This window comes from Arthrobacter sp. KUASC02 (genome assembly GCF_059739395.1).
This window is the reverse complement of sequence record NZ_AP046053.1, coordinates 4,373,780-4,602,163: the sequence shown is the minus strand read 5'-3', so window position 1 is coordinate 4,602,163 and position 228,384 is coordinate 4,373,780. Positions and strand designations below refer to the sequence as shown.

204 protein-coding genes, 1 tRNA gene and 1 pseudogene (2 of these 206 only partly in view) are annotated in these 228,384 nt (G+C 67.3%); 121 read left to right on the top strand and 85 right to left on the bottom strand.

The window, feature by feature from the left end; all coding sequences use genetic code 11:
- From AC6JAC_RS21150 to AC6JAC_RS21130, 5 genes are all read right to left on the bottom strand, one after another.
- On the bottom strand, positions 1-1,908 hold the 5' portion of the coding sequence (locus AC6JAC_RS21150) for a heavy metal translocating P-type ATPase (RefSeq protein ID WP_497966526.1). 291 nt of this gene lie to the left of the window's left edge; only the first 1,908 of its 2,199 coding nucleotides appear in the window; its start codon is at positions 1,906-1,908; its stop codon lies beyond the left edge, outside the window.
- A gap of 86 nt (positions 1,909-1,994) precedes the next feature.
- Positions 1,995-3,515: a multicopper oxidase family protein gene (locus AC6JAC_RS21145; protein ID WP_497966899.1), complete on the bottom strand. Its 1,521-nt coding sequence runs from the start codon at positions 3,513-3,515 to the stop codon at positions 1,995-1,997.
- A gap of 134 nt (positions 3,516-3,649) precedes the next feature.
- Positions 3,650-3,979, bottom strand: coding sequence for an SHOCT domain-containing protein (locus AC6JAC_RS21140; RefSeq protein ID WP_454697332.1), 330 nt, complete (start codon positions 3,977-3,979; stop codon positions 3,650-3,652).
- A 122-nt stretch (positions 3,980-4,101) separates the two neighbouring features.
- Positions 4,102-5,475, bottom strand: coding sequence for a DNA repair protein RadA (radA, locus tag AC6JAC_RS21135; protein WP_028270365.1), 1,374 nt, complete (start codon positions 5,473-5,475; stop codon positions 4,102-4,104).
- A 74-nt stretch (positions 5,476-5,549) separates the two neighbouring features.
- Positions 5,550-6,677, bottom strand: a complete 1,128-nt coding sequence (locus tag AC6JAC_RS21130) for an FUSC family protein (RefSeq protein ID WP_454697333.1) — start codon at positions 6,675-6,677, stop codon at positions 5,550-5,552.
- 236 nt (positions 6,678-6,913) lie between these two features.
- Here AC6JAC_RS21130 and pstS point away from each other — a divergent pair, with 236 nt between their 5' ends.
- The 4 genes from pstS to pstB all read left to right on the top strand — a co-directional run bounded on the left by pstS (position 6,914) and on the right by pstB (position 11,096).
- Positions 6,914-8,035 carry a phosphate ABC transporter substrate-binding protein PstS gene (gene pstS / locus AC6JAC_RS21125; RefSeq protein ID WP_028270367.1) on the top strand — a complete coding sequence of 374 codons (1,122 nt, stop codon included), beginning with the start codon at positions 6,914-6,916 and terminating at the stop codon, positions 8,033-8,035.
- A gap of 193 nt (positions 8,036-8,228) precedes the next feature.
- Positions 8,229-9,161, top strand: coding sequence for a phosphate ABC transporter permease subunit PstC (gene pstC / locus AC6JAC_RS21120; protein WP_028270368.1), 933 nt, complete (start codon positions 8,229-8,231; stop codon positions 9,159-9,161).
- Entirely contained in the window at positions 9,162-10,271 is a 1,110-nt protein-coding gene (pstA, locus tag AC6JAC_RS21115) for a phosphate ABC transporter permease PstA (RefSeq protein ID WP_028270369.1), read from the top strand.
- A gap of 45 nt (positions 10,272-10,316) precedes the next feature.
- Complete coding sequence (gene pstB / locus AC6JAC_RS21110; RefSeq protein WP_028270370.1) at positions 10,317-11,096, top strand: phosphate ABC transporter ATP-binding protein PstB; 780 nt, start codon at positions 10,317-10,319, stop codon at positions 11,094-11,096.
- Positions 11,097-11,232: 136 nt separating this feature from the next.
- Here pstB and AC6JAC_RS21105 read toward each other — a convergent pair whose 3' ends face one another.
- The 3 genes from AC6JAC_RS21105 to AC6JAC_RS21095 form a co-directional block, all read right to left on the bottom strand.
- Positions 11,233-12,249: an inorganic phosphate transporter gene (locus AC6JAC_RS21105; RefSeq protein WP_028270371.1), complete on the bottom strand. Its 1,017-nt coding sequence runs from the start codon at positions 12,247-12,249 to the stop codon at positions 11,233-11,235.
- Between the two features lies 1 nt (position 12,250).
- Positions 12,251-12,868 (bottom strand): DUF47 domain-containing protein, encoded by a 618-nt coding sequence (locus AC6JAC_RS21100; RefSeq protein ID WP_028270372.1) that lies wholly within the window; start codon positions 12,866-12,868, stop codon positions 12,251-12,253.
- Positions 12,869-13,230: 362 nt separating this feature from the next.
- Complete coding sequence (locus AC6JAC_RS21095) at positions 13,231-13,890, bottom strand: hypothetical protein (protein ID WP_028270373.1); 660 nt, start codon at positions 13,888-13,890, stop codon at positions 13,231-13,233.
- Positions 13,891-14,133: 243 nt separating this feature from the next.
- On the opposite strand from AC6JAC_RS21095, the gene AC6JAC_RS21090 reads away from it, so the two are divergent.
- Positions 14,134-14,206: transfer RNA gene (locus tag AC6JAC_RS21090), tRNA-Lys, on the top strand.
- A gap of 72 nt (positions 14,207-14,278) precedes the next feature.
- Here the strand turns inward: AC6JAC_RS21090 and AC6JAC_RS21085 are convergent.
- On the bottom strand, positions 14,279-15,082 hold the full coding sequence (locus AC6JAC_RS21085; RefSeq protein WP_028270374.1) for a dioxygenase family protein: 804 nt from the start codon (positions 15,080-15,082) through the stop codon (positions 14,279-14,281).
- 217 nt (positions 15,083-15,299) lie between these two features.
- Between AC6JAC_RS21085 and AC6JAC_RS21080 the strand changes: the two genes are divergently transcribed.
- The 5 genes from AC6JAC_RS21080 (at position 15,300) to araA (ending at position 22,116) form a co-directional block, all read left to right on the top strand.
- Positions 15,300-16,958, top strand: coding sequence for a substrate-binding domain-containing protein (locus AC6JAC_RS21080; protein WP_028270375.1), 1,659 nt, complete (start codon positions 15,300-15,302; stop codon positions 16,956-16,958).
- A 4-nt stretch (positions 16,959-16,962) separates the two neighbouring features.
- Complete coding sequence (locus AC6JAC_RS21075; RefSeq protein WP_497966521.1) at positions 16,963-17,976, top strand: LacI family DNA-binding transcriptional regulator; 1,014 nt, start codon at positions 16,963-16,965, stop codon at positions 17,974-17,976.
- Between the two features lie 130 nt (positions 17,977-18,106).
- A complete protein-coding gene (gene araB, locus AC6JAC_RS21070; RefSeq protein ID WP_028270377.1) occupies positions 18,107-19,870 on the top strand; it encodes a ribulokinase in 1,764 nt (587 codons plus the stop codon).
- A complete protein-coding gene (locus AC6JAC_RS21065; protein ID WP_028270378.1) occupies positions 19,867-20,547 on the top strand; it encodes an L-ribulose-5-phosphate 4-epimerase in 681 nt (226 codons plus the stop codon). The genes araB and AC6JAC_RS21065 overlap by 4 nt, the downstream gene beginning before the upstream one ends.
- A gap of 33 nt (positions 20,548-20,580) precedes the next feature.
- Positions 20,581-22,116 carry an L-arabinose isomerase gene (gene araA / locus AC6JAC_RS21060; protein ID WP_028270379.1) on the top strand — a complete coding sequence of 512 codons (1,536 nt, stop codon included), beginning with the start codon at positions 20,581-20,583 and terminating at the stop codon, positions 22,114-22,116.
- 21 nt (positions 22,117-22,137) lie between these two features.
- Here araA and AC6JAC_RS21055 read toward each other — a convergent pair whose 3' ends face one another.
- Entirely contained in the window at positions 22,138-23,238 is a 1,101-nt protein-coding gene (locus AC6JAC_RS21055) for a S1C family serine protease (RefSeq protein WP_081818850.1), read from the bottom strand.
- A gap of 161 nt (positions 23,239-23,399) precedes the next feature.
- Here AC6JAC_RS21055 and arfA point away from each other — a divergent pair, with 161 nt between their 5' ends.
- On the top strand, positions 23,400-24,929 hold the full coding sequence (gene arfA / locus AC6JAC_RS21050; RefSeq protein WP_028270381.1) for an arabinosylfuranosidase ArfA: 1,530 nt from the start codon (positions 23,400-23,402) through the stop codon (positions 24,927-24,929).
- Between the two features lie 18 nt (positions 24,930-24,947).
- Here the strand turns inward: arfA and AC6JAC_RS21045 are convergent, their stop codons facing one another.
- Positions 24,948-25,946: a family 43 glycosylhydrolase gene (locus AC6JAC_RS21045; RefSeq protein ID WP_497966518.1), complete on the bottom strand. Its 999-nt coding sequence runs from the start codon at positions 25,944-25,946 to the stop codon at positions 24,948-24,950.
- 148 nt (positions 25,947-26,094) lie between these two features.
- Here AC6JAC_RS21045 and AC6JAC_RS21040 point away from each other — a divergent pair, with 148 nt between their 5' ends.
- From AC6JAC_RS21040 to efeB, 4 genes are all read left to right on the top strand, one after another.
- Positions 26,095-27,099 carry a LacI family DNA-binding transcriptional regulator gene (locus tag AC6JAC_RS21040; RefSeq protein ID WP_028270383.1) on the top strand — a complete coding sequence of 335 codons (1,005 nt, stop codon included), beginning with the start codon at positions 26,095-26,097 and terminating at the stop codon, positions 27,097-27,099.
- 103 nt (positions 27,100-27,202) lie between these two features.
- Positions 27,203-28,057 carry an iron uptake transporter permease EfeU gene (efeU, locus tag AC6JAC_RS21035; RefSeq protein ID WP_043438067.1) on the top strand — a complete coding sequence of 285 codons (855 nt, stop codon included), beginning with the start codon at positions 27,203-27,205 and terminating at the stop codon, positions 28,055-28,057.
- A gap of 31 nt (positions 28,058-28,088) precedes the next feature.
- The gene (gene efeO, locus AC6JAC_RS21030; RefSeq protein WP_497966516.1) at positions 28,089-29,315 is read left to right on the top strand and encodes an iron uptake system protein EfeO; all 1,227 of its coding nucleotides are present in this window, start codon (positions 28,089-28,091) and stop codon (positions 29,313-29,315) included.
- Positions 29,312-30,712 (top strand): iron uptake transporter deferrochelatase/peroxidase subunit, encoded by a 1,401-nt coding sequence (efeB, locus tag AC6JAC_RS21025; protein WP_497966514.1) that lies wholly within the window; start codon positions 29,312-29,314, stop codon positions 30,710-30,712. The genes efeO and efeB overlap by 4 nt, the downstream gene beginning before the upstream one ends.
- Here efeB and AC6JAC_RS21020 read toward each other — a convergent pair.
- From AC6JAC_RS21020 to AC6JAC_RS21005, 4 genes are all read right to left on the bottom strand, one after another.
- Complete coding sequence (locus tag AC6JAC_RS21020) at positions 30,705-31,907, bottom strand: fumarylacetoacetate hydrolase family protein (RefSeq protein WP_497966512.1); 1,203 nt, start codon at positions 31,905-31,907, stop codon at positions 30,705-30,707. The two genes, efeB and AC6JAC_RS21020, sit on opposite strands and share 8 nt — an antisense overlap.
- The gene (locus AC6JAC_RS21015) at positions 31,904-33,376 is read right to left on the bottom strand and encodes an aldehyde dehydrogenase (NADP(+)) (RefSeq protein WP_497966510.1); all 1,473 of its coding nucleotides are present in this window, start codon (positions 33,374-33,376) and stop codon (positions 31,904-31,906) included. The genes AC6JAC_RS21020 and AC6JAC_RS21015 overlap by 4 nt, the downstream gene beginning before the upstream one ends.
- Positions 33,373-34,719, bottom strand: a complete 1,347-nt coding sequence (locus tag AC6JAC_RS21010; protein WP_028270388.1) for an L-fuconate dehydratase — start codon at positions 34,717-34,719, stop codon at positions 33,373-33,375. Before AC6JAC_RS21010 ends, AC6JAC_RS21015 begins: the two co-directional genes overlap by 4 nt.
- 141 nt (positions 34,720-34,860) lie before the next feature.
- Complete coding sequence (locus tag AC6JAC_RS21005) at positions 34,861-35,589, bottom strand: GntR family transcriptional regulator (RefSeq protein WP_028270389.1); 729 nt, start codon at positions 35,587-35,589, stop codon at positions 34,861-34,863.
- 284 nt (positions 35,590-35,873) lie between these two features.
- Between AC6JAC_RS21005 and AC6JAC_RS21000 the strand changes: the two genes are divergently transcribed.
- The 6 genes from AC6JAC_RS21000 to AC6JAC_RS20975 all read left to right on the top strand — a co-directional run bounded on the left by AC6JAC_RS21000 (position 35,874) and on the right by AC6JAC_RS20975 (position 39,885).
- The gene (locus tag AC6JAC_RS21000) at positions 35,874-37,160 is read left to right on the top strand and encodes an MFS transporter (protein WP_347894101.1); all 1,287 of its coding nucleotides are present in this window, start codon (positions 35,874-35,876) and stop codon (positions 37,158-37,160) included.
- A gap of 103 nt (positions 37,161-37,263) precedes the next feature.
- Entirely contained in the window at positions 37,264-37,596 is a 333-nt protein-coding gene (locus AC6JAC_RS20995) for an ArsR/SmtB family transcription factor (RefSeq protein WP_028270391.1), read from the top strand.
- On the top strand, positions 37,583-38,560 hold the full coding sequence (locus AC6JAC_RS20990) for a TIGR03086 family metal-binding protein (RefSeq protein ID WP_028270392.1): 978 nt from the start codon (positions 37,583-37,585) through the stop codon (positions 38,558-38,560). Before AC6JAC_RS20995 ends, AC6JAC_RS20990 begins: the two co-directional genes overlap by 14 nt.
- Before the next feature lie 40 nt (positions 38,561-38,600).
- Entirely contained in the window at positions 38,601-39,080 is a 480-nt protein-coding gene (locus AC6JAC_RS20985; RefSeq protein ID WP_028270393.1) for an SRPBCC family protein, read from the top strand.
- Complete coding sequence (locus tag AC6JAC_RS20980; protein WP_028270394.1) at positions 39,080-39,409, top strand: YciI family protein; 330 nt, start codon at positions 39,080-39,082, stop codon at positions 39,407-39,409. Before AC6JAC_RS20985 ends, AC6JAC_RS20980 begins: the two co-directional genes overlap by 1 nt.
- A gap of 41 nt (positions 39,410-39,450) precedes the next feature.
- A complete protein-coding gene (locus tag AC6JAC_RS20975; RefSeq protein ID WP_028270395.1) occupies positions 39,451-39,885 on the top strand; it encodes an SRPBCC family protein in 435 nt (144 codons plus the stop codon).
- Positions 39,886-39,923: 38 nt separating this feature from the next.
- Here AC6JAC_RS20975 and AC6JAC_RS20970 read toward each other — a convergent pair whose 3' ends face one another.
- Together AC6JAC_RS20970 and AC6JAC_RS20965 are read right to left on the bottom strand one after the other, a co-directional pair.
- Positions 39,924-40,886 (bottom strand): 1-phosphofructokinase family hexose kinase, encoded by a 963-nt coding sequence (locus AC6JAC_RS20970; RefSeq protein ID WP_028270396.1) that lies wholly within the window; start codon positions 40,884-40,886, stop codon positions 39,924-39,926.
- A gap of 125 nt (positions 40,887-41,011) precedes the next feature.
- Positions 41,012-41,863: a helix-turn-helix transcriptional regulator gene (locus AC6JAC_RS20965; RefSeq protein ID WP_156037090.1), complete on the bottom strand. Its 852-nt coding sequence runs from the start codon at positions 41,861-41,863 to the stop codon at positions 41,012-41,014.
- 75 nt (positions 41,864-41,938) lie between these two features.
- Between AC6JAC_RS20965 and ilvD the strand changes: the two genes are divergently transcribed.
- Together ilvD and AC6JAC_RS20955 are read left to right on the top strand one after the other, a co-directional pair.
- Positions 41,939-43,801, top strand: coding sequence for a dihydroxy-acid dehydratase (ilvD, locus tag AC6JAC_RS20960; RefSeq protein WP_028270398.1), 1,863 nt, complete (start codon positions 41,939-41,941; stop codon positions 43,799-43,801).
- Positions 43,802-43,859: 58 nt separating this feature from the next.
- On the top strand, positions 43,860-44,495 hold the full coding sequence (locus AC6JAC_RS20955) for a DedA family protein (RefSeq protein WP_497966505.1): 636 nt from the start codon (positions 43,860-43,862) through the stop codon (positions 44,493-44,495).
- Positions 44,496-44,792: 297 nt separating this feature from the next.
- On the opposite strand, the gene AC6JAC_RS20950 is transcribed toward AC6JAC_RS20955, so the two are convergent.
- The 6 genes from AC6JAC_RS20950 to AC6JAC_RS20925 all read right to left on the bottom strand — a co-directional run bounded on the left by AC6JAC_RS20950 (position 44,793) and on the right by AC6JAC_RS20925 (position 51,077).
- Entirely contained in the window at positions 44,793-45,920 is a 1,128-nt protein-coding gene (locus AC6JAC_RS20950) for a Gfo/Idh/MocA family protein (protein WP_051628831.1), read from the bottom strand.
- 11 nt (positions 45,921-45,931) lie between these two features.
- Entirely contained in the window at positions 45,932-46,630 is a 699-nt protein-coding gene (locus tag AC6JAC_RS20945; protein WP_028270555.1) for a ThuA domain-containing protein, read from the bottom strand.
- Positions 46,631-46,645: 15 nt separating this feature from the next.
- The gene (locus AC6JAC_RS20940; protein WP_043438237.1) at positions 46,646-47,806 is read right to left on the bottom strand and encodes a Gfo/Idh/MocA family protein; all 1,161 of its coding nucleotides are present in this window, start codon (positions 47,804-47,806) and stop codon (positions 46,646-46,648) included.
- A 102-nt stretch (positions 47,807-47,908) separates the two neighbouring features.
- A complete protein-coding gene (locus AC6JAC_RS20935) occupies positions 47,909-48,805 on the bottom strand; it encodes a carbohydrate ABC transporter permease (protein ID WP_028270557.1) in 897 nt (298 codons plus the stop codon).
- 2 nt (positions 48,806-48,807) lie between these two features.
- Complete coding sequence (locus AC6JAC_RS20930; protein ID WP_051628832.1) at positions 48,808-49,653, bottom strand: carbohydrate ABC transporter permease; 846 nt, start codon at positions 49,651-49,653, stop codon at positions 48,808-48,810.
- 98 nt (positions 49,654-49,751) lie between these two features.
- Positions 49,752-51,077 carry an extracellular solute-binding protein gene (locus tag AC6JAC_RS20925; protein ID WP_028270559.1) on the bottom strand — a complete coding sequence of 442 codons (1,326 nt, stop codon included), beginning with the start codon at positions 51,075-51,077 and terminating at the stop codon, positions 49,752-49,754.
- A gap of 235 nt (positions 51,078-51,312) precedes the next feature.
- Between AC6JAC_RS20925 and AC6JAC_RS20920 the strand changes: the two genes are divergently transcribed.
- From AC6JAC_RS20920 to AC6JAC_RS20875, 10 genes are all read left to right on the top strand, one after another.
- A complete protein-coding gene (locus AC6JAC_RS20920) occupies positions 51,313-52,350 on the top strand; it encodes a LacI family DNA-binding transcriptional regulator (RefSeq protein ID WP_028270560.1) in 1,038 nt (345 codons plus the stop codon).
- Between the two features lie 131 nt (positions 52,351-52,481).
- Positions 52,482-52,784 carry a DUF4193 domain-containing protein gene (locus AC6JAC_RS20915; RefSeq protein WP_028270561.1) on the top strand — a complete coding sequence of 101 codons (303 nt, stop codon included), beginning with the start codon at positions 52,482-52,484 and terminating at the stop codon, positions 52,782-52,784.
- 112 nt (positions 52,785-52,896) lie between these two features.
- Entirely contained in the window at positions 52,897-53,199 is a 303-nt protein-coding gene (locus tag AC6JAC_RS20910) for an urease subunit gamma (protein ID WP_011690112.1), read from the top strand.
- A gap of 9 nt (positions 53,200-53,208) precedes the next feature.
- Complete coding sequence (locus tag AC6JAC_RS20905) at positions 53,209-53,553, top strand: urease subunit beta (protein WP_028270562.1); 345 nt, start codon at positions 53,209-53,211, stop codon at positions 53,551-53,553.
- Positions 53,550-55,295 (top strand): urease subunit alpha, encoded by a 1,746-nt coding sequence (gene ureC / locus AC6JAC_RS20900; protein WP_028270563.1) that lies wholly within the window; start codon positions 53,550-53,552, stop codon positions 55,293-55,295. Before AC6JAC_RS20905 ends, ureC begins: the two co-directional genes overlap by 4 nt.
- A 22-nt stretch (positions 55,296-55,317) precedes the next feature.
- A complete protein-coding gene (gene ureE / locus AC6JAC_RS20895; protein WP_028270564.1) occupies positions 55,318-55,803 on the top strand; it encodes an urease accessory protein UreE in 486 nt (161 codons plus the stop codon).
- The gene (locus AC6JAC_RS20890; RefSeq protein ID WP_497966500.1) at positions 55,784-56,485 is read left to right on the top strand and encodes an urease accessory protein UreF; all 702 of its coding nucleotides are present in this window, start codon (positions 55,784-55,786) and stop codon (positions 56,483-56,485) included. The genes ureE and AC6JAC_RS20890 overlap by 20 nt, the downstream gene beginning before the upstream one ends.
- A 26-nt stretch (positions 56,486-56,511) precedes the next feature.
- Complete coding sequence (ureG, locus tag AC6JAC_RS20885) at positions 56,512-57,129, top strand: urease accessory protein UreG (protein ID WP_454697360.1); 618 nt, start codon at positions 56,512-56,514, stop codon at positions 57,127-57,129.
- Positions 57,126-57,992 carry an urease accessory protein UreD gene (locus AC6JAC_RS20880; RefSeq protein ID WP_497966498.1) on the top strand — a complete coding sequence of 289 codons (867 nt, stop codon included), beginning with the start codon at positions 57,126-57,128 and terminating at the stop codon, positions 57,990-57,992. Before ureG ends, AC6JAC_RS20880 begins: the two co-directional genes overlap by 4 nt.
- Complete coding sequence (locus AC6JAC_RS20875) at positions 57,992-59,044, top strand: HoxN/HupN/NixA family nickel/cobalt transporter (RefSeq protein ID WP_497966496.1); 1,053 nt, start codon at positions 57,992-57,994, stop codon at positions 59,042-59,044. Before AC6JAC_RS20880 ends, AC6JAC_RS20875 begins: the two co-directional genes overlap by 1 nt.
- Here AC6JAC_RS20875 and AC6JAC_RS20870 read toward each other — a convergent pair.
- Positions 59,041-59,859 (bottom strand): MBL fold metallo-hydrolase, encoded by an 819-nt coding sequence (locus AC6JAC_RS20870; RefSeq protein WP_497966494.1) that lies wholly within the window; start codon positions 59,857-59,859, stop codon positions 59,041-59,043. The genes AC6JAC_RS20875 and AC6JAC_RS20870 overlap by 4 nt on opposite strands.
- Before the next feature lie 146 nt (positions 59,860-60,005).
- Here AC6JAC_RS20870 and AC6JAC_RS20865 point away from each other — a divergent pair, with 146 nt between their 5' ends.
- Positions 60,006-60,590: an HhH-GPD-type base excision DNA repair protein gene (locus tag AC6JAC_RS20865; protein ID WP_497966492.1), complete on the top strand. Its 585-nt coding sequence runs from the start codon at positions 60,006-60,008 to the stop codon at positions 60,588-60,590.
- Between the two features lie 88 nt (positions 60,591-60,678).
- Complete coding sequence (locus AC6JAC_RS20860; protein ID WP_497966490.1) at positions 60,679-62,229, top strand: FAD-dependent oxidoreductase; 1,551 nt, start codon at positions 60,679-60,681, stop codon at positions 62,227-62,229.
- Positions 62,230-62,242: 13 nt separating this feature from the next.
- On the opposite strand, the gene AC6JAC_RS20855 is transcribed toward AC6JAC_RS20860, so the two are convergent.
- Complete coding sequence (locus AC6JAC_RS20855; protein WP_028270572.1) at positions 62,243-62,851, bottom strand: TetR/AcrR family transcriptional regulator; 609 nt, start codon at positions 62,849-62,851, stop codon at positions 62,243-62,245.
- A 154-nt stretch (positions 62,852-63,005) separates the two neighbouring features.
- Here AC6JAC_RS20855 and AC6JAC_RS20850 point away from each other — a divergent pair, with 154 nt between their 5' ends.
- Positions 63,006-64,463 carry an APC family permease gene (locus AC6JAC_RS20850; RefSeq protein ID WP_497966488.1) on the top strand — a complete coding sequence of 486 codons (1,458 nt, stop codon included), beginning with the start codon at positions 63,006-63,008 and terminating at the stop codon, positions 64,461-64,463.
- Positions 64,453-66,126 (top strand): amidohydrolase, encoded by a 1,674-nt coding sequence (locus AC6JAC_RS20845; protein WP_497966486.1) that lies wholly within the window; start codon positions 64,453-64,455, stop codon positions 66,124-66,126. The genes AC6JAC_RS20850 and AC6JAC_RS20845 overlap by 11 nt, the downstream gene beginning before the upstream one ends.
- A gap of 22 nt (positions 66,127-66,148) precedes the next feature.
- Here the strand turns inward: AC6JAC_RS20845 and AC6JAC_RS20840 are convergent, their stop codons facing one another.
- The 3 genes from AC6JAC_RS20840 to AC6JAC_RS20830 form a co-directional block, all read right to left on the bottom strand.
- A complete protein-coding gene (locus AC6JAC_RS20840; RefSeq protein ID WP_497966484.1) occupies positions 66,149-67,726 on the bottom strand; it encodes a glycoside hydrolase family 43 protein in 1,578 nt (525 codons plus the stop codon).
- 122 nt (positions 67,727-67,848) lie between these two features.
- The gene (locus tag AC6JAC_RS20835) at positions 67,849-68,688 is read right to left on the bottom strand and encodes an IclR family transcriptional regulator (RefSeq protein ID WP_497966483.1); all 840 of its coding nucleotides are present in this window, start codon (positions 68,686-68,688) and stop codon (positions 67,849-67,851) included.
- A gap of 121 nt (positions 68,689-68,809) precedes the next feature.
- Entirely contained in the window at positions 68,810-70,063 is a 1,254-nt protein-coding gene (locus tag AC6JAC_RS20830; protein WP_497966481.1) for a glycoside hydrolase family 1 protein, read from the bottom strand.
- Positions 70,064-70,352: 289 nt separating this feature from the next.
- On the opposite strand from AC6JAC_RS20830, the gene AC6JAC_RS20825 reads away from it, so the two are divergent.
- From AC6JAC_RS20825 to AC6JAC_RS20765, 13 genes and pseudogenes are all read left to right on the top strand, one after another.
- Complete coding sequence (locus tag AC6JAC_RS20825; RefSeq protein ID WP_497966479.1) at positions 70,353-71,906, top strand: ABC transporter substrate-binding protein; 1,554 nt, start codon at positions 70,353-70,355, stop codon at positions 71,904-71,906.
- 71 nt (positions 71,907-71,977) lie between these two features.
- Positions 71,978-72,931: an ABC transporter permease gene (locus AC6JAC_RS20820; RefSeq protein ID WP_497966477.1), complete on the top strand. Its 954-nt coding sequence runs from the start codon at positions 71,978-71,980 to the stop codon at positions 72,929-72,931.
- Positions 72,928-74,940 carry a dipeptide/oligopeptide/nickel ABC transporter permease/ATP-binding protein gene (locus AC6JAC_RS20815; protein ID WP_497966475.1) on the top strand — a complete coding sequence of 671 codons (2,013 nt, stop codon included), beginning with the start codon at positions 72,928-72,930 and terminating at the stop codon, positions 74,938-74,940. Before AC6JAC_RS20820 ends, AC6JAC_RS20815 begins: the two co-directional genes overlap by 4 nt.
- A pseudogene (locus tag AC6JAC_RS20810) lies at positions 74,937-75,941 on the top strand (oligopeptide/dipeptide ABC transporter ATP-binding protein); the annotation flags it as partial. The gene AC6JAC_RS20815 and the pseudogene AC6JAC_RS20810, both read left to right, overlap by 4 nt.
- 59 nt (positions 75,942-76,000) lie before the next feature.
- Positions 76,001-79,519 carry a family 78 glycoside hydrolase catalytic domain gene (locus AC6JAC_RS20805; RefSeq protein WP_497966473.1) on the top strand — a complete coding sequence of 1,173 codons (3,519 nt, stop codon included), beginning with the start codon at positions 76,001-76,003 and terminating at the stop codon, positions 79,517-79,519.
- Positions 79,516-80,478, top strand: a complete 963-nt coding sequence (locus AC6JAC_RS20800; RefSeq protein WP_028270581.1) for an alpha/beta hydrolase — start codon at positions 79,516-79,518, stop codon at positions 80,476-80,478. The genes AC6JAC_RS20805 and AC6JAC_RS20800 overlap by 4 nt, the downstream gene beginning before the upstream one ends.
- A gap of 35 nt (positions 80,479-80,513) precedes the next feature.
- A complete protein-coding gene (locus AC6JAC_RS20795) occupies positions 80,514-80,873 on the top strand; it encodes a VOC family protein (protein ID WP_028270582.1) in 360 nt (119 codons plus the stop codon).
- Between the two features lie 137 nt (positions 80,874-81,010).
- Positions 81,011-83,635 carry a glycoside hydrolase family 78 protein gene (locus AC6JAC_RS20790; RefSeq protein WP_156037099.1) on the top strand — a complete coding sequence of 875 codons (2,625 nt, stop codon included), beginning with the start codon at positions 81,011-81,013 and terminating at the stop codon, positions 83,633-83,635.
- A complete protein-coding gene (locus AC6JAC_RS20785) occupies positions 83,632-84,654 on the top strand; it encodes an alpha/beta hydrolase fold domain-containing protein (protein ID WP_028270583.1) in 1,023 nt (340 codons plus the stop codon). Before AC6JAC_RS20790 ends, AC6JAC_RS20785 begins: the two co-directional genes overlap by 4 nt.
- A 101-nt stretch (positions 84,655-84,755) precedes the next feature.
- Positions 84,756-85,628: an alpha/beta hydrolase gene (locus AC6JAC_RS20780; RefSeq protein ID WP_028270584.1), complete on the top strand. Its 873-nt coding sequence runs from the start codon at positions 84,756-84,758 to the stop codon at positions 85,626-85,628.
- A gap of 118 nt (positions 85,629-85,746) precedes the next feature.
- The gene (locus AC6JAC_RS20775; protein WP_028270585.1) at positions 85,747-86,619 is read left to right on the top strand and encodes a fumarylacetoacetate hydrolase family protein; all 873 of its coding nucleotides are present in this window, start codon (positions 85,747-85,749) and stop codon (positions 86,617-86,619) included.
- On the top strand, positions 86,619-88,484 hold the full coding sequence (locus tag AC6JAC_RS20770) for an FAD-dependent monooxygenase (protein ID WP_081818862.1): 1,866 nt from the start codon (positions 86,619-86,621) through the stop codon (positions 88,482-88,484). The genes AC6JAC_RS20775 and AC6JAC_RS20770 overlap by 1 nt, the downstream gene beginning before the upstream one ends.
- The gene (locus AC6JAC_RS20765; protein WP_497966469.1) at positions 88,462-89,706 is read left to right on the top strand and encodes a DUF3500 domain-containing protein; all 1,245 of its coding nucleotides are present in this window, start codon (positions 88,462-88,464) and stop codon (positions 89,704-89,706) included. The genes AC6JAC_RS20770 and AC6JAC_RS20765 overlap by 23 nt, the downstream gene beginning before the upstream one ends.
- A 115-nt stretch (positions 89,707-89,821) precedes the next feature.
- On the opposite strand, the gene AC6JAC_RS20760 is transcribed toward AC6JAC_RS20765, so the two are convergent.
- The 3 genes from AC6JAC_RS20760 to AC6JAC_RS20750 form a co-directional block, all read right to left on the bottom strand.
- Positions 89,822-90,889 (bottom strand): quercetin 2,3-dioxygenase, encoded by a 1,068-nt coding sequence (locus AC6JAC_RS20760; RefSeq protein WP_028270587.1) that lies wholly within the window; start codon positions 90,887-90,889, stop codon positions 89,822-89,824.
- Between the two features lie 139 nt (positions 90,890-91,028).
- Positions 91,029-92,534 (bottom strand): HNH endonuclease signature motif containing protein, encoded by a 1,506-nt coding sequence (locus AC6JAC_RS20755; protein ID WP_497966467.1) that lies wholly within the window; start codon positions 92,532-92,534, stop codon positions 91,029-91,031.
- Positions 92,535-92,906: 372 nt separating this feature from the next.
- Complete coding sequence (locus AC6JAC_RS20750; protein ID WP_028270589.1) at positions 92,907-93,311, bottom strand: (R)-mandelonitrile lyase; 405 nt, start codon at positions 93,309-93,311, stop codon at positions 92,907-92,909.
- Positions 93,312-93,490: 179 nt separating this feature from the next.
- Between AC6JAC_RS20750 and AC6JAC_RS20745 the strand changes: the two genes are divergently transcribed.
- The 3 genes from AC6JAC_RS20745 (at position 93,491) to AC6JAC_RS20735 (ending at position 95,267) form a co-directional block, all read left to right on the top strand.
- Entirely contained in the window at positions 93,491-93,850 is a 360-nt protein-coding gene (locus AC6JAC_RS20745; RefSeq protein ID WP_028270590.1) for a carboxymuconolactone decarboxylase family protein, read from the top strand.
- A 92-nt stretch (positions 93,851-93,942) separates the two neighbouring features.
- Positions 93,943-94,152, top strand: coding sequence for a hypothetical protein (locus AC6JAC_RS20740; protein WP_231511172.1), 210 nt, complete (start codon positions 93,943-93,945; stop codon positions 94,150-94,152).
- 71 nt (positions 94,153-94,223) lie between these two features.
- Entirely contained in the window at positions 94,224-95,267 is a 1,044-nt protein-coding gene (locus AC6JAC_RS20735) for an NAD(P)-dependent alcohol dehydrogenase (protein WP_028270592.1), read from the top strand.
- A 104-nt stretch (positions 95,268-95,371) separates the two neighbouring features.
- Here the strand turns inward: AC6JAC_RS20735 and AC6JAC_RS20730 are convergent, their stop codons facing one another.
- Positions 95,372-98,392: an alpha-amylase family glycosyl hydrolase gene (locus AC6JAC_RS20730; protein ID WP_497966464.1), complete on the bottom strand. Its 3,021-nt coding sequence runs from the start codon at positions 98,390-98,392 to the stop codon at positions 95,372-95,374.
- 283 nt (positions 98,393-98,675) lie between these two features.
- On the opposite strand from AC6JAC_RS20730, the gene AC6JAC_RS20725 reads away from it, so the two are divergent.
- Positions 98,676-99,584: a putative protein N(5)-glutamine methyltransferase gene (locus tag AC6JAC_RS20725; RefSeq protein ID WP_497966463.1), complete on the top strand. Its 909-nt coding sequence runs from the start codon at positions 98,676-98,678 to the stop codon at positions 99,582-99,584.
- Position 99,585: 1 nt separating this feature from the next.
- On the opposite strand, the gene AC6JAC_RS20720 is transcribed toward AC6JAC_RS20725, so the two are convergent.
- From AC6JAC_RS20720 to AC6JAC_RS20690, 7 genes are all read right to left on the bottom strand, one after another.
- Positions 99,586-100,641: a glycosyltransferase family 4 protein gene (locus tag AC6JAC_RS20720; RefSeq protein WP_028270594.1), complete on the bottom strand. Its 1,056-nt coding sequence runs from the start codon at positions 100,639-100,641 to the stop codon at positions 99,586-99,588.
- A gap of 13 nt (positions 100,642-100,654) precedes the next feature.
- Positions 100,655-102,814: an amylo-alpha-1,6-glucosidase gene (locus AC6JAC_RS20715; RefSeq protein ID WP_497966461.1), complete on the bottom strand. Its 2,160-nt coding sequence runs from the start codon at positions 102,812-102,814 to the stop codon at positions 100,655-100,657.
- Between the two features lie 284 nt (positions 102,815-103,098).
- Positions 103,099-103,590: a YtxH domain-containing protein gene (locus AC6JAC_RS20710; protein WP_028270596.1), complete on the bottom strand. Its 492-nt coding sequence runs from the start codon at positions 103,588-103,590 to the stop codon at positions 103,099-103,101.
- Positions 103,591-103,809: 219 nt separating this feature from the next.
- Positions 103,810-104,073, bottom strand: coding sequence for a GlsB/YeaQ/YmgE family stress response membrane protein (locus tag AC6JAC_RS20705; protein WP_011690132.1), 264 nt, complete (start codon positions 104,071-104,073; stop codon positions 103,810-103,812).
- A gap of 133 nt (positions 104,074-104,206) precedes the next feature.
- The gene (locus AC6JAC_RS20700; RefSeq protein WP_497966458.1) at positions 104,207-105,037 is read right to left on the bottom strand and encodes an aldo/keto reductase; all 831 of its coding nucleotides are present in this window, start codon (positions 105,035-105,037) and stop codon (positions 104,207-104,209) included.
- Between the two features lie 64 nt (positions 105,038-105,101).
- A complete protein-coding gene (locus tag AC6JAC_RS20695; RefSeq protein WP_497966456.1) occupies positions 105,102-106,073 on the bottom strand; it encodes an aldo/keto reductase in 972 nt (323 codons plus the stop codon).
- Between the two features lie 36 nt (positions 106,074-106,109).
- Positions 106,110-106,955 (bottom strand): aldo/keto reductase, encoded by an 846-nt coding sequence (locus AC6JAC_RS20690; RefSeq protein ID WP_497966455.1) that lies wholly within the window; start codon positions 106,953-106,955, stop codon positions 106,110-106,112.
- Positions 106,956-107,170: 215 nt separating this feature from the next.
- On the opposite strand from AC6JAC_RS20690, the gene AC6JAC_RS20685 reads away from it, so the two are divergent.
- Both AC6JAC_RS20685 and AC6JAC_RS20680 read left to right on the top strand, forming a co-directional pair.
- Positions 107,171-108,067 (top strand): helix-turn-helix transcriptional regulator, encoded by an 897-nt coding sequence (locus AC6JAC_RS20685; RefSeq protein WP_051628823.1) that lies wholly within the window; start codon positions 107,171-107,173, stop codon positions 108,065-108,067.
- An 86-nt stretch (positions 108,068-108,153) separates the two neighbouring features.
- Entirely contained in the window at positions 108,154-108,351 is a 198-nt protein-coding gene (locus AC6JAC_RS20680; protein ID WP_497966453.1) for a hypothetical protein, read from the top strand.
- 19 nt (positions 108,352-108,370) lie between these two features.
- On the opposite strand, the gene AC6JAC_RS20675 is transcribed toward AC6JAC_RS20680, so the two are convergent.
- Positions 108,371-108,580, bottom strand: a complete 210-nt coding sequence (locus AC6JAC_RS20675; protein ID WP_028270601.1) for a dodecin — start codon at positions 108,578-108,580, stop codon at positions 108,371-108,373.
- Between the two features lie 77 nt (positions 108,581-108,657).
- A complete protein-coding gene (locus AC6JAC_RS20670; RefSeq protein WP_028270602.1) occupies positions 108,658-109,536 on the bottom strand; it encodes an SGNH/GDSL hydrolase family protein in 879 nt (292 codons plus the stop codon).
- Positions 109,537-109,713: 177 nt separating this feature from the next.
- Between AC6JAC_RS20670 and AC6JAC_RS20665 the strand changes: the two genes are divergently transcribed.
- The gene (locus tag AC6JAC_RS20665) at positions 109,714-109,971 is read left to right on the top strand and encodes a metal-sensitive transcriptional regulator (protein ID WP_028270603.1); all 258 of its coding nucleotides are present in this window, start codon (positions 109,714-109,716) and stop codon (positions 109,969-109,971) included.
- Here the strand turns inward: AC6JAC_RS20665 and AC6JAC_RS20660 are convergent.
- Entirely contained in the window at positions 109,968-110,678 is a 711-nt protein-coding gene (locus AC6JAC_RS20660) for a FadR/GntR family transcriptional regulator (RefSeq protein ID WP_028270604.1), read from the bottom strand. The two genes, AC6JAC_RS20665 and AC6JAC_RS20660, sit on opposite strands and share 4 nt — an antisense overlap.
- A gap of 152 nt (positions 110,679-110,830) precedes the next feature.
- Between AC6JAC_RS20660 and AC6JAC_RS20655 the strand changes: the two genes are divergently transcribed.
- The 7 genes from AC6JAC_RS20655 to AC6JAC_RS20625 all read left to right on the top strand — a co-directional run bounded on the left by AC6JAC_RS20655 (position 110,831) and on the right by AC6JAC_RS20625 (position 117,958).
- Entirely contained in the window at positions 110,831-112,342 is a 1,512-nt protein-coding gene (locus AC6JAC_RS20655; RefSeq protein ID WP_497966450.1) for a four-carbon acid sugar kinase family protein, read from the top strand.
- Positions 112,343-112,371: 29 nt separating this feature from the next.
- Positions 112,372-113,274, top strand: a complete 903-nt coding sequence (locus AC6JAC_RS20650) for an NAD(P)-dependent oxidoreductase (RefSeq protein ID WP_028270606.1) — start codon at positions 112,372-112,374, stop codon at positions 113,272-113,274.
- 98 nt (positions 113,275-113,372) lie between these two features.
- On the top strand, positions 113,373-114,839 hold the full coding sequence (locus AC6JAC_RS20645) for a GntP family transporter (protein WP_028270607.1): 1,467 nt from the start codon (positions 113,373-113,375) through the stop codon (positions 114,837-114,839).
- Positions 114,839-115,726 (top strand): class II fructose-bisphosphate aldolase, encoded by an 888-nt coding sequence (locus tag AC6JAC_RS20640; protein WP_497966448.1) that lies wholly within the window; start codon positions 114,839-114,841, stop codon positions 115,724-115,726. Before AC6JAC_RS20645 ends, AC6JAC_RS20640 begins: the two co-directional genes overlap by 1 nt.
- 42 nt (positions 115,727-115,768) lie before the next feature.
- Complete coding sequence (locus AC6JAC_RS20635; RefSeq protein WP_028270609.1) at positions 115,769-116,161, top strand: DUF1304 domain-containing protein; 393 nt, start codon at positions 115,769-115,771, stop codon at positions 116,159-116,161.
- 103 nt (positions 116,162-116,264) lie between these two features.
- Positions 116,265-117,605, top strand: coding sequence for an acyltransferase family protein (locus AC6JAC_RS20630; RefSeq protein WP_497966446.1), 1,341 nt, complete (start codon positions 116,265-116,267; stop codon positions 117,603-117,605).
- Positions 117,602-117,958, top strand: coding sequence for a GNAT family N-acetyltransferase (locus tag AC6JAC_RS20625; RefSeq protein WP_497966444.1), 357 nt, complete (start codon positions 117,602-117,604; stop codon positions 117,956-117,958). The genes AC6JAC_RS20630 and AC6JAC_RS20625 overlap by 4 nt, the downstream gene beginning before the upstream one ends.
- A gap of 27 nt (positions 117,959-117,985) precedes the next feature.
- Here the strand turns inward: AC6JAC_RS20625 and AC6JAC_RS20620 are convergent, their stop codons facing one another.
- On the bottom strand, positions 117,986-118,723 hold the full coding sequence (locus tag AC6JAC_RS20620) for an ANTAR domain-containing protein (protein WP_454697397.1): 738 nt from the start codon (positions 118,721-118,723) through the stop codon (positions 117,986-117,988).
- Between the two features lie 128 nt (positions 118,724-118,851).
- Here AC6JAC_RS20620 and AC6JAC_RS20615 point away from each other — a divergent pair, with 128 nt between their 5' ends.
- The 9 genes from AC6JAC_RS20615 (at position 118,852) to AC6JAC_RS20575 (ending at position 129,031) form a co-directional block, all read left to right on the top strand.
- Positions 118,852-119,535, top strand: coding sequence for a hypothetical protein (locus AC6JAC_RS20615; protein WP_497966442.1), 684 nt, complete (start codon positions 118,852-118,854; stop codon positions 119,533-119,535).
- Between the two features lie 176 nt (positions 119,536-119,711).
- Positions 119,712-121,682 (top strand): glycosyltransferase family 2 protein, encoded by a 1,971-nt coding sequence (locus AC6JAC_RS20610; RefSeq protein WP_043438256.1) that lies wholly within the window; start codon positions 119,712-119,714, stop codon positions 121,680-121,682.
- On the top strand, positions 121,679-122,008 hold the full coding sequence (locus AC6JAC_RS20605; protein ID WP_454697399.1) for an STAS domain-containing protein: 330 nt from the start codon (positions 121,679-121,681) through the stop codon (positions 122,006-122,008). Before AC6JAC_RS20610 ends, AC6JAC_RS20605 begins: the two co-directional genes overlap by 4 nt.
- Positions 122,008-122,439 (top strand): ATP-binding protein, encoded by a 432-nt coding sequence (locus tag AC6JAC_RS20600; protein WP_028270614.1) that lies wholly within the window; start codon positions 122,008-122,010, stop codon positions 122,437-122,439. The genes AC6JAC_RS20605 and AC6JAC_RS20600 overlap by 1 nt, the downstream gene beginning before the upstream one ends.
- Positions 122,440-122,667: 228 nt before the next feature.
- Positions 122,668-124,257 (top strand): pyridoxal phosphate-dependent decarboxylase family protein, encoded by a 1,590-nt coding sequence (locus tag AC6JAC_RS20595; RefSeq protein ID WP_497966439.1) that lies wholly within the window; start codon positions 122,668-122,670, stop codon positions 124,255-124,257.
- On the top strand, positions 124,254-125,663 hold the full coding sequence (locus tag AC6JAC_RS20590) for a lysine N(6)-hydroxylase/L-ornithine N(5)-oxygenase family protein (protein ID WP_497966437.1): 1,410 nt from the start codon (positions 124,254-124,256) through the stop codon (positions 125,661-125,663). Before AC6JAC_RS20595 ends, AC6JAC_RS20590 begins: the two co-directional genes overlap by 4 nt.
- Positions 125,660-126,253: a GNAT family N-acetyltransferase gene (locus AC6JAC_RS20585; RefSeq protein WP_497966436.1), complete on the top strand. Its 594-nt coding sequence runs from the start codon at positions 125,660-125,662 to the stop codon at positions 126,251-126,253. Before AC6JAC_RS20590 ends, AC6JAC_RS20585 begins: the two co-directional genes overlap by 4 nt.
- On the top strand, positions 126,250-128,139 hold the full coding sequence (locus AC6JAC_RS20580; RefSeq protein WP_497966434.1) for an IucA/IucC family protein: 1,890 nt from the start codon (positions 126,250-126,252) through the stop codon (positions 128,137-128,139). Before AC6JAC_RS20585 ends, AC6JAC_RS20580 begins: the two co-directional genes overlap by 4 nt.
- Positions 128,140-128,254: 115 nt before the next feature.
- Positions 128,255-129,031, top strand: coding sequence for an SDR family NAD(P)-dependent oxidoreductase (locus AC6JAC_RS20575; protein ID WP_497966432.1), 777 nt, complete (start codon positions 128,255-128,257; stop codon positions 129,029-129,031).
- Between the two features lie 9 nt (positions 129,032-129,040).
- Here AC6JAC_RS20575 and AC6JAC_RS20570 read toward each other — a convergent pair whose 3' ends face one another.
- Both AC6JAC_RS20570 and AC6JAC_RS20565 read right to left on the bottom strand, forming a co-directional pair.
- Complete coding sequence (locus AC6JAC_RS20570; protein WP_497966430.1) at positions 129,041-130,105, bottom strand: FUSC family protein; 1,065 nt, start codon at positions 130,103-130,105, stop codon at positions 129,041-129,043.
- Between the two features lie 149 nt (positions 130,106-130,254).
- The gene (locus AC6JAC_RS20565; protein WP_028270620.1) at positions 130,255-131,859 is read right to left on the bottom strand and encodes an MFS transporter; all 1,605 of its coding nucleotides are present in this window, start codon (positions 131,857-131,859) and stop codon (positions 130,255-130,257) included.
- Positions 131,860-132,362: 503 nt separating this feature from the next.
- Between AC6JAC_RS20565 and AC6JAC_RS20560 the strand changes: the two genes are divergently transcribed.
- Both AC6JAC_RS20560 and AC6JAC_RS20555 read left to right on the top strand, forming a co-directional pair.
- Complete coding sequence (locus AC6JAC_RS20560) at positions 132,363-132,614, top strand: hypothetical protein (protein ID WP_051628825.1); 252 nt, start codon at positions 132,363-132,365, stop codon at positions 132,612-132,614.
- A 76-nt stretch (positions 132,615-132,690) separates the two neighbouring features.
- Positions 132,691-132,945 (top strand): hypothetical protein, encoded by a 255-nt coding sequence (locus AC6JAC_RS20555; protein ID WP_028270621.1) that lies wholly within the window; start codon positions 132,691-132,693, stop codon positions 132,943-132,945.
- Between the two features lie 171 nt (positions 132,946-133,116).
- Here the strand turns inward: AC6JAC_RS20555 and AC6JAC_RS20550 are convergent, their stop codons facing one another.
- Entirely contained in the window at positions 133,117-135,702 is a 2,586-nt protein-coding gene (locus AC6JAC_RS20550; protein WP_497966427.1) for an ATP-dependent DNA ligase, read from the bottom strand.
- 40 nt (positions 135,703-135,742) lie between these two features.
- Here AC6JAC_RS20550 and ku point away from each other — a divergent pair, with 40 nt between their 5' ends.
- Positions 135,743-136,810: a non-homologous end joining protein Ku gene (gene ku / locus AC6JAC_RS20545; protein ID WP_497966425.1), complete on the top strand. Its 1,068-nt coding sequence runs from the start codon at positions 135,743-135,745 to the stop codon at positions 136,808-136,810.
- 44 nt (positions 136,811-136,854) lie between these two features.
- Here ku and AC6JAC_RS20540 read toward each other — a convergent pair whose 3' ends face one another.
- The 7 genes from AC6JAC_RS20540 to AC6JAC_RS20510 form a co-directional block, all read right to left on the bottom strand.
- Positions 136,855-137,121: a DUF7218 family protein gene (locus tag AC6JAC_RS20540; RefSeq protein ID WP_028270624.1), complete on the bottom strand. Its 267-nt coding sequence runs from the start codon at positions 137,119-137,121 to the stop codon at positions 136,855-136,857.
- 2 nt (positions 137,122-137,123) lie between these two features.
- Positions 137,124-137,747 carry an SRPBCC family protein gene (locus AC6JAC_RS20535; RefSeq protein ID WP_454697407.1) on the bottom strand — a complete coding sequence of 208 codons (624 nt, stop codon included), beginning with the start codon at positions 137,745-137,747 and terminating at the stop codon, positions 137,124-137,126.
- A gap of 298 nt (positions 137,748-138,045) precedes the next feature.
- On the bottom strand, positions 138,046-138,324 hold the full coding sequence (locus AC6JAC_RS20530; RefSeq protein ID WP_028270626.1) for an HPr family phosphocarrier protein: 279 nt from the start codon (positions 138,322-138,324) through the stop codon (positions 138,046-138,048).
- 56 nt (positions 138,325-138,380) lie between these two features.
- Positions 138,381-140,435 (bottom strand): PTS fructose transporter subunit IIABC, encoded by a 2,055-nt coding sequence (locus tag AC6JAC_RS20525; protein ID WP_028270627.1) that lies wholly within the window; start codon positions 140,433-140,435, stop codon positions 138,381-138,383.
- Positions 140,436-140,437: 2 nt separating this feature from the next.
- Positions 140,438-141,436, bottom strand: a complete 999-nt coding sequence (locus AC6JAC_RS20520; protein WP_497966423.1) for a 1-phosphofructokinase family hexose kinase — start codon at positions 141,434-141,436, stop codon at positions 140,438-140,440.
- Positions 141,433-142,242 (bottom strand): DeoR/GlpR family DNA-binding transcription regulator, encoded by an 810-nt coding sequence (locus AC6JAC_RS20515; RefSeq protein ID WP_028270629.1) that lies wholly within the window; start codon positions 142,240-142,242, stop codon positions 141,433-141,435. The genes AC6JAC_RS20520 and AC6JAC_RS20515 overlap by 4 nt, the downstream gene beginning before the upstream one ends.
- 278 nt (positions 142,243-142,520) lie before the next feature.
- Entirely contained in the window at positions 142,521-142,778 is a 258-nt protein-coding gene (locus tag AC6JAC_RS20510) for a DUF6458 family protein (protein ID WP_028270630.1), read from the bottom strand.
- A gap of 271 nt (positions 142,779-143,049) precedes the next feature.
- Here AC6JAC_RS20510 and AC6JAC_RS20505 point away from each other — a divergent pair, with 271 nt between their 5' ends.
- The 6 genes from AC6JAC_RS20505 (at position 143,050) to AC6JAC_RS20480 (ending at position 149,994) form a co-directional block, all read left to right on the top strand.
- The gene (locus tag AC6JAC_RS20505) at positions 143,050-144,270 is read left to right on the top strand and encodes a beta-ketoacyl-[acyl-carrier-protein] synthase family protein (RefSeq protein WP_497966421.1); all 1,221 of its coding nucleotides are present in this window, start codon (positions 143,050-143,052) and stop codon (positions 144,268-144,270) included.
- A gap of 42 nt (positions 144,271-144,312) precedes the next feature.
- Complete coding sequence (locus AC6JAC_RS20500) at positions 144,313-144,930, top strand: alpha/beta hydrolase (protein WP_028270632.1); 618 nt, start codon at positions 144,313-144,315, stop codon at positions 144,928-144,930.
- A 157-nt stretch (positions 144,931-145,087) separates the two neighbouring features.
- A complete protein-coding gene (locus AC6JAC_RS20495) occupies positions 145,088-146,116 on the top strand; it encodes a LacI family DNA-binding transcriptional regulator (protein WP_497966419.1) in 1,029 nt (342 codons plus the stop codon).
- Positions 146,117-146,266: 150 nt separating this feature from the next.
- A complete protein-coding gene (locus AC6JAC_RS20490; protein ID WP_497966417.1) occupies positions 146,267-147,007 on the top strand; it encodes an HAD family hydrolase in 741 nt (246 codons plus the stop codon).
- A 54-nt stretch (positions 147,008-147,061) separates the two neighbouring features.
- Complete coding sequence (locus tag AC6JAC_RS20485; RefSeq protein WP_497966415.1) at positions 147,062-149,422, top strand: glycoside hydrolase family 65 protein; 2,361 nt, start codon at positions 147,062-147,064, stop codon at positions 149,420-149,422.
- 110 nt (positions 149,423-149,532) lie between these two features.
- Entirely contained in the window at positions 149,533-149,994 is a 462-nt protein-coding gene (locus tag AC6JAC_RS20480; RefSeq protein WP_454697412.1) for a DUF2871 domain-containing protein, read from the top strand.
- A 68-nt stretch (positions 149,995-150,062) separates the two neighbouring features.
- On the opposite strand, the gene AC6JAC_RS20475 is transcribed toward AC6JAC_RS20480, so the two are convergent.
- Entirely contained in the window at positions 150,063-151,376 is a 1,314-nt protein-coding gene (locus AC6JAC_RS20475) for an MFS transporter (protein WP_497966409.1), read from the bottom strand.
- Between the two features lie 72 nt (positions 151,377-151,448).
- Here AC6JAC_RS20475 and AC6JAC_RS20470 point away from each other — a divergent pair, with 72 nt between their 5' ends.
- The 8 genes from AC6JAC_RS20470 (at position 151,449) to AC6JAC_RS20435 (ending at position 162,063) form a co-directional block, all read left to right on the top strand.
- Positions 151,449-152,039 (top strand): hypothetical protein, encoded by a 591-nt coding sequence (locus AC6JAC_RS20470; RefSeq protein WP_497966406.1) that lies wholly within the window; start codon positions 151,449-151,451, stop codon positions 152,037-152,039.
- 125 nt (positions 152,040-152,164) lie between these two features.
- On the top strand, positions 152,165-153,049 hold the full coding sequence (locus AC6JAC_RS20465) for a hypothetical protein (RefSeq protein WP_497966404.1): 885 nt from the start codon (positions 152,165-152,167) through the stop codon (positions 153,047-153,049).
- Entirely contained in the window at positions 153,033-153,782 is a 750-nt protein-coding gene (locus AC6JAC_RS20460) for a LamB/YcsF family protein (protein WP_347898680.1), read from the top strand. The genes AC6JAC_RS20465 and AC6JAC_RS20460 overlap by 17 nt, the downstream gene beginning before the upstream one ends.
- A gap of 210 nt (positions 153,783-153,992) precedes the next feature.
- Complete coding sequence (locus AC6JAC_RS20455; protein ID WP_497966402.1) at positions 153,993-157,703, top strand: nitrate reductase subunit alpha; 3,711 nt, start codon at positions 153,993-153,995, stop codon at positions 157,701-157,703.
- Complete coding sequence (narH, locus tag AC6JAC_RS20450; RefSeq protein WP_028270641.1) at positions 157,703-159,376, top strand: nitrate reductase subunit beta; 1,674 nt, start codon at positions 157,703-157,705, stop codon at positions 159,374-159,376. Before AC6JAC_RS20455 ends, narH begins: the two co-directional genes overlap by 1 nt.
- Positions 159,373-159,993, top strand: a complete 621-nt coding sequence (narJ, locus tag AC6JAC_RS20445; protein WP_028270642.1) for a nitrate reductase molybdenum cofactor assembly chaperone — start codon at positions 159,373-159,375, stop codon at positions 159,991-159,993. The genes narH and narJ overlap by 4 nt, the downstream gene beginning before the upstream one ends.
- Positions 159,994-159,995: 2 nt before the next feature.
- Entirely contained in the window at positions 159,996-160,793 is a 798-nt protein-coding gene (gene narI / locus AC6JAC_RS20440; protein ID WP_028270643.1) for a respiratory nitrate reductase subunit gamma, read from the top strand.
- Positions 160,794-160,839: 46 nt separating this feature from the next.
- Positions 160,840-162,063: an MFS transporter gene (locus AC6JAC_RS20435; protein WP_454697420.1), complete on the top strand. Its 1,224-nt coding sequence runs from the start codon at positions 160,840-160,842 to the stop codon at positions 162,061-162,063.
- A gap of 132 nt (positions 162,064-162,195) precedes the next feature.
- On the opposite strand, the gene AC6JAC_RS20430 is transcribed toward AC6JAC_RS20435, so the two are convergent.
- A complete protein-coding gene (locus AC6JAC_RS20430; protein ID WP_454697421.1) occupies positions 162,196-163,545 on the bottom strand; it encodes a DUF445 domain-containing protein in 1,350 nt (449 codons plus the stop codon).
- A 50-nt stretch (positions 163,546-163,595) separates the two neighbouring features.
- On the opposite strand from AC6JAC_RS20430, the gene AC6JAC_RS20425 reads away from it, so the two are divergent.
- A complete protein-coding gene (locus AC6JAC_RS20425) occupies positions 163,596-164,495 on the top strand; it encodes a glycerophosphodiester phosphodiesterase (protein ID WP_454697422.1) in 900 nt (299 codons plus the stop codon).
- Between the two features lie 16 nt (positions 164,496-164,511).
- On the opposite strand, the gene AC6JAC_RS20420 is transcribed toward AC6JAC_RS20425, so the two are convergent.
- Together AC6JAC_RS20420 and AC6JAC_RS20415 are read right to left on the bottom strand one after the other, a co-directional pair.
- Positions 164,512-166,167, bottom strand: coding sequence for an ABC transporter permease (locus tag AC6JAC_RS20420; protein WP_497966398.1), 1,656 nt, complete (start codon positions 166,165-166,167; stop codon positions 164,512-164,514).
- Complete coding sequence (locus AC6JAC_RS20415; RefSeq protein ID WP_497966396.1) at positions 166,164-167,072, bottom strand: ABC transporter ATP-binding protein; 909 nt, start codon at positions 167,070-167,072, stop codon at positions 166,164-166,166. Before AC6JAC_RS20415 ends, AC6JAC_RS20420 begins: the two co-directional genes overlap by 4 nt.
- 137 nt (positions 167,073-167,209) lie before the next feature.
- On the opposite strand from AC6JAC_RS20415, the gene AC6JAC_RS20410 reads away from it, so the two are divergent.
- The 4 genes from AC6JAC_RS20410 to AC6JAC_RS20395 are packed head-to-tail and all read left to right on the top strand — an operon-like array spanning position 167,210 to position 169,116.
- Entirely contained in the window at positions 167,210-167,686 is a 477-nt protein-coding gene (locus tag AC6JAC_RS20410) for a DoxX family protein (protein WP_497966394.1), read from the top strand.
- Positions 167,683-168,438: an AzlC family ABC transporter permease gene (locus AC6JAC_RS20405; RefSeq protein WP_028270650.1), complete on the top strand. Its 756-nt coding sequence runs from the start codon at positions 167,683-167,685 to the stop codon at positions 168,436-168,438. Before AC6JAC_RS20410 ends, AC6JAC_RS20405 begins: the two co-directional genes overlap by 4 nt.
- Positions 168,435-168,746: an AzlD domain-containing protein gene (locus AC6JAC_RS20400; RefSeq protein WP_454697425.1), complete on the top strand. Its 312-nt coding sequence runs from the start codon at positions 168,435-168,437 to the stop codon at positions 168,744-168,746. The genes AC6JAC_RS20405 and AC6JAC_RS20400 overlap by 4 nt, the downstream gene beginning before the upstream one ends.
- Before the next feature lie 52 nt (positions 168,747-168,798).
- Entirely contained in the window at positions 168,799-169,116 is a 318-nt protein-coding gene (locus AC6JAC_RS20395) for a hypothetical protein (RefSeq protein ID WP_454697426.1), read from the top strand.
- 64 nt (positions 169,117-169,180) lie between these two features.
- On the opposite strand, the gene AC6JAC_RS20390 is transcribed toward AC6JAC_RS20395, so the two are convergent.
- Positions 169,181-169,429 (bottom strand): hypothetical protein, encoded by a 249-nt coding sequence (locus AC6JAC_RS20390; protein WP_043438273.1) that lies wholly within the window; start codon positions 169,427-169,429, stop codon positions 169,181-169,183.
- A 168-nt stretch (positions 169,430-169,597) separates the two neighbouring features.
- On the opposite strand from AC6JAC_RS20390, the gene AC6JAC_RS20385 reads away from it, so the two are divergent.
- From AC6JAC_RS20385 to AC6JAC_RS20375, 3 genes are all read left to right on the top strand, one after another.
- Positions 169,598-170,335, top strand: coding sequence for a GAF and ANTAR domain-containing protein (locus AC6JAC_RS20385; RefSeq protein WP_051628826.1), 738 nt, complete (start codon positions 169,598-169,600; stop codon positions 170,333-170,335).
- A gap of 78 nt (positions 170,336-170,413) precedes the next feature.
- On the top strand, positions 170,414-171,133 hold the full coding sequence (locus AC6JAC_RS20380; RefSeq protein ID WP_497966391.1) for a GAF and ANTAR domain-containing protein: 720 nt from the start codon (positions 170,414-170,416) through the stop codon (positions 171,131-171,133).
- Positions 171,134-171,194: 61 nt separating this feature from the next.
- On the top strand, positions 171,195-171,485 hold the full coding sequence (locus AC6JAC_RS20375; RefSeq protein ID WP_347898651.1) for a hypothetical protein: 291 nt from the start codon (positions 171,195-171,197) through the stop codon (positions 171,483-171,485).
- Positions 171,486-171,538: 53 nt separating this feature from the next.
- On the opposite strand, the gene AC6JAC_RS20370 is transcribed toward AC6JAC_RS20375, so the two are convergent.
- Positions 171,539-172,174, bottom strand: a complete 636-nt coding sequence (locus AC6JAC_RS20370) for a TetR/AcrR family transcriptional regulator (protein ID WP_028270654.1) — start codon at positions 172,172-172,174, stop codon at positions 171,539-171,541.
- A 113-nt stretch (positions 172,175-172,287) separates the two neighbouring features.
- On the opposite strand from AC6JAC_RS20370, the gene AC6JAC_RS20365 reads away from it, so the two are divergent.
- The 8 genes from AC6JAC_RS20365 to ppsA all read left to right on the top strand — a co-directional run bounded on the left by AC6JAC_RS20365 (position 172,288) and on the right by ppsA (position 182,404).
- On the top strand, positions 172,288-172,650 hold the full coding sequence (locus tag AC6JAC_RS20365) for a thiamine-binding protein (protein WP_454697428.1): 363 nt from the start codon (positions 172,288-172,290) through the stop codon (positions 172,648-172,650).
- Positions 172,651-172,706: 56 nt separating this feature from the next.
- On the top strand, positions 172,707-173,384 hold the full coding sequence (locus tag AC6JAC_RS20360; RefSeq protein WP_347898649.1) for an O-methyltransferase: 678 nt from the start codon (positions 172,707-172,709) through the stop codon (positions 173,382-173,384).
- A gap of 85 nt (positions 173,385-173,469) precedes the next feature.
- Positions 173,470-173,949 (top strand): Dps family protein, encoded by a 480-nt coding sequence (locus AC6JAC_RS20355; RefSeq protein ID WP_028270657.1) that lies wholly within the window; start codon positions 173,470-173,472, stop codon positions 173,947-173,949.
- A gap of 21 nt (positions 173,950-173,970) precedes the next feature.
- Positions 173,971-175,041 (top strand): acyl-CoA dehydrogenase family protein, encoded by a 1,071-nt coding sequence (locus AC6JAC_RS20350; RefSeq protein ID WP_497966388.1) that lies wholly within the window; start codon positions 173,971-173,973, stop codon positions 175,039-175,041.
- On the top strand, positions 175,035-176,402 hold the full coding sequence (locus tag AC6JAC_RS20345; protein ID WP_497966386.1) for a PIG-L family deacetylase: 1,368 nt from the start codon (positions 175,035-175,037) through the stop codon (positions 176,400-176,402). Before AC6JAC_RS20350 ends, AC6JAC_RS20345 begins: the two co-directional genes overlap by 7 nt.
- A gap of 1 nt (position 176,403) precedes the next feature.
- Positions 176,404-177,258, top strand: coding sequence for a glycosyltransferase family 2 protein (locus AC6JAC_RS20340; RefSeq protein ID WP_497966384.1), 855 nt, complete (start codon positions 176,404-176,406; stop codon positions 177,256-177,258).
- Positions 177,259-177,396: 138 nt separating this feature from the next.
- Positions 177,397-180,030, top strand: coding sequence for a cation-translocating P-type ATPase (locus tag AC6JAC_RS20335; protein ID WP_497966382.1), 2,634 nt, complete (start codon positions 177,397-177,399; stop codon positions 180,028-180,030).
- Positions 180,023-182,404, top strand: coding sequence for a phosphoenolpyruvate synthase (gene ppsA / locus AC6JAC_RS20330; protein WP_497966380.1), 2,382 nt, complete (start codon positions 180,023-180,025; stop codon positions 182,402-182,404). The genes AC6JAC_RS20335 and ppsA overlap by 8 nt, the downstream gene beginning before the upstream one ends.
- Here the strand turns inward: ppsA and AC6JAC_RS20325 are convergent.
- Both AC6JAC_RS20325 and AC6JAC_RS20320 read right to left on the bottom strand, forming a co-directional pair.
- Positions 182,356-184,242: a heavy metal translocating P-type ATPase gene (locus tag AC6JAC_RS20325; protein ID WP_497966895.1), complete on the bottom strand. Its 1,887-nt coding sequence runs from the start codon at positions 184,240-184,242 to the stop codon at positions 182,356-182,358. The two genes, ppsA and AC6JAC_RS20325, sit on opposite strands and share 49 nt — an antisense overlap.
- A gap of 237 nt (positions 184,243-184,479) precedes the next feature.
- Complete coding sequence (locus AC6JAC_RS20320) at positions 184,480-184,863, bottom strand: hypothetical protein (RefSeq protein ID WP_497966378.1); 384 nt, start codon at positions 184,861-184,863, stop codon at positions 184,480-184,482.
- A 43-nt stretch (positions 184,864-184,906) separates the two neighbouring features.
- On the opposite strand from AC6JAC_RS20320, the gene AC6JAC_RS20315 reads away from it, so the two are divergent.
- On the top strand, positions 184,907-185,557 hold the full coding sequence (locus AC6JAC_RS20315) for a polysaccharide deacetylase family protein (RefSeq protein ID WP_497966376.1): 651 nt from the start codon (positions 184,907-184,909) through the stop codon (positions 185,555-185,557).
- Positions 185,558-185,668: 111 nt separating this feature from the next.
- On the top strand, positions 185,669-188,836 hold the full coding sequence (locus AC6JAC_RS20310; protein ID WP_497966374.1) for a beta-phosphoglucomutase family hydrolase: 3,168 nt from the start codon (positions 185,669-185,671) through the stop codon (positions 188,834-188,836).
- A 13-nt stretch (positions 188,837-188,849) separates the two neighbouring features.
- On the opposite strand, the gene AC6JAC_RS20305 is transcribed toward AC6JAC_RS20310, so the two are convergent.
- The 7 genes from AC6JAC_RS20305 to AC6JAC_RS20275 all read right to left on the bottom strand — a co-directional run bounded on the left by AC6JAC_RS20305 (position 188,850) and on the right by AC6JAC_RS20275 (position 195,458).
- Positions 188,850-189,851, bottom strand: coding sequence for a zinc-dependent alcohol dehydrogenase family protein (locus AC6JAC_RS20305; protein ID WP_497966372.1), 1,002 nt, complete (start codon positions 189,849-189,851; stop codon positions 188,850-188,852).
- Positions 189,852-189,904: 53 nt separating this feature from the next.
- Positions 189,905-190,843: a universal stress protein gene (locus AC6JAC_RS20300; protein WP_497966370.1), complete on the bottom strand. Its 939-nt coding sequence runs from the start codon at positions 190,841-190,843 to the stop codon at positions 189,905-189,907.
- Between the two features lie 65 nt (positions 190,844-190,908).
- Positions 190,909-192,042 (bottom strand): YihY/virulence factor BrkB family protein, encoded by a 1,134-nt coding sequence (locus AC6JAC_RS20295; RefSeq protein WP_497966368.1) that lies wholly within the window; start codon positions 192,040-192,042, stop codon positions 190,909-190,911.
- Between the two features lie 77 nt (positions 192,043-192,119).
- The gene (locus AC6JAC_RS20290) at positions 192,120-192,716 is read right to left on the bottom strand and encodes a DUF3618 domain-containing protein (RefSeq protein ID WP_028270669.1); all 597 of its coding nucleotides are present in this window, start codon (positions 192,714-192,716) and stop codon (positions 192,120-192,122) included.
- 33 nt (positions 192,717-192,749) lie between these two features.
- A complete protein-coding gene (locus AC6JAC_RS20285; protein ID WP_028270670.1) occupies positions 192,750-193,172 on the bottom strand; it encodes a phage holin family protein in 423 nt (140 codons plus the stop codon).
- On the bottom strand, positions 193,169-194,125 hold the full coding sequence (locus tag AC6JAC_RS20280; protein ID WP_331280047.1) for a hypothetical protein: 957 nt from the start codon (positions 194,123-194,125) through the stop codon (positions 193,169-193,171). The genes AC6JAC_RS20285 and AC6JAC_RS20280 overlap by 4 nt, the downstream gene beginning before the upstream one ends.
- Before the next feature lie 268 nt (positions 194,126-194,393).
- A complete protein-coding gene (locus AC6JAC_RS20275; protein ID WP_497966365.1) occupies positions 194,394-195,458 on the bottom strand; it encodes an NAD-dependent epimerase/dehydratase family protein in 1,065 nt (354 codons plus the stop codon).
- A 182-nt stretch (positions 195,459-195,640) separates the two neighbouring features.
- Between AC6JAC_RS20275 and AC6JAC_RS20270 the strand changes: the two genes are divergently transcribed.
- Positions 195,641-196,558, top strand: a complete 918-nt coding sequence (locus tag AC6JAC_RS20270; protein WP_497966363.1) for a spermidine synthase — start codon at positions 195,641-195,643, stop codon at positions 196,556-196,558.
- Positions 196,559-196,787: 229 nt separating this feature from the next.
- Here the strand turns inward: AC6JAC_RS20270 and AC6JAC_RS20265 are convergent, their stop codons facing one another.
- Together AC6JAC_RS20265 and AC6JAC_RS20260 are read right to left on the bottom strand one after the other, a co-directional pair.
- Entirely contained in the window at positions 196,788-197,546 is a 759-nt protein-coding gene (locus tag AC6JAC_RS20265; RefSeq protein WP_497966361.1) for a GAF and ANTAR domain-containing protein, read from the bottom strand.
- Positions 197,547-197,721: 175 nt separating this feature from the next.
- Positions 197,722-198,618 (bottom strand): LysR family transcriptional regulator, encoded by an 897-nt coding sequence (locus AC6JAC_RS20260; protein ID WP_497966359.1) that lies wholly within the window; start codon positions 198,616-198,618, stop codon positions 197,722-197,724.
- A 132-nt stretch (positions 198,619-198,750) separates the two neighbouring features.
- Here AC6JAC_RS20260 and AC6JAC_RS20255 point away from each other — a divergent pair, with 132 nt between their 5' ends.
- Complete coding sequence (locus AC6JAC_RS20255) at positions 198,751-200,130, top strand: MFS transporter (protein WP_497966357.1); 1,380 nt, start codon at positions 198,751-198,753, stop codon at positions 200,128-200,130.
- Positions 200,131-200,211: 81 nt separating this feature from the next.
- Positions 200,212-200,961 carry a 3-hydroxybutyrate dehydrogenase gene (locus tag AC6JAC_RS20250; RefSeq protein WP_028270676.1) on the top strand — a complete coding sequence of 250 codons (750 nt, stop codon included), beginning with the start codon at positions 200,212-200,214 and terminating at the stop codon, positions 200,959-200,961.
- Between the two features lie 118 nt (positions 200,962-201,079).
- Here the strand turns inward: AC6JAC_RS20250 and AC6JAC_RS20245 are convergent, their stop codons facing one another.
- From AC6JAC_RS20245 to AC6JAC_RS20235, 3 genes are all read right to left on the bottom strand, one after another.
- Positions 201,080-201,715, bottom strand: a complete 636-nt coding sequence (locus AC6JAC_RS20245) for a LysE family translocator (RefSeq protein WP_497966355.1) — start codon at positions 201,713-201,715, stop codon at positions 201,080-201,082.
- Between the two features lie 67 nt (positions 201,716-201,782).
- Positions 201,783-202,061 carry a hypothetical protein gene (locus AC6JAC_RS20240; RefSeq protein ID WP_347898614.1) on the bottom strand — a complete coding sequence of 93 codons (279 nt, stop codon included), beginning with the start codon at positions 202,059-202,061 and terminating at the stop codon, positions 201,783-201,785.
- Positions 202,062-202,236: 175 nt separating this feature from the next.
- Positions 202,237-203,787 carry an amino acid permease gene (locus tag AC6JAC_RS20235; RefSeq protein ID WP_043438282.1) on the bottom strand — a complete coding sequence of 517 codons (1,551 nt, stop codon included), beginning with the start codon at positions 203,785-203,787 and terminating at the stop codon, positions 202,237-202,239.
- Positions 203,788-204,013: 226 nt separating this feature from the next.
- On the opposite strand from AC6JAC_RS20235, the gene AC6JAC_RS20230 reads away from it, so the two are divergent.
- Positions 204,014-205,573, top strand: coding sequence for an HNH endonuclease signature motif containing protein (locus tag AC6JAC_RS20230; protein WP_497966353.1), 1,560 nt, complete (start codon positions 204,014-204,016; stop codon positions 205,571-205,573).
- Between the two features lie 267 nt (positions 205,574-205,840).
- Here AC6JAC_RS20230 and AC6JAC_RS20225 read toward each other — a convergent pair whose 3' ends face one another.
- The gene (locus AC6JAC_RS20225; protein ID WP_497966351.1) at positions 205,841-206,758 is read right to left on the bottom strand and encodes an SDR family oxidoreductase; all 918 of its coding nucleotides are present in this window, start codon (positions 206,756-206,758) and stop codon (positions 205,841-205,843) included.
- Between the two features lie 10 nt (positions 206,759-206,768).
- Positions 206,769-207,107 carry a hypothetical protein gene (locus tag AC6JAC_RS20220; RefSeq protein WP_347898606.1) on the bottom strand — a complete coding sequence of 113 codons (339 nt, stop codon included), beginning with the start codon at positions 207,105-207,107 and terminating at the stop codon, positions 206,769-206,771.
- 215 nt (positions 207,108-207,322) lie between these two features.
- On the opposite strand from AC6JAC_RS20220, the gene AC6JAC_RS20215 reads away from it, so the two are divergent.
- From AC6JAC_RS20215 to AC6JAC_RS20200, 4 genes are all read left to right on the top strand, one after another.
- Positions 207,323-208,150, top strand: coding sequence for an IclR family transcriptional regulator (locus tag AC6JAC_RS20215; protein ID WP_347898604.1), 828 nt, complete (start codon positions 207,323-207,325; stop codon positions 208,148-208,150).
- Positions 208,151-208,364: 214 nt separating this feature from the next.
- Entirely contained in the window at positions 208,365-210,062 is a 1,698-nt protein-coding gene (gene hutU, locus AC6JAC_RS20210; RefSeq protein WP_028270681.1) for a urocanate hydratase, read from the top strand.
- A 97-nt stretch (positions 210,063-210,159) separates the two neighbouring features.
- Positions 210,160-211,752, top strand: coding sequence for a histidine ammonia-lyase (hutH, locus tag AC6JAC_RS20205; RefSeq protein WP_497966348.1), 1,593 nt, complete (start codon positions 210,160-210,162; stop codon positions 211,750-211,752).
- A 165-nt stretch (positions 211,753-211,917) separates the two neighbouring features.
- The gene (locus tag AC6JAC_RS20200; protein ID WP_347895902.1) at positions 211,918-212,154 is read left to right on the top strand and encodes a hypothetical protein; all 237 of its coding nucleotides are present in this window, start codon (positions 211,918-211,920) and stop codon (positions 212,152-212,154) included.
- Between the two features lie 60 nt (positions 212,155-212,214).
- On the opposite strand, the gene AC6JAC_RS20195 is transcribed toward AC6JAC_RS20200, so the two are convergent.
- From AC6JAC_RS20195 to AC6JAC_RS20165, 7 genes are all read right to left on the bottom strand, one after another.
- Positions 212,215-212,451 (bottom strand): hypothetical protein, encoded by a 237-nt coding sequence (locus tag AC6JAC_RS20195; RefSeq protein WP_051628828.1) that lies wholly within the window; start codon positions 212,449-212,451, stop codon positions 212,215-212,217.
- A 177-nt stretch (positions 212,452-212,628) separates the two neighbouring features.
- Entirely contained in the window at positions 212,629-213,489 is an 861-nt protein-coding gene (locus AC6JAC_RS20190) for a phosphogluconate dehydrogenase C-terminal domain-containing protein (protein ID WP_028270685.1), read from the bottom strand.
- A 1-nt stretch (position 213,490) separates the two neighbouring features.
- Positions 213,491-214,291 carry a sugar phosphate isomerase/epimerase family protein gene (locus AC6JAC_RS20185; RefSeq protein WP_497966345.1) on the bottom strand — a complete coding sequence of 267 codons (801 nt, stop codon included), beginning with the start codon at positions 214,289-214,291 and terminating at the stop codon, positions 213,491-213,493.
- Positions 214,288-215,124 carry a triose-phosphate isomerase family protein gene (locus tag AC6JAC_RS20180; protein WP_028270687.1) on the bottom strand — a complete coding sequence of 279 codons (837 nt, stop codon included), beginning with the start codon at positions 215,122-215,124 and terminating at the stop codon, positions 214,288-214,290. Before AC6JAC_RS20180 ends, AC6JAC_RS20185 begins: the two co-directional genes overlap by 4 nt.
- Positions 215,108-215,578 (bottom strand): ribose-5-phosphate isomerase, encoded by a 471-nt coding sequence (locus tag AC6JAC_RS20175; protein ID WP_028270688.1) that lies wholly within the window; start codon positions 215,576-215,578, stop codon positions 215,108-215,110. The genes AC6JAC_RS20180 and AC6JAC_RS20175 overlap by 17 nt, the downstream gene beginning before the upstream one ends.
- Entirely contained in the window at positions 215,575-217,344 is a 1,770-nt protein-coding gene (locus tag AC6JAC_RS20170) for a dihydroxyacetone kinase family protein (protein ID WP_497966342.1), read from the bottom strand. Before AC6JAC_RS20170 ends, AC6JAC_RS20175 begins: the two co-directional genes overlap by 4 nt.
- A gap of 149 nt (positions 217,345-217,493) precedes the next feature.
- The gene (locus AC6JAC_RS20165; protein WP_347895893.1) at positions 217,494-218,858 is read right to left on the bottom strand and encodes an MFS transporter; all 1,365 of its coding nucleotides are present in this window, start codon (positions 218,856-218,858) and stop codon (positions 217,494-217,496) included.
- Between the two features lie 210 nt (positions 218,859-219,068).
- Here AC6JAC_RS20165 and AC6JAC_RS20160 point away from each other — a divergent pair, with 210 nt between their 5' ends.
- Together AC6JAC_RS20160 and AC6JAC_RS20155 are read left to right on the top strand one after the other, a co-directional pair.
- The gene (locus tag AC6JAC_RS20160; RefSeq protein ID WP_347895891.1) at positions 219,069-219,812 is read left to right on the top strand and encodes a FadR/GntR family transcriptional regulator; all 744 of its coding nucleotides are present in this window, start codon (positions 219,069-219,071) and stop codon (positions 219,810-219,812) included.
- Positions 219,813-219,957: 145 nt separating this feature from the next.
- Positions 219,958-222,024, top strand: coding sequence for a D-apionate lactonase family protein (locus AC6JAC_RS20155; RefSeq protein ID WP_497966340.1), 2,067 nt, complete (start codon positions 219,958-219,960; stop codon positions 222,022-222,024).
- 15 nt (positions 222,025-222,039) lie between these two features.
- Here AC6JAC_RS20155 and hutG read toward each other — a convergent pair whose 3' ends face one another.
- The gene (gene hutG, locus AC6JAC_RS20150) at positions 222,040-223,026 is read right to left on the bottom strand and encodes a formimidoylglutamase (protein ID WP_497966338.1); all 987 of its coding nucleotides are present in this window, start codon (positions 223,024-223,026) and stop codon (positions 222,040-222,042) included.
- 98 nt (positions 223,027-223,124) lie between these two features.
- Positions 223,125-224,567: an NCS2 family permease gene (locus AC6JAC_RS20145; protein WP_497966336.1), complete on the bottom strand. Its 1,443-nt coding sequence runs from the start codon at positions 224,565-224,567 to the stop codon at positions 223,125-223,127.
- A gap of 112 nt (positions 224,568-224,679) precedes the next feature.
- Here AC6JAC_RS20145 and AC6JAC_RS20140 point away from each other — a divergent pair, with 112 nt between their 5' ends.
- Positions 224,680-225,363: a copper resistance CopC family protein gene (locus AC6JAC_RS20140; RefSeq protein ID WP_497966334.1), complete on the top strand. Its 684-nt coding sequence runs from the start codon at positions 224,680-224,682 to the stop codon at positions 225,361-225,363.
- Here AC6JAC_RS20140 and AC6JAC_RS20135 read toward each other — a convergent pair.
- Positions 225,360-225,992 (bottom strand): NAD(P)-binding protein, encoded by a 633-nt coding sequence (locus AC6JAC_RS20135; protein WP_043438289.1) that lies wholly within the window; start codon positions 225,990-225,992, stop codon positions 225,360-225,362. The two genes, AC6JAC_RS20140 and AC6JAC_RS20135, sit on opposite strands and share 4 nt — an antisense overlap.
- A gap of 473 nt (positions 225,993-226,465) precedes the next feature.
- Here AC6JAC_RS20135 and AC6JAC_RS20130 point away from each other — a divergent pair, with 473 nt between their 5' ends.
- Positions 226,466-227,497 (top strand): universal stress protein, encoded by a 1,032-nt coding sequence (locus AC6JAC_RS20130; protein ID WP_497966332.1) that lies wholly within the window; start codon positions 226,466-226,468, stop codon positions 227,495-227,497.
- A gap of 140 nt (positions 227,498-227,637) precedes the next feature.
- A protein-coding gene (locus AC6JAC_RS20125) for a PEP/pyruvate-binding domain-containing protein (protein ID WP_497966893.1) crosses the window boundary here: on the top strand, positions 227,638-228,384 show its start. 1,905 nt of this gene lie beyond the right edge of the window; only the first 747 of its 2,652 coding nucleotides appear in the window; the start codon lies at positions 227,638-227,640; its stop codon lies off the right edge, out of view.

Genomic DNA, 228,384 nt, shown 5'->3' with positions numbered 1-228,384 from the left:
GGTCCCTCCTCCGATCGCGATCCCCACCTCCGCCCTGGCCAGGGCGGGGGAGTCGTTGACGCCGTCGCCCACCATGGCCACCCGGAGCCCGCGCCCCTGGAGTTCGGCGACCTTCTTGTCCTTGTCCGCCGGAAGCACTTCCGCGAACACCTCATCGATCCTGAGGTCCGCCGCGACGGCCCGGGCCACCTGTCGTGCATCCCCGGTGATCATGGCCACCTTGATGCCGCGGTTCTGCAGGGCCGCGACGGCCTGCCGGGACTCCGGTCGCACGGCGTCTTCGAGGCTGACGGCGCCCAGTACCCGCCCGCCGTCGTCCACGACGTGGAGGACCGCGGCCCCGCGGTCCATCCAGGCTCCCGTGACGGCGGTGAGCGCGGGCGGTTCGGCGGCTCCCAGTTCACGGAGCAGGGCCGGACCGCCCACGTACACGGTTCTCCCGTCAACGCTGGCACGGACGCCGCGGCCGGTCATGGAGCTGAAGTCGCTGGCTGCCGGGATAGTCAGGCCCCGGCTGCGGGCGGCGGCGACGATGGCCCGGGCCACCGGGTGCTCGCTGTCCGATTCCACGGCGGCGGCCAGGGCCAGGAGCCCGTCCCGGTCCGTGCCATCAGCTGCGGCGAGGTCCATGACTTCAGGCTCACCCTTGGTCAGGGTCCCGGTTTTGTCGAAAAGTACGACGTCGACGGTCCGCATGCGCTCCAGCGCCATCCGGCTCTTGATCAGCACGCCTGCCCGGGCCGCCCGTTCCGTGGAGATGGCGATCACCAGGGGGATGGCGAGACCCAGTGCGTGGGGGCAGGCAATGACCAGCACCGTCACGGTGCGAGTGACGGCGTCGGGAAGGCTGCCCAGCAGCGTCCACACGACGAAAGTGATGGCGCCGGCACCGGCCGCGAAGTAGAAAAGAAACGCCGCCGCCCTGTCAGCGAGGGCCTGTGCCCGGGAGGAGGACGCCTGCGCTTCGGCAACAAGCCGCTGGATCCCGGCCAGGGCCGTATCCTCGCCGATGGCGGTCACCTGCACCCTGACGGCATTGTCCGTAGCGATCGTGCCGGCCACCACAGGGTCGCCCGGCGAACGCAGCACGGTCTTGGATTCACCCGTGATCATGGATTCGTCGAACTCAGCCTGACCCTCGCTCACGGTGCCGTCCGCCGGCATCCGCCCGCCCGAGCGGACCAGGATCAGATCGCCGGACCGGAGCTCGGAGACCCCCACCGTTTCGGTGCCCGTGTCCGTGATGCGTTCGGCCTCGTCGGGAAGCAGGGCGGCCAGGGCATCCAGTGCCCCCTGCGCCGAGCCGAGCGCCCGCATCTCGATCCAGTGGCCCAGCAGCATGATGGCAACAAGGAGCGCGAGTTCCCACCAGAAGTCCAGGTCGAAGCCGCCGATCCCCAGGCTGGTGGCCCAGGACGCGCCGAAGGCCACCGTGATGGCCATGCCGATGAGCAGCATCATGCCGGGCTTCCGGGCTTTGAGTTCGTTGAACCCGCCGCGGAGGAACGGCTGGCCGCCGTACACGAAGATCACCGTGCCCAGGACCGGCGGAATCCAGCTGGAACCCGGGAAGGCCGGCGGCATGTAACCCAGGAGGTCACCGAACATCGGGCTGAAGAAGACCACTGGTACGGCCAGGGCAAGGGTCAGCCAGAACCTGTTCTTGAACATCGCCACGCTGTGCCCGGCGTGCTGGCCGTGGCTGTGGACCATGTGCTCGTCGTCAACAGGCCCCTTGCCGTCGGGATGACGGCCCTGGTGCATGGCGTGATCCGGTGCGTGCTGGCCGGGATCGCTGGGATGGCCGGGACTGCTGGTATGGCCGGTGTGGCCAGCGTGCGGCTGGCCGTCATTCGGCGCTGCGTTCAATCCTGTTTTCAATGGGCCTGCACCGTGGCGGGGGTCCATAATGCGCTCCTTTGGGACGTCACCCTTGATGGCCTTGATTAACCGCAAACATACCCCCTGGGGGTATGTTTGGCAACAGCTTCCTGCTAACGGACTTCGATCACGCCCATCATTCCGAGGTCCTCGTGATCCAGGATGTGGCAGTGGTAGACGGAACGGCCGGCGAAGTCGTTGAACGCCACCCTGACCTTCACCCGACCCTGCGCCGGGACATTGACCACGTCCCGCCACTCCGGCTGTTCCAGCGGGCGGCCGCCCTCCTCAACGACCTGCATCCGCCAGACGTGCAGGTGGAACGGATGGTCCATGGGGCTGGGGTTGGTCAGCGTCCATTCCTCCACGCTCCCCGCCGCCACCGTGGTGTCCGTCCTGGCCGGGCTGAACTCGCGGCCGTTGATGGTGAAGCCCATCATGCCCCCGCCCATGCCCATTCCCATGCCTGCGCCGGAGGAGAGGGTGAGCTGCCGGTGCGCAGCCACGGCGGCTGTCCTAAGGTCGTCCGGTTCCCTCACGGCAGGCAACGGCGTCTGGGGCGAGGGGGACGGCACCAGCGGCGACGGCGGCGACGCTGTTGAGGGTGCGGCGCTTCCCGCCACTCGCAACGTTGCGAGTGCCGCGGCTGCCGCACCCGGCCGGCTTGTCTGCCGGGGCCCGGGGCCCTGCCCCATCATGCCGGCCATGGTGCCCCGGTCGTAATACGCGGCCCGCAGCACTGCGTTTCCGGCGGCTGTGGTCACCAGCAGATCGGCCCGGTTGCCGGGTGCCAGGAACAGTTCCTCCACGTCCGACGGCGTACGGTACCGGCCCGAGTCCATTCCCAGCAGTTGCAGTTGCTGGCCGTCCAGCCGCAGCGACAGATAGCGGGCCACGCAGGCGTTGATGATGCGCCACCGCTCGCGCGTCCCCGGCACTGCGGTGAAGCCCGGATTGCTTTGTCCGTTGACCAGGACGATTTCGCCTTCCCTGCCCAGCATCCGCTCCATCTGCGAAACGCGGGCAACGTTTCCTGCGCCGTCGAGTGTGGTGTCCGAAACGACCAGTACGCGCTCGGCGCTGACTGCGATGGGTTCCGGGTCCTCCACGATGATCGCGCCAAAGAGTCCGGCGAAAATCTGGTCGGCAACCGTGCCGTGGTGGTGCGGGTGGTACCAGTACACTCCCGGAGGGTGGTCCGCGGGCAGCCGGTACTCGTACTCATGGACGGCGCCCGGATTTACCATAACGAACACGTTGTCCCCGGAGCCCTCGGGGGAGACGTGCAGTCCGTGGACATGCAGGTTTGTTGCCTGGTCCAGGTTGTTGGCCAGCCGGACGTTCAGCAGGTCGCCCGGCCGCAGGCGAAGTGTGGGACCCGGAATCCCCCCGTTATAGCCAAGGGTCCGGACCTGCTGCCCGGCGAGCTGGAACTGGCCGGGGCCCGCCTCGAGCCGGACTTCCAGCCTGCCTCCGGAACTGCGCAGCTCGGATGGCTGGGACAGTTCGGCTCCGGTTACGGGGGCCGTCCTGGACGATGACCGGGTGGCCAGCGACCACCACAGCCCTGCTCCACCCGCCGCCGTGGCGGCCGCCCCGAGACCGCCCAGAAGCAGGGCGCTGCGCCGGCTCAGGGGCCGGAGGACGGGATGGTGCGCTAGGGGTTGCGGCCTGACGGGTGGCAGGTCCGGTGGCGTACTGGCGGGTTGTTGCGGGCCCGGTGGCAGGTCCGGTTGCGGGTCCGCGGGCGGCACGCTGGCAGGAGGCACTACGGTTCCTCGCCGAGTACCCTGACCTGCTCGCGGTACTGGTCAGCGGTCAGCTCCCCTTTGGCAAAACGTTCGTCGAGGATCTGCCGGGCCCGGCTGCGTCCCCCGGCTCCGCCAAATCCTGGCCCGCCAAATCCGGGACCGCCGGGGCCCGGCCAAGGACCGCCGGGTCCCGGCTGACCAGGGTGGTTGAAGCCGCCGCTTTGGAACCCGCCGCGGCCGCCGGCGAACAAGCGCACTGCAACCAGGACGAGCAGGGCTATGCCCACCAGCATCAGCACGCCCCACAGCCACATCCAGCCCATGTCCGGACCGTAACCCCACATCATGGCTGCTCCCTCCGTGGCCTGCTGTTCGTGCGCCAAGTCCTACCCCAAGGGTGCGCCCCTTCCGCGGCCTCCGCTAGGGTCCTAAGTCGCTGATGCACGCCCCGGCCCGTCCACCACCTGCTTCAGCTGATGAGCAGACCCAGGGCCTCGGCCAGGTGGCCCACTTCCCGGACGGAGAAGCCGGCCGGAACCGGTCCCGGACCGTTGGGGCTGGATGGAACCACGGCATGCGTGAAGCCCAGCCGGTGGGCCTCCTGGATGCGCTGGTTGATGCCCGGAACAGGGCGGACTTCACCGGCCAGGCCCACCTCGCCGAAGGCGATCAGCCGGGTGGGCAGGGGCTTCTTCGCCTTGGCCGAGGCCACGGCCAGAGCCACGGCCAGGTCGGTTGCCGGTTCGCTGAGCTTCACGCCGCCCACTGTTGCCACGTAGGAATCATCCTTGTGCAGCAGGCAGCCGGCGCGCTGCTGGAGCACTGCGAGGAGCATGGCCACCCGGGAACTGTCCAGGCCGCTGGTGGCGCGGCGCGGCTGTGAACTGGCGCTCTCGGCCAGCAGCGACTGCACCTCGGCCAGCAACGGCCGGCGGCCTTCCAGGGTCACCGTGATGCAGGTGCCGGACACGGGCTCCTTGGTCCGGGAAACAAACAGCCCGCTGGGATCGGCAAGGCCCACGATGCCGTCCTCGTTGAGGTCGAAGCAGCCGACGTCGTCCGTGGGGCCGTAGCGGTTTTTTACCGCCCGCAGCAGCCGGAGCCGTGAGTGGCGCTCGCCTTCGAACTGGCAGACCACGTCCACCAGGTGCTCCAGCAGGCGGGGGCCGGCGATGGAGCCGTCTTTGGTTACGTGCCCCACCAGCAGGGTGGTCATGTTGCGGCGCTTGGCCGCGGCGATGAGGGAGGCCGCCACTTCCCGCACCTGCGAGACGCCGCCGGCGCTGCCGTCGACGTCGGCGCTGCTGAGCGTCTGGACAGAGTCCACCACCAGCAGCCGCGGCTCCAGCTTCTCCACCTGCCCGAGCGCCTGGCCCAGGTCCGTTTCGGCCGAAAGATAGAGGGACTCCGCAACAGCATCGATCCGGTCCGCCCGCAGCTTGACCTGTGCAGCGGATTCCTCGCCCGTGATGTAGAGGACGTCCTGCGCGGTGCGGGCGAACTTGGCCGCAACATCCAGCAGCAGCGTGGACTTGCCCACGCCGGGTTCGCCGGCCAGCAGGATGACCGCGCCCGGAACAAGGCCGCCGCCCAGCACACGGTCCAACTCGTCCACACCGGTTGGAAGGAACGCCGCGGTGGTGGCATCGACGTCGGCGATCCGGCGGGCCGGCTCCAGGACGGTGGTGGCCGCCGTCGTGCGTGCAACGGCGGCACCGGTTTCCTCCACGGTGCCCCAGGCCTGGCACTCGCCGCAGCGCCCCACCCATTTGACGGTGGTCCAGCCGCATTCGGCGCATTTGTAGGCCGGGGCTTTGGACGCCCGGGAAGTCTTGGTTGCCATTGCTCCACCCTATCCGGGGGCAGTGACACTCCTGGTGATCGAGCCGGTCTTGACGGGCGCGACCACTGGCCGCGCTACAGCGGCGGCAGGATGTCCCGGGCTTCCTTGGAGTCCATTCCGGTGGCTTCGAGCAGGTCCACCATCAGCGGGCGGAACAGCATGACCACCGTTTCGCCCTCGAGCCGCTGCACGTCCAGCATCCGCGGGTGCAGCCGTCCGGCGATTTCGGTCAGCTCCAGCCGGGACGTCCGGAGGTGGGCGCGCCGGACACCTTCGTGCATTTCAGCGAGGCCCAGGGACAGTTCGTCGATGGCGGCCGCGGTTTCCTGCAGGACCTCCGCGATGTTCTCCGTGGCCTCGTCCGAGAGGGCGGCGTGGTTGATGGCGCTGGTCAGCCGGCGCGCGAAAACCCGGCTGTTACGGAGCGCCAGGTCGATGTAATCCAGCGATTGCTCCAGCCTGCCGATCTCGTCGCGATGCCGCCGGTATGCCGGGGCCAGCGTGGCCACCTCACCGGAGGCGCGCAGCGACTGGCGCATCGCGTCCACCAGCGGCTGGCAGTTCCGGCCGCGGACAAGGGCGTGCCACGCCTCGGTGGAGTCGCTGTTCGTCAGCGCGGACGCACAATCACGCAGCACTTCCGCAAGTTCGTGCAGTAGCTTCTGCACATCCTTCCGGGGTTCCCGCCGGGGATCCTTCGGCACCAGGACGGTGAAGAGCAGCGCGAACAGGCCGCCCACGATTGCGTCGATACTCCGGGTGAACGGCCCCCCGGCCGGGGCCGGGAGCAGCACCACCAACAGCGACTGCAGCCCCAACTGCGTGGTGAAAATGTTGCCGCTGTCCAGGAAACGTGCCAGCAGGATGGAGATAAGAAGTACGACGGCGGCAACCCAGATATCGCCGCCCAGCCAGTGGCGGAGCAGGTCACCCACCGCGATGCCGATGGTGCAGCCCAGCCCCACCTCCATCACCCTGCGCAGCCGTGGCTCGCGGGAGAATCCCAGCGCAATCAGCGATGACGTCGCCGCGAACAGCGGGCCTGAATGGCCAAGGACGTATTCGGCGAACGCATACGCGCCCACGGCGCAGACTGTCATCTGGATGGCCGGCACCAGGGAATTCCGGCTACGGACCATCCCGGTGCGGATCCTGGTTCGGAGGAATTTTCTGCTTGCGGAAATTCCAGTCGGTGGGGCCATGCGTTCCAGTCTATTCACTGGCGTTGCACTACGGCCGGAGATGTGATGTGCGCAATGGTGACGCTGCACATGTAAGCCGATGTCCCGCCGTCGTTAACCCTCCGTTCACCTTGGTCCCCACATCCCGTTACCTAAGGCCCATAACTTCAATAAAGGTACAAAAAGTACGCAACTTCTTCTGTTCGGACGTCTCCGGTCCGGCACGCATCAGAAAATCCCTGGAAGGGGTACATCTAGTGAAGGCACTCCGCTTCGGCCGCCACGCGGCTATCGCTGTCATCGCAGCCGGCGCACTCGCGCTCACCGCCTGTGGTTCCGACAACGCGACGAACACGGCACAGTCCGGTACTCCGTCTGCCTCGGGCGCCAACGTCACCGGCACCCTGACCGGCATCGGCGCTTCCTCCACCGGCGCAGCAATGGATGCCTGGAAGGCCGGCTTCGCTTCCGCCAACCAGTCCGCCTCCGTGCAGTACTCCCCGGACGGTTCCGGCGCGGGACGCAAGGCCATCATCGACGGTTCGGCGCAGTTCGCCGGTTCCGACGCCTACCTCAAGGATGAGGAGCTCGCCAGCTCCAAGGAAAAGTGCGGCCCCGAAGGCGCCATCAACATCCCGGTCTACATTTCCCCGATCGCCATCGCGTTCAACATCCCGGATGTCAAGGAACTGAACCTCGACGCCACCACGGCTGCCAAGATCTTCCGCGGCGAAATCGCCAACTGGAACGACCCCGCGATCGCCGCCCTCAACCCGGATGCCAAGCTGCCGGACCTGAAGGTCACGCCGGTCAACCGCTCCGATGACTCCGGCACCACCACCAACTTCACCGACTACCTGGCTGCCGCCGCTCCCGAGGTCTGGACCGACAAGGCTGCAGGCATCTGGCCCGCTTCCCTGAAGGGCGAGAACGCCAAGGGCACCTCCGGCGTCGTCAAGACCGTCACCGACACCCCGGGCGCCGTGACCTACGCTGATGACTCCGCCGTGGGCGGCAAGCTGGGCACCGCCGCCATCAAGGTGGGCGAGGAGTTCGTCAAGATCTCCCCCGACGCCGCTGCCAAGGCTGTAGAAGCCGGCAAGCCGGTTGACGGCCGCGCCGCCACCGATGTTGCCATCAAGCTGGACCGCAAGACCACCGCCGCCGGCGCCTACCCGGTTGTCCTGGTTTCCTACCACGTTGTCTGCACCACGTACGACAAGAAGGAAACCGTTGACCTGGTCAAGGCCTTCGAAAGCTACGTAGTGTCCGACGCCGGCCAGAAGGCCGCCGCCGACGCCGCGAAGTCCGCGCCGCTGTCCAAGACCCTGCAGGACAAGGCCGTTGCTGCCATCGAATCCATCAAGGTCAAGTCCTAGGGAATTCGCTGCACAGCGAGGCATAGTGGAAACACGAGCCTGAACCAGGTTCCCTGTCCCGGAGGGGCGGTCACAGACCGCCGTTCCGGGGCAGGGAACCTAGGTGTTTGTCCGAAGTAAAGCCAGTTTCACCGCTGCTTGCCGGATTATCCGGACGAGGCAGTCGGTTCTATTCGAACCCAGAGGATCGTTTGTGACCACCACCTCCCTGACAAAGTCCCGGGGCGCAGGGCGCGCCGGAGACAAGGTCTTTTCCGGAGCCGCCCTGGCCGCAGGATGCCTGATCCTTGCCGTGCTCTTCGGCGTTGCCCTGTTCCTGGTAGTCCAGGCCATCCCGGCCCTCGTGGCCTCGCCGGACAAGATCCAAGGCGGCGAAGGCTTCTTCGCCTACATCTGGCCGATCGTCATCGGCACCGTGATCGCAGCAATCATCGCGCTGGTCATCGCCACGCCCGTGGCCATCGGAGTTGCGCTGTTCATCTCGCACTTCGCACCGCGCGGCCTCGCCTCCGGCCTGGGCTACGTGATCGACCTCCTGGCCGCCATCCCGTCGGTGGTCTACGGCGCCTGGGGTGCCGCGTTCCTGGCCAAGGAAATCTCCCCGGCCTACGACTGGCTGGCCAACAACATGGGCTGGCTGCCCATCTTCCAGGGCCCAGCGTCCGCCACCGGCAAGACCATCCTCACCGCCGGCATCGTGCTGGCCGTGATGGTCCTGCCCATCATCACGTCCCTGAGCCGCGAAATTTTCCTGCAGACCCCCAAGCTGCACGAGGAAGCCGCACTGGCATTGGGTGCCACCCGCTGGGAAATGATCAAGATGGCCGTTCTTCCGTTCGGCCGCCCGGGCATCGTGAGCGCCGTGATGCTTGGCCTGGGCCGCGCCCTCGGCGAGACCATGGCCGTGGCGCTGGTGCTCTCCTCCGGCGCCCTCACCGCCAGCCTGATCCAGTCCGGCAACCAGACCATCGCCGCTGAAATCGCCCTGAACTTCCCGGAGGCCAGCGGCCTGAAGGTGAGCACGCTGATCGCGGCGGGCCTGGTCCTGTTCGTCATCACGCTGGGCGTCAACATGATTGCCCGCTGGATCATCAGCCGGCACAAAGAATTCTCGGGAGCCAACTAAATGACCTCCACCCTTACTCCGGTCCGCAAGCGTTCCGCCCTCACCAAGGGACAGCTGCCCAAGTTCGCGCCCTACGTCGTCCTGGCCCTCGCCCTGGTGGTCGGCGCCGCCATCATGGCCGTCATCGGCTTCAACGCCTTCGGCTGGGGTATTGTCGCCGCCATCCTGTTCACCGCCGGCCTGGTGGGCTGGAGCGCCGCCGTCGAAGGGGGCCGCAAGGCCAAGGACAAACTGGCCACCTGCCTGGTGGTCGGTTCCTTCCTGGTGGCCCTGCTGCCGCTGATCTCCGTGATCCTGACCGTCCTGATCAACGGGCTCCCCGGGCTCCTGGACCCGGGCTTCCTCAACACGTCCATGAACGGCGTCACCGGCGCCTTCGACAACAAGAGCGTGGAGCAGGGCGCACCCGTCATGGGCGGCATCTACCACGCCCTGATCGGCACCATCCAGATCACCCTGCTGGCCACCGTCATCTCCGTGCCCGTGGGCCTGCTGACCGCCGTCTACCTGGTCGAGTACGGCGAGGACCGCCCGCTGGCCCGTGCCATCACGTTCTTCGTGGATGTCATGACGGGCATCCCGTCGATCGTCGCCGGCCTCTTCGCCGCCGCGTTCTTCTTTGCAGTCGTGGGGCCGGGCACCAAAACGGGGGCCGTTGCCGCCGTCGCGCTTTCCGTCCTGATGATCCCGGTGGTGGTGCGTTCCAGCGAGGAAATGCTCAAGATCGTGCCCAACGAGCTCCGCGAGGCGGCGTACGCCCTGGGCGTCCGCAAATGGCGGACCATCCTCAAGGTGGTCATTCCGACGGCGATCTCCGGCATCGCGTCCGGCGTCACCCTGGCGATCGCCCGCGTGATCGGCGAAACGGCTCCGATCCTGGTGACCGCAGGCTTCGCCACGAGCATCAACACCAACGTGTTCAGCGGCTGGATGGCTTCGCTGCCCACGTTCATCTACACCCAGATCCTGAACCCCACCTCGCCGTCCAATCCGGATCCGTCCTCGCAGCGGGCCTGGGGTGCCGCGCTGGTGCTCATCATCCTGGTCATGCTGCTGAACCTCGGCGCACGGCTCATCGCCAGGATCTTCGCACCCAAGACCGGCCGCTAGTCCGCCGGTAAAATTCAATTCGTATCCAGCAAGTGAAGGAATACCATGTCTAAGCGCATCGACGTCAAGGATTTGAACGTCTACTACGGCAAGTTCCTGGCCGTTGAGGACGTCAACATCAACATCGAGGCCAAGTCCGTCACGGCATTCATCGGCCCGTCCGGCTGTGGCAAGTCCACTTTCCTGCGGACGCTGAACCGCATGCACGAGGTGATTCCGGGTGCCCGCGTGGAAGGCGAGGTGCTGCTGGACGGGGACAACCTTTACGGCCCCGGCGTTGACCCCGTGACCGTGCGTTCGCAGATCGGCATGGTGTTCCAGCGGCCCAACCCGTTCCCCACCATGTCCATCCGGGACAACGTCCTGGCCGGCGTGAAGCTGAACAACCAGAAGATGTCCAAGGGCGAGGCCGATGCCCTGGTGGAGCGCTCCCTGCAGGGCGCCAACCTGTGGAACGAAGTGAAGGACCGCCTGGCCAAGCCGGGATCCGGCCTTTCCGGCGGCCAGCAGCAGCGCCTCTGCATTGCGCGCGCCATCGCGGTGGAGCCGCAGGTCATCCTGATGGACGAACCCTGCTCCGCACTGGACCCCATCTCCACGCTGGCCATTGAGGACCTCATCAACGACCTCAAGGACCAGTACACGGTGGTCATCGTTACCCACAACATGCAGCAGGCGGCACGCGTCTCGGACCGGACCGCGTTCTTCAACATCGCCGGAACCGGCAAGCCGGGCAAGCTGATTGAAGTGGGCGATACCCACACCATCTTCAGCAACCCCACCCAAAAGGCCACGGAAGACTACGTCTCCGGCCGCTTCGGATAGTCCCCAGCCGCTCCCCAGGCTCGCAAGCTCGCCCGGGGACCCCTGCGGCTGTGGGCCCACCCGCCACGTCATCGGTTGCTCCGTAACCGCCGTTTTGGAACCTCAAAACGGCGTCTGCGGAGCAACCGATGGTCTTTTAAAGGTCCGTGAGGGGCGAGAGGGACAGTTCCAGCACGAAGGCCGCCGCTGCCGTCAGCACCGGCGTGAGGACCCAGAAGGCCAGGATCTTCAGGACCAGCCGGCGGTTGGTCACCGGGAAGCCCTGGTTGCTGCCGGCACCCAGCACAGCCGCCGTCACGGTGTGCGTGGTGGACACCGGCCAGTGCAGCCCGATCGCGCCGAGCAGCAGCAGGACCGAGCTGTACAGCTGGGCCACGAAGCCGCGGAGCGGATCGATCCGGGTGAGCTTGTAGCCGATGGTGTAGGAAATGCGCCAGCCCCCGGCCAGGGTCCCCGCCGTGAGCATCGCAGCGGTGAGCAGAGGCACCCACCCAGGCATGGCGGCGCCGTCGGACAGCCCCGCGGCGAGGAGCGCCAGGAGCAGCACCGCACCCGTCCGCTGTCCGTCCTGCAGGCCGTGGCCGAAGGCGACAGCTCCGGCGGCGATGGCCTGGGTACGGCGGGAGCGGCTGTTCACCACGCTGGGAGGCGTGTAGCGGGCCGCCCAGGTGGCCGGCCAGACCAGCAGATAGGCGCCCACAAAAGCGAGCACGGGGGAGAGCAGGAGCGGCAGCACCACCTGGAACAGCAGCGAGTTGTTCACGCCGTCCACGGCATTGCCGCCCACCAGCACGCTGGCCAGGCCCGCGCCCGCCAGCCCGCCCACCAGGGCGTGCGTGGAGGAGGACGGAATACCGCGCCACCATGTGTAGACGCCCCACACCACGGCGCTGAGCAGGCCCGCGATGAGGATGGTCAGCCCGTTTTCGCCCGGCGGCAGCGAGATCCAGGTCCTGCTGACCTGCAGGGCCAGGAGCCCGCTCAGTGCGGCCCCGGCGAAGTTGAAGAGGGCGGCCAGCAGGACCGCCACGGTGGGTGTCAGTGCCCTTGTGCGCACGGCCAGCGCCACGGACGTTGACGCGTCCCTGAAGCCGTTCAGGAAGGCGAACGCGGCGGCGAACAGGACCACCACGGCGAAGAAAAACAGGGTCACGTCAGGATTCCTTGACGATGATGCTGCCCACCTGGGTGGCGATGCGCCGCATGTCCTTCGTGACTTCCACCAGCTGGTTGGCGACGTCCCTGTTGCGTGCGTACTGGGACCACTTCATGTCCTTGATCATGTCCGCTACCCACACCCGGTGGGTCCGTTCGGCGCGCTTGGCCAGGCGGAGGATCTCGATCCAGTAATCCTCGAGGTCGTCCAGGTCGTTCAGCCGCCGCATGGCGTCCACGGTGAGCTCGGCCTGCCGGCTGATGACTTCCAGCTGGTCGGCAGCGCGCTTGGAGAGGCGCTCGAGTTTGTACAGGGCCACCAGTTCGGCTGCGGCGTCCAGCTTTTCCATGGCCTCATTGAGGTAGCGGGAGAGGGCGTACATGTCCTCGCGGGGGAGCGGGTTCACGAAGCTGGTGCGCATGTGGGTCAGCAGCGCGAACTGCAGCTCGGCGGATTTGGCCTCGTGGTCGTGCATGTCTTCGACCAGGCGGTTGTGCTCTGTGGCCGGGACGCCGAGGATTTCGGCCAGGGTTCCGGTGCCGAGGACGATTTGGCGGGCCATCTGCGAGAGCAGGTGCAGCCCCGCGGGCTCCTGCGGAAAGAGGCGGAGCCTCACCTTCTGATTCCGGCGTAGGTAGGGAGCGGCATGGAATGTGGCCCCGGGGCCATGTGACTTGACGTTGACCCGCACATGGGGATTACTTTACCGGCTGATTCATCCGGGCATGAAAGTGGTGCCGAACCGGATACGCCTCTCGGCGGTAGGCCGCTCTAGGCGGCTAAATGTTGAAGCCCGGGGGTTTCGCGGTTCGGCACCGGTTTCAGTTTTCTACTTTGGCTGAACCAAGTCAACATTGACAGCCGGGCTCCTCCGTGCGTAACAGTGGGAGACTTGCGCAGCGTGCTCCGCCCGCACCAATGCCAGGCAGGGGCGGGGCGAAAGCCGGGCAGGGGAGGGGCGGTCCGGCTGCGGGGCCGTCAGTCCAGTTCGCCCAGCCGCCAGGCGTTTGCGGCGTGCTCGAGGTCCTCGGCGGTCTTCACCAGGAGGTGGGAATTGCGGGTCAGTTTGCTGGCGTGGTTCTCGTTGCTGTGTTCGGCGCCATCCGCCAGTGTGGCTTGGCCCAGGGCCACCACGCGGCAGAAGGCGGCGGAACGTTCCAGCGCGACGTCGAACTCGCCGTCGAACGCTCCGGAGAGGATGGCGTCCGCCATCGTCTTCATTTCGTCCGCTCCCGGCGGCTCGGCAGCACCCGCAACCACATTGGAAACCTGCGCCGTGTCCTTGCCCGCCTTGAAGTAGACGGAGATGCGCTCGGGGTCCTGGATGGTGGCGGCGCGCAGCGCGTACAGGCGCCAGAGGGCGCCGGGCAGGGAGCGTGCGGGGCTTTCGGCCCACATTTCGGCGATGGCTTCCAGGCCCTGCTCATCGGCCAGCTTGACGAGGCGCTTGGTCACCTTGGGATCGTCGCTGTCGCGGCCGTGGCGCACCAGTGCCTGGGCCGCCAGGTGCGCAGCTTCGGACACCCGGGCAGGGTCCGCGCCGCCCGCGAACGGTTCGAAGTCGATGGGCGCAAAAGGCTTGGGCTTGTGATGCCGGTTTGCGCCGCCGTAGGCCTTGGGTCCTGCTTGCTCGCTCATGCCCCCACGCTACTCCTGTGCTGTTCTGTTATCGAGCTTGCCGCCGGGCGGCTTAAGGAGTATTGAGGGAGGCTGCGGATGCCATCGTTACTGGTCGGGTGGCGTGTTTAACGTACGACGGCGCCGCGCGCCGTTGTGCCAAAGCTGCCCTTGGCGTGCGGTACAGTATTTAACGTCCAGAAATGGACTGGGCTGATGGTCCGTTTGCGTGCGCTTGCCGCGCGCAAAGGTGGCAGTCAGCTGGGGCCTTTAGCTCAGTTGGTAGAGCATCGGACTTTTAATCCGTGGGTCGTGGGTTCGATCCCCACAGGGCCCACTCTTTTAGCGAAGAGTGGAAAACCTCCGGCATCCTGGCGACAGGAGGCCGGAGGTTTTTTGTTGCCCGGAACTACTTGCCGGTGAGTGTCCACGAGCGCTTGGAGAGGCCGAACCAGAAGCCGTCGATGGCCGTTTTCGCCTTCAGGTCGCCGGATTCGTAGGCTGCGCCCAGGGCTACGTAGAGCGGAGCCCAGTGCTCGCTGCGGGGATGCGCTTCACGGGCGGCCGGTGCCTTCTTGAGGAAGTCCAGGATGGAGTCGACGTCGCCGGCCGCCATGGTTTCCTCGGCCCAGTGGTCGAACTCGCTTGAAACGGAGGGCGGCGTGGTGTCCGGCCCGGCTGCCGGGTTGAACCAGCGGAGGTTGTGCGTGGTGAAGCCCGATCCCACGATGAGCGTGCCGCGGTCCCGCAGCGGCGCCAGCGTCTTGCCCAGGTTGAACAGGCCCTGCGGATCCAGGGTGGGCATGGACATCTGAAGCACGGGGATGTCGGCCTCGGGGAACATTTCCACGAGCGGCACGTAGGCGCCGTGGTCCAGGCCGCGTTCCTCGTCCCGCTCCACGTGGTGCCCGTGGGTGGAGACGAGCTTCTCCACTTCGGTGGCCAGCTCCCCGGCCTGGGGTGCGTTGTAGGTGACGTCGTAGTACTTCTGCGGGAAACCCCAGAAGTCGTACACCAGCCCCGGGTTCCGGGTGGTGGCGCTGAGGGTCACCGGCGCGTTTTCCCAGTGCGCGGACACCATCAGGATGTCCTTCGGCTTGCCGAAGGTGCCCGACCACGCGCTGAGCTCGCTGGTCCAGCGGGCGTCGTCGGCCAGGGGAGGAGCTCCGTGGCTCAGGAAGAGTACCGGCGGGCGGTCAAGTGTCTGCGTCATGTTTCTATTCTAGGATCATTTACTTGAAACTTCAACTATCATTTTCGATGGTTGCGCGGCATTGATTGCCGGGGCATGGGCGGATGTGATGCCAGCCACTCACTTACGTATACTGGAACGGTTTTGCAGCCAGACTTGGGGCTTCCCGCTAGCAAGGGATAGTGGCCGGCAAACGCCTCCCGCCCATCAGGATCCCCAGCAGTTAGGTACCGCGCCCATGTCAGGTCGCCGAGCAGCAGGCCCCCAGCGCCACGGCCGATTCCCCCGCAAGTCACCGTTCTTCTGGCCCAGGATCCTGATGATCACCGGCGTGGTGGTGGCCATTGCCGTTGCCGCCGCGGCTGTCCTCTGGATCACCGGGAACCGGTCGCCGCTGGCCGCCCAGCGGTGTGAGGTCCCTGCGGAAGTACGCGTCGGCGCCGATGCCACCATCGCACCTGCGCTGGAGAGCGCGGCTGCTAAAGTGCCCGCCGAGGCCTGCGTGAAATACACGATCGAAACCCGGACGCAGCCTGAGCTTGCCGCGACAGTGGCCGCGGGCAAGGACGCCCCGGATCTGTGGGTGGCCGACTCGGCCGTCCGGGTGCAGCGCGCGGGGGCTGCCATGGTGCCTGAGATCGCCGTGCCGTCCCTGGCTTCGACGCCCGGTGTGATTGTTGGGCGCCAGGGGGAAGTTCCCGGATTTGCCACCTGGATGAGCGCCCTGCAGACGCGCGGCGTCCGGTTCAGCGACCCGCTGGTGACCGGGAGCGGGGAAGTGGCGCTGCTGGGCGCGCTCTCCGAAGTGGAGGCCGGACGCGCGGAAGCGAAGACGCTGCAGGCTGCCACCGCGCAGCTGGCCCAGAGCGAGAGCCAGCGCACGGGAGAGAAGCTGACCGACGCCAAACAGCTCGAAGCGGTGGCTGCCGGAGGGGGATTCGCCATCGTTACCGAGCAGGCCTGGCTGTCCTTCGCGCAGACGCCGGCCGGCGCCAAGCTTGCCGCGTCGATGCCGCACACCGGGTCGGTGTCCTTGGACTACCCCGTGGCACTCACCGCCGCAGGCAGGGCGCGCGGCGGTGCTGCCGCGGACGCCGCCAAGGCCCTGGCATCCGCCCTGGCAACCGAGGAGGGGATGAAGGCGCTCGCCGATACCGGCCTTCGGCCCGTGGACGGCAGCCGCACGCCGGACCAGAAGGGCGTGGGCAGCGTTGCGGCCCTCAAGCCGGCGTCGTCGGAATCGGTGCAGCGGACGCTCAAAGGCTGGTCCCTGCAAGCCATTCCCTTCAGGTCGCTGGTGGTTATGGACGTGTCCGGTTCCATGAACTTCCAGGCGGGGGAACAGACCCGCATGCAGCTCACCCAGCAGGCGGCCATTGCCGGCAGCAAGCTGTTTCCCAACACCGCAGCCCTGGGAATGTGGGCGTTTTCCATTGGGCTGGGCGGCGGCAGCCAGGACTACGTGGAGCTCGATCCCATCCGGAAAATGGACCAGCTGGTTGGCGGCGTCACGCAGCGCGACCGCCTGGTGGCCGATATCTCCGGGCTGGACAAGCGGACCGGCGGTGCCACGGGGCTCTACGACACGACCCTTGCCGCCTACCGCACCGTCAAGGCGAACTACGATGCCCGCGCCGTCAACAGCGTCATCCTGTTTACCGACGGCGCCAATGAAGATCCGGACTCACTCAGCCTCGAGGAATTGCTCGAAGCCCTGGAGCGCGAACGTGACCCCGCCAAGCCCGTGGTGATCGTCAGCATCGGCATCACCGAGGACGCGGACGCCGAGACCCTCCGGAAGATCTCGGACGTCACCGGCGGCACGAGCTATGTTGCGAGGAATCCGGAGGACATCCCGAGCGTTTTCGTGGATGCGCTGCAGGCTCGCGCACAATAGCTTCATGGCTAACAGCAGCGAGCGGCGCCTTCCGCGACTTGAAGACGTGGCGGAACGTGCCGGCGTCTCGCACCAGACGGTGTCCCGCGTCATCAACAACCACCCCAACGTCAGCAAGGTGACCAGGGAACGCGTTGAGGCTGCCATCGCCGAGCTGGGGTACCGGCGCAACACCGCTGCGCGCAGCCTGGTGACGCGGCGTTCGCACACCATCGGCGTCCTGGCCAGCGAGCTGTCCCAGTACGGACCCGCCAACACCCTCCTCGGGGTGGAGCAGGCCGCCCGCGATGCCGGCTATTTCGTGAGCATTGCGGCCATCCGCGAGGTCAGCGCGGAGTCGATCAGCGATGCGGCGCGCCACTTCATGGACCAGGGCGTGGACGGAATCGTGGCACTGGTTCCGCACACCGGGACGCTGCAGGCCCTGGAGAACCTGAACCTGGACGTGCCCGTGGTGGTGGTGGGGTCCAGCGGCGAAGGCCGGTTCAGCGGCGCCATGGTGGACCAGAAACTGGGTGCCCGGCTCGCCGTCGAGCATTTGATTGAGCAGGGCCATAAGCGCATCGGGCATATCTCCGGGCCCCGGGACTGGATCGACGGCGCGGAGCGCGCCGAAGGCTGGCGCGAGGCGCTGGTGCAGGCGGGACTGGCTGACGACCTGATCGTCGAAGGCGATTGGAGCGCCGGCAGCGGCTACGGCATCGGCCAGCAGCTCGCCGTTGCGCATGCAGCCACCGCGGTTTTCGTGGGCAATGACCAAATGGCATTGGGCCTGTTGCGGGCGTTCGGCGAAGCGGGCGTGCGGGTGCCGCAGGACGTCTCCGTCGTAGGGTTCGACGACCAGCCGGAAGCGGGCTATTTCACGCCGCCGCTCACTACGGTCCGCCAGGACTTCGAGGAACTTGGCCGGCGCTGCATGGACATGATGCTGGCCCTCCTCGAAGACGGCGCCGGAGCGGGCGCCACGGTGGTGGAGCCCCGGATCGTGGTGCGGGCAAGCACCGCCCCGCCCGCCTGACCAAACCCGTTAGCAATCGCTCCTTTCGGAGCGTGGACCACCCCGGCTCGCCGCAATGCCTTGACAGCAAAGTTGTTAGCGCTAACAATTGAGGGCAACCGCAAAGCCGCGGAGACTATTGGAGGAATTGATGGACGTCACAGCAGACGGTTCAGACAGCTTTGTGATCGGCGTCGACTACGGCACGCTGTCCGGGCGGGCCGTGGTGGTCCGCGTCCGGGACGGCAAGGAACTGGGCAGCGGTGTGTTTGAGTACCCGCATGCCGTGGTGACGGATGTCCTCCCGGCGGATGTGGCGGGTGACAGTGCCGCGCGGCTGCCCGGCGAATGGGCGCTGCAGGTGCCCGACGACTACCGTGACGTGCTGCGCCGGGCGGTGCCCGCCGCCATTGCCGACGCCGGGATCGATCCCGCCGCCGTGGTGGGCATCGCCACCGACTTCACGGCCTGCACCATGGTCCCGGTCACGTCCGAGGGCACGCCCCTGAACGAGATTTCCGGCTTCGCCAACCGGCCGCACGCCTACGTGAAGCTGTGGCGCCACCATGCCGCACAGCCGCAGGCGGACCGGATCAACGCCCTGGCCGCGGAGCGCGGCGAAAACTGGTTGCCGCGCTACGGCGGGCTCATCTCCTCCGAATGGGAGTTCGCCAAGGGACTCCAGCTGCTGGAGGAGGACCCGGAAGCCTACGCTGCCATGGACCACTGGGTGGAGGCGGCCGACTGGATCGTCTGGCAGCTGTGCGGCAACTACGTCCGCAACGCCTGCACCGCCGGTTACAAGGGCATCTACCAGGACGGCCGCTATCCGTCCGAGGAATTCCTGTCCGCCCTGAACCCGGACTTCAAGGACTTCGTCAGTTCCAAGCTGGAGCACACCATCGGGCGGCTCGGCGATGCAGCCGGCTTCCTGACGGCAGAAGCCGCTGCCTGGACCGGGCTTCCGGAAGGCATCGCCGTCGCGGTGGGCAACGTTGACGCCCACGTCACGGCACCGGCAGCGAAGGCGGTGGAGCCCGGCCAGCTGGTGGCCATCATGGGCACCTCCACCTGCCACGTCATGAACGGCGCCGTACTCCGTGAAGTCCCGGGCATGTGCGGCGTGGTGGACGGCGGAATCGTGGACGGACTGTGGGGCTACGAAGCCGGCCAAAGCGGCGTGGGGGACATCTTCGGCTGGTTCACCGGCAACGGCGTCCCGCCCGAATACCACCAGGCTGCCGCCGAACAGGGGGTGGGCATCCACGAGTACCTCACGGAACTGGCCTCCCGCCAGGCCATCGGCGAACACGGGCTCATCGCCCTGGACTGGCACTCGGGCAACCGCTCGGTGCTGGTGGACCACGAACTCTCCGGGGTTGTGGTGGGCCAGACGCTGGCAACGCGCCCCGAGGACACCTACCGCGCGCTGCTGGAAGCCACGGCGTTCGGCACCCGCACCATTGTCGACGCCTTCCGGGACTCGGGCGTGCCGGTCAAGGAATTCATCGTCGCCGGCGGCCTGCTGAAGAACAAGCTCCTCATGCAGATCTACGCGGACGTCACCGGCCTGCCGCTCTCCACCATCGGCTCAACCCAGGGGCCCGCGCTTGGCTCGGCCATCCACGCCGCCGTCGCGGCCGGCAGATACCCGGACATCCGGGCTGCCGCAGCCGCCATGGGTTCGGAGCCCGGCGGGATCTATATTCCGATTCCGGAAAATGTTGCCGCCTACGAGGAACTCTTCCGCGAGTACCGCACCCTGCACGACTACTTCGGCCGCGGCACCAACAGTGTGATGCACCGGCTCAAAGCCATCCAGCGCGCGGCGAAGCCGTCGTTTGCGGCAGCCGCCGGGCAGGATGCCGCCGGGCAGGCAGCGGCCGAACCGTCCGCAAAGCAGGTGTCCGCATGAGCGACCTCCTGGAAACCATCGCCCGGGTCCGCCGCGAAGTCTGCGATCTCCACGCCGAACTCACCCGCTATGAGCTGGTGGTGTGGACGGCCGGCAACGTCTCGGCCCGGGTTCCCGGCCGGGACCTGATGGTCATCAAGCCGTCCGGTGTCTCCTATGCGGACCTCACTCCCGAGAGCATGGTGGTCACGGACCTCTACGGCGTCCCCGCGGAGGGCGGGTGGGGCAACCCGCCGTTCTCGCCGTCGTCGGACACTGCCGCGCATGCATACGTCTACCGGCATATGCCGGAAGTGGGCGGCGTGGTGCACACGCACTCCACGTACGCCACGGCGTGGGCGGCCCGCGGCGAAGCGATCCCGTGCGTCCTCACCATGATGAGCGACGAGTTCGGCGGCAGCATTCCGGTGGGCCCTTTCGCCCTGATCGGCGACGACTCGATCGGCCAGGGAATCGTGGAGACGCTGCGCAACTCCACCTCTCCGGCGGTTCTGATGCAGAACCACGGCCCGTTCACCATCGGCAAGGATGCCCGCTCCGCGGTCAAGGCCGCCGTGATGTGCGAGGAAGTGGCACGCACCGTGCATATCTCCCGCCAGCTGGGCGAACCGCTGCCCATCGACCAGGGCAGCATCGAATCCCTCTACGCCCGCTACCAGAACGTCTACGGCCAATAGCGCCGGCCACCCCACTTCTCCAGGAGAACCCCCATGAGCAACACCACCAACACGTCTGCCAACAGAACTTCGCTCGAACAGTACGAGGTCTGGTTCCTCACTGGCAGCCAGCACCTCTACGGCGAGGATGTCCTCAAGCAGGTCGCCGCGCAGTCGCAGGAGATTGCCAGCGTGCTGAACGAATCCTCCGATGTTCCGGTCAAGGTGGTCTGGAAGCCGGTCCTCACGGATTCGGACGCCATCCGCCGCACCGCCCTGGAAGCCAACTCGGACGATTCCGTGATCGGCGTGACGGCCTGGATGCACACGTTCAGCCCCGCCAAGATGTGGATCCAGGGCCTGGACCTGCTGCGGAAGCCGCTGCTGCACCTGCACACCCAGGCCAACGTTGAGCTGCCCTGGGCGGACATCGACTTCGACTTCATGAACCTCAACCAGGCAGCCCACGGCGACCGTGAATTCGGCTACATACAGTCCCGCCTGGGCATTCCCCGCAAGACCGTGGTGGGCCACGTATCCAACCCGGAGGTGACCCGGCAGGTGGGCGTCTGGCAGCGGGCTTCAGCCGGCTGGGCCGCGGTCCGCACGCTGAAACTGACCCGCTTCGGCGACAACATGCGCAACGTGGCCGTCACCGAAGGTGACAAGACCGAAGCCGAGCTGCGCTTCGGCGTTTCGGTGAACACCTGGTCCGTTAACGAGCTCGCCGACGCCGTGCACGGCGCTGCCGAGTCCGATGTCGACGCCCTCGTTGCCGAGTACGAGCGCCTCTACGACGTGGTCCCGGAACTGAAGGCCGGGGGAGCGCGGCACGAGTCGCTCCGCTACAGTGCGCGGATCGAACTGGGCCTGCGAGGCTTCCTCGAAGCCAACGGCTCCGCCGCGTTCACCACCTCCTTCGAGGACCTGGGCGAACTGCGCCAGCTGCCCGGCATGGCCGTACAGCGGCTGATGGCCGACGGCTACGGCTTCGGCGCCGAGGGCGACTGGAAGACGGCCATCCTGGTCCGCGCGGCCAAAGTCATGGGCTCCGGACTTCCCGGCGGCGCCTCCCTGATGGAGGACTACACGTATCACCTCACCCCCGGCGCGGAGAAGATCCTGGGCGCGCACATGCTGGAGGTCTGCCCGTCGCTGACCGCCACGAAGCCGCGCGTCGAGATCCACCCGCTGGGCATCGGCGGCAAGGAAGACCCCGTCCGGATGGTCTTCGACACAGACGCCGGCCCCGGCGTCGTGGTGGCCCTGTCCGACATGCGTGACCGTTTCCGCCTCGTGGCGAACGCCGTCGACGTCGTGGACCTGGACGAGCCGCTGCCCAACCTGCCGGTGGCACGGGCGCTGTGGAGCCCGAAGCCCGACTTTGCCACCTCCGCCGCTGCCTGGCTGACCGCCGGAGCAGCCCACCACACGGTGCTCTCCACCCAGGTGGGCATGGACGTGTTCGAGGACTTCGCCGAAATCGCGAAGACCGAACTGCTGGCCATTGACGAAGGCACCACCATCAAGCAGTTCAAGAAGGAATTGAACTGGAACGCGGCCTATTACAAGCTGGCCGGCGGGCTTTAGGGCCCGCGCACGTGCCGCCCGTCAGCCTTCCGCGGCGGGACGGGCGGCCAGCGTGACTTTGGCTTCCCTGGATTCCGTGCCCCGGCGGTAACCCACATTGACCGCCTGCTCCGGGCTCTTGCCGCGGAGCTCGGCCAGCAGGTCCTCCGGAGAGGCCAGCTCCTTGCCGTCCAGGGCGGTGAGTACATCGCCGGGGCGGATGCCGGCACGGTCCGCCGGTCCGCCGCTGACCACCGAAAGCACCAGGGCGCCCCGGGTGTTCTGGAGCCCCAGGTGTTCGGCAATCTGTGGGGTGATCCCGCCCGGGCGGAGGCCGATAAAGGCGTGGTCCGCTGTGCCGTCCTCGCGCAGCTGTTCTGCCACCCGGACGGCCGTTGCGGCCGGAATGGCGAAGCCCAGCGCCACGGCGCCGGACTGCGGCGGAATGTACGCCTCACTGATGCCGATCACCTCGCCCCGGGAATTGACGACGGCGCCGCCGGAGTTCCCGGGGCTGATGGCGGCGTCGGTCTGGATCAGGTCCACCAGTGACTGGCTGCTGGCCGCCGAGCCGGGGATCTCGCGGTGCAGTCCGGAGATGATCCCTGCCGTCGCCGTGTTCTCGAAGCCCAGCGGCGAGCCGATCACGACGGCCAGCTCACCCACCCGCGGAAGGTCGGACTGGAACTTCGCCGCCGGAAGCCCGGTGCGCTTGGCCTCCACGAGGGCCAGGTCCGAAATGGCGTCCGTGGCCTTGACCGTCCCGGCAACGCGCTGGCCGTCGGCAAAAGCAACCTCCACGTCAGTGTTGCCGCGCACCACATGCTCATTGGTGAGGATCAGCCCCTCGGCCGCGAAGACCACGCCGCTGCCCACGCCGCCGTCGGTCAGGATGGTGACAACCGAAGGCTGGACGTTCTCCACGATGGTCGGAATGTCCGCGGCGGTCTGTGGTGTGCCGGGCTGTGTTCCGCCCGGCTGGGCGGGCTGGGCCGGTGTGCTGGCGGCGGACGTTGTGGCGGACGTGGGGCGCTGGCCCGGCGGCGGACTCGCCGTGCAGCCGGCCAGCGCCAGCCCAAAAACAGCCGCCAGGGCCGCGGCGCGCTGCGCCGCACCGGGCATTCCGGTATTCCAGGTACTCATCAGGCTGCCTTTCCTTCGTCCAGGGGTCGACAGAACCGGCGTGTCCGCGGCCGTCCCTTGACGGCAGCGCCTTCACCACCAAGAATAGATTTCTATAACGTTGTAGAGACCGAGAGAACGAGGATGTTTACGTGAGTGCAACCGAAAACGCCGCAGGCGAGATGACCGCCAAGGCAACCGCCAAGATCACCCTGGACCCCGCCTTCACCGTGGGCCCCGTCCGGCGCCGCACCTTCGGCGCTTTCGTGGAGCACCTTGGCCGCTGCGTCTACACCGGCATCTTCGAGCCGGGCCATCCGACGGCGGACGGGGACGGCTTCCGGGCCGACGTCCTGGAACTCACCCGCGAACTGGGCGTGTCCACCGTGCGTTACCCCGGCGGCAACTTCGTCTCCGGCTACCGCTGGGAGGACGGTGTGGGGCCGGTGGAGCAGCGCCCGGCGCGCCTCGACCTGGCCTGGCACTCCACAGACCCCAACCACGTGGGCGTGGACGAGTTCGCCAAATGGTCCGCCAAGGCCGGCGTCGAACCGATGATGGCCGTGAACCTGGGCACCCGCGGGACGCAGGAGGCCCTGGACCTGCTGGAATACTGCAACATCGACGGCGGCACGGCCTTTTCCGACCAGCGCCGGGCCAACGGTGCAGAAAACGGCTACGGCATCAAGATGTGGTGCCTGGGCAATGAGATGGACGGCTTCTGGCAGATCGGCCACAAGAACGCCACCGAATACGGCCGGCTCGCGGCCGACACCGCCCGCGCCATGCGGATGGTGGACCCTGACCTGGAACTCGTGGCCTGCGGCAGCTCGGCCCCCGGCATGCCCACGTTCGGCGAGTGGGAGCGTGTTGTCCTCACCGAAACGTACGAGCTGGTGGACCTGATCTCCGCCCACCAGTACTTCGAGGACTTCGGCGACCTCCAGGAACACCTGTCCTCGGGCCACCGGATGGAGGCATTCATCAAGGACATCGTGGCCCACATCGACCACGTGAAGTCGGTCAAGAAGTCCGCCAAACAGGTCAACATCTCCTTCGACGAATGGAACGTCTGGCACATGAGCCGCGACGAATCCAAGGCGCCCACGGGCAAGGACTGGCCGGTGGCCCCCGTGCTGCTCGAGGACCGGTACACCGTCGCGGACGCCGTGGTGGTGGGTGACCTGCTCATCACCCTGCTCCGCAACACCGACCGCGTGCACTCCGCCAGCCTGGCGCAGCTGGTGAACGTCATTGCCCCCATCATGACCGAACCCGGCGGCCGCGCCTGGAAGCAGACCACCTTCCACCCGTTCGCGCTCACCTCACAGCACGCCCACGGCACGGTGCTGCAGCTCGCCGTCGAATCCCCGCTGCTCAGCGGAGGGAAGACCGCGGACTTCGCCGCACTGTCCGCCGTCGCCACGTTCGACGAGGCCTCCGGGCAAGCAGTAGTTTTTGCCGTGAACCGCTCAGCCACAGACGCGCTCACGCTGGACGCCGCCGTCGCCGGGCTGGGGAACGTCAAGGTTGTTGAGGCGGTCACCTTCGCCAACAAGGACCCCTACTGGCAGGCGACGGCGGACGACTCCACCTCAGTGGTGCCCGGCGAAAACGTCAGTGTAAAGCTCGACGGCGGCCGGCTCACCGCCGAGCTCCCCGCAGTCTCCTGGAGCATGGTCCGCCTGGCCGTTGACGGCGCTGCGGGCTAGGCCGGAAGCGGGCCGGAACTAGCTCTCCAGCAGGGCAGGATCGAGGTGAACGGGGGCGTCCAGGTCGCGAGTGCAGACCAGGGCGTCCCCTTCCACGTGCAGCCGCGCCGCGTGGATGCCGGTGCGCTGCTCCCGGACCGCCCGGGCCGGGTCCGCCAGGCCGCTCACCATGTCGGTGTCCTGCCATTCGGGGTGCGTGAAATAGAAGATGTAGGCGTGATCGCCCTGGGTCACCACATCCGCGTGCCGCCCGTAAGTGGCGTCGTCCGCTCCCGTGCCGGGGGCGTCCAGGATGAGACCGTTGTTTGCCTCCTGCCGGGTCCAGGCCAGGCCGTCGGCCGAACGGTGCACCGCCTGGCCGCGCCACTCGTCCACCACCATCCAGTACCAGCCGCCCAGCCGGAACACGTTGGGACCTTCGTGTGCGGGCAGCCCGATCGCCTGGCCCTCGGCCCGCCAGCGGCCGTTCGCTTCTTCCAGGGCACCTTCGCGGACAGCGGACCAGGTGGTGGAGCCGTCCACCTCGTCCTTGAACCAGAGGCGCGCACGGCCGTCCGACACCACGGCGAAGGCGGCGTCAATGACGTTTTCGGAGCCGACGTCCACGCGGCCTACGAACTCCCACTGCTCCAGGTCGCTGCTGGTGAAGTGCACCAGCCGGCGCCGGGTCTGCTCGGCCCAGCTGCCCGGAGCGCCCGCGCCCCAGGTCAGGAACATGTGATATCTGCCGTCGTGCCACACCACTTCCGGCGCCCAGTGGGTGTTCAGGCCGGGGCACTCTTCGGGGTCGAGCCCCTCCGCTACGCCGCGGTACTGCCAGGTGGCCCCGGCGTCCGTGGAGACGGCAATTCCGATCCTGGTGCCGGTAATCCAGTCCACACCGCCGGTGGTGAGCGTGGCGCGCCGGGCCGTGTAGAACATCCACCACTCGGCGGTGCCGCGGCGGTGGATGACAACGGGATCGGCGGCGCCGTCGAACACGGGGCAGCGGAAGAGGGGCGACGGGGCAAACGGCATTGCTGTTCCTTTGGGATCTGCCGGACCGGCCGGCCCGGATGCTGCTGACCCGCCAACTCTATAACGTTGTATATCCTGTGGACAGGGCAAAACCGGGGCCCGTCTGCAACGATGTAGCTGAAAGTGTTGCCGGGGAAGGGAATCACCTGTGGCTGTGACCATGAACGACGTTGCGCGCGCCGCCGGCGTCTCGTTGAAGACCGTGTCCAATGTGCTCAACGATTACGAGTTCATCCGGCCGGCCACCAAGCAGAAGGTCCTTGATGCCATTGCGGAACTCGGCTACGAAGCCAACCTGACGGCCCGCAGCCTGCGCTCCGGGAAAAGCCGCATGCTGGGGCTGGTGCTGTCCGATCTCTCCGTGCCCTACTACGCGGAACTGGCCTCCCGGCTGATGAGCATCGCCACCGGCCGCGGCTACCGGGTCCTGGTGGAACAATCCGGGGCGGAGGCGGCGCACGAGTTGAGCGCGCTGCAGGGCCCGTTCCGCCAGCTAACGGACGGCCTGCTGTTCACCCCGCTGGCCCTCGACGCCGGGACCATCGCCGCGCGGCAGGGCACCAAGCCGATCGTGATGCTGGGCGAACACATCACGGACCCGCGGTTCGACCTGGTAACCATGAAAAACTCCGAGGCCGCGGCGGCAATCACGGCCCATCTCCTCGCAGGCGGCCGGCGCCGGATTGCAGTCCTGGGCGCGGCTGCAGGGGACACTACGGACAGCCCGGGCCTGCGCCTTAACGGGTACAAACAGGCGCTGGAGGCTGCGGGGGTGGAGTTCGATCCCGCCCTGGTGGTGCAGTGCGACTGGCGCCGCGACGGCGGGGCCTCCGCCGTCGTCGGCCTGGCCCGCAGCGGCGTCCGGTTCGACGCCGTCTTCGGCCTGAATGACGCAATCGCCCTGGGTGCCATGCACGAGTTGCTGATCCGCGGCATCAAGGTGCCGGACGACGTGGCGGTGGCAGGCTTTGATGACATCGACGAGGCCCGTTTCGCGTCGCCGTCCCTCACCACGGTGTCGCCAGGCATGGAGGAAATAGCCGAGCGGTCCATCAAGCTGCTCATCGACCGGATCGAGGGTGCGGAGCCGGCGGCCGGCGGGGTCCACGTGGAGGCGGGGTTCGAGCTGAAGGTGCGGGACTCGGCGCCGTAACGTTCGCTCAATTACCTCACGTTTAGTTTGCTTAATTCAGGTGCGTGGGTGATCCTCTTATAAGGCAAGCCTAACCTTGGCTGCGATATCTGAGGCTCCACGAATGACAGCAAACTATTTGATCGGCCTGCGCGAAGGCCTCGAGGCGACACTCGTCGTTGTGCTCCTGATGGCATACCTGCTCAAAACCGGGAGGCAGCACCTGCTGCCCAGGCTGTGGGCGGGCGTCGGATTTGCCGTCGCCGTGTCGGCAGGGTTCGGTGCGCTGCTCACCTTCGGTCCGCGCGGCCTCACGTTCGAGGCGCAGGAGGCCATCGGCGGGAGCCTTTCGGTTGTGGCGGTGGCGCTGGTGACGTGGATGGTTTTCTGGATGGCCCGCACGGCCCGTACCCTCGGCACCGGACTCCGCTCGCAGGTGGACCGGGCTGCAGGTGGCGCCGGGTGGGGGCTCGCCGCCGTCGCCGCACTGGCCGTGGGCCGGGAAGGCCTTGAAACCGCGCTCTTCCTGTGGGCGGCTGCCCAGGCCACGGGAGAGTCGGCAACGCCGCTGTTCGGTGCGTTGCTGGGGCTGGCCACCGCCGTCCTGCTCGGGTTCCTGCTGCACCGGGGTGTCCTCAAGATCAACCTCGGCGCGTTCTTCACCTGGAGCGGCGCGGCGCTGATCGTCATCGCCGGAGGCGTGCTTGCCTACGCTGTCCACGACTTCCAGGAGGCCGGGATCCTCCCCGGGCTCCACAGCCTGGCCTTTGACGTATCGGCGGCGATCCCGCCGTCGTCCTGGTACGGCACCCTGCTCAAAGGCACCCTGAATTTCTCGCCTGCCACCACATGGCTGGAAGCTGCTGCCTGGCTGCTGTACGTCCCGGCCGTGCTCTTCTTCTACCTCCGCTCCAACCGACGTGCCCGCGCATCATCCCGTCCGGACACAGCTGCCCGGGCAACCGTCGCGGCATCCTGACCCCCACCCCCGCACCCCAAGGACCAACCCCATGCCCAGCCCCAGCCTGCCCAATTCCGCCCCGTCCGCAATCCACCCGCAGGGCCGCCGGCGTGGCCCTGCCAGCCGCCTGGCCGCTGCAGCCGCCGTCGTGGTTCTTCCGCTGATGCTGGCTGCCTGCACGGACAACGCTGCGCCGTCGTCCTCTGCCGGGGCCGAAGGCCCCATCCGGGTCACCAGCACCGGCGACGCCTGCAAGGTATCCACGGCGTCCGCGAAGAGCGGCAACCTCACGTTCGCCGTCCAGAACGACGGCGATCAGGTCACCGAGTTCTACCTGCTGGCCGAAGACGGCCTGCGGATCCTGGGCGAGGTGGAAAACATCGGGCCCGGCCTGACGCGGAACCTGGTGGTCACAGTCCCTGCAGGGAAATACAACACGGCCTGCAAGCCCGGCATGGCGGGCGACGGCATCCGGGCCGGTTTCGACGTGGTGGACTCCGGCACACAGCCTGCCGTCGACAGCGACCTGAAAGCGCTCACCGACCAGGGGACCGCCCAGTACGTGGCCTACGTCAAGGACCAGACGGAGCAGCTGCTGGCCGGTACGAAGAAATTCGCCGAGGCCTACGCGGCCGGCGATGCCGCCACTGCCAAGGAGCTTTACGCCGCAACGCGCATGCACTGGGAACGGATCGAACCGGTGGCCGAGTCCTTCGGCGACCTCGACCCCAAGCTGGACGCCCGCGAGGCGGACCTGGCCGAGGGCGAGGAATGGACCGGGTGGCACCGCGCCGAAAAGGACCTGTTCCCGCCGGCCGGGTTCCAGGCCCTTAGTGCGGCGGAGCGTGACAAGCTCGCTGCCCGGCTGGTGGCCGACACGGAAGAGCTGGCCAAGCGCACGCGGACCGTGGAACTCACCGCCGACAAGCTGGGCAACGGCGCCAAGGAACTGCTGGACGAGGTGGCCACCGGCAAGGTCACGGGTGAAGAGGAAATCTGGTCCCACACGGACCTCTGGGACTTCCAGGCCAATGTGGACGGCGCCCGGATCGCCTTCGAAAACCTCAAGCAAGTGCTGGAACAAAAGGACCCGGAGCTTGCCAAGAGCCTCGACACCAAGTTCGCCGCGCTGCAGGCAGAACTGAAGACCCACGCCCGGGGTGACGGCTTTGCCTACTACAACGAGCTGAGCCCCGAGCAGGTCCAGCGCCTCGCCGCCCTGGTGGATTCCCTGGGCGAGCCGCTGTCCAACCTCACCGCGGCAGTCGTGCTGTGACCGGCTGCCCTTTCGGCGGGGGCCAGGGCCGTGCGGGCCGGGGCGGTGCGGGCCGGGACGGCGCGGGCCAGGGCCGGCAGGCCACGTCCCAGGAAGGGCCGCCGGCCGGCCCGGCAGCCGCGCGCGGCGTTTCGCGCCGCGGCCTGCTCTCCTTCGCCGGGGTCGGGGGCGCCGGCGCGCTGGCCGGCCTCGCTGCCGGGCTGTGGGGACGCGACGCCGTCGTGGCGGCCGTACCTGCCGACGACGCACCGGCCAACGACACCGTGCCGTTCCACGGGGAACGCCAGGCGGGAATTACGACGGCGGCGCAGGACCGCCTGCACATGGCCGCCTTCGACCTCATCACCGAGGACCGGGACGAGCTGATCCGGCTCCTGAAAGACTGGACCGCCGCCGCGGAGGCGATGACCCAGGGCCGGGAAACCGGGGAAACCGGCGCGGCCGGCGGCTCCTACGATGCGCCGCCGCAGGACACCGGCGAAGCCATGGGCCTCAGCGCCGGCAAGCTCACCGTGACCTTCGGCTTCGGCGCCGGCCTGTTCGAAAAGGACGGGAAAGCGCGGTTCGGGCTCGAGGGCCGCCGCCCGGAGGCCTTGATCGACCTGCCGCACTTCCCCGGCGATGACCTTCAGGCGGGACGCAGCGGCGGTGACATCATCGTGCAGGCATGTGCCGACGATCCCCAGGTTGCCGTGCACGCCATCCGCAACCTGGCACGGCTGGGGTTCGGGAAGGTCCGCGTCCGCTGGTCCCAGCTGGGCTTCGGACGCACGGCCTCCACGTCCCGGGCACAGCAGACGCCCCGCAACCTTTTCGGCTTCAAGGACGGCACCAACAACCTCAAGGCTGAGGACACGGACCTGCTGGAGAACCACGTCTGGGCGGAGGCCGGCACCCGGCCGGGAGAGGCCTGGATGGAGGGCGGCAGCTACCTGGTGGCCCGCCGGATCCGCATGCATATCGAAATCTGGGACCGGACATCGCTGGGCGAGCAGGAAGCCCTGATCGGCCGGACCAAGGCCGAGGGCGCCCCCTTGTCCGGCGGCAAGGAATTCACCGCCCCGGACTTCACCATCAAGGGCAAGGATGGCGAGCCCCTGATGGGCATGGATTCACATGTCCGGCTGGCCCACGCCGACCAGAACGGCGGCGTCCGGATGCTGCGCCGAGGGTACAACTACACGGACGGTTCCGACGGGCTGGGGCATCTCGACGCGGGGCTATTCTTCATTGCCTTCGTCAAGGACCCGCGCACCCACTACGTGCCCATGCAGATGGCCATGGCCAAACAGGACACCCTGGCCGTGGAGTACCTCAAGCACACCGGCTCCGCCCTGGCCGCCGCGCCGCCGGGCACCAAACCCGGCGGCTACATCGGCGAAGGGCTGTTCAGCTAAGGCCGGCCGCGCCCGCAGCTGAAGCGGGCTGCTCCTGCACTGCCAGGTACGTGAACAGCTGACGCAGCCCGAAACGCCACGGTGGCAGCTCCTCGGCGGCACCCACGGTGTTGACCAGGGCGCCGAGGTGGCGGCTGCGGATGGTGACCACGTCCCCCATCTTGTGGGTGAATCCCTGGCCCGGCTGGTCCCGGTCCTGCGTGGGTGCGAACAGCGTGCCGGTAAACAGTGCGAAGCCGTCCGGGTACTGGTGGTGCTTGCCGAAGGTGGCCGCCACCAGCTCCTCGAACGGACGGCTGATCCTGGCCACGGTGTTCCGGCCCTCCAGCAGGTACCCGTCCGGTCCCTCCACCCGGAGCAGGATCTCTTCGTGCCGCAAGGTCTCGAGGGTGAATCCGCCGTCGAACAGCCGGATCAGCGGCCCCAGCGCGCTGGAGGCGTTGTTGTCCTTGGCCTTGCCCAGCAGCAGGGCGCTCCGCCCTTCGACGTCGCGGAGGTTCACGTCGTTGCCCAGCGTGGCGCCCACCACCTTGCCGGCGGACGTGGAGATCAGTACGAGTTCCGGCTCCGGGTTGTTCCAGGAACTGAACGCGGGAATCCCGACGCCGGCACCCAGGCCTACCGAGGACAGCACAGGGGCCTTGGTGAAGACCTCCGGGTCCGGGCCGATGCCCACCTCAAGATACTGCGACCACAGCCCTTCGGCGGTGAGCACCCGCTTGGCTTCGGCAGCTTCGGGGGAGCCTGGCCGTACGTCGCCGATGCTGCCGCCGAGTGCCCTGCCCACGAGCTCACGCATTTCCGTGGCCCTGCCGGCATCTCCGGCGCAGCGCTCCTCGATGACGCGCTCGATCATGCTGTCCACAAAGGTGACCCCGCAGGCCTTGATGACTTGGAGGTCAACGGGAGCCAGCAGGTGCGGACGGGAAGTGTCCTGCGCCAAGGACGCTTCGAGGACGTCCGCCGTCTTCCACCGCGGCACTGTCAGGGCGGAACGGACGTCCGCAGCGGGTTCCGAACGTTCCAGCAGTTCCGACACTGTCCCGGCGAGGTGCTGCAGGTCGAACACGTCCCCGCCCCGAACCGCCACAACCCGGGGACCGGAGGTTTCCGCATCCCAGAGACGGCCGATGAGAAGGGCGTCCTCCGCGTCCTCCGGAAGGACGGCCGCGACCGACGCCGGCAGCGCCGTCACAGCCGGTCTTCCGCTCGTGCAGACGGGCGCTGCCAGACGCCGTCGACCCTTTGCGGAACGTTCCAAGGGTTGGCATCCTGCAGCGGCTCCGGCAGCCGCGGCTGCGGGAAGGACTGGTAGGCCACCGGCCGCAGGAACCGCCGGATGGCGGCCGTCCCCACGGATGTGGTGCCCGACGTCGTGGCCGGATAGGGGCCGCCGTGGTGCTGGGCGTAACTGACGGTTACTCCTGTGGGCCAGCCGTTCCAGAGCAGGCGCCCGCTGATGTCCGCGAGCCTGCCGGCAAGCTCCGCGATGTCGTCCCCGGCTTCGGCCTGCAAGGTAGTGGTCAGCTGGCCTTCCAGGAGCCCGGCAAGGGCGGCCAGTTCGGATTCATCGCTGTACTGCACCACCAGGCTGGCGGGCCCGAACATCTCCTGTCGGAGGATTCCGGGATCGCGGCGGACCGCTTCGGAAGTGGTCAGCAGGACGGTTGGTGCCGGAGCCTCGGCGAAGTCGCCGTCGAGCAGCACCTGAACGCCCGCCGTGTCCCGCAGCGCGCCGACTGCCTGCCGGTAGCCCTGGTGCAGCCGTTCGCTGAGCAGCTGGGCGGGAGCGAAATCCCTCAAGGCATTCCGGAGGCTGTCCCGGACCTCGTCCGTTTGTCCGGCGGGGACGAACAGCACGCCCGGTTTGGTGCAGAACTGCCCCATGCCGAGGGTGAAGGAGCCGGCGTAGCCAGTGACGATCTCGTCGCGCCGCGCGGCCCAGGCGTTGCCGGTGACGAAGACGGCGTTGATGCCGCCCAGTTCCCCGAAGAAGGGGATCGGTTCCGGCCGCGCGGCCGCACGGTCGAACAATGCCCGGCCGCCCGCCGTCGAACCCGTGAAACCGATGGCCTTCACCAGCGGGTGGTCAACCAGCGCTTCGGCAGCCTGGCGGCCGGTCACCAGGGAGAAGAGGCCCGACGGCGCCCCGGCGGCTTCCAGCGCGGCGGTCACCGTTTCGGCGGTGCGGACCGCGAGCTCCCGGTGGCCGTCGTGTGCCTTGTGCACGACGGCGCAGCCGGCCGCCAATGCAGACGCGGAATCACCGCCCATCACGCTGAAGGCGAAGGGGAAATTGGATGCCCCGAAGACCCCGACGACGCCGAGCGGAACGTTGTACCGGCGAAGGTCGGGCCGCGGCCCCATGCCCCAGGCGGCATCGTCATGGTCGATCGTCGCGTCGAAGTGCTCACCGCGGCGGATTTCGTCAGCGAAAATCCGGAGCTGGAAGACGGTGCGCTTCAGCTCGCCCTGGAGGCGGGATTCGGCGAGACGGGTTTCGGCGACCGCAAGATCAACAAGGGCCGCAGCGTCGTCTTCCAGGCCGGCGGCTACCGCCTCGAGCCAGGCTGCCCTGGTTCCGGGACCTGCCGCCCGGCCCTTTTCGAAGGCCGCGTGCGCGGCCTCGACGGATGCGTCCAGTTCGGCTGCGGTGCTGTTCATCGGCCGGCTCCCGCAGGTGCCAGGCTGCCGCCGGTAACCGCCGCACGGTTGCCCACTTCGAGCCAGCCCGCGCCGGAGGGGAACTCCCAGCGCGTCCGGGAGGCGCTGAGCATTTCCGCCCCCGTGCCGGGGAGCTGCGGGGCGGCATAGCGTCCGCCAACGATCCGGACCGGCTCGGCGAAGTGCTCGTGGAGGTGGTCCACGTATTCGATCATGCGGCCGTCCTGGCTTCCGGTGATGGCGGCGTAGTCGAAGAAGGAGAAGTGCTGGACAAGCTCGCACAGGCCCACACCGCCGGCGTGGGGGCAGACCGGGACGCCGAACTTGGCGGCGAGCAGCAGGTTGGCGATGTTCTCATTGACTCCGCCCACGCGGGTGGAGTCGAGCTGCAGGACGTCGATGGCGTTGGCCTGCAGCAGTTGCTTGAACACAATCCGGCTTGCCACGGCCTCGCCGGTGGCCACGCGGACCGGTGCGACTCCCTTCCGGATCTCCGCATGCCCCAGGATGTCGTCAGTGCTGGTGGGCTCTTCGATCCAGTACGGGTTGAACTCCGCGAGCTGGTTGACCCATTCAACGGCCTCGGACACCTCCCAGCGCTGGTTGGCGTCGATGGCCATGGGGAGATCGCCCACGGCCTGCCGTGCGAGGGCCATGCGTCGGCGGTCGTCGGCGATGTCGCCACCCACCTTGAGCTTGATCATCGAGAAGCCGGCAGCTGCCGCTTCCTTGCTGAGCCGAACCAGTTTCTCGTCGCTGTAACCCAGCCACCCGGGAGAGGTGGTGTAAGCGGGGTAGCCGTCAGCCCGGAGGCTCGCGATGCGGGCCGCCTTGCCGTCCTGGCCCGCGCGGAGGATTTCCAATGCCTGCTGCGGGTTCAGGGCGTCGCGGATGTGGGTGAAGTCCACAACGTCCACGATCTCCTCCGGGGACATCTCGCTCAGGAGCAGCCAGAGCGGCTTGTTCTCGCGCCGGGCGCGGATGTCCCACAGGGCGCTGACCAGCGCGCCGGCGGCCATCTGCGTGACGCCCTTTTCCGGGCCGAGCCAGCGGAGCTGGGAGTCGTGGATGAGGCGCTTGGAGGCATTGCCCAGGTCATAGATCAGTTCGTCGATGTCCCGGCCGCGCAGAAGCCCCGCGTAGGACTCGATGGCGGCAGTGAGGATCTCGCTGCCGCGGCCGCAGCTGAAAACGAAGCCGTGGCCTTCGTCGCCCGCGTCGGTGCGGATGACGACGTAGGCGGCGGAGTAGTCGGGGTCAACGTTGACCGCGTCGGAGCCATCGAGTTCCAGTGACGTGGGAAAGCGGACGTCCTGGGTGGTGATGGAAGTGATGGAAGGCATGGATCTCTTCTCTCGGATCGATCTGGAGGGTGTGCATGATTTCCTATATGAATTTCAGTAATCATATAGGAAGAGTGATCCAGATCAAGTCCGCGGCAAAAGAAAACCCCGGCCGCGGGGCCGGGGTCTGATCGCTTTGGTCTACTGCACGACGTGCCGTCGGGGTGGGCCGCTGTCCTCCAGCGGCGCGAGGTCGGCGTGTCCTTCGAAGGCCTGGGCGAAGCGGGCAAAGGAGTTTCGGATGTGCTCCGCCATGGCCGCTTCGGCCTCTTCCGGCCGGCAGGCCTGGATGGCCTCGCGGACAGCCGAGTGCTCCGCGACGGTGATGGCGCCGTCGACGTCGGCCGGGTAGAGGCGGAAAGTGTGCAGGTGGCAGTGCGTCTGGGCAAAGGCGTGGCGGACCACGGTATTGCCCGCGGCGGCGAGGATGGTGTCGTGGAACCTGGTGTCATGGGCCACCAGGTCCTGCCGCAGGTCGCCTTCGGATTTCATGGCCCCGCGGAACGCCTTAATCTCCTTCTCCAGTGCGGAGGCGGGATTGGCCAGCCGGTCTACGGCAGCAGCCCGCGCAGCCCAGGGTTCCACCAGCAGCCGGAATTCAAAGAGGGAGCGCAGTTCGGCCAGGTCCAGCAGGGGAGTGGTGCTGTAGCCCTTGCCGGGGTTGTAGACCACCAGGTTGTCGCCTTCCAGCCGCTGAAGCACCTCGCGCACCGGCGTCTGCGAAACGCCCAAACTTCGCGAAACGGCGTCGATGTTGATCCGGGTGCCGGGCGCGATCTCACCCTCGAGGATGGAGGCGCGCATCGCTGTATACACATCGCTGACGGCGGCTTTGCCTCGGGAGATATCGGAAGACTGACGTGGGGGCACGCGCTGACCTCTTAGTGCTGGTTGGGGTGGTGTCCGGGTTGGAGTCGCTGGGGGAATCATATTCCACCGGGCTGGGGGTGCTCTTGCGGCCGATTTTTCAGGAGGGCTTGATCTGGATCACATTTTCTATATGATTAACCCGATTCCTATATGATTTGGCATCGATATCTTCGGTGTCTTCCCCAGGCGCCCCAGGCGCCCGAAGCCATGTTCACGTCGAAGGAGACCACATGACTGCGCTCGGAAGTAAAGTTGCCAGCACGTCACCGACAAAAGATCCCCGAATGATGACCCGGAAGCGCTGGGTCATCATTTGGCTTGCTTTCATCGGGTTGAGTATCAATTACCTTGACCGCTCCAGCCTGAGTGTCGCCTTGCCGTTCATGGGCAAGGACTTCGAGCTAACCGCCACCCAGCAGGGCCTCATCTTTGCCGCCTTCTTCTGGGCGTACGACTTCTGCCAGCTTGCGGCCGGGTGGTACGTGGACAAGGTGGGGCCGCGCAGGTCGTTCTCGCTGGCGGCCGTCTGGTGGTCCATCTTCACGATGGTGACCGCTGCCGCTACAAGCTTCTGGTCCCTGTTCGCGGCCCGCTTCCTCCTCGGCGTCGGCGAAAGTCCCGCGCCCAGCACGGCGGCGAAGGTGGTGGCCACCTGGTTCCCGGTCCGTGAACGTGCTTTCGCCACCAGCATCTGGGACTCGGGGTCCCGTGTGGGGGCCGTGATCGCGCTGCCCATCGTGACCCTGATCGTGGCACTGACCTCGTGGCATGCAGTGTTCATCATCATCGGCGTCGCCGGCCTTATCTGGGCTGCCGTCTGGTGGAAGGTGTACCGCAGCCCCCAGGAGCACCCCGGCGCGAACGCCGCCGAAGTGGCCTACATCGAAGAAGGCGGTGCCCGCGGCGAAGGCAGCGACGACGCCGACGCAGCCAAGCTGCCCTGGCGCTCACTCTTCAAGTACCGCACCATCCTCAGCATGATGTTCGGCTTCTTCTGCCTGAACAGCGCCATCTACTTCTTCATCACGTTCTTCCCCAGCTACCTCGTCAAGGAGCGCGGATTCGACCTGCTCAAGCTGGGCTTCTTCGGAGCCATCCCCGGCATCTGCGCGGTGCTGTGCGGCTGGCTGGGCGGATACCTGGCCGACCGTGCCGTGCGGGCCGGGGCGTCCGTCACCAAGGTCCGCAAGACCGCTATCGCCGGCGGCCTCGCCGGAGGCTCCGTCATTATGTTTGCAGCGCTCGTTCCGGAAGCCTGGATGGCGCTGGCGCTGCTTTCCGTCGCCTACTCAAGCCTCACCGTCGCAGCAACCGGCATCTGGTCGCTGCCCGCGGACGTTGCGCCGAGCTCCAGGCACGTCGGATCCATTGGCGGACTGCAGAACTTCGCCTCCAACCTGGCTGGCATCTTCACCCCGATCCTGATCGGCGTTCTGGTGGATCAGACCGGTTCCTTCGTCGCGCCGCTGGCGGTCATTGGAGCCGTCTCCCTCGTGGGGGCCGCCAACTACCTGTTCGTCATGGGAAAGATTGAACCCTTGAAGGTCAAGGAGTCCGTAGCGGCTGCGTAACTGCAAGACGGGGCGGCGGTTGCCCGGAGGGGTTGCCGCCGCCCTTTTGCATGCCCGGCCGCACCGCTTGCTTAATGCGTTAGTGGCGACTAACGTATTTTCTGTGCCCGATCTTCTGGAAGTCGCAACGGAGCCCAACAGGCGGGCGCTGCTTCGGCTGCTGGCGGAGGGGGAGAAAACGGTCACCGAACTGTCCGGCCATTTTCCGGTCAGCAGGTCGGCCATCTCCCAGCACCTGCTGCTTCTTTCGGAAGTGGGGCTGGTGACCGCCCGGAAGGACGGCCGGAACAGGTACTACCGCCTGGATGGCGCCGGGATGGTCCGGCTGCGTGAACAATTCGAGGCCTTCTGGACAACCGAACTGGACCTGCTGGTGGCCGACGCCGGCCGGCTGGGCCAGCAACCATCGCAAGGGAATTCTGATGACATTCAATAAGACAGTATTCATTCCGGTTGACCCGGACGCCGCCTTCGAGCTCATCACGCAACCGGAGCGGTTGCGGCGCTGGAAGACCGTGGCGGCGCGGGTGGATCTGCGCGTGGGCGGAGACTACCGCTGGACCATCACGCCGGGGCACTCGGCGATGGGAAGTTTCACTGAAATCGAGCCGGGAAAGCGGATCGTCTACACATGGGGCTGGGAGGGCGACGCCGGGCTGCCGCCGGGAGCGTCGACGGTGACCGTGAACCTGGAGGCTGTGGAAGGCGGAACCACGGTCCAGCTCATTCACGAGGGACTCTCGGAAGAGCAGGAGGCAGGCCACGCAGAAGGCTGGAACCATTTCCTCGAGCGCCTCGTCCTCCTTGCCGCCAGCGGAGACGCCGGTCCGGACGAATGGGCTGCTGCCCCGGACCCCATCGATGAACTCTCCAGCGCCGAGGCGGCCCTGGCGGTTGCCCAGCGGGTCCTCCGCAAGCTGGGGGAATCAGACCTGGAATCAGCGACGCCGTGCGAGGACTTCACCGTTGACGCCCTCCTGGACCATCTCTTTGGTTCGATCGCATCGATCGGCAAAGCCCTCGGTGTGACCGTGCCTGATCAGCCGGCTGCAACACCCGAGGTGCGGATTGCCGATGCCGCGCAGGCCACCCTGGAGGCGTTCCGCGCCCGCGGCACCGAGGGAGCCCTCGACATGGGCTTCGCAGAACTGCCGGCAACCACCGTGGCCAACATCCTGAACCTGGAACTGCTGGTCCACGCGTGGGACTTCGCCCGGGCAACCGGCCAGGAGCTCAGCGTCTCACCGGTCCTGTCCGACTACGTCCTTGGCCTCGCCCGCAACACCATCAGCCCGCAGATGCGCGGCAAGAGCTTTGCCGAGGAAACCCTGGTTGATGAATCGGCGGCAAGCCTGGAACGCCTGGTCGCCTTCACCGGCCGGCAGGTTGCCGGGCTCTAGCGTCGTCGGGAAAGAACGAGACACGGGGGAGGTGCCGGAAATGGTTGATGTGGTGACGGAAGCAGTGATCCGCAGGCCGCCCGAAGCTGTCTACGACTTCGCGGCCAACCCGGACAACGCGCCTGCCTGGTACAGCAACATCAAGGCAGTCAAGTGGGAAACGGCCCCGCCGTTGGCCGTGGGCTCCAAGGTGGCGTTCAAGGCACAGTTCCTCGGACGGACCTTGGAATACGTCTACGAATTCACCGAGCTGGACCCTGGCAGAACGCTGGTGATGCGCACGGCCCAGGGGCCGTTTCCCATGCAGACCACGTACACCTGGTCGGCGGCCGACAGCGGTTTCACCCGGATGACCCTGCGCAACACCGGCACTCCGGCCGGCTTCTCCGCAGTCGCCGGCCTCGTCATGGCCCCGATGATGCGCCGGGCCATGCGGAAGGACCTCGCGAAGCTGAAGTCCCTTCTCGAAGGGGACGGTTCGCGAGCCCCAAGGGAAAACACGCAACGAAAGGACACATGATGAGCAAGTTCATTTACCTCTACAAGGGGCCGGCCACACCGATGGACCAGTTCACCCCGGAGCAGTCCGCTGAACAGATGGCCGCGTGGGGTGCCTGGATGGAGAAGCTGGGCCCGGCACTGGTCGACGCCGGCGCCCCCTTCGCCGGCGGCACCTCGATGGTGGACGACGGATCCGCCGCGGAAGCCTCCGACCTGAACGGCTATTCGATTGTGGAGGCCGAAAACCTCGACGGCGCGAAGGCGCTCGCGGACGGCCACCCGTTCCTGTCCGAAGGCAGTGGTAAGTTCAGGCTCGAGATCTTCGAGCTAGCCGATATGCAGATGTAGTAGTTGCCCCCGCCTGCCGGGAGCCGTACGAGAGGCACTGAATGGCCCACGCCGAAAACGGGATCACCATCGACCGCCCCGCCGCGGAAGTCTATGACTTCCTGGCCGACGGGCTTAACAACACGGCCTGGCGCAGCGGCGTCAAGGACATCGGGCTGGCCAGCGGCGACGCTGGCCAGCTCGGGGCCGTCTACAGCCAGACGCTCACCGGACCCCGGGGAAAGCCGATCCAGGGGGACTACCGGATCACGGCGGCGGAGCCCGGCCGGCTCCTCGCCTTCGACGTGGTTGCTGGTCCGGCACGGCCTCACGGCGAGTACATCCTGAGCGAATCAGCAGGAGGCACCTCCGTCCGCTTCGTCCTGGACCTGAAGCTCCCCGGCCTCATGAAAGTCCTGGACGGCCTGGTCACCAGAACAATGCAGGGTGAGGTTGCCCAGCTCCGGAAGCTGAAGACTGTCCTGGAAGCGCGGTAGGCAGACTCCGCGTCCCTGCCGGAAGCAGCCGATGTCGGTCAGGGGACTGCTCCGGAGAGCTCTGCCTCGAGGCGTTCGACGTCGGCGCGGTGGCAAAGTTCGGTGGCAGGTGTCATGACTGTGGCGCTTCCCGCGGCCACGGCGGCGCGGAAAGCCGCGTCAAGGGGGCGGCCCTGCGCGAGCCGCAGCACAAAAGCGCCCAGGAAACTGTCGCCGGCTCCGACCGTGCTGACCACCGGCACATCCGGCACGGTCAACCGGATCAGGCCGGACTTTGACGCGAGCAGAGCGCCGGCTTCGCCCAGGGTGAGGGCGACGTGTTCCGCTGACCCGTCAGCCACGAGGGCGGATGCCGCCTCCACCTGGCTCTGCTCGCTGTCGAGGGCCGCGCCGAAATGCGCCCCCAGTTCGCGGAGGCTTGGTTTGACCAGGAACACGCCCTCGGCAAGCGCTTCGGTGAGGGCCCGGCCGGAGGCGTCGACGATGCAGTGGGCGCCGGACTGGCGCGCCAGCCCGGCAACCCTGGCATAAAAATCGTCCGGCACGCCGGGCGGGAGGCTGCCGCTGGCCACCACGTATCCGCCCACCGGCATCGCCCCGGCAACACGGTCCAGGCAGGCCTGCCACTCCGGTTCCGAGAGCTCCGGGCCCTGAAGGACGAACCGGAATTGTTTCCCTGTGGAGGTCTCATCGACGGTGAAGTCCTGGCGTGTGCTTCCTTGGATCGGCACCGCCAGCGTGGGGATGCGCTCCGCTTCGATGAGCCTGCGGTAGGCCTCGCCGGTGGGCCCGCCTGCGGTGTACACGGCCAAGGTGTGTCCGCCGAGACGCTGGATGACCCTTGCCACGTTGATGCCTCCGCCGCCGGGATCGAGCCGGCTCGCGCCGCACCTGAGCTTGTGGCCGCTGCTGACCTGCTCGGTTGAGGTGCTGATGTCCAGCGCCGGGTTCACGGTCAGGGTGAGGATCGGCTTAGTGCCCAACTGCTGTGCGGCTCCCATGGCCCCAGCATAGGAGGCGGCGGAACCGTTCGTTGTTCCGCCGCTTCACGTCTTTTAGTAGGGGCCCGTTTTAGTAGGGGCTTGGCCGGGCACCGGCCCGCAGCGTGGCCTGAGATCCGGGGCAGCTAACGGCCGGCGGCCAGCAACCGCTCGATTTGCTCCGCGGCATCGCTGCCCGGTACCGGAGTGTAGACCACAATATGGAGGTCCGGCCGGTCCGACGGTGAGACCTGATGGTGCTCCAGCCTCAGGACGCCCACCGCAGGGTGGCGGAACAGCCGTTCCCGGGATTCGAAGCCGAGGATGTCGTACCGGTCCCAGCCCTCCTTGAACCCGGGACTCGTTTCCCTGAGCCGCTCCACCTGGTAGGCCACGTCCGGATCGCCCAGCCGCTGCCCGGCTTCTGCCCGGAATTCTGCCAGGAAGCGCCTGCTGGTGACGTCCCAGTCGGGCAGCAGTTCCTTCACGTAGGGATCGGTAAAGACCAGCCACAGCAGGTTCCGCTCCGCTGCGGCCACGTTCGCAATATTGGGATACAGCGCGGCGTAGGCCCGGTTCCAGCCCGTGACGCTCCAGTCGGGGGCCAGCGCGAAGGCGGGGTTGGGGCCCAGTGCGTCGAGGAGTCGCTGGATGTGGGCCGGCGCATCAACGGCCGCCGGGCCGGCCGACACCGGTACGGAATAGCCGCCCAGTGACAGGACATAGGAGCGGCCGGCCTCTGAGAGGTGCAGGGTGCGGGCCACAGCCTCAAGCACTTCCCGCGAGGGCCGGATGTCCCGTCCCTGCTCCAGCCATGTGTACCAGGTGACGCTGACCCCGGAAAGGAAGGCAATCTCTTCCCGCCGCAGTCCGCGTTCACGCCGGCGCGCCACCGGCGGAAGTCCGTACTCCGACCGCAGCGCCTGCTCGCGGCGTGCCCGCAGGTAGAGTCCCAGTTCCTTGCGCCTCTCGCCTGCCTCTTTCACAGTCACCAACACTAGTAGTCTGGTACTCCTACTACTAGTATCAGCACTGTCTTCCGCCATGCGGCCCGGGACGGCATGATCGGTACCATGCCTCCTCTTCGTTCACGTACTGTCACACATGGCCGCAACATGGCCGGCGCCCGCGCACTGCTGCGCGCCTCCGGCGTCGCCAACTCGGACATCGGCAAGCCGATCATCGCCGTGGCCAACTCTTTCACCGAGTTCGTTCCCGGCCACACCCACCTCGCCCCCGTGGGCCGGATCGTCTCCGACGCCATCCTGGCCGCCGGCGCCGTGCCGCGCGAGTTCAACACCATCGCCGTGGACGACGGCATCGCCATGGGCCACTCCGGCATGCTCTACTCCCTGCCGTCCCGCGACCTGATCGCCGACTCCGTGGAGTACATGGTCAACGCCCACTGTGCCGACGCTTTGGTCTGCATCTCCAACTGCGACAAGATCACCCCGGGCATGCTCATGGCCGCGCTGCGCCTCAACATCCCGGTTGTGTTCGTCTCCGGCGGTCCCATGGAGGCCGGCCGCGTGACCCTGACCGACGGCTCCGTGCGCTCCCTGGACCTGGTGAACGCGATCGCCGACGCCGTGGACGAGTCCATCTCCGACGAGGACATCAACCTCATTGAAGAGAACGCCTGCCCCACCTGCGGTTCCTGCTCGGGTATGTTCACCGCCAACTCCATGAACTGCCTGGCCGAGGCCATCGGCCTGGCCCTGCCGGGCAACGGCTCCGTGCTCGCGACCCACACGGCCCGCAAGGCGCTGTACGAGAAGGCCGGCGCCACCGTCGTCGATCTGGTGAAGCGCTATTACGACGGCGACGACGAGTCGGTGCTGCCGCGCAACATCGCCACCGCTAAGGCCTTCGACAACGCCATGGCCCTGGACATCTCCATGGGCGGCTCCACCAACACCATCCTGCATCTGCTGGCCGCGGCCCAGGAGGCGGGCGTGGACTACGGCCTGGCCGAGATGGACGCCAAGTCCCGCCAGGTGCCCTGCCTGGCAAAGGTGGCCCCGAACGTCGCCAAGGACAAGACCTACTACATGGAGGATGTTCACCGCGCCGGCGGCATCCCCGCCCTGCTGGGCGAGCTGAACCGGGGCGGCCTCCTGCACAAGGACGTCCACTCCGTGCACTCCGGTGACCTGGACGGCTGGCTCGATGACTGGGACATCCGCGGCGGCAAGGCCACCGAAGAGGCGCAGGCCCTGTGGCACGCGGCTCCCGGCGGCGTCCGCTCCTCCACTGCGTTCTCCCAGTCGAACGAGTGGACCTCCCTGGACACCGACGCTGCGGAAGGCTGCATCCGCTCCGTGGAGCACGCCTACTCCAAGGACGGCGGACTGGCCGTGCTCCGCGGAAACGTGGCACTGGACGGCGCCGTGGTGAAGACCGCCGGTGTGGACGAGTCCATTTGGACCTTCTCAGGCCCGGCCGTCGTGTGCGAGTCCCAGGATGAAGCCGTGGAGAAGATCCTGAACAAGGGCGTCAAGGAAGGCGACGTGGTGGTCATCCGCTACGAAGGCCCCAAGGGCGGTCCGGGCATGCAGGAGATGCTCTACCCGACGTCGTTCCTCAAGGGCCGCGGCCTCGGCAAGAAGTGCGCCCTCATCACGGACGGCCGCTTCTCCGGCGGCACCTCCGGCCTGTCGATCGGGCACATCTCCCCGGAAGCTGCCTCCGGCGGCACCATCGCCCTGGTGGAGGACGGCGACATCATCAGCATCAACATCAGCCAGCGCTCCCTGCATCTGGAGGTCTCCGACGAGGTCCTCGCCGAACGCCGTGAGAAACTGCTGGTCAACGGCGGGTTCAAGCCCAAGGACCGGGAGCGCCAGGTTTCCGCCGCGCTGCGCGCCTACGCCGCGATGGCCACCTCCGCAGACAAGGGAGCGGTCCGGGACGTGTCCTTGCTGGAGCGCATCTAACAACTTATTGAGGCGGGCAGGCTGACGCCCGCCCGCCTCAACTGCCGCACTGTTCCTGATGCAGGCATTCTTCGACGGACTCCTCAACGCCAGCCCGCTGCTGGTGGCCTGTGTTGTGTTCGCGCTGGTCTTTGCTGAGGACGCCCTCTTCATCGGCTTCGTCATTCCGGGCGAAACCGCCGCCGTGGTGGGCGGGGTGATCGCCGGAAAGGGAGGCTTCCCGCTGCCAGTGATGATTGCCGTGGTGGTTTCCGCCGCGATCCTGGGCGACACTGTGGGCTACGAGATCGGCAAACACCTGGGCCCACGGCTGATTACCCGAAAGGTCTTTGACCGGAAGCGGCCCCAACTCGAGAAGGCGCGGGAGTTCCTCAGGCGGCGGGGCGGCCCGGCCATCTTCCTGGGCCGCTTCACCGCCTTCTTCCGCGCCGTGATGCCGGCACTGGCCGGACTCAGCGGCATGCCCTACCGGCGCTTCGCACTCTGGAACATCACCGGCGGCGTGCTCTGGGGGAGCCTCTTCGTAACCCTCGGGTACCTGGCCGGGAACCTCTACGACGAGGTGGCGCGCACTGCCGGCAGCGCCGCCGCCGTCGTTGTCGCCGCAGTGGCGGTCGGCGTGCTGGTCACCTGGCGGATCCGCCGGCACCGGCAGTCGACGGCTGCAGACAGCAGCGCGCGTCCCCAACGGTGACCCCCAGGGCAGAGACTGCTCACCAAGAAAGGGAGGGCGCCATGGCCTCCAACGTCTCCGCAACAGCTGTGCTTTCCATACCCACAGCATGTCAGCAGGCACCGACAATTTACGCCGGCATCAGAGGTGTCCTGGCGCGCACTGCCGGCAGCGCCGCCGCCGTCGTTGTCGCCGCAGTGGCGGCGGCTGCCCTGGTCACCTGGCGCGTACGACGGCGGCTGGCGGATTCGCCGCTGCCTCGCCGGGGAGATGCCGGCGGAAGCCGCCAACCGCCGGGGCTGCTAACCGCCGTGGCTGTTAACCGCCGAGGTCGGTCAGCGGCACCGCCTCGGGCCGTTCGCAGCGGCTCGCCACCTTGACCGACTGCCCCAGGGCCGCTGACTCCAGCACGGATTCCATCACCTCAAGCACGTGGAAGGCCAGCTCCCCGCCGGCCCGCGGCTCACTTCCGGCCGGGGTCCGGGCGAGGTCGTGCAGGCCGTAACCGCGGGCGGAATCCACATAGCCTGCTGAAACCGGAAGCACCTCCCAGTCCTCGCCGCCCAGGCTGCGCAGCTTGACGTCGCCGTCGAAATGGTTGGGGTCCGGCACCACCAGAGACCCCGTTTCGCCGTGGATCTCCAGGTTGGCCGACTGTGTGGCCACCGCGTCGAAGCTCATCACCAGCGTGGACAGCGCACCGGATTCGTGCACCAGGACACCCGTCACATGCGTGTCCGTGCTGACCGGAACGGTCTCGCCGGCACGCGGTCCGGTGCCGATGGTCCGCGTCTCGCGGGTGTGGCTCGCCGCTCCGATGACGGAGGCCACCGGACCCAGCAGCGTCACCAGCGCCGAGACGTAGTACGGCCCCATGTCCAGCAGCGGCCCGCCGCCGGGCACATAGTAGAAGTCCGGCTGCGGATGCCAGCGCTCATGCCCGGGTGTCACCATCGTGGCCGTGGCCGAGATCGGCGCCCCGATCAGGCCGTCGTCGATCGCCTTGCGGGCGGTCTGGATGCCGGTCCCCAGGACCGTGTCCGGCGCGCAGCCGACGACGACGCCGGCCGCCGCCGCGGCCTCGAGCACCTTGCGTGCCTCGTCAGTCGTGGCAGCCAGCGGCTTCTCGCCGTAGACCGCCTTCCCGGCGGCAATGGCGCGCAGGGCGATGTCCGCGTGGGCTGCCGGGATGGTCAGATTCAGCACCAGGTCCACGTCCGGGTCCGCCAGCAGCTGGTCCACACCCAGCGCCCGCACGCCCGGTTGCCCGGCCGCCACGGCCTCGGCACGGGAGGGATCGAGGTCCGCCACCGCCACCAGCTTGACGGTGGTCAGCCGCGGAAACGTGGCCAGGTAGGCGGCGATGATGTTGCCGCAGCCCACCACGCCGATCCGCAGCGGTGACGCAGACGGTGACTCGAGCGGTGACGCAGTCGGTGATTCCAATTCGGTGGTTCCTAGCGGCTGGCCCACAGCATGCCCCTTTCAATGATGGTGCGGACGTTATTGTCCTTGAGGATCTCCACGCTGTGGCCGGGTGTGGCCACGAAGATCCGGCCTTCGCCCCACGACCGCGTCCACACCGCCGGCGAGACCACGTCCCGGTGCCACGCGTCCTTGTCCCTGGCGGGCAGCGTGGTGGTGGCCAGCACGTCGATGTAGTCGTCCGAGAGCACCCAGTACTGCTCGGTGAAGAGCTCAAAGTCGCCGATCCCCGCAGTGACCGGGTGCTCCGCAGCGGCCGGCAGCATGTTCACGGTGTACGTCCGGAAGTTGTCCGTGGCATCCCCGTGCAGCTCACCGTGGTCCTTGACCGGATGGCAGGCGAACTGGCCGCCGATCAGGTGCAGGTAGTCCGAATTGTTCCGGTAGGAATCGGCAATCCCGCCGTGCCAGCCGGCCATTCCGGTGCCAGCCTCGATCGCGGCGCGGAGCCCCTCGAACTCGGCCTTTTCGATGGTGGTCATGGTGTTGCACTGCACGATCAGGTCCACGCCGGCCATGTACTCGGCGTCCGCGTACACCGCCGCCGACTCCTCCACCCGCACAATGAAACCCTGCTCGCGGAGGAACGGGATAAAAAGGTCCGTGGCTTCGAGGGGCTGGTGTCCGTCCCAGCCGCCGCGCACCACCAAGGCATTCTTTGTCTCAGTCATTTGATGTCCTTTTCGTCAGTCCACTGAAGTCCAGCGGGAATCCTTGCCCGCACTGTGTTCCACTGCCGCCAGCACCCGCTGCACCTGGAGGGCGTCGGAGAACGACGGCGTGGGCTGGCTTCCGGCCCCGATGGCCGTCAGCAGGTCCACCACCTGGTGCGTAAAGCCGTGCTCGTAGCCGAGCCCGTGGCCCACCGGCCACCAGTTGCCGGTGTACGGGTGGTGGGCCTCCGTAACGTTGATCCGGCGGAAGCCGAGCGACTCCGGATCGGCGCCGCTGCCGCCGTCGTAGTAGTTCAGGTAGTTCATGTCCTCGAAATCGAAGGCGATCGACCCGTGCGAGCCGTTCACCTCCAGGCGCATGGCGTTCTTCCTGCCCAGCGCCGCCCGGCTTGCCTCGAAGACGCCGATGGGGCCGCCGTCGAACCGTGCACTGAAGATCACCGCATCGTCCACGGTCACCGGACCGCGCTCGACGTCGGCACCCACCGCGCCGCTGCCGCCAAGGCCCACGAAGTCCCCGCCGACGGGACGCTCCTTGGTGAAGGTCTCCATGATGGCAGAGACGCCCGTGATGCTCTGGCCGGTGACGAACTGGGCGGCGTCGATGCTGTGGGCGCCGATGTCACCGAGGGCACCGGAGCCCGACTTCGCCTTGTCCATCCGCCAGGTCAGGGGAGCGTTCTCGTCCGACAACCAGTCCTGTAGGTACTGTGCGCGCACCTGGCGGATGGTTCCGAGCTTGCCGTCCCGGACCATGTTCCGGGCCAGTGCAAGGGCCGGCGTACGGCGGTAGGAGTATCCGCACATGGCGAAAACCCCGCGGGCAGCTGCCTCGGCGGCAACCTCCGCCATTTCCTCGGCCTCCGCAACGCTGTTGGCCAGCGGCTTCTCGCACAGCACGTGCTTGCCGGCCCGCAGCGCGGCGATGGCAATCTCCGCATGGGTGTCGCCGGGAGTGCAGATGTCCACGAGGTCGACGTCGTCCCGCTCCACGAGTGCCCGCCAGTCCGTTTCCGTGCCGGCCCAGCCCAGGCGGCGGGCGGCAGCCGTCACCCGGTCAGCGTCCCGGCCGGCGAGCACGCTCAGCTCCGGGACCAGCGGGAGGTCGAAAAAGCGTGGCGCGGTGCGCCAGGCGTGCGAGTGGGCTGCGCCCATAAAGGCGTGGCCCACCATGCCGATGCGGATCGGCGGGGCGTCTGTGGCCGTCGGCGATTCTGGCGTAGTGCTTGCGGGCGTACTGCTTTCAGGCGTACTCATGTGGGTGATCTCCAAGGGTCATTTGCTGAAGCCGGCGGTGAGGCCGCTCAGCAGCTGGCGGCGGCCCACGATGTACAGGACAAGGATGGGCAGGGTGGTGAGGACCACGGAGGCCAGCACGGCGGGGATGTTCACGCTGTATTGGCCCTGGAAGGTCCAGAGCGCCAGCGGAAGCACGCGCAGTTCAGGGCTCTGCGTGAGGATCAGCGGGAGCAGGAAGCCGTTCCACACCCCCAGGCCGTTGTAGATGGCCACGGTGACGATTGCGGGCTTCACCAGCGGCAGCGCCAGTCGCCACATGGTCTGCCACTCGTTGCAGCCGTCCAGCCGCATGGACTCGAACAGCTCATCCGGCACGTCCCGGATGAAGTTGGCCAGGATCAGCACCGTGAGCGGGATGCCGAACGCGATGGACGGCAGGATCAGGGCCAGCAGGCTGTCGTAGAGGTTCAGCCGGATGATCAGCAGGTACACCGGGATGATGGTGGCCTGCAGCGGAATGGCCAGGCCCATCAGGAACAGGCCGTTGACGAGCTTCAGGAACTTCCCGCGGCCGCGGACAATCGCGAACGCGGCCATGAAGGAAAACAGCACCGTCGGCAGCACCGCTCCGGCCGTGACCAGCGCGCTGTTGAGGAAGTACCGTGCGAAGTCGGCTTCCAGCACCATCCGGTAGTTGTCCAGGGTGGGGTTCGACGGCGGTGCCAGCGGGTTTTCGCTGAAGTAGCCCGCCTGGCTCTTGAAGCTGGTGATGACGATGTAGTAGATCGGAATGATGATGACGGCGAGCCAGATCCAGCCGGCCAGGCCGCCGGGAAGGTTCAGCTTCCGGATCCGGCGGCCGAGGCCGCGGTTGGGCGCCGGCTCCGCGGGCTTCAGGGCTGCGGGCGTTGCTTTGGTGAGGGTGACGCTCATGGTCAGAGTCCTTCCAGCTGGCTGCCGCCGGCGTTCTTGCCGCCCAGCCGCTGCAGCAGCAGGGCCAGGCCGAGTCCCACCACCACCAGGATGACGGCGATGACGCTGGCGGGGCCCATCAGGTTGGCCCGGAACCCTGTCAGGTACATGTCCAGGGCAAGGATCCTGGTGGAGTTGCCCGGGCCGCCGGCGGTGAGCACGAAGATGAGGTCGAAGTAGGTCAGCGATCCCACCACCATGAGGGTGGAGGAGGTGATGATGGTGTATTTCAGCTGCGGCACGGTGATGTAGAAGAACTGCTTGACCCGGCCGGCGCCGTCGATCTCGGCAGCCTCGTAGAGCGACTTGGGGATCTGCCGCACGCCGCCCTGGTAGATCAGGGTGTGGAACGGGACAAACTGCCACGCGATCACGAAGATCACCAGGAACAGCACCAGCTGCGGCTGTCCCAGCCAGTCCTGGGCCAGGAACGGAAGGCCCAGGCCTTCCGCCAGGCCGAAGTTGGGGTCGAGCAGCGCCTTGTAGGCGATGGCGATGGCTGCTGAGGAGAGCAGCAGCGGCAGGAAGTAGAGCACCGCCAGCACCGCCCGGTACTTCTGGCTGCCTGCCGTGAAGGTACCCAGCAGCAGGCTGATGGGTGTCTGTACCAGCCAGGACACCACCATGATCACGAATGTCAGCCACACCGCGTTGTACATGACGGGATCGGACAGGACGGCGAGCCAGTTGTCCATGCCGGCCACGCTGATCGCACCGATGCCGTCCCAGTTGGTGAAGCTCAGGGCAACGACGCCCAGGAGCGGGAGGACGGCGAAAACCGCGAAGAACAGCAGCGCGGGCAGGACCATCCAGCCTAGCGATCCGCCCTGGGCCTTAGTGCCTGTGGTGCTGTGGTGCCCGGCAAGTTGCTGCTCCGCCGGCTCGCGGGCAGTGAGTGCTCCGGCGCTCATTTCCCAAGCGTCGCATTCATGTTTTCGGCAAACTGCGCCGGGGTGATGGACTTGAGGAACAGCTGGTCGATGTTGCTCAGCAGCGCCTCGGCGGCGGTGGGGCTGAGGGCCTGGTCCCAGGACTGCTGCAGGCTGGGTGCGTTCTTGCTCAGCGTGTACACGTACTTCAGGAAGTCCTTGTCCTCGCTGGAGGCGAGCTTGTCCTCGATGCCCTGGACAATTGGCACAGCGCCGGAAGAGATGTAGGCGGTGATCTCGTCCGTGGTCAGCAGGCCGTCCTTGAAGAACTTCTTGGCGGCCTCCTTTTCGGCGTCGCTGGCCTTCGCGGAGATGGACAGGTACTGGGCGGGGTTGCCCACGGTGTTGAGCGGATCACCCTTGCCGCCGCTGACGGTGGGGAAGTCGAACCAGCCGAGCTTGCCGTCCTTCACGAACGTGCCGCCGTCGTGCTTCATGCCTCCGTAGGTCCAGGCCCCGTGCAGCATCATGGCGGCCTTGCCGGTGAAGAGGAGTGCCTGGTCCGCGTTGCTGTCCGCCGTGATGGAGGAGAAGCCCTTGATGAAGCCGTTGGCGGACACCAGTTCCTGGATCTTGGCACACGTTTCCAGCACCGCCGGATCGGACCAGGCCTTGGCCTTGCCGTCGAAGATCGCCTGGAAGACTTCCGGTCCGCCGATCCTGTCCAGCAGGTATTCCAGCCACATCATGGATGTCCAGCGCGACTGGCCGCCGAGCGACAGCGGGGCAACGCCCATGTCATTGAAGGTCTTGGTCAGGGCGATCAGCTCGTCCCAGGTCTTGGGCGGCTGGGCGTTGGCCTTCGCGAAGAGTTCCTTGTTGTAGTAGAAGACAATCGGCGCCACGGTCTGCGTGGGTACGGCGTAGATCTTGCCGTCAACCGTGGCCGCGCCGAACGAGGACGGGAAGAGCTTGGCCTTGATGTCGGGATTGGCGTCGAACCAGCCGGTGAGGTCCTCCACCTGGCCCGCCTGTGCATAGGTCTTCAGCGTTCCGCCGCCCCAGCCGTAAATGATGGTGGGCGCCTGGCCTGCGCCGATGGCCGTTTTGATCTTGGTCTTGTAGGCATCGTTCTGGAAGACGGTGGCCACGATCTTGGAATCGGGGTTGGCCGCGTTGAAGGCATCCAGGCTCTTCTTCCGGATGGACTCGTTGGGTTCTCCGGTCAGCGACCAGAACGTGGCGCCGCCTGCCGGTGCCGTGCCGGGGCCGGAGGTGCCGCAGGCGGTCACCGTCCAGGCGGCCAGGGGAGTGAGGGCTGCAAGGGCAAGGAATGACCTGCGTGAGGAAAGACGTGATTCCATTCTGATCTCCATTGAAAAGAGCCGCGGCATTGCGGCGCCGGTGGCGGTGCTGCCCGGGCGGGCGGCACCAGCAATGAACAGAGGCTTTCGAAATATTTCGCAACTAATTCGTTGACTGAAATAGAAGTTAGCCCCGTTTTGGTCCCAGCGTCAAGGGTTTCCGCCCAAATATTGACGGCACTGCCGCGACTGGTGCAGACTTCAGCTACCGAAATATTTCGAGAAAGTTGCTGTGATGCCTGCAAAGACACCGAAGGCCAAATTGAACCTGGCCGATGTCGCGGCGCTGGCCGGGGTGTCCGCGCCCACCGTTTCCAAGGTCATCAACGGCCGCGACGACGTCGCCGAGCCGACGCGCGTCCGCGTCCAGAAGGCCCTCGTGAAGCTTGGCTACGAGTCGCCGATGCAGCGCAGGGTCAGGTCCGCCGGCCCTGTCCTGGTGGACCTGGTCTTTGACGGCTTGGACAGTTCGTACTCCCTGGAAGTGATGTCCGGCATCGTGGCCTGCGCCGCCGAGGAAGGCGTGGAGGTGGTCCTGAGCAGCGTGACCCCGGACAAACTCAAGAACACAGACCACGAGCAGTGGTCCCAGCGGCTGTTCGACGCCGGCCGCAAAGGCCTCATCCTGGTGACCTCCGAAATCACTCCCGTCCAGCTGGAATCCTTCCGGCGCAGGAGCATCCCGGTGGTGGTGATCGACCCGCTGAACCCGCCACGTTCCGGCTTTGTCAGCGTGGGCGCCACCAACTGGGCGGGCGGCAAGGAAGCCGCAGAGCACCTGATCGCCCTGGGCCACACGAAAATTGCCTTCCTGGGCGGCCCGGAGGCCGCGGAATGCAGCGTTGCCCGGCTCCACGGTTACCTGGCGGCCCTGCGCGCCAACAACATCCCGGCGAATCCGGACTACATTGTGTCGGGCCAGTTCCAGCGCTACTTCGGCGTCGCCGGTGCGCGCCGGCTCTTCGCCCTTGCAGACCGGCCCACGGCCATATTTGCCGGCAACGATGCCATCGCGCTGGGCATCCTGGACGAAGCCCGCGCGCAGGGGATCAGCGTGCCCGGGGACCTGAGCCTGGTGGGCTTCGACGGCACCGACATCACCGAACAATCCGTGCCACGACTGACATCCGTGGCCCAGCCGCTGCAGGAGATGGGGCGCACGGCGCTCCGGTCCATCCTGCGGCTGGCCAACGGGGAAGCCCTGGAATCAACCCATGTTGAACTCGCCACCCAGCTGGTGGTCAGGGACTCCACGGCGGCGCCCGCCGGCTGATTTCTTCCTGCAGCGTGCCGCACATTACACCACTTCGACTTAGTTCGTTGTGGTATATCGGGAATAAGGGTGCGATGGTGTAGGTTGCATTCCCGTCAGGGCACGAACATCAGAAAAGAGAAACACCCAAAGTGGCAACCGATTACGACGAAGTACGATCCGACGTCAAGGAATCCCAGGAGAACTCCCTGGAGGCGCTTCAGTCCGCCAACGCCCCCGACGCGCGAAGCGTTGTCCGGGAACTGGATGAGACCGACGCGCTGGACGACGGCATGGTCCCCGGCGGGGAGTTCGTCGCCGAGGAACTGGTGGTCCAGGTCATCCCCCAGGCGCAGGATGAATTCACCTGCTACTCCTGCTTCCTGGTCCGGCACCGGTCCCAGATCGCCCGCGAAAAGAACGGTCACGCCTATTGCGTTGATTGCGAAGGCTAAGGGGCGCCGCACCGTCTCCCGCTGTCCCTGAACCGGGAGACGGTCCCCTGAAATCTCACGGAAACGTGACCGGCCTACTGTTGTCACAAAGCAGTACGTTGAAGGGATTCCGATGCACCTGATGCCCCGTGAGCAGGAAAAGCTCATGATCGTGGTCGCCGCCGACCTCGCCCGGCGCCGCCAGGCCCGCGGCCTGAAGCTGAACTTTCCGGAATCCGTGGCGATTATCAGCTACGAACTGATCGAGGGCGCCCGGGACGGCCGCACCGTGGCCGACCTCATGAGCTACGGCACCACGCTGCTGACCCGGGACGACGTGATGGAGGGCGTGCCGGAAATGATCCACGACGTCCAGATCGAGGCCACGTTCCCGGACGGCACCAAGCTCGTCACCGTCCACGATCCGATCCGCTAGGGGCAGGCGATGATTCCAGGTGAGTACGTTCTCAGGTCAGCGCCCGTTGTGGTGAACGCCGGACGCGAGGCGGTGGACGTCGTCGTGGTTAACACCGGTGACCGGCCCGTTCAGGTGGGCTCGCACTACCACTTCGCCGAAGCGAATGCCGCCCTTGAGTTTGACCGGCTGGCCGCCTACGGCCGGCGGCTGGACATCCCGGCCGGCACTGCGGCGCGGTTTGAGCCGGGGGACAGCAAGACCGTCCGGCTGATCGAACTGGCCGGCAGCCGCGAGGTGTACGGTCTCAGCAACGCCGTGAACGGCAAGCTGGCAACGGCTGGTCCCAACGCAGAAAAGGGTGACGCCAAGTGAGCTTCGAACTGAGCCGCAGGCAGTACGCGGACCTGTACGGCCCGACGACGGGCGACGCCATCCGCCTCGCGGACACCGAGCTGTTCCTGGAGATCGAAAAAGACCTCACCGTGTACGGCGAGGAAGTGGTGTTCGGCGGCGGCAAGGTGATCCGCGACGGCATGGGCCAGAACGGCCAGGTGACGCGGGACGGGAACGTCCAGGGCGCAGCCGTTCCCGACACCGTCATCACCAACGCCGTCATCCTGGACTACACCGGCATCTACAAAGCCGACGTCGCGCTCAAGGACGGCCACATCTTCAAGATCGGCAAGGCTGGCAACCCGCAGATCGCCGACGGCGTGGACATCGTCATCGGCGCCAGCACCGAGATCATTGCCGGGGAACGGAAGATCCTCACCGCCGGCGGCGTGGACACGCACATCCACTTCATCTCCCCGGACCAGGTGCCCACCGCCCTCACCAGCGGCGTGACCACCATGGTGGGCGGCGGGACCGGGCCGGCCGAAGGAACCAAGGCCACCACGGTCACACCCGGCAAATGGCACATCCAGCGGATGCTGCAGGCCACCGAAGGGATGCCCATCAACATCGGGCTGTTCGGCAAGGGCCACGCCTCCGCCGTCGAGCCGCTGGCCGAGCAGATCCGCGCCGGTGCCATCGGGCTCAAGGTCCACGAGGACTGGGGTTCCACCACCTCATCAATCGACAACTCCCTGAAAGTGGCGGACGAATACGACGTCCAGGTGGCCATCCACACCGACACCCTCAACGAGTGCGGCTTCGTGGAGGACACCATCCGGGCCATCGGCGGCCGGGTGATCCACACCTTCCACACCGAAGGGGCCGGCGGCGGACACGCCCCGGACATCATCAAGATCGCCGGGCTCCCGAACGTCCTGCCCGCCTCCACCAACCCCACCCTGCCGTACACGCGCAACACCATCGAAGAGCACTTGGACATGCTGATGGTGTGCCACCACCTCAACCCGGACATCCCGGAAGACGTGGCGTTCGCGGATTCCCGCATCCGCGCCGAGACCATCGCCGCCGAGGACGTCCTGCAGGACCTGGGCATCTTCGCCATCACCTCCTCCGACTCCCAGGCCATGGGCCGGGTGGGCGAGGTGATCACGCGCACCTGGCAGGTGGCGGACAAGATGAAGAAGCAGCGCGGCGTCCTGAAGGATCCGGCAGGGGGTGCCCATGGTTCCGAGGAGAGCGACAACTTCCGGCTCAAGCGCTACGTGGCGAAGTACACCATCAATGCCGCCATCGCGCAGGGCATGGCCGACTCCATCGGCTCGGTGGAGGAAGGCAAGTTCGCCGACCTGGTGCTCTGGGACCCCGCGTTCTTCGGGGTCAAACCCGAGCTCGTCCTCAAGGGCGGCCAGATCGCCTACGCGCTGATGGGTGACGCCAACGCCTCCATCCCCACGCCGCAGCCACGGACGATGCGTCCCATGTTTGCCGCGTTCGGCAAGGCCGTGCAGCAGTCCTCCATCACCTTCCTGTCCCAGTCCGCCATCGACGCCGGTGTGCCGGAACAGCTGGGCCTGCAGAAGGTCATCCGTCCCGTGTCGGGGATCCGCACTCTGTCCAAGGCCGACCTCAAGTTCAACGACGCCACTCCGGACATCCAGGTGGACCCGGAAACGTACCAGGTGACCGTGGATGGCGAGGACGTGACCTGCGAACCGGCGGACGTGCTGCCCATGGCGCAGCGCTACTTCCTCTTCTAACCTCCCGAGCACCGGAGCACCCGTGATTATCGAAAAGATCCTCGGCAACCTGCACGACCTCCCTGCCGCCGAAACCGCAGCCTTCGCCGGGCTGCACCGGGAGAAGGTGGTGCTGCCCAGCGCCCAGCTGGTCAAGCGCATCCAGCGCGTCACCACGGACCACGGCAAGGAGCTGGGCATCCGGCTGCCGTCCGGTTCCGGGGACCTCCGCGACGGCGACATCCTGCACGTGGCCGAAACCAACATGATCGTGGTGTCCGTGCTGCCCACCGACGTCCTGGTGGTGGCGCCGCGGACCATCCACGAGATGGGGGTGGTGGCGCACTCGCTGGGGAACCGGCACCTGCAGGCCCAGTTCTTCGACGCCGCCTCCGAGTACGCGGCCGAGGTGATGGTGTGCCAGTACGACCACACCGTGGAGGACTACCTCAAACACGTCGGAGTGCCCTACAAGCGCCAGGAACGCGTGATGCCCGTTCCGTTCCGCCATGCTGAACACTCGCACTGACGCCACGGCCGCGGCAGGCAGTTACCAGCTCGCGCTGCAGCAGCTGACCGACTCCGCCCTGCCCACAGGAGCGTTTGCGCACTCGCTCGGCTTCGAGACCTACATCGAGCGCGGCCTGGTCCATGACGAGGCGTCCTTCGGGGTGTGGCTGTCCGCGTTCATCGGGCAGCAGCTCACGTACTCCGACGGCCTGGCCATCAGGTTCCTCTACGACGGCGTTCCCCTTGCCGAGCTGGATCCGCTGCTGACTGCGCAGCTCCTGCCGCGGCAGCTGCGGGAGGCGAGCACCAAGATGGGCACCCGGCTGCTGGAGATCGGGTCCGAAGTGTTCCCCTCCCCGGAGCTGGCGGAGTACCGGGAGCTGGTGACCGCCGGCCGGGCCGCCGGCCATCAGCCGCTGGCGTTCGCCGTCGTCGCCCGTTCCCTGGGTGTGCCGCGCACCGAAGCGCTCGCCGCCTACCTTTTCGCCGCGGTCACGTCCCTGACCCAGAACGCCGTCCGCGCCATTCCGCTGGGGCAGAACGCCGGCCAGCGGCTGCTGCGAAAAGCGGCCGACGACGTCGCTGCCGCCGTCGAGCGGGTGGGGCGCCTGGCGCCGGACGACTTCGGGGCCGTCAGCCCCGGACTGGAAATTTCGCAGATGCGGCACGAGCGTCAACGTGCCCGCATGTTCATGAGCTAACTGTGCATATTACTGAGGAGGACAGCATGTCTGAACCCATCAAGATCGGCATCGGCGGACCGGTCGGCGCCGGCAAAACCCAGCTCGTGGAGCGGCTCACCCGGCACATGAGCCGCGAGATTTCCATGGCCGCCATCACCAACGACATTTACACCATCGAGGACGCCAAGATCCTGGCCGCCAACGGCATCCTGCCCGAGGACCGGATCATCGGCGTCGAAACCGGCGGCTGCCCGCACACGGCCATCCGCGAAGACACCTCGATGAACACCGCGGCCATCGAGGAACTCAAAAAGCGCCACCCGGACCTGCAGGTCATTTTCGTGGAATCCGGCGGCGACAACCTGTCCGCCACGTTCAGCCCGGAGCTGGTGGATTTCTCGATCTACATCATCGACGTGGCGCAGGGCGAAAAGATCCCGCGCAAGGCCGGCCAGGGCATGATCAAGTCCGACCTCTTCATCATCAACAAAACCGACCTCGCCCCGCACGTGGGTGCGGACCTCTCGGTGATGGAGCGCGATTCGAAGGAGTTCAGGGGCGAGAAGCCGTTCTGCTTCACGAACCTGAAGACAGACGAAGGCCTGGACGCGGTCATCGATTGGGTGCGGCGCGACGTCCTGATGCTCGACCTGGCCCAATGACGGCGGCCGTTGCTGCCGCGGTTGAGTCCCCGATGGGGGAGCTTGAGCTCGTCGTCGCCGTGCGCGGCGGCCGGTCCGTGGCCGCGCACCAGTACCATCGGGGTGCCCTCCGTGTCCTGCGGCCGCATTACCTGGATGACTCGGGCCAGGTTTGCTACGTCCTCGTGAATCCGGGCGGGGCGTATCTGGGGGCCGACCTCTATGTCATCGACGTGGAGGCGGGCGACGGGGCCAAAGTGCTGCTGACCACGCAGTCGGCCACGAAAATCTACCGGACCCCGGGGTCGTTCGCCGAGCAGCGCATGACACTCCGGCTGGGGGAGGGGGCACAGCTGGAACTGGCTCCGGACCAGCTGATCGCCTACCGGGAGGCCAGCTACCGGCAGAACACGCACATCACCGTGCGGCCGTCGTCGAGCCTGGTCATGGCTGAAGTGGTGACGCCGGGGTGGTCGCCGGACGGGGCGTCGTTCCGGTACGAGGAACTGCGGCTGCGCAACGAGATCCACGTGGCGACACCGGAGGGCACCAGGATGCTGGCGCTCGACAACCTGCTGATCCGGCCGCCGCTGAACGACGTCACCGGCCTGGGATTCATGGAAGGCTTCAGTCACCTGGGGTCGCTGGTGGTGGTGGACGCCCGGGTGGACCAGGCGCTCGCGGATGAGTTCCATGCGCTCACGGCCGGGCACGACGCCCATACCGGGGTGTCCCTGACCGCGTGCGTTGGCGGGACCACCGGCCTGGTGCTGCGGTCGCTGTCCAACTCCACGGAGGAACTCAACCGGCTGCTGGGCGCCTGCACCGCCCTGCTGCGTGAACGCTGGTACGGGCAGCCACCCCTGAACCTGAGGAAGTACTGATGACCGTGCTCAGCGGGTTCGCCGCGATGTACCGGGAACGGGAACAACTGCCGCTCCGGACGCGCCTGCTGTTCGCGTTGGGTGCGGTGGCCGCACTGCATGTTGCCGCCGTCGTCCTGTTGCTTGCCAGTTCGGCGGGTGCCGCGCAACCGCTGGCACTGGGTCTGGTGCTCACCGCCTACCTGGCTGGCATCAAACACAGCTACGACTGGGACCACATCGCCGCGATCGACAACTCGACGCGGAAGTTCGTGGCCCAGCACAAGGATCCCGTGAGCGTGGGGTTCGCCTTCAGCCTGGGCCACAGCTCGGTAGTGATCCTGGCCGGAGCGCTGGTGGTGGGCGGCGCCGCGATGGTGGGCGAGTTCATGGAGGACGGAACCACCGGAAACCTGGTCCTGGGCCTGATCGGCAGCGGCGTCTCCGGGCTGTTCCTGCTGGCCATGGGCCTGTTCAACGGATCGGCGTTCCTGCGGGCCGCGCGGGCGTACCGGAACGTGCAGGGCGGCGGGGAACTGCGGGACGGGGACCTGGAGGCCAGGGGATTCGTGGCACGCCTGCTGGCCAAACCGTTGGCCAGGGTCCAGAGGCCGCGGAACATCTACGTCATCGGCTTCCTGTTCGGGCTGGGATTCGATACCGCCACCAGCATCGGGCTTCTGGTGATGACGACGGCGGCATCCCTCGCCGGGGTCTCCCCGCTGGCCCTCCTGGCGTTGCCACTGGCCTTCACTGCTGCCATGACGTTGTGCGACACCGTCAACGGTGTGGCCATGATGCGCATGTACCGGTCAGCCATCCACAATCCGCGGCGGAAGCTCGGATTCAACGCCCTGATCACCGGTATCTCCGCTGTGTCCGCGCTTTTCATTTCGGCCATCACGCTGGGTGGATTCTTCAACGCGGCCTTTGGCCTGGAGGATCCCCTCACCACTTGGCTGGGTGCGGTGGACCTGGGCGAGGCCGGCCTGCTGCTCGTAGCGGTGCTGCTGGCCGTGTGGGGCGTTGCCGCGTGGCGGGAGCGGTTGAAGGTCCGGGCCCAAGCCGCCTAGGGAGTCTGGTTCTGCTGCCTCTCAGCGAGCCGCAGAAGTTGCCATTTGTGCACATCAGGCAGCCAATCCAACGGAGCCGACGGGCCGATCCGGGGGTCGTCGGGAACACGGCCGTCCCGCACGTCCTGCACATAGGCGCGATCCTGCTCGATGCGTGCCCGCAGCTGCCCGGCTCCGCCGACTGAGCCGTGACCGGGGATGACGGCGTCAACGGCGTCGGCCACGTTCTCGAACAGCCGCAGCGCTGCGAGGTAGTCCCCGAGCGGATCCGCGGCCGCCAGGTCGAGGAACGGCATCAGGATGTCCGAAAGCATGTCGCCGGCGACCAGGACGCGGCGGTCCTCGATCAGCAGCGCCGCATGGCCCGGGGCATGGGCGCGGTGCTCGATGATCCGGACCGTGGGGCCGTCCCACGGAATATGCGTAGCCCCGGCAGGCAGGCCGGTGACGAGGCCGAGCAGATCCATCGGGATCTCGTCGGCGTACTCCGGCGGCAGCCCCTCGGCTACACGGGCTTCCCAATCAGCATGCGAGAGCAGGTCCTGGAGGGAGGCCGCGCAACGGGCTGTACCGTAGCGGGGCGCGTCGCCGAAGGCCGGGTGCCAGAGAACGTGGTCCCAATCAGGATGGGTGGAGAAGCCTGCAACAACGGGCCGGCCCAGCTCGCGGAGGTCGTTCGCGAGGGCCGCCATTTCGTCGCCTGTTATGCCGGGGTCGATGAGCAACACCCCGTCCCGGCCCTGCACGACGATGGAATTGCTCTGGATGAACTCGCTCACATGAACGAGGACGCCCTCAGCGACGTGCTTCAGCATGACATGCCTTCCGCTTGTGGGTTTCGACCGCTGGTTGGGACGGTATTACCTGGCGACAGTCGATTGCAAGCACTTGAGATCGGCTGTGGAGACCCGGGCTGTTGGACCCCATGACGCGGACAGGGCCGGGTGGGAGGATAGGACGCATGGAACTGCACATCACAGGGGACCCCGCGGCGGACAAACTACTCAGCGACGACGCGTTTGCGCTGCTCACCGGCATGCTGCTTGACCAGCAGGTGACCATGGGATCGGCATTTGCCGGTCCCGAAAAGATCCGGACGCGCATCGGCTCCATGGACCCCGCGGCGATCGCCGGGTACAACCCCCAGGACTTCGTCGAGATGTTCAAGGAACGCCCGGCCGTCCACCGGTTCCCCGGATCCATGGCCGGACGTGTCCAGGCTCTCGCGGAAACGGTGCACCAGGACTGGGCCGGGGACGCCACGGCCATTTGGACCCAGGGCGATCCTGACGGTAAGGAGGTGCTGCGCCGGCTGAAGGCCCTGCCGGGATTCGGCGAGCAGAAGGCAAAGATCTTCCTGGCGCTGCTGGGGAAGCAGTGCGGACTCCAGGCAGAAGGCTGGCGCGAGGCCGCTGGCCACTACGGCCAGCAGGATTCGTACCTGTCCGTGGCCGACATCGTTGACCCGGAGTCGCTGACCAAGGTGCGCGCCAGCAAGCAGGCTGCCAAAGCTGCTGCCAAGGCTGCGAAGTCCGCCGGGGACTGACGGCGACGGCCGGACGGCTGCGGCGCCGAAAGGCTCCAGGCCGGGAAGGCTCCTAGTAGGGAAGCCAGCTACGTGAAAGGCGGGGACCGTGAGTGAGCAGCCTGCAGGTAAGTTCGCCTCCCTCTGGGCGGCCACGAGCGCATCCACGGGATACGCGGCCCTCGATGAAGACCTCCATGGTGCCCTCGAAGTGGATGTGGCCGTGATCGGTGGCGGCATCGCCGGCCTCACCGCTGCGCTGGCCCTGAAGCAGGCGGGCCAGACGGTGGCGGTGCTTGAAGCAGCCCGTGTGGGCACCGGAGTCACCGGGAACACCACCGGCAAGGTCACGTCCCTGCACCGGCTGGCTTACACCGAGCTTGCGGGCCGCCACGGCAACGAGGCGGCCCGCCTCTACGGGCAGGCCAACGAAGCCGCGATTGAGCACGTGGCCGGAACAGTTGACGCGGAGGGGATCGACTGCGGCTTCCGGCGGGTCTCCAACTACACATACGCGGAATCGGAGGATTCGCTGGCCCTGGTCCGCGAGGAAGCGGCGCTCGCTGCCAGGCTGGGACTTCCCTCGTCCTTCACTACCGAGGTGCCGCTTCCGTTCACGGTTGGATCGTTGCCGGTCGCAGGGGCGGTCCGCTTTGATAACCAGGCGCAGATCCACGCACTCCGGTACGTCCAGGGCCTGGCCCGTGCGGTGGACGGGGGCGGAAGTTTCGTCTTCGAGGACTCGCCCGCCACGGGTTTCCGGGACGGCTCGCCGGCCGTCGTCGACACGGAGCGCGGCTCCGTCCGGGCGCAGGAAATCATTGTCGCCACCAATATGCCGTTCGGGGACAACGGATTCTTCGCCGGGCGAACCTACGCGCACCGCTCGTACATCGTTGCCGCCCGCTCCGACTCTGCCCCTTTGGATTCCACGTTTGTCAGCGTTGACGAGCCGATGCGCTCCATCCTGACTACCGACATCGGCGGCATCAGTTATGTTCTGGCCGGCGGAGAAGGGCACCCCGCCTTGGAGCAGGTTGACTCCGCCGAACGGTACGGCAGGCTCGCCGCCTTCGCCCGGGACCGGCTCGGCGCCGGAGAGATCGCCTTCCGCTGGTCCACCCAGGACGCCATGCCCGCCGACGGGCTGCCCTTCGTCGGGCGCCTGTCGCCGGACTTCCGGCATGTCCACGTGATCACCGGGCTGCGCAAATGGGGGCTGACCAACGGAACGGCCGCCGCCCTGATCCTCCGGGATCTGCTCTGCGGCCGCACCAACCAGTGGGCGGCATTGTTTGACAGCACCAGGGCCGTCCCGGCACGGGGTGCCGTGCCTCCGGAGGCGGCTCTTCGGGAGGCGCCTCTTCCGAAGAAGCCTCTTCCGGAGGCGCCGGCCGCACCGCCCACGATCGCCCCGGGGCAAGGAAGAGTCGTGGACGTGGACGGAGCAAAGACCGCCGTCTACGTCAGCCCTGCGGGCGGCATCAGCGCCGTTTCGGCTGTTTGCACGCACCTGGGCTGCACGGTGGAGTTCAATGCGGCCGACGTGACGTGGGACTGCCCGTGCCACGGTTCCCGGTTCAGCACCGACGGCACCGTTATCCAGGGACCGGCCACCCGGAACCTCGAGGCCAGCCCGGCCCCGGCGGACCCCGGCTGAGCGCGGCCCGGCGTTAACCGGCCAGCTTGGCCCGAAGCCCGCCGATGATCACGTCCAGGCCGAAGTCGAAGGCGTGCCCGCCCCGTTCCTCCGACGGTCCCGCATTCCCGACTGCCCGCTTAAGTGTGGGGTAACCCTCCGCCGGCGGGTCCCAGACAATCTCCGGGGCCGCGAGGTCCAGGGCCGCGCCCAGGGCAAAACTGTCGATGGTGGAGATGGCCGCCACCACGTCCCGCCCCCGGAACCCCGCCGCCTCGAGGGCCAGCGCCAGGTCTTCGTAAAGCCCGATGACGTCCGGATCAGTGATCGTTTGCAGGACAAGGAGCGGCGCCAGCCGCGGGTGGCGGACGAACGCATCCCGGTAGGCGCGGATCAGGACCCGCAGGGCCGCTTCCCAGTCGCTGTGGTCCACCGGCGGATACGGCTCTTCGGTGATGATCCGGTGGCGCAGGAGCTCCAGGATCTCGTCCCGGCCGCTGACGTGGTTGTAGATGGAGGACTGGCTGACGCCGATCTTCTTCGCCAGCTTAGGGAAGCTGAAGTCGCCGCCCTCATCAACCAGCTCGAGGGCGGCGGTGGTGAGGGCCTCCACGGATATCAGCGGGAGGAGCGGGCGCCCCATGGGTTCTCCTGACTGCAGCTTTTGAACGTCATCCCAGCCTAGTCGGCGGGACTCCGCGGGTCCGTTTTGGGAAAAGTATTGTGCTCTGCGCCACACGCATTCATAATAAACGAAAGCCTTTCGTTTAGCAGGGCTCCCCAGAAAGGACGGACCAGTGCCGGATACCCAAACCAGACCACCGACGTCGTCCGCGGACGGCGACCTCAAGCGCAATGCCCTCGGCACAGGCGGCATTGCCTTCCTTGTCATCTCGGCAGCAGCGCCGCTCACCGTGATGGCCGGTGTGGCCCCCGTAGCTATTGGAGTCGGCGGCATCGGCGCCCCGGCCGGCTACCTCCTGGCAGGCATCGTGCTCACCCTCTTCGCCATCGGGTTTATGGCCATGACCCGCCACGTCAAGGCGTCCGGCGGCTTCTACACGTACATTTCGCTGGCCATGGGCAAGACCGTGGGGCTGGCGTCCGCCATCCTGGCGATCGTCTCCTACAACTGCCTGCAGATCGGCGTCTACGGCCTCTTCGCGGTCCAGACCCACGACATGTTCAAGGTACTGTTCGGACTCGACGTGCCGTGGCCGGCCATCGCGCTCGCCGCCGTCGCCGCCGTGTGGTTCCTCGGCTACCGGGGGATCGACGTCGGCGCGAAGGTGCTCGGCGTGCTTCTGGTCGCCGAGACCGGCATCCTGGCCGTGATGGGAGTGGGCATCCTCGGCAGCGGCGGCGCACACGGAATCAGCGTGGGTTCCTTCAGCCCGGAGAACGCGTTCGGCCCGGGCGTGCTGGCGATCCTTGGCATCTGTTTCGCCGCCTTCATGGGCTTCGAGTCCACCGTGCTGTACCGGTCCGAGGCGCGCAACCCGGATAAATCCGTGCCGCGGGCCATGTACATCGCGGTCGGCTTTATGTCCGTTTTCTACGCCTTCATCGTCTGGACCGTGGTCCAGGCCTACGGCGAGGGCGCCGTGGTCGAGGCCGCCGGCGAAATGGCCGGCGGGATGTTCTTCCAGACCATCAACCACTACGTTGGCCCGTGGGCAGAAGTGGTGATGTATCTCCTGATCGTCACCAGCGTCTACGCCTCGCAGCTGGCCTTCCACAACGCGATCAACCGCTACGTCTACATGCTGGCCCGCGACGGAGTGCTGCCTGCCTTCCTCGGCAGGACGCACCACAGGTTCCAGTCCCCGCACCGGGCCGGCCAGCTGCAGACTGTCCTGGCCGCCCTGGTGATCGCCATCTGCGCCCTGCTCAACGCCGACCCCTACCAGCAGCTGCTGATCTGGGTGAACACCCCCGGGATCTTCGGCATCGTGGGGCTCCAGGGCCTGGTTTCGGTGGCGGCCTTCCTGTACCTGCGCCGGAACCCCGACGCCGCGACGCACAAACTCATGGTGCCGCTCAGCCTGGCCTCGGCCATCCTGCTCTTCGGCGTGGTGCTGCTGATAGGCATCAACATCGAGCTGCTCACCTTCGCCGATGCACTGACCAACACCATCCTCATCCTGGTGACACCCGTCGTCTTTCTCGCCGGGCTTGCGGCTGCCCGCTGGGTCCGCCGCCGCCGTCCCGAAACCTTCGCGCAGATTGGAAGCTTCGAAACCCATGAATCCTGATGTGATCATCCTGGCCGACACCATCCACACCATGGAGGGCAGTTCCTCCGGAGGTCCCGCCCCGCAGGCGGTGGCCGTCGAGGGCGGCGTGATTGCCGCCGTCGGAAGCCGTGACGATGCCGAAAACTGGCCGGCCGCGGAGGTCATCGACTTCGGTGCCGCCGTGCTGACTCCCGGCCTGGTGGACTGCCACATGCACCCTGTCTTCGGCCTCGAACTGACGCGCGGCATCGACCTGTCCGGCGCCACCGACCTTGCTGGCGTGCGCGCACTGCTGCGTGCCCAAGCGGAAGCAACCCCCGCAGGGGACTGGGTGCGGGGCTGGGGTCTTGATCCCAATGTGTTCGGATCTGCCACTGCCCACCGCGAACTGATTGACGACGTCGTCTCCGGGCTCCCGTGCCTCATCCGCCTCTTCGACGGGCATTCCGCGCTGGCCAGTTCCCGGGCACTCGAACTGGCCGGAGTCACCGGCCCGCGGGCTTTCGACCAGGCCTCGGAAGTGGTGTGTGACCGCAGCGGCAGGCCCACCGGGCTCCTGCTGGAGGCCGCCGCCGTCGAGCTTGTTGCGCAGGTGATGCCGGCGGAGCCCTTCGGCGAACGGAAGGCGAGGCTGGCGGAATTCTTCACACAGTTCGCGCGGTCCGGGCTGACCGGGGCGCACGTCATGGACTGCGGGGAGGGCTCGCTGGAGCTTTACCGTGCTCTGGAACAAGAGGCCCTCGAAGAAGAGGACCCCGGGCATGATCGGGCCGGCGGCCTTCCGCTGCGCCTGCGGATCTCGCCGTGGTGCATGCCCGGCAGCGTCGAGCAGGACTGGCAGCGGCTTGCGGAGCAGATCGGAGTGGGCGGAAAGCGCTGGGAGGTAGCCGGCATCAAGCTGTTCGTTGACGGCACCGTGGACAACGGCACGGCGTGGCTCTTCGAGCCGGACGCCTACGGGGAGTCCGTGGCCCCGTTCTGGCCCCGCCCGGAGGAGTATGCGGCGGCGGTGCGCTTCTTCGCCGGCCGCGGGATTCCCACCGCTACCCACGCGATCGGCGACGCCGGAGTGGCTGCGGTCCTGGATGCGTTCGAGTCCCTGCCTTCGGCGGTGCGGTCGGTTGCGCATGCGGCCGTGCACCGGATCGAGCACCTCGAAACCGTCCCGGACGCCCTCATTGAGCGGTTCTCCCGCGCCGGCCTGGTGGCGAGCATGCAGCCGACGCACTGCACCCACTACTCCCGCGCCGACCACACGGACAACTGGTCCAGGCGCCTGGGGGAGGAGCGCGCGAACAACGCCTGGCGGTGCGCGGACCTCCGCGCGGCGGGAACCACCCTGGGGCTCGGCTCCGACTGGCCGATCGCCCCCTTCGAGCCGCTGCCGATTTTGGCGGACGCGCAATTACGACGGCGGTCCGGCCATCCGGGCGAACAGCCGGTGGTTCCGGGCCAGGCCCTCACTGCCTTGCAGGCGCTCGAAGGCTACACCTCGCACGCTGCCAAAGCGGCAGGGGAGTGGGCTGTCTCCGGGTCTGTCACGGTGGGCAAGCGCGCGGATTTCACCGTGTTCGACGTCGATCCGCTGTCGGTTGCCCCGGATGACCTGGCCGCCGCCCGGGTTCTGGCGACGTTCGTGGACGGTCGGGCCCAGCACCTCGCCGTGGGCGCCGTCCGGTAACGACCGGGCTGAGGCGCGCAGGTCAGGAGGCGGCGTCGTAGTCGAACCGTTCGACGACGGCGCTCCCCCCGACTGCACACACGCCGACGACGCGGCCGGTGAAACCGCCTGCGACTTCGGTGGACACATACCGCCCGTCCAGCCGGGCCAGCGTCACGGTGGTGCCGCCCTGCTGAAATCCGAGGAGGATCTGGTCCGGGCCGGTGTTCTTGCCCGGCTGGCCCGCGAAGGGAGCGTCGGTGCAGCTGACCTCCAGCCGGACAGCGCTCGTTGATACAGCGACTGTTGACGGATCCCGCGGGGCCGTCGCCAGCACCTGCCGCAGCGGCCCGATCTGGGCCACGGCCCTGACTTCGCAGTCGGACGCTTCAACCGCATACCAGTGGGAGTCGTCGATCCTCAGCACCAGCCTCACCGCCGTGCCTGCCGCCAGGCGGACAGTGGCGCTGGCGCTCCAGGCATGGTCCCTGACCCTGGTCGCGAGGACGGGTGCGGCTCCCACGGGCCCACCCGCGACGCCGGAATCTCGGGCGCCGCCGGGCTCCCCGCTCCTGACGAGGCGACCGCCTGCGGCCGGGGCCGTGAAGGACGCCGGATCGTTGCCCGGGGAGATCCACCGCAGATGGAGCTGGTCCGCGGAAAAGTCATCGGAAAAGGAGGTGTCCACGGCTGGCACCTGGTAGCGGTCCTCGTCGAACCCGGGCCAGCCGTCAGCCCAGTTGATGCCCGCGACGAAGGTTTCCCGCCCCAGGACGTGGTAGCCGGGGACCACGCCGCGGGGGCGTACGCCCAAGTAGACCGCCGCCCAACCGCCGTCGGCCGTTTCGACCAGGTCGGCGTGCCCCGCATTCTGTACCGTGGCAGCAGTGCTGCGGCGGCTGAAGACCGGGTTGTCCGGATACGGCTCGAAGGGGCCCGCCGGCGAGCTGCTCCGGCTGACCGAAACGGCATGGCCCCGTTCGGTGCCGCCCTCGGCGAGGACCAGGTACCACCAGTTGCCGTGCTGATAAAGGTGCGGGCCTTCGGGGAATGCGAGCCCGGTTCCCTGCCAAACCTTCCGCGGACGTTCCAGCAGCTGACCGGACAGGGGATCCAGGAGCGCCTGGACGATCCCCGATTCGTTTTCAGCGGGTCCAAAGCCCACCCAGGTGAGGTAGCAATTGCCGTCCGCATCCCACGCGATGTCCGGGTCGATGCCCAGGGTCCCCGGAATCCGGACCGGGTCGCTCCAGGGCCCCGCCGCGTTGCCGGCATGCATCAGCAGGTGGCCGCCGCCGAAGTCGCTCATGTTCGTGGTCACGAACCAGAACCGGCCGTTGTGGTACCTCAGGGTCGATCCGAAGATCCCGCCGGAAGGCCGGCGGTCTCCGGCGGCAAACTGGCTCCGCCGCGTGAGGATGTTCCCGATCTGCTCCCAGCTGACGAGGTCGCGGCTGTGGAAGATGGGCGCCCCGGGGAAGTATTCGAAGCTTGACGTAGCCAGGAAATAGTCGTCGCCCGCGCGGCAGATGGTGGGGTCCGGGAAGAAGCCGGGGATGACCGGTGTGATGGCGGCGGACGCTGTGGCTGGCCGCGCCAGTTCCGCTGCACTGTCAATCATCAGGGCTCCATCCGTAGCAAAGTGTTCACTGCCGGCTTTCTGGGGCCGGCAGTTCCTACGTTAGGGAGCCCGGTCCGGCGGCTGGACCGTGGATTTCAATGGTTGGAACGTAAGCCGGGCTGTTATGCCCGCCCCGCGTCCCGGACGCCGGAGCTGGCTTCGGCCCGGTACCCGAGGTTTCGGGACACCGCCCTGGCCGTAGCCTGGACTGCCGGCGCCAGGACGTTCGGGGGAGTGGCGCCGTCGGGGACCACAATGGACAGTGCGGCAACCACGGCACCCTGGGCATCGAATATGGGTGATGCCACGGAAACGGTCCGGGAGGGCGCAGACCGTCTGATCATCGCGACGCCGGTGCGGCGGACGTCGGAGAGCGTTCGCCTGAGCTGGCCCTCCGGCATGGCGTCCACCCCGGCCTCCACGTCGGCGGGCTGACGGATCACAGCCTCCTGGAAATCCGCGTCCGCGCCGGAGAGGAGAACCAGGCCGACGGCGGTGGACCGTAGCGGCGCGCGGCCGCCCACCCGGTAGGCCACCTCGGTGGCCTCCTTGGAGGACAGCCGCTCGATCAGCACGGCCTCGTTTTTGTCGCGGACCGCCAGCAGGACGTGGTGGCGCGTTACTTCAAAGAGGTCCTCCAGATAGGGCAGCGCGATTTCCCGCACGCCGTGGCCGCGGGGCGACAGCGATGCGACTTCCCAGAGCCTCACGCCCACCACGTACCGGCCGTCGTCGAGCCTTTCCAAGGCGCCCCACGCCACTAGCCGGGCAATCAACCGGAGCGCCGTTGGCGCCGGCATGTCTGCGTACCTGGCCATTTCGGACAGCGTCAGGGCACGACGACGGTCGGTGAAGACCGCGAGGAGGCTCAGGGCCCGGTCAATGACCGGTTCGCCCTGCTTGGGGCGCTTGCCGCGGGCGGGAGCGGCAACGTCCGGACCGCTTTCCGGGACTGCTGTCATCTCACACCGTTCCTTCTTCGTCGCCAGTGACCCCCACCACAATAGTGTTTCGCCCAATGAAACTCCTAGCTGGTGTTCCATGGTCTCCGCGCTCACTGGGCGGGGCGTCACCAGCACCGGTTCAGACGGACTCCACCACCTTCGCCCGGGCGAGGCTGCCGAGGAACCTGGCGCTTTCCTTCGGGGTCCGTTCCTGGGTAGTCCGGTCCACCGCGATGAGGCCGAACTTGGGTCGGTAACCGAAAATCCACTCGTAGTTGTCGAAGGCAGTCCACGCAATGTAGCCGCGCACGTCGATCCCGTCCGCCAGGCAGGAGGCAACGCCGTCCACCGCCGTGCGGAGGTAGGCAAGCCGCTGGGTGTCGTCCTCGGTGGCAAGGCCGTTCTCCGTGACGATCACGGGAATGCCGGCAACGCGGTGAGCTTCCCGAATGGTGGCCTCAAGGCCCTGGGGGTAGATCTCCTCGCCCATCTGGTTGGTGGGGACGCCCTCCGCAGCCGGAGCCAATCCGTCCGGACCGAAGACGGTGCGGCCATAGGTCTGGATTCCCACGAAGTCGTCGCTGCGGGAGGCTTCCAGAAAGCGTTCGTTGACGTCGCGGCGGGCCGAGTCAGCAAAGTCCTGGCCGCCGTCGATGGACTGGATATCGGAGTTTGCAAGCGTCCAGCCCACCTGCAGCTCCGGCCGCCTGGCCTTGATGGCTGCCGTGGCGGCCCGGTGCGCCGCCAGCTTTACGTCAAACGCGGCCTCTGTGGCAGTGAACTGGAACGGGGCCACCGTACTGGCGGCCACGCCCAAGCGCTCCGCGGCTGTAGCCCAAACCGGAACAGAACCGCGGTCTTCCGGGGCCTCGCTGAACAGTCCGATGGATTTCAGTAGCCAGGGAAGGTTGGGTTCATTCAGGGTGCAGGCGATGCCAATGAGGTCGCCCAGGTGCGCCATGGCCCGGTCGCAGTAGCGGGCAAAGAGCCCGGCGGTCCTCGGACCTTCCCAGCCGCCGGCCGCCAGAAGCCACAGCGGCGAGGTGAAGTGGTGGAACGTGACCACCGGGGTGAGCCCGTGCTCATGGCAGGCCTCCAGGACGCGGCGGTAGTGGTTCAGTTCCGCCACCGAGAAATGTCCTTCTTCGGGCTCGATGCGGGCCCACTCCAGCGAGAAGCGGTAGCTGGTGAATCCCAGGCCGGCAATCAGGGCGATGTCCTCGCGGTACCGGTGGTAGTGGTCCACGGCGTCCCCGGACGGTTCGGCGAAGATCGTTCCGGGAAGCCTTTCCAGGAACCAGCAGTCGCTGTTGACGTTGTTTCCTTCGACCTGGTGGGCTGCCGTGGCGACGCCCCATAGGAAATCCTGCGGGAAGGCAAAAGAGTCGGTCATCTGGTTCCTTTCGATGCGAGCCCCAGGCGACTGTGCGGGGGGCTGACTGTCCATCCTCTGTGCCCGGCGCCGGACCATGGGCAGCCGTTTTCATTGATTGAAAGACTCATCGCCTGAGCTGCCGGCCCCTGATGCGATGCCGTGACGCCCGCCACAGAAGTATTTCAACCAATGAAATCCTCGTGTCTCCATCAAACAGCGCCCGCTGATGCTTGAGGGGAGCCGGCCACCCGCCTGGCGCCCCTAACTGTTCTTCCCGTTGTCACATCAGAATGCAAAGGCGCACTACATGAAACTTCTGAACTCCACCGCACGCGGGAGCTCCGCCGTCCTGGCCGGAGCGCTCCTCCTGGGATCATTGACCGCCTGCGGCGGTTCCAGCCAGGCAACTGCCAAGGCGGACACGAGCTCCCTGACCCTCGCCGTCGACAGCGATGCTGCTTCTTTCGGGTTTGATCCGCTGCGGGTTGCCGACGCGCAGCGCCAGTTCTTCGAAGGCCTCTACGAGAACCTGATGACCCTGCAGCCGGACGGATCCGCGGGTCCGGGCCTGGCCAAGGAGTTCAGCTACAACGCGGACAACACGGTTCTCACGCTCACCCTCAAAGAGGGTGTCACATTCACGGACGGTTCCACCCTGGACGCAGCCTTGGTCAAAGCCAACTTCGACCGCCGCACGGATCCGGCGCTGAGTGCGTACTCCGCCGTGGCCAAGGGCGGCGCCCAGGAGATCACCTCGGTTGACGTCGTCAGCCCCGCGCAGGTTTCCCTCACGTTCGCAAAGGCCCAGCCGGGCTTTGAAAAGAACCTCACGGGAACCATGGGCATGATCGTCGGCAAGACCGGCGTGGCGGACACCGCCAGCCTGGCCGCGACCCCGGACGGCTCCGGCCCTTACACCCTTGACGCGTCCACGGTGAAGGGCAACAAGTACGTGCTGGTCAAGAACGAGAAGAGCCCGGACGCTTCAAAGTACGCCTTCAGCAAGGTCACTTTCAGCGTCATCCAGGATCCCCAGGCGCGTGCCAACGCCCTCGTCTCCGGCCAGGCCGACGTCGCCATGCTCACCTCCCCCACGGTGGACTTCGCAAAGTCCAAGGGCCTGGGCGTTTCCCAGATCGGAGGAACCCTGCACACCATGGTTTCCTTCGACAAGACCGGGAAGACCGCCCCCGCCTTCGCCAGCGAGAAAGTCCGCCAGTCGTTCCAGTACGCCATCAACCGCCAGTCACTGGTGGACGCACTGCACAAGGGGGATATCCCCGCCTGGAATGCACTTCCCAAGGATTCTGCCGGCTTCAGCGAAGAGCTGAACACCAAGTTCGCCTATGATCCGGCGAAGGCGAAGAGCCTCCTGGCTGAGGCCGGCTTCGCTGACGGCTTCGAGTTCACCATTGTTGGCAGCGCTGAAACCCAGACGGACCTGCAGGCCGTCCAGAAGGATCTGGCCGCCGTCGGGATCACCATGAACGTCAAGATGGCCGCTTCCACCGATGAAGCGTTCGCGGCAGTTGCCACCACGCCCCTCGGCTACGCCTCCCTCGGCTGGGACAACCCGGTGGGCCTGATGTACGGCGTCGTCCTGAACGGTTTCACCAACGTCCAGAAGGCCACCGATGAGCAGCTGACGGCCGCCACGGGCGAGGCTGCTGCCGCGAAGGACGACGCCGCCAGGAAGACCGCGCTCACCAAGCTCAACACCCGCCTGGTGGAATCCGGCTGGATGATCCCGCTCTACGAGTCACTCACCAACCAGGGCTACAACACCAAGAAGATCAAGCAGGTGGAGTTCGCCGGCACCAACGCCTACCCGCTGCTCTCGTCCTACGCACCCGCCAGCTAATACCCGAACCAAGCCAACACCGGCTCTGCCGGGCTGTCCTCAACGGAGGGCGGCCCGGCAGGTCCTGACCGATGGAGGTCACCATGGCACTATTCATTACCAAGCGCCTGCTGATGGCGCTCGCCACCGTGCTGGTGGTCGCGGTGCTGGCATTCCTGCTGGTGCACGCAATGCCCGGCAGCCCCGGAGCGGTCTCGCTCGGAGCCGGCGCATCCCAGGAAGCCATCGACGAGGTCAACCGTCGGCTTGGCTGGTCCGATCCCCTCCTGGTCCAGTTTTTCGGCTGGCTGGGTGGCGCGGTCCAGGGCGATCTCGGTGTCTCGCTCATCGACGGCCGTTCCGTGTCCGCTGACCTGGCCAGTAGGCTCCCGGTGACCGCGTCGCTCGCGGCCGGCGCCACCGTGCTGAGCGCTGTACTGGGGGTTCTCCTCGGCGTGACCGCCGCTGTGCGCGGAGGCCTCGCGGACCGGATCGTCGGCGGAATCTGCGGCCTGGCCGTGGCACTGCCCGCCTTCTGGATCGGCATCATCTTTGTGTACCTCTTCGCTGTCCAGTCCTCGGTGTTTCCCGCCACCGGCTACGTTCCCTTCGAAGTCTCCCCGCAGGACTGGGCCATGTCCCTGGCGCTGCCGGTGATCACCTTGGCCGTGGGCGGTGCGGCGTTCATCGCCCGTCAGACCAGGGCTTCCATGCTTGAGGCGCTGCAGCAGGAACATATCCGTACGCTCCGCGCCACGGCCACGCCCACCTGGAAGATCCTCTACATCCACGCCCTCCGCTACGCCAGCCTCCCCATCGTGGCCGGCATCGCCCTGCAGTTCATCGGACTGTTCGGCGGCTCCGTCATCGCGGAGCAGCTGTTCGCCATGCCGGGCCTGGGCCAGGCAGTCCAAAACTCCGTCAGCACCCACGATGCCCCCTCCGTACAGGGCGTAGTGGTCATCGCCACCGTTGTGGTGGTGGCCGTAAACCTGGGGCTGGAACTCGCCACCAAGTTCCTCGACCCGAAGTTGCGTGCCTCATGATCCCCTCCGTCGCTCCCGCCCCGCTCCAGCGCAAGAACGCCCGCGCCCGGTTCTCCGCCCACCGCCTCTTCGCTTCCCCGGCCGGCCTGGCGGGCGTCATCTGGCTGGCGGCCATCGTGGCCGCTTCATTGACTGCCCCGTGGTGGCTGCCGTTCAAAACCGAAGACCAGGACTTCACCGCCGTCCTCTCCGGCCCCACCGCTGCCCACTGGCTCGGTACCGATGAACTCGGCCGGGACCTCCTGAGCCGCATTTTCGCTGCCGCCGCAGGCACGCTCGGAACCTCACTGATCACGGTGATTGTCGGCGTCGGGTTTGGAACGGTCCTGGCGATGCTGGCGGCCGCCGCCGGCGAACGCGCTGAGGCGGTGATCAGCCGCGTCACCGAAATCATGATGTCCCTGCCCGGCACGGTGATCATCCTGGCCGTCATCGGCGCAGTGGGGACCAACATCCCGCTGATCATGGCGATCCTCGGCGTCCTCATCTCCGCCGGAATCTACCGCGTGATGCTCGGCCAGGCGAAGTCCCTTCAGTCCCAGCTCTACGTGGACGCCGCCAAGGTTGACGGCGTCAGTACGCTGGGCATCAGCCTCCGGCACGTCCTGCCCGGCCTGACCAACACCATCGTGGTGCAGTCCGCCCTCATCTTCGCCGTCGGCATGCTCATCCAGGCCGGCCTGGCCTTCATCGGCTTCGGCCCGCCCATCCCGCAGCCCAGCTGGGGCGGCATGATCCAGGGCGCGTCGCAGCACGTCTACGATGCCCCGTGGCTGATGGTCCCCACCGGCGCCGTGCTCGCGCTGACCGTCCTGGCCGCCAACGCCATCGGCAACGCCCTGGGCAAGGCGCCCAACGCCAGCGCGTCTCACCTGCCGTCCGCCGCGGCACGCCGGCAGCGGGTCAAGGCTGTTTCAGCCCTGGCCGTGGCCGCAACGGCAGCCGACTCTGACGCCGCACCCGCGAACGGCCACCTCAGCGTCCGCGGACTCTCGGTAGGGGTCGACGGCGGTCCCCGCCTGGTCACGGACGTCTCTTTCGACGTCGAGCAGGGAACCGTGCTGGGGCTCGTAGGGGAGTCCGGTTGCGGCAAGACCATGACCGCGCTGTCGCTGCTGGGCCTGCTCCCCTCCGGGGTGGCCGCGGCCGGCGGGCAGATTCTGTGGAACGGCAAGAACCTGGCCGCCGCCACCGACCGCGAGATGGAAGCCATCCGAGGCCGTGAGATCGCCCTGATCTCGCAGGAACCCATGCGGGCCCTGGACCCCATGTTCACGGTGGGCTACCAGCTCACTTCCGCCATCCGTCGGCTCCGGAAAATCGGCAAGTCGGACGCCCGGAAGGAAGCCCTCGGCCTGCTTGAACAGGTGGGCATCGTGGACGCCGAACGCATCCTCAATACCTACCCGCACCAGATCAGCGGCGGCATGGCCCAGCGCGTGGCCATCGCCCTGGCCCTCTCCGGACGGCCCCGGCTGCTGGTGGCCGATGAGCCCACCACCGCGCTGGACGTCACGGTCCAGGCGGAAATCCTGTCCCTGCTCCGCTCGCTGGTGAAGGACACCGGCATGTCGGTGGTGATGGTGACGCACGACCTCGGCGTCGTGGCGGACATCTGCGACAACGTCGCCGTCATGTACGCGGGCCAGGTGGTGGAAAGCGGCCGGACCGCCAACATCCTGGACAACCCCCGCCACCCCTACACGCTGGCGCTTCTTGCCGCGGACCCGCACGCCAACTCCGCGGCTGACATGCCTGACCGGCTGGCCACCATCAGCGGCCAGGTGCCGCAGCCCAAGGACTGGCCCGCCGGCTGCCGCTTTGCGGCCCGCTGCCAGTTCGCCGGATCGGCCTGTGCCACCCCGGTGCCGCTGCTGGCCTCCGGCTCGGAGGACGGGCTGGTCCGCTGCGTCAAAGCCGACGAACTGGCCGTGGAAGGCCTCGAGTGGCTTGCCACCGAAGTGCCCACGCACCGAGTACTGAAAATCGTTGAAAAGGACCTGGCATGAGCATCGAGACGGCAGAACGGCAGGACACAGCGGCGGTTGCGCCGGAGCAGCCCATGCTGGAAGTCAAGGACCTGGTGGTCCGCTACGGCCGCGGGCGGAAAGCTGCGGCGGTGCCGGCAGCGGTGGACGGGGTGAGTTTCAGCATCCTCCCCGGCGAGACCGTGGGCCTGGTGGGGGAGTCAGGTTCCGGAAAGTCCACCATCGGCAAAGCCATTCTGGGCCTCCAGAAGAGCGCCGGCGGCACCATCACCTTCCAGGGCAAGGACATCACCCGCGCCGGAGCTGCAGAGCGCCGCGCCCTGGGCGGAGAACTCCGGGCCGTCTTCCAGGACCCCAATTCCTCGCTGAATCCGCGCCAGACCATTGGTGCTTCGCTTGCCGAACCGCTGCGACTCCGCGGAGCCACTGCCCTTGAAGCCCGGGACAAGGCCGAAGCCATGCTGGAACGCGTGGGCCTGCCCCGCGAAGCTGTGGACCGCTATCCCAGCCAGTTCTCCGGCGGCCAGCGCCAGCGCATTGCGGTGGCGCGCGCCCTGATCTGCGACCCCCAACTGGTGGTCTGCGACGAGGCGGTCAGCGCCCTGGACCTTTCCACCCAGGCCCAGGTGCTCAACCTGCTGGCCGACCTCCGTGACGAACGCGGCCTCAGCTACCTGTTCATCGCCCACGACATTTCGGTGGTCCAGTTCCTCGCCCAGCGCGTGGTGGTCCTTTACCGCGGCCAGGTCATGGAAAGCGGACCGGCGGCAGCCGTGACGGAGGCACCCCAACACCCGTTCACGCAGGCCCTCGTGGCGGCTTCCCCCGTACCGAGGCCCGCGGAACAGGCCCAACGGCGCGCTGTCCGCGAAGCCCTGGGGGTTCGCACTGCCGCCGCTGTCGCGGCCACGCCGGGCGGCTGCCCCTTCAGCCAGCGCTGCCCGCTGGCCACGGAATTGTGTGCCTCCGAACGGCCCGCGCTGCGCCGCGTCGGGGCCTCCGACGTCGCCTGCCACTACGCCTGGGCCGGCACGCCTGGCGTTCCCGGGACGTCCGGCGTCCCAGGCTTCCCGAAGGGGGCATGAGCACGGTGACGGCCAGGGAGAAAGCTTCCGCGGAACTGCTCGTCGTGGATAACGATTACGCCGGCGACCCCGACGGGCTCGTTGCCCTCGCGCATATCCTTTTAGGGTGCGGTCCCGGTGTGAAAGTCCTGGTGACAACCTCGCCCCTGGATCCCGGACTGGCCGAACTGGCAGGTGCTGATCCTACGTCCACTGCCAGCCGCGGCGCGCAGCTCGCCGAGCACCTCGTCCACCTCATGGGGCTCAGCGACGTGCAGGTGATCGCCGGTGCGGAGACCACCGGGACCACGGAGAGGCAGGTCAGTGCTGCGGCGCGTGCAATCGTTGAAACTTCCGCCCGCTTCGCGCGGACCACGGTGCTTTGCGGGGGACCACTGACAAACGTCGCCGCCGCGCTCCGAACGGACTCATCCCTTGCCGAAAGGGCGGTCTTGGTCTGGGTGGGCGGCACTTTGGCTGAAACGGGTCGGGGGGAATACAACTCAGACACCGACCTTGACGCGGCAGCCGAGGTCCTTAACTCACGGATGCCCCACCTTCGGATTCCCTTCGAGGAGTACACCCGGATGACCGTCGCAGTGGAGGCAGTGAAGAATGACCTCGCTGCCGCCTCACGGGTCGGTTCCTGGCTGGCGGAACGCCTGCTCGACGTTCCGCCCTTCGTGCAACTGGGTGCAACGCTGACCCTCGGAGACAGTACCCTGGTGCCCTTTGCACCTGGATCCAGGGCGCTCGGCGGGCAGCCGGCCCCGGGAACGGTCTTCAACAATCGCATCGACGTTTCCGCCGTGTGGGGCGACCTGATCCAGCGGCTCGAGGCGGCAGCACCCACTCGTCTCCGGACCGAAAACCTCAGCCAGGCCGTCGGCATCACCAACACCGCCCCGCGGTTCAGCTGGACGCCGCCGCACGGCACCGTCCGGCAGACGGCCTACCAGCTCAGCACGAGCAACGGCTGGGACACGGGCCGCGTGGACTCGGAGGTGCACAGCTTCGTGCCCTACCGCGGGCCGGACCTTGGCTCCCGCGACCGCTTCGACTGGAAAGTCCGGGCCTGGAACGTGGCCGCGGACGGGACCGAGGTCCTGTCCGGCTGGTCCGAGCCGATGGCCGTGGAGCTGGGCCTGTTGGACGCCTCGGACTGGAGCGCCCGGTGGATCGGGCCCGACGAGCCGGGCCTGCCGGACGAGCCCCTGGTCCCGGCGCCGGGGCAGCGCCCCGGTTATGCCCTGCACCGGGACTTCACCGTGGACGCCGTGCCGGATTTTGCGCGGGCCTACGCCACGGCGCACGGCATCTATGAGCTCTTCCTCAACGGCCACCGGGTGGGGGACCAGCAGCTCACCCCCGGCTCCACGAGCTACCACAGCACCCTGCAGTTCCAGACGTTCGATATCGCGCACCTGCTGCGCCGCGGCACCAACACCGTGCGGGCCGTCCTCACGGACGGCTGGTTCCGCGGGTCCTTCGGGTTCACTCGCGACGCCGACATGTACGGAACGCAGACTGCTTTCCTGGCGCAGCTGGAAATGGAGTCCGGGGGAGCGCTGACCGTTATCGGCACCGACGAATCATGGCTGGTTTCCGCCACGGAGATCCTCTCCGCTGACCTGATGGAAGGCCAGCGAGTGGATCTCCGGGCAGCTGTTCAAGGTGAGCCAGCCCGGCCCGCCGTGCTGCGCGATGGCAGCTTCGCCACCCTCACCGGTCCGGTGGCACCGCCCACCCGGATTGTGGCGGAGCTTGAACCGGTGTCCATCTCCCGCCTGGCCAACGGCAATCAGATCGTGGACCTGGGGCAGAACATCAACGGCTGGGTCCGGCTCAGCCGGCTGGGCGCAGCAGGCACCGAAGTGACCCTGGTGCACGGCGAGGCCCTGGACGCGGCCGGCGAGGTCACCCAGGACCACCTCCGCCCCATCGATTTCAAGAACCCCGGCCAGTTCCTCGGTGCCGGGCAGGTGGATTCGGTGGTGTCCGGAGGCACTCCTGGTGAGGTCTTCGAGCCGCGCCATACCGCCCACGGGTTCCAGTTCGTCTCCGTCCGCGGCCTGGCCGAAACGCTGCAGCCCGGGGACATCACCGGCTGCATGGTGCAGACCGACCTGGAACGGCTGGGCACCTTCAGCTGCAGCGACGGCAGGCTCAATAAACTCCATGACATCGTGGACTGGAGCTTCCGCGGCAACGCCTGCGAGGTCCCGACCGACTGCCCGCAGCGCGAGAAGGCCGGCTGGACCGGCGACTGGCAGCTCTTTGTGCCCACCGCCGCGTACCTCTACGACGTGGCGGGCTTTTCGCGGAAGTGGCTCAACGATGTCCGTGCCGACCAATGGGAGAACGGGGTGGTGGCCAACATTTCGCCGTCGCCCGGACCGGGGGTCACCAGCGCCGAGTTCATGGCCTTCACCAACGGGTCAGCGGGGTGGGGAGACGCGATCGTCACGGTGCCCTGGGAGCTTTATCTCGCCACGGGGGACACCGGCATACTCGAAGAGAACTGGGACGCGATGAACCGGTGGCTGGGCTTCATCCGAAGCACCGCACAGGGGAACCGGCACCCGGCCAGGGCAGCCGGCCGCCCCGCCCCCGAAGAGCATGAGCAGTACCTCTGGGACACCGGCTTCCATTTCGGCGAATGGATGGAACCGGGCGGGCCGGCGCCGGACCTCTTCGCCTCCCGGTCCGCGGACAACGGCATCGTGGCCACCGCCTACTACCGGCACTCCTCCGCCATCATGGCCCGGATTGCCGCCGTGATGGGCAGAACCGCCGAGGCTGGCGAACTTGGGGACCTCTCCGAGAACGTCCGCCGCGCGTGGCAGCGGGAATACCTGCAGGCTGACGGAACCGTATCCGGGCAAACGGTGCGCGGCGGCACGCAGGCCAACTGCGTGCGGGCGCTCGCCTTCGACCTCGTGCCGGACACTGCCCGTCCTGCCGTCGCGGATCAGCTGGCGGGCCTGGTCAGGGCGGCGGGCACCCATCTGGGCACCGGCTTCCTGGCCACGCCGTACCTGCTTCCAACACTTGCGGACAACGGCCACCTGGGCCTCGCCTATGAGCTCCTGATGCAGGACTCTGAGCCCTCCTGGCTGGTGATGGTGGACCGCGGCGCCACCACCATGTGGGAGGACTGGAACGGCATCGGTGCCGATGGCAGTGCCACGGGCTCGCTCAACCACTACAGCAAGGGTGCCGTGGTCTCGTTCCTGCACCGCTACACCGCCGGGCTGCGCCAGGCGCCGGGGAGTGCGGGCTGGCAGCGGATCATCATCGAACCCCGGCCGGGCGCCGGACTGACGTCCTCCAGCACGTCGCACCGGGGCCCGCAGGGCCTCATCGAGGTGGACTGGGCCATCGACGACGGCGTGCTGACGCTGACGGCCGCCGTCCCCTCCGGAACCACAGCGGACATCCGCCTGCCCGGTGAGCCGATTGCCGCCGTCGGGCCCGGAACTCATTCCTTTGCCGCCGCACTGGCGGCCCCTGACCTCGCAAGGAGCGCACGATGACCCCTGAAACAGTCACCACCGCGGATCACCGGAAACGGATGCCTGCGCCGCCGCCGTTCCCGGCCTTCCACGCGCCGGCAACCCCGCAGGTGGCATCGGCCGTGTCCACGGTGCACCGCGAGGTCAGCTACGCGATCGCGGTCGGCTTCCGGCGCCTGGCAATGGACATCTGGCTGCCGCGCGAAACCGCCGGACCCGTCCCCGTGGTGGTGTGGATCCACGGCGGCGCGTTCCAGCTTGGTGACCGCCGCGACCTGCCGCCCACGTTCGCCCCGGATTCGGTCTTCAAGCTGCTCAACGAGGCCGGCATCGCCTGCGCCACAGTTGACTACCGCCATGCACTGGAAGCGCCCTTCCCGGCGCAGCTGCACGATCTCAAAGCCGCGGTCCGCTACCTGCGCGGCCACGCCGAGGTCCTGGGCATCGACGCGGACCGCATCGGCGCCTGGGGCGAGTCGGCCGGCGGGCACCTCGCTGCACTGCTCGGGGTCACCGGGGCCCGCGGGGAACTCGAGGGAGGGATTGGTGTGCAGGGGCACTCCAGCAGCGTCAGCGCCGTCGTCGACTTCTACGGTGTGTCCTCGCTGCCGGACATGCCGCCCATGGACACGCCCGCCGGGCTCATGTCCGGCCCGCTCGTGGCTGCAGTGCCACCGGGGATGACCATGGAACCCGGCCCCATGCTGGTGGGCGGCAGCGCCGATCCTGCCTTGCTAACGGCGGCCAGCCCGCTGGGCTACGTCACTGCCGGCGCGGCGCCGTTCCTGCTCATCCACGGCGACAGCGACGGCCTGGTCCCGCTGGCCCAGAGCGAACTGCTGGCCGCGGCGCTGACGGATGCCGGTGTCCGCAACGAGCTGGTCACCGTCGAAGGCGGCGACCACTGTTTCTTCTTCGCCGAAGACCAGCTGGACGGAATCCTCAGCACCGCAGTGGATTTTTTCGTCAGCGAGCTTTAAGGACAGGCCCGACGGCGGGCCGGTAGCATGCCGCTATGGCTATCGCACGCTTCCCAAGCTTTGTCATCGACTGCCCCGATCCGAAAGCCCTCGCGGGCTTTTACGGTGCCCTGCTCGGCTGGAACGAGAGGGTCGACGATGGCTGGGTGGAGATCCGGCCCGACGACGGCAGCAACTGCATTGCCTTCCAGCAGGTGGACGGCTACCAGGCGCCCGAGTGGCCTGGCCAGGCCCACCCGCAGCAGATGCACATGGACATGGTGGTGGAGGACCTGGACCACGGCGAAAAAGAGGCCATCAGCTTGGGCGCCACCAAGGCTGAGACGCAGCCCGGCACCACCTTCCGCGTCTTCCTGGACCCTGCCGGCCACCCGTTTTGCCTCTGCCTGAGCTGACGGTTCCGCGTCGCCGGATTCCAGGGGTCCACGGGCGCAGTTTTCAGTCAATGAAACTCCGCTAGCGGGCGCAAGGCCGTTCCCGGGACGCTTGGGGAAGCCCCGAAACTTCCCCTTCGTAACGAATCGAGCCGACGTTGACTCAACCATTCCGACCTTCCGCCCTCCGCTTCGAACACCACGAAGAGCCCTTCGGTATCGGCGAGGAGCAGCCGCGGCTCTCCTGGCGGGTCACCGCCGAAACGCCGGGCTGGGTCCAGTGCGCCTACGAACTCGAGCTGGGCGCTGATGAAACGCGCTTGGTCAGCTACGGCCGGACCGAATCCGTGGAACAGCTCCTGCAGCCGTGGCCGGCACCCGCGCTGACCAGCCGCCAGCGCGTCGCGGTCCGGGTCCGTGTGTGGGGCAACGACGACGGCGGTCCCTCCGAGTGGGGTCCCGTCACCTACGTCGAAGCCGGGCTCCTGAACCCGGAAGACTGGCAGGCGGCCATGATCCGGCCGGCCCGGGATGAAGCCAGCGAAGACACCGAGCCCGCCTCCCGGCTGAGCCGCACGTTCGAAGTCACGGGCTCCGTGGCCTCCGCACGCCTCTATGCCAGCGCCCACGGTGTCTACGTGGCCTCGATCAACGGCCGGCGCGTCGGCCGCGAGCGACTGGCGCCGGGCTGGACCAGCTACCACCACCGCCTCCGCTACCAGTCCCACGACGTCACCGACTACCTGCAGCCCGGCACCAACGTCATCGGACTTGAACTTGCCGACGGCTGGTGGCGCGGCAACCTGGGCTTCCAGGACAAGCGCAACACCTACGGCGACCGCACGGCGGCGATCGCGCAACTGGAAATCGCCGACGACGGCGGCAGCATCACGATCATCGGAACCGACAGTTCCTGGCTGGCTGGCAGGAGCCCGGTGCTCGGCTCCGATCTCTACAACGGCGAAACGTATGATGCCCGGCTGGAAGATGGCGGCTGGGCAGGTGCCGAAGACGCCGCCCTCGGCCCGGTGGCCGTGGAGGACTTCGATGCGTCGGTGCTGGTGGCGCCGGACGGTCCGCCGGTGCGCGCCACAGAAGAACTGCCCGTGGCCGCAGTGCTGGCCACACCGTCCGGGAAGACCATTTTGGACTTCGGCCAGAACCTGGTGGGACATGTACGCCTCCGGGTCAGCGGAGAGGCCGGCGCGGAGGTGGTGCTGCGCCACGCCGAGGTCCTGGAACACGGAGAACTCGGCACCAGGCCGCTGCGGGTGGCCAGGCAGACCGACCGGTACATCCTGCGCGGCGGCCGTGAGGAAATCTGGGAACCTGAATTCACCATCCACGGCTTCCGCTACGCGGAGGTGACCGGCTGGGCCGGTGACCTGGACCCGGACGCGTTCACCGCCGTCGTGGTCCACTCAGACCTCGCGCGGACCGGTTCCTTCGAATGTTCCGACCCCATGCTGAACCAGCTCCATTCCAACGTGGTGTGGGGCATGCGCGGCAACTTCGTCGATGTTCCAACGGACTGCCCGCAGCGCAACGAACGGCTCGGCTGGACCGGCGACTTCCAGATTTTCGCGGCAACGGCGTCCTTCCTCTACCGGATCCCCGGGTTCACGGCCTCCTGGTTGAAAGACCTGGCCGCCGAGCAGGGTACCGACGGTCCTCCGCCGCTGGTGGTCCCCGAAGTAACGTTCGATAAGCCGCCGTTCCCTGTCCGGCCGGTGATGGCCGCGTGGGGTGACGCGGCCGTGCTGGTTCCCTGGGTGCTGTACCAGCGAACGGGTGACTTGGAGTTCCTGCGGCGCCAGCTGCCGGGAATGATCGCGTGGCTGGATGCCGCCGCCCAGGCTGCCGGACCGGAACTGCGGTTCGAGCAGGGGTTCCAGTTCGGCGACTGGCTGGACCCGGCAGCGCCGCCCAACGATCCCGGCGCTGCCCGGACGCCGTGGCAGCTGGTGGCGCAGGCCTACCTGGCGTACTCGGCGCGGGTGGCCGGCGAGGCCGCGCGGCTGCTGGGGGAGGACTCCTCCACTCTGGATGAGCTCTCGCAGCGGGCCGCCGATGTATTCCGTAGGCGTTATATATCCGGTGACGGGCTGCTGATGCCGCCCACGCAGACGGCCTACGCCGTCGCGCTGAGCTTCGGACTGCTGGAAGGCGGGGAACGGGCGGCCGCGGCCGCGGGGCTGGCCGGCGCGGTGGAAGCCGACGGCTACCGGATTGCCACGGGTTTCGTAGGGACCCCGCTGGTCTGCGACGCACTGACCGACCACGGCTACTCGACGGCCGCCTACCGGCTCCTGCTCCAGACGGAATGCCCGTCGTGGCTTTACCCGGTGACCATGGGTGCCACCACCATCTGGGAGCGGTGGGACTCCATGCTTCCGGACGGCAGCATCAACGAGGGCGAAATGACGTCCTTCAACCACTACGCCCTGGGTGCCGTGGCCGACTGGATGCACCGCAGCCTGGCGGGACTGGCTCCGGCCGGACCCGGCTACCGGAAACTGCTGGTCCGGCCCCGGCCCGGCGGCGGGCTGGGATGGGCACGGGCCAGTCACGAAACGCCGTACGGGACGGCCGAGGCCAGCTGGGACCTGGCCGGTGCGGACTTCACGCTGCAGGTGACCGTGCCGGCGGGCTGCACCGCAACGGTGGTGCTGCCGGACATGGACGCGACAGCGCACGAGGTGGGTTCGGGGACGCACTCGTTCAGCTGCACTGTGATGCCCGACCGCGCTGTCAGGGCACCTGAGCTCGCGGCGCAGCCATGACACTGGATCCGGAGCTGGCGGGCCTCATGCACCACGTGGCCGGTGCAGGGTCCTTCGCCGAGCTCCTGGCAGATCCCTCCGGCCTGGAGCGGCTGGAGGCCTTCAGCGCCGGAACGGCCGCGTATGCGGCGCCGGAGGTCGCAGTCCGGACCGTGGACGTGCCGGGCCCCAACGGCCCGGTGCCGGTGCGCATTTACGTCGGCGCCCCGGACACTTCCGGGGACAGCCCGGCCGCTGCCGGAGACGGGCTCCCGGCCCTCGTGTGGGTTCACGGCGGCGGTTTTGCCGGGGGCGGCCTGGACATGCGGGAAGCGGACCAGCTGGCACGGGAAGTGGCCGACAGGACCGGCGGGGTGGTGCTGTCCGTGGGCTATCGGCTGGCACGCGGCGGGGTGCATTTTCCGGTGCCGCACGAGGATGTCCTGGCAGCCTGGTTGTGGGCCGTGGAGCACGCTGCTGAGCTGGGGGCTGACGCCCGGACCCTCTGCCTGGGCGGAGCCAGTGCCGGTGGCAACCTGGCGGTCGGTGCTGCCCTGTTTCTGAAGGATGCGGGCCGCCAGCTGCCCGCGAAGCTGGTGCTCGCCTACCCGTTCCTGCATGCGGAGCTGCCGGTGCCGCCGGACCTGCCGGAGCCGGGAGATCCGGGGTCAGGGGACCTTCGGGAGGAGGGCATCGCCGGTCTTCCGCGTATCCTCCGCTTCACGGCGGACGATTGCCGCGCCATGGTGGAGAACTACATCGGAGGTCCCCTCCTGATGGCGTCTTCCTACGCCATGCCCGGCTACGCGGACCCTGCCGGCCTGCCGCCGGCTGCCGTTCTGGTGTGCGAATACGATGACCTGCGCCATTCCGGCGAGCTGTTCGTGGACGGTCTCCGGGCGGCCGGGATCGCCGTGGAGGCGCGCATGGAACCGGGCGCCACGCACGGCTTCCTCAACCACTCGGCCGGACTGCGCATTGTGCAGCGCGGCCTGCAGTTCCTGGCCGGTGAAGTGGCGTCGGCGAAGCCATTTCAATGATTGGAAATTCCCGTTTCCGCCGGGGCTTCCGTCCAGCAGGCTTAGGGAAGAAGACGCCGGATCGATCCTGATTCCGGCCATGGCAACGGATGGAGTCATTGATGACTGCAGGACAAGTCCTGAAGGGGATAGAGTTTTCACGTCCCGGCGGAGTGCCGTTGCTGCTGGACCTCTACCTGCCGGCGGAGGGATCCCCCCAAGGTCCGGTGCCGGCGGTTGTGCATTTCCACGGCGGCGGCTGGCGCATGGGGGAGCGTTCCTCCCTGGGCCCGTTGACCGACGCCTTTGCGCTGATGCCTTTCGAGCGCCTCGCTGCTGCCGGGTTCGTAGTGGTTTCGGCGGACTACCGGCTGTCCTCGCAGGCCGTCTTTCCGGCCCAGCACGAGGATGCCACAGCGGCGGTCTCGTGGCTCCGGACCCACGCTGCCCAGTACAACGTTGACCCGGGCCGGATTTTTACCTGGGGCGATTCGGCAGGCGGGCACCTGGCCTGCCTGGTGGGCCTCGGCGCTCACGTGCCCGGCAGTGACGGGTCCGGCACCGCGGCGTCCGGTGCGAACGCAGTCGCCGCCGTCGCGGCCTGGTACGCGCCAACAGACCTTGTCCGGATGGGCAGCCAGGCCCTGCCGGATGCCGTGGCAACGGCCGACGACCCCGGTTCCCGCGAAGCGCTCCTCCTCGGAGCCCAGCCCGCTGATGCCCCGGACAGGGCAGCCGCGGCGAGCCCGCTGAGCTATGCGGGCGGCCAAGCGCCACCGTTCTTCCTGGCCCACGGCACGGCGGACCGGTTCGTCCCGCCGGCCCAGGCCACCACGTTTGCCGCGGCGCTGGAAACCGCCGGCGCCGACGTCGAACTTCTCCTCATCGAAGGTGCCGACCACATGTGGTTGCTGCCGGACAAAAGCCCGGCAGCGGCGCAGAAGGTCCTGGACGCCACCATCGATTTCTTCCGCAGGCATGCCCGGATCACCTGACCCGGCACCTGGTGACCAGCCACCTCCTGATTTTGCACCCACTGATTTTGAACCTCTTGAATTTGAACCCAGCCTGACCGGCATTCCCGGTGCCCGGGCTAGACCTGAAAGGCTCCACATGCAGTACATCGGCATCAACCACCGCGGCGAACCCTGGGCAGCGGTCGTGGCGGACTCCCGCGTTTTCCCGCTGGCACCCGTGGGCGAGTTCTGGGCGGACGCCGCCGGCTGGCAAGACAAGTCTGTCTCCCTGACGTCCGGTACCTCTCAGCCCGACGGCGGCGGCTGGCTTGGGCGCGGCAGCGTCACCGAAGTGCCCCTGGTGCCCGCATCGGCCCGCGTCATCTGTGTGGGCCTCAACTACAAAGCCCATGCCGCGGAAGGCAGCTACAAGGACCAGGAGCTCCCTCCGTATCCCACGCTGTTCGGCCGCTGGACGGCTTCCCTGTCAGTAGGGAATGTGCCGGTGCCCGTGCCGTCCGGCGAAGCGGGACTGGACTGGGAAGGCGAAGTGGCGGCGTACATCGGCCGGCGAGTGGAATCCGCGGACGAGGCCGAAGCGTCCGGGGCGGTCTTCGGCTATTCCACATTCAATGACCTCACCGCCCGCCGGGCTCAGAAGCTCACCACGCAGTGGACCCTGGGTAAGAACGGCGACCTCACCGGGCCACTCGGCCCGCTGGTCAGCCGGGACGACGTGGGCGATCTCCGTGACGGCCTCCAGGTCCGCACGCGGGTGAACGGCACCGAGGTCCAGAACGGCAACACGCGGGACATGATCTTCTCCGTGCCGGCCATCATCTCGCTGATCAGCCAGACCCTCACGCTCCACCCCGGCGATGTGATCGCCACCGGAACCCCGGAGGGCGTGGGGTACGCCCGCACACCGCAGTGGCTGCTGCAGCCGGGCGACACCGTTGAAGTCGAAATCGACCGCCTCGGCACGCTCACCACCCCCGTTGGCGACATCTCACTCCGTGGCCGTGCCTGATGGTCACGCTGCAATCCGCCTCTCCCGACGAGCTGCCGGAGGAGGTGCAGGTCCTGATCTCCGGCGGCGGCCCCAGCGGGCTCTTCCTCGCCCTGGACCTCGCATCCCGCGGCATCCCGAGCACGGTGGTTGAACCACGGACCACCGTGGATCCGGCCCGGCCCCGGGCCAAGACCACCAACGCGCGCACCATGACCCACCTCCGCCGGCTGGGGTTGGCCGACGCACTCCGCGCCGCGGCCCCGCTTGCCGTGGACTACGCCCAGGACGTGACCTTCTGCACCGGCCTTACCGGCCCTTCCGCCCATGAACTCCGGACGTTCCGGCACGCATTCCAGCTGGTGCCGGGCCGCTACGGGCCGCAGCCTGAATGCGGCCAGCAGGTCCCGCAGCCTGTCCTGGAGGAGGTCCTCCGAGCTGCCGCGGCCGAGGCCCCGTTGGTCACCTTGCTGACCGGGTGGCACGTGCAGGACGTCAGTGTTCATTCCGGTGCGGTTCCTTCGGGAACCGCCGGCACCGGAAGCGGAACCGCCGCTACCGGAAGCCGGACCGCCGGCACCGGAAGCCGGACCGCCGTGGTGGTGGCGGACAGTACCGGACGGACCCGCACCATCACCGCCGACTACGTGGCCGGGGCCGACGGCGGTTCCTCCGCCGTGCGCCGCAGCCTGGGCATCCGCCTGGAAGGCGGCTCCGCGGAGCTGTCCAACATCAGCATCATGTTCCGTTCGAAGGACCTTGGTTCCGCGATCGCGCTGCAACCTGCCGTCCAGTACTGGGTGGTGGGCGGGGAAACCGCCGGGATGGTGGGCCGGATGGACCTCGCCGATACGTGGTGGGCCATCGTGCAGGGCGTGGACGCGGAAGCTGCGGGCGCGCTGGCGGATGATGCCGCCGTCGCCATGGTCCGCGAACTGGTGGGGGCAGAGGTGGACGTTGACGTGGTGGCCACGGATCCCTGGACCGCCCGCATGCTTCTTGCCCCCGGCTACGGCCGTGACGGCGTGTTCCTGGTGGGCGACGCGGCGCACCTGAATCCTCCGTGGGGCGGGCACGGCTTCAACACGTGCATCGGCGATGCCGCGAACCTTGCGTGGAAGATCGCGGCCAGCGTGGCCGGCTGGGGCGGGCCGGAACTCCTGGCCAGTTACGGGCTGGAACGCCGTCCGGTGGCGGCGCGGACCATCCGCGACGCCGCCAGCAACGGCGAGGCGCTCGCCTACCATTTCGCGGATCCGGCACTGCGCGGTACCGGCAGCGACGGCGTGCGGGCGAGGCAGGCGGCGTACGAGGCGCTCTCGGTCAAGCAGAGCGAGTTCGATTCGCTGGGACTGGTGCTCGGCTACTCCTACGCGGATTCGCCCCTGGTGGTGCCGGACGGGTCGCCGGTTCCCGCTGAGGACCCCATCCGGTACGTCGCTTCGGCCAGCCCGGGGGCCCTGCTGCCGCATGCATGGCTGGACGACTCCACGTCCGTCTACAGTCTGCTGGGGGCAGGGTTCACCCTCCTGGCCGACGCCGCTGCGCTGGGCGGGGTGCCGGAAGCCCAGGCTTTTGCGCCGGTGGTCCAAGCTGCAGCCCGGCAGGGCATCCCGGTGACCATCACCGCCGTCGGACCTTCCGAGGACGGGACGCCCATGGCTGACCTGTGGGGAGCCGACTCGGTGCTGGTCCGCCCGGACCAGCACGTGGCCTGGCGCGGTACTTCCGCAGAGGCGGCCGCGGCAGCGCTTGCCGTTGCCGCCGGCTGGAGCGCAGCGTCCCGGCACTCTTTGGGGCACAACTCCTCGCAGCCCGTCCCTTCTCCGTCCAACCCCTCACACGTCAACGAAAGGGGCTCCCGTGTCAGCGCCGTCATTCCGTGATTTTCTCTTCGCCCCGGACCATCCGCGGGTGGCCGGGATCCGCGGCCTGGCCGCCCGGGACTACGCCGAGGCCGCCAAGACCGATTCCTTTGCCGGGCCCATGATCGAAGGCTGGGACGCGCTCTACCCGGAACCCTTTAGCGGCATAACGAACGACGGCGTCCTCCGCCCGGGGCTCTATCCGCTGGCACCCGCACGGGACGGCGAAGAAGCGCCCACAGCGTCGATGGTTGCCGCCGGCCGGAAGCTGCTGGAGGTGGCCACACGGGAGCAGGTGACCCGGTTGACTTACGCCGTGGACGCCCACGAGTGGAAGAGCTGGGCGAATCCGGAGTTCATGCAGCACGACACCGGACTGCGCCTTGATGAACTGGATCCGCCGGTCCGCGATGCCGCGCTGGCCGTGGTGGAGGCGAGCCTGAGCCCGGCCGGCTTCGACCTGGCCAGGAACCTCATGCGGATCAACGGATTCCTGGGTGAACTGGTGGAGCTTCCGCTGCTGATGAACGAGTTCAGTTACAACTTCGCCTTGTTCGGTGAGCCTTCGGAGACGGAACCGTGGGGCTGGCAGCTCTTCGGCCATCACGTGGCGCTCAACTGTTTGGTCGCGGGCACGCAACTGGTGATTTCGCCCGTGTTCCTCGGCGCGGAACCGGACGTGATCGACGCCGGCCCGCACCGGGGCGTCAAGGTCTTCAAGGAACGCATCGCGCTGGCCCGGCAACTGATGGGTGCGCTGCCCGAGGGGCTCCGAAAGGAGGCGACCGTGTACGCCGCCATGGTGGACCCGGCCATGCCCGAGGGGCGCATCCACCCGGGGGATGAACGGCACCTGGGCGGCTGCTTCCAGGACAACCGGGTGATTCCTTACGAGGGCATCCCGGTCAGCTCGATGCCGCCTGTAGCGCTGGCCGTGCTGGAGGAGGTGGTGGAGGATTTCATCGCCTACCTGCCGGACGGACCCAGGGCTGCGCGGCGCAGGGAGATCCAGGAGCACTTCGGCGAGAGCTGGTTCAGCTGGATCGGCGGCTGGGAGGGGCAGGAGGCCTTCTACTTCCGGTTGCAGAGCCCGGTGGTGGTGATGGAACTGGACCACCACACGGGGGTCTTCCTCAGCAACGAAGAGCCTGCACCGTTCCACATGCATACGGTCCTGCGCACGCCCCATGGCAACGACTATGGCCGCGAACTCGTGCGCCACTTCCCGTCGATTGCTCCGTAACAGCCGTTTTCCGGGGTGAAAAGGGCGCCCACGGAGCAATCGATGGCTCCCGGAAACCAACTATGGCCCGGACTTCCTTTCGGAAGTCCGGGCCATTGGCGTTTGGTGGTCCTTCTCAGATGTCCAGGGCAGCCCGACGCTGCGGCGGGGGTCCTACGACGGTCAGGTCCATCTCTGCCTGGGCGCGGCCGAAGCCTTCCATATCCATGTACGGCGTGCCGCCTTCGGTGTACATGTAATCGTCCGTGGGCTTGTTGAAGTACTCAAAGAAGCCGTTGAAGACCGACGGCGTCAGGAAACCCACCATCTGGGTGTGGTGTGAGTCGAACGCGAAGGAGTGGACGGTCCCGGCCGGCGCGTGCACGAAGTCGCCCTTGGTCAGGAGCATCTCGCGGCCGTTGGCGTAGAGCCACATCCGGCCCTCGGTGCACAGGAAGTTCTCGGTATGTTCCGAGTGGAAGTGCAGCGGAATGTAGGGCGACTTGGCTCCCTTGGTGTGCACCGCGAAGTAGTTTGAGCCCGTGTTCGCAGGCCTTGAGAGGTACGTGAACATGGTCTGGTAGCTCACCAGGCGTTCGCCTTCGCCCGCGCTGAGGAAGTACGGGCTCTGGGTGGAGGGAAGGCCGGCGTCCTGCTGGAAGGTGGGTGCAGCACGCTCCACTTCAGGGAACGTGATGCCGAACTCGGCGCCGACTTCGGCCTGCTCCTGCGCGCTGCGTTTGTGGCCGGCATGCACTGGCGGAACATGCGAATCGATGGGAGTGCCGACGCGTTCGTAGTAGGCCTCGGCGCCGCCGGGCGTCATCCAGTTCAGGAAGCGTGTGTAGTGGCTGGCCATGCGGTAGGCGTGCGGGGTTCCTGGCGGTATGACTACGGAGTCGCCGGGCGTGAGGATGCGGCTCTCGCCGGGCAGCCACACGTGCAGGATGCCGTCGAAGACGTACAGGGTTTTGTGCTCCACCTTGTGGCTGACGAAGGGAGACTCGGCCCCCATTCCGCCCGAGACGTAGGCGGCACTGAAGATGCCGCCGGTGTCCGCGGATCGGGCGATGACGGTGACAAGCTGCCCGTTGATTTCGTACCGGGCGCCCTCGCCGGACGCCATGTAATAGGGGACAGCCTCGCCGGGCAGCGCGTTCGCCACCGGGAGTTGTGTGTTCATTTCCTCAACGCTGAGGGACATTGGTTCCTTCTTTCCAGTCCGGAGCTTCGCCGTGGCGTGGTCACCAGCATGCCCTCAAACGAGGCGCCGGGGCGTCGGGCTTTCCAATGAGTGAAATACATTTCGGCGTGGGGCAGCCACTAGTCAGGACACTCAACTTTCAGCATCTGAAGTAGGTGTTTCGCCGCGGGGTCTGGCGTGGGTCGATGTGGGGTGGCGGGATGAACCAGGGGATCCCGGTTTTGACGTGGATCTGCCACTGTTCCTTGTGGATCAGGTGGTGGTGATGGCTGCAGAGCAGGGTGCCGTTGTCTGTGCTGGTGGTTCCGCCGTGTGACCAGTAGGTGATGTGGTGGGCTTCGCACCAGGGGGCGGGGATGGTGCAGCCGGGGAAGGTGCAGCCTTGGTCGCGTGCGGTGAGGGCTTTGCGGATGTGCGGCGGGAAGACCCGGGTGGTCCGTCCGATGTCGAGGATCCGTCCCTGGCTGCCGAGGAGGACGGGGATGATGTCCGCGTCGCAGGCGATTTTGCGGACGATGGCGGGCGTGACGGGGCCGGTGAACGTGAAGGAGCCCGTCCCCGGGATGCCGGTGGCTGCGCGCATGCCTGTACCCGTGCCGGTGTCTGAAGTCTCGGTGGTGTGTTCGCGGTTCTCGAGCCGGGCGAGGAGGTGGCGGTAGTCGATGGTGACCATGACCTGGGGGCGGAGCCCGCCCGCGGCAGGAAGGCCGCCGGTGCTTAGTCCTGCTTTGACCGCATTGACGAGGCCGTCCAGGAGCTGCTGCGGGCGGGTCCGCTGGTCGAGGTCCGGCTCCGTGCCTCCGGAGCCGGTCGTGTCGCTGTCTCCGCCACCGCACTCGCCGCCACTGCCCTCGCCGCAACTGCCCTCACCGGTGCTTGGTTGGGTGCGGGGGTTGGTGGCGATGTTCATCGCGGTCAGCAGGTGTTCGGTTTGCTCGGTGGTGGCGAGGATTTCCATCCGCTGTAGTCCGCGGCGCGGCTGGCGGATGAACACACCCTGACGTTGCCGGAGTTCGGTGTCGGTGGGTTCGGACCCGTCCTGGTCGATGGCTTCGGTCCACTGCCGGGCGACGCGGGCGACGAAGTCGGTGTCGTGCTCCACCGCGGCCCGGGTCAAGGCGTGTTCCATCCGGCCGGCAACTTCCGCATCCGCGTGGTGGCCGGCCCGGTCCAGGGCGAGGGTGATGATGGTCGCGGAGCGGGACGCGACGGTCCCGGTGGCGACGGCGGCGGCGAGTTCGGGCCGTTCCGGTGGTTGGGGGTGGCCGGTGATGCCGGTGCGGGGCAGGAGCGTCTCGGCCAGCGCCAGCCGCCGTCGGGCCTCGCCGGCACCGATCCGCAACCGGGCACGCAGGAACTCGGTGGTGTTCCGGCAGCCGTCATCCGCCGGGTCCGGTTCTGGGGAGAGGTCCGGGGCGTCGTCGCTCACCGCCACCCCGGCAACCTGGTCCCCATCGGTTTGGCTCGTGTCCGTTTTACTGGTGGCCCAGCCGATCGGGCCGTGCACGGCGGTTGCTTCGCCCCACCCGGTGGTCCAACCAACCGTTGCACCCGAGCCCGCACCGGAGCCAGCCCGCGCAGCAGCACTGGCCTCGCGCCGGGTCCGGTCCACTGCCCCGGCCGCAACCACCTGCAGGTATTCCATGTTCCGGGAGTGTTCCTCGACCCAGGCGGCAAAGTCAGCCGCCTCCCGGAAGCCCATCACCCCGGCGCGCTGGACCGCCGTCGAAGTGGCACTTGTGAACAGCTCAAGGCTCCGGGCGAGATCACCGGACCCACCGCCGTCGGACGCTAACGCGTGAGAAGGCTGCGCTCCGGCGGGCACGCTCCGCAGGCCCGGACCGGAAGCGGGCCGAAAAGCAGAAGCGCCGGCGGGCAATGCTACCCACCGCATCGCCCCTCTTGCTTCTGCGAGTTCCCCCAAGACCTCCATGGGATAACTCTGCCGCGAGGGTCCGACAATTTAGGCCGCGCAGTCCCGCCGCAAGCCCCGCAGTCCCGGCGCGAACCAGCCCGGCTACCTCGCGCCGTATTCCTCATCCGTCACGTGCTCGCCCCACGCTGTTTCCGGGCCTTCCTGGCCTTCGCCCAGGGCTTCCCACATGGCAAGGTGGCACATGAAGTGGTCAGCGGCGGCGCCGTGCCAGTGCTCTTCGCCCGGGGGCGTATAGATGGTGTCGCCCGGACGGATCTCGATCACTTCGCCGCCGCGGGCCTGGACCAGGCCGCGGCCTTCGGTGACATGCAGGGTCTGGCCGTTCGCATGCGAGTGCCAGGCGGTGTGTGCGCCCGGGGCGAATCGGACCATGTTTACGCGCAGCTGCGAGGGTGCCTCGCCCTTGGCGATGACGTCGAACCAGACGTCGCCGGTGAACATGTCCGCCGGCCCCTTATTGCTTGGTGTGCTGGGCTGGATTTCCAACTGTTTTCCTCCATCCATGGTTACGCGCCCCTGTGGGGGCGGCTTTCCACTGCTCAACAATAGGAGCCTCACCGGGCTGCAGGGAGGCCCTGCCAGTACCTGTATCAACAGAACCTTCCGCGCTCAGCTGCAAAACGGTTTGCTGGATACGCAGCGAAAACTTCCTAAGGAGCACCACCATGGCAACAGAGACCCCTTCGCGGGCCCAGCAGTTGATCGGCGACGTCGCGCCCAAGCTGGTCCAGCTCACCGACGATGTCCTGTTCGGCGATGTCTGGGAACGGCCCGGCCTCTCGCCCCGCGACCGCAGCCTGATCACCGTTGCTACGCTGACGGCGCTCTACCGCACCGGCCAGCTGCCGTCCCACCTGCGGCTGGCCCTCGCGAACGGCGTCACCGCCGACGAGCTGGTGGAGATGTTCACCCACCTTGCGTTCTACGCCGGCTGGCCCAATGCAATGACAGCCGTCATGGCGCTCAAGGAAGTACTGGCAGAACAACAGCCGGAAGAGCAGCCGACGACGGCGCACGCCGGCTAAGCAGCGAACTCGGCGCCACGGACATCATCGCCGCCGTGCGCGACGGCGGTGCCGTTGGTAGGGTGGGAGCTGCCCAGTACACCGATGTGCCCATGAATTTAGGCACCGTGATGCGCAATATCACCCTGACCGGCGGCGTGGCCCCGGCCCGGGCCTACATCGAAAAACTCATGCCGGACATTCCCTCGGGAACAATCCAGCCCGGCATGGTGTTTGACCACATTGTGGCCCTCGACGACGTCGCTGCCGGCTACCGCGCGATGGCCGACCGTACAGCGCTCAAAGTGCTCATCCGCCCCTAACGCTGACGTTCACCCACCCACCGAACCTCATACCCAACGAATCCAACGAACACCCAACATTGGAGAAGACATTGCTTACCGCTAACGCTTACGCCGCACCGTCCGCTGACGGAGACCTCATCCCCACCACCATCGAACGCCGCGACGTCGGCCCCCACGATGTGCTGATCGATATCAGGTTTGCCGGCATCTGCCACTCGGACATCCACACGGTCCGCGGTGACTGGGGACCCCAGCAGTACCCGCTGGCGCCCGGCCACGAAATCGCCGGAATCGTCACCGAAGTGGGCGCTGAAGTCACCAAGCACACCGTCGGCGACCGCGTCGGCGTCGGCTGCATGGTGAATTCCTGCCGCGAATGCGTCAACTGCCAGAAGGGCGAGGAACAGTACTGCCTCAAGGGCAACACCGGCACCTACGGTGCAGTGGACCGCGACGGAACCATCACCCAGGGCGGCTACTCCACCCACGTCGTGGTGACCGAAGACTTCGTGGTCCGGATCCCCGAGGGCATCGAGCTCGACGTCGCCGCGCCGCTGCTCTGCGCCGGCATCACCACCTACTCGCCGCTGCGCCACTGGGGCGCCGGCCCCGGCAAGAAGGTGGCCATCGTCGGACTTGGCGGCCTGGGCCACATGGCCGTCAAGATCGCGCACGCCATGGGCGCCGAGGTCACCGTGCTGTCCCAGTCACTCAAGAAGCAGGAAGACGGCCTGAAGCTGGGCGCCGACCACTACTACGCCACCAGCGACGAGAACACCTTCGCCGACCTGGCAGGCAGCTTCGACCTGATCATCAACACCGTCAGCGCCTCGATCGACATCAGCTCCTACCTGCAGCTGCTGACCCTCGACGGCACGCTGGTAAACGTCGGTGCTCCGGCGGAACCGCTCCCGGTGAACGCGTTCGCGCTCATCGGCGGCCGCCGCTCCTTCGCCGGTTCAATGATCGGCGGCATCCGCGAGACCCAGGAAATGCTCGACTTCTGCGCCGAGCACAACCTCGGTGCCGAGATTGAAGTCATTCCGGCCGAGAAGATCAACGAAGCCTACGAACGCGTCCTGGCCTCCGACGTCCGGTACCGCTTTGTGATCGACACCGCGACGCTCAGCTAGCCCAGGCCGCGTCAGCGACCCCACGCGGTAACAACCGAAAGCAGCGCCGTCCTCAGGAGAGGGCGGCGCTGCTTTGTGCCATTACCGTTTCGCCGGCGGCACAGCTACCCGGTGGTCATCACATGCGTGAAGTGGTCGTAGCGGAGGGTGAGGGGACCACCCTTGTGCGCCAGGCTGATGTTGGCGCCGTTGGGCGAGCCGCCGGCGCCGTAGCTGACATCCCACGACCGGTTCAGGGCTGCCTTGAACTCGTAGTTTCCGGCGGCCAGGTCCGCGGACAGCTTCCACACAAGGTCGGCCGGGTCGAGTTTCAGCTGCGCCTGGTCGCAGGCGGGCATCCAGTCCTCCGGGCAGCCGAGCTCGGAGTTCATGCTTCCCGCTGCTGCCACAGCCCCGGGCTGCTGGGAGGCGTAGGCCGGGCTCAGCACATGCGTGGTGTGGTCGTAGCGGAACGTCACGGCACCGCCCGGATGCTCCAGCACGATGTTCCCGCCGTTCAGCGCACCGCCGGCGCCGTAGTTCTCGTCCCACTTGCCGTTGAGTGCCGCCTTGAACTCGTACGTTCCCGCCGGCAGGTTAGGCACTGTGAGGCGCCAGACCTTGTCCGCCGGGTCCAATGTCATAAAGGCCTTTCCGCACGCAGGCTGCCAGTCGCCCGGGCACCCCATTTCCGAGTTCAGGCTGCCCGCCACGGTCACGGAGTCCGGCTGCGGGATCTCCCCGGCCACCACGGTGCGGATATCGCTCACCACGTTCTCCGCGCCCGGAACGGACATGGTGGCCCGGTATCGGACTTTGGTTCCGTCTGCCAGGCCCAGGGCCGAAAGGTCGTCGAAGACCGTGTACGCGGGCGAGGAACTGTCTGATCCGATCGGAGTCCATTCGCCGCCGTCCACACTGCGGCCGAAGCTGACCGTGTAGTCAGCCTTTTCCGGGCTGGCCGTGGCACTGACTTCCACCTTGCCGTCCACGCTGCTGCCCTCTGCCGGCTTCTGCATGGCCAGGACCGGGGCGGGTACGGTGCCGCTGCGTGCGGCGCTGAGCGAGGTGTTTCCGCCGTTGTCGAGGACAACAGCCCGGTATTCCACAGCGGTGCCGGGGTTCAGCCCGGTGACGTCGTGGAACACCTGGTACGGGGCGGTATCGTCCGTTCCGATCGGTTCCCATTCTCCGCCCGCGGTCCGCGCCTGGAAGGTGACCTCGTAGAACGAGGAACCGTCGACGTCGGCCGCCACCCGGATCCTGCCGTTGTCGCCTTCCGCCGTGGCCGGCTGCTGAAGGGCGACGGCGGGAGCCGCTTTGGAGCGGGGGATCCGCCCTGACGATTCGTACACCACTGCGGACAGCGGCGGAACGGTGACGGTGAGCTTGCCGTCGTCGGCCGTCTTGACCTCTGCGGCGGTAGCCGCGTCGCCTGTGCCGCCGTAAATTCGGGTGTAGCTGCGTTTGGCGATGTAGGTGGGCACCGCGGCGGTCTGCGCGGACCCGCTGTTGTTCACTGCCACGACGTACTCCCGCTGGTCCTTCGCGTCAGTGCGGGAGAACGCGTAGATTCCCTGGCCCTGGGCGGCATAACGGTTCTGGTGGGCGCCGTTGCGCAGTGCCGGGTGCTCGGCGGTCAGCGCGGCGAGCTCGCTGATCTTGCTGTAGAGCGGGTGGCCGGTATCAAAATTGTCCGTCGCGTGGCTGGCATCGGTGCCCAGCAGGTCGTCGTCCAAGTATTCCGGCACCTTGCTGGCGAAGAGGGTCTGGCGCGCATCCTGGTCCCCGCCGGGACCGGTGAAGCCCTGCTCGTCCCCGTAGTACACCACCGGGTTGCCGCGCGAGAAGTACATCAGTTCGTGGGCCAGCCGGTCGCGGGCAACGCGTTCGGCGTCGTCCGCGCGAGGGTTGTCCGCGGCGATGAAGCTGCCGATCCGGCCCATGTCGTGGTTGCCCAGGAACGTGGGGAGTTCGTAGACGTTGGAGTCGGCATCCGTGTACCAGTCGTCCCCGGCGAAGAACGTCTCCAGCTGGCTGGCGGACTGGCTGCGGGAGGCAAAGTTCCGGGCTGCGTCCTGGAACGGGAAGTCCAGCACGGCCTGCATCTTGTTGCGGGTGGTGAACTGCGAGGTGAAGCTCTTGGAGGTGTCGAAGACCTCGCCGAACATAAAGAACTCGTCCTTGCCCTGTGCCTTGGCGTATTCGAGGACCTCGGGCCCGAACTTTTGCCAGAACTCGTCGTTCACGTGCTTCATGGTGTCGATCCGGAAGCCGTCAACCCCGAAATCCTTGATCCAGTCTTCGTAGACCTTCGTCATGCCGTCCACGACTTCAGGGTTCTCCGTGAAGAGGTCGTCCAGCCCGAAGAAATCACCGTAGAAGGAGTCCTCGCCCTGGAAAGTGGTGTCGCCGCGGTTGTGATACAGCGCGGGGTTGTTGAGCCAGTCCGGCACCTTGAGGTGTTCTTCGCTTTTCTCCAAGACCGGCGTGTAAGGGAACGACGTGGACGGGTCCAGTTCCGGGAACGTGTCCGTTCCGGCGTAGTCGCGGTCGTCGAACACCTCGCCGGCCGCTGTTTTGTAGGGCGCGGCGTCCTTGGAGACGTATGGCTTGCGCGCGCCGTCTTTGTAGCCAATCACGTCCGCTGTGTGGTTGGTGATGATGTCGAAATAGACCTTCATCCCGCGTGCATGCGCCTCGTCGATCAGTGCTTTCAGCTCGGCGTTGGTGCCCAGGTGCGGGTCGATCTGGGTGAAGTCCGTGACCCAGTACCCGTGGTACCCGGCCGACTTGTCCTCCGTCTGGACTGCCTTGTTCTTAAAACTGGGCGTCAGCCAGATGGATGTGGTGCCCAGGCCCTGGATGTAGTCGATCTTGTCGAGCAGGCCTTTGAGGTCGCCGCCGTTGTAGAAGCCCTTCTTCGTCGGGTCGAAGCCGGAAACCATCGGGTCGCTGCCCAGCCCGCCGTCGTCGTTCGCGGTGCTTCCGTTGCTGAAGCGGTCCGCCATCACGAAGTAGAAGTTCTCATCCGTCACCGGCGCCCGGAGCGAGTGGGAGGCCGCCGGTGCGCCGGGGTCTTTCGGCTGCGGCGCCGCATGGGCCGGGGCGGCCAGCGAGGCGGCGGCAACCAGTGCTGCGACCACCGCGGCGACGCCTCTGGCGTGCTGCCTGCAGGGTGGATTCTTGTGGTGTGGACTGCGGAAAAACACGATAAGGAGACCTTCCGGAGAGCGACGGTGCTGTTGTGAAGGATGATGCTGGAGTGCGGCATCTGAGAGCCAAGTCACAACTGTAAGCGCTTGCACCGACTTTTTCCAGCTAATCCCAAGGTTGCTTTGTATCCGCTCCCGTTGGGTAGCATGAAACCCACCGACCCGCAGCTGAGGGAGCCTGCTCTTGCCGCCAGAACGCTCATTCCGGCCCCGCTTGACCGGTTCGGCCGGCTTTCAGGAAGACGCCGTCCGCCGCCTCAGGGCCGCGGGCTGCGTGTTCGCCGAGGAGGAGGCCGGACTGCTGACGGACGCCGCCGCCTCGGCTGCGGAACTGGAAACCATGATCGGACGGCGCGCGGCCGGCTTGCCGCTGGAACACATCCTCGGCTGGGTGGAATTCTGCGGACTCCGCATCGGCGTGGCCAGCGGAGTGTTTGTGCCCCGCCGCCGCACCGAGTTCCTGGTCCGGCAGGCGGAGCTGCTGCTCCGCGCGCACGAAGGCGCGCACGAAGGCGCGACCTCCGAAGGCGCGACTTCCGGTGGAGGCACGCACGACGGCGGGCGGCGCACCGCGGGGAGGGCCGTCGTCGTGGACCTGTGCTGCGGTTCCGGAGCCGTGGGGGTGGCGCTGGCGGCCCGGGTGACCGGAATCGAACTGCATGCCTCTGATCTGGATCCGGCCGCAGTGCTGTGCGCCAAAGGCAACATCGAGCCGGTGGGCGGGCACGTCCACGAGGGTGATCTGTTCGAACCGCTGCCGCCCGGGCTGAGGGGCCGCATCGCCGTCGTGATGGCCAACGCACCTTACGTGCCCACTGCGGCGATCGGAACCATGCCGCCGGAAGCCCGCACGCACGAACCGCGGATGTCGCTGGACGGCGGTCCGGACGGGCTGGACATCCAGCGCAGGGTCATCGCGGAGGCGCCGGCCTGGCTTGGCCCGGGCGGGCACGTGCTGATCGAGACGAGCCGGGGGCAGGCGCGCCGGACTATCGGGCTCATGCGGCGGGCAGGACTGACCGCCAGGCTGGCCAGCGACCCGGAGCTGGACGCCACAGTGGCCATCGGCACAGCCTCTATCGGCACAGCCTCTATCGGCGACGCGGCCCAGAGCCGGCGGTAGCTCAGAATCCGGCGGCGGCGGGTTCCTCGGCAGCCCGCTGTGATCCCGCAAGCAGGTCAGAGTAGAACCGAAGGTACTCCTGGACCATCCGCTGGGAACTGAAGCGTTGCTCGGCCGCACGCCGGCAGTCGCTGCGGCGCAGCCAGCCGGCGCCCTGAAGTGCCTCCGCGAGGGCCTCGACGCTGTCCGCCAGGAACCCTGTTTCGCCGTCGTTGATGATTTCCGGAGCGGACCCCCGGCGGGTGGCCACCACCGGCGTGCCGGCGGCGAGGGCCTCAATCATCACCATTCCGAACGGTTCCGGCCATTGGATCGGGTTTAGGAGGGCCACGGACTCGCCCAGAAGCTGGAATTTGTCCGCCGTCCCCAGCTCGCCGAGGTATTCAACGTCCGCGCCCAGGAGGGGTTCGATCACGTCGTGGAAGTAGTCCAGCTCAAACGGCTCCCGCATCTTCGCGCCGATCCGCAACGGAATGCCCGCCCGGCGCGCCACCATGATGGCCTGCAGGAGGCCCTTGTTCGGATGCATCCGCCCCAGGAAGCACGCACCGCCGTTGTGCGACGGGCTGTACCGGATACCCCGGACGTCAATCCCGTGGTGGATGACCGCGTCCACCTTAACGCCGCGGGCCGTGGAAGCCTGATGGTGCGAGATGGCAACGAGTGCTGTCTCCCGTTGCATGGCACGGTAGATCAGCGTGAGTTCGTCGTCGAAAGGCCCGTGCAGGGTGGCGGCGCGGGGAACGTCGGGCATCTCCCGCTGGCACAGCGGTCCAAGCAGCGTGTGGTCGTGGATGATGTCCACGTCCGCCATGGATTCGTAGGCGCGCAGGACATGCAGGATCTCCTGCCTCCCCGAGTCCATGCTGAGTTCGGACGAGTCGGAGAGCCCCGCAACCCTCGGAACGGGACAGGTGCTGTCGCTCGAGGCGGCAAGCACAACGTCGTGCCCTGCCTCCGCGAGCCCCGCAGCAAGGGTGTGGACCACGGATTCCGTCCCGCCGTAGCTCGGCGGGGGAACGGGGATCCATGGTGGTGCCAGGATGCCAATACGCATGGTGCCTCCTACATCAGCCGGCCCTCCGGCCGGGGTCATGGTGGACCCGGATGAGGTCCGCCAGGGGTTCCTGCGTCCCCAGATGCAGTTCAATTGACGCCGGGAGCCCCGTCACCTGGGCGGCGTTACGCGAAACCTCGATGGTCAGGCGGGAGCCTGCCAGCGGCACTTGTTCCTTCTTCAGGTAGCCGAATCCGTCCGGAAACACGGGGCTCAGCCAAAGCCGCCCGGTGGACGCGGAAGGGTCGAAGCGCAGCAGGACGCGGATGAGGTGGATGGGCGTGGCCGCTGCCCAGGCCTGCGGAGAGCACGACGACGGGTAGGACACCGGGGGCCGGCCGGCTTCGCGCGGGAAACCGCAGAATAGCTCGGGGAGCCTGCCGCCGAAGGCCTCCGCGGCGTCGAAGAGTGCCATGGCCACCCGCTGCGATTCTTCGATGAAGCCGTACCGCATCAGGCCGGCGGCAATCAGGGCGTTGTCATGCGGCCACACGGAGCCGTTGTGGTAGCTCACGGGATTGAACGCGCCCATGGTCGAAGCCAGGGTGCGGACACCCCAGCCGGAGAACATGTCCGGTTCCATGAGCCGTTGCGCCACGAGGGGTGCCTTCTCGTCGTCGACGATTCCCGACCACAGGCAGTGCCCCATGTTGGAGGCGCACGCATCCACGGGCCGTTTGTCCTTATCCAGGGCCACCGCGAAGTACCCGCGCTTTGGCAGCCAGAACCTGCGGTTGAACTCCTCCTTCAGTGCGGCGGCACGGTCACCCCAGCTGCGGGCAAGTGCGCCGTCACCGGCGTCCAGGGCAAGCAGGGCACGGGCCACGTAGGCGCTGTAGGTATAGCCCTGGACCTCGCACAAGGCGATGGGAGGTTCGGCGAGGGTGCCGTCCGCAAAGTTGATTCCGTCGTAGGAGTCTTTCCAGCCCTGGTTGAGGAGGCCGTGCCGGGTGGCGCGCTCATATTCCACAAAACCGTCCCCGTCACGGTCGCCGTAGTTGGTGATCCAGTCCAGCGCGCGGTCCGCGTTGGGGAGGAGTTCCTGGACCGCCCGCGGTTCCAGTCCCCAGCGGCTGATTTCACCCAGGAGCGTGACGAATAGCGGGGTGGCGTCCGCCGTTCCGTAGTAGGTCTTGTCTCCGCCGAGGGACAGGGCAGCGCCTGAACCGAGGCGCACCTCGTGGAGGATCCGTCCGGGTTCCTCCTCGGTGAGCTTATTGATTTTTTGGCCCTGGTAGTCGGCAAGCGTCTGCAGCGTGCCGAGCGCGATGGCGGGATCAACCGGAAGCGCCATCATCGAGGTCAGCAGGGAGTCGCGGCCGAAGAGTGCCATGAACCAGGGCGCGCCGGCCGCCACCACGGTGCGGTCCGGATGGGCCGGGTCCGCGATCCGCAGGGAGCCCAGGTCCCGCTGGCTCTGGCGCAGGATCCTTTCGAGCGAGGGGTTGTCCATGCTGATTACCGGCGCAGCGGCGCCCCAGCTCCGGTGGCGGAGGGCGGGAGCCGATTCGTGCTGCGGTGTGCTGGCGGAGAACCTGCCAGCGGGTTCGCTGCCGTCGGAGCTGGGTGTGACCACCAAGGTGGCGGTCCATGAACCCTTCGCGGGAACAACCACTTTGTACATCACGCCGTGGCGGTTCACGTCTGCCCCCGGCGCGCGTACCGTCACGCCCAGCAGCCTGTTGTTGTGGCGGCCGCTGATGACCAGCCGGTCGCCTTCCGGCCGGTGGGAGGGGCGCAGCTGGCGGGTCTTCCGGCCGGCCTTGACCTCGAAGAGGTCCGCGAAGTCCGCCTCCACCGCCAGTTTGATGCTGCAGGGCGCCGGGGCGTTGGAATAGTTGCGCACGGTCAGCGTCTCGCGGATGCCGTCGCCCACCTGCCGGTCCCGCTCAATGACCATGGGCCGGTCGGCGGCTCCGTCCGGCTGCGGCGCCCGGCCGGTGAAGACAGCCCGGTACGGTTCCGGGTTCACCGCCATGAGCCCTTCCACCACGTGGTTGTTCACCAGCAGGTTCCAGCGGGACAGGATCCTGGTGTCCTGGTAGAAAACACCATGGGCCATTCCGGGATCCAGGTCCCCGTTGCCGGCGGAAATGAAGAACGACGATCCTTCAACGATGGTCACGGCGTTGTGGCCGGTGGAGCCGGCCGTGTCCAGGTTCCAGCCGTTCATGGCCGGCGCCGGGCAAGGGGCCGCACCGCAAAAGCCGGGGGGACGGGGGCCAGGCGTCGGAAACTCATGAATTCACTCCGGACCGAGGATTCAACGGCTGACTGCTTAGCCACCCACATTCTAAATTTCCGTGCCGCCTCCGGCAAGGTTCTTTGGACCCTTGCGCCGGTTCCGTGGAAACAGGCCGACCCGCCCGGAACCAATGGTCCGGACGGGTCGGCGTGGGTGCTGCCGGCGGTAGTGCTGTCGCTGTGACTGCCGTCGCTGTATTGCTGTCGGGTTTGTTAGGTCCGCTCAGGGTTCGAGTTGGTGGCCGCGCCGGCGGGCGTTGCGCCGCCTTCGTCGGACCAGTCCTGGCCGGTTGAGTCATTGCGGGCCGGGTCGCTGGTGACGTCGGGGACGCTGCCATCCGCGGTGCCCAGATTGATCGTCTCCGGATGTGTGCTGTGGGACGGCACGTAGTCACCGGCGGGCAAGTCGCTTGCTGCCGCGTGAGCCCCGGTCGCAGCCGTGTGGTCCGTGGCTGCCTTGTCGCGGTGGACAGCGGAACTGATGACGGTGCCTGCACGGCGGGCTGCCTCGGTCAGCTGGTCGGACACTTCGGGCGCCTTTTCCTTGACCGCCTCTGTTGCTGCCGCGACTTTGTCCTGGACCGGTTTGCTGTCCCAGAGCGCCGCGGCCCTCGCCTTGATTTTCTCGTAGGCGGCGCGGCCGGACCTGGAGCCCAGGACGAAGCCCGCTGCCACTCCGGTACCGAAAAGAAGTTTTGCTTTCATGATGTGCTCCTGCTCCGTGAGAATCCGTACTGCGGCGAATCCGTGTTCGGGTGGACCCCCCAAGGGGGACGCCCGTCGGTCTAAGCCCGTAGGTATAAGTCGGTAGGTGGAAGTCCCTAGGTATAAGCCCGTAGCTACAAGGCCGTGGATTGGGTGGCCGTTAATGGAAAAACGGCCCCAGGAAAAATCCCGGGGCCGTTTCTCAGGCCGGATTCCGCTTTAGCGGGCCGTGCGCTTGGTGATCATGCCGTAAACAAGCAGGACGATGATCGCGCCGCCAATGGCCAGCAGCCAAGTGGACAGCGAGAAGAACTCGTTGATGCCAACACCGAAGAGCAGGCTGCCAATCCAGCCGCCGAGGAATGCACCTACGACGCCCAGCAGCAGGGTGATGAAAATGCCACCGCCCTGACGGCCGGGGAGGATTGCCTTAGCGATTGCTCCGGCGATAAGGCCCAGAATCAGAAATGCGAAAAAACCCATTTTATCGTTCCTTCTTCTTTCATTGAGGAGGTGCCCGGATCCCGAGCACGCTACATCCTTCTACGCTAATACTAATCATGCTTAGTATTAATCTGCCAGTCGGCGGACCTGTGAATTTCTGGGAGCGCCGTTTTCAGTGACCTTGAACGTCGGAATTAACCCCGGACTCGTCACCCCCGTCCAGCGTGGCTATGGCTGATGTGTCGTCCGCGTCCAAAGCAAAGCCGAAGATGTCCAGGTTCTCTTTCATGCGCTGTGGATTGGCCGACTTGGGGATGGCAACGAGGCCCTGCTCCACATGCCATCGCAGCACGATCTGGCCGGGGGTTTTGCCATGCTTTTCGGCGATCTTTCCCAGTACTGGGGCGTTCAGGAGGTCGCCGCCCGCACCCAGCGGGCTGTACGACTCGGTGACGATTCCATGCCGTCTGTCGTAGGAGATATCCACGATCCGGGTGACGGCCGGGCTGACCTGGATCTGGTTGACGGCCGGCACCACATCGCACTCGGCCATAAGCCGTTCCAGGTGCGCCGGCTTGAAGTTGGAGACGCCGATTGACCGCACTTTTCCGTCGGCCTGCAACCGCTCAAAAGTTTTCCACGTTGAGATGAATTCGTCCCGCCGGGGGAGCGGCCAGTGGATCAACAGGAGATCCACGTAGTCCAGCCCGAGGCGCTTGAGTGACCCGTCAAGTCCCGCCACGGCCCTGTCCTGGCCTTGGAATTCACCGTCCAGTTTGGTGGTGATGAACACTTCCGACCGGTCCAGGCCGCTGCTGCGGATGCCGTTCCCCACGCCTTTTTCGTTGCCGTATTTCACTGCGGTGTCGATGTGCCGGTACCCGGCTTCCAGGGCGTCCACGACGGCGGCAGCCACCTGCTGGTCGTCCAGCGGCCAGGTTCCCAGTCCGATCTGGGGAATCCGGTAGCCGTCATTGAGCTCAATCACTGGTGAAAGCGCCATTTCAAAAGTCTTTCCTATCGGGGCCGGTTTGCACAGATGTCAAAAGGCACGGTCTGCCAACGATTTACCAGGCGTAGTCTTCCGGAGCGGTGCGGTGGCCCGGGAAAATGTCGTCGAGGCGCTTGAGCGCATCATCGTCGAGCTTCACGTCGAGGGCCCGGATGGCGGCGTCGAGCTGTTCCTGCGTGCGGGGACCGACGATCGGTGCGGTGACCGCGGGCTGGTGCAGCAGCCACGCGAGGGCGACGTCGCCCGGCTCATGGCCGAGGTCGTCGGCCAGGTCCTCGTACTGGCGGATCTGGTCCTGGTGCTTCTTCAGCGTTTCGGCCGCCCGCCCTTCGGTGCGGCGGACGCCGTCGCGCTCCTTCTTCAGCACGCCGCCCAGCAGGCCGCCGTGCAGCGGCGACCAGGGGATCAGCCCGAGCCCGTACTGCTGCGCGGCAGGGATGACTTCCAGCTCCAGGTTGCGGGTCAGGAGGTTGTAGATGGACTGCTCACTGACCAGGCCCGTGAAGTTGCGGCGGGCGGCGGACTCCTGTGCCTGGGCGATGTGCCAGCCGGCGAAGTTGCTGCTGCCCGCGTAGAGGATCTTGCCCTGCTGAACCGCGACGTCCATGGCCTGCCAGATCTCGTCCCAGGGCGTGTTCCGGTCCACGTGGTGGAACTGGTAGAGGTCGATGTAATCCGTCTGGAGCCGTTTGAGGCTGGCGTCCAGCGCCCGCCTAATGTTCAGGGCGGACAACTTGGACTCGTTGGGCCGGTCCGTCATGGTGCCGTAGAGCTTGGTGGCCAGTACGGTGCGTTCGCGGCGCTCGCCGCCCTGGGCGAGCCAGCGGCCAATGATTTCCTCGGTCCAGCCGCGGCGGCCGGTGCCGCCGTAGACGTTCGCGGTGTCAAAGAAATTAATGCCGGACTCCAACGCGGAGTCCATGATGGAGTGCGCGGCCGCTTCTTCGGTCTGCGGGCCGAAGTTCATGGTGCCAAGGCACAGGCGGGAAACCTGCAGGCCGGAGCGGCCGAGGTGGGTGTACTGCATGCCGGGGGATCCTATCTGTCTGTGGGTGGGGGTCGGTTACATCTGGCTGAAGGCGGCGACGGCGGGATCGGCGCCCGCGCGGGCGCCCGACTCCAGGGCGGTGATTTCGCTGAGTTCGGCGGCGGAAAGTTCGACGGCGACGGCACCCAGGTTTTCCCGCATCCGCTGAGAATCGGCCGACTTGGGGATGACGATGGTGCCCTGGGCGAGGTGCCACGCCAGCACGATCTGGGCGGGCGTGGCATTGTGTGTGCCGGCGAGATCCTTGACGGCTGCTGCATTCAGGTCCGCGCCCTGGCCGAGCGGGCTGTACGCCTCCACGGCGATGCCGAGTTCCCTGCACTTCGCGGCCAGATCCTGCTGCTGGAAGGTGGGGTGGCTTTCGAACTGGTTCACTGCCGGGACAACATCCGCCGCCGGGAGGAGCCTGTCCAGGTGTTCCGCGAGGAAGTTGGAGACGCCGATGGCTCGGATCTGGCTGTTGGCGTAGAGCTTCTCCATCGCCTTCCAGGCGTCGGTGAAAAGCCCCTGGGAAGGCACCGGCCAGTGGATCAGGTAAAGGTCAACGAAGTCGACGCCGAGAGCCTTGCGGCTGTTCTGGAACGCCTCGTGCGCGTTGCCCTGTTCGCCGTTGCGGAGCTTGGTGGTGATGAAGATGTCCTCGCGGGGAATGCCCGAGGCGGCGATGGCAGCCCCGACTCCCGCTTCGTTCCGGTAGGCGGCAGCGGTATCAATGTGGCGGTAGCCCGCTTCCAGGGCATCCTCAACGATGCGCTGCGTTTCTTCCGGCGGCACCTGGAACACGCCGAAGCCGAGTTGCGGGATCCGGACTCCGTTGTTGAGGGTCAGCTGCGGAATGGTGTTTTGGTTCGTCTGGGACATCGTCAGTTTCTTCCGATAGTGGGGATTGTCGAACGGGCCGAGGCGGGCTCGCGGAAGGCAGGCTCGCGGGAAACCGCTTTCGTGCTGGCTAGGCTTCGAGCCTATGCACTTTGCCCTGCCGTGTCAGCAGGGATGCCTATTCCTGTTTTTCCTAGGACTGCCAGTCCTACGTTCGTTGTAGAACGGAGGCTTGCGGGCCGTGCACAATGGAAGGCATGGGTCAGAGCGCCGAGTTTGGAAAATTCCTGAAGGCCATGAGGTCGAGGCTGAAGCCGGAGGACGCCGGGCTGGCCGGAACCTCGGGTGCCCGGCGGGTTCCCGGGCTGCGCCGCGAGGAGATCGCGCGGCTTGCGGATGTGAGCACGGATTACTACACGCGCCTGGAGCAGGGCCGCAACATCCACCCGTCCAGGGCGGTGCTTGATTCCGTGGCGCGTGCGCTGCGCCTCGATTCCAGCGAGCACGCGCACATGATGGACCTGATGGAGAACTGTGCGGCCTCGCAGGGGTCGCCTGTCCCGGTCCAGAGTGTCCGCCCCGCGCTGCGCCAGCTACTGGATGCGGTGGGTGACGTTCCCGCGCTGGTCCTGGGCCGCCGGAGCGACGTCCTGGCCGGCAACAGGCTGGCCTTCCTGCTGTTTGCCGACTTCCCTGCCATGCCCGCGGGGGAGCGCAACCTGACGCGCTGGCTGATGCTCGATCCGCGTACCCGTGAGCTGTTCCGCGATTGGAAGGCCGTGGCGTCAGATGCGGTCGGCGCCCTTCGCGGGGACGTTGGCCGCCACCCCAACGATGCCCAGGCCAATCAGCTGGTGGGCGAACTCGCGGTGCACAGCGAACACTTCCGGCAATGGTGGGCCGGGCACCGTGTGGCCGCTCCGTCGGCGGGCAGCGTCAGGCTCCGCCATCCGGCGGTGGGAGACCTGGAACTGAACTTTGAAAACCTGGTGCTTCCGGATGATCCGGACCAGGTCCTCCGGGTGTTTTCCGCGAAGCCGGGGTCGCCGTCGGCTGATTCATTGACGCTGCTGAGCAGTTTTGGTGCCGGTATGGACAGCGTGTCCGCCGGGCCGGCCGATGTGGCTGTGCAGTTGCCACATGAACCCGTCTGATTCTGGGCAAACGCCCATTGGGGAGTGCCGGGGGTTTTCCTAGCCTTGGGGTAGACCTTTTTTACTACCAAGGATGGGATTCAACGATGAAGCGCATCGCACTGCTCCGCGAACGAGTGGCCACCGCCGGGGCCACAGGAACCCACTGCCCGGCTTCCGGACTGTGGGCCCCTGTGGGCGCGCCGCATGATGGGCAAACCTTCTTCGAGGGACACGTTTTCCCGTCCTACAACGGCGCTCCCACCGTGTGGCGGCGCGTTGCGGCAGGGGACACGTCCCGCTGAACCCTGCCGGACGCCGGGGTTAGCGCTCCAGGCGGAAACCGAGTTTGATGGTTACCTGCCAGTCGGCCACCTTTCCGTCTTCCAGATGCCCGCGGATTTCCTTGACTTCGAACCAGTCCAGGTTGCGGAGGGTCTTCGCGGCCTCGGCGATCCCGTTGCGGACGGCAGCGTCCACGCCCTCGCTTGACGTTCCGACAATTTCAGAAATGCTGTAGGTGTGATTCGACAACTTCGCTCCTCATAATCTCCATTGACACCCGGAACTGCGGGCCGTCCCTGCAGATTAGCGGACGAGCGGCGGCGCGACTAGGGTTTCGCGGCCATCGGGCCGGTGGGGAACGGACCTGCCGGAAGCGGCCCGTGCGCCACGCCCGGACCGAACACGGGACCGGGTTCCGGTCGTTTGGCTGTCAGGCCCAGGTTCGCGGGGCGTTGCCGGACCCGGCGCACCACCCAGGGGAACAGGTAATCCTTGGCCCAGACCAGGTCGCTGCTTCGGGCCTGCCGCCAGCTGCCGACCGGCAGCACCTTGGGCTCCAGGGGTTTCAGGGTGTGCGGGACGTTCAGTGTCTCCAGCACCATGGCCGCAATGGTGTGATGGCCCAGCGGGGAGAAATGGAGGCGGTCCGGATCCCACATGTGCGGCGCGGCCAACTGGCGCAGGCTCCAGAGGTCGGCCACCACGCCGTCATGCCGGGCCGCAATGGTGCGTATGTTTTCGTTGAAGATGGCCACCTTGCCGCGGATGCGGCTGAATACCGGAGTGCTTCCCCAGTCCGGGCCGGTGAAGAGCACCACTGTTGCTCCGGTGGCGCTCAGCAGTGCGATCGCCGGATCCAGCCTCTCTGCCAGCTTGTCCGGGTCGCTGCCGCGGAACACGATGTCATTGCCGCCCGCGGAGAGCGTGACCAGGTCCGGCTTCAGCTCGAGGGCCGGCCCCAGCTGGTCATCCACGATCTGCTGGAGCAGGCGGCCCCTGACGGCCAGGTTGGCGTAGGCGAAGTCCTGGTGGCCCTGGCTCAGTTCTTCGGCCACCCGGTCCGCCCAGCCGCGGACACCTCCGGGGCTCCGTGGCTCCGGATCGCCGTACCCCTCGGTAAAGGAATCTCCCAGTGCCACGTATCGGTTCCAGGGGTGCGGAGCCGGAGTGCTCGCCGCGGGGGGTGTCCGCGCCGGTCCAGGAATACTGAACGTACTCACGTTTCCATGGTGATCCCCCGCCCAGCCCTAAAACAGGGCCGAAGGTCGCATTTCCGCAGGTGTTGCGACGGCCGGCAGCCGGTGTGATTCCTCTTGCAGGAAGGCAAACAAATACCAAGGGGGGTATAAGATGGAGGGAGTCCTAGAGCCACGGAGGAAGCAATGGAACTCGATCCCGCCGACATGAAGCCGGTCATCAACCGCCTGCGCCGCGCCCAGGGGCAGCTTGCTGCCGTCACGCGGATGATTGAGGAGGGCCGCGACTGCAAGAGTGTGGTCACCCAGCTGGCCGCGGTGTCCAGCGCCCTGGACAGGGCCGGGTTCTCCATCATCGCCACGGGCCTGCAGCAGTGCATGCAGCAGGAAGACCCCAGCCTGGACAGGGCCGAGCTGGAGAAGCTCTTCCTCTCCCTCGCCTAGGCCGGTTTCGCCTCAAGCACGTATGACTTCAGGTCATCGAGCGTCTGCTGCATGTGCGCGTCCATGGCGCTGCGGGAGCGTGCGGCGTCCCGCGACTCCAGTGCCTCGGCAATGGCCTGGTGGTGGCCGATGGCGTGCTCCTGGATGTCCCGGAACTTGGACGTTTCGGTCCGGCGCTTCTCCAGCACGCGGTGCAGCGGCTCAAACAGGACGGCAACAAAAACGTTCTCGGAGGCGCGGAGGATGACGTCGTGGAACGCGAGGTCGGCTTCCACGAAACCCGGCAAATCGTCGGAGTCATGCGCCTTGCGCATGGCGGCCACGTAGCCATGCAGAATCCCGATGTCCGCATCGCTGATGCGGCTCGCCGCCAGTTCGCACGCGCCCGTTTCCAGCATCCGGCGCAGTTCAATCAGCTGGATGGCGGCGGAGGCATCATTCACGCCTTCTGACGCCGCGCGGAGCACTGCTTCGAGGGAGGCCCAGCGGTTGAGCGGGTTAACGAACGTGCCCCGCCCCCGCTCCACACTCAGGATGCGCTGCGCCTCAAGCGTTTTCATGGCTTCCCGCACGGTCATCCGGCTGACCTCATGCTTCGCGCTGAGCTCCAGCTCGCCCGGGACGCTGGAGCCCGGGGGGAATTCGCCGGCGATGATCCGGTCGAGGAGCTCATCGGCCACCACGCCGACCAGTGATTTACGTGCCAATTTTCCCCCGTTCAGCGGTGAGCGACGATTTGTCCGACAAGTCTACTTGCGCGTCCCTGTGCCTTGTGCCACACTAGCATTCAAATGTTAGATGTCTGACATCTTACAAATACCTAACCGCAGCAGAGATTTCATACACAACGGAGTGCAAAGTGCCCCTTGAAGCAGATGTACTGGCAGCCTTCCCGGCAGAGGTCCAGATTCCCGCTGAGCTGGTTTCCGACGCTGTAGCGGCGTCTTCGGCAGCCTCCCCCCGCGTGCTTGTCGTGCTCGACGACGACCCCACCGGCACGCAGTCCGTTGCGGACCTGCCCGTGCTCACCCGCTGGGACGTTGCCGACTTCACCTGGGCCTTCTCCCACATCCGGGAGAACAACCTCAAGTCCGCCGTCTATGTCCTGACCAACACCCGCAGCCTGGACCCGGCCGAGGCCGCTGCGCGGAACGAAGAAATCGTCCGCAACGCGCTGGCGGCAGCCGGGAACACGGCCGGCTCCGCGGACGAAAAAGCGCTGCGCCTCGGTTTCGTCAGCCGCAGCGACTCCACCCTCCGCGGCCACTACCCGCTGGAACCTGATGTCATTGCCGCCACCGTCGCCGCCGAGACCGGCGAGGCCACCGACGGCGTTGTGATCGTTCCGGCATTCCCCGACGCCGGCCGCGTCACCATCGGCGGTGTGCATTACATGCGCGGCACCGGGGCGGAAGCGGGAACGCTCACCCCCGTGGCCGAGACTGAATTCGCCAGGGACGCAAGCTTCGGGTTCGCCAACTCCGAAATGGCCAAGTACGTCGAGGAGAAGTCGCAGGGCCGGTTCGCCGCTGACTCCGTGATTGTCCTGGACCTCAACATCATCCGTGCCGGTGCTGCCGCCGCGGATCCGGCCATCTCCGCCAAGGCCATCGCGGACGCCATCGAGTCCGCCACCGATTCCACGCCGATTGTGGCCGACATCGTCACCGAGAATGACTTCCGCGCCCTTTCCCTCGGCCTGGAAGAAGCAGAACGCCGTGGCAAGAAGCTGCTCTACCGCGTGGGTCCGCCCTTCGTCCGTGGCCGCATCGGCCAGGAAATCCGCGCCCAGCTCAGCGGCGAAGAGGCCTACGCCGGCAACACCCCGTCCGAAGCCGGCGGGCTCATCGTGGTGGGCTCCCACGTCGGCGTCACCACCCGCCAGCTCAAGGCACTGACGGAACAGCACAGCGCGGCCCGCATCGTGGAGATCGACGTCGAAAAGCTGCTTGGCGATAGCGCCGCCAGCTACCTGGACGAGACGGTGGACACGGTAGTGGAGTCGCTGCGCACCGGCGATGTCATCGTTCATACCAGCCGCCTCCTGATCAAGACGGACGACGCCGCCGAAAGCCTGCGGATCGCACGCACGGTGTCCGCCGCCGTCGTCGCCGTCGTGAACCGCACGCTCAAGACCTTCCCGCCGCGGTTTGTGATCGCCAAGGGCGGCATCACGTCGTCCGACGTCGCCGCGCACGGCCTGGAAATCCGCCACGCGATAGTCCGCGGCCCCATGCTCCCGGGCATCGTCAGCCTGTGGGAGCCGGTGGACGGCCCCGCCAAGGGCATCCCGTACATCGTCTTCGCCGGCAACGTGGGCGATGACCAGTCCCTCGCAGACGTCACGCGCAAGCTCAGCAACACCTTCTGAATCCCGACATAATTTCAATGGAGAACACCATGACCAGCAGCAACTACACCATCACCGTCCTGGGCCTTGGCGCCATGGGCCTGCCCATGGCCACCCGCCTCGCGTCCGAGCTGACCGTCCACGGTTTCGACATCGCCGAAGCCCGCCTGGAACTCGCCGCAGAAGCGGGCATCAAGACCTTCGCCTCCGCCCGCGAAGCTTCCGAAGGCGCAGACGCGCTCCTTCTGGCAGTCCGCAACGGCGAGCAGCTCAACGATGTCCTCTTCGGCGAGAACGGCGTGGCCTCCGTGCTCAAGCCGGGCGCCGTCGTGATCCTCGGCAGCACCGTGGGCACCGACGCCATCCCCGCCACTGTGGACCGCCTGGCCGCATACGGCGTCGAGCTCGTCGATGCGCCGCTTTCCGGCGGCCCGAAGCGCGCCGGTGAAGGCGACCTGCTGATCGTGGTGGGCGCATCGCCCGAGGCCCAGGAGAAGGCCCGTCCGGCCCTGGAACTGCTGGCCTCCACCCTCACCGTGGTGGGCGACAAGCCCGGCGACGGCCAGGCGCTCAAGACCGTCAACCAGCTGCTCTGCGGCGTCCACATCGCTGCAGCCGCCGAAGCCCTGGCCCTGGCCGATGCCCTCGGCCTGGACCAGGAAAAGACCCTCAAGGCCCTCGAAGCCGGTGCAGCGGGTTCGTTCATGCTTTCCAACCGCGGCCCGCGCATCCTGGAGGCCTACAACGAGGAAGGCGCCGAGGTGCTGAGCCGCCTGGACATCTTCGTCAAGGACATGGGCATCGTGGGCAAGGCCACCCGTGCCGCCGGCCTGGCCGCCCCCGTTGCCGCCGCAGCCGAGCAGCTGTACCTCCTGGGCCAGGCCCAGGGCCTCGCCGCGGCGGACGATTCCGCTGTCATCAAGGTTGTCGCCCCCACGAAGCGCACCGCATAATCCCCAACTAGAGCCCGACGACGGCGGTCCCCCCTCCGTCGTCGTCGTCGAACCACCTCGCCAGGCGTTGCCGGCGACGTCAAAGGAGACAATTTCCCATGAACCCCCTGATGAACTCCTTGATAGTGCGGGCCGCTGATGCCCCCGCCATCAAGCCGGCCGTGGAGCTGGGTACTCCGCTGCTGCTGACCATCGCCGCTCTCGGCATCGCACTCCTGCTGGTCATGATCATCCGCTTCAAGATCCAGGCCTTCGTGGCCCTGCTGACGGTCAGCATCCTCGTGGCCATCGCGTCGCAGATTCCGCTGAAGGACGTTTTCACCGTCGTTGCCACCGGCGTGGGCGGCACCATGGGCAAGGTCGCACTGCTGATCGCCCTCGGCGCCATCCTGGGCCGGATGATCGAGGTGTCCGGCGGCGTGCAGTCGCTGGCCTCCCACTTCACCGCGAAGCTCGGCGCCAAGCGCGTGGCAGTGGCGCTCACCGCCGTCGGCTTCCTGGTGGCCATTCCGGTGTTCTTCGAGGTCGGCGTGATCGTCCTGGTCCCGATCGTCTACGCGTTCGCCAAGATCGCCAAGGTCCACCCGGTGAAGTTCGGCCTGCCCATGGCCGGCATCATGCTGTCCATCCACGTCGCCGTGCCGCCGCACCCGGGCATCGTCGCCGGGGCAGGCGTCTTCGGAGCCGACATCGGGCTCATCACGCTGATCTCCCTGCTCATCTGCATCCCCCTCGGGTTCCTCTCCTACTGGGTTGCCAGCATCATGAACCGCAAGGAATACGAGCTCCTCCCGAGCGTCAAAGCACAGGTTGACGAGTTCGGTTCCGCTTCCCTGGTGCACGTGGGCCACGACGGCCCCGGTGCCCAGGCTGTTGCCCCGCCGCGCCCCGGCCTGATCATCTTCCTCATCGCCGCACCCATCGTGCAGATCCTCCTCGGCACCGTGGGCACGCTGACCATCAGCAAGGACAACTTCTGGTACGGCGTGGCCGCGTTCGTCGGCAACCCGTTCCTTGCACTGCTCGTGGCCGTTGGCCTGTCGTTCTTCCTGCTGGCTGTCCGCCGCAACTGGTCGCTGCGCGAAACCGGCGAGATCTTCGAAGGCGCATTGCCTCCCATCGCCTCCATCCTGATGGTGGTTGCCGCCGGCGGTGTGTTCGGTGAAGTCCTGCGCACCTCCGGCATCGGCGCGGCCCTCTCGCAGACCCTGGACCACCTGGGCCTGCCGCTGATCGTCCTCGGCTTCATCATCTCCCTGGCGCTCCGTGCCGCGCAGGGCTCCGCAACCGTGGCCATCGTCACCACCGCGGGCCTGCTCACCTCGGCCGTGGCCGAAGGCGGCTACACTCCCGCCCAGATCGCCGTGCTGGTCATCGCGATCGGCTTCGGTTCCCTGGGCCTGTCCCACGTGACCGACGCCGGCTTCTGGACCGTGGTCCGGTACTACGGGCTCACCGTGTCCGACGGCCTCCGCACCTGGACCGTCCTGACCACCATCCTGGGCCTGGCCGGCTTCGCCCTGACCTTCGTCGCCTGGATCCTGGTGGGAGGCCTGAGCGCCTGATGCGAGCCCGACTCGACCACCTGGTGGTTTCCGCCCTCCAGCAGGGCGCCGCCGTGCCGGCCTTCACCTGCTACGACTTCACCACAGCCCTGGCCGTGGTGGAGGCGGCGGAAGAGGCCGGCCGAGGAGCCATCCTGCTGGTGGCTCCCAAGACCGCCGCTACCCCCAACGGGCTGCGCCTCATCGCCGCGCTCCGCGGCCTGGCCGACTCCGCCGGCGTCCCGATTGCCGTGCAGCTGGACCACGCCTCCGATCTTCAGGTGATCGCCGACGCCGTCGCAGCGGGGGCGGATTCGGTCCTCGCCGACGGTTCGTCGCTGCCCTACGAGGACAACATCGCGCTGGTCCGCGAAGCGCGGGCCGTGCTGGCGGCGCAGGGCCATGCCGACGTCGTGATCGAAGCGGAACTGGGCGGACTCGCCGGTGACGAGGACCGCGCCTTCGGAGCGGACGCCTCCGGTCCGTTGACGGAAGGCAGCGCCACAGGCATAGCTGCCGGGCTGACCGACTCCGCCCAGGTGGAAGACTTCGTGGCCCGCACCGGCGCCCAGCTGCTGGCCGTGGCCGTGGGCAATGTGCACGGCAAGTACAAGGGGGAGCCGCAGCTGCGGTGGGACGTGCTGCAGGACATCGCAGTGCGGACCCACATCCCGCTGGTGCTGCACGGCGCGTCCGGAATCCCGGCCGAAGAGCTGGTCAAGGCCGCCGCCATGAACGTGGGCAAGGTGAACTTCAACACCGAACTCCGCACCGGCGTGCTGGCCACGCTGGAAGCCGAAACCGGTCCGCACCGTGCCGACGGCGAGAATCTCCAGGGACTCCTCGGGAAATGGAACGCCTCGGCCAGGGACTTCGCCGCCGGCGCGCTGTCCACGCTCACGAAGTAGCGGAACAGTAAAACTCCCAACGGGGGAGGCTAGGATCGAGCCATGATCCCGGCCTCCCTCGTTTTCGCGTTTGTCGCTGCCCTGCTGCATGTCTACATCTTCACGATGGAGTCCGTCACCTGGACCCGGCCGGCCACCTGGAAGCGCTTCGGCGTCGCCTCACAGGCCGACGCCGAGACCACCCGTTCGCTGGCCTACAACCAGGGCTTCTACAACCTGTTCCTGGCCGTCGGAGCGCTGATCGGCGCGGGCGCGGTCATCCTCGGCCAGCCGGTAGCCGGCTGGACCCTCATCTTCGCCTCCTGCGGTTCCATGCTGCTGGCGGCCGCCGTCCTCGCCCTGACCGGGCGGAAGTACCTCCGCGCGGCCGCCACGCAAGGCACGACGCCGCTGCTCGCCGTCGTGCTCGGCCTCCTGGGGCTGCTGCTCGGCTAAGCCCGCGCCAATGCGCCGCCCGGCGTAGCTTCTGGTCCTTGACGGACGCCCGGCGGACAATGGACAGTACGCAGGGAATCGTTCCGCCTCGGTAGGGAGCGCAATGGGTGTTCCGCAGCAGCCGCAGCAGGCAGGCTCAGGGCAGGTCGCGCCCGCACCGGACCGCGACGCAGTGATCGACCTTGCCCGCTTCTTCTGCCTGGCCCTGGTGGTGGTGGGACACACCATGATGGTCAGCCCGGTACTCCACCCCGACGGCACGGTGACCACCGAAAACACCCTCGCGCTCCAGGACTGGTTCGAGCCGATCATCTGGATCTTTATGGTGATGCCGCTGTTCTTCGTTGCCGGCGGCATCACCGGACTGCAGTCCTGGCGGCGGCTCAAGGCCCGCGGCGGCAGCGGACTCGAGTTCGCCCAGGCCCGGCTGCTGCGCCTGATCCGGCCGGCCGCCGCCCTGCTGGCCGTGATGTTCGCCGGGCTGTGGGCGGCCCGGCTGTTCGGCGTGGAACCGCAAGTGGTGGAACTGATCGTCACCGGCGCAGGAATGCCCCTCTGGTTCCTGGCCGCATATCTGGCGGCCCAGCTGAACATTCCCCTGCTGGCGGCGCTCCATGACCGTGCCCCCTGGCTGTCACTGGCCGGCCTCACCGCGCTGGTGGTGGCAGTCGACTGCTTCCGCGGCACCCTGCCGCTGCTGGCGTACGCCAACATCCTGTTCCTGTGGTGCGCCGTCCAGCAGTTGGGGTTCGTGCTCGCCGATGCGCCACGGGAGAGGATCCGCGCCTCCACGCTGGTGGGCGTCATCGTCGCCAGCAACCTCCTGCTGGGGCTGGTGACGGGCCTGGGGCTGTACCGCGGCAACATGCTGGTGAACCTGAACCCGCCCAACTTCTGCCTGCTGCTGCTTGGCGCGGCCCAGACTGCGGCGCTCCAGCTCTCCCGGCCGGTGCTCACGGGTGTTGCGTCGGCGCGGTGGGTCCGGGCCGTGGTGGGGCTGGCCGGACGGCGCGCCATGACCGTTTACCTGTGGCACCTGCCGCTGCTGGCAGCCATGTCCGGGCTGCTCCTGCTGACCGATTTTCCCAAACCGCCGGCCGGGACCGCAGCATGGTGGTGGTCGCGGCCGCTGGTCCTGCTCGGCGTCATCGCGCTCCTGCTCCCGGTGCTGGCAGTGTTCGGGCGGCTGGAAGAACGTCCGACGGCGTCTGTCCACTCCCGCCGCCGGCCTCCCGCCGCGGTGGTGACCGCCGTCGTCGTCGTGTTTGTACCGGTGGCCGACGCAGCGCTCAACGGACTGACGCTCGCCCTGCTGGGCGGGGGAGCGGCGTGCTTCGCCCTGGCGGTGCTCCTGCTCGGCCGGATTCCGCCGCGTCCGTCCGCGCCGGGAGGCCGTAGCGGACCATTGCCACAGGCGCCTTTAAGTGCCAATGTCGAACCATGACGGAGAACACCGTATCCAGCGAAGACACGTTCAGTCCGGACGTCACCACCATCCGGAATGATGACCTGCACCGCTACGAACTGCGTGTCGGCGGGAAGCTGGCGGTCGAGTCGCGCTTCGTGGACAGACCCGGGCATGTGGACTTCATCCACACCGACACGGCGGCGGACTTCAAGGGACAGGGGCTGGCAAAGGTGCTGGCCCATTTCGCCCTCGATGACGTGGTGTCCGCAGGGAAGCGGATCATCCCGCATTGCCCCTTCATCTACGCCTACTTGAAGAAGCACGACGCGTACGAACAGTTCATCGACTGGCCCGAGCAGCCGCCCACGGACCAAATAACCGCGTCCTAGCGTCGGGCCCGTCTGGGGAGGGCAGGCTTAGTCGTCGAAGTGGGTGGACGGCGATTCCGGGGCGAACGACGCCACGAGCTTTTCCGCCACGTCACGAAGCTTCAGGTTCCGGCCGCTGGAGGCCTTGGTGAGGATGGACATCGCTTCCGCCTGCGAACACCGGTTCTGGCCCATGATGATGCCGGCTGCAAGGTCGATGGCGGTGCGGGACTCCATGGCCGCCCGCAGGTCCGCGGCCAGCTTTTGCTGCATGCCGATTCTTACCGCAAGGCGGAGCGCCTTCTCGGCCTGGGCGGCAAACTGTTCGGCTTTCTGGACCGCGGCGGCGTCGAAGATGTCCGGGGCCGCAACAAAAACGTTCAGTGCAGCGGCAGCGCCGGCGTCAAGCGTCAGCGGTACTCCGAGCACGCTGAACTGCCCCATGGAGGCAATGGCGTGGCCGTATTCCGGCCAGCGGGGGTCCGTGCGGGTGTCCCGGACCAGTACCGTGGTGCCCGTCGTCATGGCGTGGAGGCACGGGCCTTCGCCGAAGCCGTGCTGGATCTCGTCGAAAAGGCGGGCCGCCGGGTTGCTCCAGGCAGCCGTTGTGGTCCTGTGGTGCCGGCTCAGGGTCACGGCACAGGAAACATCCCGGCCGAGGGTGCGTGAGAGGGCGGCAGCTGAAAGCTCACAAAGCTCCGCAAGGAACCCGTTGACGTCGTCGCTGTTGATGACCAGATCCTGCAGCTGTTCGGCCACGGATGCGTCCAGCGTGATCTCGTCCATCCTCCAAGTCTAGGTCCGGTGGGAAGTGAAAGACCCGGCGCGGAGGGCAGCTTGTGGCGCGGTCAACAATTTCGTATGGTTTAGGTGAGTTATGAAGCTGGCTCTTGGATGTCTCTGTGGGAGAAGCCTTGAACCATAAATTGCGTGTGCTGGTCCGTGTGGACGTTGATCCCGGACGAGTGACCCTGGAAGTCTCAGGCTGCCTGACCCAGGCCAATTACCCCGTATTGCTTCACATCATGCGCCGCGGACGCCGCCTCTCCCCGCAGCAGGACATCACGGTGGACCTCCACAATGCGTCCCACCTTGACCCCGAGGTCCTGATGTACCTGCGCCACATCGCCGGAGGCAAGGCTGAGGGCGCCGCGAATACCGGGCATAGTGTGAGCGGCTCCGACGCGTTCCGCCTCACCCTCAATGAGCCGGCGGAAGTTCCCATCTGCCTGGAGCATGCCGGGCTGGCCGGCGGCGAAGAGGCCACGCTGGACAGCGAAATCAACGCCCTGCTGGATTCCGACGCTTCTGCCGGCCTGGACATCGACGAAAACCTGGCAGCGGCCGGGGAGCAGCGCACCATCGACGGCCTGGAGCTCTCCGAATACCTCGAGGGCAACCTGGATCCAGCCTCCACGGTCCGGGCATTGTCCGATGACGCCCTCGGGAAGCTGGCCGACGCCCTGTACCGTCATTTGGACACGCCGAGCCCTTCCTTCGGTGCACACACCTGGTACGAACTGGCCGCCGAGGAACTCCATGTACGGCACCTGACGGAGCCCGAAGGCCCGTCGCAGGAGGAAATCGCCGCGGGCTGACAGCCCGGTCCGCCGTCATCATCCGCTCCGCACCTTAGCCCTTTTCCGGCCGGGCGGATAAGGTTGGACTGACTCAGGACAGTCCGCCCTTCCACGCTCCTTTGGTCTCACTTCGGAGCCGGATCCCCACCGGGCGGCTGACTGAACGGACGAGGATCCAGGGGGACAGCCGGGCCATGACACCACGGCAACTGACCATCAGGCTTATTGTTTTGGCTACTGCCATCCTGGGCCTGAACTACATCATTTGGCGTTGGATGGTTTCCATCAACTGGGAAGCCTGGTGGATCGCGGTACCTCTGGTCCTGGCGGAAACCTACTCCCTGCTCGATTCCCTGCTGTTCGGCGTCACCATGTGGCGGTACAAGCAGCGGGACACTCCGCCGCCGCCGCCGGCCGGCCTCACGGTGGACGTTTTCATCACCACCTACAACGAGCCGTTCGACCTCGTTATGGGAACGGCCCGGGCAGCCAAGAACATCGCGTATCCGCACCGGACCTGGATCCTCGATGACGGCAACCGCGCCGACTTGCGGGCCATCGCCGAGGCGGAGGGCATCGGCTGGATCACCCGGTCCGAGGACTGGGCCAACCGTCCCCGGCACGCCAAGGCCGGCAACCTCAACAACGCACTGCTCGCCACGGACGGCGAGTTCATGCTGATCCTCGACGCAGACCAGGTGCCGGACCCGAAGATTCTCGACAACACGCTGGGCTATTTCAACAACCGCAGGATGGCCCTGGTCCAGACCCCGCAGGTGTTTGTCAACGTTCCGCCCAACGATCCACTGGGCAGCCAGGCGCCGCTTTTCTACGGGCCCATCCAGCAGGGCAAGGACGGCTGGAACGCGGCCTTTTTCTGCGGTTCAAACGCGATCATCCGGCGGGAAGCGCTGATGCAGCTGGGGGTCATGCGCTACGTCTCGGAAACAGAGCTGGCACTGAACAAGGCGCTCAAAACGGCGGACAAGGTGGTGGCCAAAGCGAGGCGCCAGCTTGGACCCGGGCAGGAACGGCTGGCATCCGCGCTCTCCACCTTGGCGACGGACCTGCAGCAGGTCCGTCGCGAGCTTAGCGAGGGGCAGGCCATTGCCGACGTCACCTACCGGTTCCAGGAACGCGTGGACGCCGTGGCCCGGAACCTGGTGGCGGAAGACTTCGCGGCGCTGCACGCTGAACTGAACTCCATTGAGGGGCTGTCCCGCACCATCGACGTGGACGGTTCCCTCGCCGTCGTCGACGACGTTGCCCTGGACAGGCTGTCCCAGCGCGACTGGTCCCCGCTGGGAGCGGTGGAAACCGTCCGCGTCCTGATCGATTCCGTCAACGCCGAGAAAGCCGGCGAGGCGCAGGCCGTGATGCCGCTGGCCACGATCTCGGTGACAGAGGACATGGCCACTTGCATGCGGCTGCATTCCCTCGGCTGGGAATCGGCCTACCACCACGAACGGCTGGCCGACGGCCTGGCCCCCGAAGACCTTGACTCGATGCTGACCCAGCGGCTCCGGTGGGCCCAGGGCACCATGCAGGTCATGTTCCGGGAGAACCCGTTTATGCAAAAGGGGCTCAGCCTGGCCCAGCGGCTGATGTACCTGGCAACCATGTGGAGCTATCTGTCCGGCTTCGCCGCGGTGGCCTACATCGCCGCCCCCGTCATCTACCTGACCCTCGGGATCCTCCCGGTCCAGTCCCTGAGCAACGAATTCTTCCTCCGGCTCATCCCGTTCCTGGTGATCAACCAGATCCTGTTCATGGTGGTGGGACGCGGGGTGAAGACGTGGCGCGGCCAGCAGTATTCGCTGGCGCTGTTCCCCACCTGGATCAAGTCCGTCACCTCCGCCTTCGGGAACGTGTTCCTGGGCCGGGACCTGGACTTCCGGGTCACCCCCAAGACACTGCAGGCACGCAGCCGGCTGCCGTGGCACCTGGTCCGGCCGCAGCTGATAGCCATGGCTGTCCTGGTCCTGGCGGCCGGAGTGGGCGTGATCCGGCTGTTGCTGGGTCAGGGCGATCTCCTGGGCAGCACCGTCAACTTTGTGTGGATAGCCTTCGACCTGCTGATCTTCAGCGTGGTCATCGAGGCCGTCCGCTACCCCGGCTATGATGCCTGGCTGGACAGCACCAAAAAGAAAGAGGGAAATCCATGATCGAATTCAACAACGAGACCCTGGCCAACGGGGTGGGCGTAATCCGTCCGGTGGGCCGGCTCAATATGGTGTCAGCACCGCACCTCGGCGCCAACATTGATGCCCTGATCAGCGACGGCACGGTCCGGCTGGTGGTGGACCTTGCCGGCACCGACTTCATTGACTCGTCCGGCCTGGGCGCCCTGATTACCGGGCTGAAGAAGACCCGGCAGGCGGGCGGAGACCTCCGGCTGGCCAACCCCACGGCACAGATCACGGCTGTCCTGGAAATGACCAACCTCAACAGGGTGCTGCAGCCGGTCGCCTCGGTAGACGGAGCCTATTGATGAGCAGCGAGTTCAGCCTGCGCGCCGCCGCGGTGCCCGAAAGCCTGGAGCTGATCCATGAGCTGCTCGAGGACGTCTGGGCGGGCGAACCCGGCATTGAACCCATGGACCGCATCAGGTTTGAAACGGCGCTGATCGAGGTGGCATCCAACATCATCGAGCACTCCCGCCCGGCCGGCACGGACCCCGTGCGGTTCGTCCTGGCAGTGGAGTGCGAGCCGGAGCGGCTCTTTGCCGAATTCACGGACAACGCCAGGCCCGCCGGCATCGACCTCACCGCTGCCGAGATGCCGGATGACATGTCCGGGAGCGGGCGCGGACTTGCCCTGGCCAAGGTGGCGTTGGACCAGTTTTCCTACGCCAAGGAGGATGGCGGGAACCGCTGGACACTGCTCTGCCGGCGCAAGTCGGCGGCCACCGCCGCGCACTGAGCCGGCCACGGCCGCGCACTCTACCGGCCACGGCTGCACCTGGAGCGGCAAATTCTGCCTCAATCATCTCCCGAACGACAGTCAATGACGCTCCATTGAGCCGGCAAAACCCCGCAACTCCGCCAATTTCATAATTAGCTCACAAAAGTTTGACTAAAAGGTTTACCTAAGTAAGGCTTGCCTTGCTACGTTAGCGCGCCTCCAAACGCCTACCAAAAGGAAAACCTTGTGACGCTGTTGCCCCGTGTGGACGAGAAACCCCTGGACCTGCCAGCCCCTGCCGGCGGGCACGATTTCGGCTCCCGGGTGGAGCTTGCCCTCGCCGCCACCAACCACCTTTTCAACTCCCGCAATGCGCCCCGTTACGTGGCTCAGGTGCTTCAGGGCGTCAACGCCGTGGCCACCAAGCTGGAGCGGACCACCAAGCCGTTTACCGGCGTCGGACCCGGGGAACTGCAGGCGCGCGTCGGTGCGGTTGACCTGGACCGCCCCCTGCCGGACACGGCTGCCGCGCTGGCGGAACTTGAAGAGGTGTACCTGAAGGACGCCGTTTACTTCCATGACGCGAAGTACGCGGCCCACCTGAACTGCCCCGTGGTGATCCCGGCGCTGGTGGGGGAGAGCATCCTGTCCGCCGTGAATTCGTCGATGGACACCTGGGACCAGAGCGCGGGCGCCACCATGATCGAGCGCAGGCTCGTCGACTGGACAGCTGAGCGGCTGTCCCTGGGTGACGCTGCCGACGGCGTGTTCACCTCCGGCGGCAGCCAGTCCAACTTCCAGGCGCTGCTTATTGCCCGCAACCATGCCGTGGCCGGGCTGCGGAAGCTCCCCGGCAATGAGTCCCTCCGGCTTCCCGCCCTGCTGGAGAAACTGCGGGTCTTCGCTTCCGAAGACAGCCACTTCAGCATCCGCAAGTCGGCCTCCATGCTGGGGCTGGGGTACGACGCCGTGGTGCCGGTGGCCATCGGGCCGGACCACCGGATGGACCCCGCCGCGCTGGCCGGTACGCTGGCGCAAACGGCCGACGCCGGGCTGGTTCCGATCGCTGTGGTGGGCACCGCCGGGACAACCGACTTCGGCGCGGTGGACCCGCTCGTCGAAATCGCCGCCCTGGCCCGGGCGTACGGGGCCTGGTTCCACGTGGATGCCGCCTACGGCGGCGGGCTGATGCTCTCCGGCCGCTACCGCCACCGGCTGGACGGGATCGGCCTGGCCGACTCCGTCACCGTGGATTTCCACAAGACCTTCTTCCAGCCGGTGAGCTCCAGTGCCCTGCTGGTCCGGGACCGCGCCATGCTGCGGCACGTGACCTACTACGCCGATTACCTCAACCCGGAGAGCGCCGCGCTGGCGGACATTCCCAACCAGGTGGACAAGAGCATCCAGACCACACGCCGCTTTGACGCCCTGAAGCTCTGGCTGACCCTCCGGATCATGGGCGCGGACGCCGTCGGCGCCCTGCTGGACGAGGCGATAGACCTTGCCGCACGCACCGGGCAGGCACTGGCCGCTGATCCCGACTTCGAGCTCGTTGCCGAACCCCAGCTCAGCACGCTCGTGTTCCGCTACCGCCCGCTCCTGGCCGACGGGTCGCGCCTCGACGAGGACGCCGCGGACACCCTCAACCCGGCGATCCGCGCCGCGGTATTCGCCTCCGGCGAGGCGGTGGTTGCCGGAACGAAGGTGGCCGGACGGCACTACCTGAAGTTCACCCTGCTGAACGCCGAGGCCACTCCGGAAGACATCAACACGATCATCAGCATGCTTCGCCGCACGGGTGAAGCGCTGCTGACCGGACAGGAGGCTGCAGCATGAGCACGTCCTCTCCCTCCAGCGCTCCAGGCTCCATCACCTCAAGCTCCAGCACCTCAAGCGAGGGGCGCATCTACGACTTCGCCGCAATCGGCGTCGGGCCCTTCAACCTGGGGCTCGCCGCGCTGACCGAGCCCATCGACGGGCTGGATGCCGTCTTCCTGGAACGCCGCGACTCGTTCGACTGGCACCCCGGCATGATGCTGGAACCGGCCCACCTGCAGGTCCCGTTTATGGCGGACCTCGTGACGCTGGCCGACCCCACTTCCCCGTATTCGTTCCTGAACTTCCTCAAGCAGACCGGCCGGCTCTACCGCTTCTACATCCGGGAAAACTTCTACCCACTGCGCGCCGAGTACAACCAGTACTGCCAGTGGGTGGCCGGCCGGCTCCGGTCGGTGCGGTTCGGCACGGACGTCCGGGAGATCACGTACGACGACGGCGTGTACACGCTCTCCGTGGACGGTCCCGCCGGGCCGGAGGTGCTGCGTGCGCGGCGGCTGGTGCTGGGCACCGGGACGTCGCCGTACGTCCCCGCGGCCTGTGACGGAATCGTCGAGGCGGCAGCCAACGGCGGGGGACTGGTCCTCCACAACGCCGAGTACCTGTCGAGGAAGAGTGAGCTGCAGAAGCAGCGGAGCATCACCATCGTGGGCAGCGGCCAGAGCGCGGCGGAAATCTACTATGAGCTGCTACAGGAGATCGACGTCCACGGGTACCAGCTCAACTGGGTCACCCGGTCCGGCCGGTTCTTCCCGCTGGAGTACACCAAGCTCACCCTGGAGATGACGTCGCCGGAGTATGTGGACTACTTCCACGGCCTCCCGGAGGAACAACGCGACGGCCTTATCAGGAGCCAGAAGAACCTGTACAAGGGCATCAACTCCGAGCTCATCGACGCCATCTACGACCTCCTCTACACCAAGAGCCTGGCCGGCATCGTGGACACGCAGCTCCTGACGCACGCTGCCCTCACCGGGGCCTCGTGGGACCCCGTCTCCGGCACCCACACCCTGCAGCTCCGGCACGAGGAGCAGGGCGCCGGCTACAAAATGGACACCGAAGCCGTGGTGCTGGCCACCGGCTACGGCTACCGCGAGCCGGAGTTCCTCGCCGGCGTGCAGGACCGGATCGCACGGGACGGCCGCGGCAGGTTCGCCGTCGAGCGCAACTACAGCACCGGCGTCGAACCCGGCGAGATCTTCGTCCAGAACGCGGAGCTCCACACCCACGGCTTCGTCACCCCGGACCTCGGCATGGCCGCCTACCGCAACTCCTGCATCCTGCGCGAAATCACCGGCCGCGAGGTCTACCCCGTGGAACAAAGCATCGCGTTCCAGCAGTTCGGGGTTCCCGCGCCGGCCGTGGCTGAACCGGGCATGTCTATGTCGACGGGGGTGAACGCATGAGTTTCGCGTTCCGTTGCTTCGACCCCGACACCGACGCACAACTCCTGCACAGCTGGGTAACCCGGCCCTATGCAGCCTTCTGGGGGATGCAGTCCGCGTCCGTGCAGGACGTTGTGCAGGAATACTCGAAGATCCAGTCCAGCGGTCATCACCACGCGCTGCTGGGGCTCGACGCCGGCGTTCCCGCCTTCCTGATGGAGGAGTACCTTCCGGGTTTCTCTCCACTGGCCGGCCGGTACGCCGTGCAGCCGGGGGACATCGGGATGCACCTGCTGGTGGCACCGCCGGCCGGTCCGCCGCGCCCCGGCTATACCGCCGCCGTGATGGAGACGGTCCTGGACCGGCTCTTCGCCAAGGACAAAGTGGAGCGCGTGGTGGTGGAGCCCGACGCCCGGAACCACAAAATCCATGTGCTTAACGAGCGGCTCGGTTTCCAGCCGGCAGGGGAGATCGCACTGCCGGACAAGCAGGCCCTCCTCAGCTTCTGCACCCGGGAGGCCTTCCATGCGGCCCGCGCCGCCCGTCATTCATCTCCGATCCGCCAGTCCCCGATCCAGCCATCTCCGATCCGCCAGGGAGTGTCACTTTGACCACCGCAGAACTTGAATCCGTCCTCACCGCAGCAAACGCCGCAACCCACCTCACGCCGGAACGCTGGGCCGTCGCCAACCGGCACCTGGTCCGCAAGGCGCTCGCCGAGTTCTCCCACGAGCGCATCCTCAGCCCGGAGCGGATCAGCGCCGAACGGATCAGCCCGGAGCGGATCAGCGCCGAACGGATCAGCCCGGAGCGGATCAGTGCCGGGGACTACCGGGTGCTCAGCGATGACGCCTCGGTTGAATACCGGTTCTCGGCCAGGGTGCTGCACCTTGAGCACTGGTCCGTGGATGCGGCCTCGATCAGGTGCAGCCGCGACGGCCAGGACGCACCCCTGGATGCGCTCCGGTTCATCACCGAATTCCGCGACACCCTGGGGATCAGGCCGGAGATGCTCCCGGTCTACCTTGAAGAGATCAGCAGCACGCTTGCCAGCCACGCCTACAAGCAGTGGATCGGCCAGCCGTCGTCCGCGGAACTGGCGGCAGGAGTGACCGGCGGAGCCGACGTCGCAACGGACTTCCAGGCCATTGAGCGCAGCATGACCGAGGGCCATCCCTGCTTCGTGGCCAACAACGGCCGGCTGGGTTTCGGCATCAGCGATTACCGCGCCTTTGCCCCGGAAACCGGCGCTCCCGTGCAGCTGGAATGGATCGCGGTCCACCGGAGCAAGGCGGTGTTCACCTCCAGCGAGGGCCTGGACTATGCAGCCCACCTTGACGCCGAACTGGGTGCGGGCACCCTGGCCTACTTCGACGCCGAGCTCGGTGCCCTGGGACTGGACCCTGCCGCGTATTTCCTGATGCCGGTGCACCCGTGGCAGTGGGAGAACAAGCTGACGGTGACCTTCGCGGCCGAGATCGCCCAGCAGCACATCGTGCACCTCGGGATCGGGGCGGACGGCTACCAGGCCCAGCAGTCCATCCGGACGTTCTTCAACACCGCGTCCCCGGAAAAGGCGTACGTCAAGACCGCCATGTCGGTGCTGAACATGGGGTTCATGCGCGGGCTGTCCCCGCAGTACATGAAAGCCACGCCGGCCATCAATGACTGGCTCCAGGACCTGATCGCCGGCGACGAGGCCCTGCAGGCCCGCGGGCTGGCCATGATCCGGGAGGTGGCGGCGATCGGATACCACAACGGCTACTACGAGGAAGCCGCGCCCAAGGATTCGCCCTACCGGAAGATGCTGTCCGCGCTGTGGCGCGAAAGCCCGCTGCCGCTTCTGGAGGAGGGGCAGCAACTTGCCACCATGGCCTCGCTCCTGCACACCGATTCCGCGGGCACACCCATGGTCTCCGCCCTGATTGAACAGTCCGGACTGGAACCCGGCGAGTGGCTGCGCCGGTACTTCGAGGCCTACCTCGTGCCGCTGGTGCACTGCCTGTACCGCTACGAACTGGCCTTCATGCCGCACGGCGAGAACGTGATCCTGGTGCTCCACAACGGGGTGCCTGTGCGGGCCGTCATGAAGGACATCGCCGAGGAAATCGTGGTGATGGGGAACCGGATCGAACTGCCGGACGCAGTATCGCGGATCAAGGCGGATATCCCCGACGACGAGAAGGTCCTGGCCATCTTCACCGACGTGTTCGACTGCATCTTCCGGTTCCTCGGCGCCCTCCTCGAGGAAGACGGCGTCCTCCGGGGCGAGGAATTCTGGCGCATCGCGGCCGGGACCATCCGCGATTACCAGGCGGAGCACCCCGAACTCGCGGACCAGTTTGCCCGGCACGACTTGTTCGCGCCCGACTTCCAGTTCTCCTGCCTCAACAGGCTGCAGCTGCGCAACAACCAGCAGATGCTGGACCTCGCGGACCCGTCCGGCGGCCTGCAGATGGCCGGCAGGCTGGTGAACCCGCTGGCAAAGTTCGCCTAGGAAGTTCACCGAGATGGCATGTCACGGCAGTCGTGGTCGCAGACACTGCCGTGAGGTGCCATCTCGGCGCCGGATAAGGGAGGCGCCGGGCGCACAGTGCCACTAGGCTTCTGCCATGACCGAACAAGTTCCCGGACCCACGGCCCTGATCACCGGCGCGACGGCGGGCCTTGGCGCCGAGTTTGCCCGCCAGCTCGCGGAACAGGGGCACCACCTGGTGCTGGTTGCACGCGATGCGGAGCGCCTGCGGGCCGCCGCGCACGAACTGGAGAACAACTACAGCATCACCGCCGAGGTGCTCTCCGCGGACCTGACCGACGACGCCGGGGTGGCCGCCGTCGTCGAACGCCTTTCCGACTCTTCACGGCCGGTAGAGATCCTGGTCAACAACGCCGGCATCGGGTTGCTGAAATCCTTCGACCAGAACAGCCTCGACGAGGAAAGCAGGCACCTGCGGCTGCATGTCCAGACGCCCATGGAACTGTGCCACGCGGCCCTGCAGGGCATGCTGGCGCGTCATTCGGGCAGGATCATCAACGTGGCCAGCGTCGCCGCCTTTGCGAACCGGGGGAGCTACTCGGCGGCGAAGGCCTGGCAGGTGAGCTTCAGCCGCTGGGCGAACCTGGCCTACGCCGGCAGCGGGGTCAAAGTCACGGCCGTGTGCCCGGGGTTCACCCACACCGAATTCCATGACCGGATGGGGATGGACAAAACCGTGGCCCCGCGGTGGCTGTGGCTGCACGCTGACCGGGTGGTCCGCGAGGGCCTGGCGGACAACGAACGCGGCCGCGCGGTGTCCATCCCCACCAAGCGGTACAAAGTGGTGGCCGCCGTGTCCCGGATGCTGCCCGCACGGTTTACTTCGGGCCCGGCGAAAAGGCCTGCAAAGTAGCCGCTGGGTTCAGCTGGGCGGTTGCCGGCGGACGGCCCGCCGGACCAGCACAATCACCAGGATGCCAACCACGGCTCCCACGACGGTTTCCACGGCTCGTTCCGTGATGAGGACGTAGGGGTCCGCCGGGGCGGCAAGTTGCGTCATCAGGAGGATGACGGGTGTGAAGGACACCATGGCGAGGCCGTAGTGCCTGGTCATAAAAAGTTCGGTGGTGAACTGGAAGATGATGACCAGGAGTGCCAGCACGGCGGCTTCAGCCCCCGGGAAAAACGTCAGCGGCGCCCACGGCACGGGAAGAAGTACGACGGCGACCAGCACCAGTCCGAGGAATGTCCCCACCATGCGGTGGAGGCCGCGGTGCACACTGCTGGGCAGGTCGGCACCGGCGAGGGGAACCGCGGCGGCAGCCATGGCCCAGTGCGGGTGGCCGCTGCCGCTGAGAACACCGATGGAGCCGGCAGTTCCCACTGCCAGGACGTAGCGCGCCGCATGGATCACGGCTGCCTGTCGCCGTACTCCGCTGAGCGGTGCGGCTGCCCGGACCGCTCCCGGCTGCCACTTCCGGCCACGGACCCAGCCGCCAAATCCAACGGCTATTGAAAACGCCGCGGAGGCGGCTGCGATGAGCAGCGCCGCGAACCAGGGAATGCTGGTGGTGACCGAGGCACAGGCACCGAGGGCCAGGATGCCGAAGAAAGGGCCGTTGGGCTTCAGGTTCACCCGGTCGGAGAACACCGAGCCGATGCCGGCCAGGACGGCTTCCACACCCACCAGCCACCAGGAGTGCAGGTGGTTGACTGACAGGAAGATGCCGACGCCAACGCCGCTGAGCAGGACCAGCGCGGCCTGGGCCTGATGGGTGAGGCGGAGCTGGTGGGGCTCGGAGCGTCCGTACATCCCGGTCAGGGCACCGAACACGGCGTAGATGATCAGGTCCGGGCGGCCGAAAACCAGGAGGGCGAGGGAGGGCACGGCCACGCTGACCGCCACACGCAGGGCGGACAAATGATCATTGTTGGCCGGGCCGAGGCTATGCAGGTCGCGGAGATGCCGCCGGAGGACGTGGGCCATGGGTACCTCCGGTCGGTCTCTTGTGCGTTCGTTCCGAGCGCTCTTCCTCAAAAAAGTCTGCCAGACGCGCGGAAGGCCTGCTTTGCACGCTGTCACAAAGGAACATCGTGCAAAGCAGGCCTCGTCGGCGGGGCAGCTGGGCTACAAGGCTAGGCCTTCGCAGGAACCTTTTCGGGTTCGCGCAGCTCGTCCTCAAACGGCAGGTCATCCAGGTTGATCAGCGGGTTCTCATCCTGGGTGGCCACCAGCTCCTGTGCCTCAGCCTTGGTGTCCACGCTGGGCATGGAGCCCGGCAGCGGACGGTTGGCCGATTCCTTCAGGAAGTAGATGGCTACAGCGCCGATGGCCGAGGTGGCCATCAGGTAGTAAGCGGGCATCATGTCGTTGCCGGTCGCCTTGATGAGCGCAGCCACGATGAACGGCGTGGTGCCGCCGAAGATCGCCACTGAGAAGTTGTAGGCAATGCCCATGGCGCTGTAACGGCTGGCCGTAGGGAACTGGGCCGGCAGCGCCGAGGCCAGGTTTGCCACATAGAAGGTGACCGGGAAGGCGATCAGTGACAGGCCGGCCAAGGTCGACCAGATGTCGCCGACGCCGATCAGGAGGAAGGCGGGCGCTGCCAGCACGATCGTGCTCACGGCACCGATCCACAGGACCGGACGGCGTCCGATGCGGTCCGAAAGCTTGCCGGTCAGCGGGATGCACAGGCTCATGACCACCAGCACGGGGATCGTCAGCAGCGTGCCGTGGACGGGGTCGTAGCCCTTGGCGTCGGTGAGGTACGTCGGCATGTAGGACGTCAGGGCGTAACCGGCGGTGTTTGCCGCGGCCACAAGGACCATGGCAACAATGATCGGGCGCCAGTTGGCCTTAACAACACCCACGGGGCCCTTGGCGGCAACGTCAGAGGACTTGGCTGCTTCCTTGCCGAGCTCTTCCTGGGCGTCCAGGGTTGCCTGGAACTGCGGGGACTCCTCAATCTTGCTCCGGAAGTACACCGCGATGAGGCCCAGCGGGCCGGCGAGCAGGAACGGAATACGCCAGCCCCACTCCTCCATGGCAGCCTGGCCCATGGTCAGCTGGAGGGCTGAGACGAGGGCGGCACCCATGGCAAAGCCGAGGTAGCTTCCCAGGTCAAGGAAGCTGGCGAAGAAGCCGCGGCGCTTGTCCGGGGCGTACTCGCTCACGAAGGTGGTGGCTCCGGCGTACTCGCCGCCGGTGGAGAAGCCCTGCACGATCTTCAGCAGCACCAGCAGGGCGGCCGCCCACAGTCCGATCTGCGCGTAGCCCGGGAGGAGGCCGATGGCGAAAGTACTCGCCGCCATCAGCATCAGGGTTGCTGCCAGGACCTTCTGGCGGCCCACTTTGTCACCGAACCAGCCGAAAATCACTCCGCCAAGGGGGCGGGCGATGAAGGTGGCGGCAAACGTGCCCAGCAGGAACAGCGTCTGCGTGGACGGATCGGATTCCGGCAGGAACACCGGACCCATGGTGGTGATCAGGTAGCCGAACACGCCGACGTCGTACCATTCCATGGTATTACCCACGATGGTTCCGCCGAGCGCTTTCTTAAGCATCGGCTTGTTGACGACGTTGACATCGGAGACTTTGAGTCTGCGGCGAGGCAATAGCCTCGACTTCTTGGCGCTTTGGGGCGCCGCGCCCGGGGGCACACTTCCTGGCAAAATATTATCGGTTCCGCGGGCGTTGTTCGCGCCTGCTGAAGAGTCGGTCATGCTTCGGTCTGTGGGCATTTGGGCTTCTCCTATGGAGGTCATTTGCTTGCGACTTGTAGCTGCCCCGCTCTGGGCAGGCTTTCAATTTTACGCGATTTCCATGGTGTTTCCGAGTTCGGTGGCGTATGATCTGGGGTTTCAAGGGCAGAACGGCGGCCTGAACCCAAGCTATTTTGCGCCGTTTCACCGCGCCAGCACTGGAATCTGCGGATTTTCCGCATCGTTACCAAACCTTTTTCGGCCAGCGGCCCATAAAGCACCCAAATTCGCCGAATAATACCCTTCAGCCCACACCTGCCAAGTGATGCGGGCGGGGCACGAATCCATCCGAACCGGGGGTTCCCAACCGGCCGGAACACTGCCTAAGGTTGACCCATGGGAACACTGATCTTCGGATAGGCCGGCGGCCGGCCGCCAGCGGTGTTCCTGCTGGCCTGTCCGCCCGCACCATTCACCAGCAAACAAAGCTCGTTGAGGCGTACTTCCGAGCTATCCGTTTCCGTCATACAAGGAGTGCTTCCATGACCCACAAAGACAACACCCAGGGCGCCGAACCGAAATCGGGCGCGGACACAGACCCGGACACAGAATCGCGGGAGGCCGGATCGCCGGAGGCCGGCCAGGGCATCAAGTCCCGGCTGACGGATGCCCAGAAGGAAATGCTGGCCAGCAAGTCCCGTGGCGGCGCCGGGTCGCAGAGCGTTTCGCACGGCCACAAACCCACGCATGCCAGCGGCAAGCAAGGCCCTGCCCAGAAAAAAGTCCGCTGGTAGGTACTGCAGACAAGCCGTAACCGCAGACCTAATATTGGTGGACGCTTCATTTCAACGAGGAAAGGAAGAGCACAAAATGGCTGAGAAAAATCCTGGGGGACAGCTCGAACCGGAGCTTGCCAGTCACTTGGCGGAGTCAATGGACGAGGCGCCCGCGCCCGAGATGCCAGCTCCCGCGGGCCCCGTCAACGGCGGCCGGCAGTGGCCGGATGGCAACGGCAAGCGGCGTCATCCGAAGGAACGCGGCACCGCCCACGGCCGGATGGGCCATGAGGCAGCAGTGACCGCAGTCCACCGGACCGGCCGGCCGCAGATGCCGCACTCCTCCTAGACGGAATCCCCAAAAGACGGAATCCCGAATACCAACCCGGGGCCGGGCGACACCCAAAACGGGTTCCGCCCGGCCCTTCCCGTGTTTCGGTTAGCTCTGGTTTCCCGTGTTCCTGTTCCGGTCTGTCCGAATCCGGGATTTCCTGAATCCCGGCTTACTGCGCCCCGGGCGTCAGCCGGATTCGGCCACGACGTCGTCGGCGTTCTTGTCCAGTCGCCAGCCGCGCCACACCGGGTGCCGCAGCTTCCCGCCGCCGGTCCATTCCCCGAAGGTCACTTCGCCCACCAGTTCGGGACTGACCCAGTGCGCGTCGGAGGCATCGGCGGCAGGGACGTCGGTGAAAGGCGAGGTCTTCCTCGCCAGCGTGTCCATCTGGAGCCGCAGCTCCGTCAGCTCCCGGTCGCTGAATCCGCTGCCCACGCGGCCCACAAACCGCAGCGTGCCGCCGTCGGGGATGCCCACCAGCACTGAGCCCACGGAGCTGTTCCGGGACCCCCTGCCGGGGCGCCAGCCGCCCACCACCACTTCCTGGGTGCGCTCGAACTTCAGCTTCAACCAGGACCGGCTGCGGTCGCCGCTGACATAGCGTCCGTTAAGGCGTTTGGCCATGATCCCTTCAAGCCCCAGTTCCCGGGCGCTTTCCAGGATGTGCTCCACATCGTCGTCCAGGACTTCGGACAGGTGCACGGGGCAACCGGACGGCCAATCCAACTGCTCCAGCCGCACCCTGCGCTTCCGGAGAGGCAGCCTGCGGAGGTCCTCGCCGGCGTCGGAGAGCAGGTCGAACACCATCAGCCGGACGGGCGTCCCCGCCCGGGCCCTGGCGACGTCGGCCGCTTTGGTCAGTTTCATCCGCGTCTGCAGCAGCCCGAAATCGGGCCGCCCGGAGGGCCCGACGGCGACGATCTCGCCGTCGGCGGTGAAGTCCTGCTCCGGCCAGCAGGCGCTGTCGGTCAGCTCCGGGTAGCTGGCGGACACGTCGTTCCCGTTCCGGCTGATGAGCCGGATCCGGTCGGCGTCGCGGATGATGAGTGCCCGGACGCCGTCCCATTTCAGTTCGAACTGCCAGTCCAAGCCACGAAGGTCGGCCGGGGTCCCGGCGCTAGCCAGCATTGGCAAGAAAACAGGCGGGGCATCAGATGAAGGCGAGGGTGCGGGCGGCGGCCCGTCCTCCTCCTGTGCTTCTTTCCGGGTGCTTGAGCCGGCAGCAGCGCCTGGCGCTGGCGGGGCAGCGTGCCCCTTGCGGTCCATCAGGTGGATCAGCCACTGCGCTTGTTCCGGCCGTTGGGAGGCGTCGCTGTCCCGGGAGGTCCGGATCAGCGCGAACCTCTTGGTACCGCCCAGGCCGCCGCCTTCAGACCCCGTGAGGGTGGCAATGACTTCCTTGCCCGCGATCCATTTGTCGCATTCGTAGTAGCCGTGGTCCCAGATGCTGACGCTCCCGGCGCCGTACTGGCCCTTGGGGATGGTGCCCTCGAAATCGAGGTAGTCCATCGGGTGGTCCTCGGTCTGGACCGCGAGGTGGTTCTGCGCCCCGGTGACGGGCACGCCCTTCGGAAGCGCCCAGGACACCAGCACGCCGTCCCGCTCCAGCCGGAAATCAAAGTGCAGCCGGCTGGCATGGTGCTCCTGGATCACAAACCGTTCCCTGATGGTGCCGGCGGCGGGGTCCGCCCGGAGCCGGTCCGCACTGAACGGCTCCGGTGTCCCTTCCGGATCCCGCATCGAGCGGTACTTCTCCAGCCTCGGGTCGGTGCTGCCGCCGTCGGGCGTTCCGCCGCCGCGGTGCCCGCTGGTGCCCTGCCCGCCGGTGCCGTGCCCGTGGCTGCCGGAACCCCCGCCGTCGGGATGGCCCTGCACATGGCCGCCGCCTGCGGAAACCCCTGCGAACGGGTCCTTGCCGTCCTTGACCCGCCGCATAACCTCCTTGTAGTCCAGCTGCTTCAGTGCGGGGGACGCCAGCTCCCGCCAGGTGCGCGGCGCGGCCACGGTGGGCCGGAGCCGGCCGCGGAGTGAGTACGGCACGATGGTGGTCTTGGCAGCGTTGTTCTGGCTCCAGTCCACCAGCACCTTGCCGGTGCGGAGCGCCTTCTTCATGTCGCTGACGGCAAGGTCCGGGTGGTCAGCTTCCAGGGCGCGGGCAAGTTCGTGGGCGAACTCGGAAATCTGCTCCGAGCCCTGTGTGCCGTCGAGGCCGGCATACAGATGGATGCCCTTGCTGCCGCTGGTCACCGGCACAAGGTCCAGGCCGACGTCCTTCAGGATGGCGCGGGCCAGCCGTGCCACTTCGGCGCACTCGGCCAGCCCGGCGCCCTCGCCGGGGTCAAGGTCCAGCACCAGCCGGTCGGGGTTCATGGGATTGCCGTGCGGGTCCACGCGCCACTGCGGGACGTGGATTTCCAGCGAGCCCATCTGGGCCAGCCAGACCAGGGTGGCGGCGTCGTTGACCAGCGGGTACTGGTTGGTGCGCTCCTTGTGCCGGATCGAGGCGCGCGGAATCCAGCCGGGCGTGGAGTCCTCCAGGTTCTTCTGGAAAAACATCTCGCCCGGCGCCTCGGCGGTGCCCACCCCGTTCACCCAGCGCTTGCGCGTGGCGGGCCGGTTCACTGCGGCGGGGATCAGGACCGGCGCTACGGCGGTGTAATACGACAGGACGTCGGCTTTGGTGGTTCCCGTCTCCGGGTACATCACCTTGTCCAGGTTGGTGACCACCAGTTCGCGGCCCTGGATCCGGACACGTTCCCTACTGCCGGCCAAAAGTCTTCACCTCCGGGCAACTCTGATGTTCACTTGATCCATGAGAGCCATCTGGAAAGGCGCTATCGCATTTGGGCTGGTCAACGTGCCGGTCAAGGTCTACAGCGCCACGGAGGATCACGACATCGGGCTCCACCAGGTCCACGGCGCCGACGGCGGGCGCATCCGGTACCAGCGCCGCTGTGAAGTCTGCGGCGAGATCGTGGACTATGCGGACATCGACAAGGCCTACGAGGAGGACGGCCGCACGGTGATCCTCACCCGGGACGAGCTCAAGTCCATCCCGGCGGAGAGCAGCCACGAGATCGAGGTGGTCCAGTTCGTGCCGTCCGAGCAGCTCGATCCCATGATGTTTGAGAAGAGCTATTACCTGGAACCGGATTCCAAATCCCCGAAGGCGTACGTCCTCCTCCGCCGGGCGCTGGAGGACACTGACCGTGTGGCCGTGGTCCAGTTCGCCCTCCGGGAGAAGACCCGGCTCGGCGCTTTGCGGATCAAGGACGACGTCCTGGTTCTGCAATCGCTGCTGTGGGCGGACGAAGTCAGGGAACCGGCTTTCCCCGCCCTGGAAACCACCGTCCGGATCTCCGCCCAGGAACGGGAGATGTCCGCGGCCCTGGTTGACTCCATGGCCGGGGATTTTGAGCCCGGCCAGTTCACCGACGACTACCAGGTGCAGCTCCGCAAACTCATCGACGCAAAGATCGAGCAGGGCGAGTCCCTGGACACGGAAAAGACGTTCGGTGCCGAGGCAGCCGAGACCGGGCAGGGTGAAGTTATCGACCTCATGGAAGCACTCAAGCGAAGCCTGGAAAAGAAGCGGAGCGGCGGCGCGGCCAAGGCTGCGGGCGGATCCGGGGCGGCTGACAGCGACGACGCCGACACTGACGACGCCGACACTGACGAAGCTCCCGTAAAAACCACACGCGCCAAGGCCTCTACCGCCCGCCCGAAGACGACGGCTGCCAAGACTCCCGCCAAGACTCCGGCCAGGACGACGGCCACCAAGACGGCCGCTGCCAAGGCTCCCGCCACGACGGCCAGCAAGGCGGCTGCGGCGGAACCTGCGGCCAAGGAACCGGCGAAGAGCAGGCGTAAAAGGGCCTGACTCTGCGGTGCACTGGCCGGTTCGGTAGCCCATTGCTGACGCGGTCAGGAGTTCCTGAGAGCTGAGATGAGCTCACTTTTCTTCTTGGCAGAGTAACCCTTCAGCCCTATTTCCTTGGCTTTGGCTTTGAGCCGGGCCACCGTCCAATCCTCGTAGTCGCCGGCTTTGCCGCCCTTGCGGCCCACTGCGGAGCGTCCCCTCTGTGCGGCGGCGTTGGAAATCCGGGCGGCCTTTTGTTTCGAGGCGCCGTCCTCGCGCAGTTCCTCGTACAGTTCCGGGTCCTTGAGGCTGGGGTTCTTTTTCTCAGGCATGGTCAGCTCGGATCTGATGGTTCGGCGTCGTCAATGAAAGGGTCCACCCCGGCCGGACGCTGCGGCGAAGGCGTGGGTGCATGCGGCGGCTGCGGGGATGCGTGGTGCAGGTGTGCGTGGTGCGCCGGGGCGTTCGCCGCAAAGCCTGCCTCCTCCTCGGTTTCTTCCACTTCTCCGTGGTCCACGGCAGAACGCCAGGCGCCCGTTTCAATGCCGCGTGATTCGATGAAGTGCTTGAACCGCTTGAGATCGGCACTGATCCGGTGGCTGACCGCGCCCACTGCCGAGCCGGCTTTCTCCACCAGCCCCTCCGGCTCCCACTCCACTGCCACGGTGACCCGGGAGTGCTCCGGCCCGAGGGATTCAAAAGTGACCTCACCGGCGTTGCGCGGCTTGTCCGTGCTGACCCAGGCGATCCGCCGGTCCGGCAGTTGCTCGGTGATCTGCGCGTTGTACTCGCGCCTGACTCCAGCGATGTCCGTCCGGAAATGCAGGGAGGTCTCGTCGATCTGTTCGACGGACTCCACGCCCTTCATGAACTCGGGGAATGATTCGAACTGGGTCCATTGGTTGTAGGCGGTGGACACGGGAACATCCACCTCGATGGTTTCCTGCAGGGTAGCCACTGTCTCATCCTCTTTCAGCCCGGGGTCATGCCCCGAATGGGTCTGTTGAACGGCGTGTCGCCACGTTGTCCACGCTAACGGGGCCGTCAGGCAAAAACAAGGAATGTACTAAGCCGGCTTAGTTAAGCCTGCCCGGAGCTAAACCGGGAGCTAAACAGTGAGCTAAATGGTGAACGAAACCGGGGAGTTAAATGCAGCAGCCGGCCCGTGCGCCGCGTGCCCGTCAAAGGGGCCGTGGCGCAGCGAGCCGGCTGCTGGTTGCCGTACCGGAAGCGGGCTGTACTAGCCCGCCATGCCGCTACTCGGCGTCGTGATCGGTTTCCAGGATCTGGACCAGGTGGTCCAGCGCGGTGTCGGCGCCGTCCCCCTCGGCACGGAGGACCACAACGTCGCCGTGCGAGGCGCCCAGGCTCATGAGGGACAGGATGCTGGCGGCGTCCATGGCCTCGTCAGCCGGTTCGCCCTGGCGGGCAATGGTGATCTCGTGCGGGTACTCGCCGGCTGCCTCGGCAAAGATGGCTGCGGGGCGGGCGTGCAGGCCCACGCGGCTGGCGATGGTGGCGGTGCGTTCGAACATGTGTGCTCCTTGGTGATCAGGTCGAGACAGGTGGTTGGTCAGAATACCGAACCGGGTCAGACAGTTACTGGAACCGGCTCCACGGTATCAACGGACTTGCGGACGGCCCAGCGCTTGAGGGCGATCACCGCCAGGGCGGTGATGACGGTGCCCACGAGGATCGACACAACGAACATCACGAAGTTGTCGATCGCGAAGAAGACGAAGAGGCCGCCGTGCGGTGCCTTCGATCCGACGCCCGCTGCCATCGAGATGGCGCCGGTCACGGCACCGCCGAGCATGCTGGCGGGGATGACGCGGAGCGGATCGGCTGCGGCGAACGGGATGGCGCCTTCGGAAATGAAGGACGCTCCCAGCAGCCAGGCGGCCTTGCCGTTTTCACGCTCGGCCAGGCTGAATCGCTTCTTGTCCAGGACGGTGGAGGCGAGGGCCATGGCCAGCGGCGGAACCATGCCCGAGGCCATGACGGCTGCCATGATCTGCCACGGGGCCTGGTTGTCCAGGGTTGCGGCGCCCAGGCCGGCCACGGCGAACGAGTAGGCAACCTTGTTGACCGGTCCGCCGAGGTCGAAGCACATCATGAGGCCCAGGATGACACCCAGTGCGATGGCGCTGGCGCCGGTGAGGCCGGAGAGCCAGCCGTTCAAGCCCTTGGTGATTGCGACGATCGGAGCACCCAGGATCAGGAACATCAGGCCGGAAGCGACCAGGGAGGCCACCAGCGGGATGATCACCACGGGCATCAGGCCGCGCAGCCAGCGGGCCACCTGGATCTGGCCGATGGAGTGGGCGATGTAGCCGGCCAGGAGGCCGCCCACGATACCGCCGAGGAAGCCTGCACCCATGAACCCTGCCACGGCGCCGGCCACAAAGCCCGGTGCGATGCCCGGGCGGTCGGCGATGCCGTAGGCGATGTAACCGGCCAGGGCGGGGACCAGGAAGCCGAGGGAGAGGGCACCGATCTTGAAGAGCACGGCACCGAGGTAGGCGCCGAGCGGGCCCCAGGCGTTTTCAGGGTATTCGGTGGGCAGGTTGAAGATGCTGTTGTCCACCACAATGACGTCGGCGAACTGGGTGATCAGGTAGCCGCCCATCAGGAAGCCCAGGGCGATCAGCAGGCCGCCGCCGGCCACGAACGGAATCATGTAGCTGACGCCCGTGAGGAGCGCCTTCTTCAGCTTCTGGCCGATGTGCTCGCCCTTTTCGGTGGCTTCTGCCTCAGCCTGCTCCTCGGCGCCGAAGTGCGGTACGCGGCGGGCATTGGGGTTGTCTGCCGCGGCCAGCGCTTCCTGCACCATCTTGTCCGGTTCGTCGATGCCGCGCTTGACGGGTGCGTTGATGACCGGCTTGCCGGCAAAGCGCTCCTTGCCGCGGACGTCCACGTCCACCGCGAAGATCACGGCGTCGGCGGCTGCGATCACCGCGGGGTCCAGCGGCTTGGCGCCGGAGGAGCCCTGGGTTTCCACCTGCAGGTCAACGCCGACTTCCTTGGCCGCGGCAACCAGTGAATCGGCCGCCATGTAGGTGTGGGCGATGCCCGTGGGGCACGCCGTCACGGCCACCAGGCGCTTGGGGCCGCCGGACTTGGCGCCGGTTGCGGCGCCGGCAGACGGTGCGGCCGCTGCGGCTGCTGCTGCGGGCTCGGCAGCGGCGGCCGGCTTGTCGGCCAGGGCGCCCTCGACGAGTTCGACGATATCGGCCTGGGTGGTGGCGGCGCGCAGGGAAGCGGTGAAGTCCTTTTTGATCAGCGAGCGGGCCAGCTTGGACAGGAGCTTCAGGTGCTCCTGGTCCGCGCCTTCGGGGGCTGCGATGAAGAAGATCAGGTCCGCCGGGCCGTCCTTGGCGCCGAAGTCCACGGGCTGGGACAGCCGGGCCATGGCCAGGGTGGGCACCGTCACCGCGGTGGAACGGCAGTGCGGAATGGCAATTCCGCCGGGCACGCCGGTGGCGGTCTTGGATTCGCGGGCAAAGGCGTCCGTGAAGAGGCCTTCGGCTTCGGTGGCGCGTCCGGTGGCGGCAACCCTGCCGGCCAGATGGCGGATCACGTCCTCGGGCGAATTGCCCAGGTTCTGGTCTAGCTCGACCAGATCAGTAGTAATGAGCTGAGTCACTGTCAGTCCTTCCGGAGGGCCGTGATGGTTACGGCATCAGGGGTGGTTTGGTGGACCGCCGGGACTGTGGAGCCCGGCAGGGAGGCGGCAGCGGCACCATGTGCCACGGCCTGACGGAGGCAGTCGGCCGGGGCGGCGCCCTGGCTGGAGGCGAGCAGGTAGCCGGCAAGGGAGGAATCTCCCGCACCGACAGTGCTGACCGCCTTGACCGGCGGGTGCGTGGCCAGCCACGCGCCGTCGGCCGTCACTAGTACCGCACCCTTGGAACCGAGCGTTGCCAGCACGGCACCTACACCGGAACGCACGACGGCGGCGGCGGCTGCCGCGGCAGCCTCCGGATCCGCTTCCAGTTCGTCAGCGGTGGACGCCGTGGCGAAACCGGCTGCGGCAGCCAGTTCAGCCAGTTCTTCGGCGTTGGGCTTGAGGAGGTCCGGCATGCCCGACGCATCGCCCGAGAGGGCGGCGGCGAGGGGCGCGCCGGACGAGTCGACGGCGATGAGCGGAGCCGACTGTGTTGTGCCGTTGCCGGCGCTTGTGGAGCGAAGCCGCCGGGTGACGGTGGCATAAAAGTCGGCCGGGACTCCGGGTGGGAGCGAGCCGGCGAGGACAACCCAGCTGGCACCGCGGGAACGCTCCAGCAGCAGCCCGATCAGGGCTTCCTGCTGCTCTTCGCTCAGTACCGGGCCGGGTTCGTTGATTTTGGTGGTGACGCCGTCCGGCTCCGTGAGCGCCACGTTGGTGCGCAACGGTTCGTGGATGGCGAGGGCGGCGAAGGGGACGCCGCCGTCACGAAGACCCGCCAGGACCGGATCGGAGTCGCCGCCGGGGAGGACGGCCACGGTTTCCAGTCCGGAGGCCACCAGGGCGCGGGAGACGTTGACGCCTTTCCCGCCGGACTCCTGGCGGACGGAGACGGCCCGCTGTACTTCGCCGCGGAGCAGCGGCGAGGGCAGGGCTACGGTGCGGTCGAGGCTCGGGTTCGCGGTGAGGGTGACAATCACGCGATCACCACGTCCACGCCGGCGTCAGCAAGCGCCGCCGCCAGTTCCGGGCTGGGTTCACTGTCTGTAATCAAGGTGTCCAGATCTTTCAACGAGGCGAACTGGACCAGCGTTTCGGCATCCAGCTTGGACGAATCGGCCAGCACCACAATGCGGCGTGCCGATTGGACGAAGGCCGCTTTGACGGCGGCTTCTTCAGGATCGGGGGTGCTCAGCCCGAAGGCCGAGTGGATTCCGTTGGCGCCGATGAAGGCGATGTCCGGACGGATTCGGTGGGCCGCGTCCACGGTGGACTGGCCCACGGCAGCCTGGGTGAGGCCGCGGACCCGGCCACCCAGCAGGTGGAGGGCGATTCCCGGCTCACCGGCGAGCTTGGCGGCGATGGGGATCGCGTGGGTGATGACCACGAGTTCGTTCTCCGCGCCGGAGTCGGGGGCGGCCGAGGGGTCGGACAGGCGCAGGGCGATCAGGTCGGCCAGCGCTTCAGTGGTTGAGCCGGCGTCCACCAGGATGCTGCCTGCCGGATTTTGCGGAATGAAAGCAAGGGCGGCCTCGGCGATGCGCAGCTTTTCCGGCTGCCGCTGCACGGTCCGTTCCAGGATGCTTTCCTCGGTGGTGCTGATCCGGTCCGGGGCGACGGCGCCGCCATGGACCCGGCGTACCGTACCGGCGGCTTCCAGTGCAGCGAGGTCCCGCCGGACGGTTTCGGTGGTGATGTTGAAGCGCTCGGCAAGCGCAGTGACGCTGGCCCGGCCGCTTTCGGCGACTAGACCCGCGATCAGCTGTTGGCGCTCCTCGGCGAACACTTACCCTCCATTGCGTAAATACTGCTGGTATTCCTGGTGCTGGCTGGTGCGACCGGCTTCCGTGACTGCCATCACACGATGTTGAATTGCTTGACTTTATCTTTGTTCCTGTTGGTTTGTCAATGAAAACAACACGAACGCAGATTCCGGTGTGGTGTTAGACGGCGAAAGCCGGGCCCGACCGTGTTGGTCTGGCCCGGCTCCCGGGATACTCATGGTGCGGCTCGCCTGTGTCCGTGAACAACTTCCCGCGGACGGAGGCGACCGGAAGGTCATGGCTAGAGGCTGCCGTCCCGGCTCTCATTGCGGACAATCCGCTCGCCGGTGTTCGGGTCCACCACCGAACGGGTTTCGCTCACCCGCCGGGTGCGCCCCGGCGAGGCCAGCACCAGCGATGCGATCAGGCCGATAACGCCGACGGCCATGAGGATATACCCGATCAGGGTCTGGTCTACATAGGGGATGAGGCCGGGGGTGATGGCCCAGGCCAAGATGGCACCGATGGCGATAAGGAAAATGGAGGAACCGATTCTCATGACTTGCTCCTAGCTGTCCGGGGGACCTGCGGGCAAAAAGACGTGCGGCAAACTTGATCAGCATGCTGTCTAGCGACAGGCTACAGCCCGTTTCCCGCTGTTTCAATGAACCCGAAGGCGCGCGCCGGAGCCGTGTCACAGTCGTTATTTACCGGGATGTTGCCTGCGGAGGGAAGTAACACCGGCGGCCGGAGGTGTGCCGCGCGTACTGTGGATTGCGCACGCGGAACACAGCGCGCAGCGTCCACAGACCCCAGGAGCAGTGTTACCCATGTCTGAACAAGTCCCCGCGGTAGTAGTCACCGGCCTGGGAGCAGTGACCCCCGTCGGCTCGACCGCCGGCGAAACATGGGACGCGCTCCTGGCCGGACGTTCCGGGATTGTGGCCCTTGACGACGGCTGGTCAGAGGGGCTCCCCGTACGCATCGCCGGACGCGTTTCGGTGGACGTTCAGTCACTGCTGTCCACTTTGGAATACAAAAGGATGGACCGCTGCGGCCACCTGGCACTTATCGCCGCGCGCGAGGCCTGGGCGCACGCCGGGCGGCCGGAGGTTGACCCGGAACGGCTCGCCGTCGTGATCGGTTCCGGCTATGGGGGCCTGAACACCACCCTTGAGCAGACCCGGACCCTGGACGGGAAGGGGCCCCGCCGGGTCTCCCCGCACACGCTGACCCGGATCATGGTGAACGGACCTTCGGCGTGGGTCTCCATTGACGTCGGAGCCCGCGGCGGGGCGCGGACTCCCGTCAGCGCCTGCGCCTCCGGGGCCGAAGCGATCTCGCAGGCGGCCGATATGATCCGCAGCGGGGCTGCCGACGTGGTGATCGCCGGCGGAGTGGACTCCTGCATCAACGGCCTGACCATCAGCGGGTTCTCGCAGATCAGGGCCCTCTCCACCCGCAACGACAGCCCGCAGGCCGCCTCCCGGCCCTTCGACCGGGACCGCGACGGCTTCGTCATGGCCGAGGGCGCCGGGATCGTGGTGCTGGAGAGCGGGGACCACGCCCGTTCCCGCGGGGCAGAAGTGCTCGGCGTGATCGCAGGCAGCGCCGTCACCTCCGACGCCGTGGACATCGTGGCGGCCGATCCCGCCATGCAGCGCCGCGTCCTGCAGAAAGCCATTGCCGCGGCCGGACTCACCGGGGCGGACATCGGCTTCGTGCACGCCCACGCCACGTCCACTCCCGTGGGGGACCGGCTCGAAGCGGAAGCCATCGGCGCCGTCGTCGGACTTTCCGTTCCCGTCACGTCCACGAAAAGCCTCACGGGGCACCTGCTGGGCGGGGCCGGGGCGCTCGGCGCCATCGTCACCATCCAGGCGCTGCGTACCGGCGCCATCCCGGGGACCCTCAACCTCGACAACCCGGACCCGGACATCCACCTGAACATCGTTTCGGAGACAACCACGGGGCCGGCCGCGAAGGCCGGCATTGCCAACGCCTTCGGATTCGGCGGCCACAGCGCTTCGCTGGTTATCACCGCAGGCTGAGGCCTGCCGCCGGGACCGCCGGCGGAAAGTTAGGCTGTTGCGATGGAGACAGTCGTATGGTCCAGGCCGGAGAACCAGCGCGCCGGCACACCGCTGCTGGTGATGATGCACGGCTACGGCACGGACGAAGTGCGCATGTCGGACCTGTTCGGGCAGCTGCCGCCCGAGTTCACCTGTGCCGCCCTGCGCGCGCCCAAAGTGATCGGCGATGACTACGGCTGGTTCCTGCTGGACTATTTCCTGACCCATGACTTCGCCGACGTCATTTCGGTCAGCAACAAGGTGTTCGACTGGATCAACTCCGTCAAGGCGCAGCACAGCAGCGTGAGCCTGCTGGGCTTCTCGCAGGGCATGGCCATGGCCAGCACGCTGCTGCGGCTCCGGCCCCACGACTTCCGGGCTGTGGTGGGGTTGTCCGGATTCGTCCTGGACAACGAACTGCTGGCCATGAGCGAATCGTTCGACGCCAAGCCGCCGTTCTTTTGGGGCCGGGACAAGGCTGACCTGGTGATCAACGACGACGCCGTGGAGCACACGGCTGATTGGCTGAACCGGAACACGCAGCTGACGGCGCGCACCTACCCGGGCATGGGGCACACCATTTCCAAGGCGGAGATGGTGGATGTGAGCGCCTTCCTGCGCCACTACGTCCTGCGCTGAGGGACCAAGCGCGCGCGTCGTTTCCCCCGGAAGCCCGAAATAATCCGCACCCGCAGGTAAAACCAGTTGCGCGCTAAATTTGTAAGCGCTTACACTCTTCTTCGGCCATGTATCGGGCCCACGACTTCCGAAGAAGAAAGGGCTGAGCCCGTGTTGCATGGCTAAAGCACCGCGCGTGACCATCCAGGACGTTGCCGCATTGTCGGGGCTGTCCATCTGTACCGTTTCCCGTGCGCTGCGCGGGCTGCCCAACGTTTCGGACACTGCCCAGCTGAAGGTGGCGGACGCCGCCACCAAACTCGGCTACAGGGCCTCATCGGCGGCATCGCGCCTGGCCGGCGGCACCACCGGGTCCGTGGCCATCATCGCGCCCACTGCCACGGCGTGGTTTTTCACCCAGGCCGTGGAGGCTGCCGAGGAAGTCTTCGCTGACAGCGGCTTCGACACCATGCTGATCAGCCTGCGCAACACCCCCAGCGTGCACCGCAAGGTCTTCGGCGACCTTGACGCGTTGTCGCAGCGCGTGGACGGGGTGCTGCTGCTGAACATTGCCCTCAGCCGCGGCGAAATCGATGCGCTGGCGTCCTCCGGGCTGGCCGTGGCCAGCGTGGGCATGCACAACGTTCCCTGGGACAACGTGGGAATCGACAACGAGGACGCGGCCTGGAAGGCTACCGACCACCTCCTGGGCCTCGGACACTGGGACCTGGCCATTCTCTCCGGCCGTGAATCGGGGGAGCGCTCGGTGGTCACGGCCACGGACCGCCTCAACGGATTCCGGCGGGCGCTGGCCGAGCACCACCTGACCGTGGACCCGGACCTGGTGATGGACGCCGGGTCGAGCATCGAGGGCGGCCGCCGGGCCATGACCGAGCTCATCGAAAACCGCAGGATGCCCTCCGCGATTTTCGCCGGCTGCGACGAAACTGCCTTCGGCGCACTCATGGCCCTGCGCGAGCTCGGTTTGTCAGCGCCGAAAAACGTGTCCATCATAGGTATAGACGATCATCAGATGAGTTGGTTCCTCGGGCTGAGCACCATAGCGCAGCCGGTAGCCGATCAGGGCGCCTTCGCAGCCAACCTGCTGATCGAAGGACTCCAACGTCCGGGGCCGTTGAACGCCCCCGCCAGCCACGTGCTGGATACCAAGCTTATTGAACGCAAGAGCACGCGCCGGAAGCGTTGAGCGCACGCACCGAGCCACCCAACACCGAATAGTGCACTGCCGCACTTCTGCACCAAGCCCCGTTGAATCAAGCGATTCCCGCCGCCCCAAAAACCTGCAGCATCCACGCACGTCCCCCTGCACGCCTTCTGAAAGGACACCGAGTACCGCATGACTGAGCTTTCAAACAGCACCACCGTCCACGGCTGGACCGGCGCCTCCGCCATCCTCTTCGACCTCGACGGCGTGCTCACGCCCACGGCGATCGTCCACGAGCGCGCCTGGCAGGAGCTTTTCGACGGCTTCCTGCAGGACGTTCCGGATGCGGACAGCTACCGCGAAAGCGACTACTTCGACCATATCGACGGCAAGCCCAGATTCGACGGCGTCCGGGACTTCCTCGCCTCGCGCAGCATCGTGCTGCCCGAAGGCCCCTCGGACGACGACCCCGCCAACGACACGGTCCATGGCCTCGGCAACCGCAAGAACAAGGTTTTCAACGACATCGTCGAAGCCGGCGGCGTGGCCCCGTACGAGGGCTCGGTGCGCTTCCTGGAAGCAGCACAGGCGCTGGGACTTAAGGTCGCCGTCGTCTCTTCCTCCCGGAACGCACCGGCGGTGCTGCAGGCCGCGGGACTGGCGCACCACTTCCCTGTAGTGGTGGACGGCGTCGTCGCGGCTGCTGCCGGCCTGCCCGGCAAGCCCAGCCCGGCCACCTACGAGTACGCGGCGCAGCTGCTGGACCTCCCCAGCGCGGAATGCGTTGTGGTTGAGGACGCCGTGTCCGGGGTCCAGGCCGGAAGCGCCGGCACCTTCCATTCGGTGATCGGAGTGGACCGCGGAGCCGGCCGGCAGACGCTGCTGGACGCCGGCGCCACGCTGGTGGTCGAGGACCTGAACGAACTCCTCTAGCCCCGCCGCACCAACCTCCCAACCTGCACAACGCCAAAAGGAACCCCAACAGCCATGGCACTCATCACCTCTGACCGTGCTCGTTTTCCGAACGATCCCTGGCAGCTCGTGGAAACCGTCCACCTTCCCGGAAACTCCGGAACCCTGGAAACCCTCTTCAGCCTGGGCAACGGCCATCTCGGCATCCGCGGCGCCCACTGGGCCGCGGCGGACGCCGACCTGCCCGGCAGCTTCATCAACGGCTTCCACGAGACCTGGGACATCAAGCACGCAGAGAATGCCTTCGGCTTCGCCCGCACCGGCCAGCGGATCCTCTACATCCCGGACGTCAACAACTTCACCGTGATCATCGACGGCGAAACGCTGACCCTGAGCGAATCGACAGTGCTGGACTACCGCCGGTCCGTTGACTTCGCCACCGGAATCTACGAATGCCGGATCACCTGGCAGTGCCGCTCAGGTGCCACCGTGACCACCACGGAGCGCCGGGCGGTGGGTTACCAGTCCCGCGGCACCCTGGGCATCAGCCTCGAAGTGGCCGCGGACCGTGACATCTACGCGGATGTGACGTCCTCCGTGATCAACCGCCAGGACCAGCCCGTGGAGGACCACTCCACCCACGATCCGCGCCGCGCCGGACGGCACGCCGGCCGCGTCCTGCTGCCGGTAAGGCTCGACGGCGGGGACGGCTCGCTTCGCCTGTCCTGGGAAGCCGCCGACTCCCGGCAGCGTGTGGGCCTGGCCGTGGACCACTGGACCTCGGCCGAGGTCCAGCCGTTCGAGACCCTGGTGGACCAGGACGACAGCAGCGTCCGGTATGTCCTCGCTGTGGGAGCCGACCAGCCCTTCCGCCTTGAGAAGACCGCCAGCTACGCCGTGGCGCGGGCCTTCCGCGAGGGCGCCGTGGACGGCGGGTCCGCGCAGGACCCCTCGGAAGCGGCGGAGAACGTGCTTCAGCCCGTCAATGCCATCTTCGCCGAAAGCGAAGCGCACTACCGCGATTACTGGGCCACCTCGGACATTGTGGTGGGCGGCCAGCCCGAACTGCAGCAGGCCATCCGCTGGAACCTCTTCCAGCTGGCCCAGGCCACCGCCCGCGCGGACGTCGCCGGCATCCCGGCCAAGGGCGTCACGGGCTCCGGCTACGATGGCCACTACTTCTGGGACCAGGAGGTGTACCTGCTTCCGTACCTGACATACACCAGCCCGGACAACGCGCGCCAGGTCCTGGAGTTCCGGCATGAGATGCTGCCGGACGCCAAGGTCCGCGCCAAGGAACTGAGCGTTGACGGGGCACTGTTCCCGTGGCGCACCATCAACGGGCTCGAAGCCAGCGCCTACTACGCCGCCGGCACCGCGCAGTTCCACATCGCCGCCGCCGTCGCCTTCGCCGCCAACAGGTACATGTGGGCCAGCGGCGACGAGGACTTCAAGCACGGCATGGGCGCGGAGCTGCTGATCGAAACCGCCCGGATGTGGGTCTCCCTCGGCTTCTTCGGCAAGGACGGGCTGTTCCACATCCACGGCGTCACGGGCCCGGATGAGTACACGGCCGTGGTGAACGACAACCTCTACACAAACGTCATGGCCAGGTTCAACCTGCGCACCGCAGCGGCCCTGGACCACCCGGAAATCGACGACGCCGAACGCGAGCTCTGGGAGCAGGCTGCCATCCGGATGCAGCTGCCCTACGACGAAGACCTCGAGGTGTATTCGCAGGACAACGACTTCATGACCCTGGAGCCGTGGGACTGGAGCACGCCCCGGTCCAAGTACCCGCTGCTGCTGAACTTCCACCCGCTGGTGATCTACCGCCACCAGGTCCTCAAGCAGGCGGACACCGTGCTGGCGATGTTCCTGCAGTGGCAGGACTTCACGGCCGACGAAAAGCGGCGCGCGTTCGACTTCTACGATCCGATCACCACCGGCGACTCCACCCTGTCCGCCTGCGTCCAGGGAATCATGGCTGCCGAGGTGGGCTACGAGAAGGCCGCGCTGGACCACTTCACCCATGCGGCGTACATCGACCTCGACGACACCCACGGCAACACCATCGACGGCGTGCACATCGCCTCCACCGGCGGTGTGTGGAGTTCGCTGGTCAGCGGCTTTGCGGGGCTCCGGGACCAGGGCGACGTTCCGTTCTTCGACCCGAGGCTGCCCGACGAATGGGAGGGCCTGACCTTCCACCTCAAGGTGCGCGGCCGCCTGCTGTTCGTGGAGCTGGGCCACGGATCCATCGGCCTCAGCATCCGCGAGGGCGAACCCCTGGACGTCAACGTCCGCGGTGAGCTGCTCACGGTGGGCCACGACGTTGCCCGGGTGCCGCTGGCCCCGGTCGGCGCTCCGGAGCCCACCATCTTCCCGAGCGGACTTCCGACGGCGTCCATCCCGATCGTGCGCGCCCGCAGCTAAGCGCGCAGTAGTCCCAACAGCAGTAGTTCCAACAGCAGTAGTCCCAACAGACGGGCGGGATCAACCGAACGGTTGATCCCGCCGTCGTGCTTCGGCGAAAGACTGGGGGAGTGAAAAAACTCTTCCATGCCTCGTTTGCCTATGCCATCGCCGGGGTCCTCTCCGGCCTCTACTATCGGGAACTCACCAAGATCAACGGCTTCACCGGCGACTCCCAGCTGGGCCTGGTGCACACGCACTGGCTGGTGCTGGGCTTCATCGTTTTGCTGCTGGTGCTCGGGCTGGAGAAGGCCTTCGCAATCTCCGCTGCGGCGCCGAGGCTGTTCGCGTGGTTCTTCTGGATCTGGAACGCCGGCGTGGTGGTCACCGGCGGGATGATGCTGGTCAAGGGGACACTGGTCGTGGCAGGTTTGGATGCCAGCTCCAAAGCGCTCGCCGGGATCGCCGGCACCGGCCACATGCTGCTCACCGCAGGCCTGGTGCTGCTCTTCCTGGCCCTGCGGAAGGCGTTGACGGCGGCCACTGACGCCCCGTCGGCGGTGCCGCCGCTGCCTGTGGCCGCCAAGGCGTAGCAGCCGCGGGGCGCGGCAGGCTACCGAGACGGCAGCCGCGGGGCGCGGCAGCCGCGGGGCGCGGCAGGCTACGGGCTGTCCGCGGTTTCCCGGTCCCCGGCGCTGCGGTCCAGCGGGTGGGCCAGCTCGTCGGCCGGCATCCTGGCCACCACCAATGCCACCACGGCCATGACGGGGCAGACACCGCCGGCCACCAGGAAAATCACCCACGTGGGCACTACGGCCGCAGCGGGTCCGGCCAGTGCCATGGAGACGGGCATCAGGGCCAGCGACACGAAGAAGTCCAGGCTGGACACGCGGCCCAGCAGGTGGGCAGGAACCCGGCGCTGCAGGAGCGTCCCCCAGATCACCATGCCGATGCCTCCCGTGGCGCCGAAGATGAACAGCGCCGCAGCGACCATCCAGAAGCTGTCCATGATCCCGACGGCGGCAAGCGGCAGGCTGCCGGCGCCCCACGACACCATCATCACCGTGAGGTAGCGGCGCGGCAGAGCGAAGGACGCCGTGGCCAGCGACGCGGCCGCACCGCCCACGCCCATCACGGCCAGCAGGAAACCGAACATGCGAGAGTCGCCGCCCAGCTGGTCGCGGACAACGAACGGCATCAGCACCTCGATGGGGCCGATCAGGAACAGCACCGAGATGCAGGCCCACAGCAGCGTCCACAACAGCCAGGGCGTCCTGGCCGTGTAGCTGACGCCCTCACGGAGGTCGTGGAAGAAAGATGTTTTGGCGCGTTCGACGGCGGTGCCGCTTGTGCCGGCGGTGCCCGCGGTGCCCGGCGCATCAAGGGCGTGCTGGCCGAGGAAGTTGAGGATGATGAACGCGAGGAGGTGGCATGCCGCCACACCCGTGACTGCGTGCGAGGGGGATAACGCGGCCACCAGGATGCCGGCCACGGCAGGACCGGCCGCCTGCTGCAGGATGGGCCGCAGGGTCCCCTCCATGCCGTTGGCCGCGAGCAGGTCTTCCGGCGGCAGGATCCTGGGCAGGATGGCCGAATAGGCCGGGAAGAAGAACGCCGCACCCACGCCGAGCACGAACGCGCCTACGGCCAGGTGCCACAACTGCAGCCACCCCGCCAGGGCAAGCCCGCTGATGGCCGCGATCACAGCGAGGTTGGTGCCTTCCACCGCGATGATCAAAAGCCGCTGCGGCACCCGGTCGGCGGCGATCCCGCCTGCCAGGACGAACGCCACCAGTCCCACGCTGCCCGCAGTGGCAACGAGGGACAGCTCAAGCGGACCGCCGCCCAGGTGGATCACCTGGTACACCATGCCCACAGCCCACATTCCGGAACCGAAAATGGAGACGGCCAACGCGGCGATCAGCACCCGGTACTCCCGGTGCACAAAGGGCCGCAGGGCTCTGGGGGTGGGCATAAGGCTAGTCTAGGCCCGCCCATCCGGCCGCGCCGCAGCTGCCGCCAACCCCTGCAGGGCTAGGCTCTGCGTATGGGGAACAGTCCGGCAGGCGCATCACGCCGCAGCATGGCATTCATCGGCAGCAACCCGGGCCTGGCGCTGCATCCGGTGAACCCGGACGGCGTCCACATCCCCGGTGAACCCGCCAGCTGCTTCGCCTCCTTCTGGATGGCCGAATGGTCCAAGTGGGGCAGCGGCAACGCCCTTCTGGTGGCCACCCGCCAGGGCTGGCGCAGCTACGGCCCCAACGGCTACTTCGCCGAAACCCTGGCCAACGAACTCACCCGCTATTTTCCGGAGGCAGCCCGGTTCCCGCTGGCGGAAATCACGCACACCCAGGACGAGTTCGACGTCGAACTGGACGTGGACCGCGGCTTCCGGGCCGTGGGGCGCAAGGCGGAGCTCGAAATCAGCGGCGTCCTGGACCGCCGCCAGTTCTCAGCGCCCGACTTCCAGCTCGGCGGCACCAGCGCGGCCCTGACGAATGTCTACCTTCCGTGCAACACCGGACGGCTGGCCGAATTCGGCGTGGAATGGCCCGGCTCACCGACCGTGTACCCCGGGCCCCGGGGGCCGTCGTCGTCAGCGTACATAGCGGTGGCCGAATCCTGGGTGATGTAGCAAGGTGGCTTAGTGTTAAGGGAGAGCGGCAGCCACAAGCTGTCGTTGCCCGGCAGCAGTCACGGTTCCGTACCGCGGTTGCGGACCCCCGCCGGCGGCTTGTTCCCGTTCCAGGAAAGGTGACGATGGCCATGCGAAAGAACCCGGCAATGCGAATTGCACAAAAGACCGCGCACAAGGCGGTGTTCGACTCCCACGGCAAGCCCAAGCCCGGATTGCACGGCATGCTGCTGCGGGCGGTCGAAGTCCAGCGCCCGCTGGTGCTTGCCAACCTCCGGCGGCTCCAGCGCAGGCACCCGCGCGCCACGGCGGCGCAGCTCGCGGACAAGCTGGAACGCGACTACCTGCTGGCTGTGACCGGCGGCGGCGCACTCGTCGGCGGCTCCGCCGTCATCCCCGGCGTCGGCACCGTGGCCGCCCTGGGCCTCTCCGCCGCAGCCACCGTCGGCTTCCTCGAAGCCACCGCGCTGTACGCAACATCCCTGGCCGAGCTCCACGGCATCCGCATGGTGGACCCCGAGAAAGCCGGCACGCTGGTCATGGCCATCATGCTGGGCGAGGAAGGTACCGCGCTCCTCGGTAGCCTCAGCGGCCAGGCTGCCGGCCGCGGCAAGGGCCCCACGGACGCCTGGGGTTCAGCGTTCGCCCGCAAGACATCGTTCCCCGGCTTCGGCTCGGTGCGGGACCGGATTCAGCGTGCGTTCCTCCGCAATTTGCTGCAGCGGCAAGGGACGGCGCTGCTGGGCCGCGCCCTGCCGTTCGGCGTCGGCGCCGTGGTGGGAGGCGTGGGCAACCGCGTGATGGGACGCGCCGTCGTCGCAAGCGCCAAGGAAGCTTTCGGGCCCATGCCGGACACCATCCCCGGCGAACTGACGCCCGGGGCTGCCGGCGCGGGCACCACCGGCGGTGCCGGATCCCCGGCCGCCCTGGACGCCAGCACCAATACCCCCGGCACCACAACCGGCGGAGACTCAACATTGAAAGGTGGATTCATTGGATCTGAACGCTGACCTGGGGGAGTCCTTCGGGACCTGGACCATGGGGGACGATGCCGCCATGTTCCCGCTCATCACCAGCGCCAGCGTGGCCTGCGGCCTGCACGCCGGGGACCCCGTCACCATGCTGGACACCTGCCGTGCGGCCTTTGAGCTGGACGTCAGGGTGGGCGCGCATGTCGGGTATCCCGACCTGCCCGGGTTTGGCCTCCGGTCCATTGACATGACCTTTGACGACCTCTTCGGGGCCGTGCTGTACCAGCTCGGCGCGCTCGACGGCGTGGCGCACGCCGTCGGGGCATCCGTTGACTACGTCAAAGTCCACGGCGCACTGTACGACCGCACGGTGCACGACGCCGAACAGGCCTCGGCCGTGATCGCCGCCATCCAGGCCTACGATCCCGGGCTGCCGATCCTGGGCCTGCAGGGGTCGGCACTCCTGTCCTTTGCCGCCGAGGCGGGCCACCCCGTGTTCCATGAAGCCTTCGCGGACCGCGCCTACCTCCCGGACGGATCGCTGGTGCCGCGCACAGCGGACGGTGCGCTCCTGGTCGACGCCGGGGAGATCGCCGAACGCGCGGTCCGGCTGGCCATTCACGGCGAAGTGGAGGCCGTGGACGGCACCGTGGTCCGGCTGCAGCCGCACTCGCTGTGCCTCCACGGCGACACCCCCGGTTCGGTGGAGACGGCGGCCGCCGTCCGCAAGGCCCTGGAAGCCGCCGGCGTGGAACTGGAGCCCTTCGCCTAGCCCTCAGACCAACTAAGCGCGAACGGACACTTCCGGCCCTCCCTGAAGCGCGAACGGACACTTGCGGCCCCGTCGCGCGCTCGGGGCGGGGGCTTATGTGTCCGTTCGCGCTACCAACCGGTGCTCAAGTGTCCGTTCGCGCTCAGCCGGGGGCGGGCTAGTGCCGTTCGGCCCTATCCGGAGCTTCACGCGGCAACCTAGCTTGAGGGCATGGCTGCCGGACCCCATGCGGGGTTAGATGGACCCGCATCAGATGCAATGTTGAAGCTGGGCCGATTCTTCACCAAATGGGACCAGACCGACGACGGCAGGGCGGTGTTCCGGGAGGGCGGCCGCAAAGGCGACATCTTCTACCGCGACCGCTGGAGCCACGACAAGGTGGTCCGGTCCACGCACGGGGTGAACTGCACCGGCTCGTGCTCCTGGAAGGTGTACGTCAAGGACGGCATCATCACCTGGGAGTCCCAGCAGACCGACTACCCCTCGGTGGGCCCGGACAGCCCGGAATACGAGCCCAGGGGCTGCCCGCGCGGCGCGGCGTTCTCCTGGTACACCTACTCGCCCACGCGGGTCCGCTTCCCGTACGCCCGGGGCGTCCTCGTCGAGATGTACCGCGAGGCCAAGGCCCGGCTCGGCGACCCGGTGCTGGCCTTCGCCGAGATAACGGCCGACCCGGAAAAGCGCCGACGCTACCAGCAGGCCCGCGGCAAGGGCGGCCTGGTGCGTGTTTCCTGGCAGGAAGCCGTCGAGATCGCGGCCGCAGCCCACGTGAACACGATCAAGGCCTACGGCCCGGACCGCTGCGCCGGTTTCTCACCCATCCCCGCGATGTCCATGGTGTCGCACGCCGTGGGAACCCGTTTCATCCAGCTGATCGGCGGGGTGATGACGTCCTTCTACGACTGGTACGCGGACCTGCCCGTCGCCAGCCCGCAGGTGTTCGGGGACCAGACCGACGTCCCGGAGTCCGGCGACTGGTGGGACGCGCGCTACCTCATGATGTGGGGCTCCAACGTCCCCGTGACCCGGACCCCGGACGCGCACTGGATGGCCGAGGTCCGGTACCGCGGCACCAAGGTGGTCACCGTCAGCCCGGACTACGCGGACAACACCAAATTCGCCGACGAATGGCTCCCCGCGCAGGCCGGAACGGACGCAGCCCTGGCGATGGCGATGGGGCACGTCATGCTCAAGGAATTCTTCGTGGACCGGGACGTGCCGTTTTTCACCGACTACGTGAAGCAGTACACGGACCTTCCGTTCCTGGTCAGGCTGGTGAAGAACGACGACGGCGCCCTGACGCCGGCGAAATTCCTCACCGCCCGGGACCTCCCGGGGGAGTCCGGGGCTGAGGACGCGGCGTTCCGCACCGTCCTGTTCGACAAGAAGACCGGGCGGACCGCGGTGCCCAACGGCTCCCTCGGGTTCCGGTATTCCGGCAGCGGCGAGGGCAAATGGAACCTCGACCTGGAGGGAATCGACCCCGCCCTGTCCCTCCGTGAAGTGTCCGGGGAAAGCGCCGAAATCCTGCTCCCGTGCTTCGAGGATGCCGGCGGGGAGGGGAGCGTGCTGCGCCGCGGCGTGCCTGTCCTGGAAGTGGAAGGCCAGCTGGTCACCACTGTGTTCGACCTGATGCTGGCCCAGTACGGCGTGGGCCGGGACGGGCTCCCGGGGGAGTGGGCCGCCGGCTACGAGGACGCGTCCACGCCCTACACCCCGGCCTGGCAGGAGGAGATCACCAGCGTCCCCGCACAGGCCTGCATCCGCGTGGCGCGGGAGTTCGCGCGCAACGCCGAGCAGTCCAAGGGCCGGTCCATGATCATCATGGGCGCCGGGATCTGCCAGTGGTTCCACGGCGACACCACCTACCGGGCCGTGCTGGCGCTGGTGATGCTCACCGGCTGCATGGGCCGCAACGGCGGTGGCTGGGCGCATTACGTCGGGCAGGAAAAGACCCGGCCGGTCACCGGCTGGTTGTCGCTGGCCAATGCCCTGGACTGGTCGCGCCCGCCGCGGACCATGATCGGCACCGGCTACTGGTACATGCACACCGACCAGTGGCGGCAGGACGGCTATTCCGCGGACGCGCTGAAGTCCCCGCTGTCCACCGGAGCCCTGGACGGCATGCACACCGCGGACGCGCTGGCCCAGTCCGCCCGGCTCGGCTGGATGCCGTTCTACCCGCAGTTCGACCGCAACCCGCTGGACCTCGCGGACGAGGCGGAGGCCGCCGTCGCCGCCGGCACTGCGCCGGACACTCCGGGTTACATCGCGGACGCGCTCAAGAACCGCACGCTGAACCCGGCCATCGAGGACGTGGACGCCCCGGAGAACTGGCCTCGGACCCTGGTGCTGTGGCGCTCCAACCTGTTCGGCTCCTCGGCCAAGGGCAACGAGTACTTCCTGCGGAACCTGCTGGGCACGCACAACAACGTCCTGGGCAAGGACCACGCCGAGGGGCTCAAGCCCAGGGACGTGAGGTGGCATGAGCGGGCGCCGGAGGGGAAGCTGGACCTGCTGGTCTCCGCTGATTTCCGGATGACCTCCACCACGCTGCTGTCCGACGTCGTGTTCCCGGCCGCCACCTGGTACGAGAAACATGACCTGTCCTCCACCGACATGCACCCGTTCGTCCACGCCTTTAGCCCGGCGATTGACCCGCCGTGGGAAACCAAAACGGACTTCGACACCTTCCACCTGCTGGCACAGGAGTTCTCCCGGCAGGCGAAGACCCACCTGGGCGTCCGCCGGGACCTGGTCAGTGTGCCGCTGCAGCACGACACCCCAGGCCAGCTGGCCCAGCCCGGCGGGATCGTGCGGGACTGGCGTGAGACGGACATCCCCGCCGTGCCCGGGCAGAACATGCCCGTCTTTTCGGTGGTGGAGCGTGACTATACGGCCATCGCGGACAAGCTGGCCGCCGTCGGGCCCCTCGCCGACAAACTGGGCTTCACGGTCAAGAACGTCACCTACAAACTCGCCGGACCCCTGGACCGGCTCAGCCGCTCCAACGGCGTGATGCTTGGCGGCGCCGCGGACGGCCGCCCGGCGATCGACACCGACGCGAAAATGGCGGAAGCCATCCTGGCCTTCTCCGGGACCACCAACGGTGCGCTGTCCGTGCAGGGCTTCAAGGACCTGGAAGTCCGCACCGGCCGGAAGCTCGCAGACCTGTCCGAGGGCTCCGAGGAAAAGTTCATCACCTTCGCCCAGACCCAGGCCGGCCCGGTCCCGGTGATCACCTCGCCGGAATGGTCCGGCTCCGAAACCGGCGGCCGGCGCTACGCCCCCTTCACCATCAACATCGAACGGCTCAAGCCCTTCCACACCCTGACCGGGCGGATGCACTTCTTCCTCGACCACGACTGGATGACCGACATCGGCGAAGCCCTGCCGATCTACCGGCCGCCGCTGGACATGCACCGGCTCTTCGGCGAGCCCAAACTCGGACGGGACGGGGCCATGGAGGTGGTGGTCCGGTACCTCACCCCGCACTCCAAGTGGTCCATCCACTCCGAATACCAGGACAACCTGCTGATGCTCTCGCTCTCCCGCGGCGGCCCCACCGTCTGGATGAGCCCGGCCGATGCGGAAGCAATCCAGGTCAGGGACAACGATTGGGTGGAGTGCCTGAACATCAACGGCGTCCTGGTGGCCCGGGCCATTGTCAGCCACCGGATGCCGGCCGGGGTGGTGTACGTCCACCACGCGCAGGAACGCACCATCGACGTCCCGAAGTCCGAGGCCACCGGCAGGCGCGGCGGCATCCACAATTCGGTGACCCGGCTGCTGGTGAAACCCTCGCACCTGATCGGCGGCTACGCCCAGCTGGCCTACGCGTTCAACTACCTCGGCCCCACCGGAAACCAGCGCGACATGGTGGCCACCGTCCGCCGTCGTTCCCAGGAGGTGCAGTACTGATGCGTGTCATGGCTCAAATGGGCATGGTCATGAACCTGGACAAATGCATCGGCTGCCACACCTGTTCCGTGACCTGCAAGCAGGCCTGGACCAACCGTGCGGGCACCGAATACGTCTGGTTCAACAACGTGGAAACCCGCCCCGGCCAGGGGTATCCCCGGCGCTACGAGGACCAGGAAAGGTGGCACGGCGGCTGGGTGCTGAACAAGCGCGGCAAGCTGGTGCTCAAGGCCGGCGGCCGCGTGAAGAAGCTCCTGGGGATCTTCGCCAGCCCCGTCCAGCCCGAACTCAAGGACTACTACGAGCCGTGGACCTACGACTACAAGACCCTCGTGGACGCGCCGCTGGGCGACGACTTCCCGGTGGCCCGGCCCAAGTCCCTGATCACCGGGAAGGACACGAAGATCACGTGGTCCGCGAACTGGGACGACGACCTGGGCGGCTCCGCCGAGAACGGCCATCTGGACCCGATCGTGGAGAAGGTGCGCCGCGAGTCCGAGGACAAGATCAAGTTCGCCTACGAGCAGACGTTCATGTTCTACCTGCCGCGGATCTGCGAGCACTGCCTGAACCCGTCCTGTATGGCCTCCTGCCCCTCCGGCGCGATCTACAAGCGGGTTGAGGACGGCATTGTGCTGGTGGACCAGGACAAGTGCCGCGGCTGGCGGCAGTGCGTCACGGGCTGCCCGTACAAGAAGATCTACTTCAACCACAAGACGGGCAAGGCCGAGAAGTGCACCTTCTGCTACCCGCGGGTGGAAGTGGGGCTGCCGACGGTCTGCTCGGAGACCTGCGTGGGCCGGCTGCGGTACCTGGGGCTGTTCTTGTACGACGCCGACGCCGTCACCGCGGCGGCCGCGGTCACCGACCCGCAGGAACTCTACGACGCCCAGATGGACGTGCTGCTGGACCCCAACGACCCCGCCGTCCAGGCTGCGGCCCGGGCCCAGGACATCCCCGAGGACTGGATCGACGCCGCACGGCGCTCGCCGGTGTACGCCCTCGCCAAGGTCTACAAGGTGGCCCTGCCGCTGCACCCCGAATACCGGACCATGCCGATGGTCTGGTACGTGCCGCCGCTCTCACCCGTGGTGGATCTGCTGCGGGACCAGGGGCACGACGGCGAGGATCACGGCAACCTCTTCGGCGCCATTGAGGCGCTGCGCATCCCGGTGGAGTACCTCGCGGAACTCTTCACCGCCGGGGATGCGGACCGCGTCACCGCGGTGCTGAAGAAGCTCGCGGCCATGCGCTCCTACATGCGGGGCATCAGCCTGGGCAACGACCCCGATGACTCCATCCCGGAGGCCGTGGGCATGGACGGCCAGACCATGTACGAGATGTACCGGCTGATGGCGATCGCGAAGTACGACGAGCGCTACGTCATTCCCAAGGCGCACGTGGAACAGGCCCACGACCTGGAGGAGATGGGCTGCTCGCTGGACTTCGACGGCGGCCCCGGCATGCAGGATTCCTCCCCGTTCGGCGAGGCCAGCGGCCGCCCGGTCCCGGTGGCGGTGGAAACCTTCAATGCCCTGCGGGACCGGCAGACCTCCGACGAGGCGCCCGGTGGGACCACCCTGCGCGGCCGGGTGAACCTGCTCAACTGGGACGGCACCGGGGCGCCTCCGGGGCTTTTTCCGGAGAAGCACCACCCGGGGGAACAGCCGTGAGCCGGCGCCAGCAGGTGGTCTACCTCGCGGCCGCCTGGTGCCTGTCTTATCCGGATGAGGAATTGACCGGCAGGGTGCCGCTCATGCGGTCGGCGCTGGGCGAGTTCCCCGGTGCTTTGCCGGACTTCGCCGAGGTGCTGGACCTGCTGGAATCCACGCCGCCCATGGAGGTGCAGGCACACTACGTCCGTGAATTCGACCTCGGCAAGCGGCACGCCCTGCACCTGAGCTACTGGACCGACGGGGACACCCGGCGCCGTGGCGAGGTGCTGGGCAACTTCAAGAAGACCTACCGGCAAAGCGACATCCTGGTGGACACCCGCGGCGAACTGCCGGACTACCTGCCGATGGTCCTGGAATACGCCGCGGTGGTGGACCTGGCAGCGGGGCGGGAACTGCTCACCCGCTTCCGGGCGAGCCTCGAGATGCTTCGGTTCGGGCTGCTGCGGGACGGGTTGCCGCACGCCCGGATCCTGCAGGCCGTCTGCGCCACGCTCCCCGGGAAATCGCCCGCGGACGAGCAGGCCGTGATGCGGATGGCCGGTTACGGCCCGCCCACCGAGGCCGTGGGGCTGGACCCCTACGATCCGCGACTCCTGCCCGTGAAGGGGGCCTGACCATGGTGACTCTTGAAACGGCGCCCTTCGAAGCCGAGCCCGGATCCGCCGTCGAAATCACCGCCCTGGACACCGCGCTCTGGGGCGTCCTGCCGTACGTCATGGTGGTGGTGCTGGTGGGCGGCCTGGTGTGGCGCTACAAGTACGACCAGTTCGGCTGGACCACCAGGTCCTCCCAGCTGTACGAATCGAAGATGCTCCGGATTGCGTCCCCGCTGTTCCATTTCGGCCTGCTGGCGGTGATTGCCGGGCACTTCTTCGGCCTGGTGATCCCCATGGCGTGGACCCAGGCGGTGGGCATGAGCCAGGACTTCTACCACTTCAATGCCCTGTTTGTGGGCGGGATTGCGGGGGTGGGCACCCTGGGCGGGATCATCCTGCTGATCTACCGGCGCCGCACCACCGGGCCGGTGTTCATGGCCACCACCACGAACGACAAGACCATGTACGTGGTCCTCACCGCCGCCATTGTTTTCGGCCTCTGGACCACCCTGGCCAGCGTCTTCGAGGGCGAGCACGGGCACAACTACCGTGAGACCGTGGCGCCCTGGTTCCGCTCGCTGTTCGTCCTGCAGCCGGACATCGCGGCCATGGCGGCGGCGCCGTTCTCCTTCCACCTGCACACCCTCGTGGGTATGGCCCTGTTCGTCATCTGGCCGTTCACCCGGCTGGTCCACGCGTTCACGGCACCGCTGCACTACCTTTTCCGCCCCTACATCGTCTACCGCTCGCGGGACGCAGCCACCCGGCGCGGCTGGGCGCCGGTGGGAACCCGGGACAGGGACACCCGTAACCGCTGAAGCGGCCGGGCCCATCCAAAACCGGCTGAATCCAAAGGAGTGAACAGTGGCTGGAACAGCACCGTCCCCAACGTCCGCTTCCACGGGCCAGACCCGGAACCTGGTGCTGGCCACCGCGGCGTCCGTGGCAGGCTTCTGGGCCTGGAACTCCGTGGCCACCCTCGGCGCCTTCTACACCCAGAACCTGCAGCTCAACCCGGCCACCACCGGCGTCCTGGTGGCCATGCCGGTGTTCGTCGGCTCGCTGGGGCGGATCGTCGTCGGAACCCTGACGGACCGGTACGGCGGCCGGGCGATGTTCACCTTCGTGCTGCTTGCCGCCATCGTGCCGATCCTGCTGGTGGCCGTCGGCGGAACCCTGCGCTCCTTCGCGCTGGTGCTGGGCGCCGGCCTGCTGCTCGGCGTCGCCGGAACCGTGTTCGCCGTCGGAATCCCCTTTGTCAGCGGATGGTACGAACCGTCCCGGCGGGGCTTCGCCACCGGCGTCTTCGGTGCCGGCATGGGCGGAACGGCGCTGGCCGCCTTCCTCAACCCCCGGCTCGTCGCCTCCATCGGATACTTCCCGACGCACCTGCTGATCGCCGGGGTCCTTGCCGTCATGGCGGCCCTGGTCTGGTTCCTGATGAAGGAATCCCCGGGCTGGACCCGCAGCAACGCCCCGGTGCTGCCCAAACTCCTGGACGCCGCCAAAACACCGGTCACCTGGAAGATGTGCTTCCTCTACGCCGTCGTCTTCGGCGGCTTCGTCTCCTTTGCCACCTACCTGCCCACGTACCTCCGCGACGTGTACAGCTTCGATCCGAGCGGCGCCGGTGCGCGCACGGCAGGGTTCGCCCTCGCGGCGGTGCTGGCACGGCCGGTGGGCGGCGTGCTCGCGGATAAGCTCGGGCCCAAACCGGTGGTGATCGTCTCGCTTGCCGCCGTCGCTGTCCTCGCGTGGGTGGTGAACCTGCAGCCCGACGGCGAGGTCCCGGCGGGCCTGACATTCGTCGCCATGGCAGCGGCCCTCGGCCTGGGCGCGGGCGGGGTTTTCGCATGGGTGGGCGTGCTGGCGCCGCACGGGAAAGTGGGCAGCATCAGCGGCGTGGTCAGCGCGGCGGGCGGCCTCGGCGGCTACTTCCCGCCGCTCGTCATGGGGGCAACGTACGACGCCGCGACCCACAGCTACTCGATCGGCCTGCTCCTGCTGGTGGTCACGGCGCTCGTGGCACTGGTGTTTACGGTTTTCGCGGTGCAGGGCCGGGCCAGGGCAAAAGCGGTGCCGGCGTAGCTTGGCCCAGAAAGCGCGAACGGACACTTGCGGCCCCTCCCGAAGCGCGGCGGGGGGTGCTTAAGTGTCCGCTCGCGCTGGGCAGTGGTGCTTAAGTGTCCGTTCGCGCTGGGCGCTGGGTGGTTGGGGCGGTCAGCCGAAGGCCAGGTGCGCCACCGTGAAAATGGCCAGACCGGCCAGGGCGCCCACCACGGTGCCGTTGATCCGGATGAACTGCAGGTCCTTGCCCACCTGCAGCTCGATCTTCTGCGAGGTCTCCTCGGCATCCCAGCGCGCCACGGTGTCCGTGATCACGCCCGCGATGTCTGAGCGGTACGTCTTCACGAGGTAGCCCGCGGCGTCGCCGATCCACGCGTTGACCTTGCCCGCCAGTTCGGGGTCCACTACCAGCCGGGTGCCGAAGTCGTGCACGGCCGCCTTGAACTTGACGGTCAGTTCGCTGTGGGGATCGTCGACGGCGCCGAGCAGCGCCGCCTTGATGGTGCCCCACGTGCGGGACGCCAGTTCGCGGACCTCGGGGTCGCCCAGCACCTGCGCCTTGATGCCTTCGGCGCGGGCGATCATCACGGGATCGTGCTGCAGGTCCTGCGCAAGCGAGGTGAGGTACGTGTCGATCGATTGCCGGACCTGGTGGTGCGGATCGGCCTGCACGGCCTTGGTGAACTTGAGGATCTCCACATAGACCTTGTCTCCCACGAGCCCGTCCACGAACTGCGGAACCCACTGCGGGGACCGGTCCGAAACCAGCCTGCTGACCGTCTCGTGGTTGTCGCGGACCCAGTCCACGGTCCGGTCCACCAGCAGGTCCACCAGGGTGTGGTGGTGCCCGTCGGCGAAGATCCGCTCGGCGAGCCGGCCCACCGGAGGCCCCCACGGCGGAGTGAGCAGGTGCTTGCGGACCATCGACTCGATCACGGCCTGGACGTCGTCGTCGTTCAGTACCTTGAACGCGCCGCGGATGACGGCGGCACCCTCCTTGGCCACGCGCTCGGCACCGCCGGGACCGGACAGCCACGCACCGGCCTTCCGGGCGATGTCCACCGAGGCGAGCTTTTCCTGGACCACCTGTTCGGAGAGGAAATTGGTCTCCACGAATTCACCCAGCGAGGCGCCGATCTGGTCCTTGCGGCGGGGAATGATGGCCGTGTGCGGGATCTTGATTCCCATCGGGTACTTGAACAGGGCGGTCACCGCGAACCAGTCGGCGAGGGCGCCCACCATGCCGCCCTCGGCCGCAGCTCGGACGTATTCCAGCCACGGGTACTGCTTCTGCAGCGCGAAGGCGAACACGAAGATCACGGCCATGATAATCAACAGCCCCAGCGCCAGGAGTTTCATTTTCCGCAGCGCGGCGGCCTTTTCGGCGTCACTGCCCAGGCCCCGGTCGACGGCGGCACCGGCACCGGATCCGGTACCTGCTGTGCCGGCATGCGCGGGTCTGGTTGCAGCGGGACGGGTGGTTTGTTCACTGTTCACCTGCATGTGCCCAGCCTAGTCCCGCATCCGCCGCGGGCGTCCGCTAACGTGTCAGCATGACTACCGACGAGTCCGCCCCCACCCGGCCGCTGGTCTACGCCCACCGGGGATCCAGCGCAGCCTTCGCCGAGCACACGCGGGCCGCCTATCTCCAGGCCATTGCGGACGGGGCCGACGGCGTGGAATGCGACGTCCATCTCAGCCGGGACCAGCACGTGGTCCTGCTGCACGACGCGAACCTGGACCGCACCTCGGACGGCACCGGCCCCGTGGCTGACCGGACCCTCGATGAACTGCGGCTGCTGGATTTTTCCTCGTGGAAGGGCGCCCGGATTCCCCTTGAATACGGCGGAAAGTTCGACCAGTTGCTGACGCTGCCGGACCTGCTGGACATCCTCCGGGCGGCCGGCCGGGACATCGGGCTCGCCATTGAGCTCAAGCATCCCAGCCCGTACCTGCTGGCACTGGAGGACCGGGTGCTGGAGGTGCTGGAATCGGAAGGCTGGGATCCCCGCACTTCACGGGTGGACAACATTTCCGTGTCCTTCATGAGCTTCAGCCCGGACGCCATCAAGCACCTGCTCAAGACTGTTCCGGCCGAGTTCATCTGCCAGCTGGTGGACGACATCAAGGTGGAGGAAGTCCGGGAAGAACTCGGGCTGGGGGTTATCACCGGCGGGGCCGTAGCGAACGTTATGCGGGCCGCCCAGGTGGAAGGCGAACGGATCCTGAACGACTGCGAAGTGCGGCTGGCGGGACCGGGCATCGATTACGTGCGCCAGCACGCCCGCGCCGTGAAGCGCTGGATGGATTCCGGCCGCAGGTTCAGGGTGTGGACCGTGGACTCGGAGGAGGACGTGGCGCTGTGCCGGGACGTGGGAATCCACGAAATCACCACCAACCGGCCGGCCGAGGTGCTGGCCCGGCTCGGCGAAAGCAGTCATTCCGTCAGCTGAACGGGAAGGGGAATTCTCAGGCCGCTAGGTCCCGGCGGCGCCAGCCGGCGTAGCCCAGCGCGCCGAGCAGCGCGGCGGTAATCGTGAGGGCCGCCAGCGCCGGAATTCCTTCAGCGTCCACCGGAAGCAGCGGGGTATGCCGGAACGGCGAGAGCTCCATGAGCCATTCCGGTGCGTTCCACAGCACCCCGAATTCACCCAGGGCAATAAGTCCCAGCAGGAGCACCCAGACGGCACCGGTCAGCCGCGGCAGCCAACCGAACACCGCCAGCGCGGCACTGGTGAGCACCCAGGCAGCCGGGATCTGGGCCAGGGCCGCCACCAGGGAGCGCGGCACCAGTTCCCCGTCGTTGACGGCGGACGCGGCCCCGATGCCGATCGAGAGGCCGGTCAGCAGCTGCAGCAGCGCCACCCCTGCCAGCGCCACGGCGTAGTGGCTGCTGGCCCAGCGGAGCCGGGTGGTGGCAGTGCCCAGCAGAGCTTCGGTGTGCCCGGCCGTTTCCTCGCTCCGCAGATGGTTGGCGGCGGAAATTCCGTAGGCGGCCGCGATGACTCCCATGATGCTGATCTCGGCGGCGAGGAACGCGTCGGTCAGGGCGCGCGGACCGCCCAGGGCGCGCATCAGGTCCTGGGCGCCGGGCGAGCTCAGGAAGTCCGCCACATTGCCGACGAGGGAGCCGATCACCACTCCGAAGAGGACAAACGCCACACACCATGCCAGCAGGACCCGGTACTGCAGCCGTACGGCGAGGCCCAGCACCCCGGAGAGTTGTCCGCGGGCGGGTCCGGGCCGCTCATCGCGCAGGCCGGCACCGAGGTCGCGCTGCGCGCGGAGGACGAACGCCGCGGGAACAAGGACGGCGCAGAGCGCAAGGGGCAGTGACAGCACCCACCAGTGGTCCCCGGCATAGGCCCGCACCTGCTGGTTCCACCCGATCGGCGAAAGCCAGGACCACACCGACGGTCCGGGCTCGGCGAGGTCGCCCACCGCCCGCATGCCGTAGGTGACGGCAATGACGCCGATGCTGAGCCCGGTAGCGGCCCGGGCGCTGGCCGTTAGCTGCGCAGCCAGGGCCGCCACGGCGCTGTACGCCATCCCCGTAGCAGCCCAGCCCAGCCCGAAGGCGAGTGATCCGGGTCCCGGCAAGCCGCCGAGGGAAAGCGCTGCAGCCGACAACAGCCCGGTAAGGATGCTCGTGGCGAAGCTGATGGCCAGGGCGGACACCAGGGGCGCGTCACGGCCCAGCCGTCCGCCGCCCAGGAGCTCCAGCCGCCCGCTTTCCTCGTCTCCGCGGGTGTGCCGGATGGTGAGGATGACCATCAACACCGCGAGGATGGCGGTCATGAAGGCGGTGTATTTGATGAGCGACAGGGCGCCAAGCGAGGCCGGATCGTAGATCCGCCCAAAGAGGGCCACCATGGACGCCGTAGCGTTCAGTGCCGTGGCGGCCGCCACCCGGCTGGGCTCATCCGGGTACAGCTCGGCGCCGGCCGCCGCCGTCGAGTAAGCGATCAGGGCGAAGCCCAGGATCCAGAGCGGCAACAGCCAGCGGTCCCGCCGAAGCGCGAGCCGGACCAGGACGCCGGTGCCGGCCAGTGTCCCGGTCATCGCCGGCCGGGTCCGCGTCCTGCCGGCCGGCGCGTCGCCTCGGTCCAGCGTCCCGGTCGTCATCGCCGTGCCGTTTCGAGCGATCCGGCCGGCCCGTAATGGCGCAGGAACAGATCCTCCAGCGTGGGCGGCTGGCTGGTCAGTGCGTGCAGCCCCGCGGCCGTCAGGGCCTGCAGGAACGGGGCCAGCCCGGCCGGATCCACCTGGGCGCTGACCCGGTGGTCCGTCACCACAACGTCGTGGACGCCGGGCAGGAGGTCCAGGCCCGGGGGCACGCTTGCGACGTCGGCAGTGACCGATGTCCGGGTCAGGTGACGCAGCTGCGCAAGCGGCCCGGACTCCACCACGCGGCCGGCCCGGATGATGCTGACCCGGTCCGAGAGCGCCTCGGCCTCACTGAGGATGTGGCTGCTGAGCAGGATGGTGCGGCCCTGATCGCGGAGCTCGCGGACGCATCCGCGGAAGGCATCCTCCATTAAGGGGTCCAGCCCGCTGGTGGGCTCGTCCAGGAGGAAGAGCTCGGCGTCGGTGGCCAGGGCGGCCACCAGGGCGACCTTCTGCCGGTTCCCCTTCGAATAGGTCCGCGACTTCTTGGTGGGGTCAAGGTCGAAAGTCTGCAGCAGCCGGTCACGCCGGGCACGGTCCTGGCCGCCCTGGAGCCGCCCCAGCAGGTCGATCACCTCGGCGCCCGTCAGGTTGGGCCACAGGGCCACGTCCCCGGGTACGTACGCCAGCCGGCGGTGCAGCGTGGCAACGTCGTGCCACGGGTCAAGGCCCAGCACCCTGGCCGACCCCGAGGTGGCCCGCAGCATGCCCAGCAGCAGCCGCAGCGTGGTTGACTTGCCGGCCCCGTTGGGACCCAGGAAGCCATGCACCTCGCCGGCAGCGACCTGGAAGTCGAGGCCGTCGAGGGCAACTACCGTTCCGAAACGCTTGACGACGCCGGTCATTTCCACCACGTTGCTCATAGTCAATAAGCTACGCCGCGCTGCGCGTCCTGACCCGGGCGGAAAGTCCCGTCCGCCCGTTGCCACCCTGTCCTTTCGCGCAGGGGCGGCGCGCCCGCGGTTAACGGCGGCGTCAGCGCCTGTGGTTGCATGGATCCATGCCATTCACCTGGTCCGGCCGGGCCACCCAGACCCTCTCAGCGACTGCCCTGAGCGCCCTGCTGCTGGCCAGCGCCATGAAGCATTTCCGCGAACCCGCATTCTTTTACCAAGTGGTTCCCGATTTCCTGTGCCGTGACGACTCCGGCGCCCGGCCCAACGGCCCGTATGCGGTGATGACCCGGGACGAATGGGTGGCGCTCAGCGGCCTGCTCGAGGCGGGCGCCGCCGTCGGGCTTCTGATCCCGGCCACCCGCAAACCGGCCGCGTGGGGGGTTACTGCCATGTTCACAGCCTTCGTCGCCGGGCATGCCGACGCACTGCGCCGCGCGTACGGTCCGGCCGGAACGCCGGGGCAGCGGAAGGTGCACACCGCCCGGCTTCCGCTGCAGGTGCCGCTGATCCTCTGGGCCTGGAGCCTGCGAAAGCCGTTCCGCACCGCCGGGACTCGGAGCGTTCCCGGGGCGCGGCAGTGAAGCTGCTTCAGTCTCCGGCCGTGCGGGTGGGGCTGTCCATCAGCATCGCCACCGGCCTCTACGGGGTTTCCTTCGGGGCTCTCGGCGTCACATCCGGGCTTGATTTCTGGCAGACCATGGCGCTCAGCCTGCTGCTGTTCAGCGGCGGTTCGCAGTTCGCGTTCATCGGTGTGGTGGCCGGCGGCGGATCCGGAGTGGCGGCGATGGGCGCGGCCACGCTTCTGGGCATGCGCAACGGCATCTACGGCATGCAGCTCAACGCGCTGCTGCAACCGCGCGGGTGGCGCAAATACGCCGCCGCCCACGTCACCATCGACGAATCAACGGCCACCAGCACCGGGCAGACGGACCCCGACGAACAGAAGCGGGGATTCTGGACGGCCGGCATCGGCATCTTCGTGCTCTGGAACATTTTCACTGCGGTCGGGGCGCTGGCGGGCAGCGCGCTGGGGGACCCCAAGCAATGGGGGCTCGACGGCGCCGCGGTGGCGGCCTTCCTCGGCCTGCTTTGGCCGCGGCTCAAGGGCCGCGAGCCGGTGGCCATCGCAGTGGTGTGCGCGCTGGCAACGGTGCTGGCCGTGCCGTTCGTACCCGCGGGGGTTCCCATCCTGATCGCGGCATTCGTGGCGGCGGCGATCGGCTGGTTCAGCCACGGCCGCAGCGATGAGGGGCTGGAGCCCGATGTGGATCCCTATGCCGAGCACCACCAACACCCGCGTCAGGACCCGCATTCAGAAGAGGCCGGCAGATGAACCTGTGGATGTGGCTGCTGCTTGCCTGCCTCCTGGGCTACGGCTGGAAGCTCCTTGGCTATCTGGTCCCGGCCAGCCTGCTGCGCAACCCGCGGATGTCCCGGATTGCGGGCACCATGACCATCGGCCTGCTGGCTTCCCTCACCATCGTGAACGCGGTGGCATCGGGGCAGGCCCTGGCGTTGGACGCCCGGATGGGCGCCCTCGCCGCAGCCGGAATCGCCCTGTGGCTCCGGGCCCCTTTCCTGGTGGTAGTCCTGGCCGGAGCCGGAGCTGCGGCCGGGTTGCGGCTGCTGGGCTGGAGCTGATGACGGCCGTTCGGCCCTAGTAGGTCCGCCCGTGCTGTGGCAGGATGCCACCATGAGCGAAGAACAAGCGCCTGCGGTTCCTGCTGCCGCAAAGGACCCCAAATCCAGGCCCTATGTGCCATCGCCTGGATCCGAATCCACCCGTGAAATGCGCGAGATGTCCCGCCGCCGCCGCGATGCCGAGGAGAAGCTCCAGCAGCATCTGCAGGAAGCGGACCAGCTCCACGAAGCGCACATGAAGGCCCACCACAAGGAGATGCCGGTGCCGCATGGGCACGAGGAAGCTGCTCCCGAAGGTCACGCCCCGGAAACCGCGGACGAACACGCCGCGGAAGGCGAGCGGGAGGCCGGCACCAGGCCGGCCGAGTGACGCTGCTTGGGCCGAACGGTGCGACTGGGCCGATTAGCGTTGCCCATAGGCCGAACAGCGTTGCCTAGGCCGCGCCAAACTCATCTGAAACAGCCAAGTCGTCGGCCTGTGGGGAGGCTCCGTTGTTCCTGTTGTCCAACTCTTCCAACGCCAGGTCGTACCAGAACTGCGCCCCGAACACCGGGTGGGACGTATCCAGGTCCCTGAACAGGGCGTCTGTGAGTGCCTGCAGTTCCGACGTGCTGGCCGTCGAGATGACCAGCAGGGGGTCGGCGTCGCCGTTCATGAGCAAGGCAAGCTGCTGGCGGGTCATGGCAGTACCGGAAGGGAAGGTGAACGTAGTCCGTAGTCCATGTCGAACTCCAAAACGAGAAACGGTGGCTGACTGCGTAACCTCCACAATTCTAATATTGTGTGACGGCCACCACAATCTCGCGGCCTCGGGCCGTCGGGCAGGGGATTCGAGAAGCGGCGGCGGGCCGTGACGGGCGCCCGGCTGGGCCAGTACCTGGCGGAACGGCTGCAGGACCTGGTCCTCGAGAGTGCCGATGTGCAGGACTTCCTCCGGGAGTTGTGTGAGTTCTCGGCGGGCTTCATCGGGAAGACGACGGGCCTTCCCGTGCTGTGCGCCGTGACCCTGCTGCGTTCCCGGCGGTCCGTGACGTCCGCCGGCAGCGGACCTGGGGCGAGGCTGCTTGAGGAGATTCAGCAGGCTACCGGCGAGAGCCCTCCGCTGGCCGCCGTGGAGTCCGGGGCTACGGTTTCCGTGCCCGATGCCCGGACCGACTCCCGCTGGCCGCGCTACAACCGCGGCGTGATGCGGGCCGGCCAGCTCAGTGTCCTGTCACTCCCGCTGCGGCTGGATCCGGAGGCCGCGGCGTCCGTGTCGTTTTTCGCGCCGGAAGCAGGAGCGTTCGACGACGAGGCCATCGTCATTTGCGAAGCGTTCGCGGCCCGGGCCGGTAAAGCCCTGCGGCTGGCCGTGCGCATCGGCGCCTCGAAGGACCTCAACGACGACCTTCTCGAGGCCTTGAAGTCACGCACCAGCATCAACCTTGCCTCGGGAATTGTGATGGGACAGAGCCGCTGCTCGCAGGCCGAAGCGTTTGCCATCCTGAGCAAGGTCTCCAGCAACCGCAACGTCAAGCTCCGCGTGGTGGCCGAGGACCTGCTGCGAAAATTCGATACGGCGCCGGACACCACCCACTTCACCGGCTAACGGACCCGCCTGAGGCTATGCTTTTAAGGGTTCCGGTCAACTCGCGAAAGGCGGCAAAGCAGTGGAGTGGGTGCGGCCATGGCGGTAAAACTACCCCTCGCGGACGAACTGGCGGCAATCTTTGCCCGTGCTTCCGAGCTCCTGCTGACGGACGAGACGGTATCCAGGGCCCTTGAGCTGATCACCGCTGCTGCGGAAGCGGCCGTGCCCGGCGCCGCGGGCGCGGGCGTCACACTTATCGATGCCGACGGCCGGAAACATACGGCGAGTGCCTCCAGCACCTTGGTGGAGGTTGCCGACGCGCGCCAGTACGACCTGGGCCAGGGTCCCTGCCTCCTCGCCTGGGCGAGCGGCGAACCGGTGCTGGTCACCGACGTCCGCAACGACCACCGCTGGCCGGCGTGGGCCAGTGCGGCCACCGAGCTGGGGTTGCGGTCCTCCGTCAGCGCACCGTTGCTCACCGGAGATTCCGCGCTGGGCGCCGTCAAGCTGTACGCCCGTGATGAGAACAGCTTCAGCCCCGCCACCGTGCGCCTGTTGGAACTCTTCGCCGCGCAGGCCACCATCTTCCTGATCAATGCCCAGGCCCGCGAGAGTGCCCGGATGATTAGTGAGGACCTCCGCGACGCCCTGGCCCACCGCGAAATTATTGCCGTGGCCAAGGGAATCCTGATGGCCCGCCACGGACTTGACGAGGACACGGCCATGCAGGACCTGCTGATGGAGTCTCGGCGGGCCAAAAGGTCGCTCCGTGACATATCCGTCGAGCTGGTGTCCTCCACCCAGCTGCCCCGGTGAGCGGGGGTGCGTTTTGGCCCTGGGCAAGGACGAAGATGAGCAAAGGCTTCGCTTTGAGGAAATGCTCCGGAACGCTGACCTGCGGGTCGAGGAGCTGTGGCTGAGGTATTTCAGCATTGGCGGCATCGCTGGCCAATTTGAAGTCGAAGCCTACATCCACGGTGCCATCGCCTTGCCTGCGTTGCAGCGGGACATCCTGGCGCACGCCCTGAACGAGCGCCTGGACGAGATCCATGCCCCCGACGGCAGGGCGTCCTACAGCCGCGGGTCCGAGGACGCCGGCCGGCTCCATGACGAGCGGCCGCATGACGACACGGACCGTCCCGAGGAAGACTCAGGGCAGGACGACTGAGCCCGCGGCCCGACGGAGATTACGGCCCGATGGAAATTACGCCCGAGGAAGACTCAGGGCAGGACGATCGAATCGAAGGCCGTACCCGGGAGCGGCGACTGGGGAGGCAACGGCCGGTGGGGCCGTTCCGTGCGGATGGCGTCCTCCACCAGTGCTACGGGGCGGCGCCAGGCATCGGACCCGGGTTCCATGGTGTCCACGACGCCGATCAGCATGGCCAGCAGGCGGATCACGTCAGTCATGGAGATGTCAGTCCGCAGGGTCCCCTGGCCCTGGCCGCGGCCCAGCAGGACGGCCACGGACTCGAAGAGGCTGCCGGTGATTCCGGTCAGCAGGCCGCGGCGTCCGGCCACTGCGCCGAGCAGGTTGGCATCCTCGCTGGCGGCTGCCATCAGTGCATCGATCACGCGGAACAGCCCGTCGGCGGCATCGGGGCCGGCCAGGGCGTCGTCGATCACGGGGTCCACCATCAGCCGGAGCTGGCGGTTGAGAGCGGCAAGAACCAGCTGTTCCTTGTCCGCAAAGTTCCGGAACAGGGTTGCGGGTCCGACGCCGGCCGTGACGGCGATGGTCTGCAACGGCACTTCCGGTCCGTACTCACGGAAGCAGTTGCGGGCGGCGGTGATGATCTTGTCCACATTGCGCGCAGCATCCGCACGGAGGGGCTTGCGTTCCACTGCGAGGTTCATTTTTCAAGGTTAGCAACGCTGGGCCTGAGCGCCCGGGTTACTGATTGGTAGCCGCGAATGTACTCCCTATATGACGAATGTATCGAGGAATTCCGCTGTGGCAGACTGGGTCCATGTTGCTCGCATTCTCAGTTGCACCCTCCGGCCAGCCGGCTCACCTCAGCGCTGAACCCGCCTCTGATTCCGGTGCCGTTTCCGCCGCGGCATCCGCAGACGCTTCGGTCCACGACGCCGTCGCTGCCGCTGTCAAGATTGTCCGGGATTCCGGACTCCCCAACCACACGGACTCCATGTTCACCACCATCGAGGGTGAGTGGGATGAGGTCTTCGCCGTGGTGAAGCAGGCCACCGAAGCTGTAGGGCGTTTCGGCAGCCGCGTGTCACTGGTCATCAAGGCTGATATCCGCCCCGGGTACTCCGGCGAGCTCACCGCTAAAGTGGAGCGGCTGGAAAGCGCCATCGCCGACGCCGGCTAATTCCGGCCTGCCCTTGGTGCTTCCCACGCAGCAAGGGCAACTGCGAGACTGGGCCCATGATTGAGCACCGGCCCGAGCCCCAGTGGGTGGCAGTGGAGCAGTACCTGACCGACGTCGTCGTCCGCCCCGGCAGCCCGCTGAAACGGGCCGTGACGTCCGCTGTCGACGCCGGGATGCCGGCCATCGAAGTGGCGCCCAACGCCGGGAAGCTGCTCAAGCTGCTGGTGCAGCTTTCGGGCGCCCGGCGGATCCTCGAAATCGGCACGCTGGCCGGGTTCAGCACCATCTGGATGGCCCAGGGACTGCCCGACGACGGCGAACTCATCACGTGCGAATACCTCCCCAAACATGCCGGGGTGGCCCGCGCCAACGTGGACGCTGCCGGAGTAGGGCACAAAGTGGACATCCGCGTGGGCGCCGCCCTGGACACCCTGCCGGGGCTGCAGGATGACGGCCGCGGCCCGTTCGATTTTGTGTTCATCGATGCCGACAAGGAAAACAACCCGCAGTACCTGGACTGGGCCGTCAGGCTGGGTCGGCCGGGCACCGCGATTGTGATGGACAACGTGGTGTGGGAGGGGGCGCTGCTGGATCCAACCCTGGACGAGGTCAACGCGCCGGGAATCGTCACCGCGTTGGAAATGATGGGGGAGGATCCCCGGCTGGACGCGACGGTCATGCAGACCGTGGGGTCGAAGGGCTGGGACGGCTTCGCGCTGGCTCTGGTCAAGTGACTTCACCCGGGCAAGATGCTAAGTATGCTTAGAATAAGCTAACGCGGCACGAACCCGTCCCGCACCGCCTGCAGTGGAGGAAGAAATGAAGGCTTCACCGACCCTTGCCAGCAATCTCCAGATGGTCCTCACGGACCTGATCGAACTTCACGTCCAGGGCAAGCAGGCGCACTGGAACATCGTGGGTACGAACTTCCGCGACCTCCACCTGCAGCTCGATGAAATCGTCACTAGCGTGAGGCTTTTCGCGGATGAAACAGCGGAGCGGATGCGCGCCCTGCACGCGCTGCCGGACGGCAGGAGCACCACGGTGTCCGCCGACACCCGGCTGGAACAGTTCCCCGAAGGGCTCACCTCCACCAAGGACGCCGTCAAACTGATCACGGCCCGGCTGGAGCGCACCGTGAAGACCATGCGCGACGTCCATGACGAGGTGGATGAGGAAGATCCCACCAGCGCAGACCTGCTCCACGCCGGCATTGCGCGGCTGGAACAGCTGGCGTGGATGGTGAACGCCGAGACCATGTCCGCGGGAGCCTCCGTCACGGCACCGGACCACGGCTGAGCCGGCGCAGCGGCCAGCGGAATGGATCCTGAGGCAAAACCGCGCCCGGTGCGCATCGGTTCCGCAGCGGAGCCGCCCGAAACCCTTGCCATGCTGCTTGGGGCCGTGCGCGATGCGGCAGGAGACGTGCCGGCGATTCTTGCCCTGGCGCGGGAGATCGGACGGACAGCGCCCCGGCCCGGCGAGGGCAGCACGGCGCGGCTCTGGGAACTTCTCGCGTCCGTGGCTTCCGTGGATGTCGCCGCAGGCCGGGTGCTCGAACCGCACCTCGATGCGCTGGCCATCCTCGCCCAGGAGGGTACACCTCTCGCGGACTCATCAACGGACAGGGCCTGGGGCGTTTTCGCTGCGGAGGGGCCCGGGCTGCTGCTTGAGGCAACACCGGACGGCGCCGGGAATTACCTCCTCAACGGATCCAAGCCGTGGTGCTCGCTCGCCGCCCACCTGGACGGCGCCGTGCTGACCGCGCATCGTGCAGACGGCGGGCGGGCCGCTTTCGCAGTGGACCTGCATGCTCCAGGGGTGTCCTGCGAGACCCCGCTGTGGACCAGCCGGGGCCTGCGGGAAATCCCCAGCGGCACCGTGCACTTCGACGGCGTCAGCGCCGTTCCGGTGGGTGGATCCGGCTGGTACTTCAAGCGCCCGGGCTTCGCATGGGGAGGCATGGGCGTTGCAGCCTGCTGGTTCGGGGGAGCCGTTGCCGTGGCCCGCGATTTCAGCTCCGCGCTGACCGCCGCTGCGGTCAACGGGCGTGAACCGGACCAGATCGCGTTGGCCCATTTGGGCGAAACGGACCGGCTCCTCGCCTCCGTGTCCGGCTACCTGGCGCGAACGGCCGAGCGGATTGACGCCGGTGAGCTGTCCGGCCCCGGTGCGTGGAGCGAGGCGCTGCGCGTCCGCGGAACCGTCGCCGCCGCCGTCGAACGCATCCAGGCTTTAGTGGCCCAAAACCTGGGCCCCGGCCCCCTGGCCTTCAACGAAGAGTACGGAAAACGCATGGCGGACCTGTCGCTGTACCTCCGCCAGCACCACGCCATGCGGGACGACGCGCAACTAGGCGCCCTGACCCTGAAGGGGGACCGCTCGTGGTGAGCTTCTCACACGCCGATACCGGCACTGCCGAGTCCGAATGGGAGGGAAGCGGCCTGGCCGTCCTCCCGGAACTCCCCCTGGACCTGGGCGAACTCGCGGGCATGGCCTTCGTTGTGCTGGCTGCGCATCCGGATGACGAGACCCTGGGCGCCGGAGGGTTCCTCGCGCGCCTGAACGCCGCCGGCGCGGCGATAGACGTGCTGCTGTGCACAGCGGGGGAGGGCTCCCACCCGGACTCCCCGAGCACGACGCCGGACCAGCTGGCTGCCGTCCGGCTCGCTGAGTTCAGGGCGGCGGTGTCCGGGCTGGCCCCCGGAGCCGCCCGGGAGTTCCTGCATTTCCGGGACGGCCACCTTGACGCGGACCGGGACCGGATCGCCGCCGCCGTCAGGGAATCGATCGCAGCGTCCGGGCGCCCGGCGGACCGGGTGGTTATCGTTGCGCCGTACCGCTCCGACGGCCACACGGACCACGACGTCCTGGGCTCCGTGGCCGCCGAGGTGGCCGCGCAGGGCGGCCACGGGCTGCTGGAGTACCCCGTCTGGTACTGGTTGTGGGCGTCCCCGGCGGACGGCGCCTGGGAGTCGTGGGTCCGCGTGCCGCTGACGGCGGATGAGCAGCGGGCCAAGGCGGCAGCCCTCCTGGCGCACACCTCGCAGATCCAGCCGCTGTCCGACCAGCCCGGTGACGAGGCGCTTCTTGCCGCCAGCTTTGTCGATCACTTCTCCCGCCCCTGGGAAACGTTCGCGTGGCACCGGCCCGCCGGCGGGGCCAACACCGCGGGCGACGCCGAGCGGATCTTCGACGAAGTGCACGCCGGGGCCACCGATCCCTGGAGCTACGCCACCAGCTGGTACGAGAGGCGCAAGAGGGCGCTCACCGTGGCCGTCCTGCCGGACGCCGAGTACGGTTCCGGACTGGAAATCGGCTGTTCCATCGGCACGCTCAGTGTGGAGCTCGCGGCCCGCTGCCGGGAGTTTGTGGCGGTGGACGCCAGCAGCGCCGCCCTGGTCCGGGCCGCTGAGCGGCTGGGGTCCCATCCCTCCGCCCGGACCCTGCACCTGACGGTCCCGCAGTACTGGCCGGATGGCCGCTTCGACCTGGTGGTGGTGTCCGAGACCGGGTACTACCTGACGGCGGAGGAGCTGGCGGAACTGTTCGCGCGGGTGAAAGGCTCGCTGAACCCCGGGGGGACCCTGCTGCTCTGCCATTGGCGCCACCCGGTCTCCGGCTGGGAACTGGACGGGGACACCGTGCACGCCCTGGCCCGGCAGCAGCTCCGGTGGCCAACGGCAGGGCTTTACCGGGAAATGGACTTCGTCCTGGAGGTGTTTGTTTCGCCGGGGCCGGAGCGGCCCTGAGATGACCAGCGGGACCACCGAACGGGCGGGCGGCTGTCCCGCGGAGGAAGTCCGGTCCCGTCCGGGCATCGACCGGGTGGCAGTGGTGGTGCCGGCACACAACGAGGACCAGCACCTTGACCGGGCACTTTCGGCGCTGCGTGCCGCCGCTGACGCGTTGGAGCGGGAACGGCCCGGTATGCGGCTGTCCATCACGGTGGTGCTGGACAGCTGCACGGACCGGTCGGCGGACATCACGGCCGGCTATGTCGCCTCAGACCCGCGGTTCGCTGCCGTGCAGGTCCGGCTGGGAAGTACCGGGGCCAGCCGCGCCGCCGGGGTCGTGGCTGCCGCCGGGCAGTGGACAGGCGCGGGGCGGTTGACAGACACCGGGCCGTGGACCGGGCAGTGGCCGGGGCATGTCTGGCTGGCCAATACCGACGCGGACTCCGCCGTCCCGGAGAACTGGCTGGTGCGCCAGGTCGAACTGGCCGATGCCGGGGCTGATGCTGTCCTGGGATCCGTCGAGCCGGATCCGGCCGGGACCGATCCTGCCGTCCTGCGGCGCTGGCTGGAGCGGCACCCGTTCAGGGAGGACCATCCGCACATCTACGGCGCGAATTTCGGCGTGCGGGCCTCCGCGTACTTTGCGGCCGGCGGGTTTCCCCGCACGCGCGCCCACGAGGACCGGATCCTGGTGGAGAACCTGCGCAAGCAGGCTTACAGCGTGCTGGCCACCGACACCATCCGGGTGCTGACGTCGGGCCGCACCCATGCCCGCGCACCGCAGGGGTTCGCTGCCTACCTCCGGGCGCTGGCGCTGGAGCTCCCCGCGCTGGAGCTCCCCGCGCTGGACCGGGACAGTGGTGACCTTTGACCCTAGGAGCCTGAACTCCTAGACCGCATCCTCGACCCATGGGGTTCCTCCTGAGGGCCGTGGTGTCGTGTGCTCGGCGCTGCCCGTGAACAGCGGGCTGCGGCCGTGATTCCTGCTGCCGGCTCCGGAGCTGGTGCATTGCCACGCGCTCTGGGCCTCAGCTCGGAGGAGGCTGCCCTCCGGCTGCGGAACGTCGGTCCCAACCGGCTGCCGCAAGTCCGCCCGGTGCCGCGCTGGCGCAAACTGCTGGCCGAAATGACCCACTTCTTTGCCGTCATGCTCTGGGTGGCGGCCGGACTTGCCTACGTGGCCGGCATGCCGCAGCTGGCCGTCGCGATCGTCGTGGTGATCCTGGTCAACGGCCTCTTCGCCTACATCCAGCAGGAACGCGCACAGCGGGCTGCCGCCAGGCTCCGTGAGCTGCTTCCCGCCATCGTGTCGGTCCGCCGGGACGGCCGCATTGTCAAGGTCCACACCACCGAGCTGGTGCCGGACGACGTGGTGGTGATGGTTGCCGGCGACAGGGTCCCCGCGGATCTCCGGCTGGTGCTTGCCGCCGGCTGCTCGGTGGACGAGTCGATGCTCACCGGCGAAAGCGAAGCCGTAGCCAAGGTCCCGGGCGACGCCGTCCTCGGTGGCACGTTCCTGGTTAACGGCGAGGCTGAAGGAATTGTCACGGTCACCGGCGGAGGCACCCGTCTCGCCGAAATCGCCGCGCTGACCGGCAAGGTGGAGGCGCCTCCAACCCCGCTGGCCCTGGAGCTGCAGCGGATTGTCCGCATCACGGCCACGGTGGCGCTGGGGATCGGCGTGCTGTTTTTTATCCTTTCGCTGCTGGTGGGTATTTCCTGGCGCGACGCCTTCCTCTTCGCGATCGGGGTGGCGGTGGCGCTGGTGCCCGAGGGCCTGCTGCCCACGGTGACGCTTTCGCTGGCCGTCGGGGCGCAGCGGATGGCGCAGCGCAACGCGCTGGTCCGGAACCTGGAGGCGGTGGAAACCCTCGGCTCCACCACCTTCATTTGCACGGACAAGACCGGCACACTCACCCAGAACCGGATGAACGCCGTCGAGGTCTGGACCCCGGCAGGGCTGCTCAGCATCATCGGTGCGGGCTACGGGCCCGAGGCCGAAGTCACCGGGAAGGGAACCGGGGAAGCCCGGCACCTCAGCACCGCTGCGCTGGCCGCCTCCGCGGGGCGTGCCGTGCTCCACAACGGGCAGTGGATCGCCGAGGGTGACCCGATGGAGGCCGCCATTGATGCGCTTGCCATCCGGCTGGCCGGCCCGGGGAACAAGCCCGATGACCCCGAGGTGTCGCACCGCTTCGCCTTCGACCCGCGCCGGCTGCGCGAATCCGCGATCGTCGGCACCATGCTGTACGTCAAGGGTGCCCCGGAATCCGTGATTCCGCTGTGTGGCGAAAGCGGCGCCGAACGCGCCCTGCAGATGGTTGACCAGATGGCCTCGCACGGGCTGCGGGTACTGGCCGTGGCCGAGCGGAGCCTGCCCGGACTGCCGGGCGAAAGCGTCAAGCTGGAGGAGGTTGAAGCGGGGCTGACGCTGCTGGGGCTGATCGGCCTCCACGATCCGCCCCGGGCCGAAGTGCGCCTGGCGCTCGAGGCGGCCCGCGAGGCGGGAATCAAGGTGGCCATGGTCACCGGCGACCACGCATTCACCGCGGCCGCCATCGCCCGGGAAACCGGGCTGATCGGTTCACCCGAGCTGGTGCTGGAGGGCCACACCCTCCCTGAGGACGACGCCGTCCTGACCGCCCTGCTGGACCGCGACGGCGTGGTCATCAGCCGGGTCACCCCGGAACAGAAACTCCGCGTGGCACGCCTTCTCCAGCACCGCGGCCACGTGGTGGCGATGACCGGCGACGGCGTCAACGACGGCCCCGCCCTCCAGCAGGCCGACATCGGCATTGCCATGGGACTGAGCGGTACCGACGTGGCCCGCGAAGCGGCGGACCTTGTGCTGCTGGACGACGACTTCGCCACCATCATCGCCGCCGTGGAGCAGGGCCGCGCCACGTACGCGAACATCCGGCGGTTCCTGACCTACCATCTGACGGACAACGTCGCCGAGCTCACCCCCTTCGTGATCTGGGCACTCTCCGGCGGACGCTTCCCGCTGGCGCTCAGCGTGCTCCAGATCCTGGCCCTCGACATCGGCACCGACCTGCTCCCTGCGCTGGCCCTGGGCAGCGAAGCCCCCAGCAAGGGCACGCTGAAACGTCCGCCGGAGCGGAGGCACCTGATGGACCGCGCCCTGATGTTCCGGGTGTTCGGCCTGCTGGGTCCGGTGGAGGCCCTCTTCGAAATGACCGCCTACACCGCAGTGCTCCTCGGTGCCGGCTGGCGGCCGGGTGCGGAACTACCCGTGTCGGACGTTCTCATGGCGGCCTCCGGGGCAGCCTTCACCACCGTGGTGCTGGCACAACTGGCCAACGCGTTCGCCTGCCGCAGCGCCAGCACCCCGCCGTGGCGGCTGGGCTGGGCCACCAACAGGCTGCTGGTCTGGGCGGTGCTGGCGGAAGTCGGGCTGCTGCTGGTCTTCCTGTTCGTCGGCCCCATCGCCGCATTGCTGGGCCACGCGCCGCCGTCGCCCGGGGGCCTTGCCGTGGCGCTAGCCGCCATTCCCGCCGTCATCATCGCGGACTGGCTGTACAAAGTGGTCCGGCACCGCAGGTCCAAAGCCTCTGACCCGCGGGGGTCCGGCGAACGAGGATCAATCCATGGAGGACCAAGCGGCGGGAGCAGCCATGACTGAAAGCCACGTGGTGTGGTTCGACGAAATCGGGATGGCGGATGTGCCCCAGGTGGGCGGCAAGAACGCGTCGCTGGGGGAAATGACGCGCTCGCTCAAGTCCCGGGGCGTGCGGGTGCCGGATGGCTTCGCCACCACGGCCGCCGCCTACCGCACGTTCGTCGAAGCCAACGGCATCGACGCCGCCATGCGCGCCCGGATCGGGGAGTACCGGGCCGGCGAGGCGTCGCTGCGCTCGACGGGCGAGGCCATCCGGGAGCTCTTCCTGGACAGCGAATTCCCGGCGGACATCGCCGAATCAATCCGCAGCCACTACCGCGCCCTCGCCGACAGGGCCGGAGTGGACCGGCCCTCCGTTGCCGTCCGCAGCAGCGCCACCGCGGAGGACCTCCCGGACGCCAGCTTCGCCGGGCAGCAGGAGACGTTCCTGAACATTTCCGGCGAACGCGAGCTCCTGGACGCCTGCCGGCGCTGCTACGCATCGCTGTTTACGGACCGGGCCATCAGCTACCGGGAGGTGAAGGGATTCGAGCACGTGGACGTGGCGCTCTCCATCGGTGTGCAGCGGATGGTGAGGTCCGACGTCGGGGCGTCCGGTGTGATGTTCTCCATCGACACCGATTCGGGCTTCCCGCGCGCGGCAGTGATCAGCGCGGCCTGGGGCCTGGGCGAAACCGTGGTCCAGGGCAGCATCAACCCGGACAAGTACGTGGTGTTCAAACCGCTGCTGGCGGACACCGGCCTGGCCCCGATCATCGAGAAGACGCTCGGCTCCAAGGCCCGCAAGATGGTCTACAGCCGGGGCGGCCACGCGCGGACCCGGATGGTGGATACCTCCGCGGAGGAACGGAGCTCATTCGTGCTGACCGACGCCGAGATCCTGGACCTGGCGCGCTGGGCCGTGACGGTGGAGGACCACTACGGCCGCCCGATGGACATGGAGTGGGCCCGCGACGGCGCCACCGGGGAGCTGTTCATGGTGCAGGCGCGGCCCGAAACCGTCCAGGCGCTCAAGAGCGGGACGCGCTTCACCATCCACCACCTCCGCGGGACGGGCAGGGTCCTGGCCTCCGGTGCCGCGATCGGGGATTCCATCGCGCACGGCACGGCGTGCGTCATCCGGAGTGCGCGGGACATCGACGCCTTCCGCGACGGCGCCATCCTGGTCACCGAGATGACGGACCCGGACTGGGTGCCCGTGATGAAGCGGGCGTCCGGGATCGTCACCGACCACGGCGGGACCACCAGCCACGCGGCCATCGTGAGCCGCGAACTGGGCGTTCCCGCCGTCGTCGGCACCGGAAACGGAACCAGCGTCCTGGGTGAAGGCCAGGCCGTGACGCTGAGCTGCGCGGAAGGAGACCTGGGCCGGGTCTACGAAGGCACCGTGCCGTTCGACACCGAGGAGGTGGACCTCGGCACCCTGCCCGCCACGCGCACGGCCATGATGGTGAACATCGCCACCCCGGGAGCCGCCTTCCAGTGGTGGCGGCTGCCCGCGGCGGGGGTTGGCCTGGCCCGGATGGAATTCATCATCAGCAACCTGATCCAGGTCCATCCGATGGCCCTGGTGCATCCGGAGCGGGTCACGGACCCGGACGACGCCCGGCGGATCAAGGAACTGACCAGCGGCTACGCGGACCCCCGGGAGTATTTCGTGGAGGCGTTGGCGCTGGGGATCGCCAAGATCGCCGCGCCCTACCACCCCAACCCGGTGATCGTCCGGCTCAGCGATTTCAAGACCAACGAGTACGCGCACCTGATCGGCGGCGGCTCGTTCGAGCAGTCCGAAGAGAACCCCATGCTGGGCTTCCGCGGCGCGTCGCGGTACTACGACGAGCGCTACCGGGAGGGTTTCGCGCTGGAGTGCGCCGCGCTCAAACGGGTCCGGGAAACCATCGGCTTCCGCAACGTCATTGTGATGATCCCCTTCTGCCGCACCCCGGACGAAGCGGACCGGGTGCTGGCGGTCATGGACCAGAACGGCCTGGTGCGCGGCGAAAACGGCCTGCAGGTGTACATGATGTGCGAGATCCCTTCCAACGTGGTCCTGGCCGAAAAGTTCGCGCCGAAGTTCGACGGCTTCTCCATCGGTTCCAACGACCTCACGCAGCTGGTCCTGGGCGTGGACCGGGATTCCGAGCAGCTGGCCGCCTTATTTGATGAACGCGACGGCGCCGTCACTGCGATGATCAGCGAAGCCATCCGCAAGGCGCACGCGGCCGGAATCAAGATCGGGATCTGCGGCCAGGGGCCCAGCAACCATCCGGATTTCGCGGCCTTCCTGGTGGGCGAGGGCATCGACTCCATCTCGCTCAACCCGGACAGTTACCTCAAAACGGTGCGGGTGATCGCGGACGTGGAAGGCTCGGCCTGATCCTTGGCCGGTGCCACATGCCGGCCGGGGCTCAGGGCGCGCAGCGCGTTGAGGATGGTGGCCAGGTCCACCAGCTCCTGCGAGAGTGCCCCGGCGATGGCGGGCACGTAGCCCGCGGCTGCCGCCACCATGAGCCCGACGCTCAGCACGATGCCGATCCAGATGCTCTCCATCGCCACCCTGACGGTGCGCTGCCCTATCCGCACGGCATGCGCCGCTTTGGACAGATCGTCCAGGATGATCACGACGTCGGCAGACTCGCCTGCCGCGGTGGAACCGCGCGCGCCCATGGCGATTCCGACGTCGGCCACTGCCAGCACGGGGGCGTCGTTGACGCCGTCGCCCACCATCATCACGGGACGGCGCGGCAGTGACTTCACTGCTTCCACTTTGTCCGGCGGAAGGCACTCGGCCCGGACATCCGTGAGCCCTGCTTCGGCGGCGATGTGCCTGGCCGTGGCAAGGGCGTCGCCGGTCAGCATCACCGTTTCGGTGACCCCGAGCGCGGAAAGCTCGGCCAGGGTCCGGCGGGCTTCGGCGCGCAGCGGGTCGCTCATGACCAGGGCTCCGACGTATACCCCGCCGATGCCCACATAGATGGCCAGCTGGCCGCTGGCCAGGTCCGCTTCCACGACGCCGGGCGCGAATTCGGCCACGAAGGACGGCTTGCCCACCACCACTTCCCGCCCGTCGAACACCGCCCGCACCCCGTGCGTGGCATGCTCCATCGCCTCACTGGCGGTCTCGAAACGGAGGTCCCGGGAGGTGGCGGCCTCCATTACGGACGCTGCCAGGACGTGGGAGGAGTACTGTTCCGCGGAGCCCGCCAGCCGGAGGAGTTCGTCCTGGCCCATGGAATTGGCGGTGACGATGGCCACCAGTGAGGGCCGGCCGTAGGTGAGCGTGCCGGTCTTGTCGAAGGCTGCGGTGCGCACCCTGCCAAGCTGTTCCAGGACACCCGCGTACTTGACGATGATGCCGGACTTGGCCGCCTGGCTCATGCCGCCCAGGAACGCCACCGGCGCCGCGATGAGCAGCGGGCAGGGTGTGGCCACCACCAGGACTTCGGCGAAGCGGGTGGGGCTGCCGCTGACAATCCAGGCGATGGCACCCAGCGCATAGGCAAAGGCCGTGAACGGGATGGCGTACCGGTCGGCGAGGCGCACCATGGGGGCGCGGCTTTCCGAGGCTTCCTTCACGAGTGCCACGATCCGGCTGTACTGGGAATCCTCCATGACGGCGGTAACCCGGATCCGGACGGCGGCCTCGCCGTTGACGGAGCCGCTCATAATGCCCTCGCCCGCTGTGCGCTCCACGGGCAGGCTTTCGCCGGTGAGGGAGGATTCATCGAATGTGCCGGCATCGGAGAGCAGCACGCCGTCCAGCGGGACGACTTCGCCCGGTTTGACCAGCAGGATGTCGCCCACCAGGACGTCCGTGGCCGCAACGTCCTCGTGCGCGCCGTTTTCCGCTGTGCCGTTCTGCGTTCCGTTCTGCGTGGTGCCATTCCCGGCACCGCCGCTCCGCTCCCGGTGGGCCGTCTGCGGGACGCGCGCCAGCAGGGCGCTGAGTTCGCTCTTGGCCCGGCCTGCCGCGTAGTCCTCAAGGGCCGTGCCGCCGGCCATCATGAGCACGATGATCATGGACGCAATGAACTCGCCCACCAGCACCGTGCTGACAATCGCCGTGACGGCCAGGATATCGATGCCCCAGTGCCCGCTGCGCAGCCTTCGGATCATGCCGACGGACAGGTAGGCCGCCACCGCCAGGGCATAGCCGCTCGCCGCAAACTGCGCGATCACCGGCTGGCCGGACATCACCAGGGCGGCGACAGCCATCAGGGCCAGTACCGTGCCCGCAACGAGCGGATACCGGAGCACAAGTTTCACAGGCAGACCCGCCTTCGTCTGGTTAGCTGCCACGTCTGAGCACACACTGAAAGGACGCACCCACAGGACGCACACCTATGGGTAACACTCCATTGAACCCGCGTTGCGGAACAAGGGGAATAGGTCCCTGATGCGGCGCCTGCGCTGAGCCGGCATGCGGCGGAGCCTGCAGGCCTTTCAGCCCTGTCAGCAGCGGCGCTGCCCCTGCCATGGTTGAAGGGTGTCGAACATGGTCGGGGAACCGCCCGCCGAACCGCCTACCGAACCGCCCGCCGATCCGCGCAGACGCCGCAGGCTGGCGGCTGCTGCCGTCGTGGCGGTGGTTGCGATCGCGGCGGTGGTGGTGGCCGTGATCCTGGCCGGTGCTCCGCGGGAATCGGGCCCGCCGGCGGGCCAGCCGGCGGCAAGCCAGACCTCGGCGTCTCCGCCGTCGACGCCCGCCCCCTCAAGCCCGGCCGCCTCGCCGTCGGGAAGCCAGTCCTTGGGACCACAGCCGTCCGACTCCCCGTCCGCGCCGTCCGAGACTCCGGGCGAAACGCCCGCGCCGGCCCCTGTGGCGTCCGGCCCCACGCCGCCGCCCGAAACGCTGCCTGTTCCGCAGCCCCCTCCGCCGGTGGCCCCGTTTCCCCCTGCCCTGGCCGGCCAGGACGTGGAGGTGGTTCCCGGTGCCGGTGCGGCGGTGGCGTTGACGTTCGACGCCGGCGCCAACTCGGCCGGCCTCCCCTCGATCCTGCAGACCCTGGCGGGCGCAGGGGTCCGCGGGACGTTCTTCCTGACGGGATCCTGGGCTGCGGCCAACCCGGCCGGGGTGGCCGCCATCGTGGCGGGCGGCCACCGTGTGGGCAACCACTCCCAGACCCACCCGGACTTCACCGGCCTGCCGGACACCGCAATCGGGGACCAGGTCCGCACGGCGGAGCAGGCGATAACAGCCGCCGGAGCCGACCCCCGGCCGCTGTTCCGGTTCCCGTTCGGTGCCCGTGATGGCCGCACCATCGCCGCTGTGAACAACCTGGGGTATGTGCCGGTGCGCTGGTCCGTGGACACCCTCGGCTGGAAGGGAACCAGCGGCGGTGTCACAGCGCAGCAGGTGGCGGACCGTGCGTTGTCCGCCCTGCAGCCCGGCGAAATCGTCCTGATGCACATCGGGTCCAACCCGACCGACGGCTCAACTCTGGACGCAGACGCCCTTCCGGGGATGATCGAGAGGATGCGCCAGGCCGGCTACGGGTTCATCACGCTGGACACCTTGGTCGCCGGATAACCAGCCCGGATTGACGGCCGGATTGACGGCCCGGGAGCCGGCCGGCCAGTCATCCGGAAGACGGGTCCAACGTCACTGGGCAGGCCCGGCCAACGCTGGTAGGACTAAGCCATGACTGAGTCGCCAACCGTCGCCGCTGCGCTGGCCCCGGTTGACGCCGTGGTCTTCGATCTCGACGGTGTGGTCACGGACACCGCGGAACTCCATGCGGCGGCATGGAAGGAACTTTTCGACGCCGTCCTCCAGGACCGCCGGATGCCGGCGGACGCCCGGCGCGATCCGTTCACGGACACTGACTACCTGCGCTTTGTGGACGGCCGCACCCGGGAGGACGGCGTGACGGCGTTCCTGCAGTCGCGGGGGGTCACACTGCCGGCCGGCGGGCACGCCGACGGCCCGGGGGAGTGGACCGCGGTGGGGCTGGGCGCCCGTAAGAACGGCATCTTCGGAGAACTGCTGGGCCGCCGGCCCGTGCCCGTTTTCCCTGGAACGGTGGCCCTGCTCGAACGGCTCAGGGCAGGAAAGGTCCCGGTGGCGCTCGCGACCGCCAGCCGGAACGCCCGCGCCGTGCTGGCAGCCGCCGGACTCCAGGACGCCTTCGACCTCGTGGTGGACGGAAACACGGCAGCACGGCTTGGGCTGGCGGGCAAACCCGACCCCGCCCTGTTCCTCCATGCCGTCAGGGAGTTGGGGGTGGAGCCAGGACGTGCGGTGGTCATCGAGGACGCCGTGGCCGGCGTGGCAGCGGGCCGCCGCGGCGGATTCGGCCTGGTGGTGGGGATTGACCGGGCCGGGCACCGGGCCGAGCTGGAAGCCGCGGGCGCCGACGTCGTGCTTGAAGACGTCAGCGAACTGGACCTCGGCCTGGTCATCGCGGACCCCTGGCAACTGGTCTACGAGGGATTCGATCCCGCGCACGAAGGCCACCGGGAAGCCCTGACCACGCTCGGCAACGGATACATGGCCACGCGGGGCGCGGCCCCGGAACACCGCCGGGACGGTGTGCACTACCCGGGAACCTACCTCGCCGGTGTCTACAACCGGCTCACCAGCGTGATCCTGGGGCAGGAAACCGAAGACGAACACATGGTCAACATGCCGGACTGGCTGCCGCTGGACCTCTCCGTGGAGGGCGGCCGGTGGTGGTCCGACGGCGGCCTGCAGCTCCGCAGCGAGCGGCGCACCCTCGATCTGAAGCGTGCCCTGCTGACGCGGGAGGCCGTGTTGGAGGACGACGCCGGCAGGCAGCTTCAGGTGGTCCAGCGCCGGCTGGTGTCCATGGCGGAACCGCACCTCGCCGCGCTCGAGATGACGGTGACCGCCGTGGGATGGGCCGGCCGGGTGGCCATCCGCAGCGGCTGCGACACGGACATCACCAACTCGAACGTGCCGGTGGAAGCCCTCCTGTCCAACCGCCACCTGGCAGGCATCACGGTCTCCGGTGCCGACGACGGGCCAGGCTCGGCCACCCAGGTGGTTGTGGCGCGGACAAGCCAGAGCAGGATCGGCATTGCACTGGCCAGCCGGACCGACGTGCCCGCCAGCCTGCATCGTGCCACGCCTGAAGAGCTCGGCGGACTGTTCGTCCACCGCTTTGAGGCGGACCTCCGGGACGGCGATCCGGTAACCGTCACCAAAACCGTGGCCGTGGTGACGTCCCGCGACCACGCCATTTCCTCGCCCCGGACCGCCGCCCTGGACGTCCTGAACCGCGCCAGGGGCGGCTTCGAGGAGCTGCTGGCCAGTCACGAGGCGGCATGGCGGGGACTGCTCACGCCCTTCATCATCGAGTTCGACGCCTCCAACCAGGCCCAGCTGATCCTGAACCTGCATGTCTTCCACCTGCTCCAGACCATCTCCGCGCATACCGCGGAGCTGGACGCCGGTGTTCCCGCCCGCGGCCTGCACGGCGAAGGCTACCGGGGGCACATTTTTTGGGATGAACTCTTTGTCCTGCCCCTCCTGACATCCAGGCTTCCCGCCGTGACGCGGGCGCTCCTCGATTACCGGTGGCGCCGGCTGGGGACCGCCCGGGACGCCGCCAGGGCGGCAGGGTTCAAGGGAGCCCTGATTCCGTGGCAGAGCGGCAGCGACGGCCGCGAGGAAACACCGAAGCTGCTCTTTAATGCCCGTTCCGGCCACTGGGTCCCGGACTACTCCCACCTGCAGCGCCACTCGGGCCTCACCGTGGCGTACAACGCCTGGCAGTACTTTGAAGCCACCCAGGACCGGGCCTGGCTGATGCACCACGGTGCGGAAATCATTGTGGAAGTGGCCCGGCTGTTCACCTCGATGGCCGACCACGACCCCGCGGATGACAGATTCCACATCCGGGCTGTGGTGGGCCCGGACGAATACCACACCGGCTACCCCGACAACCCCGGGGGAGGCCTGGACGACAACGCCTATACCAACGTCATGGCAGCATGGGTGTGCGATCTGGCGGTGTGGATAATGACTTCCCTGCACGGCTTCGACATGGACGATTTCCGCAAACGGCTGCGCGTCACTGAAAGCGAAATCGAGGCGTGGGCGCAGCTTGGCCGGAGGGTATTCGTGCCATTTCACGCCGACGGCATCATGAGCCAGTTCGCCGGTTATGAGAATCTCCAGGAGCTGGACTGGGAGCACTACCGCCGCACCTACCGGAACGTCCAGCGCCTGGACCTCATCCTCGAAGCCGAAGGCACCAGCACCAACCACTACCAGCTGGCCAAGCAGGCGGACGTCCTCATGCTGCTCTACGTCCTCGGCGAAGACCAGCTCACCACCTTCCTGGACCGCCTCGGGTATGCCGTGACGTCCGAGCAGATCGCACAGACTGTTGACTTCTACCTGGCCCGGACCGCACACGGATCCACCCTGAGCCGGGTGGCGCACGCCTCGGTGCTGGCGCAGCTTGATCCGGAGCAGGCGTGGGACACCTTCCGCGAAGCCCTCGACGCGGACCTGGACGATACCCAGGGCGGCACCACCAGCGCGGGAATCCACCTGGGCGCCATGGCCGGATCCATCGACGTGGTGCAACGGAGCTTCGCCGGGCTGCGCATCACGAGGGACGCCCTGGATTTCGCACCCAGCCTTCCGAAGGAACTGCGCAGAGTCACGTTCAACGTGCGGTACCGGGACCAGCTCCTGGCAGTGCACCTGGAGAAGGACCGCCTGAGGGTTAGCGCGGCCCCGGGAGACGCCTCCCCGGTGCAGGTCCGGCTCGGCACCCAGCACGTCCTGCTGCACGCCGGGCAGGACCACGAATTCCGGCTGGGCACCGGATCCTAAGGCGGGTTTGTGGCTAGTCCATATGCAGGACGGCGGCCCCGGTAATGCGGTCTGCGGCAAGGTCCTGCAGGGCCTGGGCCGCCGCCTCCATCCGGTAGGGCACCGTGGTGGGCCGGAGCGGAATGTCCGCCGCGACGCGGAGGAACTCCTCGCCGTCTGCCCTGGTGTTTGCGGTGACGCTGCGCAGCTGCCGTTCCTGGAAGAGCTCGGATCCGTAATGGATCGGCGGGATGTCGCTCAGGTGGATGCCAGCCACGGCAAGAGTGCCCCCTCGGTCCAGGGCACGCAGCGCCTGCGGCACCAGCCAGCCCACCGGGGCAAAAAGAATGGCCGAGTCGAGCGGCACGGGAGGTTCGTCGTCGGCGTCCCCGGCGAAAGCCGCCCCGAGCTCCAGGGCGAGGCGCCGGGCCTCCTCGGAACGGGTCATGACGTACACGCTGGCTCCGCGGTGCATGGCCACCTGGGCGGCCAGGTGGGCGGAACCGCCGAAACCGTAGATGCCGAGGCGGCCGCCGTCCGGCACCTGGGCCCGGCTCAGGGCGCGGTAGCCGATGATCCCCGCGCACAGCAGGGGAGCGGCCTGCTCGTCCGAAAAAATCTCCGGGATCCGGTAGGCGTAGTCCTCGTTGACCGTCACCCGGTCCGCGTAACCGCCATCCCGGTCCCAGCCCGTAAAGGTGGGGGAAAGGCACAGGTTTTCCTGCGAACGGAGGCAGAAGCGGCAGCGTCCGCAGGTGCCCCCCAGCCAGGCGACGCCCACGCGCTCCCCGATCCGGAACCTGGCGGCGCCTTCACCGAGCTCCACCACTTCCCCCACCACCTCATGGCCCGGAATGATGCCGGGCTGGCGGGGCGGCAGGTCGCCTTCGGCCAGGTGGAGGTCGGTGCGGCACACGCCGCACACACGCACGTCAAGCAGGACTTCTCCCGGGCCGGGGCTCGGATCGGGGCGTTCGCCGAACACCAGCGGATGCCCCGCCACGGGGCCCGGTTTGCCAACCCACCAAGCACGCACGGCACACTTCCTGTCCTGCTATTCCGGCACGGCTCTCGTTGGGGGCACGGGGCTCACCGCGTGATCAGCAGGTTGCACAGCGCCCGCTCCAAGGCCGAGGACACGGTGCTCCCCGGATGGCCTTCCCGGTGATGGGCGCCCAGAACCAGGACGTCGGCCTGCGCCGCAGCGGTCAAGAGCTCCTTTTGCACGGGATGGCTCTCCAGCAGGATGCCTTCCACGGGAACGTCGGGGGCGAGGCTCCTGGCGAGTTCCACGGCCTGGTCCAGGAGCTCCTTACCGTGCAGCGGTGCATGGCGCCCGTGTGTTGCGTGGTGCTGGTCGCCGGCCACATGGATCAATTGCAGCGGCACGTTCAGGGCGGACGCCAGGCCGGCCGCTTCCGCCACCACCTGGTCACGCCGGAGTTTGTCGTCAATTCCGGCCGCGACGGGCTGGCCGGGACGGTTCGGGTAGCGGACCACCATCAGGGGGCACGGCGCGTGGACGGCAAGGTCGAGGCAGGCGGAACCCACCAGCTGTCCCAGGAAGCGGCCCATGCCGCGGTGGCCCACTGCCAGGACACTGGCGCCCTCCGCCGCGGCGCGGAGAACCTGGCCGGGCAGCCCCGGCTCGATGACGCCGTCGATTTCCAGGTGGTGCGCCCTGCCTTCGGCTGCCTCAGGTTCGGCGGCCTCGGGTTCGGCGCCCTCGCGCCGGGCGGCCGCTGCGGTTTCAACCTCGGCCGCAACTGAGCGGGCGAGGTCCAGGCCTTCCTGGAGGGTAGCTTCGGCGGCGTGTCTGAGCCCGCTGCCCTCAACGCCTTTTACGGGACCAAGGTTCTTGGTGAAGACGGGCCAGACCCAGGCATGGATCACCTTCAGCCGTCGGTTCGTGGCGGCGGCATACCCGGCGGCCCAGCGGACGGCAAGCTGTGCCGGTTCGGACCCGTCGTAGCCCACAGCGACCGGTCCGTCCGGGTTCGGCGCATTCCTCGGTGAAGCCGTCGGCATGGGACCTCCCCTCCATAGGCAGCGGCGCAACGTCCACCCAGTAGAGTCCGGAGTACCCCTCCGCGCTAGGGGCTTTGGTCCCGTTCGTCGTTCCGGCGTTCACGCTCATGGCGTTCGCGGAGGTCGCGTCCGCGCCGGATGTCCTCTTCTTCCTTGACCTGCAGCTTGTCGCTTTGCTTGGTGTCCCGGGGCGGCAGCTGGATTGTTTCCTCGGCTTCAATGCCGGCCTGGAGTTGGCGGCCGCGTTCCATCTCGGCGTCGAACTCGGCGCCGAACAGCAGGGACATGTTCAGGATCCACAGCCACAGCAGCATCACAATGACGCCGCCGATTGCGCCGTAGGTCTTGTTGTAGTTGCTGAAGTTGGCGACGTAGAAGCCGAAGCCAAGCGAAGCCAGGACGAAGATCATCAGTGCGATCAAGGAGCCCATGCTCATCCAGCGGAATTTGGGCTGCTTCACGTTCGGAGTGGCGTAGTAGAGGATGGCGATGACCACCACCACCAGCACCACGATCACGGGCCACTTGGCGATATTCCAGGCGGTGAGGAACGCGCCGCCCAGGCCGATGGCATTACCGACGGCTTCGGCCACGGGGCCGCTGAGCACCAGCATGGCTGCCGTCAGCGCCACGATGATCACAGTGCACAAAGTGACGGCCAGCATGGTTCCGCGGAGCTTGATGAAGGGGCGGCCTTCGTCCACTTCGTAGATCCGGTTCATGGCCCGTCCGAAGGCGCCCACGTACCCGGACGCGGACCACAGGGCCGTCAGGATGCCGACGATCAGGGCGAAGCCGGCGGTGGAGGAACTGGTGAGCTCTTCGACGGGTTGCCGGATGATGTCCAGCGTGGAGCCCGGGGCTATGCCCTGGGCGATCTCCAGCATCGCCGCTGTGGTCTTCTCCGCCTGTCCGAAGATCCCGAGAAGCGACACGAGGGCCAGCAGGGCCGGGAACATGGAAAGGACGCCGTAGTAGGTGAGGGCGGCGGCGAGGTCCGGGCACTGGTCTTTGGTGAATTCCCTGAACGTCTTCTTTGCGATGTACTGCCAGGAGGGTTTGCTGACGTCAGTGGGGCGGTCCGGTTTGCGGGAGTCGTCCGGCGCGGGCGCTGTCCGGGCCTTGGCGGTGCTGCTCTCCTGCGTTTCGGCGTCGGGACGGGCTGCGGTGTTGTTCTCGGTGGCGGGGTTCTTGGCCATACGAAATATCCTCAAATCTGCCGGGGCCGGGCCGCCCCGCCGCAAGGGTGGAGCAGCCCGGCCAGGATCCGGTGTCGTTACACCTGCTGGACGTTGTCCTTGGCGTCCGCGGCGCGGTATTTCACGTCGTCCACTGCGCCCTGGCCTTCGGCCTTGACGTGGTCAGTGGCGTCGGCGGCAGTAGCCTTGACGTTTTCCATGGCTTCCTGCGCGGGGGCCTTCAGCCCTTCGGCGACGTCCTTCGCGGCCTCGGTCAGCTCCGTCGTCAGAGGCTCTGCCTTGACCTTGAGCGCCTCGGCAGCCTCGCGCTCCTTCTCGCTCGCCGGGATCAGCGACGAGAACAGCATCCCGGCACCGAAGGCGATGAGCCCTGCCGCGAGTGGATTGCCTTGCGTCTTGGTGCGGACCTGGCGGGGAGCGTCCCCGATGGCCGCGCCGGCGTCCGACAGGTGGGCCCCGCCACCGCTGGTGCCCGAATGCATCCGGTCAGTGGTGTGATCCGCTGCTCCCATGACTTTCTCCTTCACTCCGAACACGGCGTCCTTAACTTTGTCCGTCTGCCGGTGGACGATGTTGGACGGGGTAACTTTGTCCGCCACGGCGTCGACATTGGTGCCGAGCCGCGCGCGGGTTGCTTCGATGTCGGCGCGGATGGCGTCCGGGTTTTCACTCATCGTGTGTACCTCGAGCTCTCTGTGTACCTGGGTCTAATGACTGGGTTTGAGGGTGGGGGGGATTTCCTGGAGCGTCTCCGCCGTCTGCGGCATGCCCTTGATCGCGTTGAGCTGCTTGCGGCCAACGGACGCCAGGACGGCGGCGATGATGCCCCAGAGAACGGCGAGGACGACGGCGGACCAGCCGAGGCCCATGACCGTTCCCAGCGCCCACCAGAGGGCCAGGGACAGGAACAGGAGGACGAAGTGGCCGGCCACGCCGGCCCCGGCGAGCATTCCGCCGCCCTTCCCGGCACGGGAGGCTGACTGCTTCAGTTCGGCCTTGGCGAGATCCACCTCCTGGCGCATCAGCGTGGAGAGGTCCCGCGTCACGTCGCCCAGCAGGTCACCGAGGGAGGTGTTGTCAGCTTTTGCGTGGGCCGCCGAAGGGGGTGTTTCAGGATACTGGCTGCTCATCGCTGCCCTCCGCGCGGGGGATCCTCACGATACGGATCCTCACGGTACGGATCGTCGGCCAGGGGGTCCGTGGCCAAGGGATCCTTGGCCAGCGGATCTGCTGCCCACTGGTCCGTCTCGTCACGGCGCGTTCCCTCACCGTCCAGTGGATTGGGCGGGTAGGTGTCCGCCGGATAGTCTCCGGTACCGGCTTGGGGGCTGTCAGCGTAGGCGCTGTCGCCATAATCGCTGTCGGCGTAGGCGCCCGTGCCCGCTCCGGTGCCGGCCATACCGGCAGTGGTCGCGTTCGGGGCCGGCATCTGCACCGGCGGCGGCGGAACTGCGGTTCCGGTATCGGGAACATAGCCCGGCACACTTGAAATAGGAGCCGTGGTGGTGCGCCCGCTTTGAACGGCGCCCGATGAATCGGGTGCGCCCGCACTGAGGCTGCGGGTGAGCCGGCCAGCCAGTATGCCCGCTCCCGCCGCCAGCACGAGGAACGTTCCCGGGCGCTGCCGGGCGAACGTCTTCACCTCGTTCAGCAGTGAGCCGGGGTCGCGGCCTTCCAGCCATGATGCCACCGAGGCAGACCGGTCAGCGGCCTGCCGGATCAGGTCCGTGGCTACGCCGGGCTGCTCGGACGCGTTAGCCATGGTGCGGAGTTCCCCGGAAATGGAGTGGAGGCCCTGCGCTACCTTTTGCTGCTGGAGGCCTGCCTGGTCCGTGAGGTCCGTCTTGGCCTGGTAAAGCAGATCCTTGGCGTTTGCCTTGACCTCTCCGGCGACATTGGCTGCCTCGGCCTTGGCGGTTTCCGCTACGTGCTGGGCGGAATCGGTGGCCTGGTGGGCGAGGTCCCCGGCCTCGCGCTTTGCCGTCTCCGTCTTCGACGGCATGCCTTGGGTTGCCGGAGCCGCCGGGTAAGCGTCGTTGGTTACCTGAGTTGCCGGGTAGGCAGCGTCATTATCCGGAGTCACCGGGTATGCGGTTTGCTCTGCAACCCCAGGGGTGCCGTAGCTACCGTCCTGTGGCCATCGGTTCTCTGTCATCTTCGCACTCTCTTTCCAAGAAGGTCGGCTACTGATCAAGAACCAGTAAGAACTGGCCGTTAAATAGTAAGCATGATTACTATCAGATAGTAAGTACCCTTGGTGTATTAGTTTTCGCAGCACGAATCTTCCGGTGCCAGCCGCCCGGCGGCTCCGCAGGCTAGTCCAGGCAGACTGTCCCAGCCGCCTCCGCCAGCTAGGTGCGCGGCTGCAGCAGGGGAGAGCCTGCCATTCCGCGCCCGCCCGCCAGCCCGTCGATCACCCCACGGATCGCATCCACTGAGGAGGTGTGCGGCTCCCACCCGAGCACCCCGCGCGCGCGGCTGGTGTCCATTACCGGGGCGCCTTCGGCCATCGCAATCCAGCCTGCGTCCGTTGGCTGCAGGTGAAGCCGCCAGCTTAAGTCCACGGCCGCTCGGACCAGCGGGAACGGAACAGGCAGCCACCTCTTGGCATGGAAAATCCGTGCGAGTTCCACCGGCCCGATCACGGGCTCGGCGGCAATGTTGAACGCGCCGGCCGCACGGCGGTCGAGAACGCGCCAGTACGCGTCAGCGAGGTCGTCGGCATGGACCGCCTGGAAGGCCAGGCCGCGGGGCAACGGAATGATCGGCAGGCTGGGATTCCGCGGCAGCAGCCGGGGAATCAGGCGGCCGAGGAAGTACCGGCCGATCTCGCTGCCTGCCTCAGCCTGGAAGGAGAGCGCCGGACGCAGCCTTGAAACGGTGATGCCAGGATTTTCTGCTGCAAACCTGTCCAGCAGGGCTTCCTGTTCGGCCTTATGCCGGCTGTAGTGTGATTCCTCGATGCCGGTGACCGGCCAGTCCTCGTTCCGCCGCGTTTCCTTGCCGGAGCGGCTGTACGCCCCCATGGAGGACGCGCACACCACGTGCCGCACACCGGCTTCCCTGGCTGCGCGGAGGACGTTCGCAGTCCCCGTCACGTTCGTCCGATGCAGGACCGCCTCGTCGCGGTTCGGCTGGAGGATCCACGCCAGGTGCACCACCGCATCCGCCCCGGCGAGCGCCGCGCGCAGCTGCCCGCCGTCGTCGTCCGCTATGTCCAGGGCGTGCCATTCCACGCCCGAGTAGGGCGCCACCGTGAGGTCCGGCGTGCGGCGGCCGATTCCCGCAAGTTCCAGCTCATCCGGCCTGTCTGTGTTTGGCCGTTCGGTACCGGGCCGCGCCGACCGCTCCTGCTGGAGGCGCCGCAGCAGGGCCGTGCCCACATTTCCGCTGGCGCCAGTGATGACGATCCGCATGCCCGTCCGCCCTTCCGAATGGCTGGAAAGCACCGACCGACGTACCGGTCGGGCCGGCCAGCGTGTTTGGTTCGGAATTAACGCTACCGGCCACCGCTTAATGAGCAACCGTGACGCTGCCGCCGTCGGAGGCGGGGCGGGTCAACTAGGGTTGATGCATGAGCAACACGGTGGCCGGCTAAATGGCACGTAAGGGCCGGGCTGCCGGCAGGAACCCTGAACGTTCGACGCCGGGAGTTGTGGAAGTGCCGAAGGGAACCCGCCCTGACGGGCCGGTTGAGGGCGTGTATTACATCGATACCGGGGACTGCGAGCTGATCGCGGACCAGGACAACTCAAACGGCTGGCTCCTGCGGATCAACGGCGTCATGAGCTCGCACATTGACCTTGCGGACCCGCTCTTCCTCGATTTCGAGTACATGCGCTGGATGTCCGCGCTGGTGGAATCACGGTGGCCCCGGGAGGCCAGGCCCAAGCTGCGCGCCCTGCACCTGGGCGGCGGTGCGTGCTCGCTGGCGCGCTACTTCCACGCCGCGTACCCGGAAGCCCGCCAGGTGGTGGTGGAGTTGGACGGCAAGCTCGCCGAGTACGTCCGCGGCTGGTTCGATCTGCCCAAGGCCCCGTTGCTGCGGCTGCGCGTGGGCGAAGCGCGTGAGGTGACGGAGTCGCTGACGCCCCAGACCCGTGACGTGATCATCCGCGATGTGTTTGCCGGTGCCCTGACGCCCCGGCCGCTGACCACTGCCGAGTTCAACGGGCACGCCAAGCGCGTGCTGGCTCCCGGCGGGATCTATGTGGTGAATTCCGGCGACGCTCCGGACCTGAAGAATGCCCGTGAGGATGCCGCCACCATCGCGGCCGTCTTCGAGCACACCCTGATCATTGCCGATCCCGCCATGCTCAAAGGCAGGCGCTACGGCAACATGGTGATGGCCGGCAGCGACCAGCCGTTCGACGACGACCCCCAACTGGCCCGCAGGCTCCTGGGCGGCGGCGTCCCCGCCCACATCTGGGATGACGCCAAAGTTCGGGCCTTTGCAGCCGGCGCAGCCGTCCGCCATGACCCTGAACCGCCGTCGCGCGGCTCATCGGCTGCGTAGCCGCCACCTCTATAGCGGCCGCACAACGTAGGCGCAAGACCGGTGCAACAAAAGCCCCGGCAGCCGCAAAGTTGGCTCAAGAATCGGCTTTTGTGCCGTTTTTCGCCATCCGGGCGCTGTGCGCGCTGTAAGTTTGTGGAAGCTCTCCGCTTTCCCCCAAGACCGGAGGGCAGGAAGCCCCCGCGCTTGAGTCCACTGACTCGCGCAGGGGCTTCCTTCATTTCTACCTTTAGTGCGACCGGTCCCCGGTACCGGGAAGCTCGGTACCGGGAAGTTCGCTACCCGGAAGTTCCGCGCCGGACAGGATATCCGCGGCGATGGCGTGAAGCTTGCTGTCGTTGGCCCGTGCCGCCAGGTGCAGGAGGTCCATGGCCTGGTCCCGGCTGCAGCGGTTCTGCAGCATCACCAGGGACACGGCGGCGTCAATGACAGCCCGCGATTTGAGGGCTGAGCGGAGGTGCTCGGGATAGATCTCCGCCGGATGGACACGCAGCGCGAGCCGGAGGATCCGGGAGATCGAGTCGGTGTGCTCCTCGACCGAAGCGATCGTGGCGGCGTCGAACGCGTCGGTGCTGCGGGCATAGCAGTTCAGCGCAGCAGCGGCGCCTTGGTCGGTGCGGATCGGAACGGCGAGGACTGACCGGATGCCCTCTCCCGAGACGGCCTCCGCATAGTGCTCCCACCGGCTGTCATTGAGCAGATCCGGGACCAGCACCGTGTGCTGTTGCCGGAGGGCCGTCAGGCAAGGACCGTCGTCGTAGTCGTATTGCTTCTCGTCCATCCGCAGGGCCTCGTCGTCGCTGCTGGCTACGGTTGCCGGGCTGCCGTTCCGCTCAACTGTGATGGCGCACAGCATCGGATCGCGCCCGCCCAGGCGGGAAGCGGAGATGGTGGTCAGGCTCAGAAGGAACTCGGTGAATCCCGGGCTGTCGAGCAGCAGGTCCTGGAGTTGCTCGGCCGTGGGTGCGTCGTGTGTCTCGGGAGCCATGGCGGCCTCGATCCTTGAAAGCCGGGCCACTTGGGGCCGGTCGGAGGCCGCGGACTCTTGATCGCCCGCAACCACGGTGGTGGATATGGACAGATTCGACGCACTGTCACCAGCGAAGGCTCTCCGACATCTCTTACCTCTGACACTACGCTGTGTAGAGGCCCGAACATAGGGCTCAGCGCCTGCCCAGGAGGGCCTCCCCGTGCTCGACTGTCTGGTCCTGTAGCGCCTGCACCACGGCGGCCACCGCCGGCCGCCGCATGGAGTCCGGCCGCAGCACCATCCAGTAGGGAAGCCGCTCGGAGAAGGCATCCGGAAGCAGCCTGACCAGGTCCTGGTGCAGGTCTCCCATGAAGCATGGCAGGAAGCCGATGCCCGCGCCGGCGCGGGTTGCCTCCACGTGGACAAAAACGTTGGTGGAGCTCAGGCCGTCCTTCATGGCGGGGACGAGCCGGCGCGGGGCGTCGAGATCGTCCACCTGGAGCATCGAGTCCACGAAGTAGACCAGTGGATGTTCCGTCAGTTCCTCCACCGTTGCCGGCGTTCCGTTTTCGGCCAGGTAGGCCCGGGAGGCGTACATTCCCAGCACGTATTCGCCCAGCTTGAAGGCCTCGGCACGGTGCACCTGGGGCTCACCCACCACCACCTCGATGTCCAGTCCGGAGCGCTGCTGCAGGGCCCGCCGGGTGACGGTCACGATCTCCACGCTGAGCCCGGGGTGCTGGCGGCGCAGCCGTGCCACCGCCGGGGCGGCGATGTAGGCGCTGAAACCGTCAGTGGCCGTCATGCGGACAACCCCCGTGATGGGGTCAGGTGCTTTGCCTGGCTGGCCCAGGCTGCGCACGGCCTGTTCAACCTGCTCGGCCACCAGCACGGCCTCCGCGCCGAGTTCGGTGAGCTCCCAGGCGCCGGCCGCCCGGGAGAGGACCCGCCCGCCCAGCGTCTTCTCCAAGGCCGCTATCCGGCGCGAAACGGTGGTGTGGTTCAGTCCCAGGGCCTGCGCCGCCGTCGTGAATTTTGCTGAGCGCGAGACGGCCAGCAGGACCAGAAGGTCATCGGGATTAGTGTCCATATCTGCAATTCTGCACACAAGGGGTGCTGGTTTGGCCATTGAAGTGCAGAGTTTCTGCGGCAATACTCATCTGAGCCCATTCAGTGCTGTGGATCACAGCGCGTGTCATCGTGGACACTAAGGAGAACAAACATGAGCGTAGAACAACGCTCGGCAACACCGGCCGATTCCGCCCCAAAGGGCGCGGGCCTGAAAAAGATCGTCGCAGCATCCATGGTTGGCACCGTGGTGGAGTGGTACGAATTCTTCCTCTACGCCACCGCTGCGACCCTGGTGTTCGGGAAGTACTTCTTCCCGGCCACCGGTAACGAGCTGGACGGCATCATCCAGGCCTTCATCACGTACGCCGTTGGCTTCGTGGCCCGCCCGCTCGGCGGCATCGTCTTCGGCCAGATCGGCGACAAGCTGGGCCGCAAGCCCACCCTGCAGCTCACCATCGTGATCATCGGCGTGTCCACCTTCCTGATGGGCTGCCTCCCCGGCTTTGCCGAGATCGGCTACCTCGCACCGGCACTCCTGGTGTTCCTGCGCTTCATCCAGGGCTTTGCGCTGGGCGGCGAATGGGGCGGCGCGGTGCTCCTCGTCGCAGAGCACAGCCCCAACAAGTCACGCGGATTCTGGTCCAGCTGGCCCCAGTCCGCCGTACCGGTGGGCAACCTGCTGGCCACGCTGGTCCTGTTCATCATGTCCAACGTCCTGAGCAGCGCGGACTTCCTCAGCTGGGGCTGGCGCGTGGCGTTCTGGCTCTCCGCCGTGATCGTGTTCGTCGGCTACTACATCCGCACCAACGTCTCCGAGTCGCCGATCTTCCTGGAAGCGAAGGCACAGCTGGAGCAGGAGCAGGCTGTCAGCTACGGCGTCGGCGAGGTCATCCGCAAGTACCCCAAGGGCATCCTGCAGGCCATGGGCCTCCGGTTCGCGGAAAACATCATGTACTACCTCGTGGTCAGCTTCGCCATCGTGTACCTCAAGAGCGTCCACAAGTACGACACGTCCTCGCTTCTGCTGGCGCTGCTGATCGCCCACGTCATCCACTTCCTGGTCATCCCGCAGGTGGGACGCCTTGTGGACAGCTGGGGCAGGAAGCCCGTGTACCTGGTCGGCGCCATTACCGGAGCCGCCTGGCCTTTCTTCGCCTTCCCCATGTTCGACACCAGGAACGCAGTGGTGATCGTCCTCGCCGTCACCATCGGCCTGTGCCTTCACGCCTTTATGTACGCCGGCCAGCCCGCCATCATGGCTGAGCTCTTCCCCACCCGGATGCGCTACGCCGGGGTATCCCTGGGCTCGCAGGTCACCTCGATCTTCGCCGGTTCGCTGGCGCCGCTCCTGGCCACCCAGTGGCTCAAGGACACCGGATCATGGGTGCCCACCGCCATTTACCTGGTGGTGGCGTGCGCCATCACCACGGTGGCAGTGTTGAGCCTCAAGGAAACCAAGGGCATTGCCCTGGAGGATGTGGACCGGGCCGACGCCGAACGCGAAGGCCTGCCTGTAGCAGCCACACGCTGAGCTGCCTGAGTTTTGGCCGGCTCCAGCCCCGCTGGAGCCGGCCGGCTCGCTGAAAAAATCTTTGAACTGGAAGGCTGGGTTATGGAAAACACGCTGAACGGCCGCAAGGCCCTGGTCACCGGAGGCGCCGGCGGCATCGGCGCTGCCAGTGTGCGGGCCCTCGCCGCACGGGGCGCCAAAGTGGTGATCGCCGACGTCGACGAGGCCGCCGCGGCAGCACTTGCCGATGAAGTGGGCGGCACCGCCTGGGCAGTGGACCTGCTGGATGTGGATGCCTTGGCAACCCTCAGCCTGGACTGCGACATCCTGGTCAACAACGCCGGGATCCAGCGCATCAGCCCCATTGAGGAATACGATCCGGCCGACTTCCGCCGGCTCATCACCCTCATGCTCGAGGCGCCGTTCCTGCTGATCCGGGCGGCGCTGCCCCACATGTACGCGAACAACTTCGGCCGGATCATCAACCTCTCGTCGGTACACGGAATCCGTGCCTCCCCGTTCAAGAGCGCGTACGTTTCGGCCAAACACGGACTGGAAGGGCTCAGCAAGGTGACGGCGCTGGAGGGCGGGGACCACGGTGTCACCTCCAACTGCATCAATCCGGGCTACGTGCGCACGCCCCTGGTGGAGTCGCAGATTGCCGACCAGGCCAAGGTCCACGGCATCCCCGAATCCGAGGTGCTGGCGAAAATCATGCTGACCGAGTCCGCCATCAAGCGGCTCGTGGAGCCGGAAGAAGTCGCCTCGCTGGTTGCCTGGCTCGCCTCGAACGACGCCGGCATGGTCACCGGCGCCAGCTACACCATGGACGGCGGCTGGTCGGCTCGTTAGTTCCGGTCCGCCCGCAGTTGCGGGCGGCACGGACATGTTCCGCGTGCTCGCTCGTTCCTCGCTTAGACGCACGCTTCCACATGCCCGACGCCGCCCGCCTCCAACTGCGCGGCACAAACTATGGCTTTGTACCTGTTAAGGCGAGGGTGCCTCCGAGGGCGATCATCATTGCTCCTCCTGTGGTGCTCAGCGTGGAGATGCGCCGCGGGGAGCGGGCGAACCACTGGCGGGCGGTTCCTGCTGCCAGCGCCCAGATGCTGTCCGAGACGAGGGCGATCAGCAGGAACACCGCCCCCAGGCTGGCAAGCTGCCGCGGGATTCCGCCGGCGGAGTACTCCACGAACTGGGGCAGCACCGCCACGAAGAACACCAGCGACTTCGGGTTAGTGGCGCCCACAACGAATCCTTGCCGGAGGACCCGGAAAGTGGAGCCGGAACGCGAAGGATCGGCCGCCGTCGTACTTGTTCCACGGTGCCGGATCGCCTGGATGCCGAGGAACACGAGGTAGGCTGCGCCGGCGAACTTCACGATCGTGAAGAGCAGGACCGACTGCGCCAGGGCAACACCCACACCGAGCGCCACCGCAAGGATCTGCGGGACCATTCCCAGCGCGTTTCCCAGGACACTCAGCAGCCCGCCCTTGCGGCCCAGGGCCAGGCTGCGTCCGATCACGAACAGCACGCTCGGCCCGGGGACGGCAATCAGGACGGCGGCGGCCAGGGCAAAAGTCAGCAGATTGCTCAGTGGAACCATGACTGATTTTAGCGCCGGGGAAGCCCTGGGTAGCCCGGGTAAGCCCTGAGTGGCCCGGCCAGCCCGGCTACTCCGGCGTTCGAACCTGCCGATAGTCGTAGTAGATCACTTCGGGTACCAGGTCGGGGTGGGCGTCAGCCGCCGTCCGCAGGCCCAGCGACGAGCCGTGGATGACCGTCACCACGCCAAGCCGGCGGCCGTTGAAGGGGTCGTCGGCAAGGACTACGTCCCCGATCTTGAACGGTACGGCGGCCGTGCGGATTTTCTGCGCTGCGGCCTTCAGCCATGAGATCAAGCGGCGCCGGGCGCGGGGGAAGGGAGGCCGGGAGGCTGGATGATCCTTCATCAAAACCACTCCTTTGCAGTGCCTGAACCAGCAGGACTCGCAGGCGGTCCGGATGCTGCGGCAAGTGGTCCACGTCCGGTCTGCGCCTGGGGTCCAACCTAAGGCCAAATCCCACCCGTCGCTTGCGTAACTCTTACCCCTTCTGTACCGTCCAACACTCGAAATTTATTGGGCACTACTTGCCCGATGTTCCAGCGCCCTGAGCCGTCTCGTCGACAAGTTCGGCGCGGGCGCGCCCATGGCCGCGGACCCACAGGCGGTAGGCCACCATCAGCAGCCCCAGCCACACTGCACCCACGTAGAGGGCAACCCGGGAATCCTCGAACGCACCCAGGATCGCGATCACCAGGGCCATGAACGCGATGGTCAGGATGGAGGCCGCCGGCCACCACGGAGAAGGAAATTCCGACGCCGGGAGCCCCTTGCGGGCGATCTCCCGTTTCATGGCCACATGGGACGCCAGGATCATGACCCAGACCCAGACGGTGGCAAAGGTGGCGATCGAAGCGATCAGCAGGAACACGTCCTCGGGCATGACGGCGTTCAGGATCACGCCCACCAGCAGGACGCCGGCCATCATCACAACGGTCATCCACGGCACCCCGTGGCGGGATACCTTGCCGAAGCTTGCCGGCGCATGGCCTTGCCGGGCCAGTCCGAAGAGGATGCGGCCGGCTCCGAAAATGTCGCTGTTGATGGCGGACAGGGCAGCAGTAATCACCACGGCGTTGAGGATGTGCGGTGCGGCGGGAATACCCAGGCCGCTGAAGATCTGGACGAACGGACTGCCGTTGGCGCCTACCTCGTTCCACGGAAACAGGCTCATCAGCACGGCGAGGGTCAGCACGTAGAACAGCAGAACCCGCACGGGTACGGTGTTGACGGCCTTGGGAATGACCTTCTTGGGGTCGGCCGCTTCACCGGCCGTGACGCCGATGGTTTCGATCCCGCCAAAGGCGAACATCACGACGGCGAACGAGGCCAGGAGCCCTTCGAAGCCGTTGGGGAACGGGCCCCCGTGCTCCACGAGGTTGCCGATTCCCGGAGCGACCGTGGCCCCGCCGGCCTGGAAACCGAAGATGATGATGGCTGCGCCGCCGGCGATCATGGCGATGATGGCCACGACTTTGATCAGCGAGAACCAGAACTCCAGCTCGCCGAACACCTTGACGCTGAGCAGGTTCAGGGCTGCCAGGAAGAAGATGATGGCCAGGACCCAGATCCAGCGCTCGACGTCGGGGAACCAGAACCCCATGTAGATACTGAAGGCGGTGACGTCCGCGATGGCCACGATGGCCATCTCGAACACATACGTCCAGCCGGTCACGAATCCGGCCAGCGGACCGAGGTAGCGGCTGGCGTACTGGCCGAACGAGCCGGACACGGGGTGCCGCACGGCCATCTCGCCCAGGGCCCGCATCACCATGAACACGGCCGCGCCGCCGATCATGTACGCCAGGAGGACCGCCGGCCCGGCCTTCTGGATCGCGGAAGCAGAGCCGTAGAACAGCCCTGTGCCGATGGCCGACCCCAAAGCCATGAAGCGGATGTGGCGGATGTTCAGTCCGCGGTTCAGGACGGTGCCGACGGCGGTGTTGACGGCGGTGTCGACGGCGGTGCCGGCGGCGGCGCGGGCAGTGCTTCCGGCGGCGCCGGAGGACGTTGTGGTGGTGTCTTCGAGCGCTGTTTGTCCTGCAGTTTTGCTTGCTGTTGGGGCTTGTTGCATGCGAATACCTTCTCGTCATTGGGAGGGGGATCGCTATCCAGCAGACCATTTTCGCGCCCTACGTGATGAGCCTCACGGAGGTTTGGTGTCTTTCATTTCAGACTGTCCGGGGTGCTTCCAGTCACCTGGCTTCCAGGCCCTCGGCGCGAACGGACACTTGCGGCCCCTCGGAGGCGCCAGCAGTGACGCCGCCAATAATGTCAGGGCCTCCGGAGATACTTTGGGTATGGAAAGCAGAGCCGTTGTGGAGACGATGGAGGCCGTCGAGGCCTCCGTCTCTGCGTTGTCTGGTCTGGTTCGCCACGCGGTGGGAAGCATGGGCACGGCCGGTGCCGACCCGCTTCGTGACCAGGCGGATGCGTGCCTGGACGGACTGGCAGAGCTGGCGCGGACGGAAGCCCGAATGGCTGCCCTGAAAGTGCACTTCGCCGCCGGCTACGCGCGCGCCGCCATGGCCTCGGCGGCACCGGCTCGGTCCCCGCAAGAACACACCGCACAGGACATGGCCCTGACCGCTGAGGTGGCGTGTGTCCTGACGGTCAGCGAACGCACCGCCGGTGCCCTCCTGGCCGAAGCCCAGGCACTGAGCACTACCCTGCCGCTGACGTTGTCCGCGCTGCAGGCGGGGAACATTTCGTGGCAGCATGCCCGGATCATGGTGGACGAAACCGACAACCTCGACAAAGCGGGGGCTGCCGGATTAGAGGCTCACTTCCTTGACCCGGATGCGCCATCCGCTGCGCGCGGCTGCCCTGCCGGCGACCTCGTCCCGGCCCGGTTCCGGGCTAAGGCACGTACCTGGCGGGAACGGCACCATCCGGTCAGCATCGAAAAGCGCCATAATCGAAGCGCCGCCGAGCGGCGGGTGGAATACACGCCGGACCGCGACGGCATGGCCTGGCTCTCCGCGTACCTGCCCGCCAGTCAGGCAGCAGGGGTCTGGGACCGCATCACCACAGCTGCAAGATCCCTCCAAGGAGCTGACGAGGCCAGGACCCTTACCCAGCTCCGCGCCGACGTCGCCGCGACCTGGCTCCTCACTTCGGGGCGCGAAACGGCAGGCAACGCAACGGCTGGAGACGTGCCGTCCCCTGCGGCGCAGGTGCTCATCACCGTTCCGGCGCTCTCGTTGCTCGGCTTATCCGAGGAGCCGGCCATGTTGGACGGGTACGGCCCGATCCCGCCGTCCATGGGGCGCGCCCTTGTCGCTGACGGCGCATCTTCATTCCTGAGGGTGTTGACGGACCCCCGCGACGGTGCGCCGTTGGAGGTAGGACGGACCAGCTACCGCATTTCCACAGCGCTGCGGCAGTGGCTCCGGCTGAGGGACGGGAAGTGTCCGTTCCCTGGCTGTAAAAACCAGTCGCTGGACAATGACGCCGACCACCTCCTCGCCTGGGCTGACGGCGGGAGCACGGGGATCAGCAACCTCGGCCAACCGTGCCGCAAACACCACCGCCTCAAACACACCTCCGGGTGGAAACCCGCCGGCGCCAGCCCCACTGAACCGCCCGGCTGGACTTCACCCGCAGGCCGCCATTACGCCAGCGAACAACCCGACTGGGAACCACCCGTCTTGCCAGTCGAGATCCTGGCTATGACTACTAGTCGTGATCCAGGCGAACCCGACCCGGGTACATTGGAGCCGGGCCTGCTTGGTTCAGGCATGCCCGACTATTTGGACGAACCCCCACCCGAATTCGATCTGACGGACCATCCGCTAGCCGAGGACCCTTTCAAGGACTGGGAGCTCTTCCTGGCCTACGACTCCTACGCGGCTGCATAGGCAAGTGTCGCACTGGAAGTTCTGCATGGGGAAGCGCAGTTGGCCTCCTTTGTCTTGCCCTGAATTGGGTGATGGATTCACACCCTTGCGGCCCTGGATTCTCGGCGGAAAGACCTCAGGTAAACTTCCCGCAGACAACATCGGGAGACGCTCGATAGGGTGTCGCGGCAGCGGAACGGAGCCCGCTAAACGGAGCCGACTAAACGGGGCCCGTTAAGCCGACTAAACGGGGCCCGTTAAAAGCGGAGCACGCTAAAACGGCGGACGTCAGCGGTAACCGCTGGCGTCCGCCGGGCGCCCCGCTTCCTGGACCTCAACCAGATAGCGCCAGCAGTCGGGCCGTGAGCCGTCGATATCGGTGAAGCCGTACTCCAGCGCCAGGCCTCCGGAAGAGAACGAGCCACCGGTGCGACCCTGCACGTCAGGGTCCGCGGCCAAAGAGGCAACGGCGCGTCCCACAAAGCGCGGGCTTTCGGAGATAGCGGCGAAATGGGGCTGGGTGTCCGCAGCGTCCCGCCAGTTCTCCTCGGTGACGCCGAAGTGCTCCAGCATCATTTCGGAGCGCATCCAGCCCGGCGTGAGCGCCACGGCGGTACAGCCGAACTGCTTCAGTTCCTCCGCCTGGCTGAAAGCGAGCCGCAGCACCGCATTCTTGGCGAGGTCGTAGAACGCCGACACCCGGTAGTGCCCGGCGTTGTACTCGCGGGTGCCGTCGGTCATTTCCACCACCAGGCCGCCGGGGTTCCGGATGAGCAGCGGGAGCGCGAAATGGCTGGTGATCAGGTGCGTATCGACGGCGGTGTGCAGCATCCGCAGGCCGGACTCCAAATGGTGGGACCACACCGGAGCGTCCCATTCGATGAGGTTTTCACCGCCCCAGATGTCGTTGACCAGAATGTCCAGGCGCCCGTGTTCGTCGTCGATCCGCTGCACCAGTGACTGTACGGCCTCCGGGTCCAGGTGATCCACCGCCACGGGAATGCCGACTCCACCGGCGGCATTGACCTGCACGGCCGTTTCCTCGAGGGTCTCTGGCCGGTTGTAGTCGGACCTGCGGCCTCCGGCGCTGCGGCCGGTGCAGTACACGGTGGCGCCTGCTTCGCCCAGGGCGACGGCGGTGCCCCGGCCGGCGCCCCGCGTGGCCCCGGCCACCAGCGCGACTTTTCCTGCCAGCGGTTTGGTCATGGCTGCGTTCCTAGGCATCCTGCTGCACGCTCAGCACGATGATCGCGGCGTTGATGCCGAGGGCAATGAGCCACCACTTGTTGAAGGTCAGCAGGAGCAGCGCGGTTGAGAGGGCTGCCCCGGTGATGGTTGCCGGCTGCCACCAGGATGCCCCTCCAATGAGTCCCAGGCCGCCGGCTGCCAACACCACTGCGGCCGCAACGGCCAGGGCGGCCGCGGCGCGCCTGACATTGCCGGCGAAAGGGGAGTGGCCGGCGTCGAAGGGTGCCTTCGGATCGGCCTTCGGCAGCCAGATGGCGAGGTGGATCAAGCCGTGGGCAACCAGGAAGAGTCCGGCAATCCAGACCATGGTGGCCTCCTCGCAACAGTCCGTGACCTCCATCGAAGCACCGGACGGCAGAAGCGGCATAGGGGCGGAAGTCCCCGGCCGGTCCCCGTCCTCATTTATGTCTGGTATCCCGGACGGCAAAGTGGTTCGATGGCCGTATGCGGTGCCGCGCAGGGAACACGCTTAAGTACGGGATACCGGACACCCCTTGATCCGGCGCGAACGATGGAGGAAACATGGCGGACGGCGAATCGCCCGCACGGACGGCGGCAAAGGCGCCTGCGAAGGTGGCGTCGAAAGTCCCGGCGGCGGAAAATACCTTGCGTATCCTCAAACTCCTGGCCTCCAAGCGCGGGCCGATGGCGGCGTCGAACATTGCCACGGCCCTGGGGTTGCCGCGTTCAAGCGTCTACCACCTGCTCGGCGTTATGGAGGCCAACGGCTTCGTGATGCACCTGCATGAGGAGCAGCGGTACGGACTGGGCATCAGCGCCTTCGAACTCAGCTCCGCATATTCGCGGCAGGAGCCGCTGTCCCGGATCGGCCGGCCGATGCTCGCCTCTCTGGTGGACGTCGTGGGCGAAAGCGCTCACCTGGCAGTGCTGCACGGCCGCGATGTGCTGTACATCGTCGAGGAACGCGCCAAGAACAGACCGTCCCTTGTGACCGACGTCGGCGTCCGGCTGCCCAGCCACCTCACGGCCAGCGGGCGGGCCATCCTCGCGGCCCTGCCCAAGTCGCAGGTCCGTGCGCTGTACCCGAATGCGGCCGCCTTCACGGCCCGGCACGACGTGGAGGGGGCCATCATGAAGTATTCGGCGCTGTCCTCGCACCTCGACCAGGTCCGGCAACGCGGCTATGCCACCGAACACGGCGAGGTGACACCCGGGTTTGGCTCGATTGCCGCCGCGGTCACGGACCATGTGGGATGGCCGACGGCGGCCGTCGCCGTCACGTTCCTCGAGGACAAACTGCCGGCGGACCAATGGCCGGCGCTCGCTGCCCGCGTCCGGAAGGTGGCGGACGAACTCTCCGTCCGCATCCACGGACGCCCGGCCAAGTAGCCCTTACCCAACTAGGTAGCAGCAGGTGTCGTTTTGAAGGCCCAAAACGACACCTGCTGCTACCTAGTTGGGAACAGGGGTGCGCGTCTGGAATACCGGACAGTACCGGCTTCAACCCACTGTTTCCGGGGCTGCGGACAGGCTTTAGTTGATACAGAACCTCAATGAGCCGGCGGACGCCGGTCGAACCACCAAGCACACGAAGGAGCGCCTCATGGCACCCGCCGATTTCACCACCGGTGCCCGCCCGGTCAAAGCAGCCCGCGGCACCGAGCTCACCGCCAAGAGCTGGCAGACGGAAGCCCCGCTGCGCATGCTCATGAACAACCTGGACCCCGAGGTCGCCGAACGCCCGGACGACCTGGTGGTCTACGGCGGCACCGGCCGCGCCGTCCGCAGCTGGGCCGCGTTCGACGCGATCACCCGCACCTTGGAAACCATGGAAAAGGACGAGACCCTGCTGGTCCAGTCCGGCAAGCCGGTGGGCGTCTTCCGCACCAACGAATGGGCGCCGCGCGTGCTGCTCGCCAACTCCAACCTCGTCGGCGACTGGGCCAACTGGCCTGAATTCCGCCGGCTCGAGGCCGAGGGCCTGATGATGTACGGCCAGATGACCGCCGGGTCCTGGATCTACATCGGCACCCAGGGCATCCTGCAGGGCACCTTCGAAACCTTCGCCGCAATCGCCCGCAAGCTCACCGGAGACGAAAACGGCACCCTCGCCGGCACCCTGACCCTCACCGGCGGCTGCGGCGGCATGGGCGGCGCCCAGCCGCTCGCCGTCACCCTGAACGACGGCGCCTGCCTGATCGTCGACGTCGACGAAACGCGCCTGCGCCGCCGCGCCGGCAAGCGCTACCTCGACGAGGTGGAAACCGACCTCGACGCCGCGATCGCCAAGGTCCTCAAAGCCAAGGAAGAGCGCCGCGGCTGGTCCGTGGGCTACGTCGGCAACGCCGCCGAGGTCTTCCCCGAGATCCTGCGCCGCCACAACGCCGGCGAGCTGACCGTGGACATTGTCACCGACCAGACCTCCGCGCACGACCCCCTGAGTTACCTGCCCGAGGGCATCACGGTGGAGGAATGGCACCGCGAGGCCGCGGCCGATCCGGAGGGCTTCACCAAGAAGGCCCAGGCCTCGATGGCCAAGCACGTCCAGGCCATGGTGGAGTTCCAGGACGCCGGTGCCGAGGTCTTCGACTACGGCAACTCCATCCGCGATGAGGCCCGCAAGGGCGGCTACGGCCGGGCCTTCGAGTTCCCCGGCTTCGTCCCGGCCTATATCCGCCCGCTGTTCTGCGAGGGCCTGGGCCCGTTCCGCTGGGTTGCGCTTTCCGGTGACCCCGAAGATATCGCCGTCACCGACGCAGCCATCAAGGAACTGTTCCCCGAGAACAAGCACCTGCACCGCTGGATCGACGCGGCCGCCGAGCGCGTCGAGTTCGAAGGCCTGCCGGCCCGCATCTGCTGGCTGGGCTACGGCGAACGCGCCAAGGCCGGGCTGCTGTTCAACCAGCTCGTCAAGGAGGGCAAGGTCAAGGCACCCATCGTCATCGGCCGCGACCACCTCGACTCCGGCTCCGTCGCCTCCCCGTACCGCGAAACCGAGGCCATGGCCGACGGCTCCGACGCGATCGCCGACTGGCCGCTGCTCAACGCCCTGCTCAACACCGCCTCCGGAGCCACCTGGGTCTCCATCCACCACGGCGGCGGCGTCGGCATCGGCCGTTCCATCCACGCCGGCCAGGTCTCCGTCGCCGACGGCACCGACCTCGCCGCGGAAAAGCTCGCGCGCCTCCTCACCAATGACCCCGGCATGGGCGTCATCCGGCACGCCGACGCCGGCTACGACCGAGCCGTCGAGGTCGCCAACGAACGCGGCGTCCGCATCCCCATGAACGAAACCCGCTGACCACGGTCCCAACCCCACATCGATTGCTCCGTAAGAGCCGTTATGAGGTCCCAAAAGGGCACTTACGGAGCAATCGATGAGAATTGAAGTAGGAATCATGACTCTCACCACCCACGAACCGCTCACCGTCACCCTCGGCTCCAGCGGCGTCACCCCCGAGGATGTCGTCGCCGTCGCCCGCCACGGCGCCAAAGTGACCATCTCCCAGGAAGCCCTCGACACGGTAGCCAAGGTCCGCGCCCACATCGACGACCTCGCCCACAGCGAGATCCCGGCCTACGGCATCTCCACCGGCTTCGGTGCCCTGGCCAACCGGCACATCCCCAACGAGCTGCGCACCCAGCTGCAGAAGTCGCTGATCCGCAGCCACGCCGCCGGCATGGGCCCGGCCGTGGAACGCGAAGTGGTCCGCGGCATCATGTTCCTCCGCGCCAAGACCCTCGCCTCCGGCCGCACCGGCGTGCGCCCCGTGGTGCTGCAGACCATGGTGGACGTCCTCAACGCCGGCATCACGCCGGTGGTCCGCGAATTCGGCTCGCTCGGCTGCTCCGGCGACCTCGCGCCCCTGTCGCATTGCGCCCTGGTGCTGATGGGCGAGGGTGAAGCAGAAGGGCCCGACGGCGTCACCTACGGCGGGCGCGGCGAACGGACTGTCGCCGAGCTGCTCGCCGAACACGGGATCGAACCCGTCACGCTCGCCGAGAAGGAGGGCCTGGCGCTGGTCAACGGCACCGAGGGCATGCTGGGCATGCTCCTGATGGCCATCGCGGACATCCGCCAGCTGCTGACGACGGCGGACATCACCGCCGCGCTCAGCGTCGAGGCGCTGCTCGGTACGGACCAGGTGTTCCTGCCCGAGCTGCATGCAGCACTCCGGCCGCACCCGGGCCAGGCGGCAAGCGCGGACAACATGCTCCGGGTCCTGGCCAACTCGCCGATCGTGGCCTCGCACCGGATCAACGACACCAAGGTCCAGGACGCGTACTCGCTGCGCTGCGCACCGCAGGTGGCCGGGGCCGTCCGCGACACCGTGGACCACGCAGCCCTCGTAGCCTCCCGCGAACTCGCCGCCGCCATCGACAACCCCGTGGTCCTCCCGGACGGCCGGGTCAGCTCCAACGGCAATTTCCACGGCGCCCCGGTGGCCTACGTTCTCGATTTCCTGGCCATTACCGTGGCGGACCTGAGCTCCATTGCCGAACGCCGCACCGACCGCATGCTGGACCCTGCGCGTTCGCACGGCCTGCCGGCCTTCCTGGCCGCGGATCCCGGAGTGGACTCCGGCCTGATGATCGCGCAGTACACCCAGGCCGGACTGGTCTCGGACAACAAGAGGCTGGCCGTCCCGGCGTCCGTGGACTCGATCCCGAGCTCCGCGATGCAGGAGGACCATGTCTCCATGGGCTGGCACGCGGCCCGGAAGCTCAGGAAGGCCGTGGAGAACCTTCGCCGCGTCCTGGCGATCGAACTGGTGACGTCCGCACGGGCCATCGACATGCGGACCCAGCTTTCCGGCGGAGAACTGGTTCCGGGGCCTGCCGGCGCGGCCGTGATCGCGGCGCTGCGCGACGTCGTCGACGGTCCGGGCACGGACCGGTTCCTGTCACCGGAACTGGAGGAGGCGGACCGGCTCGTTGCGTCCGGCAAGGTGCGGGCGGCAGCCGAATCCGCCGTCGGAATTCTGGCCTAAAAGTGAATTTTATGCATCCAGAATGACAATTTCCCGGCGCCCCCGAAATACTGCGCGACACAACAGGCGGGGGCCCGGGAATTGTAGTAGAACTAAAGATGTAGTGATGAAGCCCACACCAATGATGTTGTGGCAAAAGAACATATACAAAGGGGTAGAAGTTCAATGAAAGCACGGGGGACGGTTCTGTCCAGGCGGGCGGCGTTTGCTGCCACGGTTTCCGACTGGAGGAACCTCAAAGCAGGCGAGCGGGTGGAAATCCTCAAGCATGCGCATGTGGTGGCCGCGGGTGAAGTTGAGGAAGTTTCCGTGAGTGGAAACGTGCTCTGGCTGGTGCCCACGGGCCCTTCGGAATCCCAGCTCTTTATGAAGTCAGACGGTGTGCAGGTCCGCAGGACCTAAGACCAGGATCTAAGACCAGGACCTAAGACCAGGACCTAAGACCAGGATCCGGCCGCGTGGTTAGGCGGCGATGTCCTCGTAGGTTTCACCGAAGGGTACGGATTCGTCTAGTGCTACGGTGAACGCGCCCGGCTCGTGGCGGGTGACGCGGATGCCGCAGTTGCCGTCTGCTACGGCAGCTTCGATGAGTTCGTTTACGGCGCTGTCCAGGCCGTGGTGAACCTCTTCGGCGGTTGAAAAGGTCAGGTGGATGGACCGAACGTCGGTGGTCTGGCGTTCCATGGTTGCTGAGCTCATTGCAGGACTTTCTCTAAACGATGTGCCGGATGGCCACGATCCATTCTACCGGCTTTGTCAAAATAGGTAAGATGTCTGGCATTTGTCCCTCCGGGTTTCGGGTCTACCGAAGCCCGGAGGGACAGCCTTTTTAAGCCGCCCCGAAGGGGGCTGGAGCCCTGCGGCAGGGCCGGTCGCCTAGCGCTTGACGGCGTCCAGTTTCAGCATCTTGGCGATGACGCCGTCGAGCTCGGAGTCGTCGAAGATCTTCTTCCAGTCGTCCTTGATGATGGTGTCCTTGCCGTACTGGATGGCGATTTCGCAGGCCTCGGAGAACGGGTTGGAGCCGCGGAGGGCGTTGGTCAGGGCGATCTGTACGTGGCCGAACAGCATGGCTTTGGCTGCCTCCTCCGGGACGCCGGCGGTGTGTACGGTCTCGTGCAGTGCTTCGTTGAGCAGGGTGCCGATCATGCAGGCCACGGTTTCCACCAGGGTGGGTTCCAGGATGGCGAGCTGCTTCACGGTGACCCAGTGCACGTCGATGACGGGGGCGTAGATGGTGCGGATGACGGCCTCGGCCGAGTCGCGGGTCGCTGCGGGGGCGTCCTCGTCGATCGCGGCAACCACGTTCTGCGGGGCGCCTTCGCCGCCGAAGGTGTCGGCCCATTCCTCCTTGGTGGTGCGCTCCAGGAACACGGACGGGTGGCACGGGTGCGCCACGGCCTGGACCACGTCGTCGCGCTTGGCCAGCAGCCCGGCGTAGGCGGCGGCGGGGTCCAGGGTGAGCAGGATCGCACCGGCCTTCATCTGGGGGACCACGCCTTCGGACACGACGCCCAGGACGGTGTCCGGGACGGCGAGGATCACCACGTCGGCGCCCTTGACGGCGTCGTCGGTGGAGGTGATGTCACGGCCTTCGGCGCGGACGCGGTCCTGGCCGGCGGGGGAGTTCTCGCTGTAGAAAACGGTATGGGCGCTCTTCTGGAGGTTCCGGGAAACGCGCATTCCCATTTTGCCACCGGCTCCGATGACGGCGACGGTCAATTGTTCTGCTGACATTTCACTTGCTCCTTAGGAAATCGATGCTTTGCTGGGTCCACTGGTTTTCGAGGCGGATGGTGTCCGCCTCGGTGTCCTGCCACGGCAGCCAGTGTTCGACGATCTGGTTGATGTTTCTTTCTTTGGGCTGAAGCTTCCCGGCCATGTAGTCATAGTCGAGAAGGCCTTCGCCGAGGGGAGCGCCGGAGTACGTGAACCCGACCCACCCCTCCTTGCGGCTGAACGCAAAGTCTTTGATGTGCATGTTGAGGACGTAGGGCGCGACGGCGTCAATCACCTCGCGCGGCATCTCCAGCGCCGCGACCGTGTTGGCCGGATCGCTGCAGATGCCCAGGGACGGGCTGTCCACTCCGCGGATGACGTCCAGGATCCGGGAGGTGGGGACCTGTTCGTAGGTTTCCACCGCGATCCTCACCCCGGCTGCTTCGAATTCAGGCAGGACTTCCTTGAAGATCGCCACCGCTTCCTCCGCCGTCGGGGTGTGGCCCGGGACGTTGAACATGGTGCGCAGCAGGGGCGAGCCCAGGATGCCGGCGATGTGCAGGAATTTCCGCAGGTGCTCCGGGCGGATGCCCTTGGTGCCGAGCTCCAGCGCTATCCCCAGCGAGTCCGCGGTGGCGCGGACGGCTTCCAGTTCCGTGTCCGTCATGGCTTCCAGCGGGGCGTAGTCGCAGATCTGGAAGAGGTCCACGCCCAGGGCGGCGGTCCGTTCCAGTGCCTGGTGGATGCTGAGCGGTTCGGACACCTGGTCCGAGAGTTGCCAGAAGAACGCGTAGCTGCTCAGGCCAATTCGTGAGCTCACGCGGCCACCTTCTTCGCGGCCAGCCGTGCGGCGGTCTCGTCAAGGATGGTCTTGAGTGCCTGGGGGTCGTGGGCAAACCGGCCCAGGAACAGGCCGGCGACGGCGGTGTCCAGTTCCGTGATCAGGCCGGGGCCGGCGCTGCCGCCGTAGATCACCCGGCTGTCCGCCTGGCCGGGCAGTGCCCGGAGGTGTGCGTCCAGGCCGGTGATGACGGCACTGATGTACTGCGGTGACGCCGGTTCGGGGGCGCCGATGGCCCACTGCGGCTCGTATGCCACGATGGTGCGTCCGGCCGGTCCCAGGGACTGTGCGCGGTTCAGGGCGGCATCGATCTCGGCGCTGCACTGGGCGATGGCTTCTTCCGGTGACCCGGCGTTGAGTTCGCCGACGCACAGGATTGGCGTGAGGCCGTTGCGGTAGGCTGCGGCGGTCTTGAGCCCGATGACTCGGTCGTCCTCGCCAAAGATCCGGCGGCGTTCGGCATGGCCCACCTCGGCGTAGCGGCCACCGAGTTCGGCCACCGTCGTGCCGCCGACCTCGCCGGTGAACGCGCCTTCGTCTTCCCAGAAGATGTCCTGGGCTCCGGCGGCGGCGCCGGCCGCACCCAGGATGCGGGCCGCTTCGGGCAGCACCGGCAGGGTGGGCAGCACGAACAGTTCGATGTCGCCGCTCTGGACCGCCGGGTGGGCGAACGCGATGGTGGCCACGTCGCGGCAGTAGTCGACCGAGCGCTGGTAGCCGAAGTACATCTTCAGGCTGACGCCGATGATGGCCTTCGCCTGCGGCGCTGTGTCTCCGGCGCGGGCCGAAGCATTCTTAGCAGGAAGTGACACCTTCATAGTCCTTAATCAGGGTGACTTTTTCGGCCGAGGCGGAGGTCTCGTCGAAGGTGTAGGTGAGCCATTCGCGGGCAAGCCGGCGGGCGAGTTCAAGGCCGACGACGCGCTGGCCGAAGGTGAGGACCTGGGCGTTGTTGCTCAGGACGGAGCGTTCCACGGAGAAGCTGTCGTGCGCGGTGACGGCCCGGACGCCGGGGACCTTGTTCGCGGCGATGGCCACACCGAGCCCGGTGCCGCAGACCAGCAGGGCACGGTCGGCCTTGCCGGCGGCGATGAGTTCGGCGGCGGCGATGGCCACGGACGGGTAGGGGGTGTGGCTGGTGGCGTCCACCCCGACGTCGGTCACGGATTCGACCAGCTCGGAGGCCTCCAGGTCAGCCTTCAGGGCTTCCTTGTATTCGAATCCGGCGTCGTCGGCCCCTATGACCAGGCGCAGTTTGGCGCTCATGCGTTCTCCTTGACTGTGTTGTTGCTGAGGGTGTTCTCGGTAAGCGTGTTGTGGATGGCGCGGACGATCAGCGCCATGGACACCGCTCCGGCGTCCGGCGTGCCGAGGCTCTTCTCGGCGTGCGGGCGGGCGCGGCCCATGAGGGGCAGCAGCTGCGCGGTGTCTTCGGCGGCCTGCTGCGCAACGGTGGCGGCGGCGCCCCAGGCCTCGGTGAGGGACTTGCCGGCGTTGACACCGGCAGTGAGGGCGTCGCGGAACGGGACCAGGACGTCCACCAGGGTCTTGTCCCCGGGCTTGGCCTTGCCGAAGTCCATGATCGCGAACGCGGCACCGGCTACTCCGGCAGCGACAGCACCGGCGTCAGGCGCTTGCGTGTCGCCCACGGCGTCACCAACCGCGCGGAGGGCCATGCCCCAGAGCGCACCGGACGTCCCGCCGGCCTTGTCGGCCCAGGCGTCCGCGGCGAAGTGCAGGGTGGTGGCCGCCCCGGCACCGCGGGCGACGGCGTCACGAGCGGCGTCGACGGCGGCGCGGACGCCGCGTTCCATGCCGATGCCGTGGTCGCCGTCGCCGGCGATCGCATCAATCCGGCCCAGTTCGTCGGCATTGGCGTCCACCACGTTCTTGGCGGCGCCGAGCGCTGCGAGGACCCGGACGGCGCCGGCGCGGGACTCCGCCGTCGCTTCCGGGATGGTCTGTTCGACGTCGGCCGGTTCGGCGTCGTCGGAAGCGTCCAGAGCGGCGGCCGTTACGGCTCCGCGGCGGAAGGCGGGAGCATCGGCGGGGGCGTTCCAGAGGGTCTCGAGTTCGTCGTCGAGCCAGAACAGTGTCAGGGAGGTGCCGGCCATGTCGAAGCTGGTCACGAGCTCGCCCACCTGCGGGTCCACGGCTTCCAGGCCGGCCTCGGCCAGCAGCTGGGCCACGCGGCGGTAGACCACGAACAGCTCTTCGTATTTGACGCTGCCCAGGCCGTTGAGGATCGGAACCACACGGCGGGGGGTGCCTCCGTCGAATCCTTCGAGTCCTTCCGGGACTTCGGTGAGGAGCTTGGCCACCAGCAGTTCGGCGAGCTGGTCCGCCGTCGGGATGTCCGTTTCACCGATGCCGGGTTCGCCGTGGATGCCCATGCCCACGGCCATCCGGCCCTCGGGGACGGAGAACAGCGGGTGGTCGGCGCCCGGCAGGGTGCAGCCGGTGAAGGCGACGCCGAAGGAACGGGTGCGGTCATTGGCGCGCTCGGCGATGGCGACGACGTCGTCCATGGAGTAGCCGGCCTCGGCGGCTGCGGCAGCCACCTTGAAAACGGTCAGATCCCCGGCGATGCCGCGGCGCTTGGTGCGCTCGGTGAGCGGGGCGGAAGAAACGTCGTCGGTGACGGCGATGCTGCGGCAGTCGATGCCTTCCTTGCGGAGGCGGTCCTGGGCCTGGTTGAAGTGCAGGACATCCCCGGCGTAGTTGCCGTAACCCAGCAGCACGCCGGCGCCGTTGCTGGACGCTTTCGCCACGTTGTAGACCTGCTGCGCGGAGGGGGAAGCGAAGAGGTTGCCCATCGCGGCGCCGTGCGCCAGGCCCTGCCCCACCAGGCCGGCGAACGCCGGGTAGTGGCCGGAGCCGCCGCCGATCACCAGCGCCACCGTTTCCGGGGTGCTCCTGGTGTTGCGGACAACGCCGCCGGAGACACGCTTCACCCAGCGGCCGTGGGAGGCTACGAAGCCTTCGATCATCTCGTCAGCGAAAGCTGCTGGTTCATTGAACAGGCGGGTCATGGGAAGCTCCTGGGCCTAACTAAGGAAGTCGTTCGGGGTGGGGCGGATTGGATTGGCGGGTTGGAGCGGGGGCGTCCCCGGGCAAGGGGGACGCCCCCGGGCTTGTTGCGGCCCGGCTGTGACGGCGCGGGCTGTTGCGGCTCGGGCTGTTACGGCTCGGAGTGGTGTCCGGCGCCCGCCGGGTCCAGCGCCTCAGCCGGGACGCCTTCGCTGACCTTGCCGGAGCGGCTCAACGTCACCATGAGGATGGAGGACAGGAGCATGAAGCCGCCGACGACGAACATCGGCACCGTGTACCCTCCGGTGAGGTCCTTGAGCCAGCCGGTGACGTACCCGGCGCTGAAGCCGGCCAGGTTGCCTACCGTGTTGATCAGGGCGATGCCTGCAGCCGCTGCTGCGCCGGTGAGGAACTGGGTGGGCACCGTCCAGAAGTTGGGCAGGGCGGCGAAGATGGACATGGCCGTGATGGTGATGACGGCGATGGTGGCCGCCGGGGAGCCGGCGAACAGGGCCAGCGGGATGCTCAGGCCGCCAATGAGGGCGGGGAGGGCGATGTGCCAGGTCTTGACGCCGCGCCTGGTGGCGTCCTTGGACCAGAAGTACAGTGCGAACGCAGCGGGCAGGTACGGAATTGCGGTGATCAGGCCCTTCTGGAAGACGTCGAACTTGGTGCCGTAGATGCCTTCGAAGCCCGCGATGATGGTGGGCAGGAAGAAGCCGAGGGCGTACAGGCCGTAGATGAAGCCGAAGTAGATCGCGGAGAGCATCCAGACCCGGCCGTTGCCGAAGACGGTGCGGACGCTGACGTGCTTGTTGCTGGCTGCGGTTTCCTGCTTTTCCTTCTCCAGGGCGCCGGTCAGCCAGGTCTTTTCCTCCAGGGTCAGCCACTTGGCCTTGGCGGGGGAGTCGGCCAGGTAGAACCATGCGATGACGCCGACGATGATGGCGGGGATGGCCACGCCGAAGAACATGACGCGCCAGCCGGCGAGTCCGAAGAGTCCGTGCTGCTGGATGAGCAGGCCGGCCAGCGGGGCACCGATCACGGTGGTGAGCGGCTGAGCCAAGTAGAACAGGGCCAGGATCTTGCTGCGGTGCCGGGACGGAACCCACAGGCTCAGGAACAGGATGGCGCCGGGGAAGAAGCCGGCCTCGGCAACACCCAGGATGAAGCGGAGGATGTAGAGCTGTTCCACGTTGCCCACCCAGGTGAACAGCAGGGAGACGATGCCCCAGCTGACCATGATGCGGGCAAGCCAGCGGCGGGCGCCGAACTTGTGCAGGGCCAGGTTGCTGGGGACTTCCAGCAGGATGTAGCCAATGAAGAAAACGCCGGAGGCGAAACCGAACTGCGCCGCCGAGAGGGCCAGGTCGCCGTTCATGCCGTTGGGGCCGGCGAAGGAGATGGCCGTCCGGTCAAGGTAGTTGATGAAGAACATCAGGGCGACGAACGGCACCAGCCGGATTGCCACTTTCCTGATTGCAGATTTTTCGACCACCGATTGTGTGGTGTCCACGTTGACTCCTAGATGTTGATGTCCCGGCCGCATCCTGCGCTGGAGGCGTGGGGCTGGTTTCGAGGCTTAGCGTCGGGGGGCCTATCAAGTGGGGCTAGGCCTGTGACTTCCACCATAAGGCCAACAAGGTAAATTGGTCAACCGGTTGACTGATTCAATTTTGAAGTCGGGATGCCATGCCTGCCCGCGTGTGGTTGCTACGCTGTGAGTGTGTCCGCAAACTCCGCCGCCTCGACGGCCAAAATCAGTGCCGCGCTTGGTTCCATGGGGCAGGGTTCTGTCGTCTCTGAGGTCGCCGAGAGGCTGATGGCCTACTTCACCAGCGGAGACATCGCCGCCGGGACCCGCCTTCCCGCCGAACGCCAGCTGGCCGCCTCGCTCGGAGTGGGGCGCTCGGCCGTGCGCGAAGCACTGGCCGCACTGGAAATTTTGGGCATCGTCATTGTCCGACCCGGCTCGGGAACGTACCTGCGCGACGGCGTTTCGGAGCTCCTGCCCCGGACCCTCAGCTGGGGGCTCATGCTGGGCGAGCCCAGGACCCGTGAGCTCATCGAACTCCGCAGCGGCCTTGAGGTGCAGGCCGGCCAGCTCGCCGCGGCCCGGATTACCGACGAGTCCCTGGCGCGAATGCGGGCCAACCTCGACTCGATGGAGCAGAACCTGGGCAACCTGGCGGCATTCGTGGAAGCCGACGCCGCCTTCCACAAGGAAATTGCCACCAGCTCCGGAAACCAGGTGCTGCAGGAGCTCCTCCAGAGCATCCGCTCACTGCTGCGGATCTGGGTTGACCGCGCCCTCACGGACGAAGGGCACGCCGCCGCAGCGCTCGCGGAGCACCGGGCCATTTTTACGGCCCTCGAAAAGCGCGACGCCGCCGCAGTGACCGAGGCCATGGCTTCGCACATGGGTACCGCTTCCCGCCGCCTGCTGGCCGGGTACGACGCCGCGCAGTAGGTAGCCGGTAGGGCGGCCAGCAGCCACATAACAGGCGTTGACGGACGGCCATTGAGCCTCCGGGCCTCTTCCGATATGGTCAAATCCACAGGACCGGCCCGGGGTCAGCTGGGCGCAGTCACCAGCCACCAGAGAGCAGCTTCCCGTGTCTACTGAGCCCTCCGCAGCCCTGCACCCCGCAACACCGTCCAATGCAGCACCGTCCGCCTCAGTATCGTCCGCCGTGGCGGGTTCCGATTCCCGCCCCGCACTCGAGCGGCGGCTCGATCCGCAGATCAGGAAGCTCGCCGTGGGCGTCTGGACGGCGGAGCTGATCGGGGACGAGCTGGCGAACATCAGCTACGGCGGCCGGCCGGTACTCCGTGCCATCAAAGCGGTGGTGCGGGACCACGAATGGCGCACCTTTGCGCCGTCGGTGCGGGACATCGAGGAACTGAAGGACGACGACGGCATCAGCCTCCGCATCCACGTTGACTACGCTGCCCCCGGCACTGCGGCAGATGGCACTGCGGCGCCCGGTACTGCCGCAGATGGAACGGAACCCCCGGCCTACGAAGGCATGCTGATGCTGCGGGTCACCCCGGCCATCGTTGATGTGTCCTTCTCCGGCCGGGCGAAAGCGGCGTTCCGCCGCAACCGGATCGGCCTGGTGGTCCTGCATCCCACCAGCGAAGCCGGGCGGGACGTCAGCGTGGTGTCGCCGGACGGCAATGTCACCAGCGGGGCCTTCCCCACAGACATCAGGCCGGACCTGGTGTTCACGGACATCTCCTCGCTGGAATGGGCCGACGCCGGAACCGCCTTCGACCTTGGCTTCTCCGGAGACATCTTCGAAACCGAGGACCAGCGGAACTGGAGCGACGGTTCCTTCAAGACCTACAGCACCCCCTCGGCGCTGCCCACCCCGGTGGACGTTGCCGTGGGGGACACCGTGAAGCAGTCGGTCAGCATCGAAGCCCTGAGCATCGAGACGCCGGACAACCCCGCCCGCGAAAGCCAGGAGCAGGCGGCCTTTGCCGTGGGCGTGCCGGTGGGAACCGTTCCGGCTCTGGCGTTGTCCGTGGACTCGGTGGATGCTGACTCGACGGCTTCCGCCCCGGCAGGCGCCGGCTCAGCGGAAGGCCCCACGCTGCCGGGCCTCGACGCCGTCCTGGTGGAACTGTACGAACCCCGGGAAGCCTGGCTTGCCAAGCTTGCCGCCGCAGCCCGGGAGGCGGACCGCCACGGAGCCGCCCTGGACGTGCGGGTGGTGTCGGACTCGGCCGACGGCGTCGCGGAAGCACTCAGCAGCGCCCTGGGCGGGTCGCTCTCCCGGATCGTCCGGCTGGGACTCTTCCACCCCGAAACGCAGTGCACCGATCCGGCAGCGTTTGACGCACTGAAGGCTTCGCTCAACGACGCCGGTTTCAGTGGACAGCTGCTGGCCGGAACCCGCTCGCATTTCACCGAACTCAACCGCTGGATTGCCGGAAACAGCGCCGGAAGCGGCAACGTCAGCCCCGTTCCAAAGGACGCCGACGCCCTGACCTTCAGCCTTGCCCCGCAGGTGCACAGCACCGAAATCCCGCACATCGTGGAGACCGTTCCGGTGCAGCGTCTTGCCGCCGCCAGCGCCCACAAGCTGGGGGAAGGGCGGCCTGTCCACGTCGGACCCATCACGCTCAAGCCCCGGCTTCATGCTCCGGACCAGCGTGCGGAAGGCGACGAGCTCCAGGACCACAGCTTCACCGCGGCCTGGACGTTGGCCAGCCTCCACGCCCTGACGGTGGACGGCGTGGCTTCCGTGACGTACTTCGAGGCAGGACCGCCGCGTGGCGTCACGGCCGCGGACGGGGCCCTTAACCCCGCAGGGGAGCTGCTGCAGAGGCTCGCGGCGTGCAAGGGTGATCCGGTTCTGGCCGCTGATCCCGTGCAGTCGCAACGGCGGGCCGGCAAGAGCCCCGTGACGGTCTACCCGGTCCAGTCGGACGGCGGCCTGCAGCTGTTCCTGGGCAACCTCAGCCCCCGCGAGTCCACAGCACGCGTCACGCTGCCGCAGGGGACCGGTGGCAGTGCCGCTCCGGGGGCGGCAGAGGTGACGGTCATCGGTGCCGCTGCGGGCTCCCGGGCTGAGGCCTCCCGCACGGAGGCATCCTCAGCGGACGACGGCGACGGCGACCTGACGGTAACGCTGGGACCGTGGGCCACCGCCGTCGTCACCTTCCGTGCCTGACGGCAGGCGGCAGGCCTAGCCCAGCAGGGTGTTGACCAGCCGCGCGGCCACCTTGGCCGTGCGCTGGTCGATGTCGAACTTCGGGTTCAGTTCGGCCACGTCCAGGTGGAGCAGTTTCCCGCTGGCAGCCACCTGGCGGCACACTGCGCTGATCACCGGCAGCGGGACCCCGTAGGCGGCCGGCGCGCTGACCCCCGGGGCCACGGCGGCGGGCAGCACGTCCAGGTCGATGGTCAGGTAGAGCACGTCCACGGTGTCCAGGAAGTCGGCCACGAACTGCCGGGTTGCCTCGGCCGTGCAGTCCTCGTCGAGAAGGTACTTCACACCCAGCCGTTCAGCGGTCTTGAAAAGCATCCGGGTGTTGTTGGGCTCCGAGATTCCGACGACGGCGTAGTTCAGTTTTCGTTCGGCGGCTTCCTCGGCCCTGGCCATCTGCAGGAAGGGTGTGCCGGAGGACGGCTCGGGGGCGTCGCGGAGGTCGAAGTGGGCGTCCAGGTTCAGCACGCCCAGCCGCTGCCCGCTGCGGACGGCGTCGGAACCGGCTACGCCAAGGTAGCTGGCGAACGCGGTCTCGTGGCCGCCGCCCAGCAGCACGGTGAGGTTTCCGGCGTCGAGCATTTCCGCAACGGCCAGCCCGGCGCGGGCCTGCCCGGCCTCCAGCGCACCGTCCCTGACGGTCACATCACCGGCGTCGAACACCTCGCGGGGGAGGTGGAACGCGAGCGGCCCCAGCGCGGCCCGGATGGCGGCAGGGGCCGCGGCTGCGCCCACCCTGCCCTTGTTGCGAACCACTCCGGCGTCGCTGCTGAATCCGAGAATGACGGCGGGACGGTGGCCAGGCTCCGGCGTGCCGGTCTGCAGGTGTTCCGGCAGCGGAGCAACAGGACCGTGGCGGTAAGGCTGGACGGCCTGCCACCAGCGGCGGTGCTCAGCGCCGTCGCCATCGAACCGGCCCCGCCAGGTGAGCGGCGGATTATCGACTGTGAGGACTGTGTGCGGCATACTCCAAGCTCACCGCAGCGGAGCCCCGAAAACCAGCCCCGCCGCCGTCGGACTGTCGCAAATCCCGGACAGTGCCATCTGGGCGGGCGAAAACCGGACTACAGGACGCCCAGCGCCTGCTCGATGGGGCCGATGCCGAAGAACAGCAGGAACGCGGCGGCCACGGCCCACATCAGCGGGTGGACGTCGCGGGCCCGGCCCTTGAACGTGCGGATCAGCACGTAGGCGATGAAGCCGGCGCCCAGGCCGTTCGCGATCGAGTAGGTGAACGGCATCAGCGTGAACGTGAGGAACGCGGGAATCGCGATGCCCCAGTCCTGCCAGTCGATCTTGCCCACCTGGGCCACCATCATGAAGCCCACCACCACGAGGGCGGGGGCCACAGCCTCGAACGGGACCAGGTTGATCAGCGGCGTGAAAAACATGGCCACCAGGAACAGCAGCCCCGTGACGATCGAGGCCAGGCCGGTGCGTGCGCCCTCACCGATGCCGGCGCCGGATTCCACGTAGATCTGGTTGGAGGAGACGGATGCGCCGCCGCCCACGATCGCGCCGAGCGCGTCGACCTGCAGGACGCGGTCCACGTCGGGGATGTTGCCGTCCTTGTCCACTGTGCCGGCCTCGTTGGCCAGGCCCACCATGGTGCCCATGGCGTCGAAGAAGATGCTGAGCAGGATCACGAAGGCCAGCAGCGTTGCGGCCACGAAGCCGAGGTGCTCGAACGCGCCGAGGGGGTTGGCCTTGCCGATCAGGGACAGGTCCGGCGCGGCCCACTCGGTGAACTTCGGTGCCACCAGCGACCAGCCCTGCGGGTTGACGTTCTTGCCGTCGAAGCTGGGGCCGATGTGCAGGGTGAATTCCAGGATGACGGCCAGGATGGTGGAGGCGATGATGCCGATCAGGATGGCGCCCTTGACCTTGCGGACCAGCAGGCCGATGGTCAGGATGAGCCCGAAGACGAACACCACTGTGGGCCAGCCCAGGAGCTTGCCGTCGAAGCCCAGCCCCACCGGGACCGTGGTGCCCGCGGCGTCCGGGATGCGGCGCACGAACCCGGCGTTGACCAGGCCGATCAGGGCGATGAACAGGCCGATGCCCACTACGATGGCCGTCTTGAGGCCGTCCGGGACAGCCTTGAATACGGCGGTGCGGAAGCCGGTGAGGACCAGGATCAGCATGGTGATGCCGGAAAGGACCACCAGCCCCATCATGTCCGGCCAGGTCAGGCCCGGGTTCGTTGCCACCGTGACCGCCACGAAGGCGTTGACGCCCAGCCCGGTGGCCATGGCGAACGGGTGCTTGGCCCAGGCGCCCATGAGGATGGTCAGGATGCCCGCGGCAAAGGCCGTGACCGCCGCGACGGCCGGGAAGCCCAGGACTGCGCCGCTGGAGTCGGGTCCGGAGAGGATCAGGGGGTTCAGCACCACGATGTAGCTCATGGCAAAGAAGGTGGCAAAGCCTCCGCGGATCTCGCGGGAGAAGTTTGACCCCCGCTCGGATATCTTGAAGTACCGGTCCAGTGCAGAGCCCTGCTTAAGCATTAGTCCTCCGGGGAGAGTGTTGGGGATAAGTTGAATCCTAGTAGGTTGGCGGGTTGCCGGCCCGCGATTTCGCCTAGTCTGTAAGGAAGCCAACACACAGGAGTATCCCCGCATGCGTTCCATCCGCCACCTGCTGAGCGCCCTTATCGGGGCACTGTTTTTCGCGGCCGCCGTGCTGTCCGCAGCGGCACCCGCCTCTGCCCACGATGCCGCGGAGTCCAGCAGCCCGGCCCAAGGGGCCACGGTTGCCACTCCGCCGGAGAAGGTTTCGGTGACCTTCAACAAGGACCCGCTGGCCCTCGGCTCGCAGATCCAGGTGAAGGATGCGGCAGGCGTGAACTGGGCGGAGGGTCCGGTGGAGATCGTGGACAACGTGGCGTCGCAGAAGCTCCGCGCCGGCGCCCCGGCCGGGAAGTTCACCGTGGTGTGGCGCGTGGTCAGTTCCGATTCGCACCCTATTGAGGGCACGTTCAGCTTCACGGCCACCGCCGCAGCGGCGGGCTCCGGCTCTGCCAGTCCGGCGCCGGGCAGCTCGGCGCCCGGCAGTTCGGCGCCCGGCAGTTCGACGGCGGGTCAGGTCCCCTCGGCGGGAACCGCACAGCCCGGCACCACCCCCACGGGTCCGGAGCCCGCCCCGGACGCGTCGGAGCCGTTCCCCTGGAGCCTGGTGGTGTTCGCCGGGACCGCCCTGGGCATCCTTGTGGCGCTCGGCGTGCTGGCGAAGCGCAACCTCAAGAACAATGACGGCGACACCTCCACGGCCGGCGACAGTTCCGAGGATGCCGACGCCCGCTAAGCCGGAGACGGCAGCGCGGCGAAGCTTCCCGTGAGCACTGACGGAACGCTGTCCGGGTAGACCTTGGCGGAAATCGCCTGTCCCACAACCTTGGCCTGGCGGAGTACTTCCTTGGGTGTCGGCGTGATGAGTTCCCCGACGCCCACGAGGTATATACCGATGGCCCGCATGGCGGCGGCCAGGCTCTGCCCCAGGGCCAGCCCAAAGTCGGCGAGCATGCGGCGCAGCTGGCTGTGTGCACCGCGGGTCAGGACAATGTGGTGCGCCAGCAGGATGCCCTCGGGCGTGTGCACTGCCCACTGGTGCATGGGCGGCTGGGAGAGTCCGGTGCCCAGCAGGTTCAGCTGGACGGCACGGGTGTTGTTGCGGATGTCCAGGTTGTGGCTGCTGGCGTAGTTCCTCAGGTGCCGGAGGATTTCGTTCCGTTCCTGCATGGTGGCTGAATTCGGCGCGTCACAGCGGGGCAGTGACACGGTATTGGCGGACTGGATTCCGCCCAGGGTTTCGAGCGCATCCACGGTGATGGAGTCCACGCCGCGCCGCCGGAGCTCGCTGGCAATTGCCAGGCCCGGAAGCCCTGAGCCGATGATCACCGTGGTGGTCTGCTCGGTTCCACCATAAATTGGCATGCTCGACACTGCTCGTTCCTCCTCGAATGGTTCGCTGTGCAGGTCTGGTTCCCCTGCACTCTCCGTAACCCCCAAAGTCCGGCTGCCGCGCATGAAGCTGGAAATGTGTTCTGAAACACGTATCTCAGATTCGCAACGCCTCGACATTACAGAACTTTTGGAGCTCTGGATAGCCCTTGCCGGACATTGGCTAACCCAACAATCTCATACTTGTAATTCGGCTCATCGGAGGTGGGATCTTTATGTTTCAGTGCTGTAAAAACTGGTAGCTGGCTCAGGTGTCCGGAGCCTCTCCGGACGCCTCCGGCTGCCTGACGGAGGGCCGCTTGCTTAGCGTTCTGCAACCGAGAATAGTGGTCTAAAAGAGGGAATATTCGGCCAGAATCCGGCCTTGGCGCCCGGTTCACCCGGCGGACGGCCACTTCTGGCAGAATAGCGGCAACATCAGGCAGTATCGCGAGGAGGCGGACCCCATGGGCCGAGATCAGGTGCACCCGTCAAGGGATGACGACGGCGGTTCTGCCGCCCCCGAGGGGATCGTTGTGGGTGTGGACGGCTCCGACCATAGCCAGTGTGCCCTCGTCTGGGCCGCACGCGAAGCTGAGCGCCGCCGCCGCCCCCTGCACATCGTGACCGCATACTCCGTGCCGATCTTCGCGGCGTCCGGCCTGGACGGCGGCTATGCCACTGTTGACGATTCGGTGATCCGCGAGGGCGCCGAGGCCATCCTCAAGCAGGCATTGGATAAGGTGGCCCCGTACGACATCGACGTTGACGCGTCCGTGGAAAACGGCGACGCCTCCGGAGTGCTGCTGGAGATGTCCGAGTCCGCCGAACTGCTGGTGTTCGGCACCCGCGGCCGGGGCGGCTTCGTGGGCAGGCTGCTCGGATCCGTCAGCAGCGCCCTGCCGGCGCACGCCAAGTGCCCCACGGTCACCGTGCCGCTGATCTGCGCGGACCGCCTGGGCGAGACCACGGATGACAAACACGTCAAAGCCGAGCGGGCCAAATCCGGCAACCAGCCGGTGGAGCACGTTGTGGTGGTGGGCGTCGACGGTTCCGAACAGGCCCGCGTCGCCGTCCTGGAGGCCGCAGACCAGGCCGTGCGACTTGGTGCCCCGCTCCGCGTTGTGTGCGCCGTGCCGCAGTACAGCGGCTCGCTGGCATGGGTCCCCGCTCCGATGGACAGGGAAGCGTTGTTCGCGGACATCAGGGTGCAGCTCGAGGCCGGCGTGGCGTGGCTGAAGAGCCATTACCCCAAGCTGACTGTGGAGACGCAGCTCGTGGACGGTTCCCCGGTCGAGGTCCTGGTGGAAGCCAGCCGGCACGTGGAACTGGTGGTCGTGGGAACCCGCGGCCGTGGCGGTTTCACCGGAATGCTGCTGGGGTCGACGTCGGACGGCATCCTTCACCATGCCAAGGGGCCGGTGCTGGTGGTTCCTGACCGGGACGACCCGCGGCTCGCCGACCGCGCCAGCTTCGGGCCCATGCTCGGAGCGGCGTAACCGCCCTTCCGACTCTCCAACGGCCGGGCGTACACGCCAGGCCGGGCGAACACACCAGGAGGCCAACGGTGACCCAGAGCAGCACTCAGGACGTTTCCGCGGACGGCCTTGTGCTGGGGCTGGAGCTCATCAACGCCGGAATGCTGGCCCGTGTGGGCGGCAAGGCGGCCAACCTGGGCGAAACCATGGGTGCCGGGCTCCCCGTGCCGCCCGGCTTCTGCCTGACCACGGAGGCGTACCGGCGGGCCGTGGGCCCCGCTGGACTTGAAGGCGTGCACGCCGCACTCGCCGCCACCGGGACAGACGACCTCGCGGGCCTGGCCACGCTGGCGGCCCGGGCACGCGGGCTCATCCTCGCCGTGGACGTTCCGCCGGAGATAGCCGACGCCGTCAGGGAGTCCTACGCCGCGCTGGGCACTAACGTTCCGGTGGCTGTGAGGTCGTCCGCGACGGCCGAGGACCTGCCGCTGGCGAGCTTCGCCGGGCAGCAGGACACGTATTTGAATGTGGTGGGCGCTGACTCCGTTCTGGACGCCGTCCGGAAGTGCTGGGCGTCGCTGTGGACGGACCGGGCAGTGACCTATCGGGCCACCCACGGGATCAGCCCGTCTACTGTGGCGTTGGCGGTGGTGGTCCAGAGCATGGTGGACGCCGAGGTGGCGGGTGTCTTGTTCACGGCGAACCCGGTGACGGGCCGGCGGCTTGAGGCCGTGATCGATGCCAGTCCCGGGCTGGGCGAAGCGGTGGTTTCGGGAGCCGTTAATCCGGACCACTTCGTGGTGGACACGGCCACCAAGGAGATCCTGGAACGGCGGGAGGGGGATAAGGGGCTCGCCATCAGGCCGCTCGCCGGAGGGGGTACCGAGCGGATCAACCTTGTCCCGGAT

Excerpts from the sequence above, each read along its gene's own strand:
- AC6JAC_RS21140 (WP_454697332.1), bottom strand. The coding sequence starts at position 3,979 with ATGATGTGGGGTTACGGTCCGGACATGGGCTGGATGTGGCTGTGGGGC.
- radA (WP_028270365.1), bottom strand. The coding sequence starts at position 5,475 with ATGGCAACCAAGACTTCCCGGGCGTCCAAAGCCCCGGCCTACAAATGC.
- AC6JAC_RS21130 (WP_454697333.1), bottom strand. The coding sequence starts at position 6,677 with ATGGCCCCACCGACTGGAATTTCCGCAAGCAGAAAATTCCTCCGAACC.
- pstA (WP_028270369.1), top strand. The coding sequence starts at position 9,162 with ATGACCTCCACCCTTACTCCGGTCCGCAAGCGTTCCGCCCTCACCAAG.
- pstB (WP_028270370.1), top strand. The coding sequence starts at position 10,317 with ATGTCTAAGCGCATCGACGTCAAGGATTTGAACGTCTACTACGGCAAG.
- AC6JAC_RS21095 (WP_028270373.1), bottom strand. The coding sequence starts at position 13,890 with ATGAGCGAGCAAGCAGGACCCAAGGCCTACGGCGGCGCAAACCGGCAT.
- AC6JAC_RS21085 (WP_028270374.1), bottom strand. The coding sequence starts at position 15,082 with ATGACGCAGACACTTGACCGCCCGCCGGTACTCTTCCTGAGCCACGGA.
- AC6JAC_RS21080 (WP_028270375.1), top strand. The coding sequence starts at position 15,300 with ATGTCAGGTCGCCGAGCAGCAGGCCCCCAGCGCCACGGCCGATTCCCC.
- AC6JAC_RS21075 (WP_497966521.1), top strand. The coding sequence starts at position 16,963 with ATGGCTAACAGCAGCGAGCGGCGCCTTCCGCGACTTGAAGACGTGGCG.
- araB (WP_028270377.1), top strand. The coding sequence starts at position 18,107 with ATGGACGTCACAGCAGACGGTTCAGACAGCTTTGTGATCGGCGTCGAC.
- AC6JAC_RS21065 (WP_028270378.1), top strand. The coding sequence starts at position 19,867 with ATGAGCGACCTCCTGGAAACCATCGCCCGGGTCCGCCGCGAAGTCTGC.
- araA (WP_028270379.1), top strand. The coding sequence starts at position 20,581 with ATGAGCAACACCACCAACACGTCTGCCAACAGAACTTCGCTCGAACAG.
- AC6JAC_RS21055 (WP_081818850.1), bottom strand. The coding sequence starts at position 23,238 with ATGAGTACCTGGAATACCGGAATGCCCGGTGCGGCGCAGCGCGCCGCG.
- arfA (WP_028270381.1), top strand. The coding sequence starts at position 23,400 with ATGACCGCCAAGGCAACCGCCAAGATCACCCTGGACCCCGCCTTCACC.
- AC6JAC_RS21045 (WP_497966518.1), bottom strand. The coding sequence starts at position 25,946 with ATGCCGTTTGCCCCGTCGCCCCTCTTCCGCTGCCCCGTGTTCGACGGC.
- efeU (WP_043438067.1), top strand. The coding sequence starts at position 27,203 with ATGACAGCAAACTATTTGATCGGCCTGCGCGAAGGCCTCGAGGCGACA.
- efeO (WP_497966516.1), top strand. The coding sequence starts at position 28,089 with ATGCCCAGCCCCAGCCTGCCCAATTCCGCCCCGTCCGCAATCCACCCG.
- AC6JAC_RS21015 (WP_497966510.1), bottom strand. The coding sequence starts at position 33,376 with ATGAACAGCACCGCAGCCGAACTGGACGCATCCGTCGAGGCCGCGCAC.
- AC6JAC_RS21010 (WP_028270388.1), bottom strand. The coding sequence starts at position 34,719 with ATGCCTTCCATCACTTCCATCACCACCCAGGACGTCCGCTTTCCCACG.
- AC6JAC_RS21000 (WP_347894101.1), top strand. The coding sequence starts at position 35,874 with ATGATGACCCGGAAGCGCTGGGTCATCATTTGGCTTGCTTTCATCGGG.
- AC6JAC_RS20990 (WP_028270392.1), top strand. The coding sequence starts at position 37,583 with ATGACATTCAATAAGACAGTATTCATTCCGGTTGACCCGGACGCCGCC.
- AC6JAC_RS20985 (WP_028270393.1), top strand. The coding sequence starts at position 38,601 with ATGGTTGATGTGGTGACGGAAGCAGTGATCCGCAGGCCGCCCGAAGCT.
- AC6JAC_RS20980 (WP_028270394.1), top strand. The coding sequence starts at position 39,080 with ATGAGCAAGTTCATTTACCTCTACAAGGGGCCGGCCACACCGATGGAC.
- AC6JAC_RS20975 (WP_028270395.1), top strand. The coding sequence starts at position 39,451 with ATGGCCCACGCCGAAAACGGGATCACCATCGACCGCCCCGCCGCGGAA.
- AC6JAC_RS20970 (WP_028270396.1), bottom strand. The coding sequence starts at position 40,886 with ATGGGAGCCGCACAGCAGTTGGGCACTAAGCCGATCCTCACCCTGACC.
- ilvD (WP_028270398.1), top strand. The coding sequence starts at position 41,939 with ATGCCTCCTCTTCGTTCACGTACTGTCACACATGGCCGCAACATGGCC.
- AC6JAC_RS20955 (WP_497966505.1), top strand. The coding sequence starts at position 43,860 with ATGCAGGCATTCTTCGACGGACTCCTCAACGCCAGCCCGCTGCTGGTG.
- AC6JAC_RS20945 (WP_028270555.1), bottom strand. The coding sequence starts at position 46,630 with ATGACTGAGACAAAGAATGCCTTGGTGGTGCGCGGCGGCTGGGACGGA.
- AC6JAC_RS20940 (WP_043438237.1), bottom strand. The coding sequence starts at position 47,806 with ATGGTGGGCCACGCCTTTATGGGCGCAGCCCACTCGCACGCCTGGCGC.
- AC6JAC_RS20935 (WP_028270557.1), bottom strand. The coding sequence starts at position 48,805 with ATGAGCGTCACCCTCACCAAAGCAACGCCCGCAGCCCTGAAGCCCGCG.
- AC6JAC_RS20930 (WP_051628832.1), bottom strand. The coding sequence starts at position 49,653 with ATGGTCCTGCCCGCGCTGCTGTTCTTCGCGGTTTTCGCCGTCCTCCCG.
- AC6JAC_RS20925 (WP_028270559.1), bottom strand. The coding sequence starts at position 51,077 with ATGGAATCACGTCTTTCCTCACGCAGGTCATTCCTTGCCCTTGCAGCC.
- AC6JAC_RS20920 (WP_028270560.1), top strand. The coding sequence starts at position 51,313 with ATGCCTGCAAAGACACCGAAGGCCAAATTGAACCTGGCCGATGTCGCG.
- AC6JAC_RS20910 (WP_011690112.1), top strand. The coding sequence starts at position 52,897 with ATGCACCTGATGCCCCGTGAGCAGGAAAAGCTCATGATCGTGGTCGCC.
- AC6JAC_RS20905 (WP_028270562.1), top strand. The coding sequence starts at position 53,209 with ATGATTCCAGGTGAGTACGTTCTCAGGTCAGCGCCCGTTGTGGTGAAC.
- AC6JAC_RS20890 (WP_497966500.1), top strand. The coding sequence starts at position 55,784 with ATGCTGAACACTCGCACTGACGCCACGGCCGCGGCAGGCAGTTACCAG.
- ureG (WP_454697360.1), top strand. The coding sequence starts at position 56,512 with ATGTCTGAACCCATCAAGATCGGCATCGGCGGACCGGTCGGCGCCGGC.
- AC6JAC_RS20880 (WP_497966498.1), top strand. The coding sequence starts at position 57,126 with ATGACGGCGGCCGTTGCTGCCGCGGTTGAGTCCCCGATGGGGGAGCTT.
- AC6JAC_RS20875 (WP_497966496.1), top strand. The coding sequence starts at position 57,992 with ATGACCGTGCTCAGCGGGTTCGCCGCGATGTACCGGGAACGGGAACAA.
- AC6JAC_RS20870 (WP_497966494.1), bottom strand. The coding sequence starts at position 59,859 with ATGCTGAAGCACGTCGCTGAGGGCGTCCTCGTTCATGTGAGCGAGTTC.
- AC6JAC_RS20865 (WP_497966492.1), top strand. The coding sequence starts at position 60,006 with ATGGAACTGCACATCACAGGGGACCCCGCGGCGGACAAACTACTCAGC.
- AC6JAC_RS20855 (WP_028270572.1), bottom strand. The coding sequence starts at position 62,851 with ATGGGGCGCCCGCTCCTCCCGCTGATATCCGTGGAGGCCCTCACCACC.
- AC6JAC_RS20845 (WP_497966486.1), top strand. The coding sequence starts at position 64,453 with ATGAATCCTGATGTGATCATCCTGGCCGACACCATCCACACCATGGAG.
- AC6JAC_RS20840 (WP_497966484.1), bottom strand. The coding sequence starts at position 67,726 with ATGATTGACAGTGCAGCGGAACTGGCGCGGCCAGCCACAGCGTCCGCC.
- AC6JAC_RS20835 (WP_497966483.1), bottom strand. The coding sequence starts at position 68,688 with ATGACAGCAGTCCCGGAAAGCGGTCCGGACGTTGCCGCTCCCGCCCGC.
- AC6JAC_RS20830 (WP_497966481.1), bottom strand. The coding sequence starts at position 70,063 with ATGACCGACTCTTTTGCCTTCCCGCAGGATTTCCTATGGGGCGTCGCC.
- AC6JAC_RS20825 (WP_497966479.1), top strand. The coding sequence starts at position 70,353 with ATGAAACTTCTGAACTCCACCGCACGCGGGAGCTCCGCCGTCCTGGCC.
- AC6JAC_RS20820 (WP_497966477.1), top strand. The coding sequence starts at position 71,978 with ATGGAGGTCACCATGGCACTATTCATTACCAAGCGCCTGCTGATGGCG.
- AC6JAC_RS20815 (WP_497966475.1), top strand. The coding sequence starts at position 72,928 with ATGATCCCCTCCGTCGCTCCCGCCCCGCTCCAGCGCAAGAACGCCCGC.
- AC6JAC_RS20805 (WP_497966473.1), top strand. The coding sequence starts at position 76,001 with ATGAGCACGGTGACGGCCAGGGAGAAAGCTTCCGCGGAACTGCTCGTC.
- AC6JAC_RS20800 (WP_028270581.1), top strand. The coding sequence starts at position 79,516 with ATGACCCCTGAAACAGTCACCACCGCGGATCACCGGAAACGGATGCCT.
- AC6JAC_RS20795 (WP_028270582.1), top strand. The coding sequence starts at position 80,514 with ATGGCTATCGCACGCTTCCCAAGCTTTGTCATCGACTGCCCCGATCCG.
- AC6JAC_RS20785 (WP_028270583.1), top strand. The coding sequence starts at position 83,632 with ATGACACTGGATCCGGAGCTGGCGGGCCTCATGCACCACGTGGCCGGT.
- AC6JAC_RS20780 (WP_028270584.1), top strand. The coding sequence starts at position 84,756 with ATGACTGCAGGACAAGTCCTGAAGGGGATAGAGTTTTCACGTCCCGGC.
- AC6JAC_RS20775 (WP_028270585.1), top strand. The coding sequence starts at position 85,747 with ATGCAGTACATCGGCATCAACCACCGCGGCGAACCCTGGGCAGCGGTC.
- AC6JAC_RS20770 (WP_081818862.1), top strand. The coding sequence starts at position 86,619 with ATGGTCACGCTGCAATCCGCCTCTCCCGACGAGCTGCCGGAGGAGGTG.
- AC6JAC_RS20760 (WP_028270587.1), bottom strand. The coding sequence starts at position 90,889 with ATGTCCCTCAGCGTTGAGGAAATGAACACACAACTCCCGGTGGCGAAC.
- AC6JAC_RS20755 (WP_497966467.1), bottom strand. The coding sequence starts at position 92,534 with ATGGAATACCTGCAGGTGGTTGCGGCCGGGGCAGTGGACCGGACCCGG.
- AC6JAC_RS20745 (WP_028270590.1), top strand. The coding sequence starts at position 93,491 with ATGGCAACAGAGACCCCTTCGCGGGCCCAGCAGTTGATCGGCGACGTC.
- AC6JAC_RS20740 (WP_231511172.1), top strand. The coding sequence starts at position 93,943 with ATGAATTTAGGCACCGTGATGCGCAATATCACCCTGACCGGCGGCGTG.
- AC6JAC_RS20720 (WP_028270594.1), bottom strand. The coding sequence starts at position 100,641 with ATGCGTATTGGCATCCTGGCACCACCATGGATCCCCGTTCCCCCGCCG.
- AC6JAC_RS20715 (WP_497966461.1), bottom strand. The coding sequence starts at position 102,814 with ATGAACGGCTGGAACCTGGACACGGCCGGCTCCACCGGCCACAACGCC.
- AC6JAC_RS20710 (WP_028270596.1), bottom strand. The coding sequence starts at position 103,590 with ATGAAAGCAAAACTTCTTTTCGGTACCGGAGTGGCAGCGGGCTTCGTC.
- AC6JAC_RS20705 (WP_011690132.1), bottom strand. The coding sequence starts at position 104,073 with ATGGGTTTTTTCGCATTTCTGATTCTGGGCCTTATCGCCGGAGCAATC.
- AC6JAC_RS20700 (WP_497966458.1), bottom strand. The coding sequence starts at position 105,037 with ATGGCGCTTTCACCAGTGATTGAGCTCAATGACGGCTACCGGATTCCC.
- AC6JAC_RS20695 (WP_497966456.1), bottom strand. The coding sequence starts at position 106,073 with ATGCAGTACACCCACCTCGGCCGCTCCGGCCTGCAGGTTTCCCGCCTG.
- AC6JAC_RS20690 (WP_497966455.1), bottom strand. The coding sequence starts at position 106,955 with ATGTCCCAGACGAACCAAAACACCATTCCGCAGCTGACCCTCAACAAC.
- AC6JAC_RS20685 (WP_051628823.1), top strand. The coding sequence starts at position 107,171 with ATGGGTCAGAGCGCCGAGTTTGGAAAATTCCTGAAGGCCATGAGGTCG.
- AC6JAC_RS20680 (WP_497966453.1), top strand. The coding sequence starts at position 108,154 with ATGAAGCGCATCGCACTGCTCCGCGAACGAGTGGCCACCGCCGGGGCC.
- AC6JAC_RS20665 (WP_028270603.1), top strand. The coding sequence starts at position 109,714 with ATGGAACTCGATCCCGCCGACATGAAGCCGGTCATCAACCGCCTGCGC.
- AC6JAC_RS20650 (WP_028270606.1), top strand. The coding sequence starts at position 112,372 with ATGACCAGCAGCAACTACACCATCACCGTCCTGGGCCTTGGCGCCATG.
- AC6JAC_RS20645 (WP_028270607.1), top strand. The coding sequence starts at position 113,373 with ATGAACCCCCTGATGAACTCCTTGATAGTGCGGGCCGCTGATGCCCCC.
- AC6JAC_RS20640 (WP_497966448.1), top strand. The coding sequence starts at position 114,839 with ATGCGAGCCCGACTCGACCACCTGGTGGTTTCCGCCCTCCAGCAGGGC.
- AC6JAC_RS20635 (WP_028270609.1), top strand. The coding sequence starts at position 115,769 with ATGATCCCGGCCTCCCTCGTTTTCGCGTTTGTCGCTGCCCTGCTGCAT.
- AC6JAC_RS20630 (WP_497966446.1), top strand. The coding sequence starts at position 116,265 with ATGGGTGTTCCGCAGCAGCCGCAGCAGGCAGGCTCAGGGCAGGTCGCG.
- AC6JAC_RS20625 (WP_497966444.1), top strand. The coding sequence starts at position 117,602 with ATGACGGAGAACACCGTATCCAGCGAAGACACGTTCAGTCCGGACGTC.
- AC6JAC_RS20620 (WP_454697397.1), bottom strand. The coding sequence starts at position 118,723 with ATGGACGAGATCACGCTGGACGCATCCGTGGCCGAACAGCTGCAGGAT.
- AC6JAC_RS20610 (WP_043438256.1), top strand. The coding sequence starts at position 119,712 with ATGACACCACGGCAACTGACCATCAGGCTTATTGTTTTGGCTACTGCC.
- AC6JAC_RS20605 (WP_454697399.1), top strand. The coding sequence starts at position 121,679 with ATGATCGAATTCAACAACGAGACCCTGGCCAACGGGGTGGGCGTAATC.
- AC6JAC_RS20600 (WP_028270614.1), top strand. The coding sequence starts at position 122,008 with ATGAGCAGCGAGTTCAGCCTGCGCGCCGCCGCGGTGCCCGAAAGCCTG.
- AC6JAC_RS20590 (WP_497966437.1), top strand. The coding sequence starts at position 124,254 with ATGAGCACGTCCTCTCCCTCCAGCGCTCCAGGCTCCATCACCTCAAGC.
- AC6JAC_RS20585 (WP_497966436.1), top strand. The coding sequence starts at position 125,660 with ATGAGTTTCGCGTTCCGTTGCTTCGACCCCGACACCGACGCACAACTC.
- AC6JAC_RS20575 (WP_497966432.1), top strand. The coding sequence starts at position 128,255 with ATGACCGAACAAGTTCCCGGACCCACGGCCCTGATCACCGGCGCGACG.
- AC6JAC_RS20570 (WP_497966430.1), bottom strand. The coding sequence starts at position 130,105 with ATGGCCCACGTCCTCCGGCGGCATCTCCGCGACCTGCATAGCCTCGGC.
- AC6JAC_RS20565 (WP_028270620.1), bottom strand. The coding sequence starts at position 131,859 with ATGCCCACAGACCGAAGCATGACCGACTCTTCAGCAGGCGCGAACAAC.
- AC6JAC_RS20560 (WP_051628825.1), top strand. The coding sequence starts at position 132,363 with ATGACCCACAAAGACAACACCCAGGGCGCCGAACCGAAATCGGGCGCG.
- AC6JAC_RS20555 (WP_028270621.1), top strand. The coding sequence starts at position 132,691 with ATGGCTGAGAAAAATCCTGGGGGACAGCTCGAACCGGAGCTTGCCAGT.
- ku (WP_497966425.1), top strand. The coding sequence starts at position 135,743 with ATGAGAGCCATCTGGAAAGGCGCTATCGCATTTGGGCTGGTCAACGTG.
- AC6JAC_RS20540 (WP_028270624.1), bottom strand. The coding sequence starts at position 137,121 with ATGCCTGAGAAAAAGAACCCCAGCCTCAAGGACCCGGAACTGTACGAG.
- AC6JAC_RS20530 (WP_028270626.1), bottom strand. The coding sequence starts at position 138,324 with ATGTTCGAACGCACCGCCACCATCGCCAGCCGCGTGGGCCTGCACGCC.
- AC6JAC_RS20510 (WP_028270630.1), bottom strand. The coding sequence starts at position 142,778 with ATGAGAATCGGTTCCTCCATTTTCCTTATCGCCATCGGTGCCATCTTG.
- AC6JAC_RS20505 (WP_497966421.1), top strand. The coding sequence starts at position 143,050 with ATGTCTGAACAAGTCCCCGCGGTAGTAGTCACCGGCCTGGGAGCAGTG.
- AC6JAC_RS20500 (WP_028270632.1), top strand. The coding sequence starts at position 144,313 with ATGGAGACAGTCGTATGGTCCAGGCCGGAGAACCAGCGCGCCGGCACA.
- AC6JAC_RS20495 (WP_497966419.1), top strand. The coding sequence starts at position 145,088 with ATGGCTAAAGCACCGCGCGTGACCATCCAGGACGTTGCCGCATTGTCG.
- AC6JAC_RS20490 (WP_497966417.1), top strand. The coding sequence starts at position 146,267 with ATGACTGAGCTTTCAAACAGCACCACCGTCCACGGCTGGACCGGCGCC.
- AC6JAC_RS20485 (WP_497966415.1), top strand. The coding sequence starts at position 147,062 with ATGGCACTCATCACCTCTGACCGTGCTCGTTTTCCGAACGATCCCTGG.
- AC6JAC_RS20475 (WP_497966409.1), bottom strand. The coding sequence starts at position 151,376 with ATGCCCACCCCCAGAGCCCTGCGGCCCTTTGTGCACCGGGAGTACCGG.
- AC6JAC_RS20470 (WP_497966406.1), top strand. The coding sequence starts at position 151,449 with ATGGGGAACAGTCCGGCAGGCGCATCACGCCGCAGCATGGCATTCATC.
- AC6JAC_RS20465 (WP_497966404.1), top strand. The coding sequence starts at position 152,165 with ATGGCCATGCGAAAGAACCCGGCAATGCGAATTGCACAAAAGACCGCG.
- AC6JAC_RS20455 (WP_497966402.1), top strand. The coding sequence starts at position 153,993 with ATGGCTGCCGGACCCCATGCGGGGTTAGATGGACCCGCATCAGATGCA.
- narH (WP_028270641.1), top strand. The coding sequence starts at position 157,703 with ATGCGTGTCATGGCTCAAATGGGCATGGTCATGAACCTGGACAAATGC.
- narI (WP_028270643.1), top strand. The coding sequence starts at position 159,996 with ATGGTGACTCTTGAAACGGCGCCCTTCGAAGCCGAGCCCGGATCCGCC.
- AC6JAC_RS20430 (WP_454697421.1), bottom strand. The coding sequence starts at position 163,545 with ATGCAGGTGAACAGTGAACAAACCACCCGTCCCGCTGCAACCAGACCC.
- AC6JAC_RS20425 (WP_454697422.1), top strand. The coding sequence starts at position 163,596 with ATGACTACCGACGAGTCCGCCCCCACCCGGCCGCTGGTCTACGCCCAC.
- AC6JAC_RS20420 (WP_497966398.1), bottom strand. The coding sequence starts at position 166,167 with ATGACGACCGGGACGCTGGACCGAGGCGACGCGCCGGCCGGCAGGACG.
- AC6JAC_RS20415 (WP_497966396.1), bottom strand. The coding sequence starts at position 167,072 with ATGAGCAACGTGGTGGAAATGACCGGCGTCGTCAAGCGTTTCGGAACG.
- AC6JAC_RS20410 (WP_497966394.1), top strand. The coding sequence starts at position 167,210 with ATGCCATTCACCTGGTCCGGCCGGGCCACCCAGACCCTCTCAGCGACT.
- AC6JAC_RS20400 (WP_454697425.1), top strand. The coding sequence starts at position 168,435 with ATGAACCTGTGGATGTGGCTGCTGCTTGCCTGCCTCCTGGGCTACGGC.
- AC6JAC_RS20395 (WP_454697426.1), top strand. The coding sequence starts at position 168,799 with ATGAGCGAAGAACAAGCGCCTGCGGTTCCTGCTGCCGCAAAGGACCCC.
- AC6JAC_RS20390 (WP_043438273.1), bottom strand. The coding sequence starts at position 169,429 with ATGACCCGCCAGCAGCTTGCCTTGCTCATGAACGGCGACGCCGACCCC.
- AC6JAC_RS20380 (WP_497966391.1), top strand. The coding sequence starts at position 170,414 with ATGGCGGTAAAACTACCCCTCGCGGACGAACTGGCGGCAATCTTTGCC.
- AC6JAC_RS20375 (WP_347898651.1), top strand. The coding sequence starts at position 171,195 with ATGCTCCGGAACGCTGACCTGCGGGTCGAGGAGCTGTGGCTGAGGTAT.
- AC6JAC_RS20370 (WP_028270654.1), bottom strand. The coding sequence starts at position 172,174 with ATGAACCTCGCAGTGGAACGCAAGCCCCTCCGTGCGGATGCTGCGCGC.
- AC6JAC_RS20365 (WP_454697428.1), top strand. The coding sequence starts at position 172,288 with ATGTTGCTCGCATTCTCAGTTGCACCCTCCGGCCAGCCGGCTCACCTC.
- AC6JAC_RS20360 (WP_347898649.1), top strand. The coding sequence starts at position 172,707 with ATGATTGAGCACCGGCCCGAGCCCCAGTGGGTGGCAGTGGAGCAGTAC.
- AC6JAC_RS20355 (WP_028270657.1), top strand. The coding sequence starts at position 173,470 with ATGAAGGCTTCACCGACCCTTGCCAGCAATCTCCAGATGGTCCTCACG.
- AC6JAC_RS20350 (WP_497966388.1), top strand. The coding sequence starts at position 173,971 with ATGGATCCTGAGGCAAAACCGCGCCCGGTGCGCATCGGTTCCGCAGCG.
- AC6JAC_RS20340 (WP_497966384.1), top strand. The coding sequence starts at position 176,404 with ATGACCAGCGGGACCACCGAACGGGCGGGCGGCTGTCCCGCGGAGGAA.
- ppsA (WP_497966380.1), top strand. The coding sequence starts at position 180,023 with ATGACTGAAAGCCACGTGGTGTGGTTCGACGAAATCGGGATGGCGGAT.
- AC6JAC_RS20325 (WP_497966895.1), bottom strand. The coding sequence starts at position 184,242 with ATGGCTGTCGCCGCCCTGGTGATGTCCGGCCAGCCGGTGATCGCGCAG.
- AC6JAC_RS20310 (WP_497966374.1), top strand. The coding sequence starts at position 185,669 with ATGACTGAGTCGCCAACCGTCGCCGCTGCGCTGGCCCCGGTTGACGCC.
- AC6JAC_RS20300 (WP_497966370.1), bottom strand. The coding sequence starts at position 190,843 with ATGCCGACGGCTTCACCGAGGAATGCGCCGAACCCGGACGGACCGGTC.
- AC6JAC_RS20295 (WP_497966368.1), bottom strand. The coding sequence starts at position 192,042 with ATGGCCAAGAACCCCGCCACCGAGAACAACACCGCAGCCCGTCCCGAC.
- AC6JAC_RS20290 (WP_028270669.1), bottom strand. The coding sequence starts at position 192,716 with ATGAGTGAAAACCCGGACGCCATCCGCGCCGACATCGAAGCAACCCGC.
- AC6JAC_RS20285 (WP_028270670.1), bottom strand. The coding sequence starts at position 193,172 with ATGAGCAGCCAGTATCCTGAAACACCCCCTTCGGCGGCCCACGCAAAA.
- AC6JAC_RS20275 (WP_497966365.1), bottom strand. The coding sequence starts at position 195,458 with ATGCGGATCGTCATCACTGGCGCCAGCGGAAATGTGGGCACGGCCCTG.
- AC6JAC_RS20270 (WP_497966363.1), top strand. The coding sequence starts at position 195,641 with ATGGCACGTAAGGGCCGGGCTGCCGGCAGGAACCCTGAACGTTCGACG.
- AC6JAC_RS20265 (WP_497966361.1), bottom strand. The coding sequence starts at position 197,546 with ATGGCTCCCGAGACACACGACGCACCCACGGCCGAGCAACTCCAGGAC.
- AC6JAC_RS20260 (WP_497966359.1), bottom strand. The coding sequence starts at position 198,618 with ATGGACACTAATCCCGATGACCTTCTGGTCCTGCTGGCCGTCTCGCGC.
- AC6JAC_RS20255 (WP_497966357.1), top strand. The coding sequence starts at position 198,751 with ATGAGCGTAGAACAACGCTCGGCAACACCGGCCGATTCCGCCCCAAAG.
- AC6JAC_RS20250 (WP_028270676.1), top strand. The coding sequence starts at position 200,212 with ATGGAAAACACGCTGAACGGCCGCAAGGCCCTGGTCACCGGAGGCGCC.
- AC6JAC_RS20245 (WP_497966355.1), bottom strand. The coding sequence starts at position 201,715 with ATGGTTCCACTGAGCAATCTGCTGACTTTTGCCCTGGCCGCCGCCGTC.
- AC6JAC_RS20240 (WP_347898614.1), bottom strand. The coding sequence starts at position 202,061 with ATGAAGGATCATCCAGCCTCCCGGCCTCCCTTCCCCCGCGCCCGGCGC.
- AC6JAC_RS20235 (WP_043438282.1), bottom strand. The coding sequence starts at position 203,787 with ATGCAACAAGCCCCAACAGCAAGCAAAACTGCAGGACAAACAGCGCTC.
- AC6JAC_RS20230 (WP_497966353.1), top strand. The coding sequence starts at position 204,014 with ATGGAAAGCAGAGCCGTTGTGGAGACGATGGAGGCCGTCGAGGCCTCC.
- AC6JAC_RS20225 (WP_497966351.1), bottom strand. The coding sequence starts at position 206,758 with ATGACCAAACCGCTGGCAGGAAAAGTCGCGCTGGTGGCCGGGGCCACG.
- AC6JAC_RS20220 (WP_347898606.1), bottom strand. The coding sequence starts at position 207,107 with ATGGTCTGGATTGCCGGACTCTTCCTGGTTGCCCACGGCTTGATCCAC.
- AC6JAC_RS20215 (WP_347898604.1), top strand. The coding sequence starts at position 207,323 with ATGGCGGACGGCGAATCGCCCGCACGGACGGCGGCAAAGGCGCCTGCG.
- hutU (WP_028270681.1), top strand. The coding sequence starts at position 208,365 with ATGGCACCCGCCGATTTCACCACCGGTGCCCGCCCGGTCAAAGCAGCC.
- hutH (WP_497966348.1), top strand. The coding sequence starts at position 210,160 with ATGACTCTCACCACCCACGAACCGCTCACCGTCACCCTCGGCTCCAGC.
- AC6JAC_RS20200 (WP_347895902.1), top strand. The coding sequence starts at position 211,918 with ATGAAAGCACGGGGGACGGTTCTGTCCAGGCGGGCGGCGTTTGCTGCC.
- AC6JAC_RS20195 (WP_051628828.1), bottom strand. The coding sequence starts at position 212,451 with ATGAGCTCAGCAACCATGGAACGCCAGACCACCGACGTTCGGTCCATC.
- AC6JAC_RS20190 (WP_028270685.1), bottom strand. The coding sequence starts at position 213,489 with ATGTCAGCAGAACAATTGACCGTCGCCGTCATCGGAGCCGGTGGCAAA.
- AC6JAC_RS20175 (WP_028270688.1), bottom strand. The coding sequence starts at position 215,578 with ATGAGCGCCAAACTGCGCCTGGTCATAGGGGCCGACGACGCCGGATTC.
- AC6JAC_RS20170 (WP_497966342.1), bottom strand. The coding sequence starts at position 217,344 with ATGACCCGCCTGTTCAATGAACCAGCAGCTTTCGCTGACGAGATGATC.
- hutG (WP_497966338.1), bottom strand. The coding sequence starts at position 223,026 with ATGCCGCACACAGTCCTCACAGTCGATAATCCGCCGCTCACCTGGCGG.
- AC6JAC_RS20145 (WP_497966336.1), bottom strand. The coding sequence starts at position 224,567 with ATGCTTAAGCAGGGCTCTGCACTGGACCGGTACTTCAAGATATCCGAG.
- AC6JAC_RS20140 (WP_497966334.1), top strand. The coding sequence starts at position 224,680 with ATGCGTTCCATCCGCCACCTGCTGAGCGCCCTTATCGGGGCACTGTTT.
- AC6JAC_RS20135 (WP_043438289.1), bottom strand. The coding sequence starts at position 225,992 with ATGCCAATTTATGGTGGAACCGAGCAGACCACCACGGTGATCATCGGC.
- AC6JAC_RS20130 (WP_497966332.1), top strand. The coding sequence starts at position 226,466 with ATGGGCCGAGATCAGGTGCACCCGTCAAGGGATGACGACGGCGGTTCT.